Source organism: Actinokineospora alba, assembly GCF_004362515.1.
Classification (GTDB): Bacteria; Actinomycetota; Actinomycetes; order Mycobacteriales; family Pseudonocardiaceae; genus Actinokineospora; species Actinokineospora alba.
Genome location: NZ_SNXU01000001.1, coordinates 3368711 through 3599396 on the forward strand (window position 1 = coordinate 3368711; position 230686 = coordinate 3599396).

Consider the following 230686-nt stretch of genomic DNA (forward strand, 5'->3'; position numbering starts at 1 on the left):
TGGCCGTCGCCCGATTTCAGATCTACCGATCCGCGGGAAACGGTGTCACCTGGCGATTCCTTTCCGCCAACAATCGGAGTATCGGTCAGGCCGCCGTGGGCTTCGCGGACACCGACCACTGCGTCGCCGCGCTTCGTGAGCTGTATGACCAGCTCGACTCGGCCTCGGCGACGATCATCAGGGAGGGACCCAAGCAGTTGTGGTCCTGGCGCGTCCGGGTCGCCGACCGGGATCTTGCGGTGTCCAGCAGGCAATATCACCGGCGGGTCCAGGCCACTTACTCGTGTCGGAGTTTCCTCGAACTCGTGAGCCAGGCACAGAACGCGCACCTGCCGCGGGCGGCTCATTTCTGATAGCCATTTCCGCCGATTCCCGGTGCTGCCATTCGGCCTATCGGCTTCGATATGCGGCAGGCCATTCGTTCGTTGTTCATGATATCAACCTGGGCAGGCCAACTGCTCGGGGTTGGGTCGACGACATCACCACCGATCCTCTGTGGAGTAACCCCGAATGTCTCAAGTGATCACCGAACCCGACCTGGTCGGGCACGAGGTCCGGCCCCCGGACGGTCCCCGTCGCCGGGTCCGGCCCTCCGGTGGGGTGGACCGCGTGTTCCGGGTGCTGCTGCGCGCCGCGGGCGTCGCCGTGCTCGCGATCATGGCGACGGTGGGCCTGTTCCTGCTCACCCGGGGCTCGAGCGCCTTCGCCGCGGCCGGGTTCGACTTCCTCACGGTGGCGGCCTGGGAGCCGGACTCACTCAACTTCGGGATCGCGGCGGTCCTGGTGGGCACGCTGCTCATCGCGGCGGTCGCGCTCACCGTGGCGTTCCCGCTGGCGCTGGGTGTCGCGCTCTACATCTCCGAGTACGCGCCGCGGCGGATCCGGCGGGTGCTGACCAGCATGGTCGACCTGATGGCCGCGGTGCCCAGCGTCGTCTACGGGCTCTTCGGGTCGGTCTTTCTGCAGTGGCAGGGGGTCGACATCCCGCGCTGGCTGTCCATCCAGTTCGGCTGGGTCCCGTTCCTGAGCGTGCCCGGCGCGGACCCGGACAACCCGCTCGCAGGCGACTCCGTCTACGTCACCTCGACGTTCTGGGCGGGCCTGATCGTCGGTTTCATGGTGATGCCGTTCATCTGCTCGGTCATGCGCGAGTCGTTCACCCAGGCGCCGCAGGGGGAGCGCGAAGGCGCCTTGGCGCTGGGCTCGACGCGCTGGGGCATGATCCGCAGCGTCGTGCTGCCCTTCGGCCGCAGCGGCATGATCGGCGGCACCATGCTCGGCCTGGGCCGCGCGCTCGGCGAGACGATCGCCGTGGCGATGATCATCGCACCGGTTTTCACCATCCAGACGCACATCCTCGGTAAAGGCGGCCACTCGGTGTCCGCCCTCATCGCCCAGCAGTGGGGATCGGCGACCGCGTTCGGGTTGTCGGCGCTGATGGCGGCCGGGCTGGCGCTGTTCGCGCTCACCCTGGTGGTCAACTTCGCCGCGTCGGCGGTCATCGCCCGCAGCCGGTCCGGCCAGGGGAGCGACGCCTGATGTCCACTGTGGAATCCTTCGAGACACGCCGGGACACGGCGACAATCCGGCGGGCCGATGTCGTGGCCATGTTCGGCGCCCTGGTCGCGGCCGTCGCCATGACGGCGCTGCTGTTCGACCAGATAGCCCCGTTCTCCGGCGCGGTCGGCTTCATCGCCATCGCCTACCCGCTGTTCCTCGCGCTCTACGCGCTGCTGGTCTCGCTGGAGGAGAACGGACTCACCGTCCGCGACAAGCTGGTCTCCGCCATCGTGCACAGTTTCGCGCTGGTGGCGCTGGGGGCGTTGCTGTTCATCGTGGTCTACCCGATCGCGCTGGGCCTCGACGCCTTGACCCACCTGAACTTCTTCACCGACGACATGTCCGAGGCGGGCACCCTGGACCCGCTGGAACTCGGCGGGATCCTGCACGCCGCCGTCGGCACCCTGCAGCAGATCGCCATCGCCCTGACCATCACCGTCCCCCTGGGACTGACCTGCGCGGTGTTCCTCAACGAGACCAGGGGATCGTTCACCCGGCTCGTGCGCACCGTGGTCGAGGCGATGACCGCGCTGCCCTCGATCGTGGCCGGCCTGTTCATCTACGCCTCGCTGATCCTGGTCCTCGGGGTGCCGAGGTCCGGGTTCGCCGCGGGCTGCGCGATCAGCGTGATGATGCTGCCGATCATGATCCGGGCCGCGGACGTGGTCGTGCGGCTGGTGCCGAGTTCGCTGCGGGAGGCATCGCTCGCCCTGGGCGCCGGGCAGATGCGCACGGTGTGGCACGTGGTCCTGCCGACCGCGAGGTCCGGCCTGACCACCAGCGTCCTGCTCGCCACCGCGCGGGGAATCGGGGAGACCTCACCAGTGCTCATCACCGCCGGGTTCACCCCGTACCTCAACCTCAACCCGTTCAGCGACGCCCAGGTCTCGCTGCCGCTGGCCACGTTCCAGTTGGTCAACTCCTCCGAGGAGACCATGAAGCAGCGCGGATTCGGCGCCGCCGCGGTGCTGATGGCGCTGGTGCTGATCCTGTTCGGACTCGCCCGCCTCATCGGCGGCCGCGAGCCCGGCAACCTGTCCCACGGCCAACTTCGCCGCCGCGACAAGGCTTCGCGGCGTGACCGCGAGCGGTTCACCGCACGGGACCGCAGGAACCCGGATACGCAATGAGGAGAACGATGTATCGACCCCTAGTGGGGCTCATGTCCGTGCTCACCGTGCTGTGCACGGTGGTCGTCGGGTTCGCGCCCGCGGCGGCGGCGCAGGATTACGTGCCGATCAGCGGCTCGGGGTCGACCTGGAGCTTCAACGCCATCGACCAGTGGCGCAAGAACGTCCAGCAGTTCGGCATCAAGGTCAACTTCTCGGGCACCGGCTCCACCGACGGCCGCAACCAGTTCTACTACGGGCAGGTCGACTTCGCCGTCTCGGAGATCCCGTACGGCGAGAAAGACCGCAACACCATCGAGAAGTCGCCGCCGGAGGGGTCGTTCGCCTACATGCCGATCGTCGCGGGCGGCACGTCGCTGATGTACAACCTGAACATCGGCGGCAAGCGGATCACGAACCTGCGGCTGTCCGGCGAGGTGGTCACCAAGATCTTCACCGGTGGCATCACGAACTGGTCGGACCCGGCGATCAAGGCCGACAACCCGAACCTGGCCCTGCCCGCCCGCAAGATCGTCCCGGTCGTGCGCAGCGACGGCTCCGGCAGCACCGCGCAGTTCACCGCGTGGATGGCCGCGCAGCACGCCCCGATCTGGGACGCCTACTGCGCCCGCGCCGGCCGCTCGACCCCGTGTGGGCTCACCTCGTCCTACCCGGTGCTCGAACCGCTGGTGGCGCAGGACAAGTCGATCGGCGTGGCGAACTACGTGCGGCAGGCCCAGAGCGAGGGCGCGATCACCTACGTCGAGTACTCCTATGCGAAGAACGCGGGCTTCCCGGTCGCGAAGCTGTTGAACGCCAAGGGGTACTACGTCGCGCCGACCGCGTCGGCGGTGGCGGTGGCGCTGCTGCGGGCCAAGGTCCGGCCCAATCTCACCCAGGACCTCAGCCAGGTCTACGCCGACCCGGACCCCCGGACGTACCCGCTCTCCAGCTACAGCTACATGATCATCCCGACGGTGCCGAGCGCGAAGTTCAGTTCGGCCAAGGGACGCACGCTCGCCGACTTCGGCTACTACTTCCTGTGCGAAGGCCAGCAACAGGCGGAGCGGCTGGGGTTCTCCCCGCTGCCGATCAACCTGGTGCGCGCCGGGCTCGACCAGGTGGCGCGGATCCCGGGGTCGGTCAAGAAGGCCACCGACATCAGCAAGTGCAACAACCCCACGTTCTCCGCGGACGGGACGAACACCCTGGCGGTCACCGCGAAGCAGCCCCCGGAGTGCGACCGGCGCGGCGGACCCGCCCAGTGCACCGAGGCGGGCGTTCCGGTGAAGGCCCCGACCAAGGCAGGCGGCCCCGCGGCGGGCGGTCCCGCGGTGCCCGGCGAGGCGGTGCCCGGTGAAGCGGCGGGACCCGCGGCGGAGGTCGCCGACGAAGCCACCGGAGGGGACCGGGCGGCGGCCGCGAGCGCGTCGGCCGTGCCGGTGTCGGTCGACCTGCCGCAGGACGACGGCACCCTGCTGGTCGTGGTCGCCGTGGTGCTGCTGGTCGCCTTGGTGGTCGGACCGCCGATGGTCGCCAGGCTGCTGCGCAAGAGTGGAGCGCAGCGGTGAGTCTCATCAGACTGGTGCTGGCCACCGTGATGGTGGTGTCCGGAGTGGTCATCGCCCAGCCGGCGACCGCCGATCCGACGGAGCTCGCCACCCCGTCCCAGGTGACCGTGCGCGGTGCGAAGCGGTTCAAGGACCTGGAGATCACCGTCTCGCAGACCGCGGACCTGATCAACCAGACGATCCGGGTCTCCTGGAAGGGCGCGAAACCGACGGACCCGGGGCGCGGCAAGAACTACCTGCAGATCATGCAGTGCTGGGGCGACGACCCGGCGGGCCCGCGCCGCGAGCAGTGCCAGTACGGCACCCCCCTGGGCACCTACGACTCCAGTGCCATGTGGTCACGTGCCCTGCTGTACGGCGACCTGCACCACGATCCGCTGGAAACCCAGAAGCAGGAGGCGAAGGGGACGACCTACGTGCCGTTCCAGCCGGTGTCCGGCGAGCCCACCAAGCCGACCGAGCAGGGGCACGGCGAGTACTTCGACGCTTCCACCACCAACGAGGTCCAACTCGCCGCGACCCGGGAGGACGGCACCGGCGAAGTCGACTTCGAGGTGCTGACCGCCACGGAGGCCTACGGTCTTGGCTGCGGCAAGCCGCTGCCCACGGGCAAGCCGCGGCACTGCTGGCTGGTGGTCGTGCCCCGCGACGACATCGAGACCAACGGCAAAGTGGTCGGCGCGGACTACTTTCACAACTTCCTGGACTCCTCGCCGCTGAGCCGGTCCAACTTCGCCAACGCGATCCCGGTGCCGCTGCGGTTCCTTCCGGTCGGCGAGGCCTGTGGGCTCGGCCGGGCGGAGCGGCCGCTGACCGGGCACGAGTTCATCGCCGACGCGGTGCAGCGCTGGCAGCCCGCGATGTGCGCGGGCGACGGACCGGTGTTCGGCTTCGCGCAGGTGTCCGACCGGCAGGCCCGCGACCAGCTCGCGAGTCCTGACCCCGGCTTGGTGTTCGCCTCCAAGCCCGCCGATCCGGCGACGCTGACGTCGGCGGCACCGGTCGTCTACGCGCCGATGGCGGTCTCGGGCTTCGGGCTCGGGTTCATCATGGAACGGCAGGCGGCTCCCGGGAGCCCGCCGGAGATCGCGGTGCGCGACGGCAGGCCGATCACCGAGCTCAAGCTCACGCCCCGGCTGGTGGCCAAGCTGCTCACCCAGTCCTATCAGGACTCGGTGCCCGGAGTGCCGGAGTACCTGGCCGACAACCCGACCAGGCTGCGGGTGGACAAGGAATTCCTCGAGCACAACCCGGAGTTCGTGACCTACGGCTTCCTGATGCAGACCGTGGACATCCTGGCGCCGTCGATCGACCAAGACGTGACTGCGGCGCTGTGGGCGTGGATCAACAGCGACAAGGAAGCCCGGGAGTTCCTCGACGGCAAGCCCGACCCGTACGGCATGGTGGTGAACAAGAACTACCTGAAGCTCGCGCTGCCGGTCGAGAACTTCCCCAAGGCGGACTTGTCCTGCGTCACCCGGGAGTTCAACGGGGTCAAGGCGCCGCTGTGCGCGCAGACCCTGCGGCCCTTGGCCGCCGACATGCACGAGGCCGGTCGCGCGGTCAGTCGCGGCGACAGCCTCGGCCGCACACCCAGCGGCCTGGCCGACCCGAATGACCCGACGCTGCCCGGTTTCCAGAAGGTCGGCAGGCTCCCGGTGGGCAGGCGCGCGCAGATCGCGGCGGTGGACACGGTGACCGCCAAGCGCTACGGCCTGCTGGTGGCCAAGCTGCGCAACGCGGCGGGCGAGTTCGTCGAGCCGACGGACGCGAGCCTGCTCGCCGGCGTGCGCGAGATGGTTCCCTCCGGCGTTCCCGGGGTGGTGGCGACCAATCCGCTGTCGAAGTCCCCGAACGCCTACCCGTTGACCAACCTGACTTACGCGGCCACGGTCCCGTCGACGCTGGACGCGGCTGCGGGCCGCGACTACGCCGAGCTGATCAGGTTCGCCACCGGTGCGGGCCAGCAGGTCGGTGACGGCGCGGGCAGACTGCCCCGGGGCCACCTGCCGCTGCCCGGCGTGCTGCGGGACCAGGCGCTCGCCGCCGCCGACGTCATCGAGCGGGACGCGGGCAAGCCAGTCGGCACCCAGGCCGCGGAGCCCGCGGCGGAGCCGGGGGAGGCCGCGCCGCCGCAGGCCGCCGCCGCGGCACCGCAACCCGCGCCCGCGGCGCCTGCCCCTGCTCCCGCGCCGGTCCAGTCCACAGTGGAAAGCCGGCCGGTCGCGGAATCCCGCAGCACGCCGTCGCTTCCGGTCGGCTGGGTGCTGCGCTACCTGCTGGCCGGGATTCTCGTCGCGGGCGGCCTGGCCACCGGCGCCTATCCGCTGCTGCTGCGCCTCGGCGCGCGGGCGAGAGAGTAGTCGCGGTGTCCGAAAGAGACAGTCCGTTGCGAACGGTCTGTTCGCTTGCGGGCCACTTGCCCTTGCCGCGAAGGAAATGTTCGCCGCGATACTCCGGATGGGCGGGCGAAAACAGCGACCGCCGACGGGGAGGGGGGTGATGCCCGACCGGTCGTGACGAGAGTTGCCGCTCTCGCCACCGACCGGCCAGACCACTCACCTGCGTCCGGTGCGAGCAGATCGGCGTCCGCACCGGGTTCGGCCCGGACACCAGTCCGAGCACTACCGCGTAGAAAAGGATACATGCAGTGAGCAAGCAGAAGCGTATGCTCGTCGCGGCCACCGCCGCGCTGGCCATCGTCGGCCTCGCCACCGGCTCCGCCCAGGCTGACCCGACCGGCACCCCGACCTACCGCGAGATCGCGATCGTCGGCTCGGACACCACCCAGACCGTGATGAACGGCCTCGCCGACGCCATCACGATCAACGGCACCAAGGTCCTGGGCTCCTACGACGCCCGCGGCACGGCGCAGATCACCACCAAGGACCCGGCGACCACCCCGGGCTGCACCATCAACCGCCCCGAGGGCTCCAACGTCGGCGTGACGGCGCTGAAGAACGACATCGCCGCGGGCACCAACTGCCTCCAGGCGGCCCGCTCGTCGTCGAACTCGGCCGCGGCCAACCCGGACATGAAGTTCGTCCCGTTCGCGGTGGACGCGCTCACCTACGCCGTCCGCGGCGACAGCACCGTGCCGAAGAAGCTGACCAAGGCCAACCTGACGGCGATCTACACCTGCGCCAATACCACCTTCAAGCCGCTGGCCCCGCAGTTCGGTTCCGGCACCCGCTCGTTCTTCGTCAAGTCGGTCCTGCCCGCGGGCACCGTCGACAGCGCCACCCTGTTCGGCCCCGGCGGCACCTACCCGTGCGTGTCGGACAAGGACGCGTCGGGTGAAGGCATCCAGGAGCACGTCGGCACGTACCTGACCGACGTCAAGCACCTGCTGCCGTACTCGGTCGCGGTCTACAACTCGCAGATCTACGGCCAGGCGCCCGCCGCGCAGGGCAAGGCCGTGCTGGGTGTGCTCGACACCATCCAGCCGACCAACCTCAACACCTCCTCGACCCTCAAGCGCGACGTCTACAACGTGGTGCCCGCCACCAAGTTCGGCACCGCGCCGTACAACACGATCTTCGACGGCCCGAACTCGCTGATCTGCCAGCGCGGCGACGTCATCACCCGCTACGGCTTCGGCATCGCCGCCAACTGTGGCGTCCCGGTCCAGTAGTCCTCCCGCGCTTCCCCTTTACCGAAAGGCTTCCAAGACAGTGCGAAACCTCATCACCCGCAGGCTCGTCGGTGGCGCCGTCGCGTTCGCCGCGGCCGCCGCCGCCACGATCGGCTTCGCGGGCCTCGCCGCGGCCGCCCCCGTGGGCAACCTGGGCACCCTGACCGTCAACAAGCAGTCCGGCCTCGACATCGACGCGCCGAGCTACACCACCTCGGCCGGGTGTTCGCCCGACTCCGACGGCTACAACCTCTACGTCTACGGCCCGGGCGGCTTCGCCAACGGCCTCGTGGGCACCACCGTGACCGACGTGGGCTTCTCCACCTCCGGCCCGATCTCGCTGGTGCAGACGCTGTCGTTCAAGGACATCGCGGTGGACAACAGCACCACGATCGTCCCCGGCACCTACACGATCGCGGTGAACTGTGTCGACCAGTTCTCCACCGAGGTCAAGGGCACCTTCACCAAGGACATCGTCTTCACCAGCGCCACCCAGTGGAACGTCCCGGCGCAGACCAGCCCCACCACGACCGCGCTGTCGGCCTCGCCCGCGGCGCCGGTGACCGAGGGCACCGCGGTGACCCTCACCGCGACCGTCTCGCCCGCCTCGGCTACCGGTTCCGTGCAGTTCCGTGACGGCGCCAACGCCCTCGGCGCCCCGGTGACCGTCGCCAACGGTGTCGCCACCCTCACCACGAGCGCGCTGCCGCAGGGCAACCGCTCGCTGACCGCCGAGTTCGTCGGCACCGGCACCTCCGGCTCGTCGACGTCGGCCGCGGTGGCCTACCAGGTCAACGCCCCGGCCGCGGTCGCCACCACGACCGCCCTCGCGGTCACCCCGAGCGGCACCGCCGCGCAGTACAGCACCGTCACCTTCAGCGCGACCGTGACCCCGGCGAACGCCGCGGGTGTCGTGCAGTTCTTCAACGGCGCCAACGCTCTGGGCAACGGCGTGCCGGTCTCCGGTGGTTCCGCCACGTTCACCAGCGCCACCCTGCCGGTCGGCACGCACAGCTTCACCGCGCGCTTCTCCCCGGCCAACACCGCGGCCTTCGAGCCGTCGGCCTCCGCGGCCGTCGCGCTCGAGATCACCGCGTTCGCGGGCGTCAGCAGCCACCAGGACATCTCCACCACCGTCCTGGCCGGTGAGCTGACGATCAGCGTGGCGAACCAGAACGTCATCCTGCCCTCGCCGGTCATGGCGGCCGACGGTTCGCTGCTCACCACCTCGGGTGCGCTCAACCCGATCAAGGTCACCGACACCCGCGCGGGCAACCCCGGCTGGAACGTCTCCGGCCAGGTGACCGACTTCATCAACGGCGCCAACGCGATCAACGGCGCCAACCTCGGCTGGTCCCCGAAGATCGTGGACAAGTCCCCGGTGCAGAACATCACCGCGGGCGCGGTCGTCAACCCGGCCAACGCGATCGTCCCGGGCGCCACCGCCCCGGCCGGTTTCGGCCTGGCCAGCGCCCGCGTCCTGGCCACCGCCGCCTCCCTGGGCGGCAACGGAACCGCGAACCTCGCCGCGGACCTGGCCCTGAACGTGCCCACCTCGACCGTCGCGGGCACCTACACCGCGCGGCTGACCCTGACCGCCATCTAAGGCAGTCGACACCAGTGGAACGGACCGGGCGCACGCGCGCCCGGTCCGGCCCACGCCTGCACTCCACAAAGGACTGATCATGCAGCGGACCTGGCGCCGGGCCCTAGCCTCCGGCCTCCTTGCCGCCCTTGCGCTGGGCTTCACCCCGGCGACCGCGCAGGCCCAGGACAAGGGGCCCGCGACCTTCGGTGTGCGGCCCGCGACCGCGCTGGCGCCGGACGACCGCCCGAACTTCAGCTACAGCGCCACACCCGGCGCCGTGGTCAAGGACCACCTCGCGGTCGCGAACATCTCCAACGACCCGCTGAGCCTCAAGGTCTACGCGAGCGACGCGTTCAACACCCCCGACGGCGGATTCGACCTGCTCGACGCGGGCCGCGCGCCGGTCGACGTCGGATCGTGGGCGAAGCTCGACGCGAGCACGGTCGAGATTCCGGGCCGCACCACCAAGATCGTGCCGTTCACCGTGTCGATCCCGGCGGACGCCACCCCCGGCGACCACGTCGGCGGCATCGTCGCCGCCCTGGTCACCGAGGCCACCGGGGCCGACGGCCAGCGCGTCGCCGTCGAGCAGCGCGTCGGCGCCCGCATCTACCTGCGGATCTCCGGGGACCTGGTGCCCAAGCTGACCGTCTCCGACGTCGTCGGCTCCTACGACGGGTCGTTCTTCGGCACCGGCACCACCCGGATCAGCTACATCGTGCGCAACAGCGGAAACGTGCGTCTCGGCGGCAAGCAGCAGGTGACCGTCGAGACGCCGTGGGGTTCGGGCACGGCCGTGCCCAACCTGCCGGACCTGCCCGAACTGCTGCCCGGCAACAGCTTCCAGGTCAACACCACGGTCTCGGGGGTGCTCCCGGCGGGGTGGCTGAACGGCCTGGTGCACATCGACCCGGTGGCACCGCCCGGACCGCAGCCGCGGGCAGGCGCCGTGGACGCGAGCGTGACCGTCGCCGCCGTGCCGTGGCTGCTGGTCGTGGTGCTCGCCCTCGTGCTGGCGCTCACCCTGTTCCTGCTGTGGCGCAAGCGAAAGCGCCGAACCATCGAGCCCGAGACGGAGAAGGCGGTGGCCCATGCGGTGGCGTAACTGGCTCATGGTGATGCTGTTCGTCCTCACCGCGGTGATCACCGTGCCCGCGACGGCCGCCGCGCAGCCACTGGGCGGGCTGGTGATCACCCCCGGCGAGAGTGTCGACGCCGTGCCGGTGCGGCTGCGCACCGACGCGGGCTGCCCGGTGGCGGCCACCGGCTATCTCGCCACGATGCGCGGACACGGCCTGGCCGACGCCGTCGTCGTGTCGACCTCCGATGTGGGCATGTCGCACACCGAGGGCTTCGAAGTGCACCTCGCGTACACCTTCAAGGACTTCGCCGCCGACAACAAGACCGAGCTGCGCGGCCGGTACGACATCACCCTGCGCTGCGTCGACATGTTCACCCAGCAGAGCTTCGGCGAGTTCGGCGGCTCGCTGGACTTCGCCGAACCGGGCCGGTACGCCGCGATCGGCAAAGCCAAGGGGCCCGCGCGGCAGACCGCGCCGGCGATCCCACCCGACTTCGCCGGCCCGCCCGCCGAGACCGCCCAGCCCGCCCAGGCCCCGCCGGGGCCGCCCGCCGCGGGGGTGGCCCCGGAAGTCGCGCGCGGCCAGGCACAGCAGGCCCCCGACGACGGCACACGGCCGTTCCTGTACATCGCCCTCGGCATCGTCGCCCTCGTCCTCGTGGCCGCGGCGTCCCACCTATGGAGGAAAGCTCATGCGTAAGCGTCAACTGATCGCCGCGGCCGCGGCCGCGCTCACCGCCGCGGGGATCGCGGTGGTCCTCACCGCGGGCAGCAGCCAGGCCGAACCGCCCGTGGGCACCCTCGGGACGCTGTCGGTGAGCAAGGAGAAAGGCCTCGACACCGAAGCCCCCGGCTACCTGACCTCGGCGGGCTGCTCGGCGGACGCCGACGGCTACGACTTGAAGATCCACGGCCCCGGCAAGTTCGCCGAAGGCCTCGTCGCCACCACCGTGACCGACGTCGGCTTCAGCACCGGCGCCGGGTTCCCGGTCACCCAGACGCTGACCTTCAAGGACGTCGCGGTCGACAACAGCACCACCATCCAGGCCGGCACCTACACCGCGGTCGTGAGCTGCCTCGACATGTTCTCCGCCGAGGTCAAGGGCACCTTCACCCGCAACCTCTACTTCACCGACGCCACGCACTGGCAGCTCACCGACCCGGCGGCGCCCACCACCACACCGCAGCCGACCACCACCACGACCACCACCACGGTGCCGCCGACGACCACGACGGTGCCGACCACGACGACCACGACGACCACGACCGAGCCCACCACCACGACGGTCGAGCCCACGACGACCACGGTTGTGCCGACCACGACGACGGTGGAGCCGACCACGACCACCGTGGAACCGACCACGACGACGGTCGAGCCGACCACGACCACCGTGGAGCCCACCACCACGACCGTCGAGCCCACGACGACCACCGTCGAGCCGACCACGACGTCCACGACGACGTCCACGACGACGTCCACGACGACGACCACCACGGTCGCGCCGACCACGACCACGGTGCAACCGACGACGACCACGGTCGAAACCACCGTCGTGCCGACCACCACGACCACGCCCGCGGGCCCGGCGAACCTGGGCAAGCTCACGGTCGACCAGCTCGACGGCCTCGACATCGACGCCCCCACCTTCAGCACGTCCGGTCCCTGCGTCGGGGACGCGGACGGCTCGACGATGTTCATCTCCGGCCCGGGGGGCTTCAAGGACGGTCTGGTCACCAGCGTGTGGAGCGACGCCGCGTTCTCCAAGGACGCCGCGTTCTCCGTGAAGCAGTCGAACACCTTCAAGGACGTCGCGGTCGACAACAACACGACGATCGTGGCGGGCACCTACACCGTGACCGTCAACTGCGTCATCGGCCTGGAGTCCAAGACCACCGGCTTCTTCAGCGTCCAGCTCGAGTTCTCCAGCCCGACCGCGTGGACGGTCAAGTCCGACCCGACCACCACCACGACCGCGCCGACCACCACCACCGCGACGACCAGCGGGACGACGTCGGCGACCACCGGCCCGACCACCGACCCGACCACGTCGACCACCGACCCGGCTGCCCAGGGCAGCGCGGGGACCGCGGGCTCAGGTGGGCTCGCGAGCACCGGCGCATCGATCGGGTTCGCGCTGCTGGCCGGGACCGCGCTGATCGGATTCGGCGTCATCGCCGTCCTCTCCGCCCGCCGCCGCCGGGGTTCCAAGCCCAGCGTGTCGACGACCGAGAGCTGAGGGCCGTCCGCGTGCGCCGGGCCGACCGCCCGGCGCACGCGGACATCGTGACGAGAGGAATCACCGTGACCGTGCTCGACGGGCCCGAGACGACGCAATGCCCGGATGCGGCTGAGCGCCCGCTGTTCCTGCTGGTCGGACAGATGTTCGCCATCCTCGGCGCCGTGCTGCTGTGCTTCGTGGCCCAGCTCGCCCTCATCGGCGCCGTCAAGCACGAACGCGACCAGGACCGGGCCTTCACCGACTTCCGCTACCAGCTGGCCAACGCCACCGCCCCGGTCGCCGCGCTGACCGAGGACGGGCGGCTGCTGGAGACGGGCACGCCGGTGGCCATCCTGGAGATCCCGCGGCTGCGGCTGCGCGAGGTGGTGGGGGAGGGGACGTCGTCACGGTCGCTGAAGTCCGGGCCCGGACACCTGCGCAACACCCCGCTGCCCGGGCAGGCGGGCACCAGCGTGGTCCTCGGTCGCAAGGCGGCCTACGGCGGCCCGTTCAGCCGGATCAGCGAACTGCGCACCGGCGACGCGATCGTCGTCACCACCGGCCAGGGCGAGCACCGGTACCTGGTGCAGGGCGTGCGGCGGGCGGGCGATCCCGAGCGGCCCGCGCCGGGATCGGGAGCGGGCAGGCTGACCCTGATCACCGCCGACGGCCCGCACTTCCTGCCGACCGACGTCCTGCGGGTCGACGCCCGGCTCACCTCGGAGGTCGTCGCGACCTCCGGCGCGGTGCCCGCGTTCGCGGTGCCGGAGAACGAGCGCCTGATGATCGGTGACAGCTCCGCGCTGGTGCCCGTCGTCATCTGGGCGCTCATCCTGGCCGTCGCCGCGGTCGCGGTCGTCTACGTGCGGCAACGGGTCGGCCGCTGGCACGCGTGGGTGATCGGCGTCCCGCTGCTCGGCACGGTCGGCGTGACGCTCGCCGACCAGGCCGCCGCCCTGCTCCCCAACCTGCTGTGACGCGAGGAGAATGACGATGACCCAGGTTATGTCGGCGCTGGCGGAGATCGACGCGCGCGCGGTTTCGGCGTGGTTCGGCGAGCGCAAGGTGCTCGACCGGGTGTCGCTGCTGATGCCAGCCGGGACGGTGACCGCGCTGATCGGCCCCTCGGGCTGCGGCAAGTCGACGTTTCTGCGCACGCTCAACCGGATGCACGAGCTGATCCCGGGCGCGAGCCTGGCCGGTGAGGTCCGGTTGTCGGGAGCCGACATCTACGAACCCGGCCGCAAGCTGACCGACGCGCGCAGGCAGATCGGCATGGTGTTCCAGAAGCCGAACCCGTTCCCCGCGATGTCGATCTACGACAACGTCGTCGCGGGCCTGCGGCTCACCGGCACCAGGGTGTCGAAGTCGGCGAAGGACGACCTGGTCGAGAGCTGCCTGGCGAAGGCGGGCCTGTGGGCCGAGGTCCGCGACCGGCTGCGGCAGCCGGGCGGCGCGCTCTCCGGCGGCCAGCAGCAGCGCCTGTGCATCGCCCGGTCGCTGGCGGTGCGGCCGAAGGTGCTGCTGATGGACGAGCCGTGTTCGGCGCTGGACCCGACGTCGACCCGGCGGATCGAGCAGACCATCGCCGAACTGGCGCACGAGATCACCATCGTGATCGTCACGCACAACATGCAGCAGGCCGCCCGGGTCTCGCAGCAGTGCGCGTTCTTCCTCGCCGAACACGGAACCCCGGGGGTCATCGTCGAGGCCGGACCGACGGAGACGATCTTCGGCTCGCCGTCCGACGAGCGCACTTCCGACTACGTGCACGGCCGTTTCGGCTGAGCAGGTGACCGGCCCAACCGGTAGCCTGCCCATTCGGGGAATGCCTGGCGACGGTGGGAGTGACGCGTGGACCTTCGGTTGGAGGCGCCGCCCGCGGCCGGGGTCATGATGGTCGCCATCGGCGGCGAGGTCGACCTGGTCGCCGCGGGTGTGCTGGAGCGTTTCCTGCTCGGCGCCGTCGCGGAGCAGCGCAGCGCCGCCCCCGGGCTGATCGTCGACCTGTCCGACGCCGAGTTCTTCGGCTGCGCCGGACTCAACGCGCTGCTCACCGCCCAGCGCCGGATCGAGGCCGGTGGCGGCTGGCTGCGCCTGGTCGACCCCTCGCCCGCGGTGGCCCGGGTGCTCGACGTCGAGGGCATGAACACCCGGCTGCGGGTCACGGCTTCCTGATGTACGAGCGGTCCCCGCACAAGGTCACCGAGTTCGCCGGTCCGGTCGACGAGTTCCTCGCCCACGCCTGCCTGGTCTACGGCGGCGACACCCCCGACCGGCTCGCCCGCGCCCAGGCCCTCTTGTCGGCCGACCCGGAGATCGCCAAGGCGAACATCTTCACCATGGCGGTCCTCTCCGACGCCGAGGGCGTGGCCGCCGCACTGGCCGTCGACCCCGGTCTCGCGAGCCGCCAGCGCGGACCGTTCGACTGGGAACCCTTGCTGTACCTGACGTACTCGCGGCTGCCCGGCGGCGACCCGGTGGCGGCGGCCCGGCTGCTGCTGGACGCGGGCGCCGACCCGAACGCGGGCTACCTGTGGGAGGGCAACTGCCCGCCTTTCACCGCCCTGACCGGTGTCTTCGGCGAGGGCGAGGACGCGGTCAACCGACCCCGCCACCACGCCGAGCTGCCGCTGGCCCGGCTGCTGCTCGACCGGGGAGCCGACCCCAACGACGGCCAGACGCTCTACAACCGCATGTTCGGCGCCGACGACGGACACCTGCGGCTGCTCTTCGAGTTCGGCCTGGGCACCGGCGACGGCGGTCCATGGCGCACCCGCGTGCCCCGGCAGGCGAGCCCGGCCGAGATGCTGCACGACGTGCTGCTCTGGGCCGCCGCGCACGACCAGCGCGCCCGGGTCGAGCTGCTGCTCGCGCACGGCGTGCCGCCCGAGGCTCCGTTCCGAGGCCACCCGCTGCACGAAGGACGCAGTGCGCATGACCTCGCGGTCCGTTCGGGCAACCGTGAGATCGCCGCGCTGTTGGAAGCCGCCGGTGCGGTGCCGACCCGACTCGATGAGGTCGACCAGGTTGTCGCCGACGCGATGGCGGGTCTTCCCGTCCACGCGCCGCCTTCGGTTGTCGCCCAAGCCATCGCGCGCGACCCGTACGCCGTCGTGCGGGCCGCTGAGCTCGGAAAGGGCGACGCGGCAAGGATTCTGGTCGGCGCCGGATTCGACGTCAACGCCGCGGAGTGCGAGACCGCGCTGCACCAGGCCGCGTTCGCCGGAAACCTGGACCTGGTCCGGCTGCTGCTCGACCTGGGCGCCGATCAGTCCATAATGGACACGTCATTCGGGTCGACCCCGCTGGGCTGGGCGGAGCACAACAGGCGGGACCAGGTGGCCGCGTTCCTGCGGTCCGATCAGCCGTAGCCGAAGTTCTGCGTCCAGTAGATGCGGTAGCTGCCGCCCTTGGCCATGCCGACGCCGAGGTGCTTGAACTCGCAGTTGAGGATGTTCGCCTTGTGCCCGGGGCTGTTCATCCACGACTTCATGACGGCCTCCGCGGTGGCCTGACCGGCCGCGATGTTCTCGCCGCCCGCCCGCGCGTAGCCCTCGGCCTTCATCCGGTCGAACGGCGAGCGGCCGTCGAGCGAGGTGTGGTCGAAGTAGTTCCGCGCGGCCATGTCGGCGCTGTGCTTGCGCGCGGACACGCCGAGCGTGTCGTTCCACCGCACCGGCGAGCAGCCCGCGGCCGACCGCTGGCGGTTGACCAGCGCCAACACGTCGGTCTCCGCCTTCGGGAGCTGCGAGGTGGTGGTCGTGGGAGCGGTGGTGGTCGTCGGGGCCACCGTGGTGGTGGTGGTCGTCGGTTCGGCAGTGGTGGTGGTCACGCTGGTCGTGGTGGTCGGGGTCGCGGACGTGGTGGTCGCGGACGTCGGATACGACTCCAGCACCTCCGACGGGCCGGGCGCGTTGACGGCCGTGCCCGCGACGTGCGTCAGGTCTTGCATCGCGGGCAGGGCGAAGGTCAACGCGCCGGACGCGAGGATGGCGCCTAACGCGATGAGGACGACACGGCTCTTGCGGTGGGACACGGGTGGGGATCCTTCATGAAAACTCGGCGGATGGCTATGCCCATTGGACGGTCGGGTTGCGCGAGGCATTACGGTCTGAGGCCGACGAGTTCGGAAAGATCTTCCGCGAAGGCGGCGATATGCAGTCCGGTGAACCCTCGGACGCGACCTTGGTCCTCGATGCCCGCGCGGGCGACGACGATGCCTTCACCCAGCTCCATGACCGGTACCGCGCGCCCGTGACGAGATTCGTCACCCGCACCGTGGGCGACCCGCATCTGGCCGAGGATCTGGTGCAGGAGGCGTTCGTCAGCGCGCTGCGCAACCTCGACGGACTGCGCGAGCCCGCCCGGTTCCGGCCGTGGCTGTTCAGCATCGCCCACCGCGGCGCGCTCGACCATGTCCGCAAGGACGGGCCGCTGCTGCTCGCCGAGCTGCCCGAACTCGCCGACAGCGGTGAGACCCCGCACGAGGCGGCGGCCGCGCGCGAGGCCGCGGGCCTGGTGTGGGACGCGGCGGCGAGCCTTGAGCCGCGGCAGCTGGCGATCCTCGAACTGACCGTGCGCGACGAGGTGTCGAACACCGAACTCGCCCAGGCCCTCGACGTGCGGCCCGCGCACGCGGCGGTGCTCGCGCACCGGGCGCGGACGGCACTCGGTCATGCGGTGCGACTGCTGCTCCTGGTCCGCAACCCGCGCCGCTGCGGGCGGCTCGCCGAGCTGGTTCCGGAACAGCCACGCACCCTCTCGGCCGCCCAGCGGGTGCGCGTCGACCGGCATATCCGCAGGTGCGGGGAGTGCCGGGACCTCGCGGGCCGGGTCACCGCACCGGTCGCGATCATCGCGGTCCTGCTCGCCGCGGCCGACCGTGAGCCGGTCGCGGTGGACAACGCCGCCTGGTCGCTGGTCGACCCGTCGCCGCACCTGCTGCGCAAGAGCGCGGTGACGCTGGCGCTGACCTTCGCGCTGACGGTCGGCTGGTGGTTCATCCCCGGTGTCGAGGACGATCCGATCGTCTCCGAGCCCACGGTCACGCCGTCGGCGCCGATCAGCTTCGCGCCCGTGGCCGCGGTGCCCACCACGACCGTGCCCCCGCCGCCGGCACCAGCGCCGACCACCGCGCCGCCGCGCTCGGAGGCGGACCGGCTGATCGTGGCGCTGAACAACCGTCGGATCGCCGAGGGCTGCGGCCCGCTGCACGCGGCGCCGCGGCTGATGACCGCCGCCCGCGCGCACAGCGAGGACATGATGCGCGGCGAGTACATCGGGATGACCGGACCGGACGGCACGACGTTGCAGGACCGGGTCGCCGACACGGGCTACCGCGGGATGCGCGGCGGGTACGTCGCGGCGTACAGCGAGAAGGCCTCGGAGGTTGTGAAGTCCCTGGCCTCGGGCGACGCGGTCGGATTGTCGTGCGAGGTGGACGCCATCGGAGTCGGCCGAACCGAGGGCGGACCGTGTGGCTACTACTGGGCGGTGATCTTCGGTCGCGACGGCAGATGAGACGACCGCATATGCGGTTGAGCTTCTCAGCTATGGCTCGTCTCAGCTCGGCCCGGTGTACTTGGATACATGGGAGAGCAAACGCAAGCACAGAACACGAACCCGATCCTGGTGATCGGTGGCACCGGCAAGACCGGTCGCCGGATCGTGGAGCGACTGACCGAGCGCGGGGTGCCGGTGCGCGTCGGTTCCCGTTCCACCACACCGACTTTCGACTGGAACGACGAGTCCGGCTGGGCCGCCGCCCTCGAAGGAGTGCGCGCGGCGTACATCGCCTACCAGCCGGACCTCGCCTTCCCCGGCGCCCCTGAGGCCATCACGCGGGTCTGTGAACTCGCCAAGGCCGCGGGGGTCGAGAAGCTCGTGCTGCTCTCGGGCCGCGGTGAGGAGGCGGCCGAGGTGTGCGAGCGGATCGTGCAGGCCGCCGGTACCAAGTGGACGATCGTGCGCTGCAGCTGGTTCAACCAGAACTTCAGCGAGAACTTCCTCCTGGAATCGGTCCGGGCGGGCGAGATCGCGCTGCCCGCGGGCGACGCCGTGGAGCCGTTCGTCGACGCCGACGACATCGCCGACGTCGCGGTCGCCGCGCTGACCGAGGACGGGCACGACGGCCAGATCTACGAGCTGACCGGCCCCCGGCTGCTCAGCTTCCACGACGCGGCCGCCGAGATCTCCAAGGCCACCGGCCAGGACGTCGCCTACATCCCGCTGACCGCGGAGCAGTACGCCGCCGCGCTGCGCGAGCACGGCATGCCGGAGGAGTTCGTCGAGCTGTTCACCCAGATCCTCGACGGCCGCAACGCCCACCTCACCGACGGCGTGCGCCGCGCGCTCGGCCGTGAGCCCAAGGACTTCGCCGACTACGCCCGCGACGCCGCGGCCAGCGGTGTGTGGAGTGTCGACTGACCGCCGGGCAATCCCCACGAGGAGGGTGAAGCCATGCGCACGCAACTGTCCACAGAGAATGGTCTGAGCACCATTCCCCGCCATATCCACGGATTCGCCCTGATGCACGTGGCGATGCGGCGTGACGCGCGCAGGCTCGTCGCTGGTGCGGCGGGCGTGCGCGACGGCCAGGTCGACCGGGTCGCCGGTTGGTGGCGGCAGGTCCGCGCCGTCATCGACTGGCACCACCACACCGAGGACGACATCCTGTGGCCCGCGCTGCGGGCCAAGTCGCCGGTCTTCGCCGAGCGCGAGCAGGCGATGCACGCCGACCACATCGCGCTCGACGAAGCGATGGAAGCGGTCACGAAGGCGTTGGCGCCGGGTCGTTTGCTGGACTTGGCCGGTGCGGCGCGGCGCTTCGACACCGTCGTCCACGCGCACCTGCGCGACGAGGAAGCCGTGGTGCTGAGCGCTTTCCGCGACGACCTGAGTGAACGGGAGTACCTGGCGATCGAGCGGCGGGTGATCGCCAGCGCGCCGATGTCGGTCATGGCGTTCCTGCCGCCCTGGATGCTCGACGGCGCCGACGGGGTGGGGGCCTCGTCGATGCCGCCGCCGGTGCGGCTGCTCGGCACCACCGTGCTGCGGCTGCGCTACCACCGGCAATGGCGCTGGTGGTGAAGGCGGCAACGGGGAACGGATAGGCGCCGAGGGGACAGGGGAGGGACGGTCATGGGCTCGATCAACGGCTTAGTCGACACAGTGGACGCTCGGTCTGTCGACTTCGGACTCGGGGTGCGCGGCTACGAGGGGCCCGCTGCCGCGATCCGCGAACAACCTTGCACGGTCCCGCTGCTGTCGGTGCGCGGCCTGCGCGCGTCGTTCGACGGCCGGGTGGTCGTCGACGACGTCGGCTTCGACATCCGGTCGGGCGAGGCGTACGGGCTGGTCGGCCCGGCGGGTGCGGGCAAGAGCACGACGGTGCGCATCGTCAGCGGCCTGCTCAGCGACTACCGCGGGTCGGTCATGGTGCGCCGCAAGCCGATCGCCACGATCGGCGACCGCGCGCTGCGGGAGTCGGTGGGCTATGTGCAGCAGTGCGTGGTGATGGTGCCGTCCGCCACCGTGGGCGAGACCATCCGGTTCTGGGCGAGGTTTCTCGACCTGCCCGCGGGCGTCCGCCGCGAGCGGGCCGCCGACGTCCTCGCCGCGGTCGGGTTGCGCGACCAGGTGGGCGAACGGGTCGACCGCTGCTCCGGCGGCGTGCTGCGCGAGCTGAGCCTCGCGGTGGCGCTGTTGCACCGGCCGCGACTGCTGGTGCTCGACCACCCGACCGCCGGCATTGACCCGACCAGCCGAGTGCGCCTGCTCCAGACGCTCCGCGGCTTGCGCGAAGAGGGTGTTTCGCTGCTGTACGCCAGCCGGGATCTTGACGAAGTCCGGCAAGTGTGCGACCGCTTTGGCTTGCTGCACAACGGATATATGGTCGCGGAGGGAGCGACCCGCGACCTGTCGTCCGCTCACGCCTGACTGGACGACGCGGACGAAGACGGAGAGACGATGACGCAGACCAGAGACCAGCCTTCGACGAAGCGCCGCCTGGCCGGGCCGGTGTTGTGGCTGGCCACGATGACCGTGGGGCTGATCGCCGGGGTGTTCTACGCTTTCGCGATCTCGGTGATGCCCGCGCTCGCCAAGACCGACGACCGGACGTTCGTCGACACCATGCAGAACATCAACAGAGCCATCGAGAACGGCGCCTTCGGGTCGGCGTTCCTGGGCTCGTTCGTGTTCACGGGGGCGGCGGCGATCATGGAACACCGGCTGGGGCGTCGGGCGGCGGCTCGGTGGGTCTTGGCGTCGTTTCTGCTGTATGTGGTTGCTGTGGCGATCACGATGGGTGTGAATGTGCCGCTGAACCAGGACCTTGAGGCCGCGGGCGCTCCCGCGTCGATTCCCGATCTCGCGGCGGTTCGGGCTGCCTTTGAGGGGCCGTGGAACTCGGCGCACCTGGTGCGGACCGTGGCTTGCGTGCTGGCGCTTGGGTGTTTGGGCCGGGCGTTGTGGCTGCATGGCCGGGCGGAGCGTGCCGACGGTCAGTGACCGCCGGTCCGGATGGCCGTCGATCCGCTTCCTGGAGCGGATCGACGGCCTTTCGCTGTGCCGGCTTCCGTTGTGGCTGCGTTCTTTGGGCCTGGCGACGAGGGTGCGGGGGGAAATGCGGGGATTGTGAGCAAACCCCTCGTGCCTTGGGGAACCGGTGTCTTGTCTCGGGCCGCTAGGAGACGGCGGCGACGGGGACGCCGGGGTTGGTCGCGGCCTGTCGGATGTAGTCCTGTGGTGAGAGGCCTCGCACCCGTTTGAAGGCGGCGCTGAGGGCGAAGGCGGTGCTGTAGCCGACTTTCCTTGCCACGGACCCGATCGTGGTTTCCGTTTCGCGCAGGAGGTCGGCGGCCAGGGCCAGGCGGAGGCTGGTCAGGTAGTTCATGGGAGGTTCGCCCACCAACGCGGTGAAGCGTCTCGCCAGGGCGGCTCGGGACACGCCCACGCGAGTGGCCAGGTTGGCCACCGTCCAGCCGTACGCCGGTTCGGCGTGCAGCAGCCGCAGGGCGGCGCCCACGACCTCGTCGTGCTGGGCTCGGTACCAGGCGGGGGCGCCCACGCCGGGGCTGGCCAGCCAGGCTCGCAGGACGCTGACCAGGACCAGGTCCAGGATGCGGTCCAGGACCAGTTCCTGGCCCGGCTCCTGCCGCAGCATTTCGACTTCCAGCAACGACACCAGGGCGCTGTCGCCCGCGTCGATGGGACGGACCAGGACCGGCGGCAGGGCTCCGAAGAGGCGTTGGCCGATTTCTCGCTGCATCTGGTACGTGCCGCTGAGCATGACCGCGGAGCCGCAGGGGTCCTCACCCCAGGTGCGGACCCCCAGATCCCTGGAGCTGCCGATGTCGTGGCCGTCGATGGTCGCGCAGCGCTGCCCCGGGTGGATGATCACCTGCGGTGGCGTGTCCGGGTGGTCGGCGATCGTGTACGGCGTGGGGCCGCGCATGATCGCGACCTCGCCGGGGTGCAGCGCCACCGGGTCGCCGCCGTCGGGGACGATCCAGGCGTCGCCCTGGGCCATGGTGACCAGGGACAACGGGGCCCGGTCCTCGATGCGCATGGACCACGGGGGGTTGAGGATCGAGCGGAGCAGGAAGGCTCCGCGGGCTCTCGGTCCGTCCAGCAGACCGGTCAACGTGTCGTCCGCCAGCGTGCTCATGACACTAATGTAGACGAATACGCATGTTCATGGGTGAAGATTGCATGAATCGTCTCGGTGATCTTGCATCCGCCAAATGGGGGACATCGATCTTGACGGTCCCGCCCAGTAGGTTTCACCCGCGGTGTCCGATCGGATGTCCCGGTCTGCGGAAGGTGGCCGATGTCCCAGGTGGTGCTGGTGCTCGCGACGATCACGTCGGGATTGATCGCGGGTCTGTTCTTCGCTTTTTCCTGCTCGGTGATGCTCAGCCTCGACGGCGTCGAGGACCGGGTGTTCGTGGACGTGATGCAGCGGATCAACCGCCGCATCCAAAATGGACTGTTCGGTCTGGTGTTCATGGGGGCGCTGCTCAGCTCCGCCGCGGTCATCGTGATCGACCTGACCGGCGACAGCGGGACGAACGTGCGTGCGCTGGTCGGCGCGGCGCTGTTCCTGGTGTCACTGCTGATCACCTTCGCCATCAACATCCCGCTCAACAACCGGCTCGACGCGGCCGGTCCGGTCGCCCGGGCCGACGTCGCCCAGGCGCGCAAGGCGTTCGAGGGGCCTTGGGTGCGGTGGAACCACGTCCGGATGGTCGTCGCGACCGCCGGGTTTGTGTTCCTCTGCTTGGCGTTGCAGAACTAAGACGCGCCTGGCCCGCCCACGCGGGCGGGCCAGGCGGCCGTTCACGCGACGATCCTCAGCTGCGCCATCATGGCCAGCGACGAGTGGTCGAGGAAATGGCAGTGGAACGGGTAGATCCCCGTGTGCCTGCTGTCGAACGTCACCAGGATCCGCACGGTGCTGCCCGGCGGCACGGCCACCGTGTCCTTCGGGTACGCCTCCCATTCCGGCGCGCGCACGCCGTCGCGGTCGAGGACGCGGAACTGCACCAGGTGCAGGTGCAGCGAGTGCGGCACCTGCAGCAGCGTGTCCAGGTTGGTGATCTCCCACAGTTCCGTGGTTCCCCGCTTGACGGTGAAGTCGATCCGCTGCGGGTCATACGCCTTGCCGTTGATCAGGAACCCGGCCAGCGGGTCGAAGCTCAGCAGCACCTTGCGGGTCACCGTCGGAGTTCGAGGCGCGGGCACGGCGGCGAGCGTCTCCGGGATGACCGAGTCGTCGCGCTCGGGGTGGCCGACCACGTCGAACCGCAGGACTCGGGTGGCGCTGTCCGCCTCGCCGTCGGCGTTCTCCAGGACGATCTGCGTGCCCTCGGCGTACGGGGCGAAGTCGACCACGACGTCGGCGCGCTCGGCGGCCCACAGGGTGATCTCGGACCGCTGGACGGGCCTGCCGAGCAGGCCGCCGTCGCTGCCGAGCTGGGTGAACTGCGCGCCATTGCTCAGCCGGAACCGGAACGGGCGCTCGTTGGCCCCGTTGACCAGCCGCAGCCGGTAGCGCCGACGCCGCACCTTGAGCCGCGGCTGGGCGACGCCGTTGACCAGCACCATTGTTCGGCCGCCTTGCCCGAACAGCTCCCAGCGCAGCTCGCCGTCGCCGGTGAGGTCGGCGTCGCGGAACAACAGCGGGACGTCGTGGGCGCCGCTGGGAAGCCGCAGCGACGGCCACCCCTCGTCGATCAGGTAGAGCCCGGACAGTCCTCTGTAGACATGTTCGGCCTCCAGGTGGTGCGCGTGGTCGTGGTACCACAGCGTTCCCGGCCGCTGGCTGTTCGGATAGTGGTAGGTCCGCGAGCGCCCGGGGTCGATGGCGTCGAGCGGGTGGCCGTCGCTGTCCTGGGCGACGTTGCCGCCGTGCAGGTGGACCGAGGTCTGGACACCCAAGGTATTCTCCACGGTCACCCGTGCCGCCCGGCCCTGCCTGGCCATGATCGTCGGGCCGGGGAACTGGCCGTTGTAGGTCAGCACCCGCGTGCGCACCCCCGGCACGATCTCGGCCGTGCCCTCGGCGACGGTCAGCCGGTAGTGGTCGGCGTCCGGGCCGACCGCGTGCGGCCGCAACACCTGTGGGACCGGCAGGTCGCGGGCGAACGGTGTGACCGTCCACGATGGACCCAACGCCGAGGTCAGCAACTGCTCGGTGGGGACCGCGAGCACGACACCGCCCACCGCACCGAACTTCAGGGCGTCTCTTCGGTTGAACATCTCATCACACCTTTGCGGGATTGGACGACGGGGAACTCCGCCACGGGACACCGGCGACGGCACACACGACGACCGCGACGACGACCGTGTCGCGCAGGACGGTGGCGGCTGAGGCCAGCGACCCGGTGAGCGACACCGCGCCGCCCAGCGCGGTCGCCGCCACCGCCAAGGTCACGGCCGCGGCGGCGAGTCCGGCGAACCCGGCGAACGCGGGCCACCGATCGCCGCCGAGGCGGGCGGCCACGGTGATCCCCAGGACCATCGGGACCAGGGACAGCGCAAGCAGTCCCGCCGTGTTCGCGACCGCGTCCTCGACCACCGGCGGCGCCAAGACCACGGCGTTCTGGTGGTGGCCGGTATAGGCGAGCGCGTGCGCCCTGGCCATCGGGCTCGGCGTCGGACCGGTGTGCGCCCGCAGCGCCCACGTGGCCGACACCGCGGCGGCCGCCGCGCACAGCAGGATCTGCGCGGTGCGCGGCGGCGTTCTCATGCCGACAGCGCTTCGCGGGAGTCCGTGCTGACCAGCCGGGTGACGAGCTGGTGGCGGACCCTGGCGGGGATCGCGGGCGCGAACCGGCGCAGGTAGCTGTCGGCGTGCCCGAGGTCTCCCACCAGGAACAGCAGGTCGAACACCAGCATCCGGCGCACGGCCAGCAGTGGCACCGGGGCGCGCAGCGGCCGGAACGACGGGTTCCACAGCCCCGGCTCGTCGCACACCGGGTGGAACTGGCCGATCATCAGCCCGTTCGCCACGAAGTCGTCCTTCGCCTTGCGCTGCAGCAGGTCCAGCTCGGTCGAGTCGGTGTAGTCCAGTCCCGGCAGCACGATGAGGACCGCCAGCAGCTCGCGTTCCTCCTCGTCCAGGCCCGTGCTGAGCCGCTCGTGCCACGACCGCAGCCGCGCCACCGTCTTCGACAGATCGGCTCGTGGGTCGCGTGGAACGGCTATATAGAACAGGTCCCGGCGCAGCGAGGGCTGGGTGTAGGGGCACACCGGCCCGCCCCGGCCGAGATCCGGGTGCGGCGAGACCAGGAAGTCCTGGCTCCACCGCAGGACCTCGGTCAGCTCCCTGGCGTGCTCGGCCGGGATCTCGCCTCGTGCTATCTCGTCGGCGGTCCAGACGAACAGATGGTTGTCGCCGTTCACCTCGGTTCCCTCCACATCGGACGTAGCGTCGGCCCGCCGGGCAGCCTGATCACGCTGCCCATCGCGGTGAACCCGAAGCTCAGGCACGCGGCGGCGCCCGAGTCTGAGCTGGCCTCGGCGTAGATCGCCTGCCCCTCGCGGTCGGCCGCCGCGAGCAGCGGCGCCATCGCCGCGGAGATGGCGCCGCCGCCCTGGTGTTCGGGGTGGACGGCGCCGAAGGTGACGTAGTAGTGCTCGCGGTGCGACGGGTGGTGCGCCGCCTGCATCCCAAGGATCGTCAGCAGCAGCGACCCCGCGTCCGCGCCGCCGACCGCGTCGGCCAGCCTGCGCTGGATCTCGTCGTCGCGCTCCTGGGCCCGTTCGACCCCGGCGGGGGAGAGGTACAGCAGCGCCGACTCACGCTCGTCGCCGACGATGATTCCGCCATGGGCAAGGGAAAGCTCGACGAACACGGTGAAGAAGCCGGGCAGCGCGGCCCGCCGGGCCCGCGGATCCGGCAAGATCCAGCGGGTCAGCGGATCGTCGTGGAAGGACGTGCATAGTAGGTCGGTGAGCCAGCCCAGGTCCGCCGCCGTCGCGAGCCGCACACCCACCAGGTCGTTCGACTCCTGTCGCGGTCCTGGGATGTCCATGTAGGTCACCGAGGTGCCCCCTTCCGTAGCTTCGGGAAACCCCTGGTTCGTCACCGGTTCGCGGTGACCAGGTGGCGCACCCGGTCGTGGAGTGTGCCGAGGTACTCCTCGGACTCCGGCTTGATGAGCACGCTGCGGGCGATCCGCGCGGTGTCGGCGTCGGCGGCCACCTCCGGGTGTCTGCGCCGGAAGTCGGCGGCGTCGACGCGCAGCAGGCTGACGTACACCGGGTCGTCGGCGGCGTTCATCCCGGCGCGCAGCAAGGCCTCCGACGCGGCGTCGACCACGCTGAGCCGGGCCGGTTCCGGCTCCGGGCAGTAGGTGACGATGTCGAGGTCCGGGCGCTGGTAGAGGCGCAGTTCGGTGCTGTGCTCGATCAGCTCCGCCCACCGCAGCGCGGCCCGCCTGCTCGCGGCCAGCACCTGGCCGAGCCCGCCGGGGGTGAGCGGGAGCAGCTGCGTGGTCAGCCACAGCCCGGCCGCCGCCGCGCCCGCGCGCGAGCATTCCAGGCTGATCTCGCCGAGATGCAGGTCGGCGTCGGTGAAGTAGGTGTAGGGCGAGTCGTGCGTGAAGTGCCTGGCGTCGGCGGGATCGGCGAAGAGCACCGCGCCGCAGCCATAGGGCTGCAGCCCGTGCTTGTGCGGGTCCACGACCACCGAGTCGCACTGCGCGATCGCCGACCACGGCCTTGTGTCGATGGTGGGGTCGGTTCCGGCCAGCAGCGCGTAGAAGCCGCCGTATGCGGCGTCGACGTGCACGCGGGCGCCGAACTCGCGGGCGAGGGGCAGCACCTCGTGCACGGGGTCCACGGCGCCGAGCCCGGTCGTGCCCGCGGTGACCACGACGGTCCCGATCCGCCCGCCCGCCAACGCGTCGCGCAGCGCGTCGAGGTCGAGCCTGCCCGCGCCGTCGACCGGCAGCCGGTGCCCGGTGATCCCCAGGACGTGGCACATCCGCTCATGCGTGTAGTGGCAGTCGGCGCTGTAGGCGACCCCCTTGCCCGGGTGCGCTTGCCTTGCCACGTAAAGGGCTTCGAGATTCGCGATGGTGCCGCTGGTGGTCAGGTGCCCGGCGTGCGCGGGAAGTCCGAACATGTCGGCCAGTCCCGCGACGCACTCGCGTTCCATCTCGGTGGTGGCGGGCCCGCCCTCGGCGGCGTGGTTGTTCGGGTTGATCAGCATCGCCGTCAGGTAGCCGACGACGGCGGCCGGGTGCGGCGGCTTGACCATCTGGCCCGCGTAGCGCGGGTGGAAGAACGGGTAGTTGTCCTGCAGGCGCTTGCCGAAGCGGGCGTAGGCGGCGGCGAAGGTGTCGTCGTCGACCTGGTGGGACGGGTGCGGGGTGAAGGGGCCGAAGGTCGCGGCCCACTCGTCGATCACGTCGACCGCCCGGGGCAGCCAGCTACGCAAGTCCACTGTGGTTCCTCACGGTCTCGTCGGTTCCAGGCCGTTCGAGGCTGTCGCCGTGCCGCGGTCGGTGGGGACAGCGGCACGGCGACAGCGGGGCGAGGCGCACCGGGGAGAGCGCCTGCGCCGGTTCCGCGCCCGGGGTCGGGGGCGCGGAACCGGGGTCAGTGGGCTATTACCTCGGCGACCGCGGAGACGACCGCGGCGGGTGCTTCGAGCGGGAACATGTGGCCGACACCGGGTTCCGTGCGGAACGTGGCCTCGGGCAGTGCCGCGGCCACCGCCTCGCCGAGGTCGGGGCGGATCATCTTGTCGGCGTCGCCCGCGAGGACGACGGCCGGGATCGGCACGGTCCGCAGGTCGTCGCGCAGGTCCATGCCGCGCGAGGCGCGGAAGTAGTCGGCCCGGACGGTGCGGTCGGTTCCGGCGAACATCCGCCGGTTGGCCTCCGCCGTCGGCGGCGCGGGCTTCTTGGCGCCGAAGGTCTGCCGCAGCATGGCGCGGCCGATCGGCGGGCGGCGCAGCGCCCAGCTGAACACCGCGTTGCCCATCATCTTCACCTCGCTGTTCGGGATGTCCCGGTCGTGCGCGGCGGTGGACAGCAGCACCAGGCCCCGCACCCGCGCCCGCGCGTCGGCGCGCATCGCCGTCACATAAGACATCGCGGCGAACCCGCCGCCGGAGTGCCCGACCACCACGGCGCCGTGGAGGTCGACCGCGCCCAGGACCGCGCCGAGGTCGGCGCCGAGCCGGGCGATGCCGATCGGTTGCGCGCCCAGCGTCGACTTGCCGTGGCCGCGCTGGTCGTAGCTGATCACCCGGTGACCGGCCGCCACCAGGTCCGCCGCGACCGCCCGCCACACCGGCCGCGCGGCGCCCCAGCCGTGGACCAGCACGACAGCGGGGCTGTGCCCGGACACGGGCGACTCGTCGGTGACGGCCAGCTCCGCGCCGTCGTCGGTGCGCACGACCGTGTCGGTGACCTTGGGCCGGTTCGCCGCGCTGCGCGTCATCGGGCGCCCACCAGCGAGTTCAGGTTCGCGAACGCGCCCTGGGTGCCCTTGGAGTGCTGCTCGCCGATGTCGGCGACCTTCGCCAGGACCTTCAGCCAGCCCTGCGGGGCGACCTTGAAGTGCATGGACAGCTTGGTGCGGCGGCCGTCGTCGACCGAGTCGAGGACGAACTCGCTGGTGCCGAGGAACGCGCCCTCGACGTACTCCGCGACCAGCCTGCGGTTGGGCTCGACCGCCGTGGTGCGGGCCTTGAACCGCAGCTTCGGCCCGCCCTTGTCGACACCCTTGGTGTGCACGGTGACGTGGACTTCGCCGCCGACGCGGTCCGGCGGGACCTCGCCCGCCTCGAACGTGTTGGTCGGCACCCACCAGCGCCGCGCGCCGCCGAGTTCGGCGACCAGTTCCCGCCACACGACGTCGGGGGATGAGTCGATGAACGCTTCGTCGATGAGGTCGTAGTCGGTCATGAGTGCCTCCCTGTGGGGGACCGGGAGCCCGCCGACGACAGGCTCCCGGTCAGTCCACTGTGGTCGATCTGGTCAATCGGAACGGGTCACGCGAAGAAGTGCTGCCCCGGCGTGAGGACGCAGTCCGGGTCGTAGCGGCGCTTGGCGTCGAGCAGCCGCGAGTACTGCGAGCCGAAGTGCCCGCGCCACTCACCCGGGGTCATGCCCGGGATCGCGCCGACGGTGTAGCGCTTGGCGCCCAGCGGCTTGCTCAGGTCGTAGAGCCTGCGGTTCTGGTCGAGCATGCGCTGCAGGTTCGGGTCGTCCGGGAACGGGAAGCGCAGCAGGTCGAACAGCCACAGCTTCTCGTCGCGGGTCTCCGGCAGCATGAAGAACGGGTGCGTGAGCTTGCTGCGCAGGAACGGGTACAGGCCGGAGAAGCCGATGCCCAGGTCCGTCGGCTGCAGGTCGGCGATGACCGACGGGATGAACCGCTGCACCGTCGAGGACGGCAGCACCAGGCTCAGCCACGGCTTGGGCTGGTGCCAGAAGCCGGCTTCCTTGAGGTAGGCCTCCAGCGGGTCGATCCGGAAAAGCCAGTCCCGGTAGGGCATCTGGGTGATCTGGATGTCGGCGCGGGTGTCGCGCAGACCCGAGAGGATGCGGTTCTGGTCGGGGGCGGTGGTCGTGTAGTAGACGACCGCCTCGACCTTGTAGCGCCACCCGGAGTCGTCGGCCTTGCGGACGATCTCTCCTTCCTGATGGGTGACCCGGTTCTCGACCATGATCTTTTCCTGGTCGGCGACGAACGTGGCCATGTCCTCGTAGAACAGGTTCATGACCAGCGCCTGCGTCGGCGCGGGCGCCAGCCGGATCAGCGCCTTGGTGATGATGCCGAACTGGCCCGCGCCGCCGACCGCGGCCTGGAACAGCTCCGGCTTGTTGCTCGGCGAGGCCACCACGACGTCGCCGGTGCCGGTCACGATCTCGATGGCCTCGACGGTGTCGCAGAACAGGCCGTGCTTCTGCACCTGCCCGCCGATGCCGCCCACGCTGATCACGCCGCCGATCGACAGGTGCAGGTAGTCGGTGATGCCGATCGTGGTCAGGCCCTGCGCGAGCGCGGCGTCGGTCAGCTCGGCGATCGTGACGCCGGTGTCCACCCAGGCCCGGCCGCGGGAGATGTAGTGGATCCGGTTGAGCTTGCGCGAGTCGATCGAGATGCCGCCGGGCACCAGGGCCTGGCCGTAGCTGGAGTGCGACTCGTAGTACGCGGGCTCGTTGCCGCTCTGGCCGTTCATCGCGATCTTGAGGCCGTTGCGGCGGGCGTAGCCGACCATCTTCGCGATGTCCTGCACCGAACCGGGACGTAACACCGCGCGCGGGGTGCCGGTCACCAGCACGCCGAAGTCCTTGCCGAACCCTTCGAGGGAGGCGCCCGCGGTCTCCAGCACGCCGTCGAGCGTCGGCAGGGAGTTGTAGGGGCCCGGCGAGGCCTGCGCCGCGGTGACGAACGCGGAGTTGGCCACGCTCCACCCGACGATGGTCGCGGCCGCACCGGCGGCGCCGCTCTTGAGGATGTTTCGCCGCGAGAGCGAACTGGTCATTGCTTTCTCCGCCTTCTTCACTGGTTGATCACCGCTGGCATGGGGTCCCCGACGGACGTGGCGATGCGGTAGGCGCCGACATCGACGCGCTTGGTGGCCTTGCGGAAGCGCCACGTGTAGGTGGGCCAGATCGACGGGTTGCGGTCGGTGCCGTCCATGTACCAGCTCTGGCAGCCGCCGACGGTCCACACTGTGCCCTCGAGCTTCGCGTCGAGCCGCGCGTTGTACGCGGTCTGCGCCTCGGACCGAACCTCCACACTGGACAGTTCGCGCTTGTCCATCAGCTTCAGCGCGTCGAGCACGTGCGCGATCTGCGCCTCGATCATCACCGTCTGGGACGAGTGGCCCAGCGTGGTGTTGGGGCCCAGCAGCATGAACAGGTTCGGGAAGCCCGCGACCGTGGTGCCCGCGTAGGCGGACATGCCCTTGCCCCACGCGTCGGCCAGCTTGACCCCGTCACGGCCCCACAGCCGCTGCGCGACCGGCCGGTTCGTCGCCGCGAACCCGGTGCCGAGGATGATGGCGTCGACCTCGCGGGCGGTGCCGTCGGCGGTGACGACCGAGCTGCCGTCGACCCGCACGATCTTGTCCGTGACCAGCTCGACATTCGGCTGCTGCAGCGCCGGGTACCACTCGTTGGAGAACAGCAGCCGCTTGCAGCCCGCCGCGTAGTCCGGCGTCAGCCGCGCGCGCAGCACCGGGTCCTTGACCTGCTTCTTCAGGTTCTTCTCGGCCATGCCGGTGATGGTCTTCGCGGCCATCTTCGGGCGGGCCAGCATGAACGCCAGGATCTCCCGGCCCCACATGTTGAAGTTGCGGCGGAAGTTCTGATACCCCGGCAGGTTCTTGCGCAGCGCGAGCTGGCCCTTGCCGATCGTCTTGTCCGCCTTCGGCCCCACCCACGGCGCCGTGCGCTGGTGCACGAACAGCTGCCCGACCTTGGGCTGGATCTTCGGCACGAACTGGATCGCCGAGGCGCCGGTGCCGATCACCGCCACCCGCTTGCCGGTCAGGTCGAAGTCGTGGTCCCAGTTGGCCGAGTGGAACTTGGCTCCAGGGAAGGAGTCCAGGCCCTCGATGTCGGGCATCACCGGGTCGCTGAGGTAGCCGGTGCCCGAGACCAGCACCTGGGCGGTGAACTCGCCCTGGCTGGTCTCGATGTGCCAGCGGCGCTCCAGGTCGCTCCACTTCGCCGCGACGAGCTCGTGCCGGAACCTGATGTGCGGGCGCACGCCGAAGCGGTCGGCGCACTCGCGCAGGTAGGCGTAGACCTCGTCGCGCTTGCCGAACGTGGTGCTCCAGTTCGGGTTCTGCGCGAACGAGAACGAGTACAGCAGCGACATGACGTCGCACGCGCAGCCAGGGTAGGAGTTGTCGCGCCAGGTGCCGCCGACCTCGTCGGCCCGCTCCAGCACGACGAAGTCGTCGATGCCCTGCTGCTTGAGCCGAATGGCCATCCCGAGCCCGGAGAACCCGGTCCCGATCACCGCGACGCGGTAGTGCGGCGTGCGGCGGTCGCCGCCGCCTGTGTCATTCCCGGACCGGTCGACCCGGCCGGGCTTGATCGTCCGTGTCATCTCGGCTCTCCTCAGGCCCGCCGGGTCAGGGTCATGCGGAAGTTGTTGAACACGCCGTCTTCGAGGGTGTAGGCGAAGATGTCGAGGTAGCGCTCGAAGCGGGCCACCACGTCCTCACCCTCCATGGCGACGGCCTCGTCGCGGCGCTCGGCGAGCTGCTCGAGCCACACGCGGCACGCGTGGGCGAACGACAGCGGCTCGTTGAGCACCTCGTCGACGACGAACAGCGACTCCGCGCCCGCGGCGAGGTCCTGCAGCTTCGGGATGTAGCAGCCCTGGAACTCCTCGCGCTGCAGGAACTTCAGGTCGTCGATCAGCTCCCGGCGCAGCGGCGGGTTCTCCACGGTCATGATGTGCAGCACCAGCTTGCCCCCGGGCTTGAGCAGCGAGTGGCACTGCTGGAAGAACGCCCGGAACCGCTTGGTCCGCTCGCGCGGGGGGAGCGTGGAGAGCACGAAGTGCTCCAGCGCGTTGATGCAGAACGCGGCGTCGTAGGGATCGTCCGCGCGGTGGTCTTCCCAGCTCTCGACGAGCACCTTGACCCGGTCGTTGCCCAGGGCGTCGATGTACTGCTTCTGGGTGCGGCTGAGCGTGACGCCCACCGCTTCCTCGGCCCCGTGCACCGCGGTGACGCGGTTGAGCATCGTGCCCCAGCCACAGCCGATGTCGAGCACCCGCTTGGCGCCGGCGGCGCCCGCGATCTCGATGAACGAGTCGAGCTTGCGCTCCTGGGCCAGGTCGTGCGCGGCGCGCAGGTCCTCGCCGTCGTTCCAGTAGCCGCCGGAGTACATCATCTGCGGTCCGAGCAGCAGCCGGTAGAACTCGTTGCTCACCTCGTAGTGGTGCCGGATGGCATCGACCTCTGGGTTGATCACCTTGCTCTCAAACCGCTCATTGACAACGGTCATCGCCTTGCCCCATTTCGTCACGTTCCTGGACGTGTGCCGCCTCTGCGCCATGAGGTAAGCGCGCCGATCGCAACAGCGGCGCAACACGACCGGCGTTGCGGGTTCGTTGCGCGGCCACGGGTTACATCCGGACAGGACCTCGCCGCTGGGCGGCGAGCCCACCGAAAGCCGAACCGTGAGGAGCGAAGCTGATGGATCTGCCTACCGTCGAGGAGCTGGCCGGCCAGTTGGCCGCCGTGTCAGGTGCCGAGAACGTCGACGTCGACGCGCCTCTGCTGCAGCTGGCGGATGTCGACTCGCTCGACCTGATGGAGTGGCTGTACGGCTTCCAGAACAAGTACCCGGACGTGCCCGCCGACGAGTCGCTGTTCAAGGACATCGACGACACCACGACCCTGCGGGCCGTGCACGAGAAGCTGATGGCCCTGGCCCCCGCCGCGGCGCGGAGCTAGCGACGTGAGCGGCTTCGACATCGCGGGCTGGGGGATCAGCGTCCCGGAGCGGGTCCTGTCCAGCGTCGAGATCGCCGAGCGGCTGGGCGTCGACGAGGACTGGATCGTCAGCCGCTGCGGCATCCGGGAGCGGCGCATCGTCGGCCCCGGCCAGACGACGGCGTCGCTGGCGATCGAGGCGGGCGCGCGGGCGTTGGAGAAGGCCGGGCTCACCGGCGCCGACATCGCGCACCTCATCGTCGCCACCGCGACACCCGAGCAGCTCTCACCGGCCACGTCGGCCTTCGTGCACCACGGCCTGGGCATCGCGGGCAGCGCCCACGACGTCAACGCCGAGTGCTCGGGGTTCGTCTACGCGCTGATGACCGCGGCGGCGTGGATGGCGATCGACCCGCGGCCGTGCCTGATCATCGGGTCGGACACGCACTCGCTCACCGTCGACCCGAACGACCGCGACCTGAGCATCCTGGTCGGCGACGGCGCAGGCGCGGTGGTGCTGACGCCGAGCCCGGACACGTGGATCCGCGCGTGGAACCTCGGCGCGGACGGGTCCAAGCACGACAGCCTCAAGGTGGTGGCGGGCGGCAGCCGGATGCCCACCACGGCCGAGACAGTCGAGCAGGGCTTGCACTACGCGAAGATCAACGGCAACGAGATCTACCTCAACGCCGTGCGGTTCAGCGTCCGCACGATCCGGGCGACGCTGGAGCAGGCCAAGGTGGGGGTCGACGACCTCGACCACGTCGTCCCGCACCAGGCCAACATCCGGATCATCAACTCGATCCTGAGCCACACCGGGGTCGCGCCGGAGAAGCTGGTCACCAACCTCGACCGGTACGGCAACACGGCGTCGGCGTCGATCCCGATCGCGCTGGCCGAGGCCCTGGACGCGGGCCGGATCGCCGACGGCGACCTGGTGCTGCTCGCGGGCTTCGGGGCGGGGATGACGTGGGGTTCGATCCTTCTGCAGTGGGGCGGTGTCACCGATGAGTCGTGAGCGGACGGGTGCCAGGCCGGAACAGCCGGTCGCCCTGGTCACCGGCGGGTCCGGTGGGTTGGGTCAGGCCCTGGCTATGGAGCTGGACGCCCTGGGCTGCCGAGTGGCGGTGCACTACAACAGTTCCAAGGACCGGGCGCGGGCGGTCGCCGACAAGCTGACCAACGACTCGGTCGTCATCGGCGGCGATGTGGCGTCGTACGAAGCGGTCACCGAGATGTACGCGGCGATCCGGGAAGCGCTGGGCCCGGTCGACGTCCTGGTGAACAACGGAGCCATTCGCCGGGACGGCCTGATGGCCATGCAGGACCCGGCGGACTGGCGGGCGGTGATCGAGACGAACCTGATCGGCCCGTTCCACACCGCCCGGGTGTGCGTCGGCCACATGCTCCGCCAGCGGTGGGGACGCGTGATCAACATCGTGTCCCCGTCCGGCATCATCGCCACCGCGGGCCAAACCGCCTACGGCGCCTCGAAATCCGGCGTCATCGGCTTCACCCGGACCCTGGCCGCCGAATGCGGCAGGCGAGGCGTGACGGTGAACGCGCTGTCGCCGGGGTTCATGATCACCGACATGACCAAGGACCTGCCGGACCAGGTCATGAACGGCATCAAGGAAAAGGCACCGATCCCGCGCTTCGGGACCACGGAGGAGGTGGCCCGCAGCATGGCCCTGTTCCTCGACGGGGACTACATGACGGGCCAGGTGATCAGCATCGATGGCGGCGTCAGCGTCACGTGAGTCGGCCCGCTCCGGGGTGGTCAGGTCACCCCGGAGCGATAGCCGAACCCCCTGACAACCAACCGGCGCCACCCGCTCCCTCCAGCCACTTATCCACAATCCACCCACTTGTCCACAGCACCACCCACAACCCCCCTTTCCGTCACCCCCCACCGATAGACTGGCCAAGGGCTGTCCCCCCAGGGAAGGGCGGGGGCTGCGCGCTCGGGGTTTCGCGTTCGAGGGTTCATGCGGGGGCCGCCTGCTCGGGGTTTCGCGTTCGAGGGTTCATCCGGGGCTGCCTGCTCGGGTTCGTGTCGGGAGATTCGTGCGCGGGGCGGCCTGGGTTGCCGGTGTCCGTGCCTTCGGAGGCGTAGTCCGCCGCGGCAGCCGTCGGGTCGAACCCGGGGCGGGCTGTCCTTGAGCGTGGATGGGCCGGCTTCTCCGCGGCGAGCGTTTCCTTGCCGTGCGGTGCTTTGCCCGCGGGCCGGCAGGCGGTGCGTCGGTCGGCGTTCGCGGGGCGGCAACCCGCGAACCTGTCCGCGCGGGTCGGCGGGAGTGTGCCGGTGGGCGGGTTTCTACCGGGAAGTGAGCCGCTCGTGACCGCTGTCGACGATGGCCCCTCCGTTCAGTTCGATCTGTCCACTGTGGACGACATGTCCACCCGGGTCCGCGAGCTGCGGCGCAGGCGTGCCCGAGCCCATGATGGGCCCAGTCCCGCCGCGACCGAGGCGCAGCACGCGCGGCGGAAGCTGACGGTTCGGGAGCGGCTCGACATCCTCCTCGACCCGGGTTCCTTCGTGGAGATCGACACCCTGCGCACCCATCGGGCCACCGGGTTCGGCATGGCCGACCGCAAACCCCCGGGCGATGGTGTCGTCATCGGGTGGGGCGCCATCGAAGGGCGCACGGTTTTCGTGCACGCGCACGACTTTCGGGTCTTCGGCGGCTCGCTCGGAGAGGCGCACGCGCAGAAGATTCACAAGATCATGGATTTGGCGGAGTCGACCGGTGCGCCGCTGATCGGGCTCAACGACGGTGCGGGAGCCCGCATCCAAGAGGGCGTCACCGCCCTGGCCGGGTACGGCGGCATCTTCCGCCGCAACGTGCGGATGTCCGGTGTGGTGCCGCAGATCAGTGTCATGCTCGGCCCCTGCGCGGGCGGCGCCGCGTACTCACCGGCGCTGACGGACTTCGTGTTCATGGTGCGCGACGTCGCCCAGATGTTCGTCACCGGCCCCGACGTCGTGCACGCCGTCACCGGTGAGCAGGTGACGCACGACGAACTCGGCGGCGCCGACGTGCACACCCGGACCGGGGTGGCCACCTTCGTCCACGACGACGAGGAGAGCTGCCTGCTCGACGTGCGCTACCTGGTGTCGCTGCTCCCCGCCAACAACCAGCAGCCCCCACCTGTGGTGACCACGGCCGACCCCGCCGACCGGCGCGCCGACGCCCTGCTCGACCTCGTGCCGGCCGAGCCCGGCCGCGCCTACGACATGCGCGCGGTGATCGCCGAGATCGTCGACGACGGCGAGTACCTGGAACTGCACGAGGACTGGGCCACCAACATCGTCTGCGCGCTGGCCCGGGTCGACGGCGCGACCGTCGGGATCGTCGCCAACCAGCCGCAATCGCTTGCGGGGGTGCTGGACATCGCGTCCGCGGAGAAGGCCGCCCGGTTCGTCCAGACCTGCGACGCCTTCAACATCGCGCTGGTCACGCTGGTCGACGTCCCCGGATTCCTCCCCGGCACCGGCCAGGAGCACAGCGGGCTCATCCGGCACGGCGCCAAACTGCTCTACGCCTACTGCGCGGCCACCGTCCCGCGCGTGCAGGTGATCCTGCGCAAGGCCTACGGCGGCGCCTACATCGTGATGGACTCGCGGTCCATCGGCGCCGACCTGTCCTTCGCCTGGCCTACCAACGAGATCGCGGTCATGGGCGCGGAAGGTGCTGCGAACGTCGTGTTCCGCAAGGAGATCGCCGCCGCGGCCGACCCGGGCGCGGTCCGCGCCCAGCGCATCGCGGAGTACCGGGAGCGGCTCGTGCACCCCTACTACGCCGCCGAGCACGGTCTCGTCGATGACGTGATCGACCCGGCGGACACCCGGTCCGCCATCGCGGGCGCGCTCGCCATGCTCCGCACGAAACGGGCGACATATCCGCTCGCGAAACACGGGAACCCGCCCCTATGACCGCGCGTCCTGGTAGTCGACCGGATCTTGTCGTCAGGCCGGACGCCACCGACGACGAGATCGCCGCCGTGATCGCCGCACTCGCCCTGTGCGGCCGACCCGACCCCGCCCCCGACCCCCCTATCCGGACTACCCCCCGTACCCGTTTTTACCCGCCTTGTGCATGGGACGCGCCGTCTCGGTAATTGGTGTGATACGCGCCTGGGCACAATATTCCGAATGGTTCTCATCAACGGCGTGCGGCGGTTTCGAGAAAGCGTGAACAACGGATGATTGTCCGTCGTGACGGCCGTCAATTCCGGGTGGCGAATCGGCCGTGTGGGCACCTTGGGCCGCCCGAATGGGTACAGTTTTGCAGCTTTCACCTGCTGGGCAGGTGTTGACAACCATTAAATCAAGGAGTCCGTGACTTGTTTCCAGGACGGTGATCGACTCTCGTTGACGGTCGCCGTTCGAGATAGGTAACATCCGCCGTCGCGGGTGCGAAGAGATAACCGGCCCGACCCGCCGCCCAACCAATGCGCGGTCCACCGTGCCCACGGCCGTACCCACTATTGACGCTTGTGCGGGAGGAGCCCCCATGTCCGAGTCAGGCCCCGCCTTAAGCGGATCCGACACCGGACCGCCGAGCGCCCTGGCCCGCAGCCTGCGCCGCATCGTCGAGGCGCCCTGGCCCCGATCCGAGGCCGAATCCGCCCCCGGGATGATCACCGTCCTGGCCGCCGCGTTCGACGCGGGCGCGCAGCCGGAGATCACCGCTGCCGCCCACGACATCGCGCTGCGCTTCGGTGGCGGCGACACCGCCATGGCGCCGTCCGCCGAGCACGCCGACACGGTGATCAGCGCGGCCTTCCACAGTGTGTGCGACGCGACCCGTGCCGCCCTGGAGATCGCCAGCATGGTCGCCCTCGCCGCGCACGGCGACGGGAACCCGTTGGCGCGGCTGCGGATCGTGCTGTGCACCGCCGCGGACGACGACGGCAGCCTGCCCGGCACCCGTGCCGTAGGAAACGCCCGCGGCCTGCTCGCCGAAGCCGCGGGCGGCCAGATCCTCGCCACCGCGCCGACCGCCGTCGTCGCGGGACCGACCCTGCCCGCCGGCATCGACCTGCTCGACCGCGGCCTGTGGACACCGCTGCCCGACGGACCCCCCGAACGGATCTACGAGATGCGCGTCGGCGGCGCCCACGCCGACCGCGCCGGCGCGTCCAACCTGGAGTGGGCGCGCCGCGCCCTGCACGACCCGGCCGCGGCCAGACCGGCCGACGTCGCCGAACCGCTGCGCGTGGCGCTGTCGGCGTGGCCGTCGGTGGCGGCGGGCTCGGCCAGGATGGTCCTGCTCTGCGGGGGAGAGGCCGCCGACCGCACCGCCGTCCTCGCCGAACTCGCGCTGCGCCTGCACGCCGACGGCGCGCTCGTGCTCTACGGCCGCTGGACCCCGGACGACTTCGGCACCTACCGCGCCTTCCGTGAGGCGCTGGGCTTCCACGCCGCCGCCTGCGGCACCGACCAACTGGTCACCGACCTGCAGGGGTGGGCCGACGAGATCGCGCACCTGCTGCCCGAGGTCGGCGCCCGGGTCGGGGGCGCGCTGCCCGGCCGCTCCGGGTCGACCTTCGAACGCGCGGGCATGTTCGACGCGGTCGGCACCTGGATGCGGGCGATCACCGCGCGCACCCCGACGGTCTTGGTCCTCGACGACGCCGAACGCGCCGAGTCCACCTCGGTCTCGCTGCTGTCGCACGTCTGGCACTCATGCCGCGCGCACCCGCTGATGGTGGTGGTCGCGGCTGACCGCCCCGGCGTAGCCGACCGCCTAGCCGACGTAGCCGCCCACCCCAACCCTTCCGCCCTGGTCAGGGTGGAAGTGGGGGATTAAGGGAGGCGTGCTGTGACATAGCACCAGTCACCCGCCCCGAGCCGCGCCACCAGCGCCAATTATGCAGAGCGGCGTAGGCCTAGGCTCGCGAGGGTCCAGTCGGCTTCGGCTCGCAATGCCTGTGCGCACTGGTGATCGCCCACTTTGCCCCGGTTCTCCAGGGCCTTGGCGAGTGCGTGCTGGGCGACCGCCATCCACGGCCTGGCCCGGCGGCCCGCGAGCTGTGACAGGGCCAGTGAGAGGTGCCGTTCCGCGTCATCCCAGTCGCCAGTGACCACTGCCAGCCTGCCCAAGTGCAGCGCCGCGGTGCCGACGAAGCTGCGGTAACCCACCCCGCACGTCAGCTCCGGGTACGGCAGCAGCAAGTTCCGCACCGCCTCGGCGGTCGCCGGGTCGCCCAGTTCCACCGCGCACAGCGCGAGGACGCCCACCGCGTGCGGCCATTCGTCGCCGGTGGGCATCGGTTCGGCGTTGATCGCGAGCGCGCGCACGGTCAGGTGCGGCAGTCCCCGGTCGCCGCGCAGGATCGCGGCGAGCGCGCGTTCGGCGCCGTCGTAGTGCGGGACCGGCTGCTCCGGCGCGATCGGTTCGCCGCCGTGGCGCAGCCACCGGGCGATGAGCATCTGCCGGTGCGCCAGGCTGCCCGGCGCGGGGACGATCTCGTGTGCGCCCGACCGGTCGCGCAGCGACTCGACGTGCCGGGCCGTGGCCGCGGCGTCGGTCAGCCTGCCGTGGGTGACCGCGACGGCGACGGCGTGTTCGGCGAGTAGCGCGTCACCGGCGGCCACCTCGTCGCCGACACCGTCGTTGACCGCCTCGGCGAGCGCCGCGAGCGCGGTGTCGCGGGCGTCGAGGTCGCCGCTCAGCTCCGCGGTCGAAGCCCGGTGGTGCGCGGCGGCCACGCGGGCGGCCGAGTCACCCACCGACACCGCCACGGTCAGCGCCTCCCCGGCCAGCGTCGCCCGCCACCGCACGTGGTCCGGACCTTCCAGCAGCCGCAGCTCCCCGATCATCGCGGGCAGCGCGCGGGTCAGCGCCGGATCGGGCGCGACGGACGCGGTGAGGGTGCACCGCCGGGCCAGCAGCCGCCCCACCGTGACGTCGTCGACGGTGACCGTGCCGACCCTGGGCGGCGGCGCCTCGGCCACGGTGCGGAGCAGGAGATCGATCATCGCCGCGGCCTCGCCGCGCAGTCGCGGCCGCGAACCCACGGCGTCGGCCAGGCCCAGCGCGGCCTGCGCGGCGATGTTGAGGCGGTGGGTGTGCAAAGCCTGGATGGTCCCGTCGAGAAGGGTTTGGTCGCAGTCATCACGTCCGGCGGCCAGCTGGGCCAGCCCCAGCCGGGTCAGCGCGTCCGCCCGCAGCTCGGTGTCGGTGACCGGCACGTGCGCGAGCGCCTGCTCCAGTAATCGCACCGCCTCGTTCTGCGCGCCCTTGCGGCCCGCCCACGCCGCGGCATGCCAACTTGCCTGCACCGCGCGGGTGTCGCCGTCGGCGTCGGCACCCGCTGACCGGTGGTGCGCCAGCGCCCGGCTGTGCGTGGCGAGGGTGTCGGCCCGGCGGTGCTCGATCGCGTCGGCGAGACGCGCGTGCAGCCACCGTCTTCGGGTCTCGCTGAGCTGCTCATAGACCGCGCGCCGGACCACGTCGTGGGTGTAGCGGTACTTCGGCACCGGCTTGGCGCCGTATCCGGTGGCGATCACCTCGGTCACCAGACCGGCCCCGACCAGCGCGTCGAGCGCGTCCATCGCCTCGTCGACGGTGAGGCACGCGGCGTCGGCGGCCAGGTCGAGCTCGAAGCTGAACCCCGCGACCGCCGCCGCCCGCAGCAGCCTGCGCGGCTCGGCGTCTACGGCGGCCAGGCTCGCGTCGGCGTAGTCGTGCACCCCGACCGGCAGCCGCCTGCCCGGCTCGGGGGCGCCGTCGCGGTACCAGCGCAGCATTTCCACCGTCAGGTACGCGTTGCCCGCGGTGTCGGCCAGCAACCGGTACGGCGGCGGCGCGTCCGCCGCCCGCGCGCTCGCCATCAGCTGCCGCGACAGCGCGCGGACATCGGACTCCTCCAGCCCCGGCACGGTGATCCGGCGCAGCAGCCCGGAGCTGTCGAGGTCGTGCACGAAGTCGGTGTGGGCGGACCGGCGGTGCGCGGCCCGGCTCCCGGCGGTCGCCATGACGAGCATCGAGCAGTCCGGGCCGCTGAGCCGGAACACCCTGCGCAGCAACAGGAACGTGTCCTCGTCGGCCAGGTCGAGGTCGTCGAGCACCAGGCACACCGGCTCCCGCGCCATCGCGACGAGCAACTCGGTGAGCGCGCCGAGCTCAGCCGACCCGGACAGCAGCGACCGCAGGGTCTGCTGCGGGCCCGCGCCGAGCAGCGGCAGCGACTCGGCCGGGGTGGCCGCGACAAAGTCCGCGAGCGCCTGCACCACCGGCTGATAGGGGTTGGTGGCCCCAGGTTCGCCGCGCCCGTAGACCACCAGCCCGCCCGCGCGCCCGATCCGCCGCGCCGCTTCGGTGACCAACCGGGTCTTGCCGACTCCGGGTTCGCCGGTGACCAGGACCAAGTGGCCCCCGCCTTGTTCGGCCCGCGCCCACGAATCGGCCAAGGCGGCCAACTCCGCGCGCCTGCCGCTGAACGGCGTCGCCGCCGCGCTGACCTCACCCGAGCGCGGCCTGCCCCGCCCGCCCGCCGGTCCGCCCAGCAGCTCCACATAGGCGGCCTGCGTCCGCGGCGACGGGTCGATGCCCAACTCGTCGGACAGCACCTGGCGCAGCCGCTGGTAGGCGCGCAGGGCCTCGGCCCGGTTGCCGCCCGCCGCGTGCGCGGTCATCAGACACCGGTGCGCGCTCTCGCTCAGCGGCGCCCGGCGCACGGCCTCGTCGGCGAACCGGACCGCGTCGCGGTCGGCGCCCAGCGCGGCGGCGGCGGCGCTCGCGGTCTCCAACGCCGAGCAGAGCAGCCCGTCGACGTGGTCGCGGACCCCCTCGACCCACTCGCCCTCGTGGTGCGGCAGGAACGGCTCACCCAGGTAGGCCAAGGCATCCTCGGCGCAGTGCCGGGACTCGGCGTAAGCGCCGCGCTCCAACGCGCCGACCGCCGCCCCGACCGCGCGTTCGGCGCACTCCAAGTCGACGGTGGCTTCCTCGGGGATGCGCAGCAGGTAGCGCCTGCCCTGCGCGACGAGCGCCGCGTCGTCACCGCCGCGCGAGACGAACGTCCGCACCCGGCTCACCACGCTGCGCAGCGCCGACGCCCACGTGTCGGGCAGCCCGTCGGGCCAGAGCGTGTCGGCGAGCTGGTCGCGGTCCGTGCCGGTGGCGCGCTCCATGACCAGCCGGGCGAACGCGACCTGCGTCTGCGCGCTGGAGAGCCGCCTCGGCGGCTTGTCGTGCTCTTCGATCGCGACCAGTCCGATTAATCGGATCAGCATGCGCGCTCTCCCCGCCTCGGCGGCCCCGCACAAACGAATAGTCGAGTGAATTGACTCCCTTACCCCGCCTGTCGATCACTCGTGGAGAAACTCTACATGCGGTCGGGATCGAAGTGTCAAGGACCGCTCCGGTGAACAATGTGGACAACTCCTCGGAGTATCGCGTTGCGCTGAACAGGCGAACACCCTCGCGTATGGACCCGCCCCACGCGGAGCTCAATCCCCTGCGAGAGCGTCGATCGAGCGCTCCCGCAACCGGCTGTTGCGCTCCGCTTGCGCGGCCTGCCGTAGAAATCGTCCCAACCGGAAAGTCGCACGTCGGAATAGGCGAGTAAAAGGCCGGAACGGCATTCGCCGGAGATACGCGGAATGAGGAGACGCACGTGAGCGCTTCTGCAGCATGGCGACGACTGGAGCCGAAACTGGCCGCGATCGCACTCCGACTCGGGCAACTCGAGTCCGAACCGGATCGACGCAACAGCTTCATGCCCTACACCCCCGAGCGCGAGAGCCCCTACGTCGACCTCCACGGCGAGCGGCTGCTGATGATGTCGGGCTACAGCTACCTCGGCCTCTCCGGCGACGAGCGCGTCGTGGCCGCCGCGCAGTCCGCTGTGGACACTTACGGGACCGGCGCGCACGGCGTCCGGGCCCTGGCCGGGTCGACCCCGCTGCACGAGGAGCTCGAAGCCGAGGTCGCGAAGTTCCTCGACCGCGAGACCGCCCTGGTCTTCGGCTCCGGCTACGCCGCCAACGTCGGCACCGTCGCCGCGCTCGTCGGCCCCGGCGACACCGTCTTCATCGACAAGTACGACCACGCCAGCATCGTCGACGGCTGCCAGCTCAGCGGCGCCACCGTCACCCGGTTCCGGCACAACGACGCCGACCACCTCGACCGCAGGCTCTCCGACGCCGCCCCGGGCGGGGTGCGGCTGGTGATCGTCGACAGCGTCTACTCGATGGACGGCGACATCGCCCCGCTGCCCGAGCTGCGCGAGGTGTGCGACCGGCACGAGGCGCTGCTGATGGTCGACGAGGCGCACGCCATCGGTGTCATCGGCGCGACCGGCCGCGGCATCGAGGAGCACTTCGACTTCAAGGTCAAGGTCGACATCAAGGTGGGCACCCTGTCCAAGGGCATCCCGTCGACCGGCGGCTGGGTCGCCTGCACCCCCGAGTTGGCGCTGTTCCTCAAGTACAACGCCCGGCCGTTCCTGTTCTCCGCGGCCCTGCCGCCCGCCCAGGCGGGCGCTGCGCTGGAGTCGCTGCGCATCCTCGACCGCGAACCCGAGCGGGTCACCCACATCCAGCGCGAGTCCGCCCGGCTGCGCAAGATCGTGACCGACGCGGGCATGCGCACCCTCGACAGCGAGACCGCGGTGATCCCGCTGGTCGCCGGTTCGGACGAACTGGCCTACGACTACGCCACCGCGTGCCGCAAGGCCGGTGTCGTCGGCCTGCCCGTGGTGTCACCCGCGGTGCCGAACACGTTGGCGCGCTTGCGGATCGCGGTGACCGCCCGGCACTCCGCCGAGGACATCGACGTCGCCGCCGACGCCTTCCTGACCGCGGCCCGCCAGTGCGGGCTCATCCCGGGCTGAGCCCGCGATGGCCTCCTCGACTCAGGTGTCCGTCACCGGCATGGGCGTGGTGACCCCCGCGGGGTGCGACCTCGACCGGTTCTGGTCGACCGTGCTCGCGGGCCGTTCGACGGCGAAACCACTGGACCACTTCGACCTCAGCGGGCACGGCACCCGGTTCGGCTGCCGGGTCGACGGGCTCGACGAGACGGGCCTGCTCAACCGCAAGGAAGCCCGCCGGATGGACCCGTTCGCCCGCTTCGGCCTGGCCGCCGCGCTCGCCGCCCACCAGCACGCGGGCACCCCCGCGCCGGACCCGGCGCGCACGGCGATCGTCGTGGGCACCGCGGTCGGCGGCCGGTGGACCAGCGACGAGGAGAGCCGCAACTACTTCCTCGGCGGCCCGCGGCAGGTCAACCCGCTCATGCCGCTGGTCACCATGCCCAACTCGGCCGCCGCGCTGATCGCGATGCGGCTGGGCTGGCTCGGCCCGTCGCTCACCGTCTCCACCACCTGCGCCAGCGGTGTCGACGCCGTCGGCCTGGCGGCGGCGATGGTGCGTTCCGGGCAGGTGGACGTGGCGATCGCGGGCGGCTGCGAGTCGACGCTGACCCCGGTCAGCCTCGCCGGTTTCGCCAACCTCAACGCCATGTCCACCCGCAACGACGACCCCGGACGCGCCTGCAGGCCCTTCGACGTCGACCGCGACGGGTTCGTCATGGGGGAGGGCGCCGGGTTCGTCGTCATCGAACGGCGCGCCGACGCCGACGCCAGAGGCGCCCGGACCTACGCCGACCTCGCGGGCTACGCCGCCACCTCCGACGCCCACCACTTGGCGATGCCGCTGCCCGACGGCGCGGGGGCGAGCGCGGCGATGTCGGCGGCCATCGCCGACGCGGGCCTCACGCCCGCCGACATCGTGCATGTCAACGCGCACGGCACGTCGACCCCGCACAACGACCGGGCCGAGGCGAACGCCCTGGCCAAGGTCTTCGGGTCCCGCGTGCCCCCGGTGACGGCGACCAAGGGCGTCACCGGCCACCTCATCGGCGCCGCCGGGACGGTCGAGTTGATCGCCACGATCCTCGCCATGGCCGCCCGGACCGTCCCCCCGACCGCCAACCACGAACGAATCGAGCCCGGCATGGACATCGACCTGGTGCACGGAAAGCCACGCGCGGTGGCCAGTGGTCCCGCGCTGTCGAACTCCTTCGGCTTCGGCGGCCACAACGCCTGTCTGGTGGTGACCCCGTGACCGCCGCGCCGACCCGGTTCGGCGCCAGCGACCTGTGTGCCGTCACCGCCGCCGAACTCGCCGCGTACCGCGACGTGCTGCGCTCGGCGATCGGGTCCCCGTTGCCCGCGGGGGTTCCGCAGGCGTCGCCGGTGTACCCGTTCGTGCTCGCGATGCCCACGTTCGACCAGATCATCGGGCAGCTCACCCCGGCGGGCGAGGCCCGCGCGGCGAACGTGCACCTGAGCCAGGAACTGCGGGTGCGCAGGCTGGTGCAGCCGGGGGAGCGGGTCGGCATCGACGTCGTCGTGGCGGCCGCGCGCCGGGAGCCGCGCGGGGTCCGGCTGGCGATCCGCGGTGTCGTCGTCGGCGACGGCGGCGCGGTGGTGGCCGAGCTGATCACGGGCGCGCTGTTGGTGGGCGCGACCGGTCCTGAGCCGTTCGGCGATCTGCCGCCCGCGACCGAGTTGGCCGCGGGGCCGGGGCCGAGTGAGCGGACGTCGGTCACCTGTGTGATCCCGGCGGAGACCGTGCGCGCCTACGCCGACGTCTCCGGCGACCACAACCCGATCCACCTCGACGAAGCGGCCGCGACCGCCGCCGGGTTCCCCGGGGTGATCGCGCACGGCATGAGCGTGCTCGCGCTGATCTCCGAGGACGTGATCGACCGGTACGCGGGCGGCGACGCGTCCCGGATCGGCGGCCTGGGTGTCCGGTTCTCCGCGCCGGTCCTGCCCGAGGAACCGCTGGAGATCACCTACGTGACCGACGGCGGCCCGGTCGTGAAGTTCACCTGCAAGTCCCCGCGCGGCCTGGCGTTCAAGGCGGGCTGGGTGGAGATCTCCGGTGACCGCGATGGCTGAGCCGAACATCGAGAGCCTCGCCGACGGGTTCGCCCGGCAGGCTCGCTGCCGACCTGACGCGCCCGCCCTGGTGTGGCACGACACCGAGATCACCTACGGCGAGCTCTCCGCGATGGCCGCCGCCGAACGCGCGCGGCTCGACGGTCTCGGCCTCGCGCCGGGCGTGCCGGTCGGGGTGCTCGCGGAGAAGTCGCCCGAGGCGGTGGCGCTGGTGCTGGCGGGTTTGCTCGCGCGGCGACCGGTCCTGCTGCCCTCGCCGGCGCTCGCCGACTCGGTGCTCACCACGCTGTTCACCCAGGCCGGGTGCGCGACCGTGGTGGCCCCGCTGGGGCAGGTGCCGCGGGTGTCCATCACGGCCTCGGCTCACCCGGATATTCCCGCCGACACGGCCTTACTCTTGACGACGTCGGGGTCGACTGGCCTGCCGAAGATCGTCCCGCTGGGCGGCCAGGCCATGGCTCGGTTCGCCGACTGGGCGGCGCCGACCTTCGGCATCGGGCCGGGTCGGTCGGTGCTGAGTGTCGCGCCGCTGAACTTCGACCTGTGCCTGCTCGACGTGTGGACGACGCTGGCCGCGGGCGGCCGGGTGGTCCTCGTCGACCCGGCGCGCGCCGCCAACGGCCGCCACCTCGCCGAGGTGCTGCGCTCGAACCGGCCGCACGTCGTCCAGGCCGTCCCGATGTTCTTCGCGCTGCTGATGGCCGCGGGCGCGGGTGGCTTCGACAGTGTCGAGCACGTGATGCTCACCGGCGACGCGACCCCGGAACACGTGCTGGCCGGGATGCCCGCGCTGTTCCCCAAGGCCCGGCTGCGCAACATCTACGGCTGCACAGAGACCAATGACAGCCTCATGTCCGATGTGGACTCGTCGCCGATCTCGATCGGCGACCCGCTGCCCGGCGTAAGCGCACTGCTGGTCGACGACGGCGAAGTGGTACGGGGGTCCGGAACGGGCGAGTTGTGGGTCTCCACACCGTTCCAGACCGAGGGGTACCTGGATCGGACCCGGCACACCGGCAAGTTCGCCGGACATCCCACGGGCGCCAACGACCGCCGGTACTTCCGCACCGGCGACCTGGTGCGCCGCGGGGTCGACGGCAGGCTGTTCCTGGTGGGGCGCGCGGACTTCCAGGTGAAGGTGCGCGGGGTCGCGGTCAACACCGCCGAGGTCGAACACGCCCTGCTCGAACACCCAGACGTGCTGGAGGCGGCCGTCGCCGCGGTGCCCGACCCGGTGGCGGGCCTCAAGCTCGCCGCCGCCGTCCACCGCGCGCCCGGCAGCCGCCTGGACAGCGTTGTGCTGCGCGAGCACTGCGTGCGCACCCTGCCGCGGGCGGCGATCCCGTCGACCCTGCGCATCGCCGACGACCCGCTCCCCAAGACCGCCACCGGAAAGGTCGACCGCACCGCGGTCGGCGGCCGTCCCCAGTCCACAGTGGAAAGAAGGGTGTCATGAGCAACGTCGCCGCGATCAAGGCGTTCATCATCGAGGAGTTCCTGCCCGACGTCGCCGCCGCGTCCCTGCAGGTGGACTACGACCTGCTCGCCGGGGGTGTGATCGACAGCCTGGGCCTGCTCAAGCTCATCGCCTGGGTCGAGGACCGGTTCAGCGTCCCGATCGGCGACGAGGACCTCGACCCCGACAACTTCCGCAGCGTCAGCGCCATCGACCGCTTCGTCGACACCGCGCGCGTCGGGCCCGCGGTGGGTGCCTGACCATGCACGAGGTGATCACGACCCTGCTGCGCGGGCGGGGCTCGGTCGACGTCCCCGCCTGGCGCGGGCTGTGGGAGCGCCTGGACGCGGGCGAGCTCGACCGGGCCGAGATCGCCGCCCTGCTCGCCACCCTGTGCGCGGAGCTGCCCGACCGGGACACACTCGTCGCCTTGGTGGTCTCGCTGCGCCGGCCCGCCGAGCCGGTCCTGGCGGGCGCGGTCAACATCGTCGGCACCGGCGGCGGCCCCGGCACCTTCAACATCTCCACCGCCGCGGCGTTCACCGCCGCGGCGATGGGGGTGCCGGTGGTGAAGACCGGTTCGCGGGCCTACACGGGCGCGGTCGGGTCGATCGACCTGCTGGAACGGCTGGGGGTGCGGCTGACCAAGTCCCCGGCGGAAACAGTCGACGCCTTGGGCCGGTTCGGCATCGCCTTCACCGGCCCGTACGTCTACCCGCTCGCGCTCACCCGGATGGCCCGAACCCTGGTGCCCCTGGCGATGCGCCCCTTCGGCCGCTTCCTCAACGCCATCGGGCCGTTCCTGGCCGCGGTCCCGGTGACCGCCCAGGTGACGGGTGTGTCCGCGGCCGCCCCACTGGCCCGCCTCCGAGAGCTGTCGGCCGTCCTGCACGACCGCCGAATCTGGCTCTGCGCCAACGACCAGGGCGCCGACGAACTGCTCGGCTTCGCCCACAACGTCATCCACCCCAACGACGGCACGGGTCCCATCAGCCTGTCGCCCGGGGTGCTGGCGGCCGGAACCGGTGGCTTGGCCGACCTGGCACCGGCGACCGAGGTGACCACCCACTTCCTCGACGTCCTGGCGGGCAAGGCAGGCGCCGCCGCCACGGAGGCGGTCTGTCTGAACGCCGCCGCCTTGGCCGTCGCAGGCGGCAGGCATCCCACCTGGCCGGAGGCGTACAAGGCCGCGGAAACCGCCATCCACGACGGCGCCGCCCGCTCCCTGGCCGACCGCCTCCGCACCGCCACGGCGGTGCTCCGTGGCTGAAATGACCTGTCCCCGGCTTCCTGCTCGCACTACCACCGCGGCGGTGCCCAGTGCCTGAGTTATCCCCAACCCCACCAAGGCATCCACAGCATTCCGCACACCCTTCCACCACCCCTCCACCCCCGATAGACTGGCCAAGGGCCGTCCCCCCGGGACAGGGTGGGGGCTGCGCGTGGGTGGGCGATGCCCGAGGTTCTGGGCCTGAAGTAGCTGTTTTCGCAGGTGGTGCCGGTGCTTCGGCAAGTCTTGTCGGGCCGTTCTTCGGTCAGCGGCCCGCAGGTGTCCCCGGTCTCGCGCTCTTCCTCAACGCCGGTGATCCGCCGCTCGACGTCCTCGCCGATCTCGTCGTCATGCTTGACGAGTCCGGTGTGGACTGTCTGGAGCTGGCGGTCCCCTTTCCCGGTTCCGTCACCGATGGCCCCACCGTTCGCGCCTCCGCCGACCGCGCCCTGGCCCAAGGTGTCGACCTCGACGCCACCCTCGCCTTCATCGCTAGGGTCCGCCCGAGTCTGCGCAGGCTGCGGATTGCGCTGCTGGTCGACTGGAGCCACTCCCTCAAGCGCCGTCCACTGTCCACAGTGGCCGATGAGGTCGCCGCCGCCGGTGTCGACGGCCTGTTGGTGCACGGCCTCCCACCGAGGCTCAGGGCCGAGTACTACCAAGCCACCCATGCGCTGCCCATCGTGACCACCTGCTACCACCGGGTCTCCTCCCCGGAGGTGCTGGCCGAGGCCGCGGCGAAGGCGACGGCCTACGTGTACCTGGTGGCCCACTACGGGCGCAGCGGTTCCGCGCCCGCGGCGGGCTACGCCGAGCTGGCAGGCACCGTCGCCCGCCTGCGCGCGACGGCCTCGGCGCCGATCGCGGTCGGCTTCGGCGTTCGCACCCGCGACGACGTCGAGGCGATCCACCGGTGCGGGGCCGACGCGGTCATCGTCGGGTCCGCCGGGGTCGCCGTGGTGGAGAGCGCCTTGGCGCGCGGCCGGGACGTGGTCGCCGACTTCGGCGGGTTCGCCCGGTCCCTCCGCCCATCCACCATCACCCTCAGCACAGGGAGTACATGATGATCATCCGTGAGCTCGCTGACGTCCGCACCGTCGACTGGGGCAACGGCCTGAGCAGGCGCTTCCTCGTCGAGTCCGACGGCATGGGCTACACCCTGACCGACACCATCGTCCGCGCGGGCACCAAGTCCCGGCTGGAGTACCGCAACCACCTCGAGGCGTGCTACTGCGTCGAGGGGTCGGGCGAGGTCGTCGACATGGAAGGCACTTCGCACCCGATCACCCCGGGTGTCCTCTACGCGCTCGACAAGCACGACGCGCATTTCCTGATCGCCAGTCCGCATGAGGACCTGCGACTGGTGTGCGTGTTCTCGCCCGCCCTGCGCGGCGACGAGGTGCACAGCCTCGACGGGGCCGGTTTCTCCCACTACTGACCGAAGGCGGTGTCGCGGTGATCGAGTGGAACGCCGATCAGACCGCACTGCGCGCGGGACTGGCGCAGTGGTGTGCGGCGCTCAGCGCCGACCACGTGGAACGAGACGAGGCAGGCGAGTTCTCCTGGGACTGTTGGAAACTGGTACGCCAGTCGGGCATCCTCGGCCTGCCGTTCGATGAACAGTGGGGCGGGCTCGGCCAGGACCTGATCACCACCATGGGCGTGCTGGAGGCGCTGGGCGAGGGCAACCGCGACGGCGGCCTGAGTTTCTGCGTGACCACCAGCATGGCCAGCACCGGTGTGCCCCTGGAGGCCTTCGGCACCGTGGAGCAGCGGAGCCGCTACCTGCCGGGTATCTGTTCCGGTGAGCTGATCGGCGCCCACGCGATCACCGAATCCGAAGGCGGGTCGGACGCGCTGAACATGCTCACCACGGCGCGACGCGACGGAGACGTGTTCGTTCTCAACGGCAGCAAGACTTTCGTGAGCAACGGACCGATCGCCGACGTCATCGTCGTCTACGCGAAGACCCGCCACAACGCTGGTCCGCTCGGCATCACCGCGCTGCTCGTGGACCGGGACACCCCCGGTCTGAGCGTGGGCAGACCCATGAAGAAGATGGGTTTGCGCACCTCGCCGATCAGCGAGCTGTTCTTCGACGACTGCCGGATCCCCGCCACCCAGGTGCTCGGTCGGGTGGGTGGCGGGTTCCTGGTGCTCGACCACGTGATGAAGCGCGAGATCCTGTTCTCCTTCATCGTCAACGTGGGGGAGATGCGCCACCGGCTCAACCGCTGCCTGGCCTACGCCAAGTCCCGCAAGCAGTTCGGCCAGGCCATCGGGTCCAACCAGGCCATCGCGAACAAGCTCGTCGACATGCGCATCCGGGTCGCCACCGCCCGCAAATGGCTCTACGACACCGCCGAGCGGCTGGTCGCGGGCCACAACGTCACCACCGATCTGGCGATCGCCAAACTGCTGACCAGCGAGGGAAACCTCGCCTCCAGCCTGACCGCGGTGCAGATCTTCGGCGGCCACGGCTACATGGCCGAGACCGGGTTGGAGAAGGACGTGCGCAACGCGGTCGCGGGCACGATCTATTCCGGCACAACGGAAATCCAGTACAACCGAGTCGCGGCGATGATGGGCCTATGAACGCCGGCCTGCTCAAGATCTGCGGCGCGACCACGACCGACGAGGTCGACCTGCTCGCAGCCGCTGGCGCCGACCTCGTCGGACTCTGGCACGGTGTGCCGGGCGGGCGCGCCGAACTCTCGCTCGACCGGACCGCCGAGCTTGCCGCCGCCGCACGCTCGACCGGTGTGTCACGGCCGATGCTGGTGACGTTCCTGAGCGATCCCGAACGTCTGGCGGAAGTGTTGGAGCGCACGGGAATCGAGTGGGTGCAACTGCACGCGTACCAATCCCCGTCGGTCGTCCGCGCGCTTCGGGAGTCTGTGCCAAGTGGAGTGACGATCGTGAAGGTCCTCCATCTCGCCGACGACGGCTGCGTCGAGCGACGCCTGATCCCGGCCTACGAACGCGCGGGGACCGACGTGTTCCTGTTCGACCGGGTCGGCGCGGACGGTCGGGTCGGCAGCACCGGGGTGCGGTTGCCCGAGGCCGCCGTGGCCGACCTGGTCCCGCGGCTGAACCGGCAGTTCCTGCTCGCGGGCGGCATCACCGCGGGCAACCGAGTCGACTACCCGTGGCTGACCGCGCAGCCCGGCTTCCTCGGCATCGACGTGGACACGGCCGCGCGTGACGAACGTGGCCAGTTCGACGCGAACGCGGTCGCGGCCATCGCGGTCGGGTGGGGTACGAAACGGGCTCGGGAGGTGGTCGGATGAGCCGGTTCATCGACACCCTGGTGACGGCGGCCCGCCCTTTGATCATGGAGGTCAAACGCCGCGATCCGCACGGCGCGGACCTGATGGGCGGCCGCTCGGTCGCCGAGGTCGTCGCGGCCTACGAGCTCGCGGACGCGGCCTGCGTCTCCGTCGTCACCGGCCACTGGTTCGGCGGAACCCCCGACCTGCTCCGCGAAGTCGCCGACCTGACGGACAAACCGGTGCTGCAGAAGGACTTCATCACCCGCACCGAACATCTCAAGCGCGCCCGCGCGGGCGGCGCGTCGGCCGTGCTGCTCACGGCGGGCCTGCTCAGCAAGTCCAGCCTGGCCAACCTGATCGACGCGGCGCTGTCGCTGGAGCTGACCCCGTTCGTCGAGGTCACCGACGAGTCCGAAGTGGACACAATCGTCCACCCGGCGGACTGCGTCATCGCCGTCAACAACAAGGACATCAAGATCGCCGAACGCGACACCGCCGACCTCAGCCGCAGCGAACGGATGCTCCCCGCGTTGCTCGGCGCCGGCACCTTGGCGCCGGTGAGCGCCAGCGGCATCGACACCCCGCGGACCGCCACCGGGCTGCTCGGCATCGGCTACGCGGGCCTGCTCGTCGGCACCGCCCTGCTGCGCGCCCCCAGCGTCGCCGACTGGCTCGACGAGTTCGACAACGCCCGGAAACTCGCCATGGAAGGGACCTCACGATGAGCGCGCCAGCCAGCCGGTTGTTCACCTCCGAATCGGTGACGGAGGGCCACCCGGACAAGATCTGCGACGCCATCAGCGACGCGGTCCTCGACGCCATGCTCGCCAAGGACCCCGTGTCCAGGGTGGCCGTGGAGACCATGGTGACGACCGGCCAGGTCCACGTCGTCGGCGAGGTCACGACGGAGGCCTACGCCGACATCCCGGGCATCGTCCGCGACCGCATCCTGGACATCGGCTACGACTCGTCGGCCAAGGGGTTCGACGGCCGGTCGTGCGGGGTGAACGTGGCCATCGGCGCCCAGTCCCCGGACATCGCGCGCGGCGTCGACACCGCCCACGAGGTCCGCGCCGACGCGGCCGACGATGACGACGAGATCGGCAGGCAGGGCGCGGGCGACCAGGGCCTGATGTTCGGCTACGCGTGCACCGACACGCCGGAGCTGATGCCGCTGCCGATCGCCCTGGCCCACCGGCTGGCGCTGCGGCTGACCGCGGTGCGCAAGTCCGGTGTCATGCCGTACCTGCGGCCCGACGGGAAGACCCAGGTCACCATCGACTACGAGGGCGACCGGCCGGTCCGCGTCGACACCGTCGTCGTGTCGTCCCAGCACGCCGAGGGAGTCAGCCTCACGGGCCTGCTCGGCCCCGACGTCCAGGAGCACGTGGTCGACCCCGAACTCGCGGCCCTGGGGCTCGACAGCGCGGGCATGCGGCTGCTGGTCAACCCCACCGGCCGGTTCGTCATCGGCGGCCCGATGGGCGACGCGGGCCTCACCGGACGCAAGATCATCGTGGACACCTACGGCGGCATGGCGCGGCACGGCGGCGGCGCGTTCTCCGGCAAGGACCCGTCGAAGGTCGACCGCTCGGCGGCGTACGCGATGCGCTGGGTCGCGAAGAACGCCGTGGCCGCGGGCCTGGCTTCGCGGGTCGAGGTGCAGGTCGCCTACGCCATCGGCAAAGCGGCGCCGGTCGGGCTGTTCGTCGAGACGTTCGGGACCGAGACCGTCGACCCGGCGAGGATCCAGTCCGCGATCCGCGAGGTGTTCGACCTGCGCCCCGGTGCGATCATCCGCGACCTGGACCTGCTGCGGCCGATCTACGCGCAGACCGCGGCCTACGGCCACTTCGGCCGACCCGACCTCGACCTGCCGTGGGAGCGCACCGACCGAGTCACGGCCCTGCGCGATGTCCTCGGCCACTGACCCGCCGTTCCGACTCGTCTGCCTGCCCCCGGCGGGCGGGTCGGCGGCGACCTTCAAGCCGTGGGTGGCGGGCCTGGGCCCGGAGTTCGCGGTGGACGCGGTCGACGTCCGTGGCCGCGCCGGCTCGCTGGTGGAGGTGGCGGCGGACCTGGCGCACTCGATCGCCGCGCCGGGGCGGTACGCGCTGGTGGGGCACAGCCTTGGTGGGCTGCTGGCGTTCGAGATCGCCAAGCGGATAGCCGACTCGGGGCTGCCCGCGCCGGAGTTCGCCGTGGTGGCGGGGTCGCGGCCGCCGCACCGGTCGTCGTCGCGGGTGTTCGCGCCGCTGCTGTCACTGGACGACGACCGCCTGATCGACGCGCTGGCGTCGATGGGCGCGGTGAATCCGCTGCTGCGGAAGTCGCCGCTGCGTGGGCTGTTCATGCCCGCGTTGCGGGCGGACCTTGAGTTGATCGTGGGCTATTCGGGGCCTGCTGAGGCCGTGTCGGTGCCCCTGGTCGCCTGGCATGGGGTGGATGACCCGTTGGCCTCGCCTGCATTGGGGCTTGAGTGGGCGCGATACGCGGCGGCGGGCTTCACGCACGCGGCTGTCGAAGGAGGGCACTTCTTCTTGTATGAGCGGGTTTCCGTGGTTCGGGGGTTGCTCCGGCAGCTGGTCGGACTCCCCGTGGCCGGGACGTCGGGTGGACGGTTTCCGATCGGCGCGTGAGACTTCGGGCGTGACCCAGGATTCCCGGAGCAAGCCCGTGACGACCCGTCGGGTCGTGGCGGCCGTGCTCGCCGTCGTCGTCGCGGTGTTGCTGGCGATCGTGGCGTTCGTGATCGTCTCCGCGTCGATACCGGAGTCGTTGGTGCGGGTCTCGGAGATTGTGAGCAACAAGGGCGTTCACGTCGTGCCGCTCGGGATGATCGGTGTCGCGTTGGCTTGGGTGGCTTTCCGGGTGGGCGCGCGGAAGGTCGGCGCGGTCACAGGTGTGGTGGCTTTGGCGGCCACGGTGGCGATCTGCGTCCCGCTGGTGGCCACCTACCGGGCCGCCGACCGCTACGGCGCGGACCTGTCCCTCGGGGACTACTTCGAAGGCGGCGAGAACACCGGCAAACCGGTCGACGCGGTGACCGTGGTCTACAACGAGGTCGATGGGCAGGCGCTCAAGCTGGATGTGAAGGTGCCCGCCGGCTCGGCGTCGGGGCCTCGCCCCGCAGTGGTGTGGGTGCACGGCGGAGGGTGGAACGCGGGCGACCGCACGGAAGCCGCGCAGTGGCACAACTGGCTCAACGACAAGGGTTACGCGGTCTTCTCGATCGACTACCGACTGGCCCCGCCCGCCCGATGGGACCAGGCCCCGGGCGACGTGAAGTGCGCCATCGGATGGGTCAAGACCCACGCCGCGCGCTACCAGGTGGACCCGACCCGGGTCATGATCGCCGGCGGCTCCGCAGGCGGCAACTTGGCTCTGCTGGGCGCCTACGCCGATGGGCGGGTCACCCCGAGCTGTGCGGCACAGGACACGGCGGTGACCGCGGTCATGGCGTTCTACCCGGCGGTCAGCCTCACCACCACCTGGGACCACACCGGGTACGCCTCGGCACTGCGCCCGTGGATCGAGAACTACACCGGCGGAACGCCGCACCAGGCCCCTGAGCGCTACCGGTTCGCGTCCGCGGACACCTATGTGCGCCCGGGCCTGCCGCCCACCCTGCTCATGCACGGCGACCGGGACCACATCGTGCCCCACCAGGGATCGGCTGACCTGGCCGAGAAACTGGCCCGGGCCGGGGTGGAACACGAGCTGATCACCATCCCGTGGGGCGAACACGTATACGACTCCCACTGGAACGGCTGGGGGACACAGATCTCCCGGACCGCCATGGACCGATTCCTCAAGGACAACTTCCCCGCCACTGCAGCGGTTGAGGGCGGTTGACGGTCACCGCGCCCTAGCGCGCCCGACAACGCCGACGCGCATGCCTCGTCGCACCCCGATGGCGCCGGCTCTCGCTGTCCGGAAGCCGGCCAGGGCCAAGCCGGGCCACGCTGCCGAGGCATGCCAGGCCAAGTACTGCCAGTGCGGGTGGCCCACCGGGCCAAGTCAGTCCACCCTGGCGGCACTTCCTTGCCCCCATCGCGCCGAAACCAGGCCGTGTCGGGCCGAACCTGACGGCGGGGCGCCGGACTGGATCGGGCCGAACCAGGCCATGCCGGGCCGAACCAGACCGTGCCGGGCCGGGCGGAGCCGTGGGTGGGGCGGTTGGGGTGTCGTCAGCCCTTGAAACCTGCCCGCCGCAAGGCTTCGGCCATGGAACCCGCGGCGGCGTTGTCGGTGCGATTGTTGTCGCGGCGGGAGTTGTTGTTCGTGCGAGCTTGTTGCTGGGGACGTCCGCCGCCTCGGTTGTTGTCGCGGCGTCCGCCGGGTTGAGAAGGCTGGCCCGGGGTGGGGAGTTCGTCGTCCAGGCGCAGGGTCAGGGAGATGCGCTTGCGGGGGATGTCGACCTCGAGGACCTTGACCTTGACGACGTCGCCCGACTTGACCACGTCTCGCGGGTCCTTGACGAACGTCTTCGACAGCGCCGACACGTGCACCAGACCGTCCTGGTGCACACCGATGTCGACGAACGCGCCGAAGGCGGCGACATTGGTGACGACGCCTTCGAGGGTCATGCCCGGCTTGAGGTCGCCCAGCTTCTCGACGCCGTCGGCGAAGGTGGCCGTCTTGAAGGCGGGACGCGGGTCGCGGCCGGGCTTTTCCAGTTCCGCCAGGATGTCCGTCACCGTGGGGAGACCGAACGTCTCGGTGACGAACTGCTCCGGCCGCAGCGACCGCAGGGCGGTGGTGTTGCCGATCAGGGAGGACAGGTCGCCGCCCGTGGTCGACAGGATCTGCCGGACCACCGGGTACGCCTCGGGGTGGACGCTGGAAGCGTCGAGGGGGTCGTCGCCCGCGGGGATGCGGAGGAAGCCCGCGCACTGCTCGAACGCCTTGGCGCCCAGCCGGGGAACCTCCTTGAGCCCCTTGCGGGACCGGAACGGGCCGTGGAGGTCGCGGTGGGCGACGATGTTCTCCGCCAGCCCGGCGCCGATGCCGGAAACCCTGGTCAGCAGGGGTGCGGAGGCGGTGTTGACGTCGACGCCGACACCGTTCACACAGTCCTCGACGACCGCGTCGAGGGACCGGGACAGCTTCACCTCGGACAGGTCGTGCTGGTACTGGCCGACGCCGATGGACTTGGGGTCGATCTTCACCAGCTCGGCGAGCGGGTCCTGCAGGCGCCGGGCGATCGACACCGCGCCGCGGATGGACACGTCGAGGTCGGGGAGTTCGGAGGAGGCGTACGCCGACGCCGAGTACACCGACGCGCCCGCTTCGGAGACCATGACCTTGGTCAGCTTGAGGTCGGGGAACTTGGCGATCAGCTCGGCGGCGAGCTTGTCGGTCTCCCGCGACGCGGTGCCGTTGCCGATGGCGACCAGCTCCACCTTGTGCCGCGCGGCCAGCTTGCCGAGCACGGCGAGCGCCTCGTCCCAGCGCTGCTGCGGGACGTGCGGGTAGATCGTCTCGGTGGCCACGACCTTGCCCGTCGCGTCGACCACCGCGACCTTGACGCCGGTGCGGAACCCCGGGTCGAGACCCATGGTGGCCCGGGTGCCCGCGGGCGCGGCCAGCAGCAGGTCGCGCAGGTTGGTGGCGAACACCCGCACGGCCTCGTCCTCGGCGGCCTGCCGGAGCCTGCCGCGCAGGTCGATGCCGAGGTGGACCAGGATTCGGGTGCGCCAGGCCCAGCGGACGGTGTCCGACAGCCACTTGTCGCCCGGTCGGCCCTGGTCGGAGATGCCGAACCGCTGCGCGATGCGGACCTCGTATTCGGTGCGCGGCACCGGGAGCACGGTCGGGTCGACCTCGGGGGAGGCCTCCATGGCCAGTTCGAGGACTTCCTCCTTCTCGCCGCGGAACATCGCCAGGATGCGGTGCGACGGAAGCTTGCCGAACGGCTCGGAGAAGTCGAAGTAGTCGGCGAACTTCGCGCCGTCGGTCTCCTTGCCCTCGCGGACCTTCGACACCAGGGCGCCGCGCGTCCACATGCGCTCGCGCAGTTCGCCGATCAGGTCCGGGTCCTCGGCGAACCGCTCGACCAGGATCGACCGGGCGCCGTCGAGCGCCGCCTTGACGTCGGCCACGCCCTTGTCCGCGTCGACGTACCCGCCCGCGACGGTCTCCGGGACCTGCGACGGGTCGTTGATCAGGCTGTCGGCCAGCGGTTCGAGCCCGGCCTCGCGGGCGATGGCGGCCTTGGTGCGCCGCTTCGGCTTGAACGGCAGGTAGATGTCCTCGAGGCGGGCCTTGGAGTCGGCGCCCATGATCCGCGCGGTGAGCGCGTCGTCGAGCTTGCCCTGCTCGCGGATCGAGTCGAGCACGGCGGTGCGGCGTTCTTCCAGCTCACGCAGGTAGCGCAGGCGCTCGTCGAGGGTGCGCAGCTGCGCGTCGTCGAGCGTGCCGGTGACCTCTTTGCGGTAACGCGCGATGAACGGCACCGTGGCGCCGCCGTCGAGCAGCTCGACGGCCGCGGCGACCTGCCGCTCGCGTACACCGAGTTCCTCGGCGATGCGCTGATGGATCCCCAGTGCCTGCTCGCTCATGCACTCCTGCTTCCTGGTCTCGGTTCCGACGGCCATTCTGTCGGAAACCCGGGCACCGTGGGGTGCAGGGGCTCGCGCCTGTGGACAACTTTGCCGGAAAGTCCTCTGTGGACGGGAAAGTGGACCCGAAATAGGAAGGGCCCCGCTCCGGCACGAGCGGGGCCCAACCGTTCTAGGTCTCAAGACGCGGCGTGAACCGCGGAAGGAGACGGGTGTCAGACGATGGTCACACCGGTGGCCTGGGGGCCCTTGGCGCCCTGGCCGACGTCATAGCGCACCTTCTGGTTCTCTTCCAGGCTGCGGAATCCGCTCGACTGGATCTCCGAGTAGTGCACGAACACGTCGGCAGATCCATCCTCGGGGGCGATGAAGCCGAAGCCCTTCTCGGCGTTGAACCACTTGACGGTGCCCTGGGCCATGCGTTTCTCCTAGCGTTCTTCACTGTGACCGCAATTGCGGACACCTGTCATCCTGCGACCGACGCGGTCGCCGTCGTCGAACACGGCGGCGATGCGATCAGCCACGGTCAGTCAACCACAAGCCAAGCGTCCCAGCGAGCATGTTCACCTTCCGGTGAAAGCCTCAAGGTCCCTCTTGTCGGATCGTCGCCATCGCGCGTTCCAGTTCCCAGAACGCGCGCATCGAGCGGATCAACCCGGCACCGTCGACCCGGTACACGAACACGCCGTCGGTGTCGATCCGCATGCCACCGGGCAGAAACGCCGTGATGGTGCCGATGTTGGCCACCTCGTCGCCCGCGGCGAACGAGTCGGCGATCCGGAACTCGAATCGCTCCACGGCCGCGATCGCCTTGTCCCAGAATGCGGAGATGCCGTCGTGGCCGTGGTGACCAAGCCCATCGGGGTCGAAAGGCGACTTTCCGACAGGATCCTCGACGACACCGTCCGCGGCGAACAGTTCCAGCCACCCCGCTTTGTCCTTGCGGCTGACCGCGCCCATCGACGCCAACGCGGCGGTTCGCGCGGGATGCTCGACGGTTGTCGCCTCCCAGATAACAGCGGTCACTGATCCTCCCGGAACCGGTTGATGACGTCCTCGGCGAAGCGCCGGATGCCGTCCTGTTTGGCTTGCAGCGGCGCGTCGAACCCGGCGCCGTAGAACATCCACGGCACGGTCACCGCGTCGGTCACGCCGATCTCGGCCTGCGCGCGGAACCCGTCGAGGCCGAACCGGTCGACGCAGACCGCCTGGACCTCGAACGGCTTCTCGGCGCGCCCAAACTCTTCGCGTAGTCGGCGCAAGGTCTGGACGGTCTCGCGCAGCTCGTCGAACCGCATCATCGCCGAGGTCCAGCCGTCGCCGAGGCGGGCCGCGCGGCGCAGGCCCGCGGGGGAGTGTCCGCCCACGTAGATGGGCACGGGCGCGGCGGGCGCGGGGCTCATCCGCAGCTTCCCGAACTGGTAGAACCGGCCCGGGTACTCGACCATCCCGCCCCCGAGGACCAGCCGCAGGATCTCTATCGCCTCGTCGGCGCGCGCGCCGCGGTCGGAGAACGGCGCCCCGCACCACTCGGACTCCTCCGGTGACCAGCCCAGCCCCACGCCGAGGCCGAAGCGGTCGCCGGTGAGCACGGCGACGCTGCCGACCTGCCGGGCGAGCAGCAGCGGATTGCGTGGCCCCAGTTTCAGCACCTGCGGGTAGAACCTGATCCTGGTCGTGACCGCCCCCATCGCCGCAGCCGCCACGAAGGGGTCGGGCCAGGGGGTGTCGGCGTCCCAGAAGCGACTGCCGTCATCGGTGTAGGGGTACTTCGCGGCCACCGACTCGGCGTAGAAAAGTGAGTCCGGCAAGGCGATCGAGCTGAATCCGCACTCTTCGGCTGTTCGTGCCAGCTCGGTGAGCTGCTCCAGCGGGCTCATCGCCACGCTCATCGTGAACTTCATTCCCCGCACCCTTCGTCCGGTGCGAAAAATGTAACGTGTTCTAGCTACGGAAGCCAGGGATCGCCTGATCGAGGAGCTCGACCACCGACTTGCGCACCCCGGCCCGGTCGAACTCCCGCCCGCCCGCGCCCGCGACCGTGTCGAAGATCAGCCCATCGGCGTACGCGACCAGGTCCTGGCCCTGGCGCTCCGGATCGGACGCGCCCGCCTCGGTCAGCATCGCGACCGCGAGATCGCGGTACCTCTTGCCCACGGCGAGCAGCACGGCGCGCAGTTCCGGGCGGCGGGTGGCCTCCAGGGACAGCTCGTAGCGGGCGATCGCCCAGTCGCGCCCGGTAGTGACGGAGAACTCGATCATGCCGGTCAGCAGGTCTGGCAGGTCCTCCACTCTGGGCTTGGCCGACATCGGCGCGACCATCTGGTCGTCGAGGGTCGAGAGGCGCTGCACGGTCGCTTCCAGCAGCGCCTGACGGGTGCGGAAGTAGTACGAGCTCGAGCCCTCCGGCAGTCCCGCCCGCCGGTCCACCGCGCGATGGGTGAGGCCGCGCATCCCCTCGGCGGCGAGCGTGGCGATGGCGGCATCGGCAATGGCGGCTCGGCGCTGTGGCGTAGTCGTCATGATTCCAGCCACTCTACAGGTGTAGAGTGGCTCTACGGATGTAGAGGGGAAGGGGTTTCGCATGCGGACGGCGGCGATCATCGGCGGGGGTATCGCGGGTCTTGCCACGGCGGCCGGGCTCACGCGGCGCGGCTGGCGGGTGCAGGTCTTCGAACAGGCGGCGACCTTCGAGGCGGTGGGGGCGGGAATCTCGATCTGGGGCAACGCCCTGCGCGCGCTGGACGCCCTGGGGCTCGGCGACGAGGTCAGGGCCGCGGGCGCGCGTCCCGGCATCGGCGGCTTCCGCGACGGGCGCGGCGACTGGATCATGCGCGGCTCCGGCGACCCGGACGAGGTCCTCGTCCTGCACCGCGCCGACCTGCTCAAGATCCTGCTCGCCGCGGTGCCCGCGGAGTGCCTGCACGTCGGTGCGCGGTTGGATCCCGCGGTACTGGACCGGACCGAGGTGGACCGCCTGCTGGGCGAGGTGGACCTGCTGGTCGGCGCGGACGGCGCCCGCAGCGGCGTGCGCGAGGCGTTTTGGCCGGAGGCGAAACCGTTGCGCTACGTCGGCAACACCGCCTGGCGGCTGACCCTGCCCGCCGCGGGCATCCCGGCGTTCGACGGCTGCGAGACCTGGCGCGACGGCCGCGTGTTCGGCGTCTTCCCGATGGGTGAGGACCAGATCTACTGCTACGCGAGCGCCCGCGCGGCAGAAGGTGGCCGAACCGACGAACTGACCGAGCTGCGGTGGCTGTTCGGCGCCTGGCCCGACCCCATTCCGCGGATCCTCGCCGCGGCCGACCCCGCCGCCGTCCTGCGCCACGACGTCTACACCCTGCCGCCGCTGGACACCTTCGTCCGCGGCAAGGTCGCCCTGGTCGGCGACGCGGCCCACGCGATGGCTCCGTACCTGGGCCAAGGTGGTTGCCAGGCGATCGAGGACGCCGTCAGCCTCGCCATCCTCGCCTCCGGCCCTGACCTGGAGGTCGCGCTCCGCGAGTACGACAGGGTGCGCAGGCCACGGGCCCAGCGCATCGCCGAACGCTCCCTGGGTGTGGCGCGGATGGCGCACCTGTCGTCACCGCCGCTTGCCGCCCTCCGCAACAGCGCGCTGCGGCTGATGCCGTCGTCGCTGATGCGCCGGTCCATGACCCGGATGCTTGATTCGCCGCTGCCCGCCGAACCGGCCACTTCGAGCTGACTCTCGCGGTTGCGGGAAGATCGGAGGTGTGCAGTCCACTCCTGATCTCTGGCAGCAGATCTTCGGCGACCAGTGGCGCCCGCCCGCGACGATGATCCTCGTGACCGCGGGCGTCGCGATCGCGGTCGTGCTGACCAACGTGCTCTGGCGCCCCGCGCGCAACGTGATCACCATCGTCCACGAGGCCGGACACGCCCTGGTGGCCGTGCTCGCGGGCAGGCGGCTCGCGGGCATCCGCCTGCACTCCGACACCTCGGGGGTGACGGTGTCGCGCGGGCGGCCGCACGGCCCGGGGATGGTGTGCACCGCGCTCGCGGGCTACGTCGCGCCGTCGCTGCTCGGACTCGGGTTCGCCGCCCTCCTGGGCGCGGATCGCGTGTCCGCGCTGCTGGTCACGTGCGCGGTGCTGCTGTTCGCGGTCCTGGTCATGATCCGCAACGTCTACGGCGTGCTGTCCGTGGTGACCACGGGCGCGATCCTGTTCGGCGTCTCCTGGTTCGCCACCGACGAGATCCAGGCCGCGTTCGCCTACCTCATCACCTGGTTCCTGCTGCTCGGCGGCGTCCGCCCGATCATGGAGCTGCAGAGCAAGCGCAGGCGCGGGCAGGCCCGGGACTCCGACGCCGACCAGCTGGCCCGCCTGACCGGTGCCCCCGGATTCTTCTGGGTCGGCTCGTTCGCGCTGATCAACCTCGGCGCGCTGTTCGTCGCCGCGGGCTGGCTGCTGATCCCCTGATCAGGTCGCGGTCGCCCCGACGAACTGGGTGGCGCCTGCGAAGCGGACCTCGATGTCGGTGAAGCCGCGCTCGGTGAGCAGGTTCCGCACCTCGTCGCGGGCGAACATCCGCTGCCCGGAGGCCCAGCCCATCGCCGTCTGCACGGTCCGCGCGGGCTCCCACGACTCGCGGGCCGAGGTCAGCAGCGCGAGCCTGCCACCCGGTTTGAGTACGCGCGCGAAGGACGTGAGGGCCACCGTCGGCTCGGCGAACATGTGCAGCGCGGCGAAGCAGCACACGGCGTCGACCACGCTCTCGCGCAGCGGCGGGCGCACCGCGTCCGCCCGCAGGTACCCGACCGGGCTGCCCGCCGGGGTCGCGGCGACCGCCCGCTCCAACATCGGCGCGGACGCGTCCAGGCCCACGGCCAGCCCCGTCGGACCGACCTCCACCCCGAAACGCCGGGTGAACCCGCCCGTCCCGCAGGCCACGTCCAGCGCCACCCCACCCGGCTTGAGCCGCAGCAGCCGCACCGCGATGTCGTGCTCCTCGGCCATGCTCGGACCGGTCGGGCCCTTGATCACCCGGCCGAGGGCGGGCCGCCACCAGCGCTCGTAGACCATCGGCACCAGGTTGGTGCGCATCAGCCGCTGCACGAGCCCGGTCGGCGGACCGGCCTGAACCTCGGCGCCGAGCAGGTTCAGGTAGCCGGCGGCGAAGTCGGGCTCGGCGGGCGGCTCGGCCAGCAGGTCGAGCAGCTTGGCGTGCGTGGTCACCACCCCATCCGAGCAGATCAGGCGATGAGGCACACTTTGAACTCGGCCAATCGAAGGGAATCACCGTGAGCGAGCAGACCCCCGAAGCCATCGGCGAGATCGTGGCCAGGTGCGCATCGAAGGCGAAGCTCGCCGCGCCGGACCTGGCCGGTGCCTCCGACGAGGCGGTCGACGCGGCGATCGGCGAGATGGCCGCCCGGCTCTCCTCGGCCCGGGCCAAGATCCTCGCCGCGAACGCCGAGGACGTCGCCGCCGCCGAGGCGTCAGGGATGAGTGGTGGCCTGCTCGACCGGCTGCGCATCACCGAGGAGCGCCTGGAGGACATGGCGGAGCAGCTGCGACTGCTCGCCTCCGTGCCGCATCCCGCGCGCGAGACCCCCGTGCGTGACCTCGACGGCGGCCTGCGGCTGATCGAGCTGCGCAGGCCGGTCGGCGTCATCGGCGCCAACTACGAGGCCCGCCCGAACGTCACCGTCGACGTCGCCTCGCAGCTGGTGAAGTCCCGCAACGCGGGCGTCCTGCGCACCGGCTCCGCCGCCCTGCGCTCGGCCACGGCCCTGCTCAAGGAGGTCATCGCGCCCGGTCTGTCCGACGCGAACATCGACCCCGACGTCATCCAGCTGGTGCCCACCGCCGACCGCGCCGCCGCGGGGGCGCTGGTCGAGCTGCCGCACCTGATCCCGCTGGTCATCGTGCGCGGCAGCGGCGAGACCACCCGCGAACTCGACCGCCGCGCGGCGGCCCACGGGGTGCGCACCCTGGCCCACGCCGACGGCGGTGGCGTCCTCTATTACGACGTCAAAGCCGACCCCGCGTTCGCCGAGGACCTCATCACCCGCAGCCTCGACCGCCTCGGAGTCTGCAACCGCCTCAACCTGCTCCTGGTCCACCGCGACGTCTACGACGCGGCGCTGCCCGGCATCCAGGCCGCGCTCGACAAGGCGGGCGTCGAGCCGTCGCTGCCCCCGCACGAGCACGCCGTCGGCTACGAGTGGGCCCTGGACTCCGACCGCGAGGCCACCGTCACCATCGCCCCGGTCGACAGCCTCGCCGACGCGGTCCGCGTCGCGAACGAGGAGACCTCCGGCCTGGCCGCGGGCATCGTCACCACGGACAAGAAGGCGGCCGCCGACTTCATGGCGGGCTACACCGGCACCGGCGTGTTCTGGAACGCGCCGACCCGGCTGCTCGACGGCTTCAAGCTGCGCGGGGTCCCCGAGACCGGGATCAACCTCGACCGGGTACCCGGCCCGCGTGGCCCGGTCACCTTCACCGACCTCGTCCTGCGCCAGTTCGCCGTCGTCCCGGCCTGAGTCACCGCCTGTGACGTGGCGAGTACCACGTCACAGCGGCCCAACCCAGGCGCGCCACGCCCTCAGGTGCGGGCTAGGATTCCTCCCGAGTAACCGCCGCCAAGGCGAACTCACCCATGTTCACACCTCGAGGCACGCAGGAGGCAGGAGTGACTGCAGTAGCCCCGCAGCCGATCGCGACGCGGCCGTATCCGGCCCGCGAGACGCTCAAGGGTTCGTACCTGCTGCGGTTGTTCCGCACGACGGACCACAAGCAAATCGGCATCATGTACCTAGTCACGTCGTTCGCCTTCTTCATGGTGGGCGGGGCGATGGCGATGCTGATCCGCAGTGAGCTCGCCGTTCCGGGACAGCAGTTCCTGTCGCAGGAGCAGTACAACCAGCTCTTCACCATGCACGGCACGATCATGCTGCTGCTGTACGCGACGCCGATCCTCTTCGGCTTCGCGAACTTCGTTCTTCCGCTGCAGATCGGCTCGCCGGACGTGGCGTTCCCGAGGCTCAACGCCTTCTCGTACTGGCTGTACCTCTTCGGCGGCCTGATCGTGATGGCGGGCTTCCTGACCCCGGGTGGCGCGGCCGACTTCGGCTGGTTCGCCTACACCCCGCTGTCGGACAAGATCCACTCGCCCGGCGTCGGCGCCGACCTGTGGATCGTCGGCCTGGCGGTCGGTGGTCTGGGCACCATCCTCGGTGCGGTCAACATGATCACCACCATCGTGTGCCTGCGCGCGCCCGGTATGACGATGTTCCGGATGCCCATCTTCGTGTGGAACATCCTGATCACCAGCATCCTGGTGCTGCTCGCGTTCCCGATCCTCACCGCCGCGCTGTTCGGCCTGCTCGCCGACCGCCAGCTCGGGGCGCACGTGTTCGACCCGGCCAGTGGTGGCGTGATCCTCTGGCAGCACCTGTTCTGGTTCTTCGGACACCCCGAGGTCTACATCGTCGCCTTGCCGTTCTTCGGCATCGTGTCGGAGATCTTCCCGGTCTTCAGCCGCAAGCCGCTGTTCGGCTACCGCACCCTCATCTACGCGACGCTGGGTATCGCGGCGCTGTCGATGACGGTGTGGGCGCACCACATGTACGCGACCGGCGCGGTCCTGCTGCCGTTCTTCTCGTTCATGACGTTCCTCATCGCGGTCCCGACCGGTGTGAAGTTCTTCAACTGGATCGGCACGATGTGGAAGGGGCAGCTCACCTTCGAGACACCGATGCTGTTCAGCGTCGGCTTCCTGGTGACGTTCCTCTTCGGCGGCCTCACCGGCGTGCTGCTCGCGGCCCCGGCGATCGACTTCCACGTGTCCGACACGTACTTCGTCGTCGCCCACTTCCACTACGTGCTCTACGGCACGATCGTGTTCGCGACCTTCGCCGGTATCTACTTCTGGTTCCCGAAGATCACGGGCCGGTACCTGGACGAGCCGCTGGGCAAGCTGCACTTCTGGCTGACGTTCCTCGGCTTCCACGGCACCTTCCTCGTCCAGCACTGGCTGGGCAACGAGGGCATGCCGCGCCGCTACGCCGACTACTTGGCCAGCGACGGCTTCACGACGCTGAACATGATCTCGACGCTCGGCGCCTACGTCCTGGGCGCGTCGACGCTTCCGTTCATCTGGAACGTCTTCAAGTCCTACCGCTTCGGTGAGATCACCACCGCGGACGACCCGTGGGGCTACGGCAACTCCCTGGAGTGGGCCACCAGCTCCCCGCCGCCGCGGCACAACTTCACCGAGCTGCCCAGGATCCGTTCCGAGCGGCCCGCCTTCGACCTGCACTACCCGCACATGCTGGAGCGCATCGAAGCCGAGCGGAACATCGGCCACGACAAGAACGGGCACGCCATCCCGGCGCCGTCCCAGGAGCTTGCCGCGGCGATGAACCCGCCGGAGATCGACAAGGAAGACCCGCTCAAGCCCAACTGATCGACCATCGCCGAACGGCCCGGTTCCCACTCAGGGAGCCGGGCCGTTCGCGTTGTGTGAGGTTCGCCCCGGTGAACCGGTCGTGGACGTGACGCCCCGGTAACATGGGGTTCCCCGCCGCGGCAACGGCGCCGCCGAAACGTCTCACCGTCCGCGCCCGCGCGGAGTTACGAGGATCGTGGTGGCTAGCCCCAATACCCCTGTTCTGATCACGGTGACCGGCCCGGACAAGCCGGGTGTCTCCTCGGTCCTGTTCGCCGTCCTCACCCGGCACGGTGTGGAGATCGTCGACGTCGAGCAGGTGGTCATCCGCGGCCAACTCGTGCTCGGCGTGCTGGTCGACGCCACCCACGACCCCGAGGGCCTCCAGGAGGCCGTCGAGCAGGCCATGGCGACGGTGTCGATGCGGGTCGAGGTCGAGGTCGGCGCCGACCCGAGCTCGGGGGCGCGCCAGGGTTCGTCGCACGTGCTGGTGGTCCTGGGCAGGCCGGTGACCGCGCGCGCTTTCACCGAGGTCGCCCGCCGCCTCGCCGCCCTCGGCGTGAACATCGACGCCATCCGCCGGGTGGCCGACTACCCGGTCACCGGCCTGGAGCTGCACGTCTCCGTCGCGCAGGACACCCCGGAGGCCGACGCGCGGCTGCGTGAGGCGCTCGCGGACGTCTCGGTCCGGGTGGGCCTGGACGTCGCCGTCGAGCGCGACCAACTGGCCCGCCGGGCGAAGCGGCTCATCGTGTTCGACGTCGACTCGACGCTGATCCAGGGCGAGGTCATCGAGATGCTCGCCGCCAAGGCGGGCGCCGAGGAGCAGGTCCGCGCGGTCACCGAGGCCGCCATGCGCGGTGAACTCGACTTCACCGAGTCGCTGCACCACCGGGTCAGCCACCTCAAGGGCCTGCCCGCGTCGGTCCTCGACGAGGTGGCCAAGGACCTGGAGCTGACACCGGGGGCACGCACGACGATCCGCACCCTCAAGCGCCTGGGATTCCGCTGCGGTGTGGTGTCGGGCGGGTTCAGCGCGGTCATCGACCGCCTCGTGGACGACCTGGACCTCGACTTCGCCGCCGCCAACGACCTCGAGATCGTCGACGGCCTGCTCACCGGCCGGGTGGTCGGCGAGGTCGTCGACCGCCAAGGCAAGGCGGTGGCCCTGCGCCGGTTCGCGGAGTCCTTCGGGGTGCCGCTGGCCCAGTGCGTCGCGGTCGGCGACGGCGCCAACGACATCGACATGCTGGCGACCGCGGGCCTGGGGATCGCCTTCAACGCGAAACCGGCGTTGCGCGAGATCGCCGACACCGCCCTGTCCCACCCCTACCTCGACGTCGTGCTCTTCGTCCTGGGCGTCACCCGCGCCGAGGTCGAGGCCGCCGACCTCGCCGACGGTTTGGACCTCGAACGCCTGTGAGCATCCTCGACCCGCTCGCCGCCCGGTATGCCGCGTGGCTGGGGCTGCCCGCCTCGGCCACCCGCGACACCGCTGATGAGGACCCGGAGCACGTGCGGGCGATGCCGGTGATCCTGCGGATCGAACGGGAAGCCCCGGCCCGCAGCGCGCTGCTGGAGGCGGCGGCCGCGGCGGCGGTGGCGGTCTGCCTGGATCCGCAGGCGGGGCAGGACGGGCCCTGGCACGACGACGTCGATGTCTGGGTCCGCGGTCGGATTCGCAAGGTGTCGCGGCGGGCCAGGGGGGCGCAGTGGGCGGCGGTGCAGGCGCTTCCTGGGGTGACTGTCGAGGTTGGCGGCGCTCAGGCTCGTGCTTTGGTGCCTGGGCTTGTCGCTGAGGTGCCGCGGGAAGTGTCGAAGCTGCAGATCTCGGGGAGCGATTTGCCTCTCGACTCGCCTGGGCCGGTTGAGGCCGGCGTGCCGGTGTTGTGGTGCAACCCTTCGGTGCCGATGACGGCTGGGAAGGCTGCGGCTCAGGTCGGGCACGCGACGATGCTGTTGGCGGCGTTGCTGGGGCCCGCGGAGGTGGAAGGCTGGCGGGGCAAGGGGTTTCGGTGTGCGGTGCGGACGCCGTCTGAAGCGGTGTGGGAGGGGTTGCATCCGGGGGATTCGCCGGATGCTGCTTGGAAGGACCGGGGGGTTCTTGCTGTTCGGGATGCTGGGTTTACTGAGGTTTCGCCGGGGACTGTGACGATTCTGGCTCAGTGGTCCTCTTAGGTCTGTGGCTTGTCCTCGGCTTAGGTTCCCTCGTCCGGGGTCTGGTTGGGTGGGTGGGCACCCTCATCCTCGATGGTCTTGTGCTGGTTGGGCGGAGTCAAGGGCGGCCGCAAGCGGCCGTCGCTGCGCGATCGCTGCGCGACCCTTGACACCGCCCAACCAGCACAAGGGATGGCATGGATGAGGGGGCAGGGGGAAGTGCAGGCTGCGGTGTCCGAGAGCTCGGTGTCCTAGCCCAAGCAGTGCGGGATGCGGTGTCTGTTGTCGTGCCGCTTTGTCGGCTGTAGAGCTTTGTTCGTTGTCAGCGCTGCCAGACGACGAACAAACCGTCCTCTGTGGTCGTCATGGCCTCGACGAAGGCGTCGTTGTCGAAGCCGGGCATGGACTGCAGGCGGCTCATCAGGTCGTCCGCGGCCGGGTCGCCTGCGGGGACCGCGCAGCCACCGCCGCCGGCGCGCATCAGGAGGAAGAAGACGTCCTCTTTCCACGGGCCTTCCGGGGTGGTCCGGATCGCGACCTCCGCCAGTTCGGACCAGGACACGGCCTCTTCGGTGCCGTCGGCGAGGTGCCTGCGCACGCCGTCGTCGTCGACGGTGATTCCTGCATCGCCGGGATTGCCTGACACGCGACCTCCGAAGGTGGAAAAGGGAATTCTAGTTCGCCGCGCTGTCGAGTCTGCGCAGTGCGGCCCGGACGACCTCGGCATCGGTCGTGGGCCAGAACGGGGGGAGGGACGCCCGCAGGAAACCGCCGTAGCGCGCGGTCGCGAGACGCGGGTCGAGGATGGCGACGACGCCGCGGTCGTCCATCGAACGCAGGAGCCTGCCCGCGCCCTGGGCGAGGAGCAGCGCCGCGTGGGTGGCGGCCACAGACAGGAAACCGTTGCCGCCCCTGGCCTCCACCGCGCGCTGGCGGGCGGAGGCGAGTGGGTCGTCCGGGCGGGGGAACGGGATGCGGTCCATGACCACCAGGGACAGCGACGGGCCGGGGACGTCGACGCCCTGCCACAACGACAGTGTCCCGAACAGACACGTCTGCGGGTTCTCCGCGAACTTCTTGACCAGCAGCGACGTCGAATCGTCGCCCTGGCACAGGATTTCGACGTCGGTGCGCTCCCGCAGCTCGGCGGCGGCGTTCTTGGCCGCGCGCATCGACGAGAACAGCCCCAGGGTGCGCCCACCCGCGGCCTCCACCAGCGACTTCAGCTCCTCGAGGTACGCCTCGGGCAGGCCGTCGCGGCCGGGTGGGGGCAGGTGGCGGGCGGTGTAGAGGATGCCGCTCTTCGCGTGGTCGAATGGGGAACCGACGTCGATCCCGGTCCAGCGGATCGAGTCCGGGGCGACTTCCTTGTCCGAAGCCATGCCGTCGACCTTCTCGCCCGCGCTCTGCCCGGGCAGCCCCCACTGCCGGGCGAGCGCGTCGAAGCTGCCGCCCAGGGTGAGGGTCGCCGAGGTGAGGATCGTGGTGTTCTCGCCGAACAGCTTCTCCCGCAGCAGCCCGGCCACGCCCAGCGGCGCCACCTTCAACGTCGGCGGGCGCGGGGTGTTCGAGCCGTAGTCCCCGGTGATCCAGACGACGTCGCGGCGGTTGGCGTCGTCGGTGTCGAAGGCCTCCAGGACGCGCACGGCGTTGTCGTGGACCTCTTCGAGGACCGACATCGCGAGCTTGCGGGCGGCGACCACGTCGGCATCGGCACCGCGTTCGGGGCCCAGCGACGAGATGCAGTGGTGGGCGGCGTCGCGGATCGCGGTGATAGTGACCCGCATGGGCTCGGGGATGGTGTCGAGGCGGCCGGTGGGGACGTCTTCGAGGAGCATGGCCAGGCCGTCGCCGCACTCGTTGAGGCGGTCGGCCGTGTCCTCCTCGACCAGCCGCCCGACCCGGCGGGAGGCGATGGAGACCATGGCGGCGGACAGTTCGCCCGTGGCCACGGAGGTGACCCGGTCGACCAGGTCGTGGGCCTCGTCGACGATCACCACGTCGTGCTCGGGCAGCACCTGGTAGCCCTGCAGCGCGTCGATGGCGAGCAGCGCGTGGTTGGTGACCACGACGTCGGCCCGCCCGGCCTCCGCGCGCGCCTTCTCGGCGAAGCAGTCGGTGCCCATCGGACACTTCGACGCGCCCAGGCACTCCCGCGCCGACACCGACACCTGCCGCCAGGCCTGTTCGGACACGCCGGGGACCAGTTCGTCGCGGTCGCCGGTCTCGGTGTCGCTGACCCATTCCCGCAGGCGGGTGACCTCACGCCCGAGCCGGGAGATGGCGAACGGGTCGAACAGCGCCTGGTCCTCGGGCTCGTCCTGCGGCCCGCCGTCGAGCCGGTGCAGGCACAGGTAGTTGCGCCTGCCCTTGAGGATGGCGAACGTCGGCGTGCGCTTCAGCGGCTTGGCCAGCGCCTTCGCCAGCCGGGGCAGGTCGCGGTCGACGAGCTGGCGCTGCAGGGCGATGGTGGCCGTGGAGATGACCACGGTGCTCCCGTTCGCCACCGCGTGCCGCACGGCGGGGACGAGGTAGGCCAGGGACTTGCCGGTGCCCGTGCCCGCCTGAACGGCCAGGTGGTCACCGGTGCGGATGGACGCGTCGACGGCCTCGGCCATCTCCACCTGCCCCGGTCGCTCGGCGCCGCCTACCGCGGTGACCGCGGCGGCGAGCAGCTCACGCAGCGAAGGGAGGGTGTCCGGCACAAGCGAAGACGGTACCGGGGTGGACTGACAAGCCGAGGCCACCCCCGCCGCGCGTCGGGTTGGTGGGTGCCTGTTCGGGTGGTGCCCGTGGCGTTCGGGGTTGCCCGGTGCCTGCCCTAGTGGTCTAGAGCGACGACCGATGTGTGTGTCTCGGTGTTGCGTCGGGTCTTGGTCCACCCGTTGTTCCCCCTGATCATCCGGATCAGAGCGCGCCACGACGTGATGTAGAACGTGTAGATGTACAGCGCGTATCCGAACCCATAGGCCACGCCGCGCAGGAAGCTCTTGTCCGGTTCGCACTTCTTGCGGTAGATCGGGCCCCAGATGAGGAACGGCATGAGCCCGAACGACCCGTACGTGGCGAACAGCAGCCAGGCGCCGCCGGAGAACCACTCCCATACCGCCACCGGGTCCTCCGCCGCGCGGAAGCCCAGCAGGACGAACGGGATCGGGTAAATCAGGGTGCCCAGCAGCTGCATCCACGGCTGCGCCAGGTAATAGAGCATCTCGGCCGCACCCAGGGTGGACAGGTGCCGCGAGTCCCAGATGCGCCGGACGTACCGGGAGCACTGCATGGTGCCCTGTCCCCAGCGGGTTCGCTGGGTCAGGAACCGGCGCATGCTGTAGAGCGCCTCCTGGTCGACGTGGGTGTCCACGGTGAACCCGGTGTGCCAGCCCGCCGTGAGCAGGTGCACGCCGAGTTCGAAGTCCTCCAGCAGCGCGCCGCGCCACGGGCCCGCGCCCTCGACGATGCTGTCCAACGCGGACAGTCGGGTGAACTGGCCGTTGCCGCCCATGGAGATCGTGCCGGTGTGGCCGCGGGAGAGCTGGATCGCGGCGATCGCGCTGCGGAACTCCAGGTCCTGCATGCGAACCAGCGCCGAGCCCCAGCGCTTGGCGAGGAACCCGCCCTCGGCGGGCGGCACGCCCCGGTTGCTCATCCGGACGTCGACCTGCACGGCGCCGACCCGGCCGTCGCCGAAGAGGTGGCCGGCGGCGCAGACCTCGAGGCAGTTCGCCGCGGGCCTGCCGTCGGCGTCGACCACGACGATGATCGCCCGGTCGGTGTCGGCGTGCTTGCCCATCCAGTGCTTGAGCGCCCGGTAGGCGGAGTTGAGCGCGTCGCCCTTGCCGGTCCTGGCCAGCGGGCGCCTGCGCTGCACCAGGTGCAGGTGCTTGTCGCCGCTGCCGCCGTGCCTGGGGCCACGCAGGGAGGTGACCACCGCGGCCGTGCCGTCCTCGGAGTCGTCGTCGATGACCCAGACGTGCGCGTGTGGGAACGTGGTGCGCAGGTAGACGACCGTGTCGGCGATGACCGGCTCCTCGTCGCGGCAGGGCACGAAGAAGTGCCACTCCAGCCGCGAGGGATCGCCCGTGGGAAGCGGCTTGTGCCGCATGTACGGCACGACGATGAGGCACACGTACGTCACGAACGCGACGCTCATGGTCAGCGCGAGCGCCTGGGTGAGCCCCAGCAGCAGGGAGAGGTTCACCGCTCGGCCTTGGGTTTGCGGGTGGCGAGCCAGACGAACATCACCAGGGCGGCGGCGCCGCCGATGATGCTCACCATCGACCCGAGCAGGGTGTGGCCCCAGTAGTAGCCGCGGTCGGTGCCCAGCCAGTCGATCAGGCCGACCAGGGTCAGGATCCGGAGCTGGTTCACCAGGATCACCGCGAGCGTCGCGATCGCGAGCGCGCCGAGGACTCGACCGGCGATTCTCGGCCGGAGCGCGATCATTACCGCGCCGACGACGAGCAGGGGCAGCACAAGAAATGCCGACGTGCATTCCGGGCTCATTTGCAGGCCGAAAGCATGATCGGTTCCGAGTCCGAAATAGAGCGACTGCCGCTGCGGTGCCAGATACACGCCGGAGGAGGTGATGACGCTCAGAATGCCACTCGCCACCGCCATTTCACCGGTCCGGTAGGCCCGGTTCATCACGATCAGCGCCACGACGACAGCGCCGAGCGCGCCGACCAGGATCCGGGATCCGACAGTGGTTCTCGGTGAGTTTGGAACCGGTAGAGACCCTGCGAACGCCACCCGGCACTCCTGTCGTTTCGTGCGTCGAACCCAGACCAGTCATGATCACTATCGGAGCTTTCGCGAACAAACTTCATCGCTGAATCGGGTGATATTCCGATCCAGTCGCACACTGCCGCAACGACTCACTCCACGATGGGATACGGACCCGGTCGAGATGTCACTCGATCGGGTAGTAATCCGATTCGGATGTCGCAATTCATCCGTTATCACCGATACGAAGGCGCAGGCTCGGTCGCTGCCCCGAGATTCGGCTATTGCCCGAGCGACGAGCTTGAGTCCCAACGAAATCGGAGGATTTGATGCACAAGCACATGGTGCGTCGCGGTGGTGTGGTGGGCCTGCTGGCCGCGGCCGCGCTGGTCGCAGGCGCACTGCCCGCATCGGCCGCTCCTGGTGACGGTTCAGCTTTCGTCGTCTCGGCGGATCTCACCCTGGTCGGCGGCCCCGCGATCAACGTGGGCCCCCTGGCCCCGTCCCATACCGACGGCCCGACCACGGCCGAGGTGGCGAGCGTCAGCATCCCGAACGTGCTCACCACGGGGTTGGCGACCAGCGAGGCCACCCGCGACGACGCGACCGGCGTCGTGCACAGCGAGGCCTCGGTCGCCAACGTGGCCCTGACCCTCGGTGGCTTCAGCGGCTCGATCGGCCTCGTCGAGGCCTTCTGCGACGCCACTCAGTCGGGCAACTCCGGATCGTCGTCGATCATCAACGGAACTTTCGGCGGCCAGAGTCTCCCCGCGAGCCCCCCGCCCAACACCGTGATCGCCATCCCGCCGGGCCCGACGCCGGTGGTGTCGCTCACGCTCAACGAGCAGATCACCAACCCGGATGGCAGCCTCACGGTCAACGCGATCCACATCAGGGTCAACTCCCTGCTCGCCTCCGGTGACGTGATCATCAGCAGCGCCACCTGCGGACCGGCGGCCCCGCCGATCCCGATGGCGTCCGGTCTGGGCCTGTGGATCGGGCTCGGCCTGCTGGGCGCGGTCGCGATCCCGGTCGGCTTCACCGTGATCCGCAAGCGTCGCACGCTGGTCACCGGATAACGGCGGGAGGTCCAAGCGTGTACCGAGCTCCAGGCGGAGGCGCCGTCATCGGTGGTGGTACGGGACTCGCGGTGACCGGCGCCGACATCGGCTGGTGGCTGGCGCTGGGCATCGCACTGCTCATCACCGGCGCGTTGCTGCTGCACTCGCACCGGCGCCGAACCATCGCGGCGAAGAAAGACTGATCCACTCCAGGGCCCCGGGCGGGGGATACCCTCCGCCCGGGGCCTCTTTCCTTATCTGGCAAGTGCAAACTGGAGGCACCGTGGAAGTCCTGCTCCTCGTCGGCACCCGACCCGAGGCGGTGAAAGCCGCCCCGGTCGCGCTCGCGCTGGGCGGCCACGCCGTGCTGCGGTCGGTCATCGTCCACAGTGGACAACATGCCGGGATGGTCGAGCAGGCACTGGAACCCTTCGGCCTCAACCACACCGAAGCCCTCGACGTGAACCGGGGGACGGGCACCCAGGCCGAACTCGTGGCCGAACTGCTGCCCGCCCTCGACGAACTGCTCACCCGCCGCCGCCCGGCGGCCGTCATCGTCCAAGGCGACACGACCACGACCCTCGCGGGCGCGCTTTGCGCGTTCTGGCACGGAATCCCGGTGGTGCACCTCGAAGCGGGCCTGCGCACCGGCGACCTCGCCGCGCCGTTCCCGGAGGAGGGCAACCGGCAGATGGTCGCGCGGATCGCCGCGCTGCACCTGGCCCCGACCGAGGACGCCGCCGCGGCCCTGCGCGCCGAGGCCGTGGCCGAGCGGGACATCGTGGTCACCGGCAACACCGTCGTCGACGCCGTGCTGCACATCGCCGCGGCGGACCGGCCCGCGGTCGACCCGAGCCTGGCCGCCGTCGAACGTGACCTCGCGGACTCGGGCGGCAGGCTGGTGCTGGTCACCGTGCACCGCCGCGAGTCCTGGGGCGCGCCCCTCGACGAGGTGCTCGGCGCCGTCCGCACCATGGTCGAGCGCCACCCCGACATCCGGGTCGTGCTGCCCACGCACCCGAATCCGGCCGTGGGCGCCCAGGTGCGGGCCGCGCTCGGCGGCGTCGAGCGGGTGTCGATCACGGGTCCGCTCGACTACCCCGACCTGGTCCGGGCCCTGCGCCTGGCCGCCCTGGTCGTGACCGACTCCGGCGGCATCCAGGAGGAGGCGCCGAGCTTCGGCGCCCCCGTCCTGGTCGCCAGGAAGGTGACCGAGCGGCGCGAGGCCGTCCGCGCGGGCTGCGCGTGGCTCGTCGGGACCGACCGCGAGTCGCTGCTCGCGGGCGCGGACCGGATCCTCGGCGCGAACCTGCGCGTCCCGGCCGACCGCAACCCCTTCGGCGACGGCGCGGCCGCCCGCAGGGTCCTCACGGCGCTGGAGCGGCTGCTACTGCCCGGCTCAGCCCAGAGCGCCGACCAGCTGGACGTTCGCGTCGCGCAGCGTGGCGAGCGCGGTCTGCGCGGTGTCGGGGGAGACGGCGGCGGTGAGGCTGAGCAGCACCGTGGTCTCGAACCCGTCGCGGGCCGCGTCGACCGCGGTGGCCCGCACGCAGTGGTCGGTCGCGATGCCGACGACGTCGACCTTCGTGACTCCCTTGTCCCGCAGCCACTCCGTCAGTGACCTGCCCTCCGGTCCGACACCCTCGAAGCCGGAGTACGCGGCGGCGTGCGCGCCCTTGGAGAACACCGCCTCGACCGCGGTGACGTCGAGTTCCGGGTGGAACGACGCGCCCGCCGTGCCCGCCACGCAGTGCGCGGGCCAGGTGTCGACGAAGTCCGGGTTCTCGCTGAAGTGCGCGCCCGGGTCGATGTGGTAGTCCCGGGTGGCGACGATGTGGTCGTAGCCCGCGGACGCCATGTGGGCGCTGATCGCCGCCGCCACCGCCGCGCCACCGGCGACCGGCAGCGACCCGCCCTCACAGAAGTCGTTCTGCACGTCCACCACGATCAACGCGGTCCGCTCGGTCATCGTGACGCTCCTAGTTCAGGTAGACGGTCGGGATCGCGGGCTCGCCCGCGGACAGCTTCAAGCCCTCCCACGGCAGGCTCACCAGGCCCTGGCGGACCCGCTGCCTGCCGTCCTCCAGCGTGGGCAGCGCGGCCACCGGCTGTCCAGCCCGCATCAGGGGAATCTGCAGCGGCCGATCGTGCTCGCCCGCCTCCGGCTGCTCACCTTCGGCGAGGTAGACGACCTCTTCGAGCGCGGTGCCCGTCGGCTTGTGCCTGCGCAGCGCCAGCTTTCGGCCACCGCGCGACTCCTTGCTCGAGCTGCGCTTCGCGACCGGGCGGCCTGCCACCTCCACCAGCTTGTAGACCATGCCCGCGGTCGGGGCGCCCGAGCCGGTGACCAGGGAGGTGCCCACGCCGTACGCGTCGACCGGCTCGGCCCGCAGCGCGGCGATGGCGTACTCGTCGAGGTCGCCGGAGACCACGATGCGCGTCTGCGTCGCGCCCAACTCGTCGAGCTGCTCGCGGGCCTGGCGGGCCAGGACGCCGACGTCGCCGGAGTCGATGCGGATGGCGCCGAGTCCGGTGCCCGCGACCTCGATCGCGGTGGCGATGCCCTGGGTGATGTCGTAGGTGTCGACCAGCAGCGTCGTCTCCGGCCCGAGCGCGGCGACCTGCGCCTCGAACGCGGCCTTCTCGGTGTCGTGCAGCAGGGTGAACGCGTGCGCGCAGGTCCCCGTGGTCGGGATCGCGAACGTCCGCCCGGCCTCCAGGTTGGACGTGGTGGCGAACCCGGCGAGGAACGCGGCCCGGGCCGAGGCCACCGCCGCGTGCTCGTGCGTGCGGCGTGAGCCCATCTCGATGATCGGCCTGCCGTTGGCCGCGCTCGCCATCCGCGCGCCCGCCGAGACGATGGCGCTGTCGTGGTTGAAGATCGACAGGGCGAGCGTCTCCAGCACCACGGCGTCGGCGAAGGTGCCGGTCACGGTGAGAATCGGCGAGCCGGGGAAGTACAGCTCGCCCTCGGGGTAGCCGTCGACGTCGCCTGCGAAGCGGTAGTCGGCCAGCCAGCCCAGGGTCGCCTCGTCGACGACCTTCGTCGCCCGCAGGTGGCGCAGCTCGTCGTCGCCGAAGCGGAAATCGGCCACCGCGTCGATGAACCGCCGGGTGCCGCCGACGACGCCATAGCGCCTGCCGTCGGGCAGCCGCCGGGCGAAGGTCTCGAACACACAGGTCCGGTCGCCCGTGCCGTCCGCGAGCGCGGCCGCCAGCATGGTCAACTCGTAGTGGTCGGTCAGCAGGGCCGTGCTCGGTGAGGTCGCAACCATGGTCGGGAAGCCTATTGCCCGGCACGTTCGCGCGGGTGGATGCGATCTGTGATGTTGTACTCCGAACGAATGAAGATCCGCCGCACCCGCGCGAGGCGGACATGCCACCATTGACACCATGACCGCCCCCGTCGACATGGAACAGACACAGTCCGACCCGACAGGCGCCGCTGTCGTCTCCGAGGACGTGCCGTGGCAGACGGTCGTCTGGAACGATCCGGTGAACCTGATGTCGTACGTGACCTACGTCTTCCAGAAGCTGTTCGGCTACAGCCGCGACAAGGCGACGAAGCTGATGCTCGACGTCCACCACGAAGGCAAAGCCATCGTCTCCCATGGCTCCAAGGAGAAGGTCGAGGGCGACGTGGCGAAACTGCACGCGGCCGGCCTCTGGGCGACGATGGAACACCAGTCGTGAAGCCGTGGAAGCGCAAGGGTGACAAGGTCTTCGGCGAGCTCGACAAGCAGGAAGCCGCTGTCCTGCGCGGCCTGGTCTCGCAGATCGACGACATGCTCAAGGCGCGCATCGAGGAGACGCCCCAGGACGAGCTGGCCGAGCTGACCGGTATCCGCACCGGCCCGACCACCTCCCCGGACGACCCGGTGCTCTCGCGGCTGCTGCCCGACTTCCACCGGCTCGACGACGACAACCCGAGCAAGGCCGAGCTGGACTCCGCCGCCGTGCTCCGCTCGATCCACGAGCCCACGCTGCTCGACCTCAAGACCGGTGTCGCGGGCGTCGTCCTCGACACCTGCCCGATGTTCGGCGGCGGGGTCCGGCTCTCGCTCGAGCAGGCCGACGCCTGGCTGTCCGCGCTCAACGACGTGCGGCTGGCCCTGGGCACGGCCATCGACATCAGCGACGACATGCCCGACGAACTGCCCGACGACGACCCGCGCAGCCCGCACCTCGCCGTGTACCACTGGCTGACCTGGGTGCAGGAGTCCCTGGTCCAGGCCCTGTCGGCGGAATGAACGCGATCACCGACGTGCCCGGCGTCCTCGTCGGCCACCACCACCGCGTCGGCGAAGGCTGGGCCACCGGCACCACGGTCGTGCTGCTGCCCGAGGGCACCGTCGGCGGTGTCGACGGGCGCGGGGGAGCGCCGGGAACCCGCGAGACCGACCTGCTGGCCCCGGAGAACCTGGTCGACCGGATCGACGCGGTCTGCCTGTCCGGCGGCAGCGCGTACGGCCTGGTCGCCGCCGACGGTGTGATGCGCTGGCTGGCCGAGCACAACCGCGGCTTCCCCGTGGGCGCCGCGCCGCACGAGGTGGTGCCGATCGTGCCCGCCGCCGTGCTGTTCGACCTCCCGCGCGGGGCATGGGGCAACCGGCCGACCTCGGACTTCGGCTACGCGGCCTGCGCGGCGGCGTCGACGTCGGTCGAGCAGGGCTGCGTCGGCGCCGGAGCGGGCGCCCGGGCGGGGTCGCTCAAAGGCGGCATCGGGACCGCGAGCGTGCGGGTGGGGGAGTTCACCGTGGGGGCTATCGCGGCGGTGAACGCGCGCGGGGAGGTCGTCGACCTGAAGACCGGCACCCCGTGGGCGGCCGACCTGGGCCTGCCCGGCGAGTTCCCGGCGTCACCTGGCCGCGCGGCCGAGTTGCCGACCGTCGCGTCGGACCTGAACACCACGATCGGCGTCGTCGCCACCGACGCCAAGCTGGACAAGGCGGCCTGCCGCAGGCTCGCCATGGCCGCCCAGGACGGCCTCGCTCGTGCGGTCCGACCAGCGCATTCCCTGTTCGACGGCGACACCGTCTTCGCCGCGGCCACCGGCGCGCGACCGGTCTCCGGCCCCTTCGAACTCGACGCCCTCTACGCGGCGGCCGCCGACGTGTTCGCCAGGGCGATGGTCCACGGCGTCCTGGCGGCCCGCACCGTCGGGGAATTGCGCTCCTACCAGGACGTCTGGTCCTAGCAAACCGATCACGTGCGGACTCTCACACAGTGGGAGCGGCCCATCCACCACGTAGGATGGGCGGTGTGTTGGAGATACGCCGAGACTTGGTGGACGCGATGGTGGCGCATGCCCGTCGCGACCACCCGGACGAGGCATGCGGTGTCATCGCGGGACCCGAGGGCAGTGACCGCCCCGAACGGTTCATCCCGATGCTCAACGCCGCGCGGTCGCCGACGTTCTACGAGTTCGACTCGGCCGACCTCCTGAAGCTCTACCGCGACATGGACGCCAACGACGAGGTGCCGGTGGTCATCTACCACTCGCACACCGCCACGGAGGCCTACCCGTCGCGCACCGACGTGTCCTACGCCTCCGAGCCGGACGCGCACTACGTGCTGGTCTCCACCCGCGACGCGAACGAGCACGAGCTGCGTTCGTACCGGATCGTCGACGGCGTCATCACCGAAGAGCCCGTCGAGGTCGTGGAGTCCTACCGGTTCGCCCACACGGGCCCCGACGACATTCCCGAGCCAAGCGCTCTGTGACTTTCGCGGCACCCGGAATACCGGCCGCGTCTCTGCACGTCATATCTGATCGAACAGGCAAACCCGGAGGTTTCACGTGGCCGTCACCGTTTCCATCCCCACCATCCTGCGCACCCACACCGGCGGCGAGAAGTCCGTCCCCGCCGCGGGCGCGACCGTCGCCGAGGTCATCGACCACCTCGAGGACAAGCACGGCGGTCTCAAGGCGCGCCTGGTCAAGGACGGTTCGCTGCACCGCTTCGTCAACATCTACGTCAACGACGAGGACGTGCGCTTCGCGGGCGGCCTCGAGGCCAAGGTCGCCGACGGCGACTCCGTGACCATCCTGCCCGCGGTCGCGGGCGGCTCCCGCTAAGGAGCTCCAGCCATGGCCCGGTACGACTCGCTCATCGCCTCCCTCGGCGACACGCCGCTGGTCGGGCTGCCGAATCTGGCGCCCGCGCCGAACGTCCGACTCTGGGCCAAGCTGGAAGACCGCAACCCGACGGGTTCGATCAAGGACCGGCCCGCGCTGGCCATGATCGAGTCCGCCGAGCGCGACGGCAGGCTGGTTCCGGGCAGCACGATCCTGGAGCCCACCTCGGGCAACACCGGGATCGCGCTGGCCATGGCCGCCAAGATCAAGGGCTACGGCCTGGTCTGCGTCATGCCGGAGAACACCTCCGAGGAGCGCAAGCAGCTCCTGCAGGCCTACGGCGCCCGGATCGTGTACTCCCCGGCGGCGGGCGGCTCGAACGAAGCCGTGCGGCGGGCCAGGGAGATCGCGGAGCAGAACCCGGACTGGGTGATGCTCTACCAGTACGGCAACCCGGACAACGCCCGCGCGCACTACGAGGGCACGGGCCCGGAGATCCTGCGGGACCTGCCGACGATCACGCACTTCGTCGCGGGCCTGGGCACCACCGGAACGCTGGTGGGCGTGGGCCGCTACCTGCGTGAGCAGAAGCCGGACATCCAGGTCATCGCGGCCGAACCGAGGTACGGCGAACTGGTCTACGGCCTGCGCAACCTCGACGAGGGCTTCGTCCCGGAGCTGTACGACCCGGACGTGCTCACGGGCCGCTACTCGGTGGGCTCATACGACGCCCTGCGGCGGACCAGGCAGCTGCTGGAGGTCGAGGGCATCTTCGCCGGCATCTCCACGGGCGCGATCCTGCACGCGGCGTTGGCCGTGGCGGAGAAGGCTGCAGGCACCGGCGAACCGGCCGACGTGGCCTTCATCGTCGCCGACGCCGGCTGGAAATACCTGTCCACCGGCGCGTACGCCGGCACCCTCGACGAGGCCGCCGACCGCCTCGACGGCCACCTCTGGGCCTAACCCCCGCGCGAGTCGCCCCTCCAGGCAAACGAGTCGCCCCCTCCGGCGACTGAGTTCGACTTTCGCGACCACGAATGTTGCATTCAGTTGCCGGACGGGGCGACTCGTCTGCCTGGAGGGGCGACTCGCGGGTGGTGTGGGTTGACAGGGCTCGGCGTAAGTTGACGCCGTGATTGAGATCGAGCGCTCCGCCCGAATCCCGGCGTCCCCGTCCGACGTGTGGACAGTCGTCTCCGACGCCCGCCGAGCCCCCGACTGGTTCAGCTTCGCCGTGCGCACCGACGTCCTCTCCGGGAGCGGCCGCGGCGAGAAGCGGCTGCAGCACGGCCGCTGGCGCACGAAGACCTCCGAGATCGAGCAGGAGGTCATCGAGTTCGTCCCCGACAAGCTGATCGCCTGGAAGCACACCGCCGAGCGGGTCGACGGCAAACCGGCGCCGGTGTACGTGTCCTCCGCGGTGTTCCGGATCGAGCTCGAGGCCGACGGCGACGGCACCGTCGTCCGGTTGCGCGCGCTGCTCGAACCGGTCGACGGGCTGCGGAAGCTCGCGCTGAAGCTGTTCGGCTCGCGCGACATCACCGGGCGGATGGAGGAGTCGCTGCACCGCCTCCCGGGCGCCGTCGCGTCGTGAAGGTCATCGGGCTGCTCGGCGGGATGAGCTGGGAGTCGTCGGCGGAGTACTACCGGATCGTCAACGAGCGGGTCCGCGAACGCCTCGGCGGCCTGCACTCGGCGCGCTGCGTCCTCTACTCCGTCGACTTCGCCGACATCGAGCGCATGCAGGTCGAAGGCCGCTGGGACGACGCCGCGGCCGTCCTGGACGACGCCGCCCAAGCGCTGGTTCGGGCAGGCGCGGAGATCGTCGTGCTGTGCACCAACACCATGCACAAGGTCGCCGACCGGATCGACGTGCCGCTGCTGCACCTCGCCGACACCACGGCGGCGGCTGTGCGCCGGACGGGCCTGCGGCGGGTCGGGCTGCTCGGGACCGCGTTCACCATGGAGCAGGACTTCTACACCGGCAGGCTCGCCGAACACGGCCTCGACGTCCTGGTCCCCGAGACCGCCGACCGTGCGACGGTGCACCGGGTCATCTACGACGAACTCGTCCTGGGCGTCGTGCGCGACGAGTCCCGCCAGGCGTACCGCGAGGTCATCGCCCGGCTCGTCGAGCGCGGTGCCGAAGGGATCATCCTCGGCTGCACCGAGATCGAACTCCTCCTCACCCAGGCCGACAGCCCGGTGCCGGTGTTCCCGACCGCCCGCCTGCACGCGGAACTCGCCGTCGATCTGGCGCTCGGGGACGACATCAGGGTTCTTCCGGATCCGCCGCCGCCCGCGAGCACGTAACCTCGGTTGCGTGAGCACCGTCCCCGCCAAGCGACCCGCGAACCGTGTCCTGCCGCCGAACCTGGCCCAGGCAGGCATCGTCGTCGGCGGCTTCGCCGTCCTGCTCTACCTGATCGAGTTCGCCGACCGGCTGCTGCCCGCGGACCTGGAGCTGAACGGGATCATCCCGCGCAGTGTCGACGGGCTCGACGGCATCATCTGGTCCCCGCTGCTGCACGGCGAGTGGTCGCACCTGATCGGCAACAGCGTCCCGCTGCTGGTCTTCGCCTTCCTCGCCATGGCCAACGGACTGAGTCAGTGGATCATGGTCACGGCGACGATCTGGCTGGTCAGCGGCATCGGCGTGTGGCTGACCAGCCCCGAGGACACCATCACCATCGGCGCGTCCGGGCTGTGCTTCGGCTGGCTGCTGTTCCTGCTGGTGCGCGGCCTGTTCAACCGCAGCCTCCTGCAACTGGGCGTCGCGGCCATCCTGTTCGCGTACTGGGGCACCACACTGCTCGGCGTGCTGCCCGGCGACACCGGGATCTCCTGGCAGGGCCACCTGTTCGGCGCGATCGGCGGTGTCCTGGCCGCCTGGGCCGCCGCCGTGGCGGACAAGCCCACGGTTCCCGGTACGTTCAAGGGGTGACGCGACCTCAGGCCCCGATCGGGATCTTCGACTCCGGCGTCGGGGGACTCACCGTCGCGCGCGCCATCCTCGACCAGCTCCCGCACGAACGGCTGCGCTACGTCGGCGACACCGCCAACAGCCCGTACGGCCCGCGGCCCATCGCCGACGTCCGCGCGCACTCGCTGGCGATCGCCGACCGGCTGGTCGACGACGGGGTGAAGATGCTGGTCATCGCCTGCAACACCGCCTCGTCGGCGTGCCTGCGCGACGCGCGCGAGCGCTACGACATCCCGGTGGTCGAGGTGATCGTGCCCGCCGTGCGCCGGGCCGTGGCGGCGACCCGCTCGGGTCGCGTCGGGGTCATCGGCACCGTGGGGACGGTCCGCTCCCGCGCGTACGACGACGCGTTCGCCGCGGCTCCTGGTGTCACCGTCACGAGTTCGGCGTGCCCGCGGTTCGTCGACTTCGTAGAGAAGGGCGTCACCTCGGGCAGGCAGATCCTGGGCCTCGCCCAGTCGTACCTCGAACCGCTGCAGGAGGCGGAGGTCGACACCGTGGTGCTCGGCTGCACGCACTACCCGCTCCTCACCGGCGTCGTGCAGATCGTCATGGGGCAGGACGTCACCCTCGTGTCGAGCGCGGAGGAATGCGCGAAGGACGTCTTCCGGGTCCTCGCCGAGCACGACCTGTTCGCCGAGGACGCGGGCGAACCGGCACACGAATTCGTCGCCACCGGGCCCGCCGAGCCGTTTCATCGCCTGGCACGCAGATTTCTCGGGCCGGAGTTGGCAAGTGTTGCTCCATTGGCTCGACGGTGATCGTGTCCGGGCGCTCGCTGTGACAGTCTGTCGAGGTGCTACTGACCGTCCTCGGCTGTTCGGGGAGCTTTCCCGGCCCGAACGCGCCCGCCTCCGGCTACCTGCTGGCCGCTGACGATTTCCTGCTGGGAATCGAACTCGGCAACGGCGCCTTCGCCGCGATGCAGACCGTGGTCGACCCGTTCGACCTCGACGCGCTGATGTTCTCCCACCTGCACGCCGACCACTGCGCCGACTTCTCCGGCCTGTCGGTGCTGCGCCGCTACCACCCGGCGCCCCCGTACGACCCGCGGGTGAACAAACTGGACGTCTACGCGCCGAGTGAGGCGCCGACCCGGTTCATCGCGGCCTACGCCACCGATGAAGCCGACCGGGCGGCCACCGATCTGTCCGATGTGTTCGAGTTCCACGCGCTGCGGCCCGGGAAAGTCCACATCGGACCCTTCGAGGTGGTCGTCACCCCGGCGGCGCACCCGTGTGAGTCGTTCAGCTTCCGGATCAGCCACGGCGGCCGGTCCCTGGCCTACACCGGCGACACGGCGATGAACGACGCGCTGGTGGAGGTCGTCGACGGCGCGGACGTCCTGCTGTCCGAGGCGTCCTGGACCCATTCGCCGAACCACCCGCCGAACCTGCACCTGTCCGGCCACGAGGCGGGCGTCCTCGCGGCGGGCGCGGGCGTCGAGCGGGTGCTGGTCACCCACATCCCGCCGTGGACGGACAAGGACGCGGTGATGGCCGAGGTCCGCGCCGCGTACGACGGTGAAGTGGTCCTCGTCGAACAGGGCGCCAAGTACGACATCTAGGGTGTTGCACGTGGCGCGAAGCGATGGCAGGAACGACGACCAGCTCAGGGACATCAAGCTCACCCGCGGCTACCAGGACTGGCCCGCGGGGTCGGTGCTCGTGGAGTTCGGGAAGACCAGGGTGCTGTGCGCGGCCAGCGTGACCGAGGGCGTGCCCCGGTGGCGCAAGGGCTCCGGGCTCGGCTGGGTCACCGCCGAGTACGCGATGCTGCCCTCGGCGACGAACACCCGCGGCGACCGCGAGTCGGTGAAGGGCCGCATCGGCGGGCGCACGCACGAGATCAGCAGGCTCATCGGCCGCTCGCTGCGCGCGTGCATCGACCTGGCTGCCCTCGGTGAGAACACCATCCACCTCGACTGCGACGTCATCCAGGCCGACGGCGGCACCCGGACCGCGGCGATCACCGGCGCGTACGTCGCCCTGCACGACGCCGTGACGTACCTGCGCGCGAAGGGCAAGCTCGCCGACCCGCAGCCGTTCTCGTGCGCGGTGTCCGCGGTGAGCGTCGGTGTGGTCGGCGGCCGGGTGCGGCTCGACCTGCCCTACGAGGAGGACGTGCGCGCCGAGGTCGACATGAACGTGGTCGCGACCGACGCGGGCACGCTCATCGAGGTCCAGGGCACGGGGGAGGGCGCGACGTTCGCCCGGTCCACCCTCGACCAGATGCTCGACTACGCCCTCGCGGGCTGCGCGGAACTCAACCGCATCCAGGCGGAGGCGCTGGCGCTGCCCTACCCGGGGGAGAAGGCGGGATGACCCGGGTACTGCTGGCGTCCCGCAACGCCAAGAAACTGGGCGAACTCCGCCGAATCCTGGCCGACGCCGACGTCTCGGGCATCGAGATCATCGGCCTCGCCGACGTCCCCGAATTCCCGGACGCCCCGGAGACCGGCGCGACCTTCGAGGAAAACGCCCTGGCGAAGGCCCGCGACGCGGTCGCCGCCACCGGCCTCCCGTCGATAGCCGACGACTCGGGCATCGCGGTCGACGCGCTCAACGGGATGCCGGGGGTGCTGTCGGCGCGGTGGTCGGGCAAACACGGTGATGACCAGGCCAACCTGGACCTTGTGCTGGCGCAGCTGACGGACGTCCCGGATGAGCGCCGGGGCGCGGCCTTCGTGTGCACGGCCGCCCTGGTCGTGCCCGGGGGCACCGAGGTCGTGGTCCGCGGCGAATGGCGCGGCACGGTGATCCGGGCCGGACGTGGGGAGAACGGGTTCGGCTACGACCCGATCTTCGTGCCGGAGGGCGAGACGAGGACGTCGGCCGAACTGACCCCCGCGGAAAAGGACGCCCAGTCCCACCGCGGCCGAGCCCTCCGCCTGCTTCTTGACCACCTGCGATCACTGGCTGACTAAGCCGGGCTTCCCAGCCGCACGCCCCAGCCCCACCAGAGCACTGCTCCCCAGCGAGAGCACCGCTCTTTGACGAGGGCGCCGCTTCCCGGCGAGAGCATTGCTCCTCGGCGAGAGCGCTGCTCCCTGAGGAGAGCACTGCTCTCATGACGGGGGCTGCTCTCATGACGAGAGCACTGCTCTATGACGAGAGCACTGCTCTATGACGAGAGCACTGCTCTATGACGAGAGCACTGCTCTCGTTTCAGAGCGGTGTCCCATTGTGGTGCGAGAGCAGTGCTCTCTGCTGGGAACGGTGCTCTGGCTGGGATGTGAGCGGTGCACTCTCTTGTGAGCGGTGATCTGCTTGGGTCGAGAGCAGTGCTCTCGGTTTGGAGCAGTGCTCTCGTTATAGAGCGGTGCTCCAGGTGTAGGGGCTCCGGTTGTGTGCCGGTCTGGTGATCGAGGGCAGGTACACAGCCGGTCCCGGTCGTGGGTACTTGCCGCAGAGAGCAGTGCTCTCTGTTGTGAGCGGTGCTCTGGCTGGGGTGAGAGCGGTGCTCTCGAGTTGGAGCGGTGCTCTCGCCCGGTCTTCAGGACGGTGTGATCACCGCTCCGAGAAAGCTGCCCTTGCCAACGTGACCACCGACTCGCTTGCCTTGGACAGGTGGCCGGAGTCGAATGGTGGCCGCGGGTCGTACTCGATCATCAGTTGGATGGCTTCCGCCACCTCCCGCCCATGAGTCTCCCCGGCCAGCCACAGCGCCAGGTCGATCCCCGCCGACACTCCCGCCGCCGTCACGATCCGCCCCTCATGCACCACCCGCTCCTCCGGGCAGGGCCGCGCCCCGAAATGTGGCAAAGCGTCCTGTACCAACCAATGCGTCGTCGCGGACAGCCCCTTCAGCAGGCCCGCCGCCCCCAGGATCACTGCTCCGCTGCACACCGACGTCGTCCAGCGGGTCGTCTTGTGCGCCTCGACCAGCCATTGCCGCAGCACCGGGTCGGCCATCGCCGCTTCCGTGCCGCGCTCCGAGCCGGGGACGAGCACCAGGTCCGGCGTCGGGGTCGAGGCGAACGTGTGCGTCACGCCGAGGGTGAGGATTCCCGCGTCGGTCATCAAGGGGCCGGGGGAGTGCCCGACGAACCGCAACTCCGTGTCCGGCATAAGCCGCAGCACCTCGTACGGTCCCACCGCGTCCAGGGCGGTCACCCCGGGGTAGAGCACGATCGCGACCTGCATGTCAGATCCTCTCCGCGGTACGGAACCGCGCTCGGTAGTCGTCCGGGCCCACGCCCAGGACGCGGACGAAGGCCCGGCGCAAGGTCTCCGGGCTGCCGAAGCCCGCGCGCGCCGACACGGTCGCCACCGTGGTCGAGTCGGCTTCCAGCAGCCCCCGCGCCGCCTCCACCCGGACCCGTTCGACGAACCGGGCCGGTGTCGTGCCCAGTTGCTCCGCGAAGAGCCTGCCGAGGTGCCGTTCGGACATCCCCGCCCGCCGCGCGAGCCGGGGCACCCGGTGGTCGCCCGCCGGGTCGGCGGCGATGTCGTCGCACACCGGGCGCAGCGGTGACGCCGACGCCACCGCGTAGTCCAGGCGGGTGGAGAACTGGGACTGCCCGCCAGGCCGCTGCAGGAACAGCACCAGCCACCGCGCCACCGTCCTGGCCGTCTCCGCGCCGTGGTCGGCCTCCACCAGGGCGAGCGCCAGGTCCATCCCCGCCGTCACCCCCGCCGACGTGTACACCGACCCGTCCCGCACGAAGATCCGGTCGGGTTCCACGACGACCCCCGGGAAGGCCGACCGCATCCGGCCCGCCATGGCCCAGTGCGTCGTCGCCCGCCGCCCGTTCAGCAGCCCGGCCGCGCCGAGCACGAACGCCCCGGTGCACACCGAGCAGACCCGGGACGCGGTCTCGGCGAGCCGACGCACCTGCGCGACCACCGAGGGAACGCACGCCTCCTCATACCCCCAACCGCCCGCGATCAGCAGGGTGTCGGCGTGGTCGACCCCGGCCAACGCGGCGTCGGCGTCCAGCCGCAGCCCCGATTCGCCGCGGACGGCCGAGCCGTCGGGGGAGGCGACGACGAGTTCATAGGCGTCCGGTTCGAGCCGCGCCGCGCCCGCGAAGACCTCCGCTGGGCCGACGACGTCGAGCAGCTGAACACCGGGGAAGACGACGAGAACCACCCTGTGTGCCATGCGTCCAGCCTCTGGCAGCGGCGGTCATGTCCGCAAGGACGCCTACCCCTCGTTTTCGGACACGACCCGGTTGACCGCCTTGGCGCCCGCCGTGACCGATGAGGCCGCCGTCGCGAGTCGGGTCGATGGCGGGTGCTCGGTCAGCAGCACCACGATGTAGCGCCACTTCGCCCCCACCAGCCCGGTGCTGTGCACGAAGTCCACCTTCGCGTTGTCGCCCCAGCCCTGTTTGACCGCCCAGTCCGCGTCCACCCCGGTGGGGATGCCGAAGTGCTGGTCGAACCCGTCCGCGGCCACCCGCGGCGCCGTGGCCAGCGCGTCCACGACGAGGGCCTGGTCCGCGGCGGGCAGCTCGGTCAGCACGTGTGTGTAGATCCGGGCGACGTCACGCGGGCTGAGCAGTGTGTCGCCCCAGCGGCCAGGGTCCGTGGGCGGCCGGGTGTGGGTGAGGCCGAGCCGCTTCGCCGTGCGCGTGATCATGGCGACTCCGCCCGCCCGCGTCCACAGTTCGCTGGCGATCGGGTCGTCCGACATCTGCAGCATCCGCCGGACCCGATCGCGGTCGCCGCCGCCGGAGTGCAGCACGTCAAGGGCGATGAGGAGCTTGACCAGCGACGCCGAGTGGAACCGGCGGTCCGGGTTGACCGACACCAGTTCCGCGCCGGTCTGCCGGTCGATCACCAGCGCGCCCACGGTGGCCGACTTCTGGACCCCGCGCACCGCGCCGGCCACGTCGACCGGTGGTCTCTTGGGCGCCGGGGTCGGCTTCACGGCAGACGGCTTGACCGGGGTGGCCGACGGCGTGACGGGCGGAGTCGACGGCTCGACCGGCACGGCGGCGGGCGTGCCGACCTCGACCGGCACAGGCGCGGACACCACGCCGATCGGCGCCGAGGAGCACCCGGCGAGCAGGATGAGCACGAGGAACGACAGCAGGCGCATGCCGTGAATACGCCGTCACCCGATGGTGAAGTTGACGTCCTCGGCAGGCAACTATTCCGCCGCGCCCGCGGTACGCGACAACCGCCGATTTGGTTGTCGCGCACCGCGAACTTGGTCAGAGCTTGAGGTCTTTGCGCAGCTTGGCGACGTGCCCGGTGGCCCGCACGTTGTAGAAGGCGTGCGCGATACGGCCGTCCGGGTCGACGATGAAGGTGGACCGGATCACACCGGTCACCGTCTTGCCGTACAGCTGCTTCTCGCCGTACGCGCCCCACGCCGTGAGCACCGTGCGGTCCGGGTCGGACAGCAGCGGGAAGGTGAGGCCCTCGTCAGCGACGAACTTGGCCAGCTTCGCCGGCTTGTCCGGGGAGATGCCGAGAATGGCGAAGCCCGCGTCGTTGAGTTCCGCGAGGTTGTCCCGGAAGTCGCAGGCCTGCTTGGTGCAGCCGGGGGTGGCCGCCGCCGGGTAGAAGTAGACGACCACGGACTTGCCGCGGAAGTCGGACAGCGAGACCTCGTTGCCCTCGCTGTCGAGGAGCGTGAAATCAGGAGCCTGGTCGCCCTCGGAAAGTCGCGTCATGCCGTTGAAACTAGCGCGCGGCTACGCGACCCCTTCGAACACCATCACCATCGACCGCGACGCGGGATCCGGCTGGGCGCTCAGCTGCACCGACACGCGCTGCTCGGGCGCGGCGAACGCCACGGAGAACCGCGCCTTCGCGCCGGGTGCGATCTCGACGTCGCCGACCAGGCCGGCGTAACCCTGGGTCGAGTCGATCACCTGCCGGGCGGTGACGCCGTCGGCGGTGGCGGTCAGCACCAGCACGGTCGGCCGGTACGCCGTCGTGCCGTGGTTCTCCACGGTGACGTCGAACCCCAGCGCGCGCGGGCTCTTCGGGTACGCCGAGTCGGTCGGCACGAACGAGGTGGGCCCCGAAACCGTGATCGAGAGGTTGTCGCCCAGCGGCCTGCGCTCGCCGCTGCGCGACGGGCTCGCGGCGGCGGACGCGGCGACGGACCGCTCAGCCGGTTCGGAGTACGCGGGACCGCTGCCGCAGCCGGTGACCAACACCAGCAGCGCGCAGAGGGCAGCCGCCCATCCGACGGGTTTCACGGTCAGTGCCACTTCCTTGCCTGGGGACGCTCGGGGGGTGCGTGTCCACTTTTACTGGCCGACCAGCCGAATGCGGCCCGCATTAGGCCGTTGAGTCGTACCTGGTGTCGTGCTGTGGCCGAGCCGTGATCAGGGGAGCACCCCAAGTGATCGGCGCCACTGCCGGTCGGGGCTCAGGCGGCGAGCGCGAAGAAGAGCACGAAGACGCCGATGAACACGAGCCAGGCGGCGATCAGCCAGCCGAAGTCACGCCACGGCGAGATCGCGTGGTTGTCCTCGCCGGGCACGTAGACGCCGCGCTCCTCGAACCGGTCGACCAGTCGCAGGAGCGCCGCGAAGGGCCGCGGGGCGCGCATGCGCTGATCGTGTCACGAGCGGCGGGAATCCGCCGCAACGCGGTTCAGCGGCGCTGACCTTTGACGTGCCGGGCGAACTCGCGCTCGATCTCCCGGTTGGCGTCGCGGGTGGCCAGGTCCTGGCGTTTGTCCCAGGTCTTCTTGCCCTTCACGAGAGCCAGTTCGACCTTGGCCCGGCCGTCGCTGAAGTACATCGACATCGGGATCAGCGACAGCCCGCTCTCCCGGACCCGGATGTCCCAGCGGTCGATCTCGCGCCGGTTGAGGAGCAGTTTGCGCACGCGGCGCGGGGTGTGGTTGGTCCACGTGCCCATGGCGTACTCGTTGATGTGCAGGCCGCGCAGCCACACCTCGCCGTCGTCGATCGTGGCGAAGGCGTCGACGAGTGACACCCGGCCCAGCCGCAGGCTCTTGACCTCCGTGCCGACGAGCATCACGCCCGCCTCCAGCGTGTCGAGGACGGCGTAGAGGTGACGCGCTCGCCGGTTCGTGGCGATCACCGTGGTCGTGGCCATGCGGTCACTTTAATTCACAGAGTCGTTCACACCGTTTTCTTAAATCATTGGGCTGGTTGGCGGATATATGCCCGGTCCACACGCTGCGATTGTCACCTCGACCTGTGCCCGCACCCCTGCAACGGCGGGCACGTCCAGGTCCTTCCCTGCATGAAGGGCAAATCGCCATGCGTTCACCACGTTCCACAGCCAGGCGGCTACGTGCCGCCTGCGTATTGGTCGCCGCCGTCGGTCTGACCGTCGTCGGTGTGCAGACCGTCTCCGCCAACGCCTCGCCCACCCCGGCGGCGAGCGCCAAGGCGGGGCCGCTTCCCGTTGCCCCGGATGGACATTCCCACCCGGTCATCGAGTCCGTCCCGCAGGACCAGCCCGAGCGCGGCTTGGTCTACAAAGGACTGAACATCGCCCAGGCGGGTCCGTGCAAGGGGACCTATCTCGTGCGTGGCCACGATGTGTGCTCGCACGGCCCCGACCAGCCGCCGCCCGGCTACCGCATGGGCACCCAGGTCCAGCCGCTGTCGGCGCAGCAGGCCACGGCCGCGGGCGTGTGCGTCGGCGACGGTTCCAGCGGCAACCGGGCCCAGGTGCTCTACGTCTACGCGAGCACCGACCGGTTCGCCCAGTACAAGACGTCGATCGAACAATGGGCGATCGGCATGAGCGACATCTACAACGAGAGCGCCAAGGAGACCGGCGGCACCCGGCACGTCCGACTCCTGCACGACGCGAACTGCACGCCGGTCGTGAGCAAGGTGCAGATCACCTCAAGCCAGCTCGCGGACTTCACCAGCATGAGCAACGCGTTGTCGCAGAAGGGTTACAACCGCCAGGACCGCAAGTACGTGATCTTCGCCGACTCGTCGGTGTACTGCGGCATCGGCGACTTCGCCGGTGACACCCGCAAGGGCGCCACGAACCGCAGCAACTACGGCCCGTCCTACGGCCGCACCGACACCAGCTGCTGGGGACCGGACACGCCCGCGCACGAACTGGGCCACAACCTGGGCGCGGTCAACAACAACGCCCCCAACGCCAGCGGCGGCGCGCACTGCACCGACGAGTGGGACCTGATGTGTTACAGCGACCACCCGAACTACCCGCAGATGCGTTACATCTGCACCGACCGGGCCAAGGACGCGCGCTTCGACTGCGGCCACAACGACTACTACCACACGAATCCGCCCGCGGGCAGCTACCTGGCGACCTACTGGAACATGGCCGACAGCCTCTGGCTGGTCGCCAACGGCTCGACCGACCCGACCCCGACACCCGGGGTCTGCTCGACCTACGCCACCAAGCACACCGGCACCCTGAACCAGGGCGCCTCGGCGATCCAGCCCAACGGCACCTGGTACCAGTCCACCACCAGCGGCACCCACGCCGGCTGCGTTGACGGGCCGGACGGCACGGACTTCGACCTGCACCTGCAGAAGTGGAACGGCAGCGGCTGGACGACGGTGGCCAAGGCCGAGACGGAGAAGGCCGACGAGACGCTGTCCTACAGCGGGACCGCCGGCTACTACCAGTACAAGGTCGTGGCCTACGCGGGCTCCGGCGGCTACACCTTCGGGATGAACAAGCCCTGATCACCGGCGGCGGCCCCGGCGCCTGGCGGCGTCGGGGCCCTCGCTTGGCTGGTGGGACCGGAGAGACTCGAACTCTCACTGGCACGGACCTAAACCGTGTGCCTCTGCCAATTGGGCTACGGTCCCCCGCCCGCGACTAGCGCGGGCGGGAACAGCCTAACCGCGTGGCCCCTGCACGGCGCGGGTGGCCGGTGATCTAACGTGGTGTCGCCGGACTTCTAGGAGGACACGTGGCCCGCGACCCCGACACCATCCAGCGCGAGATCGAGCAGGCGCGCGACGCACTGGCATCGACGTTGGACCAGCTGGGCACCAAAGCGAGCCCGAAGCGGCTGGTGGACAACGCGAAGACGTCCGCCCGCGCGAAGGCCGACGAGCCGAAGGTGAAGTACGCGCTCATCGGTATCGGCGTCGTGGTTGGTTTCCTGCTCGTGCGCAAGCTGTTCCGCTAGTCCGCCTCCCCGAAATTTTGGGGTTGGTCACCTACCGTGCCGCAGGCGCGGGATGGTGGGTCACCGTGGTCGATTTTCGTCACGGTCCCCTTAGGTGGCGGTCGCGGCGCTGCGGCTGCCAGGCGGAGCTAAGAACCAGTGGCGGCGGGCGGGGTTGTCACCTCGTCCGCCTTCCTGGGCTCGGTGCCGAGTCGGGCGGTCAGGTACGCGGCGGTGAAGCTGACCGCGTCGCCCTCAAGGGTGTGGACGACGGTCTTGATCTCCTCGTTCGGCGCCAGCTTCTCCACCAGCTGGTCAGCGCGGTCGCGGGCGGCGATGAGGCCCGGCGCGGTCGCTTTGAGCGTCTTCCCGCGGCAGGTCACCTCGACTTTCCAGTCGTCGCCGTCCGGTGTGTAGTTGGCCTCGATCGGCTCGAACATGTGGCATCGCCCCTCAGACGTCCGTGGTTGATACTTAACACAACGCCGGGCGGTCCCGCCGGACGGTTAGCACCGAGAAAATGATTCGGGTAGCCCCGCGCGGGCGATTTATCCGACCGGGATGTCGCCCGCGACGCCCTTCCACAGCACCGACATCAGCATGTCCGCGGCTTGCGCGGCGGTCACCTCGGACTGGTTGACGTACCAGAGGGAGAGCCGCTCGCAGGCGCCGACGAGGATCTGCGCGAGCATCTCCAGTTCGATCCGCGGCTTGTCGGGCACGAACGCCGCGAACAGCGTGATGTCGAGTTCCACCTGCTCACGGCGGGCCTCCTCGACTTCCGCGATCGCCACCGGGCCCGCCAGCGCGGCCTCGTTGCGCAGCATCAGCGACCACGAGCGGCGGTGCGTGTCGGTGAAGTCGAAGAAGGCGACCAGGCCGCGGCGCAGGGCCTCCTCGACGGTGCCCGCGCCCGCCACGGCCTCCAGAGTGCACTTCGACAGGTCGGCCCGCGCCGCGCGGATGCAGGCGACGAGCAGGCCCTCCTTGGAGCCGAAGTACTCGTAGATCATCGGCTTGGACACACCACAGCGCTCGGCGATCTCGTCCATGGAGACCGCCGCGTAGCCGCGCTCGGCGAAGATCTCCTCGGCGACGCCCATCATCTGCCGTTCGCGCTCTGCCCGAGGCATCCGACGCTTGCGCTCGCTGGTGGTCACGGAATTGACTCTACCGCAAGTAACCTACTCCGGGTAAGCTGGACTCTGGGTAACACTCAGCGACGCATGGAGGATCGGGAGATGGGCGAGCTCATCCACACAAATGTGGTGGTGATCGGGACCGGGTTCTCCGGCATGGGGATGGCCATCCAGCTCCGCCGGGAAGGTCGCGACGACTTCGTCATCCTGGAGAAGGCGGCCGACTTCGGCGGCACCTGGCGCGACAACAGCTACCCAGGGTGCGCCTGCGACATCCAGTCCCACATGTACTCCTTCTCCTTCGAGCAGAAGTCCGACTGGACCCGCTCCTACGCCCCGCAGGCCGAGATCTGGGACTACATGCGCGGCGTCGCCGCCAAGTGGGGCCTGGCCCGCTACACCCGCTTCGGCGTGGAGGTCACCAGCGCGCGCTGGGACGAGGAGGAGAGCCGCTGGTACGTCGGCACCGCCTCCGGCGACACCTACGTCGGCAAATACCTCGTCGCGGGCATCGGCGCGCTGCACATCCCGTCGGTCCCGGCGCTGCCCGGCATCGAGAACTTCCAGGGCGCGACGTTCCACTCCGCGCAGTGGGACCACGACTACGACCTCAAGGGCAAGCGGGTCGCGGTGATCGGGACCGGCGCCAGCGCCATCCAGTTCGTCCCGAAGATCGCCCCCGACGTCGCCGAGCTGACCCTGTTCCAGCGCACCGCGCCGTGGGTCATGCCCAAGCCCGACCACGCGATGCCTGCCTGGTCGCAGGCCCTGTTCGCCAAGGCCCCCGGAGTCCAGCGCGGCTACCGGCACTTCCTGTACTGGATCAACGAGGTGCGCGCGGTCGGCTTCAACGGCCACCAGAACATCCTCAAGTTCGCCTCCAAGCTGGCCGCCTGGAACATCAAGCGCTCGGTGAAGGACCCGGAGCTGGCCCGCAAGCTCACCCCCGACTACGTCATGGGCTGCAAGCGGGTGCTGGTCTCCAACGACTACTACCCGACGTTCAACCGGCCGAACGTGCACCTCGACACCGACGGCGTCGCCGAGGTCCGGGCGAACAGCATCGTCGGCCGTGACGGCCGCGAGCACCAGGTCGACGCGATCATCTACGGCACCGGCTTCCATGTGACCGACGCCTTCGACTACCTCACGGTCTCCGGCCGCGACGGCCGCGACCTGGCCAAGGAGTGGCGCGAGAACGGGATCAACACCCACCTGGGGATCACCGTCTCGGGCTACCCGAACCTGTTCTACCTGCTCGGCCCGAACACCGGCCTCGGCCACAACTCGGTCGTGTTCATGATCGAGTCGCAGATCCGCTACATCGCCGACGCCCTGCGCCTGGTCGAGAAGCACGGCGCCGACGCCATCGACGTGCGCGCCACGGCTCAGGAGCGGTTCAACCAGGAGGTGCAGCGCAAGCTCGCCGACGGTGTGTGGACCCAGGGCGGCTGCCAGAGCTGGTACCTCGACGCCAAGGGCGTCAACCGCACCATCTGGCCCGGCTTCACCTGGCGCTACTGGATGCGCACCCGCAAGGTCGACCCTGCGGACTTCGAGTTGATCACCCGCGGCAAAGTGAAGGAACCCGCCGACACCGCCGCCGCGGTCGCGCGCTGACGGGGCAGGCCCGCCGCACTGGGTGCGGCGGGCCTGCTTCTCCTGACGGACCCGGTCCTGCCACATGCCCCGTGGTAGGCGGTCCGGATCAGGAGGGTCTCGTGCGGGTCATCCGGCGTTGACCTCGAGCAGGCTCGGGTCCGCGACGCCGGGTGAACGGCACCGGCGCGGGCAGACCCCGCGACCAGCCGAACCGCATGCGGGCGGGGCGGGGGCCGTCAGAGTCATGGCGAACTGATCGTCGCTCAGCCCGAGCAGGGCCTCGTCGAGCGTGCGCTCGACGGCGGCCCAGGACGTGGTGTCGATCATCGGGTCACCTTGGCGTACCGAACGTCGAACTCGTTCGCCCGGGTGGTGAACTCAGCTGCCGGAAGGGGCGACTCGCGGGTCAGGTGGCGGGGGCCGGGGGAGCGGGGCGGATGGCTCTGAGGCGGGCGATGAGGTCTCGGACCTCGACGCCGCACAGTTCGGCCATCCGCTCGATCGCGGAGATGTCGAGGTGGACCTCGGCGGGCGTCGGTCCCGTGTGCTCGGTGAGGCGCTCGGCGGCCCAGCGGCGCAGGGGGAGCAGGTCGGAGCCTCGCTCATGCACGACCGAGCGCAGGTCGACGCGTATTCGGCCGACGCTGGTGCCCGAGAACACGCGATCGTGCACGCGAGCCATCAGCTCATGGGGATGCTCGTCGAGAGCGAAGCAGATCTCCACCAGTCGCACGACCGAGCACTGCCGGGTGCCCAGTTCGTAGGTCGCCAGCGTCTGCAGGGAGATCTCGGTCTGCAGCCGCCGGTTGAGTTCCTTGCGGGTCCAGCCGCGCTGCTTGCGCAAGCGGCGGATCTCGTCCCCGAGTACGCGCTGGTAGACCGCCGCATCGATCCGCACGTTCACCCCTCCGTCAGGTCCGGCTGTTACTCCCGGTCTCACTTGAGGAAGTGATGAACTACGCGACTCTGACGCGAATCCACCCGAAGTTAGGCCGAACGGGTGAACCGTCAGTTGATGCAGGCGGGCTGCGGCTCCTGGGCCAGTCCGTTGAGGGTCAGCAGCGGGTCGGCGGCGAGCCGCTCGCCTGACTGCTGGTAGTCCTTGCCGAGGATGACGGTGACCTTGCCCTTGGTCAGGTTGGCGTCCTCCTCGACCGCGAACTCGCCCTCCAGTGCCTGCGCCACGGCCTCGCCCGCGGCCTTGTCGCCCTTGGCGTGGCGGACCACGGTCTTCTGCCTGGCCGCCGCGTTGCCCGTGGTGCCCGGCTTGAACCCCTGCCCGGCCAGTACGTCGGAGACATCGCCCGCGAGCCCGTCGCGGCCGGAGCCGTTGAGCACGTTCACCGTCGGCTTCGGGGCCGACGTGCCGTCCGTGGTGGACGTTCCGGGCGAGGTGGCGCCGGTGGACGGTGGGCCACCGGGGGTGATGACGCCTTGGACGAACTTGCGCACGGCCACCGGGTCGACGCCCACCGCGCTGCCGTCGTTGGGCGTGGACAGGTCGATCGTGACGATCGGGATGGTCTGGAACGAGACGTTGCCGCCGGTGAAGCCCATCATCTGCTGGGCGAACCGCATGATGTCCCAGCCCGGGTCCAGCACGACCGACTTCTTGATCGCGTCCTGCAGCTTGCCCAGCGTCTCGGACCCGGGGACCAGCAGGTCCTTCGACAGGATCTTCTTCGCCATGCCGCTCATGAACACCTGCTGGCGGGCGATCCGGTCGATGTCGCCGTTGGGCAGCCCGTGTCGCTGCCGGACGAACGCGAGGGCCGCGGTGCCCTGCAGGTTCTGCCTGCCCGCCGGGAAGTTGGCGCCGGAGAAGCTGTCCTTGACCGCCTTGTTCAGGCAGACGTCGATGCCGCCGATCGCGTTGGTGATGTCGTAGAAGCCCAGCAGGTTGACCTCGGCGTAGTGGTCGATCTTGGCGCCGGTCAGCTTCTCCACCGTGGCGATGAGGCTCTTCGCGCCGTCGAGGTTGGACTTGACGTCGAGGTCGCGGCCTTGCACGCCCTGCTTCTGCAACTTGGCGCGCGCTTCGAGCTTCGCCCGGCCGTACGCGGAGTTGATCTTGTGTTTGCCGTGGTTCGGGATGTCCACGTAGGAGTCGCGGGGCAGCGAGATGCCGACCGCCTTGCCGCCGTCGTTCGGGATCCTGATCATGATCAGGGTGTCGGTGTTGATCTCGCCGTCGGCCTTGCCCGCGTTGAGCATCGCGAGCTGCTCCTTCGACAGCGGGTTGCCCTGCGCGTCGGTGCGGCTGTCCATGCCGACCATGAGGATGTCGACCGCGCCGTCCGCGGGTTTCTCGCCCGAGCCGGAGATGACGTCGGCCGTCGACAGCCCGTCGGTGAAGCTGTCCGCGAGGTTCGAGTAGTAGCCGGTGGCGACCAGCACCAGCACGGACAGCATGGTCACGAACACCTTGCCGCCGGTCAGCTTCCGCTTCGGCGGGGGCGGCGGGCGGCGGGTCGACGGGCGCGGCGGCCGCGACCGGGGCGGCGGCGTGGCCCGCTCGGCCATCCGTTCGGTCGGCGCCGAGTGATGTGGTCTGCCGGTGATGCGGGGAGTGGCGGAGGGTCGCCCGGTGCCGGTCGACGAGCGCGGCGAGGCGGGCCTGCCTTGGCCCGCTCGGCTCGCTGACTTAGGCGGCGGCCGGTACTCCACGCCTACTCCCTTCCGTCTCTTCAGGCATGGGGCCGCTCATGACGACCCGGAACCGCGGACACCCGTAAGACGCCGAAGGGCCTCCCCAGGTTGGGCCGTAGCGTGTCACACGGGTGTGAGTCATCGGTCACGGCACACTCTCGGCCGTGGCGAGCGCCTCACCATGCGCCCGCCCCTGGGACTCTGACCTGCGTCGATGGGCGAGGAATCGACTCGTCGCGAGGCCGAGCGCCAAGGCCAGCGTGACCCAGTGGACGGTGAGCCCGCTCGATCCGGCGATCGGCGGGAGACACGCGATAGCGGTCAACAGCCATGGCCACGGCGTCGCCGTGGTGCCGGTGCGGACCGAGTGCAGCAGGTACCAGCCCAGCAGCAGGTGGACGATGCTCGACATCGGGTCCAGCGGCACACCCAGCAGCACCGGCGAGGTGTGCGTGCCGGTCAACCCGGTCACCGCGAAGCCGAGGATGCCGATAGCGCCGTAGCCGGTGCCCAGCGTCGCGGCCACCGCGTCCCACCGGGAGCCCGCGCGGTCCTGGGCGGCCCCCGCGTCCGGGTCCAGCGTGGAGCGCCACTCGAACAGCACGAACGCCAGCGCCGTGGGCACCCCGAGCAGCGCGAGGGCGAGCAGGGGACGGGGCTGGACCAGCCAGTCGACCCCGGTGGTCGGCAGCCCGGCGCTGCGGGCGGCGCCGATGATCCCGGCGATGACCAGCATCGCGCACAGGTACGCGAGGTACACCGTCATCGGCGCGGAGTGGACGAACCGGGCCGCCTGGGCCGGGGCGCTGCGCGCGATGGCCCGGGCGCCCGCTCGGCGGGGCAGCGCGACCAGGCAGACCTGGGCCAGACCGATGAGCAGCACCGCGGGCGCCGACGGAACGAAACTCGCCGACCCGGTCGGCTCGGCCATCACCAGCGGCGACAGCGGACCCACGGTCGTCAGCGCGGCCAGGGCGGCGAGCGCGGCCAGTCCGACCGCCACGAGCACCGCGCGGGGCAGCCGCCACAGGGTGCCGTCGGCGTAGTGGAAGGCGAGCTGGCCGAACAGCGCCGCGAGGACCACGCCGCCAAGGTGCGCGGCGAACACCCCGGACCCGAACACCCCGATGCCGACCACGACCGCGGCCTGCGCCAGCGGCGTGAGCACGGGGGCGCGGCGGTGCAGCCACAGCATCGCGGGCGTCATCGCCACCACGAGCAGGTACAGGCCGAGCAGCCACAGCGGCTGCACGACGAGCCTGCCGACGGTCCGGACCGCCTCGGGTGGGGCGTTCACCAGGTCGAGCGAGAGCGGCAGCACCAGCCACGCGGTGACGAAGGCGAGCACCGGCCGGATCAGCCAGCACACCCGCCGCGCCAGGTAGCCGCCGTAGCCGGTGGTCGTGGCCTGCCAGGCCAGCAGGTTCGAGTGCCCGCCCGCGAAGAAGAACAGCGGCACCAGCTGCAGCAGCCAGGTCATCGGCCACAGCGACGCCGCGGTCAGGTCGAGCAGGGGCGCCAGCGCGAGCACCGACTCGGCGAGGACGAACCCGCCCAGGCTCACCATCCGCAGGAACCCGAGGTAGGACGCGCGGTCACCCTCGTCCGGCGACAGCACCGGTTGGGGCTGGCGCGGCCGGTGCTGCCGGGTTCGTCGCAGCACCGGGACCCGGACCACGAGCAGCGCGATGACGACGAGCAGACCCGCGGTCCACAGCCCGATCGGCTCGGCCCGCGGCGGCCCCCACCGCTGGTGCCACGAGTTGACCACCAGGCCCGCCGAGTACAGCGTCGCCACGATCCGGCAGGTGCCCGCCGAGCCCTGCGGGTTGCGCTCGCACTGCCCGTGCATGTCCTCGGCGAGCTGCTGGTCGAGGCGCCTGCGCGGGTCGGGCCCCAGCGGCTCGCCCTTCTCCTCGGCGTAGCGCAGCAGGTCGTAGCCCAAGTCGTGCGCCTTGCAGCCGACCGAGTAGTCCCAGCGGGTGTCGTCGTCGCCCCACGGTGTCGAGCAGCCGCCGCCCGCGTGGACCGCGCGGTCCCGCCCCGCGGGGTCGGTGGCCCGGGCCGGGTCGACGTCGGTGACCTTGGTGAAGTCCTTGGGCAGCACGGCGAGCGGATCCCCGGAGAACCCCGGGTCGAGCATCGTGTCGATGGCGGCGGCGGCCACGGCGGCGTCACCGGTCGGCGGGCCCGCGTCGGGAGCGGGTGAACGAGAGGCGACCACGCCGAAACCGGCGGCGACGACCACGACGAGGAGGAACCAGCCGAGCCGTCCACCCAGCGCGCGCCCTGCCCGCGGCGGCTCCGGATCGGCCGAGGAGTGCCGGGCGGACGGCACTGTGACCTCACCCGAGACTTTGCCCCCCACTCGGGCAGGTTACCGGGATGCGAAGCGCACGCGCGCGGCACGGGGAGTGGTGGCGGGTGGGTGGCACGGCGCACCCCCAGGGCGCCATGCCACTTCCCCCCTTCCCCCGGATGACACGGTACGGACCGGCCCTGGCAGCCGGTCTGTACTGTCCTTGACGGCCGCCTGTACCGCTCGGCAATGCCCGCTACCTGCGTGAATCGGTCATCCGATTGCACTACGATGAACTGACCGGCAAATTGAACGCGGCAAGAGAGGGCATCGTCGAAATGACCGAGGAGTCGCCGATCCCGTTCGGCGAAGTCCTCCGGTCGCATCGGCTGCGGGCCCGGCTCACCCAGCAGGAGCTCGCCGAGCGCTCCGGTCTGAGCGTTCGCGCGCTGCGCTACATCGAGCGCGGCGGCGTCGACCGGCCCCGGCTCGACACCGTCCGCAGGCTCGCCGCCGCCGTCGGGGTGCCCGCCGACGACCCCACCTTCCTCGCCGCCGCCGCGGCCGTCCAGCAGACACCGGCCCCGCGGGTGCGGGTCGGCATCCTCGGGCCGCTCTCGGTCGACCACGGCGACCGCGCGATCGGAGTCGGCGCGCTCAAGCAGCGGACCCTGCTGGCCCTGCTGGCGCTGCGGGTCAACACCACGGTCCGGCACGACGAGATCGTCGACGTGCTCTGGGGCGAGGACCCGCCGGAGAGCTGTCTCGGGCTGGTGCACACCTACATCTCCCGGCTGCGCCGCGCGCTGACCGCCGCGAGCAGGCGCAACGCCGACGTGATCGCCTCCACCCCCGGCGGCTACCGGCTCGACCTGCGCGTCGACCAGCTCGACATGGCCCGGTTCGACGATCTCGTCGCCAAAGCCCAGGCCGCCCGGCTCAGCGAGCCGGACCGGGCCGCCGACCTCTACGACCGCGCCCTCGCCTCCTGGCGCGGACCCGCGCTCTCCGACCTTCCCGCGCTGCGCGAGCACCCGGCGGTGATCGCGCTGAACGTGCGCCGCCGCGACGCGGTCCTCGCCCACGCCGACGTCGCGATCGAACTCGGCCGGTTCGACGAGGTCGTCCTCAACACCCGCGGCCTGGTCCACGACGAACCGCTCCACGAGGGCCTGCACGCGCGGCTGATCCTGGGGCTCGCGGGCACCGGCGAGCAGGCCGCGGCGCTGGGTGTGTTCGCCGACATCCGGGCCCGCCTCGACACCGAACTCGGCGTCGAGCCCGGCGCCGAGATCCGCCAGGCGCACGTGCGGGTGCTGCGGGGCAAGCCGCAACCCGCGTCGCAGCGCGCGCCCGCGCAACTGCCCGCCGAGACACCCGGCTTCGTGGGTCGGGCCGACGCCATGGCCCGGCTCGACTCGCACCTCGCGGACCTGGACGGCCACTCGGTGGTCATCGCGGTCTCGGGAAGCGCGGGGGTCGGCAAGACCGCCCTCGCCGTGCGGTGGGCGCACCGGGTCCGCCCGCGGTTCCCCGACGGCCAGCTCAGCGTCAACCTGCAGGGCTACGCCGCGGGCCATCCGCCGACCGTGCACGAGGTGCTGGTGCGCTTCGTGCGCGCCCTCGGCGTCGCGCCCGAGCGGGTGCCTGCCGACACCGAGGAGGCCGCGGGTCTCTACCGGACGATGCTGACCGGCAAGAAGGTGCTGATCCTGCTGGACAACGCGGCCACCGCCGAACAGGTGCGCCCGCTGCTGCCGGGCTCGCCGGGATGCCTGGTGCTGGTGACCAGCCGCGACCGGCTCATGGGCCTCACCGCCCGTGACGGCGCGCACCAGCTGCCGCTCGACGTGCTCGCGCCGGAGGAGTCGGTCGACCTGCTCGGCAGGCTGGTCGGCGTCGCCCGCACCCGCCGCGAGGCCACGGCCGCCGCCGAGATGGCCGACACCTGCGCGCACCTGCCGCTGGCGCTGCGCATCGCGGGCGCGAACCTCGCGATCCGGCCGCTGACCACGGTCGCCGATTACACCCGCGAACTGCGTGACCGGGGCCGGATGGCCGGTCTGGCCGTCGCCGGGGACGAGTCCGCCGCGGTCCGCGTCGCGTTCGACCTCTCCTACACCAAGCTCACCCCGGCGGCCCGGCGCCTGTTCCGGCTGCTCGGCCTGGTGCCCGGCACCGACATCGACGCCGCGGGCGCGGCGGCCCTGGTGAGCTCGACGACCGACGAGGCCGCGCGGCTGCTGCGCGTGCTCGACCACGGCAACCTCATCCGCGAGCACACACCCGGCCGCTACACCTTCCACGACCTGCTGCGCGAGTACGCCGCCGACCGCGCGGGCTTCGACGACGAGGACGACGACCGCCACGACGCCGTCGTCCGGCTCTTCGAGCACTACCTCAAGGCTGTGCGCGCGTACAGCGCGGTGCTCTGGCAGGTCGAGCCCGCGGAGTCGGGCGGCGGCGAGCAGGCCGCGATCAGCTGGCTCGACGCCGAACGCGCGAACCTGGTGGCCGCCGCCCTCGCCGCGGGCGGCCTGGGCCTGCACAGCTACGCGTGGCGCTTCGCCGAGGCGCTGCGCAGCTATTTCACCAACCGCGGCCACGGCGACGACGGCATCGCCGTGTGCACCGCGGCGGTGACCGCGGCCCGCAACGCCGGTGACGTCGACGCCGAGGCGTCCGTGCACGAATTGCTCGGACAGATCTACGGCAACCTCAGCGACTACGACAACGCCATCGAGCACCTGCGCTGGGCGCAGGAACTCAGCCGGGGCACCGGCAACCGGGTCGTCGAGGCGGCGGCCCTGCACAACCTCGGGCGCGCGTACTCGCAACTCGGGCAACCCGCCCAGGCGTCGGCGTTCTGCGAGGAGTCGCTGCACATCTACCGGGCCATCGGCAACCGGCGCGGGGAGGCGGCGGCGCTGAACTACCTGGGCATCGCCGCGCTGCTGCTGGGCAGGCCGAGCACCGCGCTCGACCGGCACGCCGAGGCACTGGAGTTGAGCACCCGCATCGGGCACCGCCAGGTCCAGGCCGCGGCGGCGCAGGGCCTGGGGCTCACCCACTGGGCGGTGGGCGACCTCGGCAAGGCCGAGCGGTGCTACCAGGACGCGCTGGCCGTGTGCCGCCGCTACGGCTACCGCCACGGCGAGGTCGCGATGCTGGTGTGCCTGGCCGAGACCGGCTGCGACCGCGGCACCCTGACCGAGGCCGCCGTCCTGGTCCGCCAGGCCATCGACCAGGCCCGGCAGCTCGGAGCACGCAGGCACGAGGTCAGCGGGCTCGACATCCTCGCGACCATCCAGCTGCGCACCGGCGAGTGGTCCGCGGCCGCCGACAACTACGCCGAGGCCCGCGAACTCGCCGAGGACATCCGCTACAGCTACGGCGAGGCGTCGGTGCTCACCGGCATGGGTGCCCTGTGCAGGCGCACCGGAGACCGGGCGGGCGCGATCGACCACGGCCTGCGGGCGCTGGCCCTGATCGACGAGACCGACATGCGCCTGTTGGAAGCCCGTGCGCTGACCGAGGTCGCACAGTCTTATCTGGACGCGAGCGACACCGCCGCCGCCCGCGACTACACCGAGCGGGCGATCACCGTGACGGCCCGGGCGGGCCAGCGGCTGGCGCACGCGCGGGCGCTGCATGTGCGGGCACTGGTGCGGCAGGGTGAGTCCGACTTGGACGGTGCGCGGTCCGACTGGCAGGAGGCGCTTGAGGTGTTCGAGGACTTGGCGGTGCCAGAGGCCGCGCATGTGCGTGCGCTGCTGTCGGCCTGGGCGCGCTAGCTTGCCTGTTTCCCACACGGTCGGGCCCTTCCGTCGTTCGCTGCCTCGACCACGTTCCCGCGGAAATGGGTGTGGTGACAGGGGCAGGCGACGGGCTGTGGACCGGGCCTCACGAGCTGTGGACAACCGGACGCGGCGGGCCTGAAGTGTCAGACCCGTGTGCTTGGGCGCGCTGTCAGCTCGCCTGTTTCGCCGGTGACTGGCGCTTCGGTGTGGGACGTTTCCCCGGTGATTGGCGCTTCGGCGTGGGACGTTTCCCCGCCGAGGCGGGGTCCGCGGCCGTGTCGTCGCCCTCGCGGCGCGCGTGGGACCAGGCGACGGTCGCGGGCACCGCGATCACCACGCCGAGGGCCCCGGCGATCGCGATGGTGGTGGCCGAAGAGCCGATGCCTTGCGCCACCGCGCCGCCCGCCGCGATGCCCAGGGCCTGCGCGACCCGCAGCCCGGTGCGCGCCGCGCCGAACGCGCCGCCGCGGATCTCATTGGGGACGAGTGTGTTGAAGATGCCCATGACCGTCACCTGGTACGCGCCGACGACGCCCGCGACGAACAGCAGGACCAGCGCGAGGATCAGAGTGGGCTTCAGGATGAACAGGGTCAGCACACCGAGCGCCGAGGTCGCGAGCACACCGATGATGCGGGCGCGGAGCGCGGGGGGAATGAAGTGCGAGATCGCGAACGTGCCGACGATGAACCCAAGTGGATCCGCCGCCAGCAGCAACCCCACCGCCCCTGACGGCGCGCCGATCTCCTTGGCCAGCGGCGCCGCGAGACCCTCCGGGATCACGGCGAGCCCAACCAGCCAGGACAGCGTCACCAGGATGCGCACCTTGCGGTTGCCGAAAACCCAGCGCGCGCCGTCGAGCCAACTGGTCTTCTCGGTGCTCGCGGGCGGGCGGTCCTGAACGTAGCGGTGGACGAGCAGCGTCGCCACGACGAAGGTGGCGGCGTCGATGGCCAGCGCGGTCGACGTGCCGAGCCACCCGACGAGCAGGCCGCCGCCGCCGAGGCCGACGAGCATGGTCGTGTTCGTGGTGATGCCGCGCAGGTCTTGGCTGCGGAAGTAGAGGTCGTCGTCGGGCAGGATCTCCCGCGTCGTGGCGTTCTGCGCCGCCACCGCGGGGGACTGTAAGAGTGGAACGCCGATGACCAGCACGAACAGCGCGACCAGCGGCATGTTCGGGATCGCCATGAGGCCGACCAGCACCGCCTGACCGGCCGAGCACCACACCATCAGGGTGCGTCGGCGGTAGCGGTCGGCGAGGTGGGAGAGGCCGAGACCGCCCGCGAGGGCGGGAAGGAACGTCAGGGCGTAGATGCCCGCCGCGTACATCGCGTTGCCGGTGCGGTCGTAGACGAGGATCGCGAGCGCCACGCGGGTGAGCTGGTCACCGGCGACGGAAAGGCCCTCGGTCAGCCAGAGCGCGCGGAACTCCCGGTTCGCGAGGGGCGCGAACAAGCTCGGTCCCTGTCGGCTCACGTTCACTCCTTGTCCGTGTGGGGTTTACCCGCACGGGCCGATGGCACTCCTCCGGCGCCCTGTTGTGGGGCGCGGGTGGTCTGGCGCGATCTTGTCACTCGGTTACCGCTGCGTCGCTCAGAGTACCGGTACCGGCGGGTGGTCACGGACGCCATTGGTAAGGTCCAAGCCCCGAAATCGGCGGATGCGTCCGTCCGGCGGAGCGTTGTGGGTCAGTTTCCAACCGCACCCCGGCTGAATGGCCCACGCGCTCGATCGGCGGGGGCAAAGTCGGGTGAACTGCGTCACAGGCGGCAAGCGGGGCGCGATAGTACGAAAGAGTGATCAACAAGGTTGCGCGGCGTCACGGACGAGGCGAAACGTCGTCATATGTGGTGAGAGGCCAACCCCGCTCGGCTTGCGCGTTTGCTCCATTCGGGCGCTGCTTGCTGTAGTGGACTCACTACTGTCGGCGTTAGCCGTACCGTGGAGTCCGCGAGTGGCGTCCCGTGATTGGGGACGGTGATACGCCGAACCGCAGGTAGACGATGTTACGGGCGATGGGTCGGCCGAACAGAACACTGTGTCGGTCGGAAGGCATACGCTTCTCGGTAAGACCGAAGTCCTGCGGAATCCGGAGGATGAACAGCGAGCGGAAGGGAGGGCGCACCGTTGGGATCCACTGATCGTGGGAACGGGCGGACGCCACCTTCCGTCGAGTCGAAGGCGGGGGACATTCCGGGCGCTGATGGCACGCGCTCGTCGGTCACCAGTCACGGACGCACATCTGGGGCTCCTGTCGTGGACACGGTGGACACGTCGGGGATGGCGGAGGCGGTGGGGTTCACCAGTCGCGGACGGTCATCTGAGGCTCCTGTTTTCGAGAGGTCGGGGGAGTCGGAAGCGGGGGTTGTCACCAGTCGCGGACGGTCACTTGAGGCTCCTGTTGTCGATGGGTCGGGGATGGCGGAGGCGGTGTGGGTCACCAGTCGCGGACGGACATCTGAGGCTCCTGTTTTCGAGAGGTCGGGGGAGTCGGAAGCGGGGGTTGTCACCAGTCGCGGACGGACACTTGACGCTCCTGTCGGTGAGTCGGGTGTGCTGGACGCTGTGGGGGCTACCAGTCGCGGACGGTCATCTGAGGCTCCTGTCGTGGGTGAGTCGGCGAAGTCGGAGGCGGGGGTCACCAGTCGCGGACGGTCATCTGAGGCTCCTGTTGTCGACGGGTCGGGGGAGTCGGTGGTGGGGGTCACCAGTCGCGAACACACATCTGAGACTCCTGTCGTAGGCGCGGCGGGGACGGAAGGAACTACCAGTCGCGGACAGACATCCGAAGCTCCTTCCGCGGATTCGTCGGGTCTAACGAGTGGGAGCGGCCGAGATCACGCATCACCAGCCACACCTCCTCGCGACGGCAATCGCCCGGAAGACGGAAAAGCCGAGTCGACCGGTACGGTCCATCGCGGCCGGATCCTGCGATTGTTCCGTCCACGCCTAAGTGTGACCGAATCGCTGCGCAGTGAACACCCTTCCCTCCATTCATCGCTATCCCCGCGACGATGGGGGCTTTGGACACTTCCGCGGCCCGTCCTGCGGTACATCCTGGCGTTCGAAACGCTGGCGGTGATCGTCGCTGTCGCATTGGTCATCACCGACGCGCCCGCCACCGCGATGGACTGGCGGGTCCTGGCGTCCCTGGTCGGCGCGACCGCGCTGCATTTGTGGATCTCCCGGCGAACCGAGGAAACCCGCCGGGACAGCGGCACCGGTCCCCACTTCGACACGACCACCGTCTGGGTGCTCCCCGCGATGGTGTTGCTGCCGGCGTGGATGGCGATCATCTCCCTGCTACTGCTTCGTGCACAGCTCTATCCGGTCGCTCGTCGCCCGCTCTACAGGTACACCTTCGGCACCTTGGCCGTGCTGGTCGCCGCCCTCTCCGAACTGGCCATCGTCCGCTATTCGGGCATCGACGTGGCCAGCGCGTTCGGCGCGCGTGAGGTCTTGGTGCTGGCGGGTGCCGGGCTTGCCTTCTTCGTCGTGAACGCTATCGCGATCGGTGGCGTCATCGCCTTGTCGACCCCGCAGCCCACCTGGCTGTCGGTCATCGGCTCGGCGCGCGACAACGCGATGGCGGCCATGACCGTGTGCCTTGGTTCGATGGCGGCCCTCGCGGTCGCCCACGCCTGGCTCGCGCCGCTGTTCGTGGTGCCGCTGCTGGCCGTCCTCGACTGGGGCGCCCTGCAGATCGAGAACCTCAAGGGCGACGCCCGCACCGACCACAAGACCCAGCTGCTCAACAGCCGCGGCTGGCACGAGCAGACCGGCCGTGAGCTGGCCCGCGCCCGCCGCCAGCACTCGATGCTGTCCGTCGCGGTGCTCGACCTCGACCACTTCAAGCAGGTCAACGACACGTGGGGACACCCGGCGGGCGACGCGGTGCTGCGCGCGGTCGGTGCGGTCCTGCGGGAGACGACCCGCCAAGGCGACGTCGTGGGTCGCTTCGGCGGCGAGGAATTCGTCCTGATGCTGCCCGACACCGACGCTGAGCAGGCCGTTCGGGTGGCCGAGCGGGTGCGCCAAGGGGTGGCCGACATGCACGTCGCGGCCACCGACAAGCGCGGCCAGCCAGTGCTGATCTCGAACCGCACGGCGTCGATCGGCATCGCGTCCGGCCCCGGCGCCACCTCCGACCTCGAAGAACTCCTGCGCTCCGCGGACGCGGCGGTCTACGAGGCAAAGCACGGTGGCCGCAACCAGGTCCGCTCGGCGGAATCGTCACTCCCGCACCACGCCGAATAGCCGCCTATACCCGCAATTCGGGCGGATTAAACCCGTTCGACACCGAAAGTCGGATGGGACCGCAGGAATTCGGTGTACTGCGGACTGCGGGCGACCACATCCAGATATGCGGCGCCCGCGAGTTTCACCACCTGATCGGCGAACCCGACCGCGGTCCCCTCCGGATGCCAGCCGATGAGGCTGCGCCACCGCAGCGGGTTGCCCGCGATGGGCCGGGTGACGATGCCGGGCGTCTGGCGGAACGTCGGCTGGCACAGGACGACCGCGTCACCGGACTCGACCAGGTCGACGCAGCTGGCCGTGTCGGTCTCGTAGAGGGTCTTGGGCGTGAAACCGGCGCGGGCGCACGCGGCGGCGAAGCACTCGGCGAAGCAGCCGTCGCCGGGGGTGGCGCCCCAGTGGGTGCCGGCGAGGTCGGCCAGGTCGACGACGGACCGGTCGGCGAGCGGGTGGTCCTCGGCCAGCATCACGAAGACCGGGTCGGTCGCCAGGGTCCGCCAGAGCAGGCCGGGCCGCGATGGCGGTGGGGCGTCACCGCACACACCGACGAGCGTGTAGTCGATGCGGCCGTCGGCGACCATCCCGGCCAGCTGCTCCGACGACCACGACGCGTGCGTGGTGACCAGCAGGTCCGGGTAGGTCGCGCTCACCTGGTGCACGAGGGCGCCGAGCACCGGCCCGTTCGCCGAGGCGAGCCGCAGCCGGGTCGGGGTGTCGCCCGTGGCGCCCGCGCTGGCGAACCGGGCGGCTTCCTCGCGCAGGTCCGACACGGCGGGCAGCAGCAGCCTGGCCCGCGCGAGAACCAGCTCACCGAGCGGCGTGACTCGGGCGCCGCGCCGGTCGCGTTCGAACAGCGCGCCGCCCAGGGCACGTTCGACGCGGTGGAGTTGGGCGGTCAGCGCGGGTTGGGCGAGTCCGAGCGCGGCGGCGGCCTTGGTGATGCTTCCGGCGTCGGCGATCGCGCAGATGATCCGGAAATGGCGTAGCTCCAACTCCATGCGCCCACGCTAAGGGGCGGCGTCGGCCCGGCGGAAGGGTTTGCGGCGCGCGATGCCATAGACGACCAGGGCGACCACGAGTCCGCTGGTGGCGCCGACGGAGGCCCGCACGATCCCGACCTCGATCTTGACCGCCGGATCGACCTCGGCCATGCCGATGATCGCCGCATAGGCGGCGGTGGCCGCAGATGCCGCGAGAACCCAGGCGATCCCTTTCTCCCGCGCCTTTCGAGGAGCCGCGCGGTATTTCACGGCGAGCGTCGCGATGATCACCGACAAGCCGACGACGCTGCACGTCACCTGAAGGAAGAAGAAGATCGGCATATCCGGCCAGATCTGCAGGCGGAGCAACGGAATGCGCTCCACGAAATAGCCGTGGCCATGGGTGAAGTCGTCCCACACCAGGTGGGTGAGAATGCCGGCGGCCGCCGACACCACAACGGTGATGCCCGGTTTCGGCGGGCGCGGGATGAATCTCCGCGGGGACAACGCCGCGACGGCGGGCTCGATTGTCGTGTGCCACAAGGCGAGCAGGGCGAAAGCGATGGGCAACGTCAGCGCCATTCCGGTCAGGGAATGGGTGAAGTTTCCGTTGACCGGCCGCAGCGCCAGGAAATAGGGCACATCGGGGGCCAGCGCACCCGCGATCATCGCCGACGGTGCGCCGTAGCGCAGCAGTGGGAGAACCGCGGCGGGGTGGGCGAGCGTGAAAGGCATGCCACCGATCGTGGCGGGCGGGTGTGGAGACGGGGTGGGGGATCGGTGGGGATCCCGCGGGGGTCTGTCGCGTCCGCGCGGTGGGTCAGACCGGCGGGATGATTCCCGGGAAGTGGCCCACGGTCTCGCAGTGCGGGCACGGGCGACCGTTGTCCACGTTGCGGGGGCTGCCGCCGATCATCGCGAGCTTCGGGTCGGCGACCATGCCGCCACCGCCGCAGTACTGGCACACGGTGTGCACCTCGGCGGGGACTTCCAGGTCGTCGTCCTCGTCGTCCTCGTCCACCGTGGGCTCCTCTGGCGGGGGTGCTGGCCCCGACGATCCTTTCACCCCTCGGGTGACCGCGCTGGTGCCAGGGGGTCGTGGGGGTGACAATGCCGGGTGGCTTCAAACGGGCCGGGCAGGCGCGACGTGCGCCGGATCCTGGTGGCGATCGCCCTCGGCGGGATCGTCGCCACGGTCCTGCCTGGGCCGGGCGTGGTGCCGGGGACGCCCGTCGCCCAGGTGTCGACCGCCACCCAGTTCGTCCCGGCCGGGGCGACGCCGAGGCCGTGTCTGTGGCGGATCGCCGCGATGGCGCCGCGGGCGCGGCTCGCGCAGCTGCTGATCGTCGGGGTGGACCCGACCGGTCCGGCCCAAGCGCTCGCGGCGGTGCGCGACGCGCAGGTCGGGGGGATCTTCCTCGGCGGTGAGGCCACGGAGATGCTGGTCGACGGGCGACTGGCCGAGGTGACCTCGGCGGCCGTGCTGCCGCTGACGGTGGCCGTGGACGACGAGGGTGGCCGGGTTCAGCGCCTCGACCGGCTCGACGGCGACCTGCCCAGCGCTCGGGACATGGCGCGGACGATGACCGAGGGGCAAGTCCGCGGCCTGGCCCGGGACCGGGCGGGCCGGATGCGCGCCAGGGGAATCACGCTCGACTTCGCCCCCGTCGTCGACATCAGCGCCGCGCCCGCCCCGACGGTGATCGGAGACCGGTCGTTCAGCGACGACCCGGCCACGGCCACCCGCTACGCGGGCGCGTTCGCCGACGGACTGCGCGACGGCGGGATGCTGCCCGTCCTCAAGCACTTCCCCGGCCACGGCCACGGCTCGGGCGACTCGCACAAGACGGCCGTGCGCACCCCCGCCCTGGCCGACCTGGGCGGCGACCTGCACCCGTACCGCGAGTTGCCCAAGGCCGGGCCGGTGGCGGTCATGTTCGGCCACCTCGACGTCCCCGGCCTCACCGACGGCGTCCCCGCGTCGCTGCACGCGGCCGCCTACCGCCTGTTGCGCGACGATCTCCACTTCGGCGGCCTCACAGTCACCGACGACCTCGGCGCCATGCGCGCCGTCTCCGACCGCTACGACCTGCCGGACGCCGTGCTGCTCGCCCTCCAGGCGGGCGCCGACATCCCGTTCTGGTCCTCCGGCGCCCGCCTGGCCGAGGTCCTCGACCGGCTCGAAGCGGCCCTGCGCGACGGGGAACTCGCTGAGGGCCGGGTCACCGAGGCCCTCGAACGCGTGCTGGCCGCCAAATCCGCGTGCTGAGTCACCTGGCGTGGGTACGGTCGCGGGTGGACTATTCGACCCATGGCTTACGACGAAGGACTCGCCACCCGCGTCCGGGACTTGGTCAGGGAGCTGCCGGGCATGGCCGAGAAGAAAATGTTCGGCGGGCTGGCGTTTTTGTTCCAGGGCAACATGTCTGTGGGCGTTCTCGGCGAGGCATTGATCGTCCGGCTTGACCCCGCGGACACCGAGGCCGCGCTCGCCGAGCCGGGTGTGCGGGTCTTCGACTTCACCGGCAGGCCGATGAAGGGCTGGGTGCTGGTCGACCCCGAAGCCCACGCCGAGGACGAAGACCTGCGCCGCTGGGTCGACGTCGGTGTCGAGTACGCCTGCTCACTGCCGCCGAAGTGAGTCAGAACGCGACGGGGACGCCCCGGGGCAGCTGCACCAGGCGCGTCCCGTAGGCGTCGGCCAACTGGGCCACGTCGTCTAGGAACCCCGGCCAGTCCAGGCGCGCCACCGGCCGCGGCGGCTCGCTCAGCGGGCGGAAGAAGTTGTCGTGGTGACACGGGATGATCACCTTGGGGCGCAGCTGTTCGCCCAGCCGCCGGAAGTACCCCTCGGTGCCCTGCCGGGCCGCCAGACACGCGATCAGCACGTCCACCGGTTCCTGGCGGGCGAGTGGGGCGTCCTCGATCCCGGCGCTGGTCTGCAGGTGCAGCGACAGCCCGCCGACCTCGACCCGGTAGGCGAACACCTGCCCGCGCGGCCACCGGAACACCGTCTTCGGCATTCCCTCGCCGCGCAGTTCGATCACGTCGATCCGGCTCGCGATCGGCACCGTCCCGTGTCGCGAGGCGATGGCCTCCACGGTGAACGGGCCGATGGTGACTCGGCTTCCGTCCTCGACCGGGTGGAGCTGTTCGTCGGGGACGCCCTGCCTGCGGCAGATCTCCGTGGTCGTCGTGCTTCCGTGCACCACGCATCCGGGGTTGGCCTTGGCCAGCGGAGCGACGTCCATGGCGTGGTCGAAGTGGGTGTGCCCGACGAAGATCCCGGACACCTCGCCGAAGGTTCGCTCGACCAGCGCGTGATCGGGGCGCGCGGGGCGGAACAGGGTGTCGCGCAGGCCGGGGTTGCTGGCGTACGGGTCGAAGCAGATCCGCTCACCGTCGACGTCGAGGATGAACCCGGCACAGCCCGTCCAGGTGATCGACCCGCCCGACTTCTCCTTGAGCCAGCCCGGTTCGGGCGCGGTGGTGGGAAACACCGGCGCGGGGCCGGACACCATCAGTGGCAGCACACACGTCAGGCACATGCGCCGACCCTACCCACGGTCGGACCGCTAGGCGCGCCAGATGGTGATCGCGAGCTGGTAGTACTGGCTGCGTTCACCTGGGTCGGGTGCCTTCTTGACCTCGACCAGCGCGACTCGCTGCGCGGTTAGGACACAGAACTTGGTGCCCACCACGACGTCGTCGAACTTGGTCGTCAGGGCGTAGCGGGTGTCCGTGACGCAGGTGCGGTGATCGCCGGTCTGGTCGTCGTCCAACAGCACCACCTCAGCGTTGCTGAACGAGATCCCGTTGTCGTAGATGTGGGCTATGTCAGGGGATCCCTCCCAGCGGACCATGGTTGTCGGCTCAGCCAGGTTGACGCCATTGCCGAGGGCCAAGTCCACAGCGTCGACCCGCGTGAGGACTTCCGGATCGTCGCTGTTGGCCTTGCTCCCACCTCCTGCCGCAGAGGTGCCCGGCGTGGACTGCCCGGGCGTCTTCTCGTCGAAGGCCCCGGCGATGGCGGCGGCGCCGACACCCGATCCGATCGCGAGCGCTGCCATCCCGACCGCCGCGGCGACTCGGAAGCGTGACCGCTTCGGCGGTCGCGGAACCGGGGGGACCGGCGTCACCGCGATCCGGCTCACCGCGGCCGCGACCGCGGGCGGCAACCAGCCGTCGCCCATGTGCAGCTGCGTTCCAGTCGAGGCCTGCCTGCACAGCTCGATCACCTGGACCGGCGACGGGCGCTGCCGGGGATCCTTGGCCAGGCACCGAGTCACCAGCTCCCGCAGCTGCGGCGGGCACGTGGCCAGGTCGGGTTCCTCTTCGAGGATCCGGTACGGCACAGCGGGATCGAGCCCGCCGCCGAAGGGAAGTTCGCCTGTCGCCGCGTACACGGCGAGGGAACCCAGCGCGAAGATGTCGAGCGCGGGAGTGGCTGGTTGGCCGCGAACCTGTTCCGGGGCCATGAAAGCCGGTGTCCCCACGCGGATGCCCGCCTGCGTGACCGAGGTCGTGTCGACCGCGCGGGCGATGCCGAAGTCGATCACCCGTGGCCCGTCGGCGGCGAGGATCACGTTGGAGGGCTTCAGATCCCGGTGCACGACATTGGCCGCGTGGATGGACTGCAGCGCCTCGGCCACCCCGGCGACCAGGATGAGCACGCTCTCCGCGGGCAGCGGCCCGTAGACGCCGACCGCCTGCTGCAGCGAGGGCCCGGCGACGTAGGCGGTGGCCAGCCACGGCTGCTCCGAATGTGGATTCGCGTCGATCACCGGGGCGGTGTAAAGCCCCTGAACCCGTTGCGCCGTGGCCACTTCCTGCTCGAACCGCCGCCGGAAAGCCGGGTCGGCCGCGTATTCGGCTCGAATGACCTTGAGCGCGATCGGCCGTCCCCCAGGGGTGTTGGACAGATAGACGCGGCCCATCCCGCCCTCGCCAAGGCAGGCCCGCAGCCGATAGCCCCCGACCTCACGAGGGTCATCCGCCTGAAGCGGCCGGTGCGCGGCGAGTTCGGCCCAGCGGGGCTGGGTCGGCACCGCCTCGGTCGGTCCATCAGGGGTCACGCGCGCCTCCCGGAGTCGACCCAGAGTAGCGTGATCGACACGGTGAGGAGGAGCGTTGCGCGAACTCGTATACCTGTCGGACCGCAAGCTGGAGCAGTTCCTGCCTGCCCTGCGGTCCATGTGGCCGCGGCCGAAAGTCAACATCAAGACCCCGGTTTTGGAGATCGGGGTCGAGCCGACACCGGAAGCCGAGCGGAGCAAGCTCAAGCAGCTGGCCAGGGTCATCGGCCACATCGAGCGCACCGCCCGCTGGTACACCGACCCGGGTGCGGTGGCGGGCCAGTGGGTCCACTTCGAGGCGCCACTGAACTACCTGGTCCTCGACGGCGGACCCGTCCCCGGCATGACGCTCTTCGTCGACCGCGCCGGGGGACACCCGGAGGCCGGCCGCTCGCGCCTGGTCCTGCACTGCTCCGGCACCCACCTGCGGATCGAGGACCGCCCCCGAACCGTCGTCCCGCCCGCGGGCCAGGCCGTGGAACCCGCTCCCCACAGCGGAAGCGGCGCGGGCGCGTTCACCGCGAACACGATCGATCTGCTGCTCGGCGTCCTGCGCGCACAGCCGCCCGCCACGGATGGGACTTCGGTGGTGCCCGCCCCGAGCGCGGGCAGGCATCTCCCGGCCGCCACGGCTGAGCTGCTGCGGACCATCGACGGCCGGACACATCCGGAGACTGCCGCCTGGATGGCCGGGTACGCCCGGATCACCGCCAACTTCGTCGGTCCGGGCTCAGTCCGCCACGTGATAGCCAGCCCGCTCTACATTGAGTACGCCCTGCCACCTCGGTGACTTCGGGCCGATCTCAGCGCCGCCGGAAAGGAGTCCTGCGATGGCATACGACGAAACGCTCGCCACGAGGGTCAGGGGACTGATCGGCGACCTGCCGGGAGTGACCGAGAAGAAGATGTTCGGCGCCCTCGTCTTCTTCTTGCGGGGAAACATGTCCTGCGGTGTCTACGGCGACGGCTTGATCGTGCGGATGTCGCCCGACGATTCCGCGGCGGCCTTGGCCGAACCTGGCGCACGGGTACCCGAGATGGGTGGGCGCCCGATGAAGAACTGGGTCCAGGTCGAGCCGGACCACCTCGCCGACGACGGCGACCTGGACGGCTGGGTCCAGCGGGGCGTCGCCTACGCCGGAACCCTGCCCGCCAAGTGATCGCGTTTCGGTGACGGCTCGGCACGCGGCCCATTCGGGTCAGAAACTGACGTTCCCCCCGATATCGCGGGCCTGCACGACCTTGCCGCTGACATTCCCGGAAATCTGATTGTTCACCGCGCCATTGTCGGCATGCTGCTGAGTCGCCACCCACAGCGAACGCAACTCGTCAGAGAAGCCCGGGTCAGCCGCCGCCGCCTTCTCCAACTCAACCGCCAACGCCTCGACCTCAGCGGACCCAGGCGCCGCCCCCTCGGCAGCCTCCAACGCCGCCTTGGCCTCTGCACGTGCGCTGAACTTCTTCTTCACCAAGTCGTACAGCGACATCACCGACTTCCCAGCAAGCGCGGCGGCGATCGAGACCAACACTGGCTCCGGCATGTCCGCTCCTCCATGTGGCTGCCCAAACGAACCCACCGTACCAACGTGAACCCGACCCAGTGCGCGGATGCCGCAGGTTGGCCCCTGGGCCGGCCTGCGGCATCAGGTCACGCGGCCAGGATCCGCTCGCCGATGTCCTCACCGCGGGCAATGGCCGCCGCCTGCGTCAGCGTGGCCGCCAACTCCAGCGCCTCGGCGGGCGTGAGGTACACCCCTTTATTGGTTTCGCCCTTCCCGCACCAGATCCGTGCCTCACGCTCGCGTTCACCTTGCAACAACCACAGCGAGACACAGTCGGGCTGGTACGGCACGCCTTCGTAGTATTTCTGGCCCTCCGCCAGGATGAGCGAAACCTTGCCCTGCCACTGCGACAGGTGCGACCGGTCGTCCGGGTGGTCATTGTCGCTGTGGTACCTGGAGCACCAAGACGGGCAGGGGCCAGACCTCCAGAACAGGTCTGGCGTGCACACGCGGGCGTGTTCGTCCGCGCAGGCCACCAGTTCCATCCCGGCGAGGGTCACAACTGCCGGCGTCAGCGGCACACGACCACACCGCACGCAGGTGTCCCTGGCCCGCTGGCGGTCATCAAGCGACGCGACATCGGTCGGCGCCCGTCCGTCACCGATGATCCTCATTGGCGTTGTGTTCATCGAACGTTCCACCCATCTTTTGACGTCAAGCGCGACACGCCGCGTTCCATTCACGCGATCTGGTGAAGCACTTCAAGGACTGGCCTCAGGAGCCGTATTTGGGTATGTCGCATCCCTAAATCCCGAGGCGACGATCAATGCGTGACTACCTGGCTCCGACCACCCTGGAAGCGGTCGAGCGGAGGTTCACCGAGTTGACCGCCGATCCGGCGCCGCTGACCCTCGACTTCACCGGGACCGCCTGCGGACTGCCCGACGGACCGGTACGACTCGACGATCTTCGGGTGGCCATGCTCAAGCGCCAGACCGGCCGCCACGCCAAGGACGCGGTGTGGTCCCAACTCGTCCGCCGTGCGCAAGACGTCGGTGAACCGTGGACCACCGCCGCGATCGGCATGGCGATGCCCGCCCTCAAAAGAGATCCGAGTTGTCACCGACGAGATCGGTCGACTCGAGCCCGGCGCCCACGACGCGCCACCCGCCCTGCACACGCGTGTCGCCGGAAGCAGGCTGGGACGATCGGGGGCTCCACTGTGGAGAGTGGTGGACTTCGTCTCGGGCGTAAGCGACACGGACCGTGCGGGTATCGAGGCGGCGATGGAGGCCGCGGGCATCCTCGACGCGTGGGTGACCCCTGACGGCCGACTGTTGGACACCGATGACACCACGATTGTCGCCCAGGACGCCGTCCCCGGACCCGCGTTGGCCTCTGTCCTGGTCCCCGCAATCGATCCTGCCGACGACCACGCTGCCACGCTGACCGAGACCGGGATCAACGCTGTGCTGCGTGCCATCGGGCTCGGCCCGAACGGTTCGACGTGGGTCGACGTCGACGGCCGGTTCGCGATCGGCGTGCTTTCCGGTGCATGGCATAAGGATTCGGCGATCTACATCGGTGAAGGTGCCCGCGAGTCCGCCCGCCGCGGCCGACTCGCGGACCTGCGATCCGAACTGGAACGACTTCGCCAGGCGCGCACCGAGTTCTCGGATTGGCCCGCGAGGCAGGGGAGCCCAGCGTCCTGACCCTGCGCCAACTCGGCAGCGACCCGACGCTCGGTGTCGGCGCTCGGCGGGTCTGGATCTGCGAGAACCCGATCGTCCTCGCCACCGCCGCCGACGAACTGGGCGCCGACTTCACCTACCACGGCGACTTCGACTGGGGCGGAATCCGCATAGCGAACCGCCTGACCCAGCACTTCCATTGGCGCCCTTGGCGTTTCGACACGCTGGCCTACAACCACACCCTCGGGCGATCGATGGGCCAGGCATTGGCGGGCCGTCAAGCGGTCGCGGTGTGGGATGCCGACCTGTCCCCACGCTTGGCCGAGGCGGGGGCGGCAGATCATGAGGAACTCCTCCTCCCAGACCTGGTCACCGACCTCGCCGAGGTTCATTCGGCGGACATCCGATCTGGCTGATCCTTCTCACACGCCAGTGGCTCCGGCCCCGGGCGGTGCTTGTAGGTCCCGCTCACCAGGCCGGTCTCCGTGTCCGTGCCCCATGCGCGTTGGTGTCAAGACCCCGCGCGACTATCTTTGTCGGTCAAGATCGCCCGCAGTTCGTCACACTCGGCCTGCCTGCGCTGCAGGTCGGGCAGCAGGGCAAGCGTGTCGGCCTCGTTCATCGTCGCGATTGCACAGGATCGATCGTGGTAGGTCACGCCATTTCATGGACCTCGCCGTCATCGATGAGAATCGGCGCGCCGCTCGCCAAGGCCGCGCGGCGCACTCGGTGGCGATTGCGCGGTAGAGCTGCTCGTGGGGATCGGACGTCTGCGACAATGCCTGTCGATGACAACTCTCAAATCCGACTCCCGTACGGAACTCCGAAGCTGTTTCGACGGCTGTCAGTGCCGAGCGCGAGGCGCCATTCCAGTGGCGGATCGAGACGCCCCTAATCCCCGGGTGTGCGTCAGACCGAGAGCTATGCGCGGGCACTCATCAAGGTTGGTTGCTCGTTCCATAAACCGGATCTCAAGTCATCGACTACTCGTTGCCCGACGAGACTCCCGGTGTCTTTCTCGACTTTTCCGGCCTGTAGTGCCTGGGTGGACAATGAGGGAAGACGTACAGCGCTTCATCACCACGACGAGGTCACCAAACTGGTTCTGTCGCCTGCGAAGACGACTGACCTGATCCTCACGCCACCCCACCGCCAAGTCCGCCTTGCTGCACACCACCAAGAAGCCGTGATGCCGCACCCACGGATGAGGGGCGGCGGGCACCCAATCGGGCATCGGAGAGTAACGAGACCACTTCTCGTTGAGACACACCGATAGACTCGCGAAGGCGATGATCTTGAGGGGAGCGGCGGATGAGCGTGGTGCATGTCAGGTATGTCCGGAAGGCGATCGAGGATCGCTTCACGAACCTGATCGACATGTCGGACAAGACGGGCATTCCGTTAGACAAGCGCCACCAGGAGTTCCTCAGCCGTGGCCTGGCGGCGCTGGCGGTCCAGGCCGAGCACCCGTGCAGCGATCCGGACGCCTCGCTTGGCGTCTTCGATGGTCGGGATGACTGGGGACTGGATGCCATCGCGGTCGACACCCGCGCCTCCCAGCCCCGGATCTGCCTGGTCCAGGCCAAGTGGAGCGATCGGGCGAAGGGTGGCTTCGGGCACGACGAGGTCCACAAGATGCTCCACGGCCTGGACCTCATCCTCGATCTCGAGTTCGCGCGGTTCAACCTCCGCTTCCAACGCCATGTGAGCGCGCTGGAACAGGCTTTCGACCTCGGCACGCCGAAGATCACTCTAGTTCTCGCGCTGATGCGAACGGATCCCCTGAACCAGGACGTTCGTCAACTCCTCGAAGAGAAGATCGCGAAGTACAACCAGGTCGAAGAGATGGTCGACTACAAGTTTCTCGACCTGCAGGACTTCCACCGCACGATCCTCGGTGACGCGGCGGCGCCGAGAATCGAAGCGAGGATGCGCCTGGAGGGTTTTGGGCACGAGACTGTGCCGTACAAGGCCATCTACGGGACGATGACCGTGCCTAATATCGCCGACCTGTTCACTGAGTATCGGCGCGGCCTTTTCGCCAGGAACATCCGAGACTCCCTGGACCTGACTGATGTCAATGTCAAGATCAGAAACACGCTGCTTGAGCAGCCAGAACACTTCTGGTACTTCAGCAACGGCATCACCGTACTCTGCGACTCGATCAAGTCGCTGGGCAAAGCGGTGCCCGGCGGGGTCGCTGAGTTTCAACTAGCCGGGGTCAGTGTGGTCAACGGGGCGCAGACGGTGAGCGCGATCCACAAGGCGTACACACATGATCCCGACACTGCCCAGCGTGGGCGGGTGCTCGTGCGTCTGATCTCTTTAGAGGATTGTCCAGAGGGCTTCGGGGACAAGGTCACCACGAGCACGAACACGCAGAATCCGATCGAGGATCGCGACTTCAAGTCGCTTGATCCCGTGCAGGCCAGACTTCGGGACGAGTTTGTCCTCGTCCTCAGCTTGCGTTACGTGATCAAGCGGGGCGAGCCTCGTCCGGAACCCGAACACGGCAGCTCGATCACGGAGGCCGCGGAGGCGCTGGCGGCCGCTCACACCGAAGCCGTGTACGCCGCTCTCGCCAAGCGCGACCTTTCCGAACTTTGGCAGGACGACGTGTACGTGGAAATCTTCGGCTCGGCTCCGAATGTTCACCGGGTGTGGCGGTGCGTGCTGTTGCTGCGCGCAGTCCGGGCACGGCTTGCCGAACTGCGCGACGGGCTCCTGTCGCGCGCGATGGCCGTCGCGGGGTACGGCGACCTGCTGATCACGCACGTCATTTACCGGCAACTCAATACCCAGGGCATCACCGATCCCGACACGGATTGGAATGCTCAACTCAGTCGCGTGCCCGCGCTGGTCGAAGACGCGCTGGCGTGGTGTCTGCACGCCATCGACGCGGAAATCGGGCCCAGCAGCCACATCGTCGCCGCGGTGCGCAACACCGAACGCATCCAACGGGCCGCACGCAGCGCGATCAGGGGCATGGCGTCAGGCCGGTCGGCTCCGGAACTCAACTCCGACTACCAGGTCTCCGGCGCCGAAGCAAAGGGTCGCCAAGTTGACGCGGCCAAGACTCTGGTCACCGCCAGGCGTATACCCGACGGGACAGCGCTTGAGTTCCGCCCCGTGACCCGGCCGGAGCGTCGGGAGATGGCGGAATGGTTGGCCGAGGACCCTTCCCGCAGCCTGGCCATCTGGCGCAACAGTGCGAAAGATCAACTCCAGTGGCAGGCGGACGGGCAGTGGTACTCGCCCAGCCGGTTGGTTCGTGTGATGCGGAAGATGGCCTCTGGAAAGGACCAGTCGGTCCAAGGAACCCTCAACTGGTATGTGCCCGATGAAGGTTCATTGAAGGACCTCGCAGACAATGTTCGAGCCGAAAAAGATCTTGTGGCCGACGAAACCGAGGCGCCGGAAATCGTGTGAGTCGAGTGCTGGACGGCTTGTCAGGCGGCGCCTTGTCAGAGGTGGCCGGTAGGCTGACCGATCTCGGGGGCCACGGTGACCCTTGCCGCCTTGAACAGGGCTTTTCTCCTGGTCGACGGCCTTGAACTCGCCGCAGTAGACCGACGGCGCTGGTCGAGCCCGGCGGCGTCGGAGCGCAACACGGAAGAGTGGACGACTGATGCAAGACCAGTGCCTGGACCTGGACATTCCGCAACGCCCCATCAACGAGGACGAGCCCGCGGTCTCGGAGGAGGGCCCCAAGGTCATCACCGTCGGGGAGTACGAGGTAGTCGACTACATCACAGGTAGGCCCATCAAGGAGACTCCCAAGGAGAAGGTTCGCCAGAGAGTGGCCCGCGCGCTCTTCCATGAGCACGGCATCGCCCCCAGCGACATGGAGCGTGATTACGCGGTCAGGGTCCGGAACCAAGACAGCCGCACCAGCAACAAGAGGGCCGACATCGCGATCTTCGCGCACGGCGCCCCGCATACCGAGGAGAACCTGCGCCGGGTTGTGGTGTGTAAACCGGAGCCGAAGCGCGGCAAGAACGTCATCAAGCTGCGCGAGCCTGCGCAGGCTCAGAAGGACTTGGACGAGCTTAAAGCCCTGATGGGCCATGACGACCGGCCCGGTTGTGTCGACGGACTGTGGACCGACAGCGTCGACTTCTTTTTCCTGAAGAAGAAGATCAACACTTTCGGCGCGACATACGAGTTTCGCAGCGAGTGGGACGTTGCGCCAGAGAGTCTGGGTAGCCGCACGGTAGCCTCTCATCAGAAACTGCGGCGCGCGGACCCGGAGATGCTGAAGATCTCGTTTCGGCGTTGTCACAACTACATTCACGGTAATGAGGGAATGCCCAAGGATGCGGCCTTCTGGCAATTCCTCTATCTGCTCTTCGCCAAAATGTACGACGAGCGCGTAAGTCGAGGTACCGGGCGGGCTCGCTTTCGGACGGAGATGGCAGAGCCGTTCAGCGAGGAGGAGTTTACGCCGCTCAGGGAGCGGATCCTGGCGTTGTTCGAGGACGTGAAGACCGAATACAAATCGGTTTTCAAGTCGTCGGATGAGATCACGCTTTCCGATCGCGCGCTCAGTTTTATCGTTTCTGAGCTTGGACCCTACGACTTGAGTGCCACCGATGTTGATGCGAAGGGTCTCGCCTACCAGGAACTCGTTGGCACCAACCTGCGGGGTGACCGTGGGCAGTACTTCACCCCACGCGGTGCGGTCAAACTCATGGTCGAGATTCTTGATCCCCAGGAGGATGAGAACGTACTTGATCCGACGTGCGGCACCGGGGGATTTCTTACAGAGACGCTGAATCACTTTCATCACAAATGGCAAAAAGAGGAAGGGACGTTCGGCTTCCCTGACACCGAGGAACAGCAAGAGCGTTTCCGCGACCGGTTGAATGAATATGCCGACGAGCACCTGTTCGGGGCCGATTTCGATCCATTTCTGGTTCGAGCGACAACGATGAATATCATGACCCTCGCCAACACCACGGGAAATCTCTTCCATATGGACTCGTTGGCTTTCCCGCGCGGCCATCTGTCCGGCGTCGACTTGGCCAGGGACAGGATTCCGTTGGGCAAGGTGGTGGATGTGCTCCTCACCAATCCGCCATTTGGGGCCGACATCCCGATCAGTGATGAGTCGGTGCTCGGCGATTTCCGGGACGGTGTAGCCAAGTCCTGGGGGCGCGACAAGGAGACTGGCATGATCGTGGTGAACCCAAACGCGATGCCGAAGAGCATGGCTCCCGAGCAACTGTTCATCCAGCGCGCCATAGAGTGGGTCAAACCGGGTGGCCGAATCGGCATCGTCCTCCCGAACGGCATCTTGTCCAACCCTGGGCCAGCCGACGAGGGCGTGCGCCGCTACATCTTGGAGCAATGCTGGGTCTTGGCAAGTATCGAACTGCCAGTGGAGACATTTATTGTCGACGCAAATGTCAATATTCTGACCACCCTGCTGTTTCTTAAGCGGAAGACGGAGCAGGAGATCATGAACAGCCGTATGGGCTCAGAAAAGCCGTACCCGGTGTTCATGGCGGTGGCCGAGAAGGTTGGCGTCGATCGACGCGGTAACGAGTTGTACAAGCGTGAGGCAAATGGCGACATCATCACGGAGACGACCGTCGAACGTGAGCGCATCGAGATCAACGGGCAGGACGTGGTTCGGGAATTCACCCGTAGTCGCAAAGTCGTCGACAATGATCTGCCGATCATCGGGCAGAAGTATCGCGAGTTCCGTGACAAATATCCGATCCCAGGGGCGGACCCGCGTGACAGGCGATCACCTTCGGCGCGAGTGGTGGCGAAGGCGTGAAACTCGTTGACTTGAGCAACCCGGTCACTTCAGAGTGGCTGGCTGATCAGAGCTTTCGCCTGGACCCATCGCCGTATTTGTCCGGGGCGTTGGAGGCGCGGAAGTTGCTTGAGAGGCTGCCGAACACTGTGACCCTGGCGAGCGTCACCCGTGGATTCAACGGCGGTATCTTCAACGGGCCGAAATTCAGCCGGGTCTATTTGGATGACAATCAGCATGCAGTGCCATTTCTTGGTAGCACGGACATGCTCGAAATGGATTTCACCTTCCTGCCCAAGTTGAGCAAGGGGGTGGCGACACGGTTGCCGTATCTGGAAGTACAGCCTGGGATGACCCTCGTCTCGTGTTCTGGGACGATCGGACGTATGGCCTACGTTCGGCCGGATATGACAGGTATTTGGTCCTCGCAGCACGTCATGAAGGTAGCCCCGAACCCGGAGCGGATCTCCGCTGGTTACCTCTACTCGTTTCTGCGGAGTCGTTACGGCGTGCCGATGATCGCGAGTTCCGCGTACGGTGCGATCATTCAGCACATTGAGCCACACCACATCGCTGACTTGCCGGTGCCGCGGTTCGATGTAGCGCTCGAGCACGAAATCCACGACCTGGTGGAGCAGAGTGCCGAGCTTCGTGCGGGCTTTCAGACAGGGCTCGTCACCGCAACTGAAGACTTCTTCAAGAGCGTTGGTCTGCCCGAACTGATCGACTTGCGCTGGCACCAACGGGAACGGGATCTAGGCTTCGAGATCAACGGCCTGACGTCCACGACGTTGCGGGCGCTTAACTTCGCCCCCCGCGCCCGCCACATCATCGAGAGGCTAGGCGCATGGCGAGACACGGCGACGCTCGGCGAGATCTGCGACGGCGGCACGCTTCGTACCGGGGCGCGGTTCAAACGCATCGATGCTGATCCAGATCATGGTGTCCGCCTAGTGGGTCAGCGCCAGGCTTTCTGGATTCGACCCGAGGGGAGGTGGATCAGCGCTTCACAGGCACCCGCCGACATCATGCAGAAGGATGAAACGATCCTGGTAGCTGCACACGGGACTTTGGGTGAAAACGAGGTATACAGCCGTTCGATCCTGGTTACCGGTTCGTGGTTGGAGAACGCGTTCAGCCAAGACTTCGTCCGCGTTCTTAGCGGCGACCCCGATGTTCCGGGTGCCTACCTGTTCGCTTTTTTTCGATCTGAGGCGGCCTTTCGGATTTTCCGCTCCCTGAGTGTAGGCGGCAAACAGCAGGAGTATCACACCAAGCTCATGCGGGAGCTGCCGATTCCACTTGCTGTGCCCGCCGATCGCGATCGGATCGCTGAAACCGTGCGTAAGGCGTATCGCGATCGTGATCGTGCTGATGTCCTTGAGGATCAGGCCCTAGCCCTTCTAACCACCGCAATTGAGGAGGCCTCGGCCTGATGGGTGCCAGGATCGTTGCCGTCGGGGAGGCCGTCAACGACGCCGAGAGGAGCGTGATCGCGCATCTGCGCGATCACGCGCCGGATGATTGGACGGTCCTGCACTCGCTCGAAATTCCCGACCGCCGTGAACTTTTCGAGGTCGACCTCGTCGTGGTCACCGGGCATGCCGTGTACGTCATCGACGTCAAGGGCACTCGAGGTCGGATCGACGTAGTCGGCAGCCGATGGCACCCCGCCGGGCGGCAACCTTTCAAAAGCCCCCTGCCAAAGCTGCGCGGACACGCCAAACGGCTCAAGACTCTCCTTGAGAACGCCCGACCCCAGCTTTCCCGCGTCTACACCGTTGCTCTGGTCGTTCTTCCCGGGCGTGACGCCAGGCTTGTCGACCGCACCCCGGACGAGCGAGATCTGAAGGACACGGTGACGCTGGCGAACCTGATGGACCGCCTGTCCGACGCCAGTGTTGTACCGACCGACCGCCGCCCCGTCGATGCCGACATCTCCAGGCATCACGACGCCATCGTGGAACTCGTGGGGGGCACATCCCAGCGGCCATCCGGGCCGCTCCGCTTCGGTAACTGGCAGGTGATCGAACGGCTCAGTGAATCGCAGCGGGCGCCCGGCATCGACGTGCTCGACGAGTACCGAGCCAAGAACGCCCTGTTCGTGCAGGGTTCTGGAACTGTCCGGTTGTCCGTTCGCGCGGCCGACCCATACGCGGATGAGCGTGCGCGAACACTCCAGCTGCGGCAGATCGGCATTGCCTTCGAGGCGCTGGTCAAGCTGCCCGCGCATCCACACATCGTGGGGGTGCGAGACTTCTTCGCACTGGACGACGACAACGGCTATGTGACCGTCTACGACGATGTGCCCGGTCAGGCACTTCGTCTGTACCTCGACGGTTCGGTCGACCCACTCACCGTCGACGCCCGGGTTCGGACGCTGCATCACATCCTGCTAGGGCTCGCGCACGCGCACGGCAACCGGATCGTGCACCGGGAGGTCAGCCCATCCACAGTTCTGATCGCTCAGGACGGCCGGGCGCTGCTCACCGGATTCGACTATGCGAAGTCCACCACAGGTCCACGTGACTACACCGTGTCCACCGAGGCGTGGACAGCGGCGGAAAGCGCCTACCTGGCACCGGAATGCCTGAACGATCCGTCCAAGATGGATATGGCCGCCGACATCTATGCCGTCGGCGTCATGGGATTCGAGCTCCTCACTGGTCAGCCACCGTTCTCCTCCGCGACCGAACAGCTACATGCGAATGGGGAGTTGCCGCTCTCGCAGCTCCAGGAGGCGGGCATTCCCGCCGAACTGGCGCATTGGCTGAAGCTGCTGTGCGCATCCGATCCCAGGAAACGACTCACCGCCGCCAACGCGCTACGCCGCTTGAAGTTGGCGTTGGGAGCGGCACAGACTCCGAGAAAGCGCCTGACCCATGACAGCCCACCCTCTCCGCCCACCCCGCCAAGCGACGCGCTTCCCGCTTCTGATGAACCAGAGGGTCCACGTGACGCGGCCTTCTATAAGGACCTGCGCCCCGACTTTCAACTGGGCACCAAATACATCGTCCGCCATCGGCTCGGCAGGCCCGGCTCATTCGGCGTCGCCTACCGGGCCTACGACACGATCAGGAACATCGATCGGGCGGTCAAACTGGTTTTGCACGACCGTGACTCGCCGCTGGAGCGTCTCCGGCGCGAGGCGAGCGTGCTGGAGCGGCTAGGAGGCCACCGGCATCCCAACGTGGTGGCGATGGTTGACGCCGATCGGCTGCCGCACCCGGACTCCTATCCATATCTGGTATTCGAGTTCGTCGAAGGGAAAGACCTGAGCGAGGTCATCCGCGCGGGGCGGCTGGGCCCCGCCGATGTTCTACGCCTGGGCCTCGACGCCGCTATGGGGCTTGCTCACATTCACCGGCTGGGCGTCTGGCACTGCGACATCAAGCCAAGCAATCTGCTGTGGACCGACGACGGAGTCAAGCTCATCGACTTCGGCATCGCCAAGACCGCGGACTCGTCGGAAGGCCACACGCACACAAGCCCCCGCTATGCCCCGCCGGACTTGGACGAGGTCCCCGCCGACGGCAGCGGGTACGCAGACCGTGACGTATACGCGCTGGGCATCACCCTCTACGAGGCAATCACCGGCGGCCTGTATCCGTGGGAGAACGTTAGCCAGCCGCCCAAAGGTGTGCCTGGAGCCGACCCGCGCACAGTGTTCAGCGGCCTCAGCGATCTGGCGCCAGGTCTAGTGGAGATCCTGTTGCGGACAATCGATCCGCATCGGGGAAGGCGGTTCACCTCCGCCGAAGAATTGTTGCGAGCACTGCAGGCGCTCGACGGCGACGTCCGCGTTCCCACCACGCCGCGACCCGAGTCTGACGTCGCAGCCGAGGTTGTCGGGACCAGAGCCAAAGCGGACTTGTCGCGGTCCGAACCACCCAACACCAACGCATACGTGGAACACCTGCAGACGCTCTACAGCCAAAGCCGCCGAAGCAATCGCGGTACCCGCGGCCTCGACCCGAACGGCATGTCGGTCTACGTCGAGACCGCGCTTGACCGCGAACTCATCCCCGCATTGGGCGAGGGCAAACACGCCCTTGTAGTGATCACCGGCAACGCGGGCGACGGTAAGACCGCTTTCATCGAACGCTTCGAGCGCCAGGTCATGGACCTCGACATGGGTGCGCGGTTTGGCCCGAAACGGCACAACGGGAGCGATTTCACCCTCAACGGCCGGACCTTCCGCACCAACCACGATGGCAGCCAAGACGAAGGCGACTCGGCGGGCGACGACGTCCTGGAGGACTTCTTTGCGCCCTACGCGGGTGACCACAGCAAATCTTGGTCCGATACTAACGAGACTCGCCTGATCGCCATCAACGAAGGCAGGCTGGTGGACTTCCTAAGCCACCGCCGCGACCGCTTCCCGTGGCTTGCGCGCCTCGTCGACACAGGGCTCGCGGGTGGTCCCACCGACAATGCTGTCGCCGTGATCAATCTGAACGCGCGCGACGTGACAGTTCGCCCAGACAGTGACGAGACAGAGCCAGGCGACGAGTCGATCCTGGAGCGGATGCTCGACCGGATGACCGACGAGCGCTTCTGGGAATCCTGTGATTCCTGCGACCTGGCTCAGCGGTGCTACGCCTTGCACAACGCGCGGACCTTCAGCCATCCCGACGCGGGACCCCAGGCAAAACGGCGCCTGCGCCGAATCTATGAACTCACCCAGTTGCGTGGTCAGTTGCACGTCACTTTACGCGACCTGAGGTCCGGACTCGCCTTCGCTCTCACCTCTGGCCGCGATTGCGGAGAGATCCACGACCTGTATACCGCCGGAGACCCGCAGCCCATCCTCGACAGCTTCTACTTCTCCTCCCATTTGGGCACACCGCCCGCTGCCGGTGGTCAATCCCAGGAACGGGATCGACTTCTCACGCTGCTTCGGGAGACGGATGTAGCCCAAACTCCGCTACCGCAACTCGACCGGCGTCTCGACTATGTGGGACTGACCGCGGACGACCGCGCGCTGATCACTGTGGACGGTCGCGGTTCGTACGATCGCGAGTTGCTGGCGAGCCGGTTCAAGCAACTGGCTCGCTCGGCCGGGCTCCCCGCCCAGATCGCCGAGCATCGTAAGTACCTTGAAGCGGCGCGCAGGCTGCTGTACTTCGAGTTGCTCGACGAGGATCGCGCCGAGCGCATGCTGCCGTACCAGTCCGCGCTGCGCTTCCTCGGCCTTCTGTCGTCCCCTGGCAAAGCTGCCGCCGCACGCGACAACGTGTTGTTCGCCCTCAACAGAGGCGAGGGATTGGCCGCCCCGCAACGCATTGGTGACGCGCTGGCACTGAAGGTGCGAAACGTGCCACAGGGCACCATCCGCAGTTACCGTGTTTTCCCGGCCGCCGGATTCACCCTGGCACCAGGCGAGCCGCTGTCCTCCCCATACATCGAAAGCGGCCGCAGTGAACTCCGTCTTCGGTACGAAGATCCCGACGGTCGGCAGGGCTCGCGCGCGGAGCTGGCCATCCGCCTCGACCTTTTCGAGATGTTGCAGCGGTTTGAGCAGGGGTACCGGCCAGGCGCCGCTGACCTGCAAGGCCGGCAGCTTGCCCTCGCGGTCTTCAAGAACACACTGGCCGCCGTGCCGTACCAGGAGATCCTGCTCACCACCCACGGACACGATCTGCATCGAATTCGCCGCACCGAGGACAACGTCCTGCACATGGCCGACATCTCTGGCGCTGAGCCGGTAGCGGCCGAGGAGGAGAAGTGGCGCTGACCAGCGGACATGGCAGCTTCGACCATCCAGGGTTGACCCATGTCGACTACAAGTCCCTCGACATGGACCGGGTCCTCACGGCATTTCTCGCGCGGCTTTGGCATCGCGGCCTGCCCAGCAGGCTCAGCCGCGCCGGTGACCTCGACCTATCCGTGTTCGTCGACCGTGTACTCGAGCACCCCGAGGTGTTTCGTGGCTTCGACCAGGAGACCACAACCCGTTGGACCAGTACCCATCTTCTCGACATGGTCAGTCGTGGCCGGGCGGGCGAGGCAGTGGCAGGCACTCGGCCGCTGCACGGCTTGGCCTACCGATTCCGCAACAGCCGCAAGTCTCGCCCATATGGCGCAGACGAGCAGTTGTACGAAATGCTGACCTTCGCCGACACCGGCGCGCTCCAGGAGCTGGTGGGTTTTTTCTTCTCCGACGTGGACCGCGCCACCGGCCAGATCACCGCGGGACCTGACACAGACGTGGAGACGCAAGCACTGCTGCATTTGGTGACCAAGGCCTACGGCGAGGTCGAGGACCGCGCTGACGAAAGCAAACCGCGCAAGCCCCATCCGCCGCTGTGCAAGGAATCCGCGCTTCTGCTCGCCGAAGATGTGATGAAACTTCTGTATCACCGGCGGCACATGCCTCGCACGGTCCTGGTCGACTACCTCAAGGTGTTGTTCGCATTTCACTTGGCGATCTACCACCTGCGGTTAATCAAGCTGCTGCCGAAGGCTGTCGTGACCGGCTCGATGGACCCAACGTGCGCGGAAGGTCATCTGCAGGCACGTAACGGTGGCGGCACAGCCTACCTTTGTCCCAACCGGGTTCAGCTGTTCGTCGATGTAGAAGGTACCCCGGACACGGCAGCCGCGGTGCTGGCCGAACACAGTGTCGAAACGTGGTATCGGCGCATTCCCGCGTTCGTGCAGGCCACGTACACTGTGAAGAAGCTCGATGAGTTCGCCGAACACTTGGTGCACAAGCGGAACAAGCTCAGCTATCAGCCCGGCAGGTCCTTCTTCACGGTCGCCGAACTCCTGTCACTCCTCGGCAAGTCCCACAAATCCGCCCGCGACAGCTTTTTCGACGCCAAGTTGAACAGCGTGATGGATCAGCAAGATGAGCTACCCGCGGAGATACGGCAGATTGTCGACCTGAAGCTCGACCCCCTCACCGAGTACGTCGAAACCCTCATGTACTTCAAGGGCCACTCTCGTCGCGGATATATCGTTGAGTGCCTTGACTCGTTGATGCTGAAGAACCGGCCTGGCGCTTTGGTGGCGCAGCCGCGCGGCAGCGGCGAGCGCCGCCGGTTCGTACTTGACGCCCGACTGCTGGAAGTCCTGCTCCAGGTGTCGCTTCTTCGGCCTGGACCCGACGGAAACTGGCGTACGGATCCGATGCGCGTCGACGATTTCCTTGCCTTGTTGCGCAACCGCTACGGCCTCCACATCGACCGGCTGCCCGCTGGGGACGGTTTCGCGGGCGCGCAGCTTGACGATCAGGTCGCACTGCGAGCCAATTCCGCCGCTTTCCTCCAACGCCTCCGCGAGATCGGTTACTACCAGGACATGTCAGACGCCTACCTGACGCAGACGATCACACCCCGATATGCCATCGGTCACAACGGAAGTGCTGAGCTGCGATGACTGCCGGAACCGGACTCACCGAACCCACCGCGGCTGACCTTCGTGACGCACTGGAAGGGGTTCTCGCACCGAAGCTCGCCGCCATGCTCGCCGCGCGTACGGCTGGCCACTGCATGCGAGCGACTGATGTGGACGCAGACCTCGCGGCGAACATTGTGCGCAGGCTGCGCGGTGCAGCGAGCCCGAACGCGGAGATATGTCTACTTGGAACCGACCGCGACACATCGGATGGCAGCCCGACGCGCGACGTAACAGTCACCAGCACCAAGCTGGTCGAACTGCGCAACCGCATCGAGAGCGACAGCCAAGCCACTGGTCCGCTGCTGGTCTTTGTGCCACCAGGCTTGCGGGTCAGCGCTGAAGACTCCTTCGGGGTGGCGACTTTCGAAGACGTGTCCCTGGCCGACGGCTATGACCTTCTAGCCGCGCGACTCCTCGATGAGGTGCCCGCGCGGCTGCGTCCTTCCGTCGACGATCTGTTTGCCGAGGTTGGTCACTTCGCCGGCGCACGCATCCGTGCTTCCTTCCTGCTGACGCTCAAGCAAAACAGTTATGACGATTACGCGGCGGGGGGAACTATCTACCACTTCGGCCTCGTACCGGACTTCGAACTCTTCACCTCACAGGGGACCGTGCGCGAGCGGGCAGGCCGCAACCGAGACCTTGTTACGAAACTGACCGAATCCACCAAATCCGACCGCCAGCGTGTGCTCGGCCTCGGATTGACTGACGCGGAATTCGCCGGAAAGCTCGCCGACTTCGCGTCACGATGCGGGCTGGACGACCCCTACGCGTGGACCCGGCGGATCGTCCTCGACCGGGAGAACTGGGGGCTATCCTTCGGTAATTGGCGCACCGCGGATCGGCGGCGGGCGACGGTGTCGGTGGAAATCCAGGACCTCGGACTCCCGCGCTCCGGCGATGTTCCGGGCGATCTTGAAAGTCATCCCGCGCTGACTGCCATTGCAGGGCAGGCGTACCTGCTGGCAGGGCATAGAGGCACCGCGGAGATCACAGCCCAGTTCGCCGTTCAACCGGATCCTCGCAAGGTCGAGGGTCTCACCCGATTCCGCGTGGAGATCGTCTCCGAGACAGGCGGTCTGGTCGGCCGCATCGCGCACGTCTCGGTCGGCAAGACCGCCAAGCGTAGTTATAAGGCCGTGCTCCGCAAACTCACCAAGATCGACTGGGATGAGGGTTGGCATTTCGTCAAAGTCACTCCCCTCGATGAGGATGATCAGCCCCTCGACGTCGAGCCCATCGATCACGACACACCGGGTGGAGAGAGCGAACGCTTTTATGTCGTCCCCGACGCGGCTACAGAGGAACCGCCTGAACGCAGTGCGGGTCGCTATGACGGAGTCGTGCAGGCTCTTCGCACGCTTGAGTTAAGGGCGCTGGTCCAGGGCGACGACCCGACGCGCATCGCGTTGGGCGACGTCCGTTGGAAGACGGCGGGGGGTAAGAACGTCCAGCCCGTTGTCGACGCCGGTGTGAGTGGTGCGGGACGAATCGAAATCCGGTTGTCGCCTACCCTAGCCGGTCTCCAACAGAGCCTGCTCGAATCGCCGGAACGCATCGGACTCCAGCAGCTGAGCGTCTCGCCGACGGGCACTCACGACAACGGTCGCGACGGCGACGACATCCTTGAGGATTCGGTCACTGGGCGGGTCGCGGATGCCTATGGCGCTTTCATCGCCGCCCGGTCTGCGTACTTCGCGGCAGTACGCGGAGGGGAAGAGGGAACCGGCGTTCGGCCGCTTGTCATCGAAGCATGTGAACTTGCTGCGGTGCGCGACGAACTTGCCGCGTACGCCGAGACGTATGCTGAACTCGTCGCTGCCCAACTGCAGCAGGTGGAGCGATCCGACGATCAAGAGCGCGCGTCGTCGCTGCGCCAGCTCGCGCGAATCCTGCAGACGGACTGTGTCGCTGTGTCCCTTACCGACGGGCTCGGCGAGCGGCACCATTTGATGCTCGTCTCACCGACACATCCCCTGCGCGCCTTGTGGCTTACCACGTGGGACGCACTCGGTCGGGACTGGGTCAAAAGACTCGCTCACACCGACAAGAAGAACGTCATCTCCGCGCAGGGGTCTCTTCTTGACGCACTGGCTCCGCTGGGCTTTCCCTTCGCTGTTCCCCGTCAAGACGGGCGCCTGCTTGTGGCGAGCGACAGTTTGACCCCATATTGGGGGATCTACTTGCCCGAGGAGGTCGAGGATCCCCGCGGCTTGATCGGTAGGCTCACGTCGGCGCTCGGGCTCCCTTCGCGGCCTGCCACGGGATCGGCATCCACCGGCCTATCTGGAAAAGTTCTGGCAGATCGCGTCGAGCGCTATGTCCGTCTGCACCCATACGTTCGCACGTTGGTGATGAACGTCGTGAACCCCGGGCGCGGCGAGCTTCTGGCCGACATGCTCATCGAACTTCAGCGTCGTCCGGCGACCCGGAACCTTCACCACAACCTGCGACTCTGCGTCGGTGACCCGGAGGCGCCCGAGGCTGGAGACGCGCTGGCCGCGTTGCTCAGCTCTCAAGAGCGGATAGTGGAAGCCGAAGCAGAAGCTTTCCTGCATCCGGCCGGAACGGCACAGGAGCAGAAGCTTGTCTTCTCTGTCCGGTCCGTCGACGAATTCACCAGTTCGCCGTCATCCTTTGACGCACACCTCACTATCCTCATCGACGCCTTCGGCGGGGAGCGTTTCGAGTCTGCTGAACACAAGGACATCGCTTACGCGCCGGTGCATGGCCTCATGCAGGCCACCACCACTCGCTACTCCAACGAGGACCGGCACATCGCCTGGATCAAACAGCCGCGATACGGAACCGCGTTGCCGGTGGACGAAGCAGACGACCTGACCACGCTGCTGGGCCGGCTGCCTGCCCTCGTCGCATCCGCCGCCGCTACCGTGGCGACTGCCGGACGTGCCCCGCGGAACGTGCCGTGCGCGGTTTTGTCCCTCGATGTGCCGGACCGCGAATTGCTCTACCAGGCCCACCAGGTCAGCGACTGGGTGGTGACCATCGACCGGACCTTGGGTGTTGAGTACTTCGACCACTCCGCGGGCGACGGCGGGCCCGAGTACATCATCGACTACGTGCCCCAGGGCGTAGCCGGGCTCGGCCACCAAATCATGGTCAGCTCGAAGTCCGTGGACGAGTTGCGAGCTTTGCTCATGCCCGTAGCGGAGCAACATGGACTCAACGTCGACTCGCGCCACCTGCACACGTTCTTCGACCAGCTGCGGCAGCTCTCCGGCAATCTCGCGTTCAAGCTCGCGTCCGCGGCATCAACGCAGCGCACCGAGGTCTTCGGTCTCGCTCTGGCTCGTCTGTTTCTCGATTACCAGGGCGTACTGAACAATCAGATTGTTGTGCCTCTCGACGCCCATCCAGAGCTGTACCGCGAGCTGCGCAGGCAGGCCGAGGAATTCGGTGAGGCTCTCTCCTTCAAGCGGAGCGATCTGGCTCTGTTCCACATCGACGGAAAGACCCATGAGATCACGTGCCGCCTCATCGAGGTGAAGTGCTACACGGCCTTGCACGATGTTGGGGCGTACCAGCAACTCAAATCCAAGATCGCCGAGCAGCTCGAACACAGTCAGCGGGTCTTGGCCGTGAACTTCGACCCGCTACGCAGTCTCCCGGACCGCGTCGATCGCGGTGTGAAGAATCTTGAGTTGTCATCGATACTTCGGTTCTACCTCGATCGCGCCTACCGGCACGGCACCATCCAGCGGTCAGTCTGTGACACCGCACACCGGTTGCTGGACTGCCTCGATGAGGGATACGAGCTGACATTCACCCGCAGTGGGTTGATCTTCGACCTTGCGCGGCCGGGAACAGACCGGGAACTCGACCATGGTGTGGAGTTTCACCGCGTCGGCCTTGACCTCATCACCGAACTCATCGACGCGATCCCCACGGTCCAGAAACTACCTTCGCGGACTGGTGGTGCCCTGGATCAGACGGACGAGGACGGAGAGGCCGCAGTCAGCGATCTCACTGATGTAGATGCTTCGTCTGCGACATGGTCTCAGGTCGACCTGCGTGTTCCTCGGATCGCGGACGCGGCATTCCGTGCCCCTCAGGACAAGGAACACGCCCGGGAACCCGGCGTGGCTCGTGCATTCCTTCCTGACGCTCCGCACGCGGACGATGGCAGGTCGACGGTCGCACCTGCAAGGGCTCAAGAACGGCAGGAACCAGGCGATCGGGATGCCTCAGATCAGGAGGAGACGATCACGAACGGTCCACTTTACGAGGGGCCGCCAGCTGGCGAGGCCGCCGCGCCGGCGAAAGACACGCTTGCTGAAGAAGCGGCCGTCGTCGCGTCGCACATCGCGGCGGATGTGTTTCTGGGAGTCGCGCACCCATCCCCCCAGTTCGGAATCCTCGGGGATGCGGCGGGCAGGTTCATTGGTCTTGACCTCAACGAGACACACACGATCAGCCTCTTCGGCGTTCAAGGCGGCGGAAAGAGCTACACGCTGGGCAGCATTGTGGAGGCGGCTTGTCTTCCCGCGCCCCCGGTCAACGAGCTCCCGCATCCGCTGGCAACTGTGGTCTTTCATTACAGTCAGACTCAGGACTACGCGCCGGAGTTCACCAGCATGGTGCGGCCCAATGATGTCGAGGAACAGCTGAAGACCCTTAAGGAACGCTACGGCGCGGAGCCGAGGGCGTTGGAGGATGTGGTTCTGCTCGTTCCTGTCGATCAGCTCAACCAGCGCCGAGCTGAGTACCCAGACATCGACGTACAGCCGCTGAAGTTTTCATCCAACGAACTCCAGGCTGCCCATTGGCGATTCTTGATGGGAGCGGTCGGAAACCAGTCGACATACATTCGTCAGCTGACCCAGATCATGCGGGCACACCGCAACGATCTGAGCCTCGCGGCCATCCGTCAAGGTGTCGACAGTTCAGGGTTGCCCGATCATCTCAAGAATCTCGCCCAACAACGCCTGGACCTTGCTGCGGAGTACATCGACGACTCAGTGCGCCTGACGACGTTGGTCCGCCCTGGCCGCCTCATCATCGTCGACCTGCGCGATGAGTTCATTGAGAAGGATGAAGCGCTGGGGCTGTTCGTGGTTCTGATGCAGCTGTTCGCCGAGGCCCGTGACGGTGATCGGCACTTCAACAAGCTTGTTGTGTTCGACGAGGCGCACAAGTACATAGACAGCCCCGACTTGGTTGCAGGACTTGTCGAGACAGTCCGCGAGATGCGGCACAAGGGCATGAGCATCCTGGTCGCCAGCCAGGATCCGCCCTCGGTGCCGATTTCATTGATCGAACTGTCGGACCACATCATCTTGCACAAGTTCACCTCGCCCGCCTGGCTCAAACATCTACAGAAGGCGAACGCGGCCTTGTCCGGTCTGACCTCGGAGCAGATGTCCCGACTGCAGCCGGGAGAAGGGTTTGTGTGGGCGAGCAAATCAACGGACCCAGCCTTCACCTACGGAGCAATACGCATGCGCTTCCGGCCACGTGTCACGCGGCATGGTGGCGCCACCAAGACGGCTGCCGGAGGCCGGTGAATTCGGCGACTTTGACAGCTCGGCAAGTCGTCCTATGCGAAGAGTTCGCGGATGTCCTCCACGTCCAGACTCGCGCCGAACATGTTGCCGTCGTCCATGACGCTGGTGAACAGGTCGGCTTTGCGTGCCTTGAGGAGCATCACCTTCTCCTCGATGGTGTCCTTGGCGATGAGCCGGTACACCATGACGTTGCGGGTCTGGCCGATGCGGTGGGTCCGGTCGACGGCCTGTGCCTCGGTTGGTCAACTCCCTCAGGTGAGGGCTGACCTGGAGCAGCCATGACCAACACCGATCCCAACCTCGTCCTGTCCGACTACGAGAAGCGCGTGGCGGCGCTGCTTGAAAAAGCGGAAGAGGCGAAGACGCAGATCCGGGACCTGACCGGGTCAGCGACCAGCCAGGACGGCGCGGTGACGGTGACCGTCAGTGCGGCGGGGGCCTTGGTCGACCTGTCGTTCGGCGCGGAGGCCGAGGGGATGCCGCGGGCTCGGCTCGCGGCGTTGGTCATGGCTACCGCGCGGCGGGCGCAGGCGCAGGCAACGCAGCGGATCACGGAGATCATGGCGCCGATCATCGGCGACAACACTGATGCCATGCGGTTTCTGCACGAGCAGGTGCCGCCGGTGGTGGTGCCGGACGAGCCGCCGCCCGCGGCGCCGGTGTTGCGGCAGTTCAATGAGGAAGAGGCGGCCGAACAGCCCCCGCAGGCGCCGATTCGTCAGCCCAGGCCCGCCCGCGCGACCGACGAGGACGAAAACGACTACGACCAGGGCGATCCGTTGAGCAGGGGGGACAAGTAATGCCGGACGGTGGTTTCCAAGTCGACCTGGAGGTCCTCGAAGCGCACGAGCGGGAACTCAAGGCCTTGCTCGACAACATGCCCGACGCCGCCGACGCGGGTGATTCCTTCTGGAATCCGGACGTCTTCGGCATCGTCGGCATGTTCGCCGCCCAGACGCTCAACCTCTGGACCAACGACGCGGTAGAGCTTGTCGGCAAAACGAAGGCAGCCGGGGAGGAGATGGCGGGGCGGTTCAAAGAGATGCGCGAGGCCTATGCCAACGGGGACCAGGAGTCTGCGGCCATGTTCGAGGCGATCCTCAAGCAGCTTGAGGCGCGGAAATGACCGAACCACAGAGCCCGCTCAACGCGACCGAGGACTGGTCTCCGGCCAACCTCATCAAGCCCCCCAATTTTGACAGTCCGACTCAGTCCTGGGACGGCTCCGGGTTGTTCGGCAGCGCCGCGAACATCGTCTACGACGGCATGAAGGGCGACTGGGGTGCGCTCGCGGGTGACGCGGTCGGCGGCGGCCTCGACCTCCTCGGCTTCGCGATGGACCCCCTCGGCACCGTGCTCTCCGGCGTCATCGGCTGGCTGATCGAGCACATCGGCTTCCTCAAGGAGCCCTTGGACTTCCTCGCGGGTGACCCGGACGCCATCACCGCGATGGCTCAGACGTGGACCAACATCGCCACCCGGATGCAGCAGACCGCCGAGGCCTACACGAACTCGTTGAAGGCCGTCGCGGGGACGAATGGGGCCGCGATCGCGGCTTACCAGGCATCGGTGAACAACTTCGCACAGGTCGTCGCCGGAGGAGCCACCCACGCGCAGAACGCGGCGGCCGCGGTGACTGTGGCCGCCGAGGTCGTCGGTGTCGTTCGTGGGGTCGTTCGGGACGCGATCTCCGAATTCGCGTCGAACGCGATCATCAAGTTCGCCGCCGCCAGCGCCCTGACGCCGATCACGTTCGGCGCCTCGCAGGCCGCGTTCATCGCCGACACAGTCGTCGAAGGCGCGGTCCTCGCTGGGAAGAACGCGAAGAAGGTGGCCAAGGTCGTCAAGAAGCTCGACGGCTTCGCGGATGATGCCAAACGGTCACGCAACATCCTCAAGTCCACGACCGAGGGACTCGACAAGGGCGTCCGCAAATATGTCCAGGACGTGGCGGACGTCGCGGGCAAGAACGCGCGCGACGTCAAGAAAGTGGTCGCGGGCAAGGCGGACCCGAAGATCCTCGAGAACGTGGGCAAGCGGGCCGACGAGCTGAAGGCCGCTCGCAAGGCGCTCCCCGCCGACCCTGCACTCAGCAAGTACGTGAAAATGGGCTATCGCGACCAGTTCGGATCCAACAACCCGATGCTGGACCGGATAGGTGACAAGTTTGAACGAACCGGCACCATCGGCGGGGTGGAGGTTTCGCTTCCCACGGTTCCCGGCTTGATCGCCGACGCCACCGTGCAGGCCACCAGCGACCAGACCCACCGCGAGTCGGACGCGCGAGCCAAGCAGGCGGAGAAGGACGAGAAGTGGGACGAACACTGGGAGCGCGAACGGACCAAGGCGCGGGGATCTGACGGGTCAACAGTGAGCGAGACGCAGCCCTGGCGTGCCGAAGGGACATTGTGAGCCTCCCGGCTGGGGTGTCCTCCGCGCTTCGAATGCTGACCTTGGCCGCACGGTGGGCAATGGCGATCTTCCTGATGGTGATCGGCCTGGTCATCCCCTACGTCATCTATGCCGTGCTAAGGGCGTGGGACCACCGAAGATCCGAGCGATTTTGGGCAGGCTTGGTGAATGAGCCTGTCGTGCACGATGATTCGGTTGTCTACGCACTCGGAGAGTTGCGGGAGACACTCGCCGCAGGCCTGATCTGGTGGCTGGCCCTCACCTTTGTGCTTGTGGCTCGGCGGCGTTCCTCCGGAAGCTGGACGCGGATCCTTGGCGCGTTCTCGCTGATGGGGTACTTCTTCGTCGCACTCGGTTCAATGGTCACCTTCAACAGGAACTTGGAAGGGTCGTTCGGATTCGTTCTCGGGCTGCTCACCCTTGCCGCCACCGTCATCGTCTGTGGGAGCATGCACAGACTCGCCGTTCTCGTGATGACCCGGCCGGTCGCCGGTGACCTGATCCGTTCCGGCCTTGAGATCCCCTTTCGGGTCCGCGGCCAGCGGGCGCGGTTGCGGGTCCAGCATGACCGCGTGGTGATGGACCACCTTTCGTCCAGGTTCAAGCGGGGGCCGGCGACCGCGATGTCCTTCGACGAACTGCGGGTGGTCGGATTGGGCGAGCTGGCCAAGGCATCCTCGCTCAAGGTGGTCGTTGATTCGTCGACAGACATTCTGGGTGAGTCGGTGCGGCTGCCGCTGTCGCCTGGTCCGGCGCTCTGGCTGGTCGGGTCGACCCGACAATGGGTCGTTCCGGTCGATGAGCGGGACGGCCGCCGGGCGGTCGCAGTCATCGAGCAGCGCCGCATCGTGTGCGACGAACTCGTCGATCCGGAGGCCTACGTGGAAAGCAGGGGCGCTCGGGTGGCGAAGTGGGAGGCCGCGAGGACCGCTCGCATGCATGTACTCAACCTGAATCTGTCGCACCGAGCGCGGCGCCGCCGCAATCCCGCCCAGTGGCGTCCGGCGGAATTGAAGGGCACGGTCCAGTTGGTGGTAGTGGCCGGATTCTGCCTGTCCTCGCTGCTCGGCAGCCTGGTCATGTTGTGGGCCGAATTCATGGGCTACGGCGGCGGGAAATTCACCGAACAAATCATCGTGTCGGGGATCTTCGGGCTGCTGCTCGCACCCCTGTCCTGGTTCCCGATTCGACGGCTTCGGAACTACTTCCGCGCGCGGCGCCATCTGGAGGCCAACCCGGTCCAGCCAAGCCTCAACTTGATGCCGGTCGGGATACCCAGTCGGCCGTCCGTGGCCGGTTGGACAACCTTGACCACGAACGCTCGGTCAGCCCCTGACAAGCTGAGCGCAGGTGTTCGCTGACGGCCTGATGATCGTTTTGGGTGACGGCGAAGGGTGTGGAATGGCCGAGATTCCAGGCAGGGTAGGCAAACCGGCGCTGCGAGCGTTCGCAGCTGCTGGATTCTCGACAGTGGAGCAGTTCGCGCAGGTGAGTGCCGTGGAGGTTGCCGCGCTGCATGGGCTGGGGCCGAAGGCGGTTATCGTGATGCGGGAGTCGTTGGCGGAGTTGGGATTGACGTTCGCTGACGAGCCGGGTGTCCAGCCGTCTTGAACTAGCATGGGCTCATGATCGATTTCGAGAAGAGCTCCGTGTTCAGGCTGTCTCCCTGCGACCCAAGGGATATCGCTCCCTCAGTTGCCCCGATCATCATCGCCGGTGAGGAGATCGCCCTCTGCTTCAAGGGCGCCAGGGACTTCGTCGTGTTCACCAACAAGCGGCTGATCGCGGTGAACGTCCAGGGGATCACCGGGAAGAAGCGGGACTTCACTTCCCTGCCGTACAGCAAGATCCAGGCGTTCTCCATCGAGACCGCCGGGACCTTCGACCTCGACGCCGAGCTTGATCTGTGGTTCAGCGGGCTCGGCAAGGTGCGGCTGGAGTTCAAGGGGCGGGCCGACATCCGCCAGATCGGTCACATGATCGCGTCTTTCGTGCTCTAACGGACTTCGATGCGGACCGGGGTGCCTGCCTCGACGGTTCGGCTGACGGTGCACAGGCGGTCGTGGGACTGCTTGGCGGCGCGGGGGAGGGCTTCTCGGGCGGTGTCGCCTTCCCGACCTTCGGGGAACCGGACGGTGAAGGTGACTTCGAGGTTGTCCATGTGGTTGCCGTGTTCGGCGTCGCGGAGTTTGTCGCCCGTGGTGGTGATGGTGAAGGTGGTGGGTTCGGCTCGGCGGCTCGTGATGTAGTCGACGTCGATGGCGGTGCAGCCACCGATGGCGGCGAGGAGGAGTTCCACGGGGGTGAAGTCGGTGTCCTTGCCCTCGCCGATGGTGATGGTGCCGCCGCGGACGTTGGTGACCTCGTATCGGCCGAGGCTGACCCGGTCGATGGAAACCGTGCGCTTGGTGTCGCTCATGTCGTCCTTCCGTGATCGTTCGCCTCACAGTACGGCGGCTCGGCCGAAACGTGGACCGGAGGCAGACAAGGCGAGTGGGTGTAGGGGTGAACTGGGCCATGGTGAGTGGACCTGACTACGGGGGTCCGGCGACCGGCCGCGCTCTACCGGATGGCCACAATCCTGCTTGGCGGGTGGCCTGATCGACAGATAGGGGACCGGGGTGTCTGGTTGCTGCTCGCCTTGGGGGCGGCAGGTCTCGTCGCGGGGGCCGGGCTGGTGACCACGGCCAGCCATGAGCATGCCGAGGTGGGGGCGTGGTTGTGGGTACGTCGGGTGGCCGTGACGGTGTCGCTGGTCGCAACATCCGCCGCCCAAAGGCTGACTACCCGCCCCCGGCCTTGGCCAGTTGGGCGGCTTGGACGTACGGCGCCGCTGGGCTCAGTTGGAGCCAGGTGGGGAAACCGCGGACTATCCAGCGGGCACCGGTCAGGGTGAGGGCTCCGGTCTTGGCCGCCGCCGTGAGGTCGATCTCGCCCTCCCACACCCGGAACAGGGTTGCGATGTCCGACGCCAGAACCGCGTCGATGTCGAAGCCCGGATCGGTGTAGCAGACCGAGGCGTCGCCGGGTTCCAGGACCAGCCAGAAGACGCGGGAGCGGTCGGCGACCTCGATTTGGATCACCGCTCGCTTGGTGAGTTCGCTGGTGTCCACTCGGCCGTGGAGCCACCACATCAGGACCTCGGGGTCCAGTTCCTCCGGTTTGGGGTCGCCGAAGGCGTGGCGGGCGCCCCAGTCGGCCAGGCCGAAGACGAGGGGGCGCAGGTCCTCGCCCGCCTGGGTCAGCGCGTAGGCACTGTCCGTGTGGGTGACGATGCCCGCGTTCTCCAGCTGCCGCAGCCGCCTGGACAGCAGGGCCCGGGAGAGGCCGGGCAGGCCGCGCGAGAACTCGTTGAAGCGGGTGGCGCCGGTCAGCATCTCGCGGACTATGAGCAGGGTCCAGCGGTCGCCGAGGGCTTCCACCGCTCGGACGATCGGGCAGTACTGGGCGTAGGGCCGCATACCTCGGAGTCGCGCGTGGACACCCGGAGCGTTACGGGTGCGGTTCAGTTTCTGCACTACCTGGACGCGTGCGGCGTTCCTAGCGTTGGGCGGACACCGATATGGGAGGTATCGCCATGACCGTCATCGACCGTCCGGTCCAGACCCGCTCGTTCCCCACCGCCATCCGCCCCGACGACGCCAAGTTCGTCGGGCTCGCCGCCGACATCGGGGCTGTCGCGGCCGCGCACGCCGCGGAACACGACCGGGACGCCACGTTCGTCTCCGAGGCGTACGCGGTCATGCGGGAGCGGGGGTATCTGGCGTTGTCCGTGCCCGAGGAACTGGGCGGGCTGGGCGCCACGATGCGGCAGGTGCTCTACGCGCAGGCCGAGTTGGCCCGGCACGACGGGGCGACCGGGCTGGCCAGCGCCATGCACCAGTACCTGACCCTGATGCAGGGTTTCCGCCGCCGCAAGGGGGCACCGGACGCCGAGGGGGTGCTGCGCCGCGTGGCGGCTGAGGGGATCGTCATCGCGACCAGCGGCGGGTCGGACTGGCTGTGGCCGACGACGACGGCGGTGGCCGTGGACGGCGGGTTCCGGGTCAGCGGCCGCAAGGCGTTCTGCAGCCAGTCGCCCGCGGCGACCGTGGTGGCGACGTCCGCGGTGCTCGGCGACGAGGTGCTGCACTTCAGTGTGCCGTTCGCCGCCGACGGGGTCCGGATCGAGGAAACGTGGGACACGCTGGGGATGCGGGGCACCGCGAGCCACGACGTCGTCCTCGAGGACGTGTTCGTGCCCGCCGACAAGATCGCGGGACGGCGGCCCTACGGCGAGTTCGGCGTGCCCCTGATGGCCGCGGCCATCCACTTCGCGCCGGTGGTCGGGGCGACCTACTTCGGCATCGCCGCCGCCGCGCGGGACGTGGCCGTGGCTGGGGCGAACCCGCAGGCCCAGCGGCAGATCGGGCTCATGGACTCGCACCTGCGCACGGCCTGGTGGTCGCTGATGGGCGCCGTCGAGGAACTCGGGGACGACTACGGGCTGGAGCCGTCGACGCTGGCCACCGTGATGCTCGCCAAGCGGCACGCGGTCATCTCGGCCATCGCGGTCGTGGACCTGGCGATGGACATCATGGGCGGGCGGTCCTTCTTCCGGCGCTTCCCGCTGGAGCGGGCCTACCGCGACGTCCGGGCGGGCCGGTTCCACCCGCTCACCCCCGAGGTGACCCTCAACTACGTGGGCAAATTGACCCTGGGCGACTCCGGCGTCACGCAGTGACGTCACATCTCGGGTGGGTGCGGCGATGTAGTCGGCGTGCCGTTGCCCGGGAGAGAGGCGTCCATGATCACCGTTGCCGAGAGTGTGTTCGCCGCCCAGTTCGACTCGCCGATGACATTGGGGCGCAGGCTCGCCGCCCTGGGGCGGGAGGTGCCGGTGGTGTTCGACCAGCGGATGGGTGCGCCGTTGGTGTTGCGCCACAAGGATGTCTCGGCCGCCCTGCGCGACACCGCGACGTTCGGCACCCAGTTCTACGGCATGGGTCCGATGGCGGCGTCGATGATCGCGCACGACGGGGCCGAGCACACCCGGCAGCGGCGGATCCACAACCGGTTCTTCAGCCCGGGGGTGAGCCGACGCTACGAGGAGCGGATCGTTCCCATCGCCGTGCGGACGTTCGGTTCGCTGGAAGGCGAGCGGGCCGAGTTGGTCGAGGACGCCATCGCCCGGTATCCGATGCAGGTGTTCCTGGACTTGTTGGGGATTCCCGACGACGTCGGCGACCAGGGGCTGGCGTGGGTGCGGACGATCGTGAGCTGGTTGGGCTCGCCGATGGAGGAAGCGCTTGCGGCACCGGGGATGCAGGCTTACCAAGAGCTCAGCGACTACACCCGGACGCTGGTCGAGGCGGAGTTGGCCGACCCGAAGGACAACCTGCTCGGCGAGATCATCCGGGCGCACCTCGACGAGGACCAGTTCTCGCTGGAGGCGTGTGTGGTCGCCGTGGTGGGGCTGATCCTGGGCGGGTTCGAGACGACCATCCAGATGATGACGGCGACCATCAGCTCGCTGCTGCTCAACCCCGACGCCCTCGACCAGGTGCGCGCGGACCGGTCGCTGATCGAGCCCGCCATCGATGAGGCGTTCCGCTGGGCCAACCCGTCCGCGGGGCTGTATCGGTTGGTGCTCAAGGACGTCGAGATCGCGGGGACGCCGATCGCCGCCGGGAGCATGGCCTACTTCTGCATCGCCGCCGCGCACTACGACGAGGAGGCGTTCCCGGAGCCGGAGGTGTTCGACGTGCGACGGCGGCCCGCCCAGCTCGGGTTCGGGCTGGGACCGCACTACTGTGTGGGCGCGCCGCTGGCCAGGATCGAGGTCCGGGCGGCTGTCGACGCACTGCTCGACGGCTGTCCCGGGTTGCGGCTCGATCCTGGCCAGGAGCTGACATTCCGTTACGGCGCAAGGGGTTTCGTCCAGCACGGCACGGACGCCGTGCCGGTGGTGTGGTCACCCCGAGCCTGAGGTCACCGCTTCACGACGGGAACCGGGATCCGCAGCTGCCGCCACTGAAGTCCCAGCCGGGACGCCCCCGCCGGGGCCGAGCGGCGCAGCGCGATGGTCCGGGCGGTCTGGGCGGCCACCAGGGCGATCAGCAGGGCGGCCAGCACGATGGGGCCGTAGGACAGGCCGCGGGCGGCGGCGGGCAGCGGGACCGCGCTGCCCGTGGTCCGGTTGTCCGCGGCCGTGTCGCCCTGCCCGGCCAGGCCGAACTGGGGAACCGGGCTGTTGCCCGCCGGGGCGGTGAGGACGGCGACGGCTTCGGGCGGCAGGCCGAGCCCCGGCGCCCTGGTCTTCCACTCGACCGGGTACTCCAGCGCCTGGTTCGAGCCTCCCGGCGAGCCCGCGGGACGCTCCGGCGCCGCACCGGGCGGCACGGCCGGGCCGGACTCGTGGTACGACGGCGGCGCGCCGGGAGTGCCTGGGGCGCCTGGCTTTCCGGGGGCGGGACGGACTGTGGTCGTCGGCGCCGAGCCCGGACTTCCGGGGGCCGGGTTGGTGGGCGGCGGGGTGCCCGGGTTCGCGCCGATGGCGGTGCCCGCCACCTCGCCGACGACACCGCAGGTCTGGGCGATCGTGCTCCACACCGTCGGCAGCAGGGTGCCGATGACGGGGGAGAGGACCGGCAGCCCCAGCAACTGCGTGGTGACCGCGTTGGCGATCACGTCGCCGTTGATCATCGCCTGGCCGGTGTCGGGCACCGCGCCGATGGGGATCGGCGGCAGGGTGGACCACACCTGCTTGAACAGGATCCGGGTCACGCCGAGCGGGTCGAGCGGGGCCAGGGCGGCGAGGATCGGCGGTTCGACGGCCGAGGGCCGCAGCGCGATGGGCTGGCCGGGCGCGCCGACCACACGGGCCGAGCAGCTTTCCAGCACGACCGTCTCGGCGGCTGATGAGACGCCCGCACCCATCAGGAGACCGCCGGACACCATGGCGACGAGGCTCAGCAGCACGCCGAACCGCCGGGCACGCACGGGGACGGACGACGCGGCTGTCTCGGTGCGCGGGTCAGGCGACAGGTGAGCTCTACCGCGTGGACGCGACAGGTACCGCATGTCCGTGCTCCCTTACTTCGGGTTGGGGCGGATCACCGCGGAGCAGGCCACGTTGGAGTACTGGCCGGGCGCCACACCCTGGTTGACCACTTGGCCGTCGACGCTGACCGAGCAGGAGATCGAGTCCGCGTCGGCGTTGGCCGCGAGGAGTTGCGCGATGCCGATGCCGGGGCCGACGGTGATCTGGACTTCCTTGCGCCACGGCAGGTCCACGCCCTCGACCTTCTCGGTCTGGGCGGTCCCGTCGACGACGTACCGGATCTCCGGGGACTTGCCGACGCCGTTGACCTCATAGACGACCGTGTGGGTGCTTTTCGGCAGTACGGCCTGTCGGTCGCGGATCTGTTCCTCGGGTTCCGGCTCGCCGTCGAACGCGCCGGTGAGCACGAGCACGGCGACGAATAGCGCGGCCACCCCCAACAGCCAGGGCAGCCACCAAGTCTTTTCCGCGAGCTTTCGCGATTTCGTCGGCGGCGGGCTCACCGTGGAATCCGATTCCACGGCTTTCGACTCGGACTCCTCGACGTTCTCCGCCGCCGCGGCCGTCGTGGATTCTTTGTCGACGTCGTCCTCGACGACATCGACTGCCTTCGCTTGGGTCTCACTCACGACTTGGGTCCTCCCTGGGCGACGGCCGAAACGACTGGTCGGATGGTGGCACGAGAGATCCGGCCTTGGCTAGAGGGGCCTATCTCACAGGTCTGCCGATTAACATTCAAGCAATCTTTCGCCCTGTCGATCACGCGGTCGGCGGCGGTGGGGACATTTGCCCAGCTTAAGGCTCCTCTCAGGTCTCTCTTAGAAGTCTCTCAGGTGGCTCTCAGGTGTCGCCGATGGCGAAAAAACGCATTGCCGGGTAGATAACCGAACAGGCAAATACCCGTCATTCGCTACCGGTCGGTCACTTAGGATTGTGCCTCTGACCTGCTAAAACAAGGCTGACGAGCGTGTGTCCGACCACTCGCGAAGGTCGGGACAACAATTGTTCGATCAGGTGGAAAGTGGGCCGAAAATTCTTGCGCTCACCCGCCTGGTCGAGGCCGAGTGATCGGAAGATCGTCTCGTGTTAACAAAGCAGAGATTAACCGGACATCCTTCATTGCGGTACTTGGTCCCACTTCTCCGGGATTCCTGAGAAGGCGGTACCGTTCACCCCCAGGAGCTCGCAATGGCAGACCTCCGGCCCGATGCCCGATCAATTCGCCGACAGGATTCGCACGGCAAGGACCCACCGAAAGGCACCCCGGTGCCCCGGTGAGTTCTCGCCGTGTCTTTGTCGATCGGCAGAGGCGGCAATTCGTTCCACCTCCCCGGTTCGGGTAGCGCGATCTCACCCTGCGCGGGATCGCGCTACCCGAACCCGATAAGAAGGGAATGGCATGCGCTCGTCGCGTCATTATTCGCCGCGTATGTTCCCGTCCGGGAGGGGCGCCCCGCGCCGCTCCCGGACGACACGGTTCATCGCCGCGTCGTCAGTCCTCGCGCTCGGCATTCTGGGCGCCGCGGTCCCGTCCCCTGCCCTGGCGGCGACCCACTCGGTGACAATGCAGAACCTGCAGTACAACCCGGCGTCGATGACCGTCGCCGTCGGGGACACCGTCACCTGGTCCAACTCGGACTCGGTGATCCACAGCGTGACGGGCGGACCGCTCAACTCGCCGGACCTCGGTCCGGGAGCGTCCTACTCGTTCACCTTCACCGGCCCGGGCACCGTCGACTACCGGTGCAAGTTCCACCCCGACATGGTGGGCCGGGTCGTCGTCGAAAGTGGTGGACCCTCGCCCACCACGACCACGGTGCCCCCGACGTCCACCACGGCACCCACCGCCACGCAGCCTCCGACGGCGACCCCGCCGCCCGGTGGCGGCGGTGGCACCGCGACCAGCGCCCCCGGTGGCGCCCCGGTCGGCGTCGGTCCGCTGCCGGTGTCGTTCGACCTGACCGACGCCAACGGCTCCTGGTTCGACACGAACTTGAACCTGGGTCCGTCGATCGGCCAGTCGCTCGCCGTGGCGGTCCTGCCGCGGGTGAACCTGGGCTCCGTGCTCAACGGGGTTCCGTCGGTGAACCCGTCGGGCATCCCGCTGCTCGGTGGCGGCGGTCTGCCGGACGTGGGCGGCCTGCTGCCCGGTGTCGGCGGCGGCGCGCTCCCGGGTCTGCCCGACCTCGGCGCGGGCCTTCCGGGCCTGCCCGGTGGCGGTGGCGGCCTTCCGGGTCTGCCGGGCCTGCCGGGTCTCCCCGGTGGTGGCGGCGGAGCTCTTCCCGACGTCGGCGGCCTGCTCCCGGGTCTCGGCGGCGGCCTCCCGGGCACGGGTGATCTCCCGCTGCTCGGCGGTGGCAGCCTCCCGCTGCTGGACGGCACCACCGTCCCGCTGCTCGGCGGCGGCCTCCTGGCCGGTCTCGACGCGGCCAAGACGCTGAACCTGGACAACATCACCCAGGTCAACAGCGTGCTCGGCAAGGGCGGCCTGCCGTTGCTCGGCGACCTCGGGGTCGACCCGAACTCGCTGTTCAACCTCGACGCCATGCGGCAGGCGATCTTCCAGCTGCTGCCCACGGGCGACCAGCGGATCAGCAAGGCGAACTCGCTGCTCGACCAGCTGACCAGCCAGGTGAAGGCCCTCCCGGCCGACGCCCCTATCTCCCTGGACAGCCTGCCGGTCGGCCCCGAGCTGGAGGACCTCCTGGAGGACCTGCGGACCTTCGCCGAGAACGACGTGCAGCTCCCGGTGACGTTGAACTTCAACATCGCCAACCCGGACGCCGAGTCGGCGCACACGCCCACGAGCCTCATCTGGCCCGAGGGCGCCAAGGGTTTCCCGGCTGACGTGCCGGGTGCCTTCGTCGGTGCGACGAGCTACCAGCTCACCGAGCCCGGTCTGTACGCGTTCACCTGCAAGATCCACCCGTACATGCTGGGTGCGGTCGTGGTCGACGACCCGCTCACGCTCGGCCTTGACTTCGGCAAGAAGCTCGGCGTCAACGCTCGCGGTCTGAGCGTGCCGTCGAACGCCGACATCATCGCCCAGCTGGTCCAGAAGTTCTTCGTCATCACGGTGGAGGACAACTGGCAGACCTTCAGCGACACCGAGGAGCGGACCTGGAACCCGCAGTTCCCGCCCGCCCCGATCCTGATGTACGACGACAAGGGCAGGCCGGAACTGGTGCCCAGCCTCGACTCGTACCTCAAGAGCAAGTTCGGCTTCCCGAAGAAGCTGCCCGCCCTGGGCAAGAAGCCGTCCACGCCTGGTGTCGGTGACGTCTGGATCGCGACCCAGATGGAGGAGTACGCGGAGAAGTCCAAGACCGGCTCGATCACCAAGGTCGACACCGCGACCTGGAACGTCGAGCAGAAGATCTCCGCGCCGGAGATCAACCAGAACAACATCCACAACATGTGGACGGACAAGAACGAGACTGTCCTCTACGGCAATGAGTGGTTCGGCGATGAGATGAACACCTACGATCTCAAGACCGGCAAGTTCATCCGCCAGCTCGAAGTCGGCCCCGACCCATCGCACGTGATGAGCCGGACCGACACCGACCAGCTCCACGTGGCCATCAACGGCGGTGGCTCCGTCCTGGAGATCGCACCGGGCGGCACCCGGATCGATCGACGTCTTCCGGTGCAGGCGCCGGGCGGCAAGATCGCCCACCCGCACGCCCACTGGATGACCGGTGACGCCAAGATCATGGCGACGCCGAACGTCAACACCTACAACGCGACCCTGGTCGACATCCCGACCGGCAACATCAGGCACGAGAAGACCGGCGAGATGCCGATCGCCACGGGCATGACGCCGGACGGCAAGAAGACGTACATGGCCGACTTCCTCGGCGCGACCGTCTCGTGTATCTCCAACTACGAAGACGCCTGTGTCGACGGCAGTGCGAAGGCCAAGCACAAGAGCATCAACCTGTGGGGCAGCTACGACCCGGTCGCCGGTGGCACCGGACCGTTCGGCGGTCTGCCGATCCAGCTGCCGGTGGCACCGGACAACTCGGCTCTCCTGGTGGCGAACACGTTGACGTCCAACATCACCGTGATCGACCCCAAGACCGACGAGATCGTCAAGTGGCTGCCGTGTGACGCCGGATGTCACGGCATCAACTACGGGGCGAAGAAGGGCGGCGGCTACTACGCCTACGTCTCCAGCAAGTTCGCCAACACGCTGGCCGTGGTCGACCCCGACCCGAACGGCGACGGCAACCCTGAGGACGCCGCCGTTGTCGGAAAGATGGTGCTCGACGGCAACCAGGGCACCGTCAACGACGGAACCATCACCAAGTGGGCCGGTTTCGGCGGACAGGGCGTTCTCGCCATTCCGCTGGCCTACGAGGGCTGGGTCCAGAACGCGCCCAGCAACGCGGTCAACGACCAGTTGACCTGTCGCCAGCGGCACCCGGTCACCTACGCGACCGATTGTTCATAACCGCCGGATAGCGGGTCGGGGAGCCGCCTCCGGGCGGCTCCCCGACCCACCGGTCGACGAAAAGGAAAGCCATGAGTTCTCCGCAGTCGCCGCGCGGGTTCGCCACCAAACCCGCCATCACCTTCGCCCTGGTCTCGGTGATCGCCCTTCTCGGCACGCTGATCTCGAGTTCCTCGGCGCCCACAGCCAAGGAGTCGCTCCCCGTCGACGTGTCCCCGGTCGCCGCCGCCGCGCAGGCGCAGTCCGGTGGCGGCGACGACCTCGGTGACGGCACCCGCCTCGCGGAGTGGCGCATCGTCGACGGGGTAAAGGTTTTCCACCTGACCATCGCCCCCAAGCAGTGGGAGACCAAGCCCGGCGTGATCAAGGCCGGCTACAGCATCAACGGTCTCATCCCGGGCCCGGTGATCCGGGTCAACGAGGGCGACAAGGTGCGTTTCGTGGTCAAGAACGACATGCCCGAGGAAACCGCTTTGCACTGGCACGGCATGGATCTGCCCAACGACCAGGACGGCGTGCCGATGCTCACGCAGCCGCCGATCGAGCCGGGCACGACCTACACCTACGAGTGGACCGCGATCAGCACCGGCAGCCACTGGTACCACTCGCATCACCACGGTGAGCAGGAGAGCAAGGGCGTCTACGGCTCACTGGAGATCGTGCCCCGCCTCGGCGACATCCCCGCCGACCGCGACTACCGGATCATGACCGGCGACGGCGCGCTCGGGTTCGTCATCAACGGCAAAAGCTTCCCGGCGACGGCCCCGCTGCGCGCCCGGGTCGGGGAACGGGTGCGGTTCCGGCTCATCGGCACCGGTCCGGAGATGATCCACCCGATGCACCTGCACGGCGGGTTCTTCGAACTCGTCGCCCAGGACGGGAAGCGGCTGCCGTTCCCGCAGCGGATGGACACCCTCCTGCTCGGCGTCGGGCAGACCTACGACATCGTGTTCGTCCCCACCAAGCCGGGCAAGTGGATGCTGCACTGCCACATTTTCTCCCACTCCGAGACGCACGAGGGCATGAGCGGGCTGGTCTCGATCCTGCACGTGGACCCGGCCGCGGTGGCGCTGCCCGAACTCGGCAAGCTGCCCACGGCCGTGCCGAACCTGCCGGTGCCAAGGCTTCCGCTGCCCGCGCTTCCGCTGCCCGCACTGCCCGCCTTGCCGCTCGTGCCAGGTGTCCCCGCGCCGGTGGAGCCGCTGGGCGGCCCGGCTCCCGCCCATTCGCACAGCTGACCCCGTTCGCCTGAGCACGAAAGGGATTCCCATGTCACGTTCCATCTCGGCGGCGATCCGCGTTCTCGTCGTGGCGTGCGTCGCAGGCGCCGCGATGCTCGTCGGCGCCCATACCGCGCTCGCGCACGTGTCCGTGTCGGCCGACGGCGCCGTGCCCGGCAAGTACACCAAGGCCACTTTCCGTGTCCCCAACGAGAAGGAGACCGCGTCGACGGTCCGGCTGGAGGTGACCTTCCCGGCCGACCACCCGTTCGGCCGGGCGTCGGTCGCGCCGCCCGCGGGCTGGACCGCGACGGTGAAGACGCGCAAGCTCGACGTCCCGGTCAGCCACCACGGCGGGGCCAAGCTGACCGAGGGCGTCGAGTCGATCACCTGGGAGGGCGGGGAGATCAAGCCCGGCGAGTTCGCCGAGTTCCCGGTGTCCTTCGGCCCGTTGCCCGCCGACGCCGACCGGCTGGTGTTCAAGGCCCTGCAGACCTACTCCGACGGCGACGTCGTGCGGTGGATCGAGACGCCGCGCGACGGCGCCCCCGAGCCGGAGTACCCCGCTCCGGTGCTGACACTGGCCGCCGCGCCCGCCACGGCGTCGGACGCGGGCACCGATGTGCTCGCCCGGGTGCTCGGGCTGGTCGGTGCGGTGACCGCGTTCGGCGCGCTCGCCGCCTGCGTCGCGGTGCTGCCCGCCGTCCGGCGCCGGACGGCCCAGCCGAGGGCGGAGATCCCGCCCGCCCGTGTTCCCGTCAAGGAGAAGGCGCAGGTCTGACCATTCCTGGAGTCGTGATGTCCGTGCTGTCGCCATCCCGCGCGCGGCTGGTGTTCGCCGCCTTCCTCACCGCCCTGTCCGCCATGCTCGTCAACCCGGCGCCCGCGTCGGCGCACGCCGTGCTGGTCTCGTCCACGCCCGGTGGGTGGCAGCTGCTCGGCGACTCGCCCAAGGAGGTGTCGCTGCGGTTCACCGAATCGGTCGACGTCGGCCTGGCAGGCATCCGGCTGATCGGCCCGCGCGGCAACGACATCGCGGGGCTCGGGGCGCCGCGGCACCCCGAGGGCAAGCAGGACACGGTGTCCGTGCGGATACCGGAGACGCTCGCCAACGGCACGTACACCGTGTCATGGCGGGTCGTGTCGGCCGACACCCATCCGATCCAGGGCGCCTTCACCTTCAGCGTCCGCGAGGCCACTGCGCCCGCGTCGGCTGAGGCTTCGGCGACCGGGAACGGTGTCGCGGCGGTGTTGTACGGCGTGGCCCGGTGGCTGGCCACAGCCGGGTTCGCGCTGTTGGTCGGCACCGCGTTCGTCATCGCCGTGTGCTGGCCGGGAGCGCGGGCGCGACGCGGGATCCGACGCCTGGCGGTGGTCGGCGCGGGAACGGCGACCGCCGCCTCCGTGGCGGCCCTGGGGCTCTATGGGCCGTACGCGAGCGGCGGGTCCCTCGGGGGGATCGTCGATCCGGCTGTTCTCGGCGCGACCGTGGACAGCCGGATCGGCCTCGGCCTGGTGACCCGGATCTTGTTGCTGGGCATCACCTCGGCGCTCCTGGTGCGTTTCCTGCGTCGCGACGAGACCGAGGGCGACCTGCCCACCCGGCAGCGCGCGCGCCGGGGAGTCCTGGTGCTGGCGGGTGCGGGAGTCCTCGCCGCGACCTGGAGCCTGGTCGCGCACGGAGCCGCGGACACGCTCGCACCGCTGACCGTCCCGATAGGACTGATCCATCTCGCCGCGATCGGCGTCTGGCTCGGCGGGCTGCCCGCGATCGCGGTCCTGCTGCGCTCCGGTGACATCACGGCGATGCGCACGGCGGTACCCAGGTTCTCCACGACCGCGGGGATCTGTGTCCTCGTGGTCGCGGTGACCGGGCTGTATCAGGGTTGGCGGCAGGTCGGCACGTTCTCCGCGCTGGTCGGCACCACCTATGGCTGGTGGCTGCTGGGGAAGCTGGCGCTTGTCGGCATCCTGCTGGGCTCCGGTGCGATCGCGCGCCGCTGGGTGCACCGGCACTACGGGTTCGAGGTCGCCACCGTGACCGAGAAGCGCCGCGCCAAGCGCGGGCCGGAGACCGCCGAGGTGGGCCGGTTCCGCAAGGTGGTCGTGGTCGAGGTGGCGCTAGCGGTGGCGCTGCTCGGCGTCACCGCGACCCTGGCGGCGGCCGAGCCCGCGCGGGCCGAGCAGGAGCGGCTGACCAACCCGCCCAAGGCCGCGGCGGGCCCGCTGTCGGTGGCGGTGCCGTTCGACGCGGGCGGGTTCCACGGCAAGGGGCAGGTGGCGATGGTGCTGACCCCGTCGAAGGTCGGCAAGAACGAACTGCATCTCGCGGTGCTCGACCCGGTCGGCAAGCCCAAGACGGTGCCGGAGGTACGGGCCGAACTCCGGCTCGCCGCGGCCGGGATCGGCCCCATCCCGGTGAAGCTGGTGCCCGGCGGGCCCGCGCACTACGTCTCGCTCGACGTCGGCCTGCCGATGCCGGGGGAGTGGGAACTCGCCGTCGTGGTGCGCACGTCCCCGATCGACCAGACCACGGTCCGGGTTCCGGTAAACACCACGTGACTTGCCACCGACAGGACGAGACCCCCTGCTCGAGCCGTCGTTGACAGATCATCCTCAAGGAAAGGCGGAGGCGGATGAGGTCGGTGCCACTGGTGACCGGGGATCCCCGGGCGTTGCCCGCCAACGTGCTCGCGGACCTGCGCAGGCGGGTGGTCGCGGCGGTCGAGACGGGAATGGCCCAGGTGGACGCCGCGCGGCTCTTCGGGGTGTCGCGGCAGACGGTCGGGCTGTGGGTGCGCGAATACCGCGACCGCGGGGACAGCGCGTTCGTCCCCGGCAGGCGCGGACGCAGGCCCGGCGAGCAACTCGCCCTGGCCCCGGCCCAGCAGCTGTGGGTCGCGCGGGCGATCATGCGGCACACCCCGGACGCGATCGGCCTGCGGTACCGGGTGTGGACCCGGCAGGCGGTGACCGAGCTGATCAACCGCGAGTTCATGGTGATGCTCGGCGCGACGACGGTCGGCAACTACCTCGTGCGGTGGGGATTCCCGGGGCCGCAGGACCTGTTGCGCACGCTGCGCGGGCGCAACGCGGTGGCGGTCAGCCGGGCGAACCGGTACGGCGGCGGCGAGCGGCAGGCCTGGCTGCCCGGCGCCGAGGTGATCTGGGTGGGCCACGGCAGTCCGAAATGGACGATGGACGCGCAGGGCGGCGGCTGGGCCGACCTGAGCGTGCTGCAGGCGGTCTCGAACCGCGGCGCGATGTCGTTCCTGGCGTGCGAGGACCCGTTCGACGCCGGGCAGGTGCGCGCGTACCTCGAGCGGCTCGCCGCGCACCTGCGGCGGCGGGTCAACGTCGTGGTGACCTGGCTGCCCGCGCGCGGCTACGACCGGGCCCAGAGTTGGGACATCGGGGCCGCGGCCGTCCGCTTCGTCGACCTCGAGGAGGAGCGGTGACGGATCAGCCCCTGGGCGGCCGCGCCAAGACGAGCTGGGCGAGGAGGTCGCGACCCTGCTCCGCGGTCTTGGGCAGGCTGAGCACGTCGTAGCGGCGAGCCACGAGCTGGCTGTGCGAGACGAAGTCGCGCTTGCCCTTCGCCGGGCGGTACTTGAGGGCGGCGGACGCCATGCCGAAGCCGAGGCCGGTGACCAGGCCGATGAGGATCGGCGGGAGGGCGCCACCTTGGGTGACCAGGCTCAGCAGCAGGCCGACCATCAGACCGAGCCACGCGCCGGACGCGGCGCCCGCGCCGAGGACGCGGCCCCACGTCAGCTTGCCGTCCACCCGCTCGACGAGCATCGGGTCGATGCCGACGATGGTCAGCGTCTCGACCGGGAAGTCTTTGCGCGCCAAGTGGTCCACGGCGCGCTGGGCCTCGGCGTAGGAGTCGTAGGAGCCGATCGGCCAACCCTCGGGCAGCGTCGGAGTGGACACCTTGTTGGTGGGAGCGAACGCAGTCATTTTCTCACCTCTCGCATCCTCGACGGTACACCGTCGGTCACAACACGAACGGCCCCTCGACCCGTGCATGGGTCGAGGGGCCGGTAGTCCGTGGGTACTGCTTAGACGATGCGCACGCCGACGGCCTGCGGGCCCTTGGGGCCCTGGGTGATCTCGAACTCGACCTGCTGGTTCTCGTCCAGGCTGCGGAAGCCGTTGGAGTCGATCTCCGAGTAGTGGACGAACACGTCCGGGCCACCCTCATGCGCGATGAAGCCGAAACCCTTTTCGGCGTTGAACCACTTCACGGTTCCCTGAGTCATTGAATTCTCCTACTTGTGGTGCTGGATCGGGTTCCGCGAACCGCGGTACCCGGGTCGGGTCAGACGACGACATCTCCAGCTTGTCCAACAAGAGAGAGAGCGCCCGCAACCATCGTTTCCGCGAGCTTTGACACACGAACACAAAATTGACGACCATCAGCTTCAACCACCGGCGCCACCGGTTTGTTCCCGAAGGTGGCGCAGGTCACTGCCCAGCCGGGATGAGCCGCGCGTGCGGGTGCTCGGCGGCGCGGCCCTGGAAGGCCAGGATGCTCGGGTTGCGGATGACCCCGTCGCGGATCTCGATGGCCCGGCCGATGGTGGGGTCGGCCTCCCAGGCCGCCGGTCCCGACAGCACGGTCCGCAGGTGGGGGAGCAGCGCCTCGCTGATCTCCCAGGTGGCGGCGTCCCACAGGTGCGACGGGCTGTGGTCGACGGCGTAGTAGCGGACCCGGTCGCCCACGGTGAACATCGGCTCGGTGAACGTCGTCGGCATGGCCCAGCTGAAGCCCATCGCCTCGTCGCAGGAGACGTCGATGATGAGGCTGCGCGGGGCGAACCGGTCGAGGTCCTCCTCCATCAGGAACATCAGCGGCGCGTCGGTGTCCTGCAGCACGCAGTTGACGACGATGTCGTGCTCGGCGAGGAAGTCGGCCAGCGGCTTGCGGCCGCTGTCGGTCAGCGCGTGGCTGCCGCGCGGGTCGGTGTCGTCGCTCTCCAGGTGGACGATGTTCGCCGAGTGGATCGGCGAGCTGACCGCGGTGACGCCCCGGCCGGTGAGGATGTGCACGTCGTGCACGCCGTGGGCGTTGAGCGCGGTGACCGCGCCGCGGGCGGTGGCGCCGAAGCCGATGACGACCGCGCGCAGCCTGCGGCCGTAGTCGCCGGTGCTCCCGGTGAGCTGCAGCGCGTGCATCACCGAGCAGTAGCCCGCGAGTTCGTTGTTCTTGTGGAACACGTGCAGGTTGAACCGGCCGTCGCTGGTCCAGTGGTTCATCGCCTCGAACGCGATCAGGGTCAGCTTGCGGTCGATCGCCGACTGGGTGACCGCCGCGTCCTGCACGCAGTGCGGCCAGCCCCAGAGCACCTGTCCCTCGCGCAGGGTGTCGACGTCTTTGGCCAGCGGCTTGGGGTTGAGGATGACGTCGCACTCGGCGAGCAGCCACTCGCGCGAGCGGATGCCCGCCACGAGCGGCGCCAGTTCCTCGTCGGGGACGTCGAAGCGTTCGCCGTATCCGGTCTCGAGGTACATCCGCGCGCGCAGGTCGGCGTCGATCCGGTCGAAGTGCAGCGGGTGGATCGGCCGCCGGTGTTCGTTCTCCTTGCTGGACTGGGAAAGGATGCCGAGAGTGAGTAGTGCCATCGAGATGGACTTCCGTTCAGAATGGGGTGATCGAGGCAAGAAGTTGTTCGGCGTCGGCGACGCAGTCCGCCGCGGCCACCGTGTCCAGTGCCTTGTTCGCGAGGTCGGCGGCGGCGTGCGCGGGTACGACCAGCAGCGTGAACCGGCGGAGATTCGGTCCGATGAGGACGATCGTGTGCGCGTTCATCGCGCGGAAACCCTGCAGCCGCACGGTGTTCTCGCCCACGAGGAGCTGGTCGGGCGCGGTGTCCCACGACCCGCGGCTGTAGCCGATCCGGTCGACCGGGCCGGACCGCTCGGCGAGGCTGGAGATCAGCGCGGAGAACTCCTCGACGGGTTCGCGGGAGCGGGGCCACCAGCCGCCGTCGAAGAATCCCTTTGTCGCGTCCGCGGGTTTCATGGTGATCCGGGCGTCGGTGCGCTCGGTGAACGCTCTGGCCGTGGCGCGGTGGTCGAATTGGCCGGACGTCATGCCGGCGCTCCTGTCCCCGGGCTTTGCGACCGGCTGGCGCTGCGGCATCGGTCACTACGGTCGCGTCACAACGGTCGCGTCACTGCGATGGCCGACGTGCGCGAGGCACCGGCCCACTCAGTTTACGCTGGTTTACCGATAAAAGGGTGTCGCCGTGGTCACCGACCGTGCACGTCGTCGTCGCGGTAGCGCGGGACGACCGAGAACACCTCGAGGTCGCGGGGTGTGCCCTTCGCCCGGAAGCGGCGGCGGCGCCGGATCGTGTAGCGGTCGGTGTCGACGTTGGCCAGCGCCGGCCCGGACACGAGCACCTCGCCACTGCCCGCCGCGGCGGCGACCCGGGCGGCGACGTTGACGTCGACGCCGAGGTAGTCGGTGCCGACCCGGCGGGGCGTGCCGGAGTGCAACCCGGTGCGCAGCTGCGGGCGGTAGCCCTCGATGGTGATGGCGCTGATCGCCGTGCACGCCTCGTAGGCGGCGTCGATGGCGGGCCCGGTATCGCGGAAGACGGCCATCACCCCGTCCCCGAGCGACTTGACGACGGTGCCCCCGTGCTGGGCGATGACCTTGTCGCTGGCGTGGCCGACCTCGCCGAGCAGCCGCAGCACCTGGTCGTCGCCCGCCTCCAGCGCCCAACTGGAGAAGCCGACGAGATCGGTGAACAGGATGGTCACCTCGGCGCCGTCGGCGGCCACGCCGCCGGACCCGCTGAGCGCCTGCCACACCTGCACCGCGGTGAGGCCGAGTTCCCGCACGGCGCTGGGCTGGTCGGCCCTGGCCTGGCTGATGAGCCGGGCGACGCGGTCCGACGGGCGGTCGCCGATCGCGGGGGCCAGGTGGCCGGGAGCGAGCCGTCGGACCGTCCGCACGGTCTTGAGGACGCCTACGTGCTGGTCCGACGCACGCAACAACCGCCTCAGCCGGACCCAGGCGCGTTCTTCGCTCACACCGAAAACCCTACGGGCTCACGGCCGTCCGGCGGTGTGATCCTTATCGGGCCGTGTCGGGTCGGGTGGCGGATACTCGGGCCATGGCTGACGACGACAACCGGGACTTCGCCATCTATCAGGCCCTCAAGGCGGTCGACGAGGTCGCCGCGGCTCTGCAGACCTACCTCGTCGAGGGGCAGGGCGCCGAGTTGGACCGCGAGGCCGTGCGCAGCACCTCCACCAACTCCCTCACGCTGCTGCGCCAGGCCCGCGAGCGGCTGGGGGAGGGGCTGCGGGCGATCGGCGCCGACCGTATCTCCGACTCGGACGGAATTTCGCTGCGAAATGTCCGCCCGGAGTGACTTGAGGACTGAACCTGTCCGCAACGGTCGGTAGCTTGGATATGTCAACGAGCGCGACCGAAAGAGGACAGACCATGGACTGCAAGCTGGAACTGGTGGCGGTGCCCGTGTCCGATGTGGACCGGGCGAAGGCGTTCTACACCGACCAGGTCGGCTTCGTCGCCGACCACGACCACCGGGTCAGCGAAGACATCCGATTCGTGCAGCTCACCCCACGCGGGTCGGCGTGCTCGATCGCCATCGGCACCGGGCTCACCCAGGCGGCGCCGGGCTCGGTCGAGGGGCTGCAGGTCGTGGTGGCCGACATCGACGTGGCGCGGGCCGACCTGGTCGCGAACGGAGTCGAGGCGAGCGAGGTCCACGACTTCCCGTGGGGCCGGTTCGTGTTCTTCAGCGACCCCGACGGAAATGGCTGGGCGGTGCAGCAGATGGTCAAGCCGTAGGTGTAACACCCGCTATCGCCCGATCGAGTGACAAGGGAGGGGGCAAAGAAGGGAAGGGCGATGAGCCCATGCCAAGACGAGCCCATTCAGTGTCACTCGCCGCTATCGCGGTAGCCGGTCTGACCGTCACGTTCGCGGTGGCGCCCGCCGCGGCCGTGGTCGGCCCGCTCAGCCAGGCGAGCGGGCCGAGCCCGTTCGCGCCGGGCTGCCACGGGGCGCCGCAGAACGGCACCCTGTACGTCGGTTCCGAAGTGGAGCCGTGGGTGGATGTCGATCCGACGAACCCGAACAGGCTCATCGGCGTGTACCAGCAGGACCGCTTCTCCGGTGGCGGCGCGAGCGGACTGGGCACCAGTGTGTCCGCCGACGGCGGCCTCTCGTGGACCCAGCTTCCCCTGGCCGCGCTGCCGAAGTTCTCCCGCTGCGCGGGCGCCGCGCCCGGCGGGGTCGCCGACTACGAACGCGCTACGGACCCGTGGGTCACGTTCGGCCCCGACGGGCACGCCTACCAGATGAGCCTGTCGTTCAACGACACCCGCGACCTGGCCAACGCCATGCTCGTGAGCGAGTCCCTCGACGGCGGCCTGACCTGGGGCCCGCCCCAGGAGCTCATCCGCGACACCAACCCGCACGTGTTCAACGACAAGAACTCGATGACCGCGGACCCGCACGACCCGAGTCTGGTCTACGGGATCTGGGACCGGCTGGTCTTCCCGAACGAGCGTGCGGGCGGGGTGTCCTTCCTGACCGCCGCCGCGTTCGTCGGCCCGACCTACTTCACCCGCACGACGAACGGCGGGGCCAGTTGGGAGCCCGCGCGCAACATTTTCGACCCGGGCCAGAACGACCAGACCATCGGCAACCAGATCTCGGTCACCGGTGAGGGCGACCTGGTCAACGTCATGACCGTGTTCCGCAATGACAACAAGCAAGGCCGCAAGGGCGGCACGATCTCGGTGCTGCGCTCCGAGGACAAGGGCGCGTCCTGGAGCGGGGAGATTCCCGTCGACCGCCTCGGCACGGTCGGGGTCCGCGATCCCCGCGACGGAGCGCCGGTCCGCACCGGCGACATCATCCCGTCGATCGCGACCGACGAGCGGCCGGGCCGCGACGAGGTCTACGTGGTGTGGCAGGACGCCCGGTGGACCGGCTTCCAGCGCGACCAGATCGCGTTCTCGAAGTCGACCGACGGCGGACTCACCTGGACGCCCGCCGTGCGGATCAACGCGGTCGAGACAACCCAGGCGTTCACCCCGGCCATCGAGGTCGACGACGAGGGCAACATCGCCGTCCTGCACTACGACTTCCGCAACGACACGACCGCGGACACCCCGCTGGTCACCGACGTCTGGATCCTGCGGTCGAGCGACGGCGGAGCCAGTTGGAGCGAGGAGCGCGTCTCCCCGTTCTCGTTCGACATGCGCCAGGCGCCCGTCGCACGGGGCTTCTTCGTCGGCGACTACATCGGGCTCGGGGCGACCGGCACGACGTTCAAGCCGTTCTGGACGATGTCCACTCCGGCGACTGACACGTTCAGCACCACGGTCGCGGCGCCGTTCGCGCCGGTGACGATCACCCCGGAAGCGTCGCCCGCCGGCTTGAGCGGCGCGGCCTTCCCCGCCCACCGGGGCAAGCCGACACCGCGCTGAGTCCCTCGACTGGAGGCACCTCCGGGCATTGCACGGCACGGGTACCCGGCAACCGGTCCATCGGCTGCCGGGTAGTGGTGCGCGAATGTCGAACTCGCTTGCCGGACGGGGCGACTCACTTGCCCGGAGGGGCGACTCGCGGGTGGGTGGGATCGGGGCTGGGGGCCCGCCCGCGCGAGGGCTTGCGGGCGGGCGCCGACGCGCCGGCTACCCCCTGCCGATAGCCGGCGCGGTTCCAGCGCGCGCTTGGAGAACCAGGCGCGAGGTCGACTGTAGGGCGGATTCCGGGACTTTCGCGGGCGGCCACCGGACGATGTCGTCAACAGGACACCTGCGGTGGGGGCGCCTGCGCGGATGCTGTCTCCTACGGTGTGCCCATGGCGTATCTGCTCGAACCGGTCGGACTCAGCGAGTCCGACAACTCGGTGTACCTGGCCCTCGTGGCCTGCCCGAAGGCCTCACTGGCCGAGTTGGCCGACCGGCTGCGCACGCCGGTGGGCTCGGTACGCCGCGCCATGGCCCGGCTGGTCGCGGCCGGGCTGGTGACCAAGATGCTGACCCGGCCGACCCGCTACCTTCCCGCCCCGCCGGACGCCGCCGTGGAAGCTCTCATCGTGCGCCGCCAGCGGGAACTGCAGGATCTCTGCATCGCGGCGAGCGAACTGGCGCTGCGGCTGCAGGACACGCCGTCGCCCGGGCCGGTCGGTCTTGTCGAGCTCATCGAGGGCCGCGACGTCATCCAGGGCCACCTGGACCGGACCCAGGCGAACGCGCGGGAAGAGGTGTTGATCATCGATGCGCCCCCCTACCTGCAGGGGATGCCCGTGCGCAACGCCGGGGAACTGACCAATCTCGCCCGCGGCGTACGTCATCGCTCGATCTACCACCGGCCGTCCCTGGAGGAGCCCGGCCACTTCGACCAGTTGGTCGAGTGCGTCCGGGCGGGCGAGCAGGCGCGCACGCTCATCTCGGTGTCGATGAAGATGCAGATCGTGGACCGCGAGATCGCGATCATCCCGGTGTCGTTCACCCACACCGAGACGTTCACCCGGCTGCTCGTGCATGCCTCCCCGATGCTCGACGCGCTCGTGCAGTGCTTCGAATCCCTTTGGCACCAAGCGGTTCCCGTCGCCATGTCGGCGGGCGACGCCGTCGCGCCCACCGACGACGGCGACCCGACCGACCGGGACCGGGCGCTGCTCACCCTGCTCGCCACCGGGATGAAGGACCGCGCCATCGCCAAGACGCTCGGCATCACCGAGCGCACGCTGAGCCGCCACATCCGCGAGCTGATGGACACCCTGGAGGCCGACACGCGCTTCCAGGCGGGCATCCAGGCAGCCCAGCTCGGCTGGCTGCGTACCCAGGAAAGTTCTGGGAACGAATAGTCACGTCCGGTATCGGACATTGGCTGGTTTTTCCCCTTACGCCGGGCTGAACGCGCCCATACCGTTCGCCCATTCGTGTACGCCGCGAGGGATTTTCACTGTGCGTACACGCCCTGCGTAAGAAAGTGGCGTCGAATGGGTAGGAAACAAACAATTTCGCAGTCATACCGGATAACCGCCTTGCTGGGGGCGACAGCGCTGGCGGTGGGGTTCAGCGCTGTCGCGATCGCGCAGCAGGCGCCGGACGGTCCAGTCGGCACGCCGGAGGAGCGGGCCGTCGCCGCCGCCGACCGCGCGCTCGGCGGGCCCGCCGGGCTCAGCGGCATCAGCGGTCGCGACCAGCTGACCCGCGCGGGCGTCGAAGTGACCAAGCAAGGGCTGGCCTACGTCAACTACACCCGGACCTTCCAGGGTCTGCCCGTGCTCAACGGCGGCGACGTCGTCGTCGTCACCGACGACGCGGGCAAGGTGCGCGGCGTCGAGGGCGACAACCGGCGGGTGGAGCTCGGCTCCACGCAGCCGACGCTGACCGCGCAGAGCGCCGAGGGCATCGCGAAGTCGCACTTCTCCGGCTTCGTCGAGTCCGTGTCGGCGCCGCGCCTGGGCATCGACGGCGCGAGCGTTCCCGTGCTGGTGTGGGAGGTCGTGATCACCGGCAAGCGGGTCGACCTCCGACCAGAGCACGCGGGTGAGCTGATGCCGAGCCTGCTGCACGTCTACGTCGACGCGCGGACCGGGCGGGTCACCGACTCGTGGGACGGCGTCGCGCACGCCGACGGCAAGGGCTTCCACAACGGCGCCGTGACCGTGGGGACGCAGCCCTCGGGGTCGGGCTACCAGATGAAGGACGCGGACCGCGGCGGCATGTCCGTGGCGAACGACGGCAGCAAGGCGGTCTACACCGACGCCGACAACGTCTGGGGCAACGGCGGCGCGAACGACCTGCCGACGGCGGCGGTCGACGTGCAGTACGCGCAGAACAAGATGTGGGACATGCTCAAGGAGAAGTACGGGCGCGACGGGCATGACGGCAACGGCCAGTGGCCCGAGGCGCACGTCGGGATGAACGAGGGCAACGCCTACTCCTATTGCGAGGCAAGCGCTTCGGCCGACTACACCCGGTTCGGCCGCAACCAGGGCAGCACCAACCAGCTGACCGCGATCGACGTCCTCGGCCACGAGGTCGGCCACAGCATCGATTGCCGCACCCCCGGCGGCATGAGCCGACAGGGCGAGGCTTATGGCCTCAGTGAGTCGATCGGCGACATCTTCGGCACCCTGACCGAGCACTACGCCAACAACCCGAACGACACCCCGGACTACCTGATCGGCGAAAAGGTCGACTTCGGCGGCAGCGGCAAGCCGCTGCGCAACATGTACGACCCGTCGAAGGGGCTCAACGCGGACCCGAGCTGCTGGAAGTCGGGCCTGCCCGCGTCGCACGGCTCGGCCGGGCCGCAGAACCACTGGTTCTACCTGCTCGCCGAGGGCTCGAACCCGGGCGGCGGCAAGCCGGTCAGCACGACCTGCAACAGCTCGTCGGTGACCGGCATCGGCATCTGGAAGGCGGGGGAGATCTTCTACCACTCGATGCTGCGCAAGACCTCCAACTGGTCGTACGCGAAGTCCCGGGTGGCCACCCTGGGCGCGGCCAAGGACCTGTACACCAGCAGCTGCACCGAGTTCGACACCGTCAAGGCCGCGTGGGACGCGGTGAGCGTGCCCGCGCAGTCCGGCGAGCCGACCTGCTCGGTGACCAACCCACCGACGTCCACCACCCCGACCACGGGGCCGACCACGACCACCGCGCCGACGTCGAGCACGCCGCCGCCCAGTGGCACGGTCCCGGACATCGACGTGGCGAAGGTGAAGGCGCACCTGAACCAGTTCCAGACCATCGCCGACAACAACTCAGGGAACCGGGTCGGCGGATCGGCGGGCTTCCAGGCGTCGCTGAGCTATGTGAAGGGCAAGCTCGAGAACGCCGGGTACACCACCCGGATCCACGAGTTCAGCTACTTCGGCCGCACGGGCCGCAACCTGATCGCGGACCTGCCCGGGCGCGGTGACCCCAACCAGGTCGTCATGCTCGGCGCCCACCTCGACAGCGTCTCCGCCGGACCCGGCATCAACGACAACGGCTCCGGGTCTGGCGTTGCCCTTGAGGTCGCGCTGCAGTACGCGTCCAGTGGGGCCAAGGGCGCCAAGGCGATCCGCTTCGGCTGGTGGGACTTCGAGGAATCCGGTCTGATCGGGTCCGCGGAGTACTTGAAGTCGTTGCCTGCCACGGAGAAGACGAAGATCAAGAACTACTTGAACTTCGACATGGTCGGCTCGCCCAACGGCGGCTACTTCATCAACAACATCACCACCGACACCGGCAAGGTCCTCAAGGCGTACTACGACTCGATCAACGTCTCGACCGAGGAGAACACCGAAGGCGCGGGCCGCTCGGACGACAAGTCCTTCAAGGACGCGGGAATCCCGACCAGCGGTGTCGCCTCGGGCGCCAGCTACAAGATGACCGCCACCCAGGCGGGCAAGTGGGGCGGACAGGCGGGCGTCGCCTTCGACAAGTGCTACCACCAGTCGTGCGACAACCTGTCCAACATCAACTCCACCGTCCTCGACCGCAGCGCCGACGCCGCCGCCTACGGTGCGTGGAAGCTGACCGGCGTCACCGCGGGCACGCCGCCCACGAGCACCACCAACCCGACGACCACCAACCCGACGACCACCAACCCGACGACCAACCCGACGACCACGAACCCCACGACCAACCCGACCACGACCCCGCCGCCTGCCTGCACCCTGCCCGCGTGGAGCGCGCAGGAGTTCTACTGGACCGGCAGCGAGGTCTCGCACATGGGCCGCAAGTGGCGGGCCACCCAGGTGCCCTACAACCAGGAACCGGGCACCACCGGTCCTTGGGGCAGCCCGTGGCAGGACTTCGGTTCCTGCTGACAGGACGCGAATAGTCAGGTGTGACCCGGTGGCCCGGTCGGAATTCGTTCCGACCGGGCCACCGGCGCGTTCAGGGAATTACCGTGTCTTGTTCCTGACAATGTCCGGTACTGGCGGCCCGCGCCCGGTTACAGTGACCGCCAGTGATTTGGCTGTTGAGTTCAGGTCAACCGAGAACGGGTCCATGTATCTGCTTGAGCCGGTCGGGCTGAGCGAGTCCGACAACGCGGCGTATGTCGCACTGGTCGGCGCGCGGAAGGTCACCGCGGCCGAACTGGCCAAGCTCGTCAACGTGTCCACCGCGTCGGCGGGCCGCTCCCTGCGGCGGCTGACCGACGCGGGTCTGGTGACCAGGCTGCGGACCCGGCCGACCCGTTTCGTGCCCGCGCCCCCCGAGGTCGCCGTGGAGGCCCTGGTCGCCCGGCGGCAGCAGGACCTGCGGGACCTGCGCGCCGACTCCCGGGAGCTGGCGCAGCGGCTCGACGAGACGTTCCCGACGATCCGCGCCGGACTGGTGGAGCTGGTCGACGGCTACGAGGCGACCACCCAGCACATCGCCCAGGCGCAGCTGGGAGCTCAGGAGGAGGTGCTGGTTGTCGACGCGCCGCCCTACCTCGACGTGTCGCCGGTGCAGAACCTGCAGGAACTGCAACTGCTGGAACGCGGGGTGCCGTACCGCGCGATCTACGACCGGTCCTCGCTGGAGATGGCGGGCCACTACGACTTCATGATGGAGTGCGTGCGGGCCGGTGAACAGGCACGCACGATGAACGCCGTGACGATGAAGATGCTGATCATCGACCGCAAGGTCGCCTTCGTCCCGAACGTGTTCGGCGGCGGGGAGACCAGTTCCGCGCTCATCGTCCGGGCCTCGCCCCTGCTCGACGCCCTGCTGGAGTGCTTCGAGTGGCTGTGGGCGAAAGCCGTTCCGGTGGGCGGTGATCCGGCTGATCGCGACGCGGGCCTGCCGCGTCCCGGCGAGCCGACCCAGCGCGACCGGCGGCTGCTGGCGCTGATGGCCACCGGGATGAAGGACCGCGCCATCGCCCGCACGCTCGGCATCACCGAGCGGACGCTGAGCAGGCACATCCACGAGCTGATGACCTCCTTGGAGGCCGACACCCGCTTCCAGGCGGGGATGCAGGCTTTCCGCCGCGGCTGGCTGCGCCCGTCCGGGGAGGACGGGCGGGACTGACCGGTGTCCGACATTGTCCGGTTTCGACGGTCCATTTCGATCATGGTTGCCCTACCGTCGTGCGGAACCCGCGAGCCTGGAGGTGGACGGCAGCACGATGTCACCTTTAGCCCGACTCAACGCCTACCTGTCCGAACAACGCGACCGCCGTGCCGCCCGCCGCGTCGCCCGCCGTTCGCTGCGCGGGCTCGCCGTCAGCCCGGATCCGTTGCACCGCCACCACTTGCTCGGCCAACTCGCCGCCGCACTGCGGATGACCGCGGACTTCGGCGCCGCCCACGTGCTCGAACTCCTGCGGCGCAGCGAGGCTCAACTGGCCTGGGAGGAGCGGTCCTCGGCAAGCGACGATCCGCTGGCAGGCGACCCCGCCGTCGCCGAGGTTCTCGACGCGCTGGCGACCACGGCAGGCGCCGAGGCCCGCGCCCGCCTGGTGCTCGCCCTCCATGAGGCCGCCGCGCCATGGATCGCCGCCCACGTCCGCCGAGGCGACATCCTGCTCGACGTCGCCGCCGCCTACCGACGGCTCGCGTCAGGTCAGTGATCATCACCCGATGATCTTCACCCAATCGAATGATCGACAAGACCACGCCGGACCGGAAAGGTAAGCTTCCAGCGCGAATGCTCCAGCTTGGCCGACATCGCGCTCAACGCGGCCACCGCCGAAGCCATGCTCGCGCAGGTGCCTGCCCCCCTTCCCGCCTGACTGATCCGCCTCCCCGAAATTCAAGGTTTGGGTCACCTGCTGTGTGACGGTGCGGCCGGTTGGGGACCGTGGTCGGGTGCCGCCACGGTCCCCTTAGCCGGCGGTGGGGGGCCGATTGCCTACGCCTGGCAGCCCGCGACCTCCGGGTAGTCGCAACGCGACGTCGCCGGGTTCGGTCCCGAATCCTGCACATAGTGCAGACGTTGTCCGTCGTGTCCCATCGCGCACGGCAGCTCATAAGCGTGTTCGTGCGCGACGCAGGCGATGTAGTGGTCGCACTTGGTGGGATGCGGGTAGTTGCCGTCCGCCTTGTCCGAGCAGTCGAAGGCGAAGCTCGCCGGGACCACGGCGATCATGCCGCCGTCTCGGGTGGCGCCGGAGCGGTAGCGGCCGGTCGCCGGAGCGAGTGCCTGGTGGGCGGTGAAGCCGGGGAATGCCATGGTTCTCCTTGCTCAGCGGTCGTAGTACGGGGCGAGCGGGCTAGCCAGGAACGGGAACTGCTCGGTGACATCCACCCGCGCGGCATGTTTCTCCGTGACGCCGGTGGTGCGGTGGGTGTAGGTGAAGACGACGTTCACCAGCGTGCGCACACCCGAGAGCCGCGACGGGGTGACCTCGACGCCGGTCAGCGACAGGCTGCGGGCGAACTGCTCGGTGGCGTGGGCGTAGATGGCCGGGTAGCGCATCGCCAGGTAGTTGACCGCGCGGTGCTCATCGGTGGCGCCCGCGTTGTCCGCCAGCTGCTGGATCCGGGCGAACAGCTCCCGGGCGGCGGCCTGGAAGTCGTTCTCCGCCAAGGCTTCCGGGCGGGGGATCGCGGCGATGAAGGACTCGGTGTCGAACGAGTACACCTGGTCGAAGGCGAGCATCGGCACGATGAGGCCGTTGCACATGTCGGCGGGGGCGAGCCCGGCGGCGGCGCCGATGATTACGTCGATGTCGCCGGACACCGGGGCCGGGCGGATCGCCTCGATCACCATGTCCAGGTCGGTGGCGTCGCGGGGGAGCAGCAGGTAGGACTCCTGACCCTCGATGGAGAACACCCAGCACAGCTGCCGCGCCAGGTAGCGGTTCGCCGGGTCGGAGAGCACCGCGTGCGCGGTCTCGCGGTCGGTCAGGCCCGCGGTGTCGGCGCGGCCGGTGGCCTGGGCGAACTCCTTCTCCAGCCCCAGGCTGGGGAAGCGGGGTTCGATCCGGCCGATCGCGTACACGTACCGGACGTTCACGGACTTGGGGCCGCCCGCCGGGCGCACCCCGGGTGCGGGGGCCGCGGCGGGCACGATCGAGGCCGGGCCAGGGGTGGGATCGACGGCGTCGAGTAGCTCGGTCATCTGTCCTTCGCTCATCTACTTGGTGGTGCGGGGCGCGAATGACACCCAGCGGTTGAGGGCGGCGGCCCGCTTGGTGCAGCCGCCGCAGGGTTTGATTCCGGCGGAGGACGTGGCGCGCTTGATGACGTCGCCGAGCCCGACCTCCTCCTCGACCAGGAATCCGGGCAGTCGGATCTTGCGTGGGGCGCGCTCTTGGGTCATGTCAGCTCCTTCTCACAGCGTCGTGGATGGCGACGGCGTCCAGCAGCGGCGGTACCAGGCCGCGTCCCGACCGGCCGCGCACCGCCGCCCGCACGGTGGCGGCGTCGACGTGCGGCGCGAGCGACCAGGCCAGGGCGATCGCGCCGGTGACCAGGGGCGCGGCGGCGCTGGTCCCGCCGAACGCGGCGAACCCGCCGGACGCGCTCAGGCTCACCAGCCGCGCACCCGGCGCGCGGACTCCGGTGCGGGCGATCGACCCGCCCAGGTTCGACGCGGCCAGCGGCGCGCCCGTGTCATCGCAGGCGGTCACCGGGATGACCCAGGGGTGGGTGGTGAGCGGTGATCCGCCGAGCCGGGATTCGTTTCCGGTCGCGGCGACCACGAGCACCCCGCTGCGCGCGGCGTGGTCGAGGGCTTCGGTGAGGAAGTGGGCCCCACTGGGCGCGGCACCGGTGAAAGCGGCGCTGACGTTGATGATCCTGGCGCCCGCCGCGACACACTCGACGATGCCGTCGGCGAGCACGGCAGGCGCGGTCGGGGCGCCGTCCTCGGTGAAGATGGGCCGCAGCAGCAGCGGACACCGCGGCACCAGCCCGGGCGCCGCGGTTCCCCGCCGCGCGCCCAGCACGCCCGCGACCAGGGTGCCGTGCCCGCAGGCGGCGCTCGAGGTGACGGCGCAGGCGCCGGGGCGGACCTCGGTGATCGGGGCCGCGAGTTCGGGGTGGTCGAGCACGGCGGGCCCGTCGAGCACACCGACGCGGATCGCCGGGTCGCCGACCGACCAGGCCATGAGCCGGTCCAACCCGGTCAGGACGAGCGCAGGCGTGCCTGTATGGACCCCGGACACGCTGATGGCCTCCCCCTCGGCTCAGTGCCGCGATGATCGTGCAGCAGCCAAGGGGCCCTGAGCAAGATCGCGCACGCGAATACGCTGTGACATGGCGCCCAGGGGGCGCGGCTCGGTCGCTTTGATGGTGACGTTTCGGGGGGCCCGCACGAACACTGCCAACTTCGATGGCGTGTTCGTGCGGGCCCCCCGAAACGTCACCGCGACCGAGCGGGTGGGTGGCTGGGCGGCACGGGCTCCACTTGGGGGCGGTGGCGTAAGTCCTAGGGGACGTGGTCGCGGAACCACTCTGCGGCCAGGTCTGCGACCCGGTCCAGGGTGCCCGGTTCCTCGAACAGGTGGGTCGCGCCGGGGACGACCTCGATTCGGTTCGGCGCTGAGAGTGCTCTGCTCGCCTGTTCGTTGAGGGTGAGCACCTCGGTGTCCAGTCCGCCGACGATGAGCAGGGTGGGTGCTTCGACCCGGCCCAGCGCGTCACCGGCCAGGTCGGGCCTACCTCCCCGGGACACGACGGCCCGCACCGAGTGGTCGTCGGCGGCCGCGACCAGAGCCGCCGCCGCGCCGGTGCTGGCGCCGAAGAGGCCCATCGGGAGTCCACGCACTGCCAGCTGCCCGCGGATCTGCTCCACCGCCGTCGAGACCCTCGACGCGAGCAGGTCGATGTCGAAGCGGAGTTCCCTGGTCCGCAGGTCGACCTGTTCCTCCTCCTCGGTCAGCAGGTCCATGAGCAGGGTGGCGAATCCGCTGTCCCGCAGCACCTTGGCCACCGCGCGGTTGCGGCTGCTGTGCCGGGAGCTGCCGGAGCCGTGGGCGAACACGACGATCCCGCGCGCCTCGGCCGGTACCGCCAGGTCACCGGGCAACTCACCGCCCGAGGACTCGATGACGACCGGAACAGACATCCCGCCTCCCTCCCGGTGGATAACCGGGACCGGCCCCGCCGAAACGCCGCGATTGGCCGCGCGCGGTTCGGGTAACCCAACTCAGCCGGAAGGAGGTTCCACATGTCGAAAGACGGCAGCCACAAGCACGACGTGAAACGCACTCGCCTCCGGGCGGACCGTGAGCGGCGGGGCATCCCGCACGAGCAGGCCGACGAAGCCGCCACCGAGGAACCGCGCCAGGACAATCCGCAGCAAGACGACGCGCCCGCCGAGCTGGCCCCGACCTCGCTGAGCAAGGGCAGCCGCTCGATGGACGACCCGATCCCGGACAACATCATCGAGCTGCGCAGCGCCGCGTTCACCGACCACACGCTGATTCCCAACCGGTTCGCGCACGACGGGGACAACGCCTCCCCGCCGCTGCAGTGGACGCCGCCGCCCGAGGGCACCGAGGAACTGGTCCTGGTCTGCGAGGACCGGGACGCGCCGGACGGCACCTTCGTGCACTGGGTCGCGACCGGCATCTCGCCGGAGGTGAACGAACTACCCGAGGGGAAGCTGCCCGACGGCGTCACCCAGGGCCGCAACAGCTGGGGCGGCACCGGCTGGGACGGGCCCGCGCCCCCGGTTGGCGACGACCCGCACCGGTACTTCTTCCGCCTCTACGCGGTCGACGAACCGCTCGGCCTCGGCGCGGACGCGACGGCCGACCAGGTGCACGACGCGGTCCGGGGCCACAAGCTGGCCGCGGGCACCCTTGTCGGACTCTTCGGCCGCTGAGGTGGAGGCTCGACCATGGCGACTGACCGGTACCGGCTGCACGAAGCCCTGTCCCAGGCGGACTTCCCGGCCGACAAGGACTACCTGCTGCGCCGCGCGGAGGAGGCGGACGCCGACAGCGACACCATGAAGGAGCTGCGGTCCATCCCGCCGGACTCCTATGCCAACCTCGACGAGATCCTGCGCTCGGTGACGACCGAGTAATTTCTCGCGCGCGCCGCCCGACCCCGTGGACGTTGAGCGGGGGCGGTGCGGCGCGCTCTGCCGCCACCACGCAGGGTTTGTCCCCGACGACCGCGGGTACCCGGTCGGCAGTGTCCACACGGCGCGGGAGGGGTCCGATGGCAGTCGTCACCAAGGAGATCGAAGCTTCCCCAGCCGACGTCTTCGCGATCCTGGCCGATGGCTGGCTCTACGCGAGCTGGGTCGTCGGCGCCGCGCACATCCGGGCGGTCGACGAGGGCTGGCCCGACGTCGGATCCCGCATCCACCACAACATCGCGCCGTGGCCACTGAGCCTGTCCGACACCACCGCCGTCCGCCGGGTCGAGGCTCCCCGGCTGCTGGAGCTCGACGCCTGGGCCTGGCCGTTCGGCGCCGCCTTGGTCCGGCTCGAACTGGCGGAACTCGGTCCCGGCCGCACCAGGGTCACGATGACCGAACACGTGTCGTCGGGGCCCGCGAAGCTCGTTCCCGGTGTCGTGCAGGATCTGCTGCTCACCCCGCGCAACAATGAAGCGCTCGATCGGCTCGGCGACCTCGCGACCGGCCGTGCCGCGACGGACGTCCCCCGGCGGCGGTGACGGCGGCGATTCGCTTGCCAACACCTGCGATCCGGGAGACGGACCACCTATGACGGCCTGGGCATCAAGCGCCGCACCACCCCTGTCCTCGGTCGGCGGCACGGGCACCACGACGCTCGTCGACGGCTCGACCTTCTGCCAGTCCGCGATGGCTGGTGACATTTACCCGGACCGGCCGCACGGATTGTTCGTCTCCGACACGAGAGTGCTCTCCGGCTGGCGGCTCACCCTCGACGGCCAGGCCGTCGACTCGTTGGGAACCAGCTCCCACCAGCCGTTTTCCGCCGAGTTCGTCGGCCGCGCCGCACCGCACGGCGGGCAGGCCGACAGCACGCTGCTGGTGGTGCGCGAGCGGTCGCTGGACGGCGGGATGCGGGAGGACCTAGTCCTGCGCAACCTGTCTGGCGACCCCGTGGTGGTCGCGGTGTGTCTCACCGTCGAAGCGGACTTCGCGGATCTGTTCGAGGTCAAGGAAAGCCGGGTCCAAGCGCACCCCGGGGTGCAGGTCGAGGCGGGCGCCGGCACGCTCACCTACACCTGGTCGGCAGACGACCACACCATGCGGATGACGTTGAGCGCCACCGGCGACCCGCGCATCGAGGACGGCCAGATCAGCTTCCGGGCGGAGGTCCCGGCGCGCGGCGAGTGGTCGACCCGGTTCACCGTCCGCACGTCCGGCGGCGGGGACGTCGCCCCGAAGGCCTCCCCGGCGAGCAGGCTCGACGCGTGGCGGAACTCGATCCCGCGACTGACCACGAGCGATTCCGCGCTGGCCGCCACGCTGCGCACCAGCGCCTCGGACCTCGGGGCCCTGCAGATCCACGACCCGGACCACCCGGAGCGGCTCGTCGTGGCCGCGGGCGCGCCGTGGTTCATGGCGCTGTTCGGCCGCGACTCGCTGTTGACCAGCTGGATGGCGCTGCCCCTCGACCAGCGGCTCGCCCTCGGCACCCTGCAGACCCTCGCCGACCACCAGGGCACGAAAGTCGACCCGCTGACCGAGGAGGAACCGGGGCGCATCCTGCACGAGGTTCGCCTGGGCCGGGAGGCCGCGCGCGCCCTGGGCGGCGGCAACGCGTACTACGGGACCGCCGACGCCACCCCGCTGTTCGTCGCGCTGCTGGGGGAACTGCATCGTTGGGGCCTGCCCGAATCCGAGCTCACCGCGCTGCTGCCCGCCGCCGACCGCGCGCTGGCCTGGATCGACGAGTACGGCGACCGCGACGGCGACCTGTTCGTCGAATACCAGCGCGCCACCGACCAAGGCTTGCTCAACCAGGGCTGGAAGGACTCCTTCGACGGCGTGAACGACGCCGCGGGCAAGCTCGCCGTCGCGCCCATAGCCCTGGCCGAGGTCCAGGCCTACGCCTTCGCCGCCTACACCGCCCGCGCCCGCATCGCCACCGCCCTCGGCGACTCCGCGACGGCGGTCAAGTACGAGGACAAGGCGGCCCGGCTCAAGGAGGCGTTCAACGACCGCTTCTGGCTGCCCGAAAAGGGTTGGTTCGCCATCGGCCTCGACGCCGACAAACAGCGGATCGACGCGCTGACCTCGAACCTGGGCCACTGCCTGTGGTGCGGCATCGTCGACGACGACAAAGCGGCCTCCGTCGCCGAACACCTGACCGGCCCGGCGATGTGGACCGGTTTCGGCGTCCGCACCTTGGCCACGACCACGGGCGCGTACAACCCCGTGAGCTACCACAACGGCTCGGTCTGGCCACACGACAGCGCGATCGCCGCCGCCGGCCTGATGCGGTACGGCTTCGTGGAGAAGGCACAACAGGTGGCAAAGGGCATCCTCGACGCCGCCGAACATTTCGGGGGAAGACTGCCGGAACTGTTCTGTGGCTTCGACCGAACCGAGTTCCCCAGCCCGATCCCTTACCCCACTTCGTGTTCCCCACAGGCCTGGGCGGCGGCTGCCCCGATCCTGCTCGCCCAGACGCTGCTGCGGTTCCAACCGGACCTACCCGATGGGACAGTCCAGTTCGCACCTGTCCTGCCGACCCGGATGACCCCGATACGCATCGAATCGTTGCCGCTGGCAGATTTCCGCCTGACCCTGGAGGTCACGGAGACCAACTCATCGATCGAGGGCCTACCCGACAACCTGACCTTGACAAAAAAATAAAGGCGGGACAAGGGAAAGGGGAGACCAACCCCGGACGAGCAAACCCCGGCAATCCCTTCGTCCCTGCAGTTCCCCCTTGCCCCTCGTCCTGGCCATCTTTAACTCTCGATCATCGGTGTCAAGGGTCGGCTTGCCGATCGCGCAGCGACGGCGCTCGCGCCGCCCTTGACGCCGATGATCGAGAGTTAAACAATCGAGCCAGAGGGGCCAGCTTCCCCTTGTGCACCAAGGGAATCAAGCAAACCAGCCTCATGAGCAACAATCGCAGCCTGAACCCGATTAGCACACCCAAGCTTCCCCAGTATCTGACTCACATGCACCTTCACCGTCCCCGCGGACAACCCCAGCCGAGCCCCGATCGAGGCGTTCGACAACCCATGCCCCACCCACACCAGCACTTCACGCTCACGAGGACTCAAGACCGAGAGCCGCTCAACAGCGCGCGCCGAGGGCCCCGCGAGTGCACGGTCAATGACCTGACGCGCCACCCCAGGCGACAACACCGCATCACCAGCAGCAGCGGCACGAACCGCGTGCAAGATCTGCCCAGGCTCAGTGTCCTTCAGCAGAAACCCCGCCGCCCCAGCCCGAAGCGCCCGATCCACATACTCCTCTTCACCGAACGTGGTCAGCATGATCACCCGCACCGACGGCGCGATCCGAACGATCTCCTTAAGCGCCGCCAACCCATCCACCGCGGGCATCCTGATATCCACCAACGCCACATCGATCTCCAGCCGCCGAACCGCGGAGACAGCCTCCGCCCCATCGGCGGCCTCAGCGACAACCTCGATATCGGCCGCCTGCCCCAACAGCAACCGAACAGCGGCACGCAGCATGGGTTCGTCGTCGGCGAGCAGCACACGAATCGGCATGATCAGTCCTCGGAGACGGGAATCTCGAACCAGGTCTTCTCCACCAGCTCATCCTCGGCGAAGCAGAACCGGAAAATAGCGACGGTCTCCGCGTCCGGCGGGTCGTCCGCGGGCACATAGGTGCACCACGTGTCGTCCGGCCACGGCGGCTCGTGGTCCAACGCGGCGGCCTCCGCCGACGGGACGTTCGGCCCGAACCAGCCCTCGACATCCTCCGGCGTCATGCCCAACTCGATGTCCTCCAACGGGTCCTCGTGGTCGGCCGGGGCGGGCGGCGGCACGAACGCCAGGGTGGTGAGGACCATCGCGGCGACCGCGGCCAAGCCCGCGACCGGGAGCAGCGCCGCGGCCAGGCGCGCGGTGCGCCGGCGAGTCGGGAGCGGGACGGCTGCCTGATCGTCCGCGTCGGCTTCGGCGACCGGGCCGTCGCCGGTCAGTGGCATGACCGCGGTGACCATGAAGCCCCCGTCGGCCGTCGGTCCGGCCGTCAGCCCGCCCGCGACCAAACGCACCCGCTCACGCAGCCCGACCAGGCCGCTGCCCGTCCCGGCCGACCGCGGCACGCCGCCCGGCCCGTTGCGGACCTCGACCGTGACCTGCGAAGACCCCGACGAGACGGTGACGGCGACCGGCGTGCCCGCCGCGTGCTTGTGCACGTTCGTCAGCGCCTCCCGGACCACCCGGTGCACGGCCTGGCGCACCGGCACGCGGGCGTCGGCCAGGTCCGGCCCGCGCCAGTCCAGGGTCACGCTGACGCCGCCCGCGCGGGAGGCCGCCACCAGCTCGGTCACGTCCGCCCGGGTTCCGGTCGCCTCCGTGGACTCCGCGGGCGGCCCCGCGGGCCGGAGCACGCCCAGCGACTGGCGCAGCTCGTCGAGCGCGGTGCGCGTGGTCGAGCGCACCAGGTGCGCGGCGTCGAGCAGCTCCGGGTCCTGGCCGGTCGCGGCCACCTCCAAGGCGCCCGAGTACATGGCGATCAGGCTGAGCCGGTGGCCGAGGTGGTCGTGCATCTCCTCGGCGATCCGGGACCGCTCCCGCTGCCGTGCCTCGGAACGCTCGAGGTCGCGGGTCCTGGCGAGGAACTCGGCCCGCTCGCGCAGCGCGTCCACCAGCCGGGCCTGCTGCGCCTGCAGCGCGCCCACCAGGGCGGGCACCGCGACGCACAGGACGGTCAGGATGGTGATCACGACGGTCACGTACTGCCAGCGGTAGGCGGGCTGGGTGATCAGCACGACGCCGACCGGCAGCAGCGCGGCGACCGCGAAGACCGGGCCCCGCAGCGGCGGCCGACAGCGGGCGCCCGCCGTGTGCGCGACGACCGCGAGCGCGACAGCGGTCGCCGGGAACACGCCGAACAGCACCGCCGCACCGAACAGCGCCACCCACGCCGACCAGCGCCGGAGCAGCACCGCCGTGGCCGCGAGGGCGACCACGGCGGTCAGCACCGGGCCGGTCGCGTACAGCACACCCGGCCAGCCCCACACCGGCAGCTCGTCCGCGAGGTACGTCGTCACCGCGGCCACGCAGGCCACGAGGAGCAGGTCCCCGACCACTGTGGAGAGCCGCCACCGTCCAAGGACGTCCCGCATGGCTGAGCTCTCCCGTTCGTCCAGCTGACCGATCGGGAGACAGCATCACATGTCAGCCGCCGGTCCTGGTGGCGCACCGGGCGTGCGCGGGCGGCGGGGTCAGGTCGATGAGGTAGCGGTTGACGACGTCGTCGACGCAGGAGGACGTGCCGCCGTAAACCGAATGCCCGACGTCCTCATTGGTCAGCAGGGCCGCCGAGGGCATGCTCGCCGCCAGCGCCTGCGCCCACCGGTACGGGGTCGCCGCGTCCACTGTGGTCGCGACCAGCAGGATCGTCGGCGCCCCCGCGGCGCGGACCACCTTCGGCTTGCTCGTGGCCGGTGGCAGGAACGCGCAGCTGAGCAGTTCGGAGCCGTCGGCGAGCCGGGAGACGTCGCGGATGCGCTGGGCGGCCTCCTCGTAGGCGGCGAGGTCGGTGGGGTGCGGCCGGTCGAGGCAGTTCACCACGGTCAGCGCCTCGGCCGTGTCGTCGCTCGCCGGTTCCTCGGGCTGCGCCGCGGTGTCCTCCGCCGTGCCGCCGTCCTGTGTGGAGGTGTCCTTGGGCCGGTCGGCGTCGATGAGGATCTCCGACAGCTCGGACCACTCCTCGGGGAACGTGAGCTTGGCCGAGATGTCACCGCGGATGTCGCCCTCGCCGGACTTGTCGCCCTTGTCGATCACCCGGTTCACCGTGGCGATGATCTCGGCCTCGGTCCGGCCGGGGCACGGCTTGCGGGTGCGGGCCGCGCAGTCCCTGGCGTAGGCGTGCAAAGCCTGCTCGATGCTTTCGGCCTGCTGGATGGGATCGTCGCGCCAGTCGAGGGACATGTTGTCGACGCCGTCGAGCACCATCGCGCGGATCTTCTTCGGGAACCGGTCGGCGTAGAGCTGGCCGATCCGGGTGCCGTAGGAGTATCCGACGTAGGTCAGCTTCTCCTGGCCGGTCACGACCCGCAGCACGTCGAGGTCCTGGATCACGTCGGCCGTGCCGACGTGGCCCAGGATGCCCGCGTCGGTGTGTTTCAGGCAGGCCTCGGCGTACTGCTTGCTCCCCGCCACCATGTCGCCGATCAGCGGCAGGTCAGGGTGCTTCTCGGCGGGCGGTTCGCCCTGGGTCTCGCACTTGAGCCGCGGCTCGCTGCCGCCCACCCCGCGCGGGTCGAAGCTGACGACGTCGAACCGCTCGCGCACCGCGGCAGGCCAGCTCTCCGCCAGGTCCTTGACCATGGAGACACCGGACTGGCCCGGCCCACCCGCGCCCGCGATCAGGACCCCGATCCGCTGCTCCGGCTTCGTCGCCACGGCCTTGATCAGCGGCAGGGTGAACGTCCGCCCGTCCTCCGGCTTCGCGTAGTCCACCGGCACGGTCAGCTTCGCGCACTCGAACTTGTCGCACGGCGCCCACTTCACCGGCTGCTGGTAGAACGCCGCGAGCCTGCTGTCGGCCTCCGGCTCCGGGGCGGTCGACGGCACGGGGACACCCTCGCTCGCCGACCACTGGCAGCCTGCCAGCAGCGCGCCCACCACAACCGACACGACCGCCGCCCGCGCCCCTCCTGTGCTCGGTGCCGGACCTCGCGGTGTGCCCATCGTCGCTCCTCGTGCTCAGTGAAACCGTCGGCACAAGGCAACCGCGCGGCGGCCGTCGCGCACCACCGTCCCCCGTCTCGACTCTCCGCTGCGCATCAGCCTCGGGGACTACCCCGAAAGGCATAGCCGCCGATCAGAGCCAGCCGCGCCGCTGGGCCTGCAGCGCCATCTGGAAGCGGGTCGTGGCGCCGAGGCGGGTCATCAGCAGCTCCACCCGGCGGAACAGGGTGCGTCTGCTGATCCCGAGCTCCCGGGCGATGTCGTCGTCGGACACGCCGCCCGCGAGCAGGGCGAGCAGCCTGCGGTCGGCGGGCAGCAGCCGCTGCGGCTGCGGTTCGCGGCCGTAGAACGGCAGCGCGTTGAGCCAGGACTCCTCGAACAGCGCCACCAGCGCCGAGAACAGCCCGCACGGCTGCACGATCAGCATCGAGTTGGCCACGTCGGCCTCCTTGACCGACAGCGACACCAGGGCGAACGCGTCGTCGATGATCACGAGCTTCACCGGGACCGACGGCAGCACCCTGGCCTGCTCGCCCGCCTCGACGCAGGGCTCGATGCTGTCCTCCAGGTTGCCCGGGTACTCCAGCGACTCGCGGCAGTACACGACCCGCTGCGTGACGCCGCGGGCGAGCGTGGCCAGCGAGTCGGCGGTGGCGTCGACGATCGGGACGTAGGGCGGCGAGTCGAACTGGCGGATCTCGGTGCGGGCACTGGCCCACGCCTGCCGCATCCTCGGGCCGATGGCGTCGCCGGTGACGACCTCGACGAGGTTGGTGTTGTACTCGGCCAGCCGCAGCCGGCGGAACGACTCGAACGCCCCGGAGACGGCGATCCGCGACTCGTCGAGTTCGGCCGCCCGGTGCCTGCCGAGGATCTCCAGGCCCGCGGCGGGCGGCAGGGGAGCGGCGGTGTCGGACTCGTCGGCGATCGCACTGGCCAGGCCGGCGTCGACCAGTTCGGCGTAGGCGGGGCCGAGGTGCTCACGGGTCACGCCTGCCTGCTCCACGACCGCGTTCAGCGGTGTCGGCCCGAGATCGAGCAGCGCGAGGTAGATCCGGGCCGCCTCGTCGCCGATTCCCAGCCGCCGCAGTGCTTCGCCGACCTTCGGGTTCGCCATGGTGTCCAAAGTTAACAGCTCCAGGCGGGCGCATCCCCGGCTCGCGGGAATGCGCCCGCCGTTGTCGCTAGCGCCGATAGTCAATCGTGTTGTGGTAGAGGCAGGCCTGCGCCGCGGCCCCGACGTCGTAGCCGTCAGCGGCCCGCTGGGCCCAGAACTGTTGGAACGTATCGGAGACGTGGTTCAGGAACGTCGTCCACTGTGGACCGGCGGGGTCTTCGGAGCAGGTGTCGCCCGGCTCGTTCGCGGTGTCCGCCAAGTCGATCATGGCGCCGAGTACGCGGCCCTCGACGACGTCGCCGTTGTCCCATTCGGGGGTGCCCCAGGTCGGGCCCTCCAGGTCGCGGGTCCGGCCGTCCGGCCAACGGAACGTCGGGTCGTTAAGGATCACCACGCCGTACCAGGTGGCGAAACCCTCGGTCCATGCGCAGCCCTGCGAGCTGGTGCGGTGGATGTAGTGCGGGCTGCAGTCGGGGGCGGGCGGGAAGTCGTCCTCGTAGACGTCGTCCATGATCGCGTGGCCGAACTCGTGCAGCACCAGGATGTTGGAGTCCGGGTCGGCGGCCGCGAGATGCACGGCGTTCTCACGGAGCGAGTAGTAGGTGCCGTCGGTGGAGTCGGGCGCCCAGTTGATCCGGCCCTTGCGGCAGGTGGTGTCCTTCGCGTCCCAACACGTGCCGGGCGTCCAGTTCCACGCGGTGTTCATGACGTCGAAGGCCTCCACCCCGCGCATCAGCGCCGGGTCGGCGGGCTTCACCGGGCCGAAGTCGGCGGTCGCGCCCGCGGCCAGGTCCGCGCGCACCGGGCTGTCGAAGCGGTAGGCCTTCTTGGTGCGGCCGTGCTGGATCATCCAGTGCGCGTTCTCGGTGGCGAACTGCGCGTAGACGTCCTGTCCGGTGCCGTCCTCGTCGGTGTTGTCGAAGCACAGCTGGAACCGGCCGGTCGCGTCGGTCAGGCCGGTGGCCAGCAGGTCGTGCCTGCCGGTGGTGTCGGCGTCCCACACCGTGACCTGCGCGTTCGCCGAGACCCTGGCGGCGCCGGTGTGGTCGACGTAGCCCCAGGTCCCGGTGGCACACGCGGTGCCCGCGCTCGCCGCGGTCGTCCCGGCGGGCTTGTGCGCGAGGTGCGCGTGGGCTCGGGTTCCCTGGTCGGCGGGGGCCGTCGCGTTGGTGTCGCGGGCGGCGATGCCGAACGTCGAGCGCTGGGCGCCGACGGTGAGGAAGGCGCTGCCCGTATCGGCGTCGGTGGCGGTGCTCGCGGCCGCGCGGATCTCCGCCGCGCCTTCGGCGACGGCGCGGACGGTGCCGCTGAGCCGCAGCGGGCGGACCCGGTCGGCCCGGCCGGCGCCGACCGCCCGGTGCACCTTGCCGTTGTCGGCGGGGACCTGGGACGCGCTCGACTCGGTGCGCAGGCCCGCGGGGGCGTGGACCCATTCCAGTCCGGCGGGCAGGCGCACGTCGAGGCTCAGGTCGGACCGCTCGGCGGTCGTGCGGACCTCGATGTCGACCCTGGCCTGCTTGCCGACCGCGGGTGCTTCGAACAGCCGCACGGCGACGTCCAGGCAGCTGCCCCACTCACCGGTGCGGTCGGCCTGCGTCGCGCCGAAGGGGACGCACCGAGCGTCTTGTGGTGTCTCGGCGACCGCGAGGCCGGGGCGGCCAAGGCGAGTAACGCGCCGCATAACGCGGCCCGCCGCGCGATTCTTGGAACGTGCATGGGGGGAGTTCCTTTCGAGCCGGTGAATGCCGAATCGGAAGGAGGGGTTTACCAGACACGAAAGCCCGCGACGGCTGGTCTTTGTCAGTGACCGATTTCGGTCAAAGCAGAACCCCGAGTCTGGCGTGCGCCGAACTCGGGGTCTGTAGGTGCCGCGGAAGTCAGACTGTCGGCGGGCGGTCGACCGTCTGCGCGAGGTAGAGCTGCTCGCCGAGGCGGTCCATCAGCTCCAGCTGCGTCTCGAGGTAGTCGATGTGGTGCTCCTCGTCGGCGAGGATCTTCTCGAACAGGGCCGCGGTCGTCGCGTCGCCCTTGGAGCGGCACATCGGGATGCCCTTGCGCAGGCGCTCGACGACCTCGACCTCGATGGCCAGGTCGGCGGTGAACTGCTCGCGCAGCGTCTGCCCGATGCGCAGGGGCAGCAGCTTCTGGTAGTTCGGCAGGCCCTCGAGGAACAGGATGCGGTCGGTGATGATCTCCGCGTGGGTCATCTCCTCGATGGACTCCGCGCGGGTGTGCTCGGCGAGTTTGGTCAGGCCCCAGTTCGCCTGCATCTTGGCGTGCAGGAAGTACTGGTTGATCGCGGTGAGCTCGCTGGTCAGCTGCTCATTGAGCAACGCGATGACTTCTTCGTCGCCACGCACGGGGGCACCTCCGGTCGAACGGGTTGACGCCCGACCGTAAACCCAGACCAGTGACCTCGCACGGCAGAAGTGGAGGGGTCACCCTTAAGCGGCGTTTGTCGCCGCCATGGTGTGATCTTCGAGCATGTCGTCGATGCGGTCGAGGCAGCTGCCGCACCCGGTTCCCGCCTGGCAGCGGTCGCCGACCTCCTCCGCCGTGCGGGCGCCGGCGAGGATGCAGGCGTGCACCCGGGCCTCGCTGACCGCGGCGCAGATGCAGACGTACATGGCTCTCCTCGATCATTTTCTTAGGTGAGCCTATGCTAAACAAGCGTCAGTGAATTGGGAAGGGGTGCTTCGCCACATTCCGTGGTTCGTGGTGCCTGCCGATGGGGATGACCAGGGGTGTTCCGCTCACCGGGTCGGTCACCACGGAGCAGCGGACGTCGAAGACCTCGTCCACCAGTTCGGCCGTGAGTAGCTCGTCGGGGGGTCCCTGGGCGACGATCCGGCCGGACTTCATCGCCACGATGTGGTCGGCGTAGCGGCAGGCCTGGTTGAGGTCGTGCAGCACCATCATCACCGTGCGGCCGCGGGTGCGGTTGAGGTCCATGACCAGGTCGAGCACCTCGATCTGGTGGGCCATGTCGAGGAACGTGGTGGGCTCGTCGAGCAGCAGGATGTCGGTGTCCTGGGCCAGGGCCATCGCGATCCAGGCCCGCTGGCGCTGGCCGCCGGACAGCTCGTCGACTGGCCGTTCGGCCAGGTCCGCCATCGAGGTGAGCTCCAGCGCGTGCCGGACGATCTCCTCGTCGCTGTGCGACCACTGGCGCCACCAGCTCTGGTGGGGCGCGCGGCCGCGGCCGACGAGGTCGATGACCGTCATCCCCTCGGGGGCGACCGGTGACTGCGGCAGCAGGCCGACCACCTGGGCGAGCTTGCGGGTCGGCATGGCGTGGATCGACTCGCCGTCCAGGCAGACCTGGCCCGCGGCGGGGGGCAGCAGCCGGGCCAGCGACCGCAGCAGCGTCGACTTGCCCGACGCGTTCGCGCCGACGATCACGCTGATCTTGCCGGGCGGGACCACCAGGTCGAGGTCGGTGATGATGGAGCGGTCGCCATAGGACACCGCGAGCCCCTCGGCCCGCAGTGTCGGCGCGATCTCGGGTCGCATTCGGTCAGCCTCCAGACCCGACCCGGTTCGCGCGGGTCAACAGCCACAACAGGAACAGTCCACCGAGCGCGCCGGTCACCACGCCGATGGGCAGCAGGGTGCCGGGGATGACGCGCTGGGCGATGAGGTCGGACCCCAGGACCAGGAACGAGCCGGTCAGCCCGGAGGCCACCAGCGGCGGCCAGGCGCTGCCGGTGAGCCGCTGCGCGATCTGCGGCGCGGTCAGCGCGACGAAGACGATCGGCCCGGTGGCGGCGGTGGCGAAGGAGACCAGCGCGGCGGCGGTGACGATCAGCGCGGGCTGCGCGAACCGCACCGGCACCCCAAGCGCCGTGGCGACGTCGGTGCCGAGTTGCAGGAGGCGGAGCCAGCGGGAGAGCAGGAGCACGGCGATCCCGAGCGTGATGGTCGCCCAGGCCAGCGGGGTGACGTGGATCCAGTCGGCGCCGTTGAGGCTGCCGATGATCCAGCGCAGGACCTGCTGGGCCTGCCACATGTCGGCCTTGACCAGCAGATAGCTGGTGAGGCTGGTGCACATCCAGGAGACCCCGATGCCCACGAGGACGATGCGGTAGCCGGTGGTGCCGCCCTTCCAGGCGAGCCCGTAGATCAGCACGGCGGTGGCGATGCCGCCGAACAACCCGAGGGCTTGAGTGCCCAGGCCGGAGCCGAACCCGACCACCATCCCGGCGACCACGGCGGTCGCGGAGCCGGAACTCAGGCCGATCATGTCCGGGCTGGCCAGCGGGTTGCGGGTGAGGGTCTGGAAGAGGGCGCCGGAGATCCCGAAGGCACAGCCCGCGAGTAGCGCGACCAGGGCGCGGGGGAGACGCAACTCCTCGATGACGAAGAGCGTGGCGCGATCCCCGACCCCGAAGAGCGCTTGGACGACGTCGACGAGGGGGATTGGGTAGTCCCCGAAGGACAGTTCGACCGCGAACAGGAGCGCGGAGGCGAGAAGCAGTCCCAGGCAGACGCCGAGCATCCGGGGTCGGATGATCGCCGAGGTGGGACCGAGGCGGACGGCGATCCGGCCGGGTTGGCGGGTGAGTTCGAGGAGGGCCATCCGGTTCACACCTCCACGTGCGTGCGTCGACGGGGCGTGGGGGAGTGCGCGGAGGGGAACCGGGATGGCGGCAAGAGCGGGCCTGGCCGAACCGGCGGGGAGAAGGTGGCGGACGGCGAGCATGGGTGTGGCTGGGAGGGCGGGGACGCCAGGGGGAGCGGGGCTGGCCGGGCTGGCGGGGAGAAGGTGGCGAACGGGGAGATCGGGCGTCGCGGGGAGGACGAGGACGACCGGCGGGGCACTGGCAGAGCAGGCGGGGAGAACCGGCACCACTTGGCCTCCAGCGCAGTGCCTCGCCACCCCGAAATGCCAACGGGCCCAACACAACGGCCTGTTTGGGTGGTTCGCCTTGATTTGGGGGAAATGGGGCTAAACTCGCGGTGCGGGTGGGCTTTACGTGCCCCGCCTTTTGACCCGCACAGCCCCATTTCGAGGGGCCCCAAATCAAGGCGAACCACCCAAACAGGCGCCCAGTTGTCCAAGACGCCCGGCAGCGCGAGCCGCAAACCCCAGCGATCAAGGCCCATCACAGCTCCGCCAACCGACGACGCCGGATCAACGCGATGAAGAACGGCGCCCCAAGGAAAGCCGTGATCACCCCAACGCCGATCTCCCCAGGACGCGCCACAACCCGTCCCAAAATGTCCGCCGCCAACACCAGGCACGGCGCCAGAACCATCGTGTAAGGCAAGATCCACCGGTAGTCCGGCCCAGTGATCGCCCGAGCCACGTGCGGGATCACCAACCCGATGAACACGATCGGCCCCACCACCGCCGACACCGTCCCCGCCAGCAGCGTGACCGCGACAACCCCACCCAACCGGATCAGCCCGAGCCTGCGCCCCAACGCGGAGGCCACGTCATCGCCCAATGCCAGGCTGTTCAACGCGGGCGCCACCGACACCGCCAACGCCGTCCCGACCAGCAGGAACGGCACCATCTGCGCCACCACCGCCGTGTCCTGCCCGGTCAGCGAACCGACCGCCCACGACCGGTACACGTACAGCGCGTCCGGGTCGAGCAGTAGGACGCCGCTGGTCAGGGAGGTCAGCAGGGCCAGCATCGCCACCCCGGCAAGCGCCAGTTTCACCGGTGTCGCGCCGCCGCGGCCATAGCTGCCGAGGACGTAGACGACGACGCTGGCGATGGCGGCTCCGGCGAAGGCGAACCACACGTACGAGTAGAACGACGACAGGCCGAGGGCCGCGACCGCCACCGCCACGGCGAAGCCCGCGCCTGCGCTGACGCCGAGGATGCCCGGGTCCGCCAGCGGATTGCGGGTCAGGCCCTGGATGAGCGCGCCGGAAAGTCCCAGCGCCGCTCCGGCGAACAGGCCCAGCAGGGTTCGCGGCAGCCGCAGCCCACGCACGATGGCTTCGGTCTCACCGCCGTGCGGGTCGATGAGGACGCTGAACACCTCGCCGAACGGGATCGTCTTGCTGCCGATCGCCAGCGACGCGACGCACAGGCCCGCGAGGAGCAAGGTGGCCAGGAGCAGGATGACGGGGCGGGCGCCGCGACGGACGCCGGTGGTCACGGTACGGACGGTCTGATCCACAGTGCTCCCGTCCGGTCCGCGTCGTCTTAGGTTAGCCATACTTTAGTACGAGGCCGGTTGGGCTCGGAAGGCTAGGCCGCGCCGCTCAGCAGCTTCGACCAGTGGGCGGCCGTCGGGTTCTCGGCCAGCTCGACGAACGGCACCTCGACGCCGTGTCGCTGCCAGCGGCTGGCCAGGCCCATCAGCTTGATCGAGTCGACGCCCAGCATGAGCAGGTTGTCCTCCGGGCCGACGCGGTCCACGTCGATCGCCAGCAGCTCCGCGACCGACGCGCGGATTCCGTCCACGGTCAGCTCATCCGGGGTCGTCATGGCTTTCTCCTTGCTGGTGGGGGTGTTCATCTGCCTGATCACGGTGTCGATCACCTGGACGCGGTGCGGCTCCAGGTAGAAATGCCCGCCGGGGAACACTTCCAGAGCGAACCCGGCGTCGGTCGCCTCGGCCCAGTCCGCGGCCTGCGCCACGGTCATGCGCGGGTCGTCCGCGCCCGCCAACGCCAGAATCGGGATCGGCAGCGGCGCGAAGTCGGCCGGACGGTACGTCTCGATCAGCCGGAAGTCGTTGCGGACCATGGGAAGCACGAGTTCGCGCAGCTCCGGCTGGTCGAGCACGGCGATGCCCGACCCGCGCAGTGTCGCCAGTTCAGCGACGATCCCGTCGTCGTCGCGCAGGTACACCTCGGTCCGGGTGGCCCGCTGGTGCGACGGCGATGGGCGGGCGGAGACGAACAGCCGGTCCACGGGCGCCCCCCGGCCCAGCAGCCGGCGGGTGACCTCGTACCCGACGGCCGCGCCCATGCTGTGCCCGAACACCGCCGTCGGCAGGTCGAGCACCGGCGCCAGCGCGTCGGCGACGAGGTCGGCCAGGGCGTCCATGTCGGGCACGCACGGCTCGGTGAAGCGGTCCTCACGCCCTGGGTACTGCACCGCCCACAGCTCTGTGTCGGCGGGCAGCGTGTCCACCCACTGCCGGTAGAACCCGGCGCCGCCCGCCGCGTGCGGGAAGCAGATCAGCCGCCGGGTGGCGTACGGCCTTGGTCTGTAGCAGCGAATCCAGTCGCCGCGGAAGATCGTCATCGGCGCATCAGCTCCGCCTCGACGTCCTCCTCCGGCATCCGCGAGATCTCCAGGTACAGCTCGGCGACCTGCTCGATCCGGCCCGGCTGTTCCTGGTCGGCCGCCATCGCGGCGGCGAGCTGGCGGACGGTCACGGTGGACAGCACCGACAGCAGGCCGAGACCTGGCGTGTCCAGCGCCTCACGCAGCCGGGCGACGATCCGGGTGGCGAGGAGCGAATCCCCGCCCAGGGCGAAGAAGTCGTCGGTGACACCCACCCGCTCGACCTCCAGGACATCAGCCCACACCTCGGCGATGACCTCTTCGAGCGGGCTCACGTCGCCGTCTTCCACCGGCTCCGCGGCGGTCGCCTCGGCCGTCGCGAGCGCGACCCGGTCGACCTTTCCGTTGCGGGTCAGCGGGAACCGGTCGAGGACGGTCACGGTCGCGGGCACCATGTGCGCGGGCAGCCGCGCCGACAAGGCTCGGCGGATCTCCTCGGCATCGAGCGACTCGCCGACGACATGCGCGGCGAGCGCGCGGTATCCGGGCCGGTCCGTGTGCGGCACGGCGGTGGCGACGGCGTCGCGCACACCCGGGACCGCGGCGAGCGCGGCGTCGATCTCGCCGAGTTCGATGCGCTGCCCGCGGATCTTGACCTGGGTGTCCCCGCGTCCGGCGAACTCGATCACGCCGCTCGGCAGCAGCCGTCCGCGGTCGCCGGTGCGGTAGAGCCGCTCCCCGTTACGCTCCACAAAGGACTGCGAGGTGCGTTCCGGGTCGCCGAGGTAGCCGCGGGCGACCCCGGGTCCGGCGCAGTACAGCTCACCGGCCACGCCCACGGGCCGAGCGCGCCGCCACGGGTCGAGGATGTGGTAGCGCGTGTTCGCGATCGGCGCGCCATACGGGACGCTGCGCCACGACTCGTCGAACTCCTCGACCGGGTGCCAGATGTTCCACAGCGTCGTCTCGGTCGGCCCGCCCACCGACACCAGGCGCAGGCTCGAAGACACCTCGGCGGCCAGCCGCAGCGGAATCCAGTCGCCGCCAAGGAAAGCCAGCCGCAACGACGACGGCACCGGGCCCGTCTCCAGCAGCATCTCCATCATGGCGGGCACCGAGTTCCACACGGTGACCCCGTGTTCGGCGATCAGGTCGGCCCAGTGCTCGGCGTCGCGGGACCGAACCGCGTCCGGAATCACGATCGCGCCGCCCGCGCCCAGCACCCCGAAGACGTCGAACGTCGACATGTCGTGGTGCAGCGCGGTCACGGCCAAAGCGCGGTCGCCCGGACCGATGCCGAAGGTGTCGATGGTGTCGCGCAGGCAGTTGACCATGCCCGCGTGCTCGATCATCGCGCCCTTCGGCGTGCCGGTGGAGCCGGAGGTGAACAGCACGTAGGCCAGGTCCGACGGCGTCTGGACGGCGTCAAGGGGGGTGTCGGGCAGGTCGCCCGCGTCGTCGACGCACAGCACCTGCCGGGCACCGACACTGTCCACAAGGGACTCGTAGAGCCCGCTTCTGGTCAGCACCAGCGAAACACCGGCCGCCTCAAGCAACGAAGCGATCCGCGCGGGCGGAAGCGCGGCGTCCACGGGAAGGTAGGGCGACCCGGCGAACAGTGAGCCGTAGGCCGCCACCACCTGCTCCCAGCCCTTGTCCAGCACGACCGCCACCGGGGTCTCGGTGCACGCGCCGTGCTCGCACAGCCAGTGGGCGACCTGCCGGGCGCGCGACCGCACCTCCCGGTACGTCAGCGAGCAGGCGGAGGTGATCACGGCGAGGTCGTCAGGCCGCTGCTCCGCCTTGTCCAGGAAAAGCTGCTGCACCAACAGCTCAGGCACCGGGCGGTCCGCGCCGGAGAGCGGAGCGGAGGCCGCGAGAGCGAAGTCGGTCGCCGACCAGCTGTCCGGGTCGGTGGCCAGTCGCGAGAGCAGCGCGCCGAACGCGGCGAACGCGTCGGCGATCAGGTCGGTCGGGAAGATCTCGTCGACGCTGTCCCAGTTGTAGGTCATCGCGCCGGAGGGGGCCTCCTCGATCTGCACGTCGAGGTAGACCTGCGGGGTCTGCGAGATCGCGAACACCCGCTCGATCTGCCCGCCGAGCAGGGGAGCGGGCCCGGCGTCGAAGCCGAGCGTGCTGGTGAGCACCACGGGCATGGCCGCGCGGTGGATGCCGCCGCGGACCCGGCTCAGCTCGCGCAGCACCTGCACGCCGCTGACCTGCTGGTTCGCCAGATCGGTCCACAGCTGCCGCTGCACGGCCTTGGCCCGCTGGGTGAACGGCGCCGAACCGTCGTGGTCGACGGCCAGCAGGGAGAACGACGCGAACTCGCCGAGGATCTCGTTGGCCTGCGGGTGCAGCGGAAGCCGGTTCATCCGCGGCACGTTGATGGTGAACCGCGGCTCCTCGGACCACACCGCGAGCACCTCGGCGAACGCGGCGAGCACGAGGGCGGTCGGGGTGAGCCCGGCCTGCCCGGCCAGCGCCTTGAGGGCGCGCCACGGCTCGGGGTCGAGCGTGCCCGCGCGGCTGGTCCAGCGCGGGTGGGAGATGGTCGCGGGGTCGGTGCCGATCGGCAGCCGCGGCGACTCCGGCAGGTCCTCGACCCGGCCGCGCCAGTACTCCTCGGCGCGGCGGTAGGACTCGGTGTCCTTCAACGCCCGCTGGGTGTGCACGTAGTCGCGGAAGGTCAGGTCGAGCGGGTCGAGCCGTAGCTCCGGGTCGGCGTAGAACCGGGTCAGGTCGGCGACGAGCAGCTGCCAGCTCAGGTAGTCCAGGGTGAGCCCGTCGAAGCTGATGTGCACCCGGGCCCGTGCGTCATCGAGCCTGCTGACGACGACACCGAACAACGGATACTGGTCGGCGGGCCGCACTTCGTGCGACATCCGGTCGCGCAGCTCGGTCAGCCGCGCGGAAACCTCGTCCTCGCCCAGGCCGCGCAGGTCGACGACCTCGGGCGCGAACGGCGGCACGTCGGCGAGGATCACCTGCTGCTCGCGCTCGGGCAGCAGGACGGCGCGCAGCATGTCGTGCCGATCGACGACCCGCTGCCACGCGCGGGTGAACCGGTCCAGGTCGAGTTCGCCCTCGTACTCGTAGTACGCGTGGGTGGACACGTTGCCCAGCTCGAACTCACCGGTCCGGCCGACGAGGTAGGCGTGCTGCTGGTCGGTGACGGGGAACGGCTCGAACCGCGCGTTCGGCGCGGGCTCGACCGTCGGGAATGCCTCAAACACCTGCTGCTGCTCCGTTTTCCTGCGCGGCTGATTCTCGGGCGAGCCTGCTCCGGTTGTGCAGCCACAGTTCGAACGGGCTCCACCGGCGCAGCCGCGGGGCGCGTGGGGATTCGACCAGCAGGGCCGTGCCCTCGCGGTGGATGACCGCGAACCGGGACAGCACCAGTCCGGCGTCCTCGGGCAGCGGACCCGGGTCCTCACCCCGGCGGACCGGGTACAGCGTGTAGAGCGGGCGCCCGTCGACTGGCCGTTCCAGGGGCGTGTCCGTCAGTTCGGCGGTGTTCATTCGCCCATCGCCTCGATCAGGCTCTTGGGCCGCATGTCAGTCCAGTTCGCGCTGATGTGGTCCAGGCAGGCCTGGCGGGTGTCCGGGCCGAACGCGACCGTCCAGCCTGCGGGGACGTCGGCGAACTCGGGCCACAGCGAGTGCTGGCCCTCGTCGTTGACCAGCGCCAGGTACGTGCCGTCGGGGTTCTCGAACGGGTTGGTCACGGTTCGTTCCTTTCGAGGGAGGTTGCGGCCCAGTGTTTGGCCAATAGTTCAGGTGTCGGATGGGCGAACAAGTGGGCGACCGGAACCGGCTCGCCGAATTCCTCGGTGATACGGGAGCGCAGCGCGACGATCAGGAGCGAGTGGCCGCCGAGGGCGAAGAAGTCATCGTCGACCGCCACGGACGGGACTTCGAGGACGTCGGCGAACAGTCCGCAGAGGATCTTCTCGGTGAGCGTGCGCGGTTCCCGGCCCACGGTCGTGGTGAGTTCCGGCGCGGGCAGCGCGGCCCGGTCGACCTTGCCGTGTGGGGTCAGCGGCAGGGCGTCGAGCACGACGAACGCGGCGGGCACCATGTAATCGGGCAGCCGCTCGCCGAGGTATTCACGCAACCCCACCGGCTCGTCCACTGTGGACACAACATGGGCGACGAGCTTGCCCGACATCTGGGTGACCACGGCCTGCGCGACATCCGGGTGCGTGGACAGGGCCGCGGCGATCTCGCCCAGTTCGACCCGGAAGCCCCGCACTTTGACCTGCTCGTCGACCCGGCCCAGGTAGTCGATCCGGCCGTTGTCGGTCCACCGCACCAGGTCCCCGGTGCGGTACATACGGGACCCGGCCGGGCCGAACGGGTCGGCGACGAACCGCTCGGCGGTGAGGCTCTCCCGGCGCAGGTATCCCCGCGCCAGCCCTGCGCCGCCCAGGTACAGCTCACCGGCGACTCCCGGCGCGACGGGCCGCAGCGCCGCGTCGAGCACGTAGGCGCTGGTGTTCGCGGTCGGGGTGCCCACCAGCGGGGACTCGCTGTCCGTCGCGCGCGCGGCGAGAGCGTCCACTGTGGTCTCGGTGGGGCCGTAGAGGTTGTAGCACTGGGTGTTCCGCAACGACCGCATGGTCCGCCAGAACGCCGGCGGCACGGCCTCGCCGCCGACACCGAGCGCCAGCAGCGGGCATTCGCCGTCGCCGACCAGGCCAGCGTCGGCGAGCGCGACCGCCAGCGACGGGCTGACCTCGATGAAGTCGAGCCGCTCGGCGCGGACCTGTTCGGTGAGCAGGGCCGGGTCGCGCAGCGTCTCCTCGGTGACGATGTGCAGGGCGTGCCCGTCGAGCAGCCACAGCTGCGGCTGCCAGGACGCGTCGAACGCGAACGACCACGTGTGCCCGACCCGCAGTGTCCGACCGCCCGCCGCGGCGACGGTCGGCTTGTAGAGCGTCTCCCGGTGGCTGTGGAACAGGTTGACCACACTGGCGTGCGTGACCACGACACCCTTGGGCGCCCCGGTCGAGCCGGACGTGTAGATCACGTACGCCGGGTGCCGGGGCTCCAGGCCGACGACGGGAGCGGTGTCCGGAAAGGCGTCGAAGGTCTGCTCGTCGAGCAGCATCCGAGGCGTGTCCCCGAGGACGTCGGCGACGGCGGCCATGCTGATCACCAGGTGCGGGTCGGCGTCGGCGATCGTGGCCGTGATGCGCGCGGCCGGGTAGGCCGGGTCGATCGGCAGGTACGCGCCGCCCGCCTTGAGGACCGCGAGCATCGCCACCACGAACTCGGCGGTCCGGGGCAGCAGCAGCGCGACGATCTTCTCCGGCCCGACCCCTTGGGCGACAAGGGCGTTCGCCAGCCGGTTGGCCGCCGCGTCCAGCTCGGCGAAGCTCAGCCGGGTGCCCGGTGCCACCAGCGCGGAGCCTTGCGGGTCGCGGGCGACGGCTTCGGCGAACAGACTCGGCAGGGTCGCTTCACGCGGAACGTCGAGCGCGGTGTCGTTCCACGTCCGGAGCACCTGCTCGCGCTCGTCCGCGGTCAGCGGATCCACTGCGGCGACCCGGATCGACGGGTCGGCGAGCAGCCCGTCGAGGACGCGCAGGAAGCGGTCGAGGACCCGCTGGGTGCCGTCGCGGTCGAAGCACTCCGGGTGGTACTCCAGGTGCAGGTCCAGTTCGGCGCCCGGCAGCACGGCCAGGGTCAGCGGGTAGTGCGTGGCGTCGATGCCCTCGGCGGCGGTGACGCGCAGGCCAGGCGCGGGCTCGATCCGGGTCTGCTCGTCGACCGGGAAGTTCTCGAACACCACCAGTGAGTCGAACAGCTGCCCGGAGCCCGCCGCCCGCTGGATGTCGGCCAAGCCGACGTGGTGGTGCGCCATGAGCGCGGCCTGCTCGTCGGCGACCCGGCTGAGCAGCCCTTCGACGCTTTCGCTGGGCCGCAAGGCGATCCGCACCGGAACCGTGTTGATCATCAGGCCGACCATGGTCTCCGCACCGGGCAGTTCGGCGGGCCTGCCGGACACCGTCTGGCCGAACACCACGTCGTCGCGCCCGGTGAGCTGGGCGAGCACCAGGCCCCAAGCGGCCTGCAGCACGGTGTTCTGGGTGACGCCGGTGGTCCGCGCCACCTCCGCGAGCCGCGCGGTCAGCGAGGGTGAGAGCCGCGTGCTGACCCGCGTCCGCTCGGTGAAGCCGCCACGCACGGTCTTGGCGACCAGACGGGTCGGCTGCTCCAGCCCGGCGAGCGCCGTGCGCCACGCTTCGCGGCCCGCGTCGGTGTCCTGCGCGTCGAGCCACGCCAGGTAGTCACGGTACGGCGCGGCGGCGGGCATCGGCCCGCCTTGGTAGAGCGCGAACAGTTCCTGCGCGAGCAGTTGCGTGGACCAGCCGTCGAGTAGGACATGGTGGCAGGTGAAGACGATCCGGTGCTGGTCGGAACTCAGGCGCAGCACCAGGAACCGCAGCAGCGGCGGCGCGGTGACGTCGAAGCGGCGGTCACGCTCCTCGGCGGCGAGCCGGTCGGACTCCGCCCGTCGCGCGGCCGGGTCGAGGTGTGCGAGGTCGACCTCCCGCCAGGGCAGGTCGGCGGCGGGAGGGATGACCTGCACCAGCTGACCGAGCTGGCGGAAACCCGCGCGCAGGTTGGGATGCCGGGTCAGCAGACCCTCGGCCGCACCCCGCAACCGGTCCAGGTCGAGCGGGCCTGCCAAGTCGAGGAGGTTCTGCACGGTGTAGATGTCGATGCCATCGGACTCCCCCGCGGCCATCGAGTGGAACAGCAAACCCGCCTGCAGTGGGGTCACCGGCAGCACGTCCGCCGCCGGGCCGAAAGCGTCGAGCTGCTCCTGGGTCAGGGAGACGAGCGGGACGTCCGAGGGGGTGAGTCCGCCCGCGTCCGGTGCGTCGGCGTGCGCCGCCAGCGCTTCCAGGTAGGCGAACCAGCGCTCGGCCAACCGGGCCACGATCGCCTCCGACAGCACTCCACCTGGCCACGACCAGGTCGCTTGCAGCACCGGGCCGTCGGCCTGGTCGAGCGTGACCACGTTGAGCTCAACCGGGTACGCCACGCCTGCGCGGTCGTCGACGCCCGCGGGCAACGGGCGCAGATCGACGGCCCAGTCCGCGGCGGGCTCCTGCTCCGCGGTGAGCCTGCCGAGGTAGTTGAACAGCAGCTGCGGCCGGGGCAGGCCCGCGAGGTACGCGCCGGTGTCCGGGTTGAGGTAGCGCAGCCTGCCGAACCCGGCGGTGTCCTCGGGCAGCTCGGCGAGCCGCTGCTTGACCCGCTTGATCGCCTCGCCCGCGGCCCGCCCGCCGACGGCGGCGTTGGGCAGGTCGATCCCGGTCACGTCGAGTCGGGCCGGGTAGACGCTGGTGAACCAGCCGACGGTGCGCGACAGGTCGAGCCGGTCGTCGTCGCGACCGTGGCCCTCCAGGTCGACTAGGAACTCCTGGTGTCCCAGGCGATCCGCCAGGGCGAGGCCGAGTCCGGTCAGCAGGACCTCGGTCACGCCGGTATGGAACAGCTCCGGCAGCCGGGTCAGCAGAGCCGTGGTCGGCTCGCTCGCCAGGCGCAGCGTCAGACGCTCCACTGTGGACGCGACATCGACGGCCAGGTCGAGTGGCCGCTCGCCTAGGGTGGGCATCGGACCGTCCAGGACCGCGGCCCAGGCCGCGAGCTCCGCCGGTCGTGCCGCCTCCTGGTGGGCGCGTTCGGCCCAGCGGCGCACCGAGGTGTGGACCTCGGGGAGGGTGGCTCCGCGCCAGGCGTCGACCAGGTCTGGTTGTAGGACGCGCCACGAGACGCCGTCCACCACGAGGTGGTGGATGACCAGCAGCAGCCTGCCGCGCGGGCCGGGGCCCGCGTCGAACCAGACCGCCTGGACCATGACGCCCTCGGTCGGGCGCAGCCTGCCGATCGCCGCCGCGGCCTCCGTCTCGATCAGCGCGGCCGACTTGGTCTCGTCCATAGTGGACACGTCATGCCGGGTCAGGATGTCCGCCGCGGCAACCGATCCCGGCTCACCGATGTCGAGGGACCAGTCGGCGTCGAGCCGGGCGCGCAGCGCGTCGTGCCGGTCCAAGACCGCCTGCAACGCCGTGCGGAGCCCGGCTTCGTCCAGGTCGCCGGGGGTGCGCAGCAGGAGCGACTGGCTGAACTTCCCGATCGGGCCGCCGCGCTCACGCAGCCAGTGCGCCACCGGGCTCGCGGGCGCCTTGCCGACGCCGTACCCGGCGGGCTCGGTGTCGCGGTCGGCGCTCTCCACCACCGAGGCGGCAGCGGCCAGCGCGGCCGGGGTCTGGTGGGCGAACACGTCGCGCGGGGTGATGCCCAGCCCCGCGGCCCGGGCCCGGCTGACCAGCTGGATCGACAGGATGCTGTCGCCGCCGAGGGCGAAGAACCCATCGTGCGCGCCCACCTTGGGCAGGCCGAGCAGGTCGGCGAACAGCTCGCAGAGCAGTTGTTCGCGTGGGGTCTCGGCCTCGTCGTCCCCGGCCTGGGCGGCGAAGTCGGGTGCGGGCAGCTTCGCCCGGTCGAGCTTGCCGCTGGGGCTGATCGGCAACGCGTCGAGCGTGACGAACGCGGCGGGCACCATGTGCTCCGGCAGCCGTCGCGCCGCGTGTTCACGCAGGTCGGGCTCCTCACCGACGACATAGGCGACAAGCCGGTCGTCGCGGACCACGACAGCGGACTGGCTGATCGCCGGGTGACCCAGCAGGGCCTGCTCGATCTCGCCGAGTTCGATGCGGAAGCCGCGTAGCTTGATCTGGTTGTCGACCCGGCCGAGGTATTCGGCGGCGCCGTCGCGGTTCCAGCGAGCCAGGTCGCCGGTGCGGTACATCCGGGAGCCAGCCGGGCCGAATGGGTCCGGCACGAACCGCTCTGCGGTCAGGCCGGGCCTGCCCCGGTAGCCGCGGGCCAGCTGGACGCCGGTCAGGTAAAGCTCTCCGGCGACCCCCGGTGCGACCGGCCGCAACGCCGAGTCGAGGATGCGCAGCCCGGTGTTCCAGACCGGGCGGCCGATCGGGACCACCGCAGCCGGTTCGGTGCAGGCCCACGCGGTCACGTCGACCGCCGCTTCGGTTGGCCCGTAAAGGTTGTGCAGGGCCGCGCCGGGCAGGACGTCCGCGCAGAGTGCCACCGCGTCGGCGGGCAGTGCCTCGCCGCTGCAGATGACCCGGGTGAGCGACGAGCAGTTCGCTGCGGTGGGCTCGGTCAGGAAGGCGCGCAGCATCGTGGGGACGAAGTGGATCGTCGTGACGCCCTCGGACTGGATGAGATTGGCGAGGTACGCGGGGTCCTTGTGGCCCTCGGGCGCGGCGACCACCAGCGTCGCGCCGGTCAGCAGCGGCCAGAAGAACTCCCACACCGACACGTCGAAGCTCGAGGGCGTTTTCTGCAGGACCCGGTCGGCCTCGGTGAGAGTGTAGGTGTCCTGCATCCAGAGCAGCCGGTTGACGATCGCGGCATGGGAGACCGCGACCCCCTTCGGCCTGCCGGTGGAGCCGGAGGTGTAGATCAGGTACGCGGCGCACGCGGGGTCGACCGGCACCGTGGGCCGGGTGTCCGGGTAGGACTGGACGGCCGCGACGACGTCGGCGTCGTCGAGCACGACGGGCGCGTCGACCGAGGGCAGGACGTGCGTGAGGTCGGCGGTGGTGATCACGACGGCCGGTTCGGCGTCGTCGAGCATGTACGCGATCCGGTCGGCCGGGTAGTCCGGGTCGATCGGCAGGTACGCGCCACCGGCCTTGTGCACCGCGTAGAGCGCGACGATCAGCTCCACCGACCGGGGAACGGCGACCGCGACGACCCGCTCCGGGGTGACACCGCGCTCGATCAGCAGGTGCGCCAGGCGGTTCGCCGCCGCGTCCACGTTCGCGTAGCTCACCCGCCTGCCTTCGAACACCACGGCCGTGGCGTCCGGCGTGCGCGCGGCCTGCGCCGCGAACAGCTCCGGCAGGGTCGTCGCGGGCACCGGGTGGGCGGTGTCGTTCCAGCCTTCCAGCACGGCGTGCCGCTCGGCGGCGGTCAGAACGTCCGCGCCGCCGATGCGGGTCTCGGGATCGCGCACCAGGTCGGCGAGCAGCCGGACATAACGGTCGGCGATGCCGGCGGCGGTCTCCCGGTCGAACAGGTCGGTGCTGTACTCGACGAAGCCCTCGATCGCCTCGCCTTCGAGCCCCTCGACGACGGTGACCGTCAAGTCCATCTTCGCGACACCGCTGTCGACCACGACCGGGCGCGCCTCGATCCCGGTGAGCGTCGGACGGGCCGCGGCGGCGTCGTTGTGCACCAGCATGACCTGGAACAGCGGGTGTCGTGCCTGCGAGCGCTCCGGGCTGAGCAACTCCACGAGCCGCTCGAACGGCAGGTCCGCGTGGTCGAACGCGGCGAGGTCGGCCGCCCGGACCCGGGCCAGCAGCTCGGTGAACGTCGGGTCGCCGGAGGTGTCCGCGCGCAGGACCAGGGTGTTGACGAAGAACCCGACCAGGTCCCGCAGCGCCTCGTCGGTGCGCCCGGCGACCGGGGTGCCGATCGGCAGGTCGGTGCCCGCGCCCAGGCGGGTCAGCAGGGCGGCGAGACCGGCGTGGAAGACCATGAACGGGCTGACCCCGGTCGCCTTGGCCAGCGCCCGGACGGCGCGGGCGGCGTCGGTGTCGAGCCGGAACCCGATCAGGTCGCCCGCGTGGCTCGCGACGGGCGGTCGCGGCCGGTCGGTGGGCAGCGCCAGCTCGGTCGGCGCGTCGGCGAGCGTCTCTGCCCAGAACGCGGTCTGCCGGGACTGCTCGCTGCCCGGGTCCTCGGCGTCGCCGAGCAGTTCGCGCTGCCAGACGGCGTAATCGGTGTACTCGACCGGCAGCGCGGTCCACTGAGGACCGGCGCCCGCGAGTCGGGCGGCGTAGGCGGTAGACAGATCCCGGGTCAGCACCTCGATCGAGGCGCCGTCACCGGCGATGTGGTGCACCAGCAGCGCCAGCACGTGGTCGTCGGCGCTCAGGGTGAACAGGCTCGCCCGCAGTGGGATCTCCGCGGCCAAGTCGAACGGGCGGCGGGCCGCCGCGGTCAACAGCGCATCCACTGTGGACTCGGAGGCGTCCGTGACCTCCAGGGCCGGCCGGACGTCGGTCAGCACCACGCGCTCGGCGTGGCCGCCGGACTCGCCGAACAGCGTGCGCAGCACCTCATGCCGGTCGGCCACATCGGCCAGCGCCGACCGCAGCGCACCGATGTCGAGCGTGCCGGAGAGCCGGAACGCGGCGGCGATGTTGTAGGTCGGGCTGGGGCCTTCGAGCTGGTGCAGGAACCACTGCCGCTGCTGGGCGAATGACAGCGGGGCCGACCCGTCGCCGCGGGCGACCAGCGGCGGCCGGACGGCACCCCCGGTGACCTCGGCGAGCTGGGCCACGGTCGGGGTCTCGAACAGCGCCCGCAGCGGCAGTTCCGTGCCGAGCGCGGCGCGGACCCGGCTGACGAGCTTCGTCGCGAGCAGCGAATGGCCACCCAGGGCGAAGAAGTCGTCGTCGATCCCGACCTGCTCGACCCCCAGCACGTCGGCGAACAGCTCGCACAGCACCTCTTCGCGCGGCGAGCGCGGGCCGCGCCCGGCGGGCACCGAATAGTCGGGCGCGGGCAGGACACTGCGGTCGATCTTGCCGTTGGGCAGCAGCGGCAACGCGTCGAGCACGACGAACGCGGCGGGCACCATGTAGTCCGGCAGCACGGCGGCGAGGTGCCGACGCAGGTGCGAGGCCTCCGGCGTGGAACCGGGTTCGGGCGACAGGTAGGCGACCAGGCGCTTGTCGCCGGGACGGTCCTCACGGGCGATGACCACGGCGGCGGCCACGTCCGGGTGGCCGACCAGGACGGCGGCGATCTCGCCGGGCTCGATGCGGAACCCGCGGATCTTGACCTGGTCGTCGGCGCGGCCGAGGAAATCGATACGGCCGTCCGGGGTCCAGCGGGCGAGGTCACCCGTGCGGTACATGCGGGAACCCGGTGCGCCATAAGGATTCGCCACGAACCGCTGCGAGGTCAGCGCGCCCTGGCCGTGGTAGCCGCGAGCGACACCATGGCCCGCCAGGTAGAGCTCACCGACGACGCCCACGGGCACCGGCCGCAGACCGGCGTCGAGCACGTAGCCGAACATCCCGGGGTCGGGCCTGCCGATCGGCACCGACGCCGCCGCGGCGATCGCGTCGAGGTCGCACTCGCCGAGGGTGGCGTTGACCGTGGTCTCCGTCGGGCCGTAGCAGTTGACCATCCGCCTGCCCGGCGCCCAGCGGCGCACCAACTCCGCCGACACGGCCTCGGTGCCCACCAGCAGATGGATGCCCGTCGGCAGGTTGACGTCCTCAGGCAGCACGGACAGCACCGACGGCGGCAGGAACGTGTGGGTGACGTTGTGGTCGCGGATGTAGTCGGCCAGCGCCGGACCGGGCACGCGCCGGTCGGCCGGGAACACGACCAGCCGACCGCCGGAGAGCAGGCCGACGACGAGTTCCCAGAACGCCAGGTCGAAGCTGGGGGAGGAGAACATGGTCACCGCGTGCTCGGGGCCGAAGCCGAGCCGGTCGCGCTGGGTGGCGACCAGCTTGGCCACACCCTCATGCGGGACCACGACGCCCTTGGGGCGGCCCGTGGAGCCGGAGGTGTAGATGACGTACGCGGCGTTGTCCGGCCCGAGCGGGCACGGCCGGTCGGCGTCGGTCACCTCGCGTGCGTCGGCACCGCTATCCGGTGTCACACAAGGCAAGGCGGCCAGTTCGGGCAGCCGCGCGGCGATGTCGCCGGTCGTGACCGCGCACACCGGGTGGGCGTCGGCGACCATGTAGGACAGCCGGTCCGCTGGATAGTCCGGGTCGAGGGCCAGGTAGGCGGAACCGGACTTGCTGACGGCGAGCAGCGCGATGATCAGGTCCAGCGACCTCGGCAGCGCCACCGCGACGATCCGCTCCGGCCCGGCGCCTTGCGCGAGCAGCTCACGGGCCAGGCGGTTGGCGGCCGCGTCGAGTTCGGCGTAGCTCAGCGAGTCGTCCTCGAACTCCACGGCGGTCGCGTCGCCCCGCAGCCGGACCTGCTCGGCGAACAGCGCGGGCAGCGTGGACGGCGCCGCGGAGGGGCCACCGTCGCCCCAGACGGACAGGATCGTGGCGCGCTCATCCTCGGCCAGGATGTCCACGGCGCCGATGCGGCGGTCCGGGGCGGCGAGGACACCGGTCAGCAGCCGGACCAGCCGCGCGCCAAGGGTTTGCGCTGTGGCCGGGTCGAACAGGTCGGCGCGGTACTCGATGCCCGCGGCCAGCCCGTCGACGCCGTCGGTCTCGGTGACCACGACGGTGAGGTCGAACTTCGCGGTGCCGGTGGTGACCAGCTCGACCGACGTGCCGAGCCCGTCCATCGACGGACCGGCCGCGGAGCGGCGCTGGTAGCCGAGCGCGACCTGGAACAGCGGGTGCGCCGAGGTGGAGCGGACCGGGTTGAGCAGCTCGACCAGGTGCTCGAACGGGACGTCGGCGTGGTCGAACGCGGCCAGGTCGACCTCACGCACCCGGCGCAGCAGCTCGGTGAACGTCGGGTCGCCGGCGGTGTCGGTGCGCAGGACCACGGTGTTGACGAAGAACCCGACGGCGTCGCCGAGAGCCTCGTCCGGGCGGGCGGCGACCGGGGTGCCGATCGGGATGTCGGTGCCCGCGCCGAGGCGGGTCAGCAGCGCGGCGAACGCGGCCTGCAGGACCATGAACGCGGTCGTGCCGGTCCGCTGGGCCAGCGCGCGCAGCTCGCGATGCAGCTCGGGCGACAGGTCGAAGGTGGCGAAGCCGCCCGCGTTGCCCGCGACCGGCGGCCGGGGGCGGTCGGTGGGCAGCGGAAGCTGTTGCGGGAGCCCGGCGAGCGTCTTGGTCCAGTACGAGCCCTGGCGGGAGACGACGCTGTGCGGGTCCTCGGCGTCGCCGAGCAGTTCACGCTGCCAGAGCGTGTAATCGGCGTACTGCACGGGAAGCGGCTGCCACGCCGGGTCCTCGCCCGCGCGGCGCGCGTCGTACGCGGCGGCCAGATCGCGGGTCAGCGGGTCTACCGACCACTCGTCGCCCGCCACATGGTGGGCCAGCAGCAGCAGGACGTGTTCGGTCGCGCCGAGGCTGAACAGGTGCGCCCGCAGCGGCAACTCGGTGGTGAGGTCGAAGCGGTGGCGGACCGTCTCCGCGAGGTCGTCGTCGATCCGGTCGGCGTCGCTGACCGAGGTGGCCAGCGGGACGTGCGCCTCCCCGGCGGGCACGACCACCTGGCACGGCTCACCGTCCATTTCGGACAACAAGGTGCGCAGGCTCTCGTGACGGGCGACCACATCGCCGATCGCCGCGGTCAGTGCGTCGGTGTCCAACTCGCCGGTCAGGCGCAGCACCACGGGAAGGTTGTAGGTCGTGGCCGGGCCGTCCCACTGCTGCAGGAACCACAGCCGCCGCTGCGCGTGTGACAGCGGAACGCGCTCGCGGCGGGCCGCGGGACGCAGCGGGATCCGCCGCGTGCCGCCGTCGCCGAGGCGCTCCGCGAGCCGGGCCACGGTCGGGTCGTCGAAGACCTGCTTGATCGCCACCGGCATGCCGAGGGTGGCTTCGATCCGCAGGGCGAGGCGGGTGACCAGGAGGGAATGCCCGCCCAGGGCGAAGAAGTCGTCGTCGATGCCGACCGAGTCGACGCCGAGGATCTCGGCGAACAACCCGCACAGCACCTCTTCGCGGGGTGTGCGGGGCGGACGACCCACGGCGGCCGTGGTCGGCTCGGGGGCGGGCAGCGCGGCCCGGTCGAGCTTTCCGTTGGGGGTGACCGGGAACTCGGTCAGGCTGACGAACGCCGACGGGACCATGTAGTCCGGCAGCCGCGACCGCAGGTGCTCGCGCACCGCCTCGGTCGACATGTCGTCCCCCGGCGGACCGTCCTCAGATTTGATGATGTAGCCGACCAGACGCTGCCCGTCCGGATGGGCCACCACGACCGACCGCGCCACACCGGGACACCCGGCGAGCACGGTCTCGATCTCGCCCAGTTCGATCCGGAACCCGCGGACCTTGACCTGGTGGTCGCCACGGCCCAGGAAGTCCAGCTCGCCGTTGGCCGTCCACTTGGCGATGTCGCCGGTGCGGTAGAGCCTCCTGCCCGGCGCGCCGAACGGGTCGGCCACGAACCGCTCCGCCGTCAGGTCCGGCCGCCCGCGGTAGCCGCGAGCCAGGCCGTCACCGGCGAGGTAGAGGTCGCCCGGAACACCCGTCGGGACCGGCCGCAAGTGCGCGTCGAGGACATAGACCTGGGTGTTCGTGATCGGCGCGCCGATCACCGGCGGACGGTCGCCGATCTTGGCCACAGTGGACCAGATGGTGGTCTCGGTCGGTCCATAGAGGTTGGTCACCTCGGAGGCGACCCCACGCATCCGGGCGGCCAGGTCCGTGGGCAGCGCTTCGCCGCCGACGAGCATCCGCAGGCCGCGTAAAGGCTTACGGCTGGTGTCCACAAGGGACCGCCACAGCGACGGGGTGGCCTGCATGACCGTGGCGCCGCTGCTGGTGATCAAGTCGCCGAGCACGCGCGGGTCGAGCACGGCATCGCGCGGGGCCAGTTCCACGGCGGCGCCGCTGATCAGTGGCGCGTAGAGCTCCAGGGCGGCGATGTCGAACGACACCGTCGTCACCGCGAGCAGCCGCTGTCCCGGTCCGAAGGTGAACCGGTTGGTCATGTCCAGCAGGAAGTTGGTCAGCGCGCCGTGCGGCACGACGACGCCCTTGGGCTTGCCGGTGGAGCCGGAGGTGTAGATGACGTACGCCGGGTTGTCCTGCCGTACGGTGACGCCAGGGTCGGAGTCCGGGTGTGCGGCGGTGTCCCGGACCGCGGCGAGGTCGTCGAGCACCAGCGCGGGCTCGGCGTCGGAAAGCATCGCGTCGATCCGGTGGCGCGGGAAGTCCGGGTCGATCGGCAGGTACGCGGCGCCGGACTTGAGCACAGCGAGCAGCGCGACGACCAAGTCGACCGAGCGGGGCAGCGCCACCGCGACGAACCGCTCCGGTCCGGCGCCCTCGGCGATCAGCTTGTGCGCCAACCGGTTCGCCAGCGAGTTGAGTTCGCGATAGGTCAGGGACTCGCCCGCGCACGACACCGCGGTCGCCTTCGGGGTCCGGGTGGTCTGCTCGGAGACCAGCTCGGCGACAGTCTTCGCCGGGACCGCCACGGCGGTCCCGTGGGTGAGCAGCCGCTCGGCCTCGGCGTCGGTGAGCAACGGAAGCTCGGACACGGCGAGATCTGGGTTGTCGATCGCGGCACGCAGCAAGGTCTCCACATGACCCAGCAACCGGTCCACAGTGGACTCGGTGAACAGTTCCGTGCGGTAGGTGACTTCCAGCACCGGCTCGTCGCCGAGGACGGCGGCCAGCGCGAGGTCGAACTGGGCGGTCCCGTTGAACACCGGGCGCTCGCTGATCTCGATGCCCGGCAGCTCGAAGCCGCGCAGGATCGGGGTGCGCAGCGAGAACATGGTGTCGAACAGCACCGACCGGCCCGGTGTGCGCGGCGGGTGCAGCCGCTCGACCAAGGTGTGGAACGGGAGTTCCTGGTGCGGGTACGCGCCGGTGCAGGTCTCGCGCACGCGGCGGAGCAGGTCGCGGAACGTCGGCTCGCCCGTGACGTCGGTGCGCAGCGCGATCATGTTGCCGAAGTTGCCGATCAGCCCCGCCAGCTCGGGCCGGTCGCGGTTGACCACGGGGGAGCCGACGCAGATGTCGTCGGCGCCGCTGTAGCGGTGCAGCACGGCGGTGTAGGCGGCCAGCAGCAACATGAACGGCGTGACACCCTCGCGCCCGCACGCGGCGGGCAGCGCCTCGGCCAGGTCGGCGGGCAGCGCCCGGACCCGGCGGCCGCCGGACTCCGACTGCACGGCCGCGCGGGGGAAGTCGGTCGGCAGGGCCAGCGGCTCGGGGGCGGGATCGAGCCTGCCGCGCCAGTAGTCGAGCGCCTGGCCGTAGTCCTGCTTCTGCTCCCAGACGGAGTAGTCGGCGTAGGACAGAGGCAACGCGGGCTGGTTGGTGCTTTCGGCGTAGCGCTCGGCCACCTCGCGCAGCAACAGCATCCAGCTCGAGTCGTCCCACGCGATGTGGTGGGCGACGAGCAGCAGGACGTGTTCCTGTTCGTCCATTCGGAGCAGTGACATCCACAATGGCGGTTCGGCCGTAAGGTCGAACGCGCGCGAGCCGATGCCGCGGGCGAGATCGTCGATCATGGACTCGCGCTCCTGCGCGGGAAACGCGCCACAGTCCATCAGTGCGACCGAGACCGGCTGGTCGTGGACGGTCTGGACGGGAGCGCCGTCGGCGTCGACCCCGTAGGTGGTGCGCAGAACCTCGTGCCGGGCGATCGTCGCGGTCAGGGCGCGGTGGAAAGCGGCGGTGTCGAGCCGACCGCGCAGCCGGATGCCGACGCAGAGGTTGTTGGCCGCGCTGTGCGGCTGCAACTGCTGCATGAACCACATGCGCCGCTGCGCCGAGGACAGCGGCGCGGGCCCCGCGGTCGGCCGGGCGGTGATCGCCTCAGCCCGTCCGTCGGCGGAGAGTCCTTGTGCGGCAAGCCTTCGCCGCAGCAACTCCATCCGATGCGACGACTCCGCTGACCCCGAAGCTGACCCCGAAGCTGACCCCGAAGCTGCCCCCGACGCTGACCGCGCACCAGCCACGTGACGTCACGCCTCTCTGTTGACCCTCGACCGCAAGTTAGGTAAGTCTTACCTCAGTCATCGTGAGAGCCTAGGTGATCGAATTACGTTAGGCTAGCCTAACTTCTGATAGCAGGATCACGTCCAAAGAGGGGTCACCACTGATGCGCCTGGGGCAACTTGTCGTCGATGTGACGCCAGCCAGGGTCAGCCGAGATTTCCGACTCCTTCTCATCTGTCGGACAGTCGTGCTGCTCGCCGCGGGGTTCATCGCGGTGGCCGCGCCGGTCCAGATCTACCGGCTCACCGAGTCGTCGCTCCAGGTCGGACTGGTCAGCCTGGCCCTCGGGATGACCAAGCTGTTCGGGTTCATCGCGGGCGGAGTCCTCGCCGACCGGATGGACCGACGCAAGCTCATCCTGATCAGCAGCGTCACCGTCGTGCTGGCGTTCAGCGCGTTCGCGGTCAACGCCGCGCTGGCGTCGTCCCACGAGCTGCTCTTCATCTATCTCATCGTGATCGTCGGCGCGGGCGTGGAAGGAATCGGGGAGACCGCGCTGTCCGCGGTCACCCCGGCCCTGGTCGCGCCGGAGCACCTCGCCGCGGGCAGCGGCTTGATCGCGGTGACCTCGCAGCTCGGCTTCATCGTGGGCCCCGCGCTCGGCGGTGTCATCATCGCGGGCGCAGGCCTCCCCGGGACGTACGCGGCGGCGGCGGTGGCGATTCTGATCAGCACGGCCCTGCTCGCCACGCTGCCCTCGCTGCCGCCGGGGTCGGACGAGTCCAGTGCCGACGACAAGCGGGAAGGCGTCTTCGCGTCGATCTCCGAGGGATTCCGCTTCGTCCGGCACAACAAGCTCATCCGCGGTGTGTTGATCATCGACCTGTGCGCCACCGGTTTCGGCGTCCCGCAGACACTTTTCCCGCAGCTGGTCGCCGAGGTGTTCCACGGCGGGCCCGAGATGATCGGCTTGCTGGCCGCCGCCCCCGCGGTGGGCGCGCTGCTGGCCTCTGTGAGTTCGGGTTGGACCGGTCTGGTGCGCCGCAGCGGACGGGCGCTGATCGTCGCGGTCCTGCTGATGGGCGCGGCCTACATCGGCTTCGGGCTCAGCCCGCACCTCGTGCCCGCGATGGTGTTCCTGGCGATCATCGGCGGCGTCGACTCGGTATCGGAGATCCTGCGCCGAGCGCTGCTCATGCACCACACCCCGGACCACCTGCAGGGCCGGGTCAACAGCCTCTGGCTGGCCCAGGCGAGCTCGAGCTATTCCTTGGGCAGCACCACTTCCGGGTTCGCCGCGAGCCTGTTCGGACCGGCCTTGGCGATCATCGGGGCGGGCGCGCTGTGCATCAGCGGGGTGGCCGCGCTGGCGTCGACCTCGCCGGAACTGCGAGAGGCGACTCTGACCGTCGACGAAGACACAGTGGACCCAGCTGTGAGCGGGAGCACCGGGAAGGACCCTGGCGCAGAAGTTAGCTTAGGCTAAGCTCACCTTCGGTTTTCGCAGATGAATGATCGCGATCGGAAGGACACCGATGAATTCCACCCGCCCCCGCCGAGCCGTCCGGCTCGCGGCCGCAGTGCTGGCAGCCGCGCTCGTCGGCACCCTGGCCGCCTGTGCCTCCGCCGATAGCAGCAAGCCTGCCGGACCGGCTTCGGAAGCAGCGACCGGGCCGTGGGAGTTCACCGATGACCGCGGCACCAAGGTGTCGCTGCCTTCCAAGCCCAAGCGCATCGTGGCCCAGGTGCACGCCGCCGCGGCCCTGTGGGACTTCGGCGTCAAGCCGGTCGGCGTGTTCGGCCCGCAGCGCAAGCCCGACGGCACCCCGGACCCGCAGGTCGGCAGCGTCGACCTGAACACGGTCAAGTCCGTGGGCGCCGAGTTCGGCGAGTTCAACCTGGAGGAGTACACCAAGCTCCAGCCCGACCTGGTCGTCACGATCATGTACGGCCCGGCGCTCTGGTACGTCCCGGAGGAGGCCAAGCCCAAGATCGAGAAGCTGGCCCCGATCGTCGGCATCCGGCTCGACGGCAAGTCCGCGGCCGAGTCGATCAAGAAGTTCGGTGAGCTGGCCAAGTCGCTCGGCGCCGACATCGACGCCCCCGCCGTCAAGGAAGCCAAGGCGGACTTCGACAAGGCCTCCGCGGACGTCACCGCGGCCGCGAAGGGGAACGCGGGACTCAAGGTCGCCATGGTGATCGGCGAGCAGGGAGGCTACTGGGTCGCGGACCCGAAGTGGCACGGTGACGCCATCCTCTTCAAGGAACTCGGCGTCGACGTCGTCGCCCCCGGCAAGCCCGACGCGTCCTTCGGCTTCGAGAAGCTGAGTTGGGAACAGGCGGGCCTCTATCCGGCCGACCTCGTCCTCGAGGACGCGCGGACCCTGGGCATGACCCCGGCCGAGCTGGCGGCGAAGTTCCCCACCTGGAAGGAGATCGCCGCGGTCAAGGCGAACCAGGTCGGCAACTGGCGCGCGGAGACGGCGTCGAGCTACAAGGAATACGCCAAGGTGCTCAAGGAACTGGCCGAGAAGGTCAAGAGCGCGCGCGCCGACGTCGTTTCCTAGTCGCGACCGGGGGATATCGACGATGACCAGTGATCTCGGACCGGACCTGACCGAGTGGCCGGCGGACTTCGCCGAGCGCTACCGGCGGGACGGCTATTGGCGCGACCGCACGCTCGACGACCTGCTTCGGCAGTGGGCGGCGGACTACGCCGACCGCACCGCCGTGGTCGACGGCGACCGCCGCTGGACCTATGTCGAACTCGAGCGGAGGGTGGGCGGCCTGGCCGCCCGCCTGCACGGGCTCGGCATCGGCCGCGGCGACCGGGTCGTGGTGCAGCTGCCGAACAAGGCGGAGTTCGTGGTGCTGTGCTTCGCGCTGTTCCGGCTCGGCGCCCAGCCGGTGCTGGCACTGCCCGCCCATCGCGCCAACGAGATCACCTATCTGTGCCAGACCAGCGACGCGGTCGCGTACGTGGTGGCCGACCGGCAAGCCGGATTCGACTACCGCGACCTCGCCCGCGAAGCCCTGCGCGCGGCACCCGCGCTCAAACACGTCCTGGTTGTGGGAGACCCGGCCGAGTTCGAGCCGCTGGAAACCGGTGCTGGGGAGGTGGGGGACCTCCCCAGCACCGGGCTTGCCTCCGAGGTCGCACTGTTCCTGCTTTCAGGCGGGACAACGGGACTTCCGAAGCTGATTCCCCGTACGCACAACGACTACGCGTACAACCTCGAGGCCAGTGCGCGCGTGTGCGGCTTCGACGAGAACACCGTCTACCTGGCCGCTTTGCCGATCGCGCACAACTTCCCGTTCGGCTGCCCCGGCATGCTCGGCACGTTCTGCGTGGGTGGAACCGTTGTGCTGGCGCCGAGTCCGGCCCCGCCCGACACGTTCCCGCTCATCGAGCGTGAGCGGGTCACCGTCACCGCGCTGGTGCCGCCGCTGGCGCTGCTGTGGATGGAGGCGGTGAAGTGGGCGGGCCGTGACCTGTCCAGCCTCTCCGTGCTCCAGGTCGGTGGCGCCAAGTTCAAGCCCGAGGCCGCCGCCCGCGTCCGGTCCACTTTGGACTGCCAGTTGCAGCAGGTGTTCGGCATGGCCGAGGGACTGCTCTGCTACACCGGCCTCGACGACCCCGACGACGTCGTCGTGGGCACCCAGGGCCGCCCGATGTCGCCCGCCGACGAGATCCGTGTCGTCGACGTGGACGGCAACGAGGTCGCGCCCGGCGAACTCGGCGAGCTGCACACCCGCGGCCCCTACACGCTGCGCGGCTACTACCGAGCCGCCGCCTACAACGCCCGCGCGTTCACCGCCGACGGCTTCTACCGCACCGGAGACCTGGTCCGGGTCACCGAGACCGGGCACCTGGTCGTCGAGGGACGCGTGAAGGACATCATCAACCGCGGCGGGGAGAAGATCTCCGCCGAAGAGGTCGAGAACCACCTGCTCGCCCACCCGGCCGTCCGCGACGCCGCCCTCGTCGGCATGCCCGACGACGTGCTCGGCGAACGGACCTGCGTCTACGTGCTGCCGCGCGGCGACGCGCCGACCCTGCCCGACCTGGTCGCCTTCCTGCGCTCGCGGGGGCTGGCTGACTACAAGCTGCCCGACCGGCTCGAAGTCGTCGACGCGTTCCCGGGAACCGGGGTCGGCAAGGTCAGCAAGAAAGACCTGATGGCCGACATCACGGCCAAGCTGGCGGCCGGCCGATGACCGCCGGTATTCACCCCGAACCCTTGGGAGTCACGGTGTCAACCGAAGCCCTGCTGCTCGACGAGCAGTTCACCGGCCGCCTGTCGTACCACGAGCTCGAGGTCGACGCGCCCGGCGACCCGCTGCTGGTGAGCACCCGGTTAGTCGAATCCGGCATCTCCGACACCCACGTCCTCTACGAGCGCCCCGGCGCCTGGGCGGTCGCCCTCGGCGCGCTGGCCGAGATCACCCTGACCCCGTCCGAGGCGGTCCTGGAACTGGTCGACGGCCCCCGCACCTCGCTGCGCTGGACGGATTCCCCGGTCGACCGGGTCGCCGAACTCCTTGAGCGGCTGGCGATCGACGGTTGGCGCGCCTACGGCTGGGCCGCCTTCGAACTGGCCTACGCGCACGCGGGCATGCCGGAGCTGATCCCCGACGGCGAGACCCTGCTGCACTTGGTCGTGCCGCACACCGAGGTCCGCATCGCCGACGGGCGCGCCACCATCCGCAGCACCAACCCCGACCTCCTCGACACGATCCGCGCGCTGCTCGTCACCCCCGCGCCCGTGCGCGACTACGAGCCCAGCCCGGTCGCCGTCGAACACTCCAACGCCGACGCCTACCGCGCGTCGGTCGCCGCCGCGGTCGAGGACATCAGGGAACGCAGGCTGCAGAAGGTGATCCTGTCCCGCGTGGTGGAGGTCGACCACCCGGTGGACCTGGTCGGCACCTACGTCGTCGGCAGGCAGCGCAACACCCCGGCCCGCTCGTTCCTGATCAGCATGGGCGGCTTGCGGGCCACCGGTTTCAGCCCGGAGATCGTCGCGGAGGTGGACGAGACCGGCTGGGTCACCACCCAGCCGTTGGCGGGCACCCGCGAACTGTCCATTTTGGACGCGGACAACACCGACCTGCGCGCGGACCTGTTGAGCGACACCAAGGAGATCTTCGAGCACGCCATCTCGGTCAAGGTGTCGTGGGAGGAACTCACCGAGCTGTGCGAGCCGGGCAGCGTGGTGGTCGACGACTACATGGCGATCAAGGAGCGGGGGAGCGTGCAGCACCTGGCTTCGTCGGTGTCGGGGCAGCTGACGGCGGGCCGGAACCCTTGGCAGGCGTTTATCACCCTGTTCCCGGCGGTCACCGCGTCCGGTATCCCGAAGAAGGCGGCCTACCCGGTCATCCAGCGCCACGAGACCCACCCGCGCGGCCTCTACAGCGGAGCGGTGCTGACGGTCGACCAGTCCGGCGCGCTGGACGCGGCCCTGGTTCTGCGCACCATCTTCCAGCGTGATGGGAAGACCTGGCTGCGCGCGGGCGCGGGCATCGTCGAACAGTCCCGCCCCGAGCGCGAGCTGGAGGAGACCTGCGAAAAGCTCCGCAGCGTCGCCCTCCACGTGGTCCGCGCCTGACGAGTCAGGAAACCTTCCGATGCGTCAGATCGAGCGCACCGCCGCCTGAAGCGGTCACGAACACCGCGCCGCCTGCCCGGTCGATCTCGATCAGGCCGGCGCGAGTCAGCTCGTACAGCGCCACCAGCTCGTGTCCAGGCTGGAATCGCCCCTCACCGACAGTGGCGAATCCACCGGAGACGCCGATGTTCCCCCGCCACAAGACGGCGTTGTCGCGGACCGCGGCGAGCATCCGCAGGTGCATTGGTGTGAGGTTCATGAGGACTCCGGGCGACTGTGTGAGCTGGACCACATGACTGTGGGCCATTCGGGTGGCTCGCCGCGTCCGCATAACCACGGATGCGGGTACGTACTTCGCTGCCGATGGGAGAGTTGAACCCGTGATCCTCGACGTCAAGCTCGTGCGTGGCCGAATCCTCACCATGGACCCCGACCACCCCGCCGCGCACACAGTCGGGGTGTGGCGGGGGCGGATCGTCGGGCTCGATGACGACGTCGCGGGCCTGCCCGCCAGGCGGACGGTCGACCTCGACGGTGCCACCGTCCTCCCCGGTTTCGTCGACGCCCACACTCACCTCACCTGGGCCGGACGGGCGCGGCGGACCATCGACGTGTCCGGGTGCCGCACGGCCGGGCAGGTGCTCGACGCGCTGCGGGGCGCGGCGGGGGAGGGGTGGATCGAGGGGTCCGGCTACGACCGGCGCGCGTTGGACCGGCCGGTGACCGCGGCCGACCTCGACACGGTCAGCGCCGACCGGAACATCTACGTGCAGGACGTCTCCGGACACGCGTGCGTGGTCAACTCAGCGGTGCTCACGCAGCTGCCGGGCATCGTCAGCGACGGGTGGCTCACCGAGACCGACCAGTCCGCGGCCCGGGCCCTGCGGCTGCCGTACTCCCTCGACGAGATCTGCGAAGACCTGCGCCACAGCGCTCGGCAAGTGCTGTCGGAGGGCATCACGACCTGCGCGGAGGCCGGTGTCGGCGCCGGGCTCCTCGCGAGCAGCCCGGTCGAGGTCGCCGCGTATCAGCGGGCGGACCTGCCCATCCGCGTGCAGCTCATGGTGTCGGCCGACGTGCTGCGTCCGGTCGGCGCGCACGTGGACGACGGGATCACCCGGTCGATCGACCTGGGGCTGCGCAGCGGATTCGGCGGCGACCGGCTGTCCATCGGCGCGCTCAAGGTGTGGACCGACGGCGGCATGATGGCGCGTACCGCCGCCCTGACCGAGCCGTACGTGGGCACCGACAACACCGGTGTCCTCCTCGACGAGCGCGCCGCCATCCTCGACGGGCACGCGGCGGGCTGGCAGCTCGCCGTGCACGCCATCGGCGACCGGGCCGTCGACTTCGCGCTCGACACCATCGCCGAGGCCCAGTCCCGCGCCCCGCGGCCGGACGCGCGCCACCGGATCGAGCACTGTGGACTCGTGCGGCCTGACCAACTGACACGGATCGCCGAACTCGGCCTCATCCCGGTGCTGCAGCCGACCTTCCTCTGGGCCTACGGCGACGACTACTCCGCGATCATGGGCCCGCAACGCGCGCCTTGGATGTACCGGGGACGGTCCTTCCTCGACCACGGCATCACGATCGCGGGCAGCTCCGACCGCCCCGTCGCCGACGGCGCACCGCTGCGCGCCATCGAGTTCATGGTCGAGCGCAAGTCCGTCAACGGCGGACACATCGGCGCGGGCGAGGAGATCACCGTGGACGAGGCCATCGCCGCGTACACCCTCGGCGGCGCCTACGCGTGCGGGCTGGAAGCGGAGCTGGGCAGCATCACCCCGGGCAAGCTCGCCGACTTGACGGTGCTGGCCGACGACCCCCGCACCGCCGCCCACATTTCGGCCGTGGAGGTGCTGGCCACGGTCGTGGGCGGTGACTTCGCCTTCGGCCGGTGGGCGGAGACACCGGGGGCGGCCTGCTGATCACGCGTTCGCCGGACCGCGACCTCGCGGCGGGGTGAAGCGTCACGACACGCTCTGTGGGAGGCGAGGTGCGCTTTCACTCGGCTGGGTGTTTGTCCCGGTGCCGCCGGGGGACTCGCAGCGCGGTACCGATCGCTGTGCGGTCCACTTGAGACATGACGAAACACGCCCCCATCACGCGCCTTCTCACCGCGCTCATGTTGTGTTGCGCCATGCTCGTGCCGATGACCGGGACCGCGACGGCCACCCCGGCCACACCGGCGACCGCCGAGCACGACGCCACAGCGAACAAGGTCAAGGCCAAGGTCAACGCCAAACTCCTTGACACAAAGGTAAAGGTCAACGCCGACGCCCGGATCGATGGAAAACTCGACCTGCCGAAGAGCAACGCCCGTTCGCTGGAACTGATCGTCATCCAGCGGCTGGTCGCGGGCGCCTGGGTTGATGTGTCGACCGGCTCATGCAGGCCGAACTACAGCTTCCGGCTGACCGTGTCGTTCAGCATCGCCGCCACCTACACGCTGCGGGTGTACTACCCGGAGACCGCCACGGCGACGGCTGCGGCTTCTGGGACCTTCAACCTGACGGTTTTGGGCTGAGCAAGCACCAGACCCGCTGAACCCGCCCGCGGTGGCCAAGCGCCACCGCGGGCCCACCAATGAAACGACCCGGCGAACCTGACTGCACTACGGCATCCCGCCGCAACCACAGCGCACGCAACACCAATCGCACCCACCACCGGCCGGACCGCAGGGCATCGCCCGCAGCGCTGGAACGCGGTACATGTCGCACCCGCACCACCCCGCCGACCGGACCGCAATACCACCCGCGCTGACCTGCGGCGCAGGTCGAAACTGCACCACCCACAGCCCCACTCCAACGGGGTTGCCTTGGCGGTCTTTGGCTTTTAATCCCTGCTCTACCCCCTGCCCCCTCGTCCTGGCCATCTTTAACTCTCGATCATCGGTGTCAAGGGTCGGCTTGCCGATCGCGCAGCGACGGCGCTTGCGCCGCCCTTGACGCCGATGATCGAGAGTTAAACAATTGTGGCCGAGGGGGACTTTCCCTTGGGAGCTACCAAGAACTCGGGGTCTTAGCGAAGTGGTGGGCCCCTCTGGCGCGATTGTTTAATTCTCGATCATCGCTGTCAAGGGCGGCCGTAAACGGCCGTCGCTGCGCGATCGCTGCGCGACCCTTGACAGCGATGATCGAGAATTAAAAGCGGCCAGGACGAGGGGCAAGGGGGAAGTGCAGGGGCGAAGAGCCGTCCCCGAAGGCAACCACGTCCGGAGCTATGGGGGAGGCGTGTCCCTGAGGGTGACCACGTTCGGAGCTATGGGGGAGGCGTGTCCCTGAGGGTGACCACGTTCGGAGCTATGGGGGAGGCGTGTCCCTGAGGGTGACCACGTTCGGAGCTATGGGGGAGGCGTATCCCTGAGGGTGACCACGTTCGGAGCTATGGGGGGAGGCCCCGTCCAGAGGTGCAGGGACAAGGGCATCCCCGAAGGCAACCACGTTGAAGGGCTGTCCTCGACCAACCTTCAACCACAAACAAACCGGGCCCCACCGATGGCGGGGCCCGGTCGTGTTCGGTCGCTCAGTCTGCGGGCTGGGCGATGAAGCGCAGGTACGGCTTGACCTCTTCGACGTCGCCGAACTTTGCCTTGGCGTCCTCCGTGGACACGGTCGGGGGGACGATCACGCGGTCGCCGTCGCGCCAGTCGACGGGGGTGGCGACGGTGGCGCGGTCGGTGAGGCGCAGGGCGTCGAGGCAGCGCAGGATCTCGTCGAAGTTGCGGCCGACGCTCTTCGGGTAGGTGAGGGTGAGGCGGATTTTGTCGGCCGGGTCGATGATGAAGACCGACCGCACCGACGAGGTGTCGCCGGCGTTCGGGTGGATCATCCCGAAGAGGTTCGCGACCTTCTTGTCCGGGTCGGCGACGATCGGGTAGTCGACGGTCGTCTTGTTGACCTCGTCGATGTCCGGCACCCACTTGTTGTGGTCGTCGACCGAGTCCACCGACAGGGCGATGGGCTTGGCGTCGCGGGCGGCCCACTCCTGCTTGAGCTGCGCGACGCGGCCCAGTTCGGTGGTGCAGACCGGCGTGAAGTCGGCCGGGTGGCTGAACAGCACGGCCCAGCTGCCGCTCTTCCAGGCGTGGAACTCGATCGCCCCGGCCGTGCTGTCGGCGGTGAAGTCGGGCGCGGTGTCACCCAGTTGCAGGCTCACTAGCGGGCCTCCCATGATGTACGGACATTTGCGCCGCGAGTCTAGGGAGATCCCAGCCCGGTGGCGATCGATCCCAACCAGTAGACGCCGGGGCTCGCGGTCGGGCGTCCACCAGCTCGGTCCGGCTCCGCTGAACGGACCCTGTCGATCGGCAGGGTGCCGTGGGTGTCGGTCGCCCGATGTGTCGGCCGGTGCCGCCGCCATAGCGTTCTCCACAGGGACACGAAGACCTGGGAGGACGGACGTGATCACGTTGCGGGGCTTGACGAAACGGTACGGGGAGCGGACCGCGGTCAACGGTCTCACGCTGGAGGTCCGCCCCGGGAAGGTCACCGGCTTCCTCGGCCCGAACGGGGCGGGCAAATCGACCACCATGCGGATGATCCTCGGGCTGGACGCCCCGAGCGAGGGTTCCGCGCTGATCGGCGGCAAGCGCTACGTCGACCTGGTCAACCCCCTGCGCGAGGTCGGCGCGCTGCTGGAGGCCAAGGCCGTGCACCCAGGCCGCTCCGCCCGCGGCCACCTGCTGGCCGAGGCGCACACCCACGGCATCCCCGCCAAGCGGGTCGACCAGATCCTCGAGTTCGTCGGCCTGGCGGACGTGGCCCGCAAGCGGTCCGGCTCGTTCTCCCTGGGCATGAGCCAGCGGCTGGGCATCGCGTGCGCGCTGCTCGGCGACCCGGAGACCCTCATCCTCGACGAACCGGTCAACGGGCTCGACCCGGACGGTGTGCGCTGGGTCAGGGACCTGGTCCGGGCGCTCGCCGACCAGGGGCGGACCGTGTTCATGTCCAGCCACCTGATGACCGAGATGCAGCTGGTCGCCGACCACCTGGTGATCATCGGCAAGGGCGAGCTCATCGCCGACGCGCCGATGGCGGAGCTGATCGCGAAGTCCTCCGGCCAGTCCGTGCGGTTCCGCGGCCGCGACACCCACGGGGTGGAGGCGCTGGCCGCGCGGTTGGCGAGCGACTCGGTCGAGGTCACCCGCGACGGCGCGTTGGAGCTGGTCGTTCGGGGCGCGACGGTGGAGCGCGTCGGCGACCTCTGCCACGAGTTGGGCGTTCGGGTGCGCGAGCTCAACGCGGCCGAGGCCTCGCTGGAACAGACCTACATGCGACTCACCGCGGGCAGTGTCGAGTACGGCGAGTCCGACTCGCTGCGCGCCGCGAACCAACAGGAAGCGCAGGTGTGAAGACCGTGACGACCACGATTTCGGCACTGCCGCCGCGGCTCGACCTCCCGCCGGACGCGGGTGGCGGATTCCTCGGCGCCGTCCGCTCGGAATGGACCAAGCTCCGCACCGTCGCCTCGACGTGGTGGACGCTGGCGGCGGCCACCACGCTGTTGCTCGGCGGCATGGCGATCGCCGCTGTCTCGACCCGGTCGCAGCACGCGGACGGCAACCCCGCCGCGTTCACCAGTTCGGCGCCGTTCATCACCGGTGAGGTGATGGCGTACCTGGTGCAGTGGAGCATCGTCATCCTCTCGGTGCTGATGGTCACCGCCGAGTACCAGTCGGGCAGCATCCGCAACACCCTGCAGTGGGTGCCCGACCGGGCGAGGATGCTGCTGTCCAAGGTGGCGGTGCTGGTCCCGCTGCTCCTCGTGCTGGGAATGGTCTTCGGCGCCGTGGGCCTCGGCATCGCGATTCTCGGCCTCGGCGAGTTCGGCGAGGCCTTCACCACCGACGACGCCTACAACGTCGTCGTCGGTGTGGCGCTCTACCTGCCCATGCTCGGGGTGTTCGCGCTGGGCCTGGCCGCGGCCCTGCGCGGCGCCGCGCAGACCATCTCGATCATCTTCGTGGTCCTGCTCATCCTGCCGCTGATGCTGCCCGCGATCGGGCTGGAGACGGTGGCCGCGTACCTGCCCGGTGACGCGGGGGTGAACCTCATGCGCGGCACCAGCCACCCGATCTACCCCCGGCCGGTCGGCGGGTTGATCGTCCTGGCGTGGAGCCTCACGTCGCTCGCGACCGGCTACCTCGCGCTCCGCAAGCGCGACACCTGACTGTGCCGCCACCCCGAAATTCTTAGTGTTGTCACGTGCCGTTCGATGCTGCGGTTTGGCGGGTCACCGTGGTCGAGTTTCGTCACGGTCCCCTTAGGTCTCGATCTGTTGCGCCTCCGGTTATCAGTACTCGGCGTGAATTAGGCCTGCTTCGTGGGCGAGAACGGCGGCCTGGACGCGGTTGCGCACGCCGAGGCGGCTGAGGATGGTGCTCACGTAGCTTTTGACCGTGCCCTCGACCAGGTAGAGCCGCTTGGCGATCTCCACGTTCGACTGCCCGGCGCCCACCAGCGTCAGCACCTCGCGCTCGCGGTCGGTGAGCGCGCTGATCCGCTCGATCGCGCTGGTGGTGCGGGACATCTTCTCCCCGCCGAGGTTCGCGATCACCCGCGCGGCGATCTTCGGCGACAAATACGCCGCGCCCTCGGCGACCGCGCGGACACCGGCGACGAGTTCGCGCGGATCACCGGACTTCAGCAGGAAGCCGCTCGCGCCCACGCGGAGCGCCTCGGCGATGTAGCTGTCCTCGGAGAACGTCGTCAGCATGACCACGGCGGTCTCGGGCACGGTCCGGCAGATGGTCGTCGCCGCGGCGAGCCCGTCCATCTCGGGCATCCGGATGTCGAGCACGGCCACGTGCGGCCGGTGCGCGGTGACCAGTTCGACGGCCTCGTGCCCGCCACCGGCCTCGGCGACGACCTCGATGCCGGGATCGGAACCCAGGATGCCCCTGATCCCGGCGCGGATCATCGCCTCGTCATCGGCCAGGACAACTCGGATCACTGCTGCTCCTTCAAAGGTCGGAAGAAACTCACCGGCGGGTCAGCTCGTCCTTCGCGGCGAGCCGGTCCGCTGTGAAGCACAGGCGGTAAAGGGGGGCGTCGACCGCGAACAGGTCGGCGGTGGAGACGTAGAAGTCGCACCGGGCGCCCGGCGGGACCGGCGGCCGCGACAGCCTTTCCGGCAGTTCGGTGAGGGTGCGCACGGGCAGGGTCGAACGCAGCTCGGCCCGGCTCTGCCCGACCCGGAGCCGGTCGAAGTCGTCGGGGGCGAGCACCGAGGAGTAGGTCTGGTACACCAGCCCGGTCGCGCCCAGCACCATCAGCAGCCCGATCGACACGGGCACGCCGAAGGCCAGCAGGAAGCTCCGCCGCGCGCGCCGCAGGGCGAGTTCGTGCTTGCGTGCGGACAGAGACACGATCGCGGACGGGTTTGTCTCCGCGCTCTGAGTCTGGTCGCCGACCGCGGCGCGGCGCGGGAGGCGGGCGATCGTGGTGAACGTGCCGTCGCGCGCGCCCGCGTCGAAGGTGCCGCCCGCGAGCCGGACCCGTTCCTGCAGGCCGACCAGGCCGAAGTCGCCGCTGCTGACGCCCGTGACCGGCCGCGTCGCGAGCGGGTTGGCGACCGTCACCACGGTCTCCTCGCGCCCATAGGCCAGCCGCACGGTGACCACGGCGCCCGGCGCGTGCTTGGCGGCGTTGGTCAGGGACTCCTGGACGACGCGGTAGGCGGCGCGGTCGGCCATGGGCGGCAGGTCGGCGGCCGCCCCTTCGGTCTCCAGCCGCACCTTCATGCCCGAGGACCGGGCCCGCTCCACCAGGTTGGCGATGGTGTCCTGCGCGGGTTCGCGCGGCGGGGGCTCGGCGTCCGCCCGCAGCACGCCGATGATCTCGCGCAGCCGCTCGGTGGCATTGCCCGCCCCGATCCGCAGGCCGCCGACCGCGTCGCGGTGGTGTTCGGCCAGGTCGGGGGCCAGCTCCAGTTCGCCCGCGCGCAGGGTGAGCAGGCTGAGCTCGTGGCCGAGTGAGTCGTGCATGTCATGCGCGATCCGGGCCCGTTCCCGCAACCGGGCCTGGCGCAGCTCGTGCCGCTGCGAGCGCTCCAGCTCCTCGGCGCGGGCCCAGCCGCCGTAGACCAGCTCTCGGCGCTGACTCTGGTAGCGGCCGAACAGCCACGGGAACACCGTGACGAACGGCAGCGCGACCGCGCTGTATCCCCACACCCAGGCGGGATCCTGTTGGTGCAGAAGGAAACCGGCCAGCATCCCGGCGGGGACGACCACCCCCATCCCGAGCGCCGCGGTGTGCGCGCCCGGCAGGCGGACGGCCAGCAGATAAGCCGTCACCACCACGACAAGGGTGTAGCGGTCGACCGGGCTCAGCGGGTCGAGCACGGTCAGGGCGACGGCCAGCGCGAACGCCGCGAGCGGCAGCCGCCTGCCCGCGAGCACCACGGCGGCCAGCGCGAACGGCGGCAGGGCCAACTCGAACCAGGTCGAGCCCGCGAGCCTGCCGTCTACCGCCCAGATCACGCTGGGCACCAGCAACAGCAGCCACAGCGCCACGTCCCGGGCCGCCCGGCCCGCGGCGGTGTCCCCGCGGAGCACCCGCAGCACCCTGGTGAAATGCAGACTCACGACCGGACGGTACCGATCCGCGTAAGGGCGCGCCTACTGCCGATCGTCTAGTCCGCGGTCGCCGATCGGCAGCCCTGCTTCCGGACAGAATCTGTCCGGAAGGTGTGTCAGGGTGGGGTCATGGACGCAGAACGGAGCAACCGATGAGCCGCCACCTCCAGATCACCTTCGACGCCCACGATCCACGGGCGCTGTCCACCTTCTGGCGCGACGCGCTGGGCTACATCCACCCCGGTCCGCCGGGAGTCGACCTGCCCGAGGGCGCCGACCCGCTGGCCGCGTGGGACGAGTTCCTCGCGCGGGTGGGCGTGCCGGAGGAGCAGCGCAACACGCGGTCGGCCATCGAGGACCCGGACGGGCAGGGCCCACGGGTCTTCTTTCAACAGGTTCCGGAGAACAAGGCCGCGAAAAACCGTGTCCACCTCGACGTCCGCGTGGCACCGGGCCTGCAGGGTGACGAGCGGATGGCGGCACTGGAAGCCGAGTGCGAACGGCTCACCGCACTGGGAGCGACCCGGGTGCGTCGTTTCGAACCCGATCCGCCGATGGGTTTGGGCTGGATCGTGATGACCGACCCGGAGGGCAACGAGTTCTGCCTCGACTGACCCAGTGAGTCGGGCCTGTCGCTTGGCTGGGATCGCGCCATTGTCGGGTACTCATGCGGCGGTCGCGCAGTACAGTGCGACGTACCGGGTCATACACCGATGGTGGGCCTGTGACGTCTCCGCGACAACTCCCCGAGAACAAGGCCGCGAAGAACCGCGAGTTCTGCCTGGCGCGATCATCGAAAGGACGTCGAGTGACGATCGAGACCTGGGCCCTGGACACGCCGGGACTGCTGCGGCTGCCGTCCGGCTTGCTCGTCCGCGGCCGGGGGCTGCGCGACTCCCTTCCGGCGGGCCCCAAGCCCGAATTCGGGATTTACCTGCAGGGCAAGGAACCCGCCGAGGTCGACTGGGAAAGCCGGTGGGTGCGGTGGAAGGACTTCTGGCTGCCGTCCGATCCCGCCGACTTCGCCGAGGCGTTGCGTGAATTGCTCAAGCGCGCCAAGGACGAACGCGTCGAGATCGCCTGCGGCGGCGGCTTCGGCCGAACCGGCACCGCGATGTCCTGCCTGGCCATCCTCGAAGGCGTTCCCGCCGACAAAGCCGTCACCTACGTCCGCGAGCACTACTCCCACCGAGCCGTCGAGACCCCATGGCAGAAACGATTCGTCACCCGCTTCGCCTGAACGTTTCGACTTGGCAGGGCTGGGAACCCCGAACGAGCCGAGCCTCGTGGATCGCCCCGGACGGCGGCGGGTGCACTGGCTGCACATCCGCGGGTTCGTAGGCTGGCGCGAGCTCGGCGGAGGGGACAGCGGTGGATGGGCACGGGCGCGAGCGATTGTGGCGGGCCATCGCCGCGCGCGCCCGCGAGCCCGGCGACGAGTGGTGGGCGCAAGCGGTGTGCGAGGCCTGCGTCGAGGTCCTGACGGTGGACGCGGCGACTCTGGCGCTGCGGGCGAGCGACCGCGCCCAGGAGTTGCTCGGCGCCAGCGACGACTGGGCGGCGGACGTGGCCGCGCTGCAGTACACCGTCGGCGAGGGCCCAGGGGTGGAGGCGTACACCGGCGGCGGCCCGGTTCTGGTCGCCGATCTGAACTCCGACCAGGCGCGCTGGCCCGGTTTCGTCGACGCCGCGCTGGCCGCGGGCATCGGGTCGGTGTTCGCGTTCCCGATGCAGGTCGGCGCGATCAGGATGGGCACACTGGAGCTCTTCGGCCGCAGGCCGGGCGGGCTGCCGCAGGCCGCGGTGGCCGACGCGGCGCTCTTGGCGGACTTCGCGACCGCCGCGCTGATCCACGGCGCCGCGGAGGCCGAACGGGCGGGCCTGGACTACACGCCGCGGCCGGTCGCCTCGTTCCAGGACGTCAACGTGGCCACTGGGATGCTCGCCGCGCAGCTGCGCATCGGGCTGGACGACGCCTTCGCCCGGCTGCGGGCGCACGCGTTCGCCACCTACCAGCCGCTGCTGCACATGGCCCGCGACGTCCTGGAACGGCGTATCTCGCTCGACGAACTGGCCGACTGACCGTGGAGACCAGGAGGAACGGGCGACGACCGGATGCTCGGTGGTGTGCAGGACGCGCAGCCCCGGATGTTCGACATCCTCGCCGCCTCATCACCCCGGCGGGAATCGACCTGCTGGGGGCTGCGGCGACCGGCGTGATGATGGTGGACCCACGCGGCGGCCTCAACCTTGCACTACAGGGCGCCGACCACGCTGACCTGGCAACCGCGCCTGGGGCAGACGTCGACCGACCTGAGCGGGCTGGACTCGGGTCAATCCCAGTCCGGGTCGGCCCGCCCCCGTGCGTCGCCCTCGATGATGGCGACCACACGGGCCGCCTCACCGTCCTGACCGGCCCGGCCCGCACCACCATCGCCATCGGCGAGACTCCGGCGGGCTTCGCCCACGTCGCACCGCTGCCACGAGCGCAGGACGCCCACAGCTTCCTCCCGCGCCACCTGGCCGCGAACCGCGCGCAGCACAGACCGCGCCAACTCCTCAGCGTCACGTGGCCCGGACATGGACTAACGCTCCTCCTCGCGGGCCGAAACCGCCACCATTGGCGGGAACCGGTGTGCGACCGGAACCGCGCGCTCGTCCGGTGGCCGCCCAAGGCAGTCACGGGCCTCGCGCAGGGCGCTCCTGGCCCCGGCGACGTCGGTGCGGGCGAGCTTCTCGCGGGCAGCCCGGACGGCCTGAACGGCAGGTTGGATCCGGCAGGTGTCGCCCGTCGCCGCGGCCCAGGCCAGTCCGGCCACCAGCAAGTCGTCGAGGTGGCGCGGGTTCACCCGATCGGGTTCCGCGGTGGCGGATAGCTCAAGCAGCACTTTGTCCACCGCTGTGCGCAGGTGATGGCCCAGTGGGGGTGTGCAACTGCGTCTGACCAGGGCGGCGTGAGCTGCGGTTGGCTGGTCGGGAACGTGGGTGGGTGCTCGGTACTCGACCACAGCGGCCTCCAGGGATGTGTCGCTTCCGGGGCCATCGGTCCCTGAGCAGCGTGTACCCCGAACCGGACGGATTAGTCCGAACGACTCAACAGGTCGCACGTCCGTGCGGGCCCACACTGGTGATCAACTGGTACGAATGGCGTATTGACGGGCGCTGTCCGGCGGTGGTTCCGTGATCCACGGGAGAAATTTGGATCGGGGGGTCCATGGGGGGCCTTCTCTGACTGCATGGGGAGCAGCAGTGTTCAGGAATTCCCGTCGTACGGTTCTGCGCGCCTTCATCGCCTCGGTCGCCGTGGTCGGACAAGTCGGGCTCGGCGTGAGCGCCGCCGCCGAACCGACCCCGACACCGACCGCGCCGAGTCCGGTCACACCAACCACACCGGCCGCGCCCGCGCCGCAACCACTCGCGCCGAGTGCGCCCGGCGCGGCCGTGCTCGACGTTCCCGATCTCGGGCCGATCGAGGTCGGGCCGGACGGCCATGTGCCGGTCAACCGGGAGAAATCCAAGGCGCTGCAAGACATCCAGCCACTTCCGGGGCTCAACCCGGCACCGGGGAAGGTGCCGATCGAGCGCGCGCCGGTGACTCCGCAGCCGCCCGTGTCGCCCTACCCGCTGACCATGCCGCAGCGTCCCGGCCAGGAGTTGGTCGACGCCACCGCACGCGACGCACTGGCGACTCTGGGCCGGGCCGGACGCCTGAAGGCCGACGGCACCCCCGACCTCGACGCGACGAAGCTGCAGCCGCAGGTGTCCTCCGCGCAGGTCATCGACCCGACCAGGCCCGCGACCATTCAGGAACTGATCGACGCCTTGCTGTCGGGCAACATTCCGCCGCCGCTGCCCGTGGATCCGTTGGCACTGCTGAACGAACTGCCCGACGGCATCCCGCGCATCACCTACCGCGTGTGCTCCGAGTCCGCGACCAAGCAGGTCTCCTGCTCGCTCACCCTGCCGCTCGGCGTGCCCGCGATCGTCGACGTCACCGGTGACCGCACCCCGGACGTGCTGGCCGACCTGCTGCCCGCGGTCGCGGTCGGCGACATCCTCGGCCCGGTCCGCGAGATCCTCGATCTGGAGCGCCAGGTCAAGGCCGTGACCGACCGGCTCAACATCCTGGCCGAACTGCTCAAAGACCCGCTGAACGTGATCCTGCACCCCGAATGGGTGCTGGAGAAACTCGCGCTCGACGACCTGCTGCGCGGCCTGAACGCGACCCTGCAGCAGAAGCTGACCGCCCTGCTCGACCTCATCAACGTGGGCCTCGCCTTCCTCGAACTGCGCCTGCCGACCAGCGAGTTCGCCGGCCGCGACCTGCCCGGCCACGTGTGGGCCGTCTACGACATCCCCAGCCGCAAGCGGCTTTCGCTGGGCTTCGACGGCTTCCGCCGCGGCAGCAGCCTGCCCACCGGCACCCTCGGCATCTTCACCCTCAACCCGATCCGCGCGCTGCAGGGCATCTTCGACATCAAGGCCACCCTGCTCTCCGCCGGTGCGGGCGACTCGATGGCGATCACCGCGGGCATGGCGTCGGTGCGCGACGACAGCCGGGGCGACGCCTACGACCCGACGGTCGCGAGCAGCCGGTTCTCCCCGGTGCCCAACTTCTTCCACGCCCACGCCTACCTCGACCCGGGCGCGGCCGACAGAGGGCAGCGCGCCACCGTCGACTCGAGCAGCAACGTGCGCACCCACCTCGACGCGCAGGTCCTGTCCAACCGGCCCGAGTCGAGCCGGTTCGACCAGCTCAAGGTCGACACCCTCCCGACAACGGTCTCGGCGACGGTGACCAGGCCGGTCGGCGGCGGCGAGGCCGACGTCGACTACCGCGCCGACTCCACCATCGACGACGTCCTGTTCGCCGACTACGTCTACTCAGGACAGAGACTGGACTGGGCGCTGCAGGCGGGTGCCAAGGCGGTGCCCGCGACCTGGCACGCGAACTTCAAGACCGCCCAGGACAAGGTCACCGCGAACTACACCGCGAGCAGCAGACTCGCCGCGCTGGACGTGAACTTCTACGACCGCGACCCGGCGATCGTCGGCCGTGGCTCGCTGCGTGACCTGCCGACCCGGCTCGACGTGCTGGTGGACCGGGCGGCGAGTCACGTCGACCTGAAAGCCGAGCAGGCCATCGGGTCCGCCGCGCTGGCGTTCTCCAAGAACCTCGGCGACTACGCGCCACTCGACGGCGACCACGCGACCGTGATCACCCGCGACCAGAAGATCGGCGCCAGCGCCCGGATCTCCGGGCTCAAACGGGTCGACGCCTACTACGACAGCCACCCGCGGCTCGACACCGTGTTCGAGCCGGGCGGCCAGGCGTTCGTCGGCGCGGGGGACATCGACGGCGTGCACAAGGCCAGGCTGGAGGTCTCCAACCTGCCCGCCACGCTGTCGGTCGACGCCGACACGGCGAACCGGAAGATCTCCTACCGGGCAAGCGACGTGATCCACCGGGTGCATGTCGCGTACACGAACACCCGGAGCGGGCCGACGCTGTTCGGCACCGTGCACGAGCTGCCGTCCATTGTGGACCTGACCTACGACGTCGGGGCCAAGCCGAGGCTGCTCTACAAGGCGTCGAGCCGCATCCCGCGGATCGAGCTGTTCGCGAGCCTCGCGCACATCGAAACCCTGCGGCCCAGCGACGACTACTACCTGTCCGCGCTGACCACCGGCGTCCCGACCAGCGTCGATGTGCTCGTCGACCTGGAGGCCAAGCACCTGCGGGGCGCTCTCGCCGAGACGATGGACGGCATCAACGTGGTCGCCCGGGCACCGCTTGGCGGCCGCGACTGGACCGCGATCACCGAGTTCGGAAGCATCCCGACCGAGTTCGACGCGGACTGGGCCGACGGGAACTACCGCTTCCGGGCCATCACCGCGCCGCTGGGCTCGGCCAGGCTCGCCGTGACCAACCACCGCGACACCGTCGCGCCGACCGGCCTGCACGCCGCTGTCCACTATCGACAGTCGACGGGCGACCTCGACGCGAGCATGCGGGTGCGCAACCTCACCCACGTCGAGTACTCGAAGACCGAGGGCAACCAGACCTTCCGGCTCGACACCGACACCGGGGGAGCGCCCGTCTTCGTCGACGCCGAGGCCATCCTGGCCGCCGACACCGACGACACTGTTGACGATACAAAGTTCGCCGTGGCGGGCCGCGTCGACAACCTCCCGAGCACCATCCGGGTCGATTACGGCGACGGCAAGCTCAGCTACGGCGCGAACCGCAACATCGGCCTCGCGCTCGACGTCGCCTTCGGCAAGATCGCCGCGCTCAACGGGTTGGGCGCTCCCTTGTTCGGCAACGGTGTCGCCGCGGTGGCCCGCGGCTGCGCCGACGGCACGGGCTGCAAACGCGACGAAAGCGCGTTCTGCAAGACGTTCCCGCGCTGCTTCGGCGTGGTCGGCACGGTCAGCCTGCCCGGGCTGCCGACCGCCATCACCGTCGACCTGAACGCGCGCACGGTCGTGCTGGACGACTACCGTCCGACCGGCCCACTGCAGGCCTACATCGGCGTGCACGGGCTGATCGACGCCCTGCCCGACTTCAAGGCCATGGCGACCCTGGCGGGTGTGCCGTCGCCGGTCGACCTGACGGTCGGGCCGATCGACGTCGGCGGCGGCAAGGTCGACGTCGGCTACACCGCCTCGGGTGCGCTCGGCACGCTGACGCTCGACGTCGACGCGCACACCACAGACCAGCGTTTCCCTGTGCTGCGCGGCAAAGCGTCGGTGTCGAAGCTGCCCGCGTCCATGCGGGTCACCGGTCAACTCGGCGACCGGACGTCGCTGAGCATGCGGAACTCCGCGTCGGTCGACGAGATCGCGCTGACCGTGACCGGCGACCGCGTCGGGCACCTGCGGGCGGCCGTGCGGGGTGTTCCCGCCCAGGCGGACGTGGTGGTCGACGCGACCGCCAAGCACGCCGAGGTCACCATGTCCGCGCCGATCAGCGCGGTGACCGCGCTGGTGCGCGATATCCCGGTGGCGGGCCGAAACTGGTCGGCTTACGGGGATCTGCGGGACATCCCGGCGAAGTTCACCGCCGACTGGGCCGACGGGAACTACCGGCTCGACGCGGTGTCCCCGCTCGGGTCGGCGGCCTTCGCGGTGACCAACCACGGCGGCGCCACCTCCCCGGTCGGACCGCACTTCGCCGGGCACTTCCGGGAGCTGACCCAGGACATGGACGGCAGCGCGCTGATCGCGGGGCTGCGGTCGGTGACCTACACGAAGGACAAGACCGGGTCCAAGGCGACGCTCGACATGGGCGCGACGAGGATCGCGTTCGACGGCGACGCGGTGTTCGCCGCGAACGGCGCCGACGACACCCGGATCGCCGCGACCGCGCTGCTCGACACCCCGAACACCGTCGAGATCGGCATGACCGCGGGCAAGATCACCTATAAGGCGGACAAGCAGGCGGGGTTCCAGGCCGAGGCCTACCTCGGCAAGGTCGCCGCGCTGGGCGGCCTTGGGGCGCCGCTGTTCGAGAACGGCATCGCCGCCCGGGGCCGGTCCTGCCAGAGCGGCGCGGGCTGCGTGAAGGACGAAAGCCCGTTCTGCACGCTGTTCGCGAACTGCTTCGGCGCGGTGGCCACGGTCAACCTGCCGGGCCTGCCGAAGACGGTCACCGTCGACTTGAAGACCAAGCAGGTCGACCTGACCGAGTACAGCCCCGCCGCTGGGGGGCTGCGGCTCTACGCCTCGCTTGACGGCCTGGTGGACAAGGTCCCGCACGCGGCGGGCCTGGTCACGCTCTCCGGGCTGTCGCCGACGCTGAACCACCTCACGGTCGGCCCGTTCCACCCGGCCGATGCCGACCCGCGCGGCTTCACCTACGCCCACGACGCGCACGGCGCGTCGCTCGGCGGGGTGGACGTGCGAGTCGAGGCGAAGACGGCCGACTTCGGGACCGTGTACGGCGCGGCGAACCTGTCGAACGTGCCGGGCAAGGTGACCGTCAACGGGCTCTTCGGCTCGAAGAGCACGGTGCGGGCGGTGGCGTCCGAGGGCATCGGCAGCCTGACCGCGCACGTCACCGCGGCGCTGCAGGGCAATCCGGCATCCGGGCGGCTCTCGGTCACCGATGTCCCGGCGAAGCTCGACTTCGAGATCACCGGGTTCGGCAAGGGCGCCGTCGGTGCCCCGACGATCACCTACAACGGCAAGACCGCCGCGGACGCCGCGCAGTCCACACTGGACGGTTCGGCGGAGATCGAGGGTGACCTGATCAAGGCGTTCCCGATCGGCGGGGTGAACATCCCGTTGGCGGGCAACGCCTACGCCGGGTTCACCGATCTCGGCGCGACCACCACGGTGGTGCTCAACGAGGACACGTCGGTCGCGGTCGACTCCACGCCCAAGACCGCCGAACTCAAGCTGGGCGCGACCGTGCACACGTCCTACGCGGTGCAGCAGATCGACCTGGAGGTCTTCAACGAGGACACGCCCGTGGGCAACGCCAAGGGAACCCTCACTGGGCACGCGGGTGTGCCGAAGATCGAGATCGAGGACTTCCAGCTCGTCCTCAGCGGGTTCAAGCGGATCCGCTTCGTGCCCGGCGCGAACCTGAGCTACCTCACGACGGGCATCGAGGGTGACTTCGAGAAGGTGTACCTCAAGTTCGGCGGCCTGACCATCGAGCCGGACGTCGACCTCAAGTTCCACGTCGACATCCCGGGCCCGGACCAGGAGGTGAAGCTCAAGCTGGACAAGAGCAACACCATCAAGGCGATCCGGTTCCACCTCGCCGACCAGGAGCTGCGGCTGTCGCGCAAGTTCGACTTCAGCCTGGCCTGCCTGGCGGTCAGCACGCTGCCCGGCAAGTTCGCGACCAGCGAGAACGAGATCACCATCGACGGCACGCCGGGGCAGACGGTCCGGCGGACGCTGAACTACCTCGACCCGGTTCCGTCGCCGCTGGGCATCGACCCGAAGGACATGTCATTCGGCATCGACATGCTGACCGCGTATTACACACATCCGTTCAACGAACCGGCCGCTCGAGCTGCGTACGACTGGTCCGCCGGTGGATGCTGATCACATGACATCGAGCAAGCGTGACCGCCGGGGGCCCCGCGCCGCGGGGCTCCTGGCGGTGCTGGTCGCCGCGGCCGCACTGGCCGCGTGCGGCACCGAGCCGGGATCGGGATCGTGCACGGAGACCGCCATCGCCGTGGAAGGCGTGCGGGTGACCGATCCGGTCGCCCCACTGACCTTGGCGGCGACGATGACCGCGGGCGGCAAACCTGTCGAAGGGGCCGAGCTGGCCTACTTCGTCGCTGTCGGCAAGACCGGCGAGAAAGCCGTCGGGCGGCGAGTGGGCGCGGTGAGGACCGGCGTCGACGGCGTGGCGAAGTTCGTCCGCAGAGCAGGCGTCGACGGCCTGGCGTTCAGCGACGAACGCGTCGACGGGTACTCGGTGGAATTCAACCCGATCAACAAGATCGGCGGCGTCCAGTACTGCCGTGCCCGCGCCGACGCGCCACTCACGGTCGGCTGACGACCCGGTTCAGCTCAGGTCGCGGTGGAGCCGCAGTTCGTGCAGCTCGACGCCGCCGGGGCCGCGGTCGAGCTGGGACCGTCCGGTGTCGGTCCAGCCGAGGCGGTGGTAGAAGCGCAGGGCGCGTTCGTTCGTGTCCAGAACCCACAAGCCCGCGTGGGTGAAGCCGCAGGACCGGAGCCGGTCGAGGGCGGCGGCGTGGAGCTGGGCGCCGATGCCGCGATGCCAGACGTCGGGGGCCAGGTAGAGCGAGTAGAGGTCGCCGAGCGTTGGATCGGCTCGGTCGGCGGGCACGAGCGGTGGACCGGTGGCGGCGAAGCCGACGATGGCGCCCGCGATCGTCGCCACGACGGCGCGGTTGTTCGGCGGTCCGGTGGTGAGGGCATCCGACAAGAACTGTTCGCGATCGGTGACGGACAGGCCCGCCAGGACTTCGTCGGGGAGCAGTCCGCGGTAGGCGGCGCGCCAGGACCGCACCAGCAGGTCGGCGACGTCATGGGCGTCGACCGGGGTCGCGTCTCGGAGCTCGACCATGGTGCTGATGCTTCCATGGCGGGAGCCGCCCCGAAATTCGTCCGGACGGAGGACGGGAACCGCCCCGCGAGGGGGGACGGGGCGGGTCGCCGTGACCGACGCGGGATTCGCCGCGACAGGTCAATTGGATCAGTTGCTCCGCCCGCGGCGGAACCCCACGTTCAACGGGTGTCGCCCGTCGACTGGCGGGATCCGCCCCACCGATCGGCGGTCGTCGGAGCGCGTTTACCCA

At 69.7% G+C, this 230686-nt stretch carries 199 protein-coding genes, 1 tRNA gene and 1 pseudogene (2 of these 201 cut by a window edge); 116 read left to right on the forward strand and 85 right to left on the reverse strand.

Annotated elements, in window-relative coordinates; all coding sequences use genetic code 11:
- The 14 genes from C8E96_RS15505 to C8E96_RS15575 form a co-directional block, all read left to right on the forward strand.
- A protein-coding gene (locus C8E96_RS15505) for a hypothetical protein (RefSeq protein ID WP_091374000.1) crosses the window boundary here: on the forward strand, positions 1-353 show its 3' portion. The gene continues 1 nt to the left of window position 1, outside the view; only the last 353 of its 354 coding nucleotides appear in the window; only part of the start codon is in view: it crosses the left edge, with 2 bases visible at positions 1-2; its stop codon occupies positions 351-353.
- 157 nt (positions 354-510) lie between these two features.
- Positions 511-1539: a phosphate ABC transporter permease subunit PstC gene (gene pstC / locus C8E96_RS15510; RefSeq protein WP_091374004.1), complete on the forward strand. Its 1029-nt coding sequence runs from the start codon at positions 511-513 to the stop codon at positions 1537-1539.
- Complete coding sequence (pstA, locus tag C8E96_RS15515) at positions 1539-2690, forward strand: phosphate ABC transporter permease PstA (protein WP_091374006.1); 1152 nt, start codon at positions 1539-1541, stop codon at positions 2688-2690. Before pstC ends, pstA begins: the two co-directional genes overlap by 1 nt.
- Before the next feature lie 8 nt (positions 2691-2698).
- Positions 2699-4240 carry a phosphate ABC transporter substrate-binding protein PstS gene (gene pstS, locus C8E96_RS15520; protein ID WP_091374009.1) on the forward strand — a complete coding sequence of 514 codons (1542 nt, stop codon included), beginning with the start codon at positions 2699-2701 and terminating at the stop codon, positions 4238-4240.
- The gene (locus tag C8E96_RS15525; RefSeq protein WP_228769855.1) at positions 4237-6603 is read left to right on the forward strand and encodes a hypothetical protein; all 2367 of its coding nucleotides are present in this window, start codon (positions 4237-4239) and stop codon (positions 6601-6603) included. The genes pstS and C8E96_RS15525 overlap by 4 nt, the downstream gene beginning before the upstream one ends.
- Before the next feature lie 287 nt (positions 6604-6890).
- Positions 6891-7874 (forward strand): substrate-binding domain-containing protein, encoded by a 984-nt coding sequence (locus tag C8E96_RS15530; protein WP_091374012.1) that lies wholly within the window; start codon positions 6891-6893, stop codon positions 7872-7874.
- A 40-nt stretch (positions 7875-7914) separates the two neighbouring features.
- Positions 7915-9480: an Ig-like domain-containing protein gene (locus C8E96_RS15535; RefSeq protein WP_228769856.1), complete on the forward strand. Its 1566-nt coding sequence runs from the start codon at positions 7915-7917 to the stop codon at positions 9478-9480.
- A 79-nt stretch (positions 9481-9559) separates the two neighbouring features.
- Positions 9560-10567: a WxL protein peptidoglycan domain-containing protein gene (locus C8E96_RS15540; protein WP_091374015.1), complete on the forward strand. Its 1008-nt coding sequence runs from the start codon at positions 9560-9562 to the stop codon at positions 10565-10567.
- On the forward strand, positions 10554-11243 hold the full coding sequence (locus C8E96_RS15545; RefSeq protein WP_091374018.1) for a hypothetical protein: 690 nt from the start codon (positions 10554-10556) through the stop codon (positions 11241-11243). The genes C8E96_RS15540 and C8E96_RS15545 overlap by 14 nt, the downstream gene beginning before the upstream one ends.
- Positions 11236-12780 (forward strand): hypothetical protein, encoded by a 1545-nt coding sequence (locus tag C8E96_RS33730; protein WP_176926757.1) that lies wholly within the window; start codon positions 11236-11238, stop codon positions 12778-12780. The genes C8E96_RS15545 and C8E96_RS33730 overlap by 8 nt, the downstream gene beginning before the upstream one ends.
- A 65-nt stretch (positions 12781-12845) precedes the next feature.
- Positions 12846-13739, forward strand: a complete 894-nt coding sequence (locus tag C8E96_RS15560) for a sortase (protein WP_228772121.1) — start codon at positions 12846-12848, stop codon at positions 13737-13739.
- Between the two features lie 16 nt (positions 13740-13755).
- Complete coding sequence (locus tag C8E96_RS15565) at positions 13756-14550, forward strand: phosphate ABC transporter ATP-binding protein (protein ID WP_091374025.1); 795 nt, start codon at positions 13756-13758, stop codon at positions 14548-14550.
- Positions 14551-14616: 66 nt separating this feature from the next.
- Positions 14617-14940, forward strand: a complete 324-nt coding sequence (locus tag C8E96_RS15570) for an STAS domain-containing protein (RefSeq protein WP_091374027.1) — start codon at positions 14617-14619, stop codon at positions 14938-14940.
- Positions 14940-16136 (forward strand): ankyrin repeat domain-containing protein, encoded by a 1197-nt coding sequence (locus tag C8E96_RS15575; protein ID WP_091374030.1) that lies wholly within the window; start codon positions 14940-14942, stop codon positions 16134-16136. The genes C8E96_RS15570 and C8E96_RS15575 overlap by 1 nt, the downstream gene beginning before the upstream one ends.
- Here the strand turns inward: C8E96_RS15575 and C8E96_RS15580 are convergent.
- The gene (locus C8E96_RS15580) at positions 16127-16801 is read right to left on the reverse strand and encodes a CAP domain-containing protein (protein ID WP_176926758.1); all 675 of its coding nucleotides are present in this window, start codon (positions 16799-16801) and stop codon (positions 16127-16129) included. The genes C8E96_RS15575 and C8E96_RS15580 overlap by 10 nt on opposite strands.
- Positions 16802-16857: 56 nt before the next feature.
- On the opposite strand from C8E96_RS15580, the gene C8E96_RS15585 reads away from it, so the two are divergent.
- The 5 genes from C8E96_RS15585 to C8E96_RS15605 all read left to right on the forward strand — a co-directional run bounded on the left by C8E96_RS15585 (position 16858) and on the right by C8E96_RS15605 (position 21276).
- Positions 16858-18285 (forward strand): sigma-70 family RNA polymerase sigma factor, encoded by a 1428-nt coding sequence (locus C8E96_RS15585; RefSeq protein WP_091374036.1) that lies wholly within the window; start codon positions 16858-16860, stop codon positions 18283-18285.
- Positions 18286-18354: 69 nt separating this feature from the next.
- Complete coding sequence (locus tag C8E96_RS15590) at positions 18355-19191, forward strand: NAD(P)H-binding protein (protein ID WP_176926759.1); 837 nt, start codon at positions 18355-18357, stop codon at positions 19189-19191.
- A 33-nt stretch (positions 19192-19224) separates the two neighbouring features.
- Entirely contained in the window at positions 19225-19854 is a 630-nt protein-coding gene (locus C8E96_RS15595; protein ID WP_091374039.1) for a hemerythrin domain-containing protein, read from the forward strand.
- A 51-nt stretch (positions 19855-19905) separates the two neighbouring features.
- A complete protein-coding gene (locus tag C8E96_RS15600) occupies positions 19906-20703 on the forward strand; it encodes an ABC transporter ATP-binding protein (protein WP_091374041.1) in 798 nt (265 codons plus the stop codon).
- Between the two features lie 30 nt (positions 20704-20733).
- A complete protein-coding gene (locus tag C8E96_RS15605; protein ID WP_091374043.1) occupies positions 20734-21276 on the forward strand; it encodes an anthrone oxygenase family protein in 543 nt (180 codons plus the stop codon).
- Positions 21277-21451: 175 nt separating this feature from the next.
- Here the strand turns inward: C8E96_RS15605 and C8E96_RS15610 are convergent, their stop codons facing one another.
- Positions 21452-22435, reverse strand: a complete 984-nt coding sequence (locus C8E96_RS15610; protein ID WP_091374046.1) for an AraC family transcriptional regulator — start codon at positions 22433-22435, stop codon at positions 21452-21454.
- A gap of 162 nt (positions 22436-22597) precedes the next feature.
- On the opposite strand from C8E96_RS15610, the gene C8E96_RS15615 reads away from it, so the two are divergent.
- Positions 22598-23065, forward strand: coding sequence for an anthrone oxygenase family protein (locus C8E96_RS15615; RefSeq protein WP_091374049.1), 468 nt, complete (start codon positions 22598-22600; stop codon positions 23063-23065).
- A gap of 41 nt (positions 23066-23106) precedes the next feature.
- On the opposite strand, the gene C8E96_RS15620 is transcribed toward C8E96_RS15615, so the two are convergent.
- The 10 genes from C8E96_RS15620 to C8E96_RS15665 form a co-directional block, all read right to left on the reverse strand.
- Positions 23107-24528 carry a multicopper oxidase family protein gene (locus C8E96_RS15620; protein WP_091374052.1) on the reverse strand — a complete coding sequence of 474 codons (1422 nt, stop codon included), beginning with the start codon at positions 24526-24528 and terminating at the stop codon, positions 23107-23109.
- A 4-nt stretch (positions 24529-24532) separates the two neighbouring features.
- Complete coding sequence (locus tag C8E96_RS15625) at positions 24533-25018, reverse strand: hypothetical protein (protein WP_091374054.1); 486 nt, start codon at positions 25016-25018, stop codon at positions 24533-24535.
- Positions 25015-25674: a DUF6875 domain-containing protein gene (locus C8E96_RS15630; protein WP_091374328.1), complete on the reverse strand. Its 660-nt coding sequence runs from the start codon at positions 25672-25674 to the stop codon at positions 25015-25017. Before C8E96_RS15630 ends, C8E96_RS15625 begins: the two co-directional genes overlap by 4 nt.
- Positions 25671-26306, reverse strand: a complete 636-nt coding sequence (locus tag C8E96_RS15635; RefSeq protein WP_091374055.1) for a GNAT family N-acetyltransferase — start codon at positions 26304-26306, stop codon at positions 25671-25673. Before C8E96_RS15635 ends, C8E96_RS15630 begins: the two co-directional genes overlap by 4 nt.
- Before the next feature lie 50 nt (positions 26307-26356).
- A complete protein-coding gene (locus tag C8E96_RS15640) occupies positions 26357-27721 on the reverse strand; it encodes a pyridoxal phosphate-dependent decarboxylase family protein (protein WP_166658016.1) in 1365 nt (454 codons plus the stop codon).
- A gap of 155 nt (positions 27722-27876) precedes the next feature.
- Complete coding sequence (locus tag C8E96_RS15645) at positions 27877-28725, reverse strand: alpha/beta fold hydrolase (protein ID WP_091374058.1); 849 nt, start codon at positions 28723-28725, stop codon at positions 27877-27879.
- Positions 28722-29192 carry an SRPBCC family protein gene (locus tag C8E96_RS15650; protein WP_091374061.1) on the reverse strand — a complete coding sequence of 157 codons (471 nt, stop codon included), beginning with the start codon at positions 29190-29192 and terminating at the stop codon, positions 28722-28724. Before C8E96_RS15650 ends, C8E96_RS15645 begins: the two co-directional genes overlap by 4 nt.
- Before the next feature lie 86 nt (positions 29193-29278).
- Positions 29279-30778 (reverse strand): FAD-binding protein, encoded by a 1500-nt coding sequence (locus C8E96_RS15655; protein WP_091374337.1) that lies wholly within the window; start codon positions 30776-30778, stop codon positions 29279-29281.
- Between the two features lie 17 nt (positions 30779-30795).
- Complete coding sequence (locus C8E96_RS15660; protein ID WP_091374064.1) at positions 30796-32355, reverse strand: flavin-containing monooxygenase; 1560 nt, start codon at positions 32353-32355, stop codon at positions 30796-30798.
- A gap of 11 nt (positions 32356-32366) precedes the next feature.
- On the reverse strand, positions 32367-33263 hold the full coding sequence (locus C8E96_RS15665) for a class I SAM-dependent methyltransferase (RefSeq protein ID WP_091374342.1): 897 nt from the start codon (positions 33261-33263) through the stop codon (positions 32367-32369).
- 191 nt (positions 33264-33454) lie between these two features.
- Between C8E96_RS15665 and C8E96_RS15670 the strand changes: the two genes are divergently transcribed.
- From C8E96_RS15670 to C8E96_RS15690, 5 genes are all read left to right on the forward strand, one after another.
- A complete protein-coding gene (locus tag C8E96_RS15670) occupies positions 33455-33715 on the forward strand; it encodes a hypothetical protein (protein WP_091374066.1) in 261 nt (86 codons plus the stop codon).
- Positions 33716-33719: 4 nt separating this feature from the next.
- Positions 33720-34712: a 3-oxoacyl-ACP synthase III family protein gene (locus C8E96_RS15675; protein WP_091374070.1), complete on the forward strand. Its 993-nt coding sequence runs from the start codon at positions 33720-33722 to the stop codon at positions 34710-34712.
- Positions 34702-35454, forward strand: a complete 753-nt coding sequence (locus C8E96_RS15680) for a 3-oxoacyl-ACP reductase family protein (RefSeq protein WP_091374072.1) — start codon at positions 34702-34704, stop codon at positions 35452-35454. The genes C8E96_RS15675 and C8E96_RS15680 overlap by 11 nt, the downstream gene beginning before the upstream one ends.
- 635 nt (positions 35455-36089) lie before the next feature.
- Positions 36090-37631: an acyl-CoA carboxylase subunit beta gene (locus C8E96_RS15685; RefSeq protein ID WP_091374347.1), complete on the forward strand. Its 1542-nt coding sequence runs from the start codon at positions 36090-36092 to the stop codon at positions 37629-37631.
- 580 nt (positions 37632-38211) lie between these two features.
- Positions 38212-39510 (forward strand): AAA family ATPase, encoded by a 1299-nt coding sequence (locus C8E96_RS15690; protein WP_091374075.1) that lies wholly within the window; start codon positions 38212-38214, stop codon positions 39508-39510.
- Positions 39511-39569: 59 nt separating this feature from the next.
- On the opposite strand, the gene C8E96_RS15695 is transcribed toward C8E96_RS15690, so the two are convergent.
- Complete coding sequence (locus tag C8E96_RS15695; protein ID WP_091374078.1) at positions 39570-42941, reverse strand: ATP-binding protein; 3372 nt, start codon at positions 42939-42941, stop codon at positions 39570-39572.
- A 383-nt stretch (positions 42942-43324) separates the two neighbouring features.
- Between C8E96_RS15695 and C8E96_RS15700 the strand changes: the two genes are divergently transcribed.
- From C8E96_RS15700 to C8E96_RS15765, 14 genes are all read left to right on the forward strand, one after another.
- Positions 43325-44542 carry an aminotransferase class I/II-fold pyridoxal phosphate-dependent enzyme gene (locus C8E96_RS15700; protein WP_091374081.1) on the forward strand — a complete coding sequence of 406 codons (1218 nt, stop codon included), beginning with the start codon at positions 43325-43327 and terminating at the stop codon, positions 44540-44542.
- A gap of 7 nt (positions 44543-44549) precedes the next feature.
- Positions 44550-45776 carry a beta-ketoacyl-[acyl-carrier-protein] synthase family protein gene (locus C8E96_RS15705; RefSeq protein WP_091374083.1) on the forward strand — a complete coding sequence of 409 codons (1227 nt, stop codon included), beginning with the start codon at positions 44550-44552 and terminating at the stop codon, positions 45774-45776.
- Entirely contained in the window at positions 45773-46618 is an 846-nt protein-coding gene (locus C8E96_RS15710) for a MaoC/PaaZ C-terminal domain-containing protein (protein WP_091374085.1), read from the forward strand. The genes C8E96_RS15705 and C8E96_RS15710 overlap by 4 nt, the downstream gene beginning before the upstream one ends.
- Positions 46611-48074 (forward strand): AMP-binding protein, encoded by a 1464-nt coding sequence (locus C8E96_RS15715; RefSeq protein ID WP_091374351.1) that lies wholly within the window; start codon positions 46611-46613, stop codon positions 48072-48074. Before C8E96_RS15710 ends, C8E96_RS15715 begins: the two co-directional genes overlap by 8 nt.
- Positions 48071-48334: a phosphopantetheine-binding protein gene (locus tag C8E96_RS15720; RefSeq protein ID WP_091374087.1), complete on the forward strand. Its 264-nt coding sequence runs from the start codon at positions 48071-48073 to the stop codon at positions 48332-48334. The genes C8E96_RS15715 and C8E96_RS15720 overlap by 4 nt, the downstream gene beginning before the upstream one ends.
- 2 nt (positions 48335-48336) lie before the next feature.
- A complete protein-coding gene (locus C8E96_RS15725; RefSeq protein ID WP_091374089.1) occupies positions 48337-49344 on the forward strand; it encodes an anthranilate phosphoribosyltransferase in 1008 nt (335 codons plus the stop codon).
- Between the two features lie 176 nt (positions 49345-49520).
- Positions 49521-50408, forward strand: coding sequence for a tryptophan synthase subunit alpha (trpA, locus tag C8E96_RS15730; protein ID WP_091374090.1), 888 nt, complete (start codon positions 49521-49523; stop codon positions 50406-50408).
- On the forward strand, positions 50408-50782 hold the full coding sequence (locus C8E96_RS15735) for an ectoine synthase (RefSeq protein ID WP_091374096.1): 375 nt from the start codon (positions 50408-50410) through the stop codon (positions 50780-50782). The genes trpA and C8E96_RS15735 overlap by 1 nt, the downstream gene beginning before the upstream one ends.
- Before the next feature lie 17 nt (positions 50783-50799).
- Complete coding sequence (locus C8E96_RS15740; protein ID WP_091374108.1) at positions 50800-51939, forward strand: acyl-CoA dehydrogenase family protein; 1140 nt, start codon at positions 50800-50802, stop codon at positions 51937-51939.
- Positions 51936-52634 (forward strand): phosphoribosylanthranilate isomerase, encoded by a 699-nt coding sequence (locus tag C8E96_RS15745; protein ID WP_091374111.1) that lies wholly within the window; start codon positions 51936-51938, stop codon positions 52632-52634. The genes C8E96_RS15740 and C8E96_RS15745 overlap by 4 nt, the downstream gene beginning before the upstream one ends.
- Complete coding sequence (locus tag C8E96_RS15750) at positions 52631-53341, forward strand: beta/alpha barrel domain-containing protein (RefSeq protein ID WP_091374114.1); 711 nt, start codon at positions 52631-52633, stop codon at positions 53339-53341. The genes C8E96_RS15745 and C8E96_RS15750 overlap by 4 nt, the downstream gene beginning before the upstream one ends.
- Positions 53338-54546: a methionine adenosyltransferase gene (metK, locus tag C8E96_RS15755; RefSeq protein WP_143025296.1), complete on the forward strand. Its 1209-nt coding sequence runs from the start codon at positions 53338-53340 to the stop codon at positions 54544-54546. The genes C8E96_RS15750 and metK overlap by 4 nt, the downstream gene beginning before the upstream one ends.
- Positions 54530-55255: a thioesterase II family protein gene (locus tag C8E96_RS15760; protein ID WP_091374117.1), complete on the forward strand. Its 726-nt coding sequence runs from the start codon at positions 54530-54532 to the stop codon at positions 55253-55255. The genes metK and C8E96_RS15760 overlap by 17 nt, the downstream gene beginning before the upstream one ends.
- A gap of 10 nt (positions 55256-55265) precedes the next feature.
- On the forward strand, positions 55266-56471 hold the full coding sequence (locus C8E96_RS15765) for an alpha/beta hydrolase (protein ID WP_228769858.1): 1206 nt from the start codon (positions 55266-55268) through the stop codon (positions 56469-56471).
- Between the two features lie 335 nt (positions 56472-56806).
- Here C8E96_RS15765 and C8E96_RS15770 read toward each other — a convergent pair whose 3' ends face one another.
- The 5 genes from C8E96_RS15770 to C8E96_RS15790 all read right to left on the reverse strand — a co-directional run bounded on the left by C8E96_RS15770 (position 56807) and on the right by C8E96_RS15790 (position 61702).
- On the reverse strand, positions 56807-59179 hold the full coding sequence (locus C8E96_RS15770; protein ID WP_133794491.1) for a Tex family protein: 2373 nt from the start codon (positions 59177-59179) through the stop codon (positions 56807-56809).
- 215 nt (positions 59180-59394) lie between these two features.
- On the reverse strand, positions 59395-59598 hold the full coding sequence (locus C8E96_RS15775; protein WP_091383175.1) for a cold-shock protein: 204 nt from the start codon (positions 59596-59598) through the stop codon (positions 59395-59397).
- A gap of 163 nt (positions 59599-59761) precedes the next feature.
- A complete protein-coding gene (locus C8E96_RS15780) occupies positions 59762-60205 on the reverse strand; it encodes a nuclear transport factor 2 family protein (RefSeq protein ID WP_228770251.1) in 444 nt (147 codons plus the stop codon).
- Entirely contained in the window at positions 60202-61083 is an 882-nt protein-coding gene (locus tag C8E96_RS15785; RefSeq protein ID WP_091383174.1) for a TIGR03619 family F420-dependent LLM class oxidoreductase, read from the reverse strand. The genes C8E96_RS15780 and C8E96_RS15785 overlap by 4 nt, the downstream gene beginning before the upstream one ends.
- Positions 61084-61123: 40 nt before the next feature.
- Complete coding sequence (locus C8E96_RS15790) at positions 61124-61702, reverse strand: TetR/AcrR family transcriptional regulator (RefSeq protein ID WP_228770250.1); 579 nt, start codon at positions 61700-61702, stop codon at positions 61124-61126.
- A gap of 61 nt (positions 61703-61763) precedes the next feature.
- On the opposite strand from C8E96_RS15790, the gene C8E96_RS15795 reads away from it, so the two are divergent.
- Together C8E96_RS15795 and C8E96_RS15800 are read left to right on the forward strand one after the other, a co-directional pair.
- Positions 61764-62885, forward strand: coding sequence for an FAD-dependent monooxygenase (locus tag C8E96_RS15795; RefSeq protein WP_091383173.1), 1122 nt, complete (start codon positions 61764-61766; stop codon positions 62883-62885).
- 91 nt (positions 62886-62976) lie between these two features.
- The gene (locus C8E96_RS15800; RefSeq protein ID WP_091383189.1) at positions 62977-63621 is read left to right on the forward strand and encodes a M50 family metallopeptidase; all 645 of its coding nucleotides are present in this window, start codon (positions 62977-62979) and stop codon (positions 63619-63621) included.
- Here the strand turns inward: C8E96_RS15800 and C8E96_RS15805 are convergent, their stop codons facing one another.
- Complete coding sequence (locus tag C8E96_RS15805) at positions 63622-64377, reverse strand: class I SAM-dependent methyltransferase (protein WP_228770249.1); 756 nt, start codon at positions 64375-64377, stop codon at positions 63622-63624.
- Positions 64378-64442: 65 nt separating this feature from the next.
- Here C8E96_RS15805 and C8E96_RS15810 point away from each other — a divergent pair, with 65 nt between their 5' ends.
- The 4 genes from C8E96_RS15810 to C8E96_RS15825 all read left to right on the forward strand — a co-directional run bounded on the left by C8E96_RS15810 (position 64443) and on the right by C8E96_RS15825 (position 69775).
- Complete coding sequence (locus tag C8E96_RS15810) at positions 64443-65690, forward strand: aldehyde dehydrogenase family protein (RefSeq protein ID WP_228770248.1); 1248 nt, start codon at positions 64443-64445, stop codon at positions 65688-65690.
- A 149-nt stretch (positions 65691-65839) separates the two neighbouring features.
- Positions 65840-67615: an aa3-type cytochrome oxidase subunit I gene (gene ctaD / locus C8E96_RS15815; RefSeq protein ID WP_091383171.1), complete on the forward strand. Its 1776-nt coding sequence runs from the start codon at positions 65840-65842 to the stop codon at positions 67613-67615.
- Between the two features lie 181 nt (positions 67616-67796).
- Positions 67797-69020, forward strand: coding sequence for a phosphoserine phosphatase SerB (serB, locus tag C8E96_RS15820; RefSeq protein WP_091383187.1), 1224 nt, complete (start codon positions 67797-67799; stop codon positions 69018-69020).
- Complete coding sequence (locus C8E96_RS15825; RefSeq protein WP_091383170.1) at positions 69017-69775, forward strand: peptidyl-tRNA hydrolase; 759 nt, start codon at positions 69017-69019, stop codon at positions 69773-69775. Before serB ends, C8E96_RS15825 begins: the two co-directional genes overlap by 4 nt.
- A gap of 301 nt (positions 69776-70076) precedes the next feature.
- Here the strand turns inward: C8E96_RS15825 and C8E96_RS15830 are convergent, their stop codons facing one another.
- The 4 genes from C8E96_RS15830 to xrtP form a co-directional block, all read right to left on the reverse strand.
- Positions 70077-70400, reverse strand: a complete 324-nt coding sequence (locus C8E96_RS15830) for a hypothetical protein (protein ID WP_091383169.1) — start codon at positions 70398-70400, stop codon at positions 70077-70079.
- A gap of 28 nt (positions 70401-70428) precedes the next feature.
- A complete protein-coding gene (locus C8E96_RS15835; RefSeq protein ID WP_176926842.1) occupies positions 70429-72459 on the reverse strand; it encodes an ATP-dependent DNA helicase in 2031 nt (676 codons plus the stop codon).
- A 116-nt stretch (positions 72460-72575) separates the two neighbouring features.
- Complete coding sequence (locus tag C8E96_RS15840) at positions 72576-73904, reverse strand: glycosyltransferase (protein WP_091383184.1); 1329 nt, start codon at positions 73902-73904, stop codon at positions 72576-72578.
- A 44-nt stretch (positions 73905-73948) separates the two neighbouring features.
- The gene (gene xrtP, locus C8E96_RS15845; protein ID WP_324187095.1) at positions 73949-74503 is read right to left on the reverse strand and encodes an exosortase P; all 555 of its coding nucleotides are present in this window, start codon (positions 74501-74503) and stop codon (positions 73949-73951) included.
- Between the two features lie 302 nt (positions 74504-74805).
- On the opposite strand from xrtP, the gene C8E96_RS15850 reads away from it, so the two are divergent.
- The 3 genes and pseudogenes from C8E96_RS15850 to wecB all read left to right on the forward strand — a co-directional run.
- The gene (locus C8E96_RS15850) at positions 74806-75555 is read left to right on the forward strand and encodes a choice-of-anchor P family protein (protein ID WP_091383167.1); all 750 of its coding nucleotides are present in this window, start codon (positions 74806-74808) and stop codon (positions 75553-75555) included.
- Between the two features lie 17 nt (positions 75556-75572).
- A complete protein-coding gene (locus C8E96_RS15855; RefSeq protein WP_133794493.1) occupies positions 75573-75740 on the forward strand; it encodes an LPXTG cell wall anchor domain-containing protein in 168 nt (55 codons plus the stop codon).
- 80 nt (positions 75741-75820) lie between these two features.
- Positions 75821-76927, forward strand: a pseudogene (wecB, locus tag C8E96_RS15860) (non-hydrolyzing UDP-N-acetylglucosamine 2-epimerase); the annotation flags it as partial.
- Between the two features lie 9 nt (positions 76928-76936).
- Here the strand turns inward: wecB and C8E96_RS34080 are convergent.
- The gene (locus C8E96_RS34080; protein WP_228770246.1) at positions 76937-77506 is read right to left on the reverse strand and encodes an isochorismatase family protein; all 570 of its coding nucleotides are present in this window, start codon (positions 77504-77506) and stop codon (positions 76937-76939) included.
- Between the two features lie 10 nt (positions 77507-77516).
- Complete coding sequence (locus tag C8E96_RS15865) at positions 77517-78812, reverse strand: nicotinate phosphoribosyltransferase (RefSeq protein ID WP_091383162.1); 1296 nt, start codon at positions 78810-78812, stop codon at positions 77517-77519.
- Between the two features lie 118 nt (positions 78813-78930).
- On the opposite strand from C8E96_RS15865, the gene clpS reads away from it, so the two are divergent.
- From clpS to rdgB, 13 genes are all read left to right on the forward strand, one after another.
- Positions 78931-79230, forward strand: coding sequence for an ATP-dependent Clp protease adapter ClpS (gene clpS, locus C8E96_RS15870; RefSeq protein WP_091383160.1), 300 nt, complete (start codon positions 78931-78933; stop codon positions 79228-79230).
- Positions 79227-79787, forward strand: coding sequence for a DUF2017 domain-containing protein (locus C8E96_RS15875; protein WP_091383157.1), 561 nt, complete (start codon positions 79227-79229; stop codon positions 79785-79787). The genes clpS and C8E96_RS15875 overlap by 4 nt, the downstream gene beginning before the upstream one ends.
- On the forward strand, positions 79784-80734 hold the full coding sequence (locus C8E96_RS15880) for a P1 family peptidase (RefSeq protein WP_091383155.1): 951 nt from the start codon (positions 79784-79786) through the stop codon (positions 80732-80734). Before C8E96_RS15875 ends, C8E96_RS15880 begins: the two co-directional genes overlap by 4 nt.
- A 56-nt stretch (positions 80735-80790) precedes the next feature.
- A complete protein-coding gene (locus C8E96_RS15885; protein WP_091383153.1) occupies positions 80791-81261 on the forward strand; it encodes a Mov34/MPN/PAD-1 family protein in 471 nt (156 codons plus the stop codon).
- 76 nt (positions 81262-81337) lie between these two features.
- The gene (locus tag C8E96_RS15890; RefSeq protein ID WP_091383150.1) at positions 81338-81616 is read left to right on the forward strand and encodes a MoaD/ThiS family protein; all 279 of its coding nucleotides are present in this window, start codon (positions 81338-81340) and stop codon (positions 81614-81616) included.
- 12 nt (positions 81617-81628) lie between these two features.
- Positions 81629-82579 carry a PLP-dependent cysteine synthase family protein gene (locus C8E96_RS15895; protein WP_091383148.1) on the forward strand — a complete coding sequence of 317 codons (951 nt, stop codon included), beginning with the start codon at positions 81629-81631 and terminating at the stop codon, positions 82577-82579.
- Between the two features lie 169 nt (positions 82580-82748).
- Entirely contained in the window at positions 82749-83210 is a 462-nt protein-coding gene (locus tag C8E96_RS15900) for an SRPBCC family protein (protein ID WP_091383146.1), read from the forward strand.
- Complete coding sequence (locus C8E96_RS15905; RefSeq protein WP_091383144.1) at positions 83207-83929, forward strand: aspartate/glutamate racemase family protein; 723 nt, start codon at positions 83207-83209, stop codon at positions 83927-83929. Before C8E96_RS15900 ends, C8E96_RS15905 begins: the two co-directional genes overlap by 4 nt.
- A 10-nt stretch (positions 83930-83939) precedes the next feature.
- Positions 83940-84560, forward strand: coding sequence for a rhomboid family intramembrane serine protease (locus tag C8E96_RS15910; protein ID WP_091383141.1), 621 nt, complete (start codon positions 83940-83942; stop codon positions 84558-84560).
- Positions 84557-85360, forward strand: a complete 804-nt coding sequence (gene murI, locus C8E96_RS15915; RefSeq protein WP_091383139.1) for a glutamate racemase — start codon at positions 84557-84559, stop codon at positions 85358-85360. Before C8E96_RS15910 ends, murI begins: the two co-directional genes overlap by 4 nt.
- 35 nt (positions 85361-85395) lie before the next feature.
- Entirely contained in the window at positions 85396-86166 is a 771-nt protein-coding gene (locus tag C8E96_RS15920) for an MBL fold metallo-hydrolase (protein WP_091383136.1), read from the forward strand.
- Positions 86167-86176: 10 nt separating this feature from the next.
- Positions 86177-86923: a ribonuclease PH gene (rph, locus tag C8E96_RS15925; protein WP_091383183.1), complete on the forward strand. Its 747-nt coding sequence runs from the start codon at positions 86177-86179 to the stop codon at positions 86921-86923.
- On the forward strand, positions 86920-87525 hold the full coding sequence (rdgB, locus tag C8E96_RS15930; protein WP_091383134.1) for an RdgB/HAM1 family non-canonical purine NTP pyrophosphatase: 606 nt from the start codon (positions 86920-86922) through the stop codon (positions 87523-87525). The genes rph and rdgB overlap by 4 nt, the downstream gene beginning before the upstream one ends.
- A 583-nt stretch (positions 87526-88108) precedes the next feature.
- On the opposite strand, the gene C8E96_RS15935 is transcribed toward rdgB, so the two are convergent.
- The 7 genes from C8E96_RS15935 to smpB form a co-directional block, all read right to left on the reverse strand.
- Positions 88109-88744 carry a DJ-1/PfpI family protein gene (locus C8E96_RS15935; RefSeq protein WP_091383132.1) on the reverse strand — a complete coding sequence of 212 codons (636 nt, stop codon included), beginning with the start codon at positions 88742-88744 and terminating at the stop codon, positions 88109-88111.
- A 1-nt stretch (position 88745) separates the two neighbouring features.
- Entirely contained in the window at positions 88746-89705 is a 960-nt protein-coding gene (locus C8E96_RS15940; protein WP_091383131.1) for a GlxA family transcriptional regulator, read from the reverse strand.
- 42 nt (positions 89706-89747) lie between these two features.
- Positions 89748-90647, reverse strand: a complete 900-nt coding sequence (locus C8E96_RS15945) for a serine hydrolase (RefSeq protein WP_091383129.1) — start codon at positions 90645-90647, stop codon at positions 89748-89750.
- Positions 90648-90762: 115 nt separating this feature from the next.
- Positions 90763-91227: a thioredoxin-dependent thiol peroxidase gene (gene bcp, locus C8E96_RS15950; protein WP_091383127.1), complete on the reverse strand. Its 465-nt coding sequence runs from the start codon at positions 91225-91227 to the stop codon at positions 90763-90765.
- Positions 91228-91248: 21 nt separating this feature from the next.
- A complete protein-coding gene (locus tag C8E96_RS15955; protein ID WP_133794495.1) occupies positions 91249-91761 on the reverse strand; it encodes a hypothetical protein in 513 nt (170 codons plus the stop codon).
- 173 nt (positions 91762-91934) lie between these two features.
- The gene (locus C8E96_RS15960) at positions 91935-92117 is read right to left on the reverse strand and encodes a hypothetical protein (protein WP_091383123.1); all 183 of its coding nucleotides are present in this window, start codon (positions 92115-92117) and stop codon (positions 91935-91937) included.
- 44 nt (positions 92118-92161) lie between these two features.
- Positions 92162-92632: an SsrA-binding protein SmpB gene (gene smpB / locus C8E96_RS15965; RefSeq protein WP_091383120.1), complete on the reverse strand. Its 471-nt coding sequence runs from the start codon at positions 92630-92632 to the stop codon at positions 92162-92164.
- A gap of 167 nt (positions 92633-92799) precedes the next feature.
- On the opposite strand from smpB, the gene C8E96_RS15970 reads away from it, so the two are divergent.
- Positions 92800-94218: a hypothetical protein gene (locus tag C8E96_RS15970; protein ID WP_133794497.1), complete on the forward strand. Its 1419-nt coding sequence runs from the start codon at positions 92800-92802 to the stop codon at positions 94216-94218.
- A gap of 49 nt (positions 94219-94267) precedes the next feature.
- On the opposite strand, the gene C8E96_RS15975 is transcribed toward C8E96_RS15970, so the two are convergent.
- Positions 94268-94344, reverse strand: a tRNA-Leu gene (locus C8E96_RS15975).
- A gap of 104 nt (positions 94345-94448) precedes the next feature.
- On the opposite strand from C8E96_RS15975, the gene C8E96_RS15980 reads away from it, so the two are divergent.
- Positions 94449-94670: a DUF3618 domain-containing protein gene (locus tag C8E96_RS15980; RefSeq protein ID WP_091383116.1), complete on the forward strand. Its 222-nt coding sequence runs from the start codon at positions 94449-94451 to the stop codon at positions 94668-94670.
- Positions 94671-94798: 128 nt separating this feature from the next.
- Here the strand turns inward: C8E96_RS15980 and C8E96_RS15985 are convergent, their stop codons facing one another.
- On the reverse strand, positions 94799-95089 hold the full coding sequence (locus C8E96_RS15985) for a hypothetical protein (protein ID WP_176926841.1): 291 nt from the start codon (positions 95087-95089) through the stop codon (positions 94799-94801).
- Between the two features lie 108 nt (positions 95090-95197).
- On the reverse strand, positions 95198-95809 hold the full coding sequence (locus tag C8E96_RS15990; protein WP_091383114.1) for a TetR/AcrR family transcriptional regulator: 612 nt from the start codon (positions 95807-95809) through the stop codon (positions 95198-95200).
- An 81-nt stretch (positions 95810-95890) separates the two neighbouring features.
- Between C8E96_RS15990 and C8E96_RS15995 the strand changes: the two genes are divergently transcribed.
- Positions 95891-97408 carry a flavin-containing monooxygenase gene (locus tag C8E96_RS15995; RefSeq protein ID WP_091383112.1) on the forward strand — a complete coding sequence of 506 codons (1518 nt, stop codon included), beginning with the start codon at positions 95891-95893 and terminating at the stop codon, positions 97406-97408.
- A 108-nt stretch (positions 97409-97516) separates the two neighbouring features.
- Here C8E96_RS15995 and C8E96_RS16000 read toward each other — a convergent pair whose 3' ends face one another.
- The 3 genes from C8E96_RS16000 to C8E96_RS16010 form a co-directional block, all read right to left on the reverse strand.
- Entirely contained in the window at positions 97517-97717 is a 201-nt protein-coding gene (locus tag C8E96_RS16000; protein ID WP_091383109.1) for a hypothetical protein, read from the reverse strand.
- 79 nt (positions 97718-97796) lie between these two features.
- A complete protein-coding gene (locus C8E96_RS16005) occupies positions 97797-98288 on the reverse strand; it encodes a helix-turn-helix domain-containing protein (protein WP_091383107.1) in 492 nt (163 codons plus the stop codon).
- Between the two features lie 110 nt (positions 98289-98398).
- Complete coding sequence (locus C8E96_RS16010; protein ID WP_228770252.1) at positions 98399-99802, reverse strand: LCP family protein; 1404 nt, start codon at positions 99800-99802, stop codon at positions 98399-98401.
- Here C8E96_RS16010 and C8E96_RS34395 point away from each other — a divergent pair.
- A complete protein-coding gene (locus tag C8E96_RS34395) occupies positions 99801-99935 on the forward strand; it encodes a hypothetical protein (protein ID WP_267463848.1) in 135 nt (44 codons plus the stop codon). The genes C8E96_RS16010 and C8E96_RS34395 overlap by 2 nt on opposite strands.
- A gap of 249 nt (positions 99936-100184) precedes the next feature.
- Here the strand turns inward: C8E96_RS34395 and C8E96_RS16015 are convergent, their stop codons facing one another.
- Positions 100185-102407, reverse strand: coding sequence for a phospholipase A2 (locus tag C8E96_RS16015; protein WP_091575045.1), 2223 nt, complete (start codon positions 102405-102407; stop codon positions 100185-100187).
- A 269-nt stretch (positions 102408-102676) separates the two neighbouring features.
- Between C8E96_RS16015 and C8E96_RS16020 the strand changes: the two genes are divergently transcribed.
- Positions 102677-106132 carry a tetratricopeptide repeat protein gene (locus tag C8E96_RS16020; RefSeq protein WP_091575042.1) on the forward strand — a complete coding sequence of 1152 codons (3456 nt, stop codon included), beginning with the start codon at positions 102677-102679 and terminating at the stop codon, positions 106130-106132.
- A gap of 175 nt (positions 106133-106307) precedes the next feature.
- On the opposite strand, the gene C8E96_RS16025 is transcribed toward C8E96_RS16020, so the two are convergent.
- Entirely contained in the window at positions 106308-107612 is a 1305-nt protein-coding gene (locus tag C8E96_RS16025) for an MFS transporter (RefSeq protein ID WP_228770245.1), read from the reverse strand.
- 1602 nt (positions 107613-109214) lie between these two features.
- On the opposite strand from C8E96_RS16025, the gene C8E96_RS33320 reads away from it, so the two are divergent.
- Positions 109215-110393 carry a GGDEF domain-containing protein gene (locus C8E96_RS33320; RefSeq protein WP_166658018.1) on the forward strand — a complete coding sequence of 393 codons (1179 nt, stop codon included), beginning with the start codon at positions 109215-109217 and terminating at the stop codon, positions 110391-110393.
- 26 nt (positions 110394-110419) lie between these two features.
- Here the strand turns inward: C8E96_RS33320 and C8E96_RS16035 are convergent, their stop codons facing one another.
- From C8E96_RS16035 to C8E96_RS16045, 3 genes are all read right to left on the reverse strand, one after another.
- Positions 110420-111391 carry a LysR family transcriptional regulator gene (locus C8E96_RS16035; RefSeq protein WP_091383097.1) on the reverse strand — a complete coding sequence of 324 codons (972 nt, stop codon included), beginning with the start codon at positions 111389-111391 and terminating at the stop codon, positions 110420-110422.
- A 9-nt stretch (positions 111392-111400) separates the two neighbouring features.
- Positions 111401-112108 carry a DUF4184 family protein gene (locus tag C8E96_RS16040; RefSeq protein WP_091383094.1) on the reverse strand — a complete coding sequence of 236 codons (708 nt, stop codon included), beginning with the start codon at positions 112106-112108 and terminating at the stop codon, positions 111401-111403.
- An 85-nt stretch (positions 112109-112193) separates the two neighbouring features.
- Entirely contained in the window at positions 112194-112394 is a 201-nt protein-coding gene (locus C8E96_RS16045; protein WP_091383092.1) for a hypothetical protein, read from the reverse strand.
- Positions 112395-112490: 96 nt separating this feature from the next.
- Between C8E96_RS16045 and C8E96_RS16050 the strand changes: the two genes are divergently transcribed.
- Together C8E96_RS16050 and C8E96_RS16055 are read left to right on the forward strand one after the other, a co-directional pair.
- On the forward strand, positions 112491-113642 hold the full coding sequence (locus C8E96_RS16050; protein WP_228770244.1) for a glycoside hydrolase family 3 N-terminal domain-containing protein: 1152 nt from the start codon (positions 112491-112493) through the stop codon (positions 113640-113642).
- Between the two features lie 42 nt (positions 113643-113684).
- Positions 113685-114014, forward strand: a complete 330-nt coding sequence (locus C8E96_RS16055; protein ID WP_091383088.1) for a TfoX/Sxy family protein — start codon at positions 113685-113687, stop codon at positions 114012-114014.
- Position 114015: 1 nt separating this feature from the next.
- Here the strand turns inward: C8E96_RS16055 and C8E96_RS16060 are convergent, their stop codons facing one another.
- Both C8E96_RS16060 and C8E96_RS16065 read right to left on the reverse strand, forming a co-directional pair.
- Positions 114016-114921 carry an MBL fold metallo-hydrolase gene (locus tag C8E96_RS16060; RefSeq protein WP_091383085.1) on the reverse strand — a complete coding sequence of 302 codons (906 nt, stop codon included), beginning with the start codon at positions 114919-114921 and terminating at the stop codon, positions 114016-114018.
- A 27-nt stretch (positions 114922-114948) separates the two neighbouring features.
- Positions 114949-116448, reverse strand: a complete 1500-nt coding sequence (locus C8E96_RS16065) for a serine/threonine-protein kinase (protein ID WP_228770243.1) — start codon at positions 116446-116448, stop codon at positions 114949-114951.
- Between the two features lie 55 nt (positions 116449-116503).
- On the opposite strand from C8E96_RS16065, the gene C8E96_RS16070 reads away from it, so the two are divergent.
- Entirely contained in the window at positions 116504-117238 is a 735-nt protein-coding gene (locus tag C8E96_RS16070) for an SAVMC3_10250 family protein (RefSeq protein WP_133794501.1), read from the forward strand.
- Between the two features lie 40 nt (positions 117239-117278).
- The gene (locus C8E96_RS16075; RefSeq protein ID WP_091383079.1) at positions 117279-117608 is read left to right on the forward strand and encodes a TfoX/Sxy family protein; all 330 of its coding nucleotides are present in this window, start codon (positions 117279-117281) and stop codon (positions 117606-117608) included.
- 39 nt (positions 117609-117647) lie between these two features.
- On the opposite strand, the gene C8E96_RS16080 is transcribed toward C8E96_RS16075, so the two are convergent.
- A complete protein-coding gene (locus C8E96_RS16080; RefSeq protein WP_091383078.1) occupies positions 117648-117989 on the reverse strand; it encodes a hypothetical protein in 342 nt (113 codons plus the stop codon).
- A 107-nt stretch (positions 117990-118096) separates the two neighbouring features.
- On the reverse strand, positions 118097-118639 hold the full coding sequence (locus C8E96_RS16085; protein ID WP_133794503.1) for a DUF6907 domain-containing protein: 543 nt from the start codon (positions 118637-118639) through the stop codon (positions 118097-118099).
- Between the two features lie 543 nt (positions 118640-119182).
- On the opposite strand from C8E96_RS16085, the gene C8E96_RS16090 reads away from it, so the two are divergent.
- The 8 genes from C8E96_RS16090 (at position 119183) to mads8 (ending at position 138334) form a co-directional block, all read left to right on the forward strand.
- The gene (locus tag C8E96_RS16090; protein WP_143025300.1) at positions 119183-119662 is read left to right on the forward strand and encodes a hypothetical protein; all 480 of its coding nucleotides are present in this window, start codon (positions 119183-119185) and stop codon (positions 119660-119662) included.
- Positions 119629-120057 (forward strand): DUF2399 domain-containing protein, encoded by a 429-nt coding sequence (locus C8E96_RS16095; protein WP_228770242.1) that lies wholly within the window; start codon positions 119629-119631, stop codon positions 120055-120057. Before C8E96_RS16090 ends, C8E96_RS16095 begins: the two co-directional genes overlap by 34 nt.
- An 895-nt stretch (positions 120058-120952) precedes the next feature.
- Positions 120953-123070 carry an AIPR family protein gene (locus C8E96_RS16100; RefSeq protein WP_091383067.1) on the forward strand — a complete coding sequence of 706 codons (2118 nt, stop codon included), beginning with the start codon at positions 120953-120955 and terminating at the stop codon, positions 123068-123070.
- 199 nt (positions 123071-123269) lie between these two features.
- Positions 123270-125426: a methylation-associated defense system DNA methyltransferase MAD2 gene (gene mads2 / locus C8E96_RS16105; protein ID WP_091383065.1), complete on the forward strand. Its 2157-nt coding sequence runs from the start codon at positions 123270-123272 to the stop codon at positions 125424-125426.
- On the forward strand, positions 125423-126841 hold the full coding sequence (mads5, locus tag C8E96_RS16110) for a methylation-associated defense system restriction endonuclease subunit S MAD5 (RefSeq protein ID WP_091383063.1): 1419 nt from the start codon (positions 125423-125425) through the stop codon (positions 126839-126841). The genes mads2 and mads5 overlap by 4 nt, the downstream gene beginning before the upstream one ends.
- Positions 126841-131142, forward strand: a complete 4302-nt coding sequence (mads6, locus tag C8E96_RS16115; RefSeq protein ID WP_091383060.1) for a methylation-associated defense system protein kinase MAD6 — start codon at positions 126841-126843, stop codon at positions 131140-131142. Before mads5 ends, mads6 begins: the two co-directional genes overlap by 1 nt.
- On the forward strand, positions 131133-132788 hold the full coding sequence (gene mads7 / locus C8E96_RS16120; RefSeq protein WP_091383057.1) for a methylation-associated defense system protein MAD7: 1656 nt from the start codon (positions 131133-131135) through the stop codon (positions 132786-132788). The genes mads6 and mads7 overlap by 10 nt, the downstream gene beginning before the upstream one ends.
- Positions 132785-138334: a methylation-associated defense system ATP-binding protein MAD8 gene (gene mads8 / locus C8E96_RS16125; RefSeq protein WP_133794505.1), complete on the forward strand. Its 5550-nt coding sequence runs from the start codon at positions 132785-132787 to the stop codon at positions 138332-138334. The genes mads7 and mads8 overlap by 4 nt, the downstream gene beginning before the upstream one ends.
- A 32-nt stretch (positions 138335-138366) precedes the next feature.
- On the opposite strand, the gene C8E96_RS16130 is transcribed toward mads8, so the two are convergent.
- Positions 138367-138519, reverse strand: coding sequence for a hypothetical protein (locus C8E96_RS16130; protein WP_228770241.1), 153 nt, complete (start codon positions 138517-138519; stop codon positions 138367-138369).
- 93 nt (positions 138520-138612) lie between these two features.
- Here C8E96_RS16130 and C8E96_RS16135 point away from each other — a divergent pair, with 93 nt between their 5' ends.
- The 6 genes from C8E96_RS16135 to C8E96_RS16160 are packed head-to-tail and all read left to right on the forward strand — an operon-like array spanning position 138613 to position 142746.
- Positions 138613-139134: a YbaB/EbfC family nucleoid-associated protein gene (locus tag C8E96_RS16135; RefSeq protein WP_091383051.1), complete on the forward strand. Its 522-nt coding sequence runs from the start codon at positions 138613-138615 to the stop codon at positions 139132-139134.
- Positions 139134-139460, forward strand: a complete 327-nt coding sequence (locus C8E96_RS16140; protein WP_091383048.1) for a hypothetical protein — start codon at positions 139134-139136, stop codon at positions 139458-139460. Before C8E96_RS16135 ends, C8E96_RS16140 begins: the two co-directional genes overlap by 1 nt.
- Positions 139457-140746 (forward strand): hypothetical protein, encoded by a 1290-nt coding sequence (locus C8E96_RS16145; RefSeq protein ID WP_091383046.1) that lies wholly within the window; start codon positions 139457-139459, stop codon positions 140744-140746. Before C8E96_RS16140 ends, C8E96_RS16145 begins: the two co-directional genes overlap by 4 nt.
- Before the next feature lie 59 nt (positions 140747-140805).
- Positions 140806-142107, forward strand: a complete 1302-nt coding sequence (locus C8E96_RS16150) for a hypothetical protein (RefSeq protein WP_091383045.1) — start codon at positions 140806-140808, stop codon at positions 142105-142107.
- Positions 142097-142357 (forward strand): helix-hairpin-helix domain-containing protein, encoded by a 261-nt coding sequence (locus C8E96_RS16155; RefSeq protein ID WP_228770240.1) that lies wholly within the window; start codon positions 142097-142099, stop codon positions 142355-142357. The genes C8E96_RS16150 and C8E96_RS16155 overlap by 11 nt, the downstream gene beginning before the upstream one ends.
- Before the next feature lie 14 nt (positions 142358-142371).
- Positions 142372-142746 carry a PH domain-containing protein gene (locus C8E96_RS16160; RefSeq protein WP_091383042.1) on the forward strand — a complete coding sequence of 125 codons (375 nt, stop codon included), beginning with the start codon at positions 142372-142374 and terminating at the stop codon, positions 142744-142746.
- On the opposite strand, the gene C8E96_RS16165 is transcribed toward C8E96_RS16160, so the two are convergent.
- Positions 142743-143165 (reverse strand): OsmC family protein, encoded by a 423-nt coding sequence (locus tag C8E96_RS16165; protein ID WP_091383040.1) that lies wholly within the window; start codon positions 143163-143165, stop codon positions 142743-142745. The two genes, C8E96_RS16160 and C8E96_RS16165, sit on opposite strands and share 4 nt — an antisense overlap.
- 364 nt (positions 143166-143529) lie before the next feature.
- On the reverse strand, positions 143530-144207 hold the full coding sequence (locus C8E96_RS16170; protein WP_091383039.1) for a winged helix-turn-helix transcriptional regulator: 678 nt from the start codon (positions 144205-144207) through the stop codon (positions 143530-143532).
- 116 nt (positions 144208-144323) lie between these two features.
- Between C8E96_RS16170 and C8E96_RS16175 the strand changes: the two genes are divergently transcribed.
- Together C8E96_RS16175 and C8E96_RS16180 are read left to right on the forward strand one after the other, a co-directional pair.
- On the forward strand, positions 144324-145469 hold the full coding sequence (locus tag C8E96_RS16175; RefSeq protein ID WP_166658019.1) for an acyl-CoA dehydrogenase family protein: 1146 nt from the start codon (positions 144324-144326) through the stop codon (positions 145467-145469).
- A gap of 63 nt (positions 145470-145532) precedes the next feature.
- On the forward strand, positions 145533-146714 hold the full coding sequence (locus tag C8E96_RS16180) for a cytochrome P450 (protein ID WP_091383034.1): 1182 nt from the start codon (positions 145533-145535) through the stop codon (positions 146712-146714).
- A gap of 2 nt (positions 146715-146716) precedes the next feature.
- Here C8E96_RS16180 and C8E96_RS16185 read toward each other — a convergent pair whose 3' ends face one another.
- Both C8E96_RS16185 and C8E96_RS16190 read right to left on the reverse strand, forming a co-directional pair.
- The gene (locus tag C8E96_RS16185; RefSeq protein WP_133794507.1) at positions 146717-147808 is read right to left on the reverse strand and encodes a hypothetical protein; all 1092 of its coding nucleotides are present in this window, start codon (positions 147806-147808) and stop codon (positions 146717-146719) included.
- Positions 147809-147820: 12 nt separating this feature from the next.
- Entirely contained in the window at positions 147821-148417 is a 597-nt protein-coding gene (locus C8E96_RS16190; RefSeq protein WP_228770239.1) for an MmpS family transport accessory protein, read from the reverse strand.
- Positions 148418-149217: 800 nt separating this feature from the next.
- Between C8E96_RS16190 and C8E96_RS16195 the strand changes: the two genes are divergently transcribed.
- The 5 genes from C8E96_RS16195 (at position 149218) to C8E96_RS16215 (ending at position 156919) form a co-directional block, all read left to right on the forward strand.
- Positions 149218-152241: a cupredoxin domain-containing protein gene (locus C8E96_RS16195; protein WP_166658020.1), complete on the forward strand. Its 3024-nt coding sequence runs from the start codon at positions 149218-149220 to the stop codon at positions 152239-152241.
- A 71-nt stretch (positions 152242-152312) separates the two neighbouring features.
- On the forward strand, positions 152313-153479 hold the full coding sequence (locus C8E96_RS16200; RefSeq protein ID WP_228770238.1) for a multicopper oxidase family protein: 1167 nt from the start codon (positions 152313-152315) through the stop codon (positions 153477-153479).
- Positions 153480-153510: 31 nt separating this feature from the next.
- Complete coding sequence (locus tag C8E96_RS16205; RefSeq protein ID WP_091383026.1) at positions 153511-154242, forward strand: YcnI family copper-binding membrane protein; 732 nt, start codon at positions 153511-153513, stop codon at positions 154240-154242.
- 17 nt (positions 154243-154259) lie between these two features.
- Positions 154260-156023, forward strand: coding sequence for a copper resistance protein CopC (locus C8E96_RS16210; protein WP_091383024.1), 1764 nt, complete (start codon positions 154260-154262; stop codon positions 156021-156023).
- 74 nt (positions 156024-156097) lie between these two features.
- Positions 156098-156919, forward strand: a complete 822-nt coding sequence (locus C8E96_RS16215; RefSeq protein ID WP_091383021.1) for a helix-turn-helix domain-containing protein — start codon at positions 156098-156100, stop codon at positions 156917-156919.
- 4 nt (positions 156920-156923) lie between these two features.
- Here the strand turns inward: C8E96_RS16215 and C8E96_RS16220 are convergent, their stop codons facing one another.
- The 5 genes from C8E96_RS16220 to C8E96_RS16240 form a co-directional block, all read right to left on the reverse strand.
- Positions 156924-157424 carry a general stress protein gene (locus C8E96_RS16220; RefSeq protein ID WP_091383020.1) on the reverse strand — a complete coding sequence of 167 codons (501 nt, stop codon included), beginning with the start codon at positions 157422-157424 and terminating at the stop codon, positions 156924-156926.
- A gap of 101 nt (positions 157425-157525) precedes the next feature.
- Positions 157526-157726: a cold-shock protein gene (locus tag C8E96_RS16225; protein WP_091383018.1), complete on the reverse strand. Its 201-nt coding sequence runs from the start codon at positions 157724-157726 to the stop codon at positions 157526-157528.
- Positions 157727-157931: 205 nt separating this feature from the next.
- Entirely contained in the window at positions 157932-159089 is a 1158-nt protein-coding gene (locus tag C8E96_RS16230) for a N(5)-(carboxyethyl)ornithine synthase (protein ID WP_091383017.1), read from the reverse strand.
- A gap of 16 nt (positions 159090-159105) precedes the next feature.
- Complete coding sequence (locus tag C8E96_RS16235) at positions 159106-159561, reverse strand: DUF5994 family protein (RefSeq protein ID WP_091383015.1); 456 nt, start codon at positions 159559-159561, stop codon at positions 159106-159108.
- A 158-nt stretch (positions 159562-159719) separates the two neighbouring features.
- A complete protein-coding gene (locus C8E96_RS16240; RefSeq protein ID WP_091383014.1) occupies positions 159720-160508 on the reverse strand; it encodes an adenylate/guanylate cyclase domain-containing protein in 789 nt (262 codons plus the stop codon).
- A gap of 83 nt (positions 160509-160591) precedes the next feature.
- On the opposite strand from C8E96_RS16240, the gene C8E96_RS16245 reads away from it, so the two are divergent.
- The 7 genes from C8E96_RS16245 (at position 160592) to C8E96_RS16275 (ending at position 169032) form a co-directional block, all read left to right on the forward strand.
- Positions 160592-160852 (forward strand): hypothetical protein, encoded by a 261-nt coding sequence (locus tag C8E96_RS16245; RefSeq protein ID WP_091383012.1) that lies wholly within the window; start codon positions 160592-160594, stop codon positions 160850-160852.
- Between the two features lie 74 nt (positions 160853-160926).
- Positions 160927-161295, forward strand: a complete 369-nt coding sequence (locus C8E96_RS16250; protein WP_091383010.1) for a glyoxalase superfamily protein — start codon at positions 160927-160929, stop codon at positions 161293-161295.
- Positions 161296-161384: 89 nt separating this feature from the next.
- A complete protein-coding gene (locus tag C8E96_RS16255; protein WP_133794509.1) occupies positions 161385-162944 on the forward strand; it encodes a sialidase family protein in 1560 nt (519 codons plus the stop codon).
- A gap of 377 nt (positions 162945-163321) precedes the next feature.
- The gene (locus C8E96_RS16260) at positions 163322-164332 is read left to right on the forward strand and encodes a helix-turn-helix transcriptional regulator (RefSeq protein WP_091383179.1); all 1011 of its coding nucleotides are present in this window, start codon (positions 163322-163324) and stop codon (positions 164330-164332) included.
- Between the two features lie 180 nt (positions 164333-164512).
- Complete coding sequence (locus tag C8E96_RS16265; protein ID WP_228770237.1) at positions 164513-167296, forward strand: M28 family peptidase; 2784 nt, start codon at positions 164513-164515, stop codon at positions 167294-167296.
- A gap of 184 nt (positions 167297-167480) precedes the next feature.
- Entirely contained in the window at positions 167481-168491 is a 1011-nt protein-coding gene (locus tag C8E96_RS16270; RefSeq protein WP_091383006.1) for a helix-turn-helix transcriptional regulator, read from the forward strand.
- A gap of 97 nt (positions 168492-168588) precedes the next feature.
- The gene (locus C8E96_RS16275) at positions 168589-169032 is read left to right on the forward strand and encodes a hypothetical protein (protein WP_091383005.1); all 444 of its coding nucleotides are present in this window, start codon (positions 168589-168591) and stop codon (positions 169030-169032) included.
- Between the two features lie 281 nt (positions 169033-169313).
- On the opposite strand, the gene C8E96_RS16280 is transcribed toward C8E96_RS16275, so the two are convergent.
- From C8E96_RS16280 to C8E96_RS16300, 5 genes are all read right to left on the reverse strand, one after another.
- Complete coding sequence (locus C8E96_RS16280) at positions 169314-169634, reverse strand: chitin binding peritrophin-A domain-containing protein (protein WP_091383003.1); 321 nt, start codon at positions 169632-169634, stop codon at positions 169314-169316.
- 12 nt (positions 169635-169646) lie between these two features.
- Positions 169647-170525 (reverse strand): cyanobactin maturation protease PatG family protein, encoded by an 879-nt coding sequence (locus C8E96_RS16285; protein ID WP_166658021.1) that lies wholly within the window; start codon positions 170523-170525, stop codon positions 169647-169649.
- A gap of 15 nt (positions 170526-170540) precedes the next feature.
- The gene (locus C8E96_RS16290) at positions 170541-170726 is read right to left on the reverse strand and encodes a hypothetical protein (protein WP_091383001.1); all 186 of its coding nucleotides are present in this window, start codon (positions 170724-170726) and stop codon (positions 170541-170543) included.
- Between the two features lies 1 nt (position 170727).
- Complete coding sequence (locus C8E96_RS16295; protein WP_133794511.1) at positions 170728-171573, reverse strand: S8 family serine peptidase; 846 nt, start codon at positions 171571-171573, stop codon at positions 170728-170730.
- Between the two features lie 263 nt (positions 171574-171836).
- Positions 171837-172475, reverse strand: a complete 639-nt coding sequence (locus tag C8E96_RS16300) for a dienelactone hydrolase family protein (protein ID WP_091382997.1) — start codon at positions 172473-172475, stop codon at positions 171837-171839.
- 102 nt (positions 172476-172577) lie between these two features.
- Here C8E96_RS16300 and C8E96_RS16305 point away from each other — a divergent pair, with 102 nt between their 5' ends.
- The 4 genes from C8E96_RS16305 to C8E96_RS16320 all read left to right on the forward strand — a co-directional run bounded on the left by C8E96_RS16305 (position 172578) and on the right by C8E96_RS16320 (position 176174).
- Entirely contained in the window at positions 172578-173237 is a 660-nt protein-coding gene (locus tag C8E96_RS16305; protein WP_324187094.1) for a YbhB/YbcL family Raf kinase inhibitor-like protein, read from the forward strand.
- 15 nt (positions 173238-173252) lie between these two features.
- Positions 173253-173441: a DUF2795 domain-containing protein gene (locus tag C8E96_RS16310; protein WP_091382995.1), complete on the forward strand. Its 189-nt coding sequence runs from the start codon at positions 173253-173255 to the stop codon at positions 173439-173441.
- Positions 173442-173578: 137 nt separating this feature from the next.
- Entirely contained in the window at positions 173579-174040 is a 462-nt protein-coding gene (locus C8E96_RS16315; RefSeq protein WP_091382994.1) for an SRPBCC family protein, read from the forward strand.
- A 49-nt stretch (positions 174041-174089) separates the two neighbouring features.
- Complete coding sequence (locus C8E96_RS16320) at positions 174090-176174, forward strand: amylo-alpha-1,6-glucosidase (protein ID WP_091382992.1); 2085 nt, start codon at positions 174090-174092, stop codon at positions 176172-176174.
- A gap of 185 nt (positions 176175-176359) precedes the next feature.
- Here the strand turns inward: C8E96_RS16320 and C8E96_RS16325 are convergent, their stop codons facing one another.
- The 15 genes from C8E96_RS16325 to C8E96_RS16390 all read right to left on the reverse strand — a co-directional run bounded on the left by C8E96_RS16325 (position 176360) and on the right by C8E96_RS16390 (position 206137).
- Positions 176360-177049 (reverse strand): response regulator, encoded by a 690-nt coding sequence (locus tag C8E96_RS16325; protein WP_091382990.1) that lies wholly within the window; start codon positions 177047-177049, stop codon positions 176360-176362.
- Positions 177050-177051: 2 nt separating this feature from the next.
- Positions 177052-178638: a sensor histidine kinase gene (locus C8E96_RS16330; RefSeq protein ID WP_091382988.1), complete on the reverse strand. Its 1587-nt coding sequence runs from the start codon at positions 178636-178638 to the stop codon at positions 177052-177054.
- A 52-nt stretch (positions 178639-178690) separates the two neighbouring features.
- On the reverse strand, positions 178691-180208 hold the full coding sequence (locus C8E96_RS16335) for an alpha/beta hydrolase (protein ID WP_091382986.1): 1518 nt from the start codon (positions 180206-180208) through the stop codon (positions 178691-178693).
- A gap of 133 nt (positions 180209-180341) precedes the next feature.
- On the reverse strand, positions 180342-181409 hold the full coding sequence (locus tag C8E96_RS16340) for a helix-turn-helix transcriptional regulator (RefSeq protein ID WP_228770235.1): 1068 nt from the start codon (positions 181407-181409) through the stop codon (positions 180342-180344).
- Positions 181393-183006, reverse strand: coding sequence for a hypothetical protein (locus C8E96_RS16345; protein ID WP_091382982.1), 1614 nt, complete (start codon positions 183004-183006; stop codon positions 181393-181395). The genes C8E96_RS16340 and C8E96_RS16345 overlap by 17 nt, the downstream gene beginning before the upstream one ends.
- Before the next feature lie 196 nt (positions 183007-183202).
- On the reverse strand, positions 183203-183685 hold the full coding sequence (gene bfr, locus C8E96_RS16350; protein WP_091382980.1) for a bacterioferritin: 483 nt from the start codon (positions 183683-183685) through the stop codon (positions 183203-183205).
- An 84-nt stretch (positions 183686-183769) separates the two neighbouring features.
- Positions 183770-183952: a (2Fe-2S)-binding protein gene (locus C8E96_RS16355; RefSeq protein ID WP_091382978.1), complete on the reverse strand. Its 183-nt coding sequence runs from the start codon at positions 183950-183952 to the stop codon at positions 183770-183772.
- A 46-nt stretch (positions 183953-183998) separates the two neighbouring features.
- Positions 183999-184838 (reverse strand): ABC transporter ATP-binding protein, encoded by an 840-nt coding sequence (locus C8E96_RS16360; RefSeq protein WP_091382975.1) that lies wholly within the window; start codon positions 184836-184838, stop codon positions 183999-184001.
- Between the two features lie 4 nt (positions 184839-184842).
- Positions 184843-185904 (reverse strand): FecCD family ABC transporter permease, encoded by a 1062-nt coding sequence (locus tag C8E96_RS16365; protein ID WP_091382973.1) that lies wholly within the window; start codon positions 185902-185904, stop codon positions 184843-184845.
- Positions 185905-186430: 526 nt separating this feature from the next.
- Positions 186431-187441 (reverse strand): FecCD family ABC transporter permease, encoded by a 1011-nt coding sequence (locus tag C8E96_RS16370; RefSeq protein WP_228770234.1) that lies wholly within the window; start codon positions 187439-187441, stop codon positions 186431-186433.
- Positions 187442-187533: 92 nt separating this feature from the next.
- Positions 187534-188538: an alpha/beta fold hydrolase gene (locus C8E96_RS16375; RefSeq protein ID WP_133794513.1), complete on the reverse strand. Its 1005-nt coding sequence runs from the start codon at positions 188536-188538 to the stop codon at positions 187534-187536.
- The gene (locus tag C8E96_RS16380; RefSeq protein ID WP_166658022.1) at positions 188535-191756 is read right to left on the reverse strand and encodes a non-ribosomal peptide synthetase; all 3222 of its coding nucleotides are present in this window, start codon (positions 191754-191756) and stop codon (positions 188535-188537) included. The genes C8E96_RS16375 and C8E96_RS16380 overlap by 4 nt, the downstream gene beginning before the upstream one ends.
- Positions 191749-192042 carry a hypothetical protein gene (locus tag C8E96_RS33325; protein WP_166658023.1) on the reverse strand — a complete coding sequence of 98 codons (294 nt, stop codon included), beginning with the start codon at positions 192040-192042 and terminating at the stop codon, positions 191749-191751. The genes C8E96_RS16380 and C8E96_RS33325 overlap by 8 nt, the downstream gene beginning before the upstream one ends.
- Entirely contained in the window at positions 192039-192248 is a 210-nt protein-coding gene (locus C8E96_RS16385; protein WP_091382967.1) for an MbtH family protein, read from the reverse strand. Before C8E96_RS16385 ends, C8E96_RS33325 begins: the two co-directional genes overlap by 4 nt.
- Positions 192245-206137 carry a non-ribosomal peptide synthetase gene (locus tag C8E96_RS16390; RefSeq protein ID WP_091382965.1) on the reverse strand — a complete coding sequence of 4631 codons (13893 nt, stop codon included), beginning with the start codon at positions 206135-206137 and terminating at the stop codon, positions 192245-192247. The genes C8E96_RS16385 and C8E96_RS16390 overlap by 4 nt, the downstream gene beginning before the upstream one ends.
- A gap of 227 nt (positions 206138-206364) precedes the next feature.
- On the opposite strand from C8E96_RS16390, the gene entS reads away from it, so the two are divergent.
- From entS to C8E96_RS16410, 4 genes are read left to right on the forward strand one after another with little or no spacing between them, the layout of a single operon-like run.
- The gene (entS, locus tag C8E96_RS16395) at positions 206365-207687 is read left to right on the forward strand and encodes an enterobactin transporter EntS (protein WP_091382963.1); all 1323 of its coding nucleotides are present in this window, start codon (positions 206365-206367) and stop codon (positions 207685-207687) included.
- A gap of 49 nt (positions 207688-207736) precedes the next feature.
- On the forward strand, positions 207737-208768 hold the full coding sequence (locus C8E96_RS16400; RefSeq protein WP_166658024.1) for an ABC transporter substrate-binding protein: 1032 nt from the start codon (positions 207737-207739) through the stop codon (positions 208766-208768).
- Between the two features lie 22 nt (positions 208769-208790).
- Positions 208791-210419 (forward strand): (2,3-dihydroxybenzoyl)adenylate synthase, encoded by a 1629-nt coding sequence (locus C8E96_RS16405; RefSeq protein ID WP_091382958.1) that lies wholly within the window; start codon positions 208791-208793, stop codon positions 210417-210419.
- 35 nt (positions 210420-210454) lie between these two features.
- On the forward strand, positions 210455-211813 hold the full coding sequence (locus C8E96_RS16410; RefSeq protein ID WP_228770233.1) for a salicylate synthase: 1359 nt from the start codon (positions 210455-210457) through the stop codon (positions 211811-211813).
- Positions 211814-211817: 4 nt separating this feature from the next.
- Here C8E96_RS16410 and C8E96_RS16415 read toward each other — a convergent pair whose 3' ends face one another.
- On the reverse strand, positions 211818-212072 hold the full coding sequence (locus C8E96_RS16415) for a hypothetical protein (protein ID WP_133794515.1): 255 nt from the start codon (positions 212070-212072) through the stop codon (positions 211818-211820).
- A gap of 121 nt (positions 212073-212193) precedes the next feature.
- Between C8E96_RS16415 and C8E96_RS16420 the strand changes: the two genes are divergently transcribed.
- Both C8E96_RS16420 and C8E96_RS16425 read left to right on the forward strand, forming a co-directional pair.
- Positions 212194-213744 carry an amidohydrolase gene (locus C8E96_RS16420; RefSeq protein WP_228770232.1) on the forward strand — a complete coding sequence of 517 codons (1551 nt, stop codon included), beginning with the start codon at positions 212194-212196 and terminating at the stop codon, positions 213742-213744.
- A gap of 155 nt (positions 213745-213899) precedes the next feature.
- Positions 213900-214343: a hypothetical protein gene (locus C8E96_RS16425; protein ID WP_091382952.1), complete on the forward strand. Its 444-nt coding sequence runs from the start codon at positions 213900-213902 to the stop codon at positions 214341-214343.
- 998 nt (positions 214344-215341) lie between these two features.
- Here C8E96_RS16425 and C8E96_RS16430 read toward each other — a convergent pair.
- On the reverse strand, positions 215342-215974 hold the full coding sequence (locus C8E96_RS16430; protein ID WP_091383443.1) for a peroxiredoxin: 633 nt from the start codon (positions 215972-215974) through the stop codon (positions 215342-215344).
- 244 nt (positions 215975-216218) lie between these two features.
- Between C8E96_RS16430 and C8E96_RS16435 the strand changes: the two genes are divergently transcribed.
- Positions 216219-217169, forward strand: a complete 951-nt coding sequence (locus C8E96_RS16435) for an ABC transporter ATP-binding protein (RefSeq protein WP_091383444.1) — start codon at positions 216219-216221, stop codon at positions 217167-217169.
- Positions 217170-217174: 5 nt separating this feature from the next.
- The gene (locus C8E96_RS16440; protein WP_133794517.1) at positions 217175-217987 is read left to right on the forward strand and encodes an ABC transporter permease; all 813 of its coding nucleotides are present in this window, start codon (positions 217175-217177) and stop codon (positions 217985-217987) included.
- 123 nt (positions 217988-218110) lie between these two features.
- Here the strand turns inward: C8E96_RS16440 and C8E96_RS16445 are convergent, their stop codons facing one another.
- The gene (locus tag C8E96_RS16445) at positions 218111-218770 is read right to left on the reverse strand and encodes a response regulator (protein WP_091383446.1); all 660 of its coding nucleotides are present in this window, start codon (positions 218768-218770) and stop codon (positions 218111-218113) included.
- Positions 218771-218798: 28 nt separating this feature from the next.
- Positions 218799-220403 (reverse strand): sensor histidine kinase, encoded by a 1605-nt coding sequence (locus C8E96_RS16450; RefSeq protein ID WP_091574922.1) that lies wholly within the window; start codon positions 220401-220403, stop codon positions 218799-218801.
- 143 nt (positions 220404-220546) lie between these two features.
- On the opposite strand from C8E96_RS16450, the gene C8E96_RS16455 reads away from it, so the two are divergent.
- The 3 genes from C8E96_RS16455 (at position 220547) to C8E96_RS16465 (ending at position 222476) form a co-directional block, all read left to right on the forward strand.
- A complete protein-coding gene (locus tag C8E96_RS16455; protein ID WP_091383448.1) occupies positions 220547-221008 on the forward strand; it encodes a VOC family protein in 462 nt (153 codons plus the stop codon).
- Between the two features lie 194 nt (positions 221009-221202).
- Positions 221203-221634 carry a protein-tyrosine phosphatase family protein gene (locus C8E96_RS16460; RefSeq protein ID WP_407642628.1) on the forward strand — a complete coding sequence of 144 codons (432 nt, stop codon included), beginning with the start codon at positions 221203-221205 and terminating at the stop codon, positions 221632-221634.
- Between the two features lie 131 nt (positions 221635-221765).
- A complete protein-coding gene (locus C8E96_RS16465) occupies positions 221766-222476 on the forward strand; it encodes a GAF and ANTAR domain-containing protein (RefSeq protein ID WP_228770290.1) in 711 nt (236 codons plus the stop codon).
- 251 nt (positions 222477-222727) lie between these two features.
- On the opposite strand, the gene C8E96_RS16470 is transcribed toward C8E96_RS16465, so the two are convergent.
- Both C8E96_RS16470 and C8E96_RS16475 read right to left on the reverse strand, forming a co-directional pair.
- Complete coding sequence (locus C8E96_RS16470; protein ID WP_091383450.1) at positions 222728-222976, reverse strand: hypothetical protein; 249 nt, start codon at positions 222974-222976, stop codon at positions 222728-222730.
- 3 nt (positions 222977-222979) lie between these two features.
- Complete coding sequence (locus tag C8E96_RS16475; RefSeq protein ID WP_091383451.1) at positions 222980-223282, reverse strand: hypothetical protein; 303 nt, start codon at positions 223280-223282, stop codon at positions 222980-222982.
- Positions 223283-223643: 361 nt separating this feature from the next.
- On the opposite strand from C8E96_RS16475, the gene C8E96_RS16480 reads away from it, so the two are divergent.
- A complete protein-coding gene (locus tag C8E96_RS16480; protein ID WP_091574926.1) occupies positions 223644-229457 on the forward strand; it encodes a hypothetical protein in 5814 nt (1937 codons plus the stop codon).
- A gap of 4 nt (positions 229458-229461) precedes the next feature.
- On the forward strand, positions 229462-229920 hold the full coding sequence (locus C8E96_RS16485) for a hypothetical protein (RefSeq protein ID WP_091383453.1): 459 nt from the start codon (positions 229462-229464) through the stop codon (positions 229918-229920).
- A gap of 9 nt (positions 229921-229929) precedes the next feature.
- Here the strand turns inward: C8E96_RS16485 and C8E96_RS16490 are convergent, their stop codons facing one another.
- Both C8E96_RS16490 and C8E96_RS16495 read right to left on the reverse strand, forming a co-directional pair.
- Positions 229930-230454 (reverse strand): GNAT family N-acetyltransferase, encoded by a 525-nt coding sequence (locus C8E96_RS16490; RefSeq protein ID WP_091383454.1) that lies wholly within the window; start codon positions 230452-230454, stop codon positions 229930-229932.
- 225 nt (positions 230455-230679) lie between these two features.
- A protein-coding gene (locus tag C8E96_RS16495) for an anti-sigma factor (RefSeq protein WP_091383455.1) crosses the window boundary here: on the reverse strand, positions 230680-230686 show its 3' end. The gene runs 728 nt beyond the window's last position; only the last 7 of its 735 coding nucleotides appear in the window; the start codon falls outside the window, past its right edge — the gene reads right to left on this strand; its stop codon occupies positions 230680-230682.

What these genes read in the sequence shown, in the direction of transcription:
- pstC (WP_091374004.1), top strand. Translation starts at nt 511, where the DNA reads ATGTCTCAAGTGATCACCGAACCCGACCTGGTCGGGCACGAGGTCCGG.
- pstA (WP_091374006.1), top strand. Translation starts at nt 1,539, where the DNA reads ATGTCCACTGTGGAATCCTTCGAGACACGCCGGGACACGGCGACAATC.
- pstS (WP_091374009.1), top strand. Translation starts at nt 2,699, where the DNA reads ATGTATCGACCCCTAGTGGGGCTCATGTCCGTGCTCACCGTGCTGTGC.
- C8E96_RS15540 (WP_091374015.1), top strand. Translation starts at nt 9,560, where the DNA reads ATGCAGCGGACCTGGCGCCGGGCCCTAGCCTCCGGCCTCCTTGCCGCC.
- C8E96_RS15545 (WP_091374018.1), top strand. Translation starts at nt 10,554, where the DNA reads ATGCGGTGGCGTAACTGGCTCATGGTGATGCTGTTCGTCCTCACCGCG.
- C8E96_RS33730 (WP_176926757.1), top strand. Translation starts at nt 11,236, where the DNA reads ATGCGTAAGCGTCAACTGATCGCCGCGGCCGCGGCCGCGCTCACCGCC.
- C8E96_RS15565 (WP_091374025.1), top strand. Translation starts at nt 13,756, where the DNA reads ATGACCCAGGTTATGTCGGCGCTGGCGGAGATCGACGCGCGCGCGGTT.
- C8E96_RS15575 (WP_091374030.1), top strand. Translation starts at nt 14,940, where the DNA reads ATGTACGAGCGGTCCCCGCACAAGGTCACCGAGTTCGCCGGTCCGGTC.
- C8E96_RS15590 (WP_176926759.1), top strand. Translation starts at nt 18,355, where the DNA reads ATGGGAGAGCAAACGCAAGCACAGAACACGAACCCGATCCTGGTGATC.
- C8E96_RS15595 (WP_091374039.1), top strand. Translation starts at nt 19,225, where the DNA reads ATGCGCACGCAACTGTCCACAGAGAATGGTCTGAGCACCATTCCCCGC.
- C8E96_RS15600 (WP_091374041.1), top strand. Translation starts at nt 19,906, where the DNA reads ATGGGCTCGATCAACGGCTTAGTCGACACAGTGGACGCTCGGTCTGTC.
- C8E96_RS15605 (WP_091374043.1), top strand. Translation starts at nt 20,734, where the DNA reads ATGACGCAGACCAGAGACCAGCCTTCGACGAAGCGCCGCCTGGCCGGG.
- C8E96_RS15610 (WP_091374046.1), bottom strand. Translation starts at nt 22,435, where the DNA reads ATGAGCACGCTGGCGGACGACACGTTGACCGGTCTGCTGGACGGACCG.
- C8E96_RS15615 (WP_091374049.1), top strand. Translation starts at nt 22,598, where the DNA reads ATGTCCCAGGTGGTGCTGGTGCTCGCGACGATCACGTCGGGATTGATC.
- C8E96_RS15620 (WP_091374052.1), bottom strand. Translation starts at nt 24,528, where the DNA reads ATGTTCAACCGAAGAGACGCCCTGAAGTTCGGTGCGGTGGGCGGTGTC.
- C8E96_RS15625 (WP_091374054.1), bottom strand. Translation starts at nt 25,018, where the DNA reads ATGAGAACGCCGCCGCGCACCGCGCAGATCCTGCTGTGCGCGGCGGCC.
- C8E96_RS15635 (WP_091374055.1), bottom strand. Translation starts at nt 26,306, where the DNA reads ATGGACATCCCAGGACCGCGACAGGAGTCGAACGACCTGGTGGGTGTG.
- C8E96_RS15645 (WP_091374058.1), bottom strand. Translation starts at nt 28,725, where the DNA reads ATGACGCGCAGCGCGGCGAACCGGCCCAAGGTCACCGACACGGTCGTG.
- C8E96_RS15650 (WP_091374061.1), bottom strand. Translation starts at nt 29,192, where the DNA reads ATGACCGACTACGACCTCATCGACGAAGCGTTCATCGACTCATCCCCC.
- C8E96_RS15655 (WP_091374337.1), bottom strand. Translation starts at nt 30,778, where the DNA reads ATGACCAGTTCGCTCTCGCGGCGAAACATCCTCAAGAGCGGCGCCGCC.
- C8E96_RS15660 (WP_091374064.1), bottom strand. Translation starts at nt 32,355, where the DNA reads ATGACACGGACGATCAAGCCCGGCCGGGTCGACCGGTCCGGGAATGAC.
- C8E96_RS15665 (WP_091374342.1), bottom strand. Translation starts at nt 33,263, where the DNA reads ATGACCGTTGTCAATGAGCGGTTTGAGAGCAAGGTGATCAACCCAGAG.
- C8E96_RS15670 (WP_091374066.1), top strand. Translation starts at nt 33,455, where the DNA reads ATGGATCTGCCTACCGTCGAGGAGCTGGCCGGCCAGTTGGCCGCCGTG.
- C8E96_RS15680 (WP_091374072.1), top strand. Translation starts at nt 34,702, where the DNA reads ATGAGTCGTGAGCGGACGGGTGCCAGGCCGGAACAGCCGGTCGCCCTG.
- C8E96_RS15685 (WP_091374347.1), top strand. Translation starts at nt 36,090, where the DNA reads ATGTCCACCCGGGTCCGCGAGCTGCGGCGCAGGCGTGCCCGAGCCCAT.
- C8E96_RS15690 (WP_091374075.1), top strand. Translation starts at nt 38,212, where the DNA reads ATGTCCGAGTCAGGCCCCGCCTTAAGCGGATCCGACACCGGACCGCCG.
- C8E96_RS15695 (WP_091374078.1), bottom strand. Translation starts at nt 42,941, where the DNA reads ATGCTGATCCGATTAATCGGACTGGTCGCGATCGAAGAGCACGACAAG.
- C8E96_RS15705 (WP_091374083.1), top strand. Translation starts at nt 44,550, where the DNA reads ATGGCCTCCTCGACTCAGGTGTCCGTCACCGGCATGGGCGTGGTGACC.
- C8E96_RS15715 (WP_091374351.1), top strand. Translation starts at nt 46,611, where the DNA reads ATGGCTGAGCCGAACATCGAGAGCCTCGCCGACGGGTTCGCCCGGCAG.
- C8E96_RS15720 (WP_091374087.1), top strand. Translation starts at nt 48,071, where the DNA reads ATGAGCAACGTCGCCGCGATCAAGGCGTTCATCATCGAGGAGTTCCTG.
- C8E96_RS15725 (WP_091374089.1), top strand. Translation starts at nt 48,337, where the DNA reads ATGCACGAGGTGATCACGACCCTGCTGCGCGGGCGGGGCTCGGTCGAC.
- C8E96_RS15735 (WP_091374096.1), top strand. Translation starts at nt 50,408, where the DNA reads ATGATCATCCGTGAGCTCGCTGACGTCCGCACCGTCGACTGGGGCAAC.
- C8E96_RS15745 (WP_091374111.1), top strand. Translation starts at nt 51,936, where the DNA reads ATGAACGCCGGCCTGCTCAAGATCTGCGGCGCGACCACGACCGACGAG.
- C8E96_RS15750 (WP_091374114.1), top strand. Translation starts at nt 52,631, where the DNA reads ATGAGCCGGTTCATCGACACCCTGGTGACGGCGGCCCGCCCTTTGATC.
- metK (WP_143025296.1), top strand. Translation starts at nt 53,338, where the DNA reads ATGAGCGCGCCAGCCAGCCGGTTGTTCACCTCCGAATCGGTGACGGAG.
- C8E96_RS15760 (WP_091374117.1), top strand. Translation starts at nt 54,530, where the DNA reads ATGTCCTCGGCCACTGACCCGCCGTTCCGACTCGTCTGCCTGCCCCCG.
- C8E96_RS15770 (WP_133794491.1), bottom strand. Translation starts at nt 59,179, where the DNA reads ATGAGCGAGCAGGCACTGGGGATCCATCAGCGCATCGCCGAGGAACTC.
- C8E96_RS15775 (WP_091383175.1), bottom strand. Translation starts at nt 59,598, where the DNA reads ATGGCCCAGGGCACCGTCAAGTGGTTCAACGCCGAGAAGGGCTTCGGC.
- C8E96_RS15785 (WP_091383174.1), bottom strand. Translation starts at nt 61,083, where the DNA reads ATGAAGTTCACGATGAGCGTGGCGATGAGCCCGCTGGAGCAGCTCACC.
- C8E96_RS15790 (WP_228770250.1), bottom strand. Translation starts at nt 61,702, where the DNA reads ATGACGACTACGCCACAGCGCCGAGCCGCCATTGCCGATGCCGCCATC.
- C8E96_RS15795 (WP_091383173.1), top strand. Translation starts at nt 61,764, where the DNA reads ATGCGGACGGCGGCGATCATCGGCGGGGGTATCGCGGGTCTTGCCACG.
- C8E96_RS15800 (WP_091383189.1), top strand. Translation starts at nt 62,977, where the DNA reads ATGATCCTCGTGACCGCGGGCGTCGCGATCGCGGTCGTGCTGACCAAC.
- C8E96_RS15840 (WP_091383184.1), bottom strand. Translation starts at nt 73,904, where the DNA reads ATGAGCGTCGCGTTCGTGACGTACGTGTGCCTCATCGTCGTGCCGTAC.
- C8E96_RS15850 (WP_091383167.1), top strand. Translation starts at nt 74,806, where the DNA reads ATGCACAAGCACATGGTGCGTCGCGGTGGTGTGGTGGGCCTGCTGGCC.
- C8E96_RS34080 (WP_228770246.1), bottom strand. Translation starts at nt 77,506, where the DNA reads ATGACCGAGCGGACCGCGTTGATCGTGGTGGACGTGCAGAACGACTTC.
- C8E96_RS15865 (WP_091383162.1), bottom strand. Translation starts at nt 78,812, where the DNA reads ATGGTTGCGACCTCACCGAGCACGGCCCTGCTGACCGACCACTACGAG.
- clpS (WP_091383160.1), top strand. Translation starts at nt 78,931, where the DNA reads ATGACCGCCCCCGTCGACATGGAACAGACACAGTCCGACCCGACAGGC.
- C8E96_RS15880 (WP_091383155.1), top strand. Translation starts at nt 79,784, where the DNA reads ATGAACGCGATCACCGACGTGCCCGGCGTCCTCGTCGGCCACCACCAC.
- C8E96_RS15885 (WP_091383153.1), top strand. Translation starts at nt 80,791, where the DNA reads ATGGGCGGTGTGTTGGAGATACGCCGAGACTTGGTGGACGCGATGGTG.
- C8E96_RS15895 (WP_091383148.1), top strand. Translation starts at nt 81,629, where the DNA reads ATGGCCCGGTACGACTCGCTCATCGCCTCCCTCGGCGACACGCCGCTG.
- rdgB (WP_091383134.1), top strand. Translation starts at nt 86,920, where the DNA reads ATGACCCGGGTACTGCTGGCGTCCCGCAACGCCAAGAAACTGGGCGAA.
- C8E96_RS15935 (WP_091383132.1), bottom strand. Translation starts at nt 88,744, where the DNA reads ATGCAGGTCGCGATCGTGCTCTACCCCGGGGTGACCGCCCTGGACGCG.
- C8E96_RS15940 (WP_091383131.1), bottom strand. Translation starts at nt 89,705, where the DNA reads ATGGCACACAGGGTGGTTCTCGTCGTCTTCCCCGGTGTTCAGCTGCTC.
- C8E96_RS15945 (WP_091383129.1), bottom strand. Translation starts at nt 90,647, where the DNA reads ATGCGCCTGCTGTCGTTCCTCGTGCTCATCCTGCTCGCCGGGTGCTCC.
- bcp (WP_091383127.1), bottom strand. Translation starts at nt 91,227, where the DNA reads ATGACGCGACTTTCCGAGGGCGACCAGGCTCCTGATTTCACGCTCCTC.
- C8E96_RS15960 (WP_091383123.1), bottom strand. Translation starts at nt 92,117, where the DNA reads ATGCGCGCCCCGCGGCCCTTCGCGGCGCTCCTGCGACTGGTCGACCGG.
- smpB (WP_091383120.1), bottom strand. Translation starts at nt 92,632, where the DNA reads ATGGCCACGACCACGGTGATCGCCACGAACCGGCGAGCGCGTCACCTC.
- C8E96_RS15970 (WP_133794497.1), top strand. Translation starts at nt 92,800, where the DNA reads ATGCGTTCACCACGTTCCACAGCCAGGCGGCTACGTGCCGCCTGCGTA.
- C8E96_RS15985 (WP_176926841.1), bottom strand. Translation starts at nt 95,089, where the DNA reads ATGTTCGAGCCGATCGAGGCCAACTACACACCGGACGGCGACGACTGG.
- C8E96_RS15995 (WP_091383112.1), top strand. Translation starts at nt 95,891, where the DNA reads ATGGGCGAGCTCATCCACACAAATGTGGTGGTGATCGGGACCGGGTTC.
- C8E96_RS16000 (WP_091383109.1), bottom strand. Translation starts at nt 97,717, where the DNA reads ATGATCGACACCACGTCCTGGGCCGCCGTCGAGCGCACGCTCGACGAG.
- C8E96_RS34395 (WP_267463848.1), top strand. Translation starts at nt 99,801, where the DNA reads ATGGTCACGAACACCTTGCCGCCGGTCAGCTTCCGCTTCGGCGGGGGC.
- C8E96_RS16010 (WP_228770252.1), bottom strand. Translation starts at nt 99,802, where the DNA reads ATGCTGTCCGTGCTGGTGCTGGTCGCCACCGGCTACTACTCGAACCTC.
- C8E96_RS16020 (WP_091575042.1), top strand. Translation starts at nt 102,677, where the DNA reads ATGACCGAGGAGTCGCCGATCCCGTTCGGCGAAGTCCTCCGGTCGCAT.
- C8E96_RS16035 (WP_091383097.1), bottom strand. Translation starts at nt 111,391, where the DNA reads ATGGAGTTGGAGCTACGCCATTTCCGGATCATCTGCGCGATCGCCGAC.
- C8E96_RS16040 (WP_091383094.1), bottom strand. Translation starts at nt 112,108, where the DNA reads ATGCCTTTCACGCTCGCCCACCCCGCCGCGGTTCTCCCACTGCTGCGC.
- C8E96_RS16055 (WP_091383088.1), top strand. Translation starts at nt 113,685, where the DNA reads ATGGCTTACGACGAAGGACTCGCCACCCGCGTCCGGGACTTGGTCAGG.
- C8E96_RS16060 (WP_091383085.1), bottom strand. Translation starts at nt 114,921, where the DNA reads ATGTGCCTGACGTGTGTGCTGCCACTGATGGTGTCCGGCCCCGCGCCG.
- C8E96_RS16075 (WP_091383079.1), top strand. Translation starts at nt 117,279, where the DNA reads ATGGCATACGACGAAACGCTCGCCACGAGGGTCAGGGGACTGATCGGC.
- C8E96_RS16080 (WP_091383078.1), bottom strand. Translation starts at nt 117,989, where the DNA reads ATGCCGGAGCCAGTGTTGGTCTCGATCGCCGCCGCGCTTGCTGGGAAG.
- C8E96_RS16085 (WP_133794503.1), bottom strand. Translation starts at nt 118,639, where the DNA reads ATGAACACAACGCCAATGAGGATCATCGGTGACGGACGGGCGCCGACC.
- C8E96_RS16100 (WP_091383067.1), top strand. Translation starts at nt 120,953, where the DNA reads ATGAGCGTGGTGCATGTCAGGTATGTCCGGAAGGCGATCGAGGATCGC.
- mads2 (WP_091383065.1), top strand. Translation starts at nt 123,270, where the DNA reads ATGCAAGACCAGTGCCTGGACCTGGACATTCCGCAACGCCCCATCAAC.
- mads6 (WP_091383060.1), top strand. Translation starts at nt 126,841, where the DNA reads ATGGGTGCCAGGATCGTTGCCGTCGGGGAGGCCGTCAACGACGCCGAG.
- mads8 (WP_133794505.1), top strand. Translation starts at nt 132,785, where the DNA reads ATGACTGCCGGAACCGGACTCACCGAACCCACCGCGGCTGACCTTCGT.
- C8E96_RS16130 (WP_228770241.1), bottom strand. Translation starts at nt 138,519, where the DNA reads ATGGTGTACCGGCTCATCGCCAAGGACACCATCGAGGAGAAGGTGATG.
- C8E96_RS16135 (WP_091383051.1), top strand. Translation starts at nt 138,613, where the DNA reads ATGACCAACACCGATCCCAACCTCGTCCTGTCCGACTACGAGAAGCGC.
- C8E96_RS16140 (WP_091383048.1), top strand. Translation starts at nt 139,134, where the DNA reads ATGCCGGACGGTGGTTTCCAAGTCGACCTGGAGGTCCTCGAAGCGCAC.
- C8E96_RS16145 (WP_091383046.1), top strand. Translation starts at nt 139,457, where the DNA reads ATGACCGAACCACAGAGCCCGCTCAACGCGACCGAGGACTGGTCTCCG.
- C8E96_RS16150 (WP_091383045.1), top strand. Translation starts at nt 140,806, where the DNA reads ATGGCGATCTTCCTGATGGTGATCGGCCTGGTCATCCCCTACGTCATC.
- C8E96_RS16160 (WP_091383042.1), top strand. Translation starts at nt 142,372, where the DNA reads ATGATCGATTTCGAGAAGAGCTCCGTGTTCAGGCTGTCTCCCTGCGAC.
- C8E96_RS16165 (WP_091383040.1), bottom strand. Translation starts at nt 143,165, where the DNA reads ATGAGCGACACCAAGCGCACGGTTTCCATCGACCGGGTCAGCCTCGGC.
- C8E96_RS16170 (WP_091383039.1), bottom strand. Translation starts at nt 144,207, where the DNA reads ATGCGGCCCTACGCCCAGTACTGCCCGATCGTCCGAGCGGTGGAAGCC.
- C8E96_RS16175 (WP_166658019.1), top strand. Translation starts at nt 144,324, where the DNA reads ATGACCGTCATCGACCGTCCGGTCCAGACCCGCTCGTTCCCCACCGCC.
- C8E96_RS16180 (WP_091383034.1), top strand. Translation starts at nt 145,533, where the DNA reads ATGATCACCGTTGCCGAGAGTGTGTTCGCCGCCCAGTTCGACTCGCCG.
- C8E96_RS16185 (WP_133794507.1), bottom strand. Translation starts at nt 147,808, where the DNA reads ATGCGGTACCTGTCGCGTCCACGCGGTAGAGCTCACCTGTCGCCTGAC.
- C8E96_RS16195 (WP_166658020.1), top strand. Translation starts at nt 149,218, where the DNA reads ATGTTCCCGTCCGGGAGGGGCGCCCCGCGCCGCTCCCGGACGACACGG.
- C8E96_RS16200 (WP_228770238.1), top strand. Translation starts at nt 152,313, where the DNA reads ATGAGTTCTCCGCAGTCGCCGCGCGGGTTCGCCACCAAACCCGCCATC.
- C8E96_RS16205 (WP_091383026.1), top strand. Translation starts at nt 153,511, where the DNA reads ATGTCACGTTCCATCTCGGCGGCGATCCGCGTTCTCGTCGTGGCGTGC.
- C8E96_RS16210 (WP_091383024.1), top strand. Translation starts at nt 154,260, where the DNA reads ATGTCCGTGCTGTCGCCATCCCGCGCGCGGCTGGTGTTCGCCGCCTTC.
- C8E96_RS16215 (WP_091383021.1), top strand. Translation starts at nt 156,098, where the DNA reads ATGAGGTCGGTGCCACTGGTGACCGGGGATCCCCGGGCGTTGCCCGCC.
- C8E96_RS16220 (WP_091383020.1), bottom strand. Translation starts at nt 157,424, where the DNA reads ATGACTGCGTTCGCTCCCACCAACAAGGTGTCCACTCCGACGCTGCCC.
- C8E96_RS16225 (WP_091383018.1), bottom strand. Translation starts at nt 157,726, where the DNA reads ATGACTCAGGGAACCGTGAAGTGGTTCAACGCCGAAAAGGGTTTCGGC.
- C8E96_RS16230 (WP_091383017.1), bottom strand. Translation starts at nt 159,089, where the DNA reads ATGGCACTACTCACTCTCGGCATCCTTTCCCAGTCCAGCAAGGAGAAC.
- C8E96_RS16235 (WP_091383015.1), bottom strand. Translation starts at nt 159,561, where the DNA reads ATGACGTCCGGCCAATTCGACCACCGCGCCACGGCCAGAGCGTTCACC.
- C8E96_RS16245 (WP_091383012.1), top strand. Translation starts at nt 160,592, where the DNA reads ATGGCTGACGACGACAACCGGGACTTCGCCATCTATCAGGCCCTCAAG.
- C8E96_RS16250 (WP_091383010.1), top strand. Translation starts at nt 160,927, where the DNA reads ATGGACTGCAAGCTGGAACTGGTGGCGGTGCCCGTGTCCGATGTGGAC.
- C8E96_RS16260 (WP_091383179.1), top strand. Translation starts at nt 163,322, where the DNA reads ATGGCGTATCTGCTCGAACCGGTCGGACTCAGCGAGTCCGACAACTCG.
- C8E96_RS16270 (WP_091383006.1), top strand. Translation starts at nt 167,481, where the DNA reads ATGTATCTGCTTGAGCCGGTCGGGCTGAGCGAGTCCGACAACGCGGCG.
- C8E96_RS16275 (WP_091383005.1), top strand. Translation starts at nt 168,589, where the DNA reads ATGTCACCTTTAGCCCGACTCAACGCCTACCTGTCCGAACAACGCGAC.
- C8E96_RS16280 (WP_091383003.1), bottom strand. Translation starts at nt 169,634, where the DNA reads ATGGCATTCCCCGGCTTCACCGCCCACCAGGCACTCGCTCCGGCGACC.
- C8E96_RS16285 (WP_166658021.1), bottom strand. Translation starts at nt 170,525, where the DNA reads ATGACCGAGCTACTCGACGCCGTCGATCCCACCCCTGGCCCGGCCTCG.
- C8E96_RS16290 (WP_091383001.1), bottom strand. Translation starts at nt 170,726, where the DNA reads ATGACCCAAGAGCGCGCCCCACGCAAGATCCGACTGCCCGGATTCCTG.
- C8E96_RS16300 (WP_091382997.1), bottom strand. Translation starts at nt 172,475, where the DNA reads ATGTCTGTTCCGGTCGTCATCGAGTCCTCGGGCGGTGAGTTGCCCGGT.
- C8E96_RS16305 (WP_324187094.1), top strand. Translation starts at nt 172,578, where the DNA reads ATGTCGAAAGACGGCAGCCACAAGCACGACGTGAAACGCACTCGCCTC.
- C8E96_RS16310 (WP_091382995.1), top strand. Translation starts at nt 173,253, where the DNA reads ATGGCGACTGACCGGTACCGGCTGCACGAAGCCCTGTCCCAGGCGGAC.
- C8E96_RS16315 (WP_091382994.1), top strand. Translation starts at nt 173,579, where the DNA reads ATGGCAGTCGTCACCAAGGAGATCGAAGCTTCCCCAGCCGACGTCTTC.
- C8E96_RS16320 (WP_091382992.1), top strand. Translation starts at nt 174,090, where the DNA reads ATGACGGCCTGGGCATCAAGCGCCGCACCACCCCTGTCCTCGGTCGGC.
- C8E96_RS16325 (WP_091382990.1), bottom strand. Translation starts at nt 177,049, where the DNA reads ATGCCGATTCGTGTGCTGCTCGCCGACGACGAACCCATGCTGCGTGCC.
- C8E96_RS16330 (WP_091382988.1), bottom strand. Translation starts at nt 178,638, where the DNA reads ATGCGGGACGTCCTTGGACGGTGGCGGCTCTCCACAGTGGTCGGGGAC.
- C8E96_RS16335 (WP_091382986.1), bottom strand. Translation starts at nt 180,208, where the DNA reads ATGGGCACACCGCGAGGTCCGGCACCGAGCACAGGAGGGGCGCGGGCG.
- C8E96_RS16345 (WP_091382982.1), bottom strand. Translation starts at nt 183,006, where the DNA reads ATGCGGCGCGTTACTCGCCTTGGCCGCCCCGGCCTCGCGGTCGCCGAG.
- C8E96_RS16355 (WP_091382978.1), bottom strand. Translation starts at nt 183,952, where the DNA reads ATGTACGTCTGCATCTGCGCCGCGGTCAGCGAGGCCCGGGTGCACGCC.
- C8E96_RS16360 (WP_091382975.1), bottom strand. Translation starts at nt 184,838, where the DNA reads ATGCGACCCGAGATCGCGCCGACACTGCGGGCCGAGGGGCTCGCGGTG.
- C8E96_RS16365 (WP_091382973.1), bottom strand. Translation starts at nt 185,904, where the DNA reads ATGGCCCTCCTCGAACTCACCCGCCAACCCGGCCGGATCGCCGTCCGC.
- C8E96_RS16375 (WP_133794513.1), bottom strand. Translation starts at nt 188,538, where the DNA reads ATGACGATCTTCCGCGGCGACTGGATTCGCTGCTACAGACCAAGGCCG.
- C8E96_RS33325 (WP_166658023.1), bottom strand. Translation starts at nt 192,042, where the DNA reads ATGAACACCGCCGAACTGACGGACACGCCCCTGGAACGGCCAGTCGAC.
- C8E96_RS16390 (WP_091382965.1), bottom strand. Translation starts at nt 206,137, where the DNA reads ATGGAGTTGCTGCGGCGAAGGCTTGCCGCACAAGGACTCTCCGCCGAC.
- entS (WP_091382963.1), top strand. Translation starts at nt 206,365, where the DNA reads ATGCGCCTGGGGCAACTTGTCGTCGATGTGACGCCAGCCAGGGTCAGC.
- C8E96_RS16400 (WP_166658024.1), top strand. Translation starts at nt 207,737, where the DNA reads ATGAATTCCACCCGCCCCCGCCGAGCCGTCCGGCTCGCGGCCGCAGTG.
- C8E96_RS16405 (WP_091382958.1), top strand. Translation starts at nt 208,791, where the DNA reads ATGACCAGTGATCTCGGACCGGACCTGACCGAGTGGCCGGCGGACTTC.
- C8E96_RS16415 (WP_133794515.1), bottom strand. Translation starts at nt 212,072, where the DNA reads ATGAACCTCACACCAATGCACCTGCGGATGCTCGCCGCGGTCCGCGAC.
- C8E96_RS16425 (WP_091382952.1), top strand. Translation starts at nt 213,900, where the DNA reads ATGACGAAACACGCCCCCATCACGCGCCTTCTCACCGCGCTCATGTTG.
- C8E96_RS16455 (WP_091383448.1), top strand. Translation starts at nt 220,547, where the DNA reads ATGAGCCGCCACCTCCAGATCACCTTCGACGCCCACGATCCACGGGCG.
- C8E96_RS16470 (WP_091383450.1), bottom strand. Translation starts at nt 222,976, where the DNA reads ATGTCCGGGCCACGTGACGCTGAGGAGTTGGCGCGGTCTGTGCTGCGC.
- C8E96_RS16485 (WP_091383453.1), top strand. Translation starts at nt 229,462, where the DNA reads ATGACATCGAGCAAGCGTGACCGCCGGGGGCCCCGCGCCGCGGGGCTC.
- C8E96_RS16490 (WP_091383454.1), bottom strand. Translation starts at nt 230,454, where the DNA reads ATGGTCGAGCTCCGAGACGCGACCCCGGTCGACGCCCATGACGTCGCC.